We start from the raw sequence: 226,778 nt of genomic DNA, 5'->3' as shown, positions 1-226,778 counted from the left end.
TCTACCGTTGCGAATGGCGGACATGGTGATTATAGCGGGTAGGAAAATTCTGACCGGAGTAGAACCATGTCCGTCGATCTCGCCACCGTAAAGCGCGTTGCGCGCCTTGCCCGTATCGCTGTCAACGAAGAAGAAGCACAGAATATGCTCGGGCAGCTGAACGGCATACTCGGTTTCGTGGAGCAACTTTCGGAAGTGAATGTCGATGGCGTCGAGCCGATGACGTCAGTGACCCCGGTGGACATGAAGAAACGCGCCGACGTGGTGACCGACGGCAACAAGGCGGAAGACATCGTCGCCAATGCGCCTGCGACCGACCGGGACTTCTTCATGGTCCCGAAAGTGGTCGAATAAGCGACCGCCGTTTGCCGCCTGATTTTTCCGAGATTTTCGAAAGCCGTTGCCGACCATGACCGACCTGACGAGCCTGACCATTGCCGAAGCCCGCGAAAAGCTGAAGGGCAAAGAATTTTCCGCCCTGGAGCTGACCGACGCCTATCTTTCCGCCATCGATGCGGCCAACGGCGCGCTGAACGCCTATGTCGCCCTGACGCCTGAAAAGGCGCGCGAGATGGCGAAAGCCTCTGATGAACGCATCGCCGCCGGCAAGGCTGGCGAGCTGGAAGGCGTTCCGCTTGGTGTGAAGGACCTTTTCGCCACCCGCGACGTGCACACACAGGCGTGTTCGCATGTTCTCGACGGCTTCAAGCCGAAATATGAGTCCACCGTCACCCAGAACCTCTGGGATCAGGGCGCCGTCATGCTCGGCAAGCTCAACATGGACGAATTCGCCATGGGCTCGTCCAATGAAAGCTCCTGGTATGGACCGGCCATCAACCCGTGGCGCGCCAACGGCTCCGAGCAGAAGCTGGTGCCCGGCGGCTCGTCTGGCGGTTCAGCCGCAGCGGTTGCCGCGCATCTCTGCGCCGGTGCCACCGCAACGGACACCGGCGGCTCCATCCGCCAGCCGGCGGCCTTCACCGGCACCGTCGGCATCAAGCCCACCTATGGCCGCTGCTCACGCTTCGGCATCGTCGCTTATGCCTCTTCGCTGGATCAGGCAGGCCCGATTGCCCGTGACGTGCGTGACGCCGCAATCCTGTTGAAGACCATGGCAAGTGTGGATGCGAAAGACACCACCTCCGTCGACCTGCCGGTGCCGGATTACGAAAAGGCCATTGGCCAGTCGCTCAAGGGCCTGAAGATCGGTATTCCGAAGGAGTATCGCGTCGACGGCATGCCAGAAGAGATCGAGAAGCTCTGGGCGAAGGGCGTCGAGTGGCTTCGCGATGCCGGTGCCGAGGTGGTCGATATCTCGCTGCCGCACACCAAATACGCGCTTCCCGCCTATTACATCGTCGCGCCGGCCGAAGCCTCGTCCAACCTTGCCCGTTATGACGGCGTGCGCTACGGCCTGCGCGTCGACGGCAAGGACATTGCCGACATGTACGAAAAGAGCCGCGCGGCCGGTTTCGGCAAGGAAGTGCAGCGCCGCATCATGGTCGGCACCTACGTGCTGTCGGCCGGATATTACGACGCCTATTACCTGAAGGCGCAGAAGGTCCGCACCCTCATCAAGCGCGATTTCGAAAACGTCTTCCACGATGGCGTCGACGCCATTCTGGCGCCGATCACACCATCTTCCGCCTTCGCTGTGGGTGACGAGGAACTCGCGTCCGATCCGGTGAAGATGTATCTGCAAGACGTCTTCACCATCACCGTCAACATGGCCGGACTTCCGGGCCTTTCGGTTCCGGCCGGCCTTGACGGCAAGGGGCTGCCGCTCGGCCTGCAGCTTATCGGCAAGCCTTTCGAAGAAGAGACGCTGTTCAAGACTGCACATGCCATCGAGCAGGCCGCCGGCAAGTTCACCCCCGCCAAGTGGTGGTGAGAGGCCTGACAAGCGAATGAGAAATCCGACGGGCGGCATCAAAGTGCCGCCCGTCTCTTTTTATCGATTATCCAGCTCACCCCGCACGAGTTCCAGCCCGCGCGTGGTGATGCGGTAAGGTTTGCCGCCGGAAGAGGCGATTGCTCTCTTCCGTTTCAGTTTGCGGAAGGTGAGGAGATCGAGGCCGCTGAAAATCCAGCCGTCGCGCGTATAGAGCGCAATTTTTTCGATTTTGCGGGTATCGTCTCGAACGAGTTCAATTCTGCCGCCCTGGGCGAGCAGGTGAAGAATGCGCTGTTCGGCGCGGGAAATGTCCATTTTTGGAAGTCCGGTCGGCGTCATATAGACGCGTGAAAGCAAACCCGGGTGCCGTTAAGGCATCCGGCTCGGTTTCAGCATGGCCCGGCGCGCAAGAAACTTGCGGGCAGGGCCGTTACCGGGACTCCGATTGAGCGAACATAAAAACTCCTGACTTGCGCTTTTTCGTTAGCGGGCCAGGCCATGGCGGTCAAGTCCGGCGTGTTGTTCGCATCCGTTGCCATTTTTACGGTTGTGCAGATGGACACCGCCCTTAAAGCTGCGCTGGCCGAATCACGCGGCCGGTGCTTTACTTCTTGCGGCCATGGAGGGCGCGGCTTGATCGTCATTCGCAATGCGCTTGAGCAGGAAGCGGAGGCCTTGGCTGCCATCGGCCTCAGGGCCTGGCGGCAGGCAACCGCCGCACTCGGCATCACCGCGACGCTTTATGACAACGCGGCAAGTGCCTTTTCCAATTTCACCCGCTCCTCATGGCTGGCCATCCGGGTAGCGGAGTCCGGTGGCTCGGTTGCCGGATGGGCGGCGCGGGAACATTTCGACGAGACGATTTCAGATTTCTGGATCGATCCGGATTTTCAGCGCCGGCGGGTCGGCAGTCTCCTGCTCGCTGATATTGAACGGCTGATAGTGGATAAGGGCTTCGAAACCATCCGGCTTGAAACCCATGCCCAGAACGAACCGGCCGTCGCTTTTTTCCGCCACCATGGCTATAGCGTCCGCTGGCTCTCCGTTTCCTACGCGCCGAAGCTTGATCGCGATGTGCAGTCGGTCGGTCTGCAAAAGCAGCTTGTCGAGATCGAGAGCGGTGTTTACGGCACGGAGTTCTGAGCAAGGGTTACCAGCCGCATCGGCCAGTTCGGCATGATGATCACGGATGTGATGAGGCCGGCGTGCACGATCATGATCGCTGGCAGGATGCTGCGGAACGGTTCCTTGCGCGTTTTATGCCGCAGGAGGTGCTGAGCCGAAATCGCACCGATGCTGCCGCCCAGGAAGGCGAGCCACAACAATGTGCTCTCGCGAATGCGCCAGCCGCCATTTCTCGCCGCCTCCTTGTCCCACCAGTAGACGAGAAAAACGAAAAAATTGAAGGCGATATAGACCAGGAAACCGAGGGCGATTGTCGTCATGGCCTGAATTGAATTCGAGAAGCGTAAAAAACCCGTGTCCGGCGCGGCCGAAAATCCGGCGCGTGGCGTCAGAGGACGCAAGATGTCTTGCGCCCGCGCGCCATATGTTCTACCCACCAAAGCCAAAGAACCCGTATATCGTGAGCTTCAGATGACCCTTGTAGACGTGCGCACCCCCGACCCGAAACGCTTCATTCCCGGCGCCACCGGCGATTGGGAAATCGTGATCGGCCTCGAAGTCCATGCGCAGGTTCTCTCCAATTCCAAGCTGTTTTCCGGTGCCTCCACCACCTTCGGCAATGCGCCGAACGCCAACGTGTCGCTGGTGGACGCCGCCATGCCAGGCATGCTCCCCGTCATCAACGAGGAATGCGTCAAACAGGCGGTGCGTACCGGTCTTGGCCTGAAGGCGAAGATCAACAACCGTTCGATCTTCGACCGCAAGAACTATTTCTATCCGGATTTGCCGCAGGGCTACCAGATTTCGCAGTTCAAGGACCCGATTGTCGGCGAAGGCATCATCACCATTTCGCTGGGGCCGGACCGTCAGGGCAATTTCGAGGATATCGAGATCGGCATCGAGCGCCTGCATCTGGAGCAGGACGCCGGCAAGTCCATGCACGACCAGCACCCGACCATGTCCTTCGTGGATCTCAACCGTTCTGGCGTGGCGCTGATGGAAATCGTCTCCAAGCCCGACATGCGATCCTCGGATGAGGCGAAGGCCTATCTCACCAAGCTGCGCTCCATCGTGCGCTATCTCGGCACCTGCGACGGCAACATGGACGAAGGCTCGATGCGCGCCGACGTCAACGTCTCCGTGCGTCGTCCGGGCGAAGGTTTCGGCACGCGCTGCGAAATCAAGAACGTCAACTCCATCCGCTTCGTCGGCCAGGCCATCGAATATGAGGCGCGCCGCCAGATCGCTATTCTGGAAGATGGTGGTGCCATCGATCAGGAAACCCGCCTGTTCGACCCCGGCAAGGGCGAAACGCGGTCCATGCGCTCCAAGGAAGATGCGCATGACTATCGCTACTTCCCCGATCCGGACCTGCTGCCGCTCGAATTCGACGATGCTTTCGTCGAAGCGCTGAAGGTCGATCTGCCTGAATTGCCCGACGACAAGAAGGCGCGTTTCGTGGCCGATCTTGGTCTATCGGTCTATGACGCCTCGATCCTCGTTTCGGAAAAGGCGATTGCCGATTATTACGAGGCTGTCGCTGCCGGCCGCGATCCGAAAGCCGCCGCCAACTGGGTCATCAACGACCTTCTCGGCGCGCTCAACAAGTTTGGCAAGGATATCGAGACGACGCCGGTTTCGCCGGAACAGCTCGGCGGCATCATCGATCTTATCAAGGCCGAAACCATTTCCGGCAAGATCGCCAAGGATCTGTTCGAAATCGTCTGGAACGAGGGCGGCAACCCGGCTGAAATCGTCGAGGCCCGCGGCATGAAGCAGGTGACCGATACCGGCGCCATCGAAAAGGCCGTGGATGATATCATCGCCGCCAACCCGGATCAGGTCGAGAAGGTCAAGGCGAAGCCGACGCTCGCCGGCTGGTTCGTCGGTCAGGTCATGAAGGCGACGGGCGGCAAGGCCAACCCGCAGGCGGTGCAGGCGCTGGTGAAGGCCAAGCTCGGTATCGAGGAAGAGTGACAAGGAAGCATGCCTCTTGCACGGCGTCATGGTCGGGCTTGACCCGACCATCCACGGCCTGCGGATGCATGGATCCTCGGCTCGGGGGCCGAGGATGACGCTGAGTATCGAAATTTGACATCACTTCTGCCGGGATCAACGCCCGGCATTTCTGTTTCAAGACGGAGCCAAATCATGTTTTTCATCCGCACGGCAAGCCTGCGTGACATTGAGCCGGTTCGCACCCTGCTCGCGACGACCTGGCACGCGACCTACGACGTGATTTACGGCGCGGACAAGGTGAACGAACTGATTGCCGCATGGCACTCACCGCAGGCCATGAAGGACCGGGTCGAGAAAAAGGGCGGCGAGTTTCTGGTGGCGGATGACGGCAAGCGGATCGGCGGCATGGCCTATGGCTCCATGTCCACCAAGATGGCGAAGACGGCCCTGCTGCACCAGCTCTATGTGGCGCCAGACCTTCAGCGTCAGGGTGTTGGCCGCGATCTCTTCGCCGAACTTGAAACCTGTTTTCCGGACGCGGAAATCATGCGGCTGGAAGTCGAGCCTAAAAATACTGTCGCAATCGCCTTTTATGAAGGCGTCGGATTTGTCGAGGTGGACCGAATCGAGCGCATGGCGGGCATCGAGGGGCTGCCCGGCATCGTTATGGAAAAGAGCCTGAAACGATGAATGAGACATTGCAGAAGCTGATCATCCGCACGGCGCGCGAAGACGATCTCCCGGCGCTCGCCGCCATTTTTGCCGCCGACGAGATCGGCGGCCACGGCGACACCGCTGACGAATCGGCGCAGCCCGACTATCTCGCGGCCTTCCGTGCCATTGCCGCATCGCCGAGCGAAACGCTCTATGTGGCGGAGCTGGATGGCGAGGTTGTCGGCACCTTCCAGACGGCCATCCTCACCAAGCTCGTCGGGCGAGGGGCAAAGTCCATGGTGATCGAGGCGGTACAGACACGGTCTGACATGCGCGGACGGGGCATCGGCGCGGTGATGATCAATTATTGCCTTGAGGAAGCCCGACGTCAGGGCCTGAACGCCGCGCAGCTCACCTCCAACATGGCCCGGCTGGATGCGCATCGCTTCTATGAGCGGCTGGGTTTTGAGAAGCGGCATTTAGGCTTCAGGATGAAGCTGAAATAGCGCGGATATATCTCGAAATGCTGGACAATTGCCGTGAGGGGCGGCATAAGCATGTCTTGTGCCGTGCGATTTAAAATCGCTGCAGCGCATTCAAGCCCGAGGAACGGATAATGAAGACTCTCCTGACGCAAATCTTCACCTGGTGGAACGGCCAGACGATCGGAACGCGGTTTCACACCTGGCGTTTTGGCAAGAAAGTCGGACAGGATGAGTTGGGCAATACCTATTACGAAGGCGGCACCACATCCTGGGGCATGCCGCGCCGCTGGGTGATCTATAATGGTTACGCGGAAGCCTCGGCCATTCCGCCGGGCTGGCATGGCTGGATGCATTACCGCACCGACGTGCCGCCAAGTCAGGAAAGCTACGTCGCGCGCGAATGGCAGAAGCCGCACCAGCCGAACCACACCGGCACGTCCAAGGCCTATCGCCCTCAAGGGTCGCTGGCTGTTGCCGGCGAGCGGCCGCGCGTGACCGGCGACTACGACGCCTGGACACCCGGCAACTGAGCTATTGTGATGCGCGGTGTTGTGCAAAACACCGCGCTGATATTCGGCCTCACCGGTTTTTGCCACATTCCGCCCTTACGCGTTGATCCGGTCGGCGTCTCGACACAGGCAAATATTTGGAGACATATCGTATGAGGAAAATCACGCGGGATCGTTCTTTGCGTGCGCTGACAGTGTCGCTGTTTGCTGCGGTCTCTGCTGCCATCCTCATTTCACCCGTCTCCGCCGCCCGTCTGGAAAACCGCGTTGCGGTGTTTTCCGGCATCGACAAGATCACCGGCCGCATCACGTCCTTTGATGTTTATATCGACGAGACGGTGCAATTCGGCGCGCTTCAGGTGACGCCAAAGGTCTGTTATTCCCGCGATCAGACGGAAACCCAGAAGATCGACGCTTTTGTCGAGGTCGATGAAATCACGCTCGACCGCAAGATCAAGCGGATTTTCACCGGCTGGATGTTCGCCGACAGCCCAGGCCTCAACGCCGTTGAACACCCGATCTATGACGTCTGGCTGACGGGCTGCAAGCAGGACTCGGAAGTTCCGGCTCCCTCAACGGCAAGCAAATAACTTTACGTAAAGTCTTCAGAATTGCAGGCTCGGCCGGTTGACGGCAAGGTCTAGCATTTTTGCATAGTCCTGCTTCGGCACATCGATGGCCCCGAATGTCTTGAGGTGTTCGGTGGTGAATTGTGTGTCGAGTAGCACAAAGCCGCTTGCCTTCAACCGCTCCACCAGATGCACGAGGCAAATCTTCGAGGCGTTGGTGCGACGGGAAAACATGCTTTCGCCGAAGAAGGCCGCCCCGAGCGACACGCCGTAAAGCCCGCCGACAAGTTCCTTGCCTTCCCAAGCCTCGACGCTGTGTGCATGGCCGATCTGGTGCAGTTCGGTGTAGAGCTTGCGAATGGTGGCGTTGATCCAGGTGCTCGGCCTGTCCGGCGCTGCGGCAGCGCAGCCAGCCATGACAGCTTCGAAGGCGGTGTTGAAGCGTATGTCGAACGGCTTCTTGCGAATCGCCTTGGCAAGGCTTTTGGAGACGTGAAAATCATCGAGCGGGATGATGCCGCGTATCTCCGGCTCAACCCAGAAAAGCTCCGGATCATCAGCCGAATCGGCCATGGGAAAAAGGCCGGCGGAATAGGCGCGCAGCAGAATATCGACTGTTATGCCGTTATTTCTGCTGCGCCGCCCAGCCATATCGTCTTAGTGAGACGCGTCACCGGCCAGATATTTTTCCAGCCAGTGAATATCGTAATCGCCGTTCAGAATATCCTCATTCTGGAGAAGATCCTGGAAAAGCGGCAGCGTGGTCTTGATGCCGTCGACGACGAATTCGTCCAGCGCCCGACGCAGACGACGGATGCACTCGTCACGGTCACGACCGTGAACGATCAGCTTGCCGATCATGCTGTCGTAATAGGGCGGGATCTTGTAGCCCTGATATGCGCCCGAATCGACGCGCACACCAAGGCCGCCCGGCGTGTGGAAATAGGTCAGCGTGCCCGGAGAGGGAACGAAGGTGCGCGGATCTTCGGCATTGATACGGCATTCGATGGCATGGCCATGGAATTCGATATCCGCCTGCGTGACCGACAGGCCCTGGCCCGAAGCGACCCTGATCTGCTCCTGCACGAGATCCATGCCGGTGATCGCTTCCGTTACCGGGTGCTCCACCTGCAGACGGGTGTTCATTTCGATGAAATAGAACTCGCCATTTTCATACAGGAACTCAATGGTGCCGGCACCACGATATTTCAGCTTGCGCATGGCGTCGGCGCAAATTTCGCCGATCTTCATGCGCTGTTCGACTGTCAGTGCCGGTGAATTGGCTTCTTCCAGCACTTTCTGGTGGCGGCGCTGCAACGAGCAATCGCGCTCCCCAAGGTGAACGGCATTGCCTTCACCATCGCCGAAAACCTGCACTTCGATATGGCGCGGCTTGCCGAGGTATTTTTCCATGTAGACGGCATCGTTGCCGAAGGCGGCTGCCGCTTCGGAACGGGCAGTCGCAACCGCCTCTTCCAGATCGGCTTCGGTCTTCGCCACCTTCATGCCGCGACCACCGCCGCCCGCCGTCGCCTTGATGAGGACCGGGAAACCGATCGTCCGGGCGATTTCGAGCGCGTTTTCAGGCTTCACTTCACCGTCGGAGCCGGGAACCACGGGAATACCGAGTTCCTGCGCCGTCTGCTTGGCGGTGATCTTGTCGCCCATGATGCGGATATGTTCGGCGGTCGGCCCGATGAAGGTGATGCCGTGCGCGTCGAGAATATCGGCGAATTTGGCATTTTCCGACAGGAAGCCGTAACCGGGATGAACGGCGTCCGCACCGGTGATTTCGCAGGCCGCAACGATCTGGTGGATGTTGAGGTAGCTGTCACGCGAGGGCGGCGGGCCGATGCACACGCTTTCGTCGGCAAGGCGCACATGCATCGCATCCGCGTCGGCCGTGGAGTGCACGGCGACAGTCGGAATGCCAAGCTCTTTTGCGGCACGCATGACACGCAGCGCGATCTCGCCACGGTTGGCTATGAGGATCTTCGAAACCATGCTGAACCGCCTTTATTCGATGACCACGAGGGCTTCGCCATACTCCACGGGCTGTGCGTCGTTGACGACGATTTCCACGACCTTGCCGGACTTGGGCGCCGGAATCTGGTTCATGGTCTTCATGGCTTCGACGATGAGGATGGTCTGGCCTTCCTTGACGGTCGCGCCCACTTCGATGAAGGGACGGGCGCCCGGAGCAGGCGAGAGGTAGACAGTGCCGACCATCGGCGAGGAAACGGTGTTGGCCGGGTTGCGGGCCGGTGCTGCGGAGGCCGCAGGTGCTGCCGGCGCGGCGATTGTCGGTGCCGCGGCGGGAGCTGCTGCCGGCACGGCGTAAGGGGCGGGCGCCGCGTAAACCGGGGCGGGCGGCGCAGCGCGGGAAACGCGGATGCGCAGGTCGTCCTGCTCCACTTCAATTTCCGAAAGGTCGGTGTCGTTGAGGATATTCGCGAGCTCGCGGATCAGTTCCTTGTCGATACCCTGTTTCTTTTCAGACATGACAAACCCTATTCTTTGTTTCTTTTTATGCCGTGATGTTTTTCAGCGCGTGAAGCGCCATGATGTATCCGTATGGTCCAAAACCGCAGACCATGCCCTTCGCTGCAGGTGATACCATCGATTTGTGACGGAACTCTTCGCGGGCGTGGATGTTGGAAATATGCACTTCCACGACAGGCGTGGAAATCGCACGAATAGCGTCATGCAACGCGATAGAGGTGTGGCTGTAAGCGCCGGGATTGATGACGACGCCTGCCGCCCGCTCACCCGCCTCGTGCAACCAGTCCACAAGCACGCCTTCGTGGTTGGACTGGCGGAATTCCACTGCGAAACCGAGATCGGCACCGGCTTGAAGACAATCATTCTCGATGTCCTTCAGCGTCTTGCCACCATAGATACCCGGTTCCCTTTTTCCCAGCATGTTGAGATTGGGGCCGTTGATGACGATGATGATATTGCTCATTCAAGTTTCCATAAGAAAATCAGCGACAGCTATAGACTGCGCAGCCGCCAAGGAAAAGCCCCCGCAAGCCGGAAAGCGCCGGCTTGCCCGGCATCTCACAGGGAATGCAGGGGCTTTTTTAAGCATCCAACCGAAAAGTGTCTTGCGGTTTTCAGACAATCCGATGTTCGAACAAAAACTTGGAGCGGCGGGACCGATTCCGATTTATCGCCCACCGCTCTAAAAATCACGAGCAGGTGGCTTTTCCACAGCTGCGCATATTGGCGATTTTTTCCTTCAGCGGGTCCGCACCAACAGCACCGAAAACCGCCTCGTCGCCGACGATATAGGACGGTGTTCCGGTAATGCCGAGGCTGGTTGCCAGCTTGTACGTTTCCTGCACCTGCGCGTCATTGGGGTTTTCCGCCATCGACTTGCGGATGTCGGCTTCCTTGAGGCCGAGCGCGGTGGCGACTTCCATGGCGCTGCCCTCGTTCGCGCGCCCGCGACCACCAAGCAGGGTGCGCTGGAATTCGGGGTACTTGGCCGGAGCAAGCAGTTTCACGGCATTGGAAACGCGATGGGCGGCAACCGATTCCGGCCCGAGGATGGGAAATTCCTTGAGGACGACGCGCACCTTCTTGTCGCCCTTCAAAATTGCGTCCATATCGCCCATGGCGCGTTTGCAGTAACCGCAATTATAGTCGAAGAACTCGACCAGCGTCACATCGCCATCCGGATTGCCGAGCGCCAGATCGTATTTCGATTCGAAGATGGTCTTCTTGTTGTCGGCAACGGCTTCTGCCGCCTTGGCGTTACGGGCCGCATATTGCTTGCGTTCAAGCGCGTCCTGAACCTCAAGCATGATCTCGGGGTTCTCGATCAGATATTGCTTGATGAATTCGCCCATTTCCTTTTTCTGCTCGGCATCCAGAGCATGAGCGGGCAGAGACGCGAAAACCGTCGAAAGGGCCGTCACGCTGGCGAGAAGGGTTGAACGGAGAAGATGCGCCATATCGGTCCTCATTACTGTGCGGTCAGTGCTTCATGAATATCATGATGGCAATTACCTTACTTTAAGCCAAATGCCATACGGCAAAAATAGTTGTCCGCATTATGGTCGCATGATTGTGAAGATTGTGATTCTGCGGCAAGTCTGCGAAATACGGTTCAGGAAAGAGCATGCCCTTGATTACGATGTCGAAGCGGAGCGCAGTCGAACCCTTTCACGCCATGGATATCCTGGCGGAAGCGAACCGGCGCAGGCAGGCGGGGCGCCCCGTCATTTCCATGGCTGTCGGACAGCCCTCCCATCCAGCGCCGAAGGCGTCGCTTGAGGCGGCTGAGGCCGCGCTGAAGCACGGGCGCATCGGTTATACCGACGCGCTGGGCCTGCGTGAATTGCGGGAAGCAATTGCCGGCCACTACCGGCTGCGCCATCAGGTGGCTATCGATCCGGCCCGCATTGCCGTAACGACAGGTTCTTCCGCCGCCTTCAATCTCGCCTTCCTCAGCCTCTTCGATGCGGGTGATCATGTCGCGATCGCAAGGCCCGGCTATCCGGCCTATCGCAATATTCTGAAGGCACTTGGCCTGAATGTGGTCGAAGTGCCGGTTACGGCCGAAACCGGCTATACGCTGACGCCCGCCAGTCTGGAGCGGGCGGAAGCCAAAGCCGGCTGCAAGCTGAAAGGCGTGCTTCTGGCAAGCCCGGCCAATCCGACCGGCACCGTCACCGGCCGCGACGCGCTGAAACGGCTCGCCAGCTATTGCGAAAGCCGCGACATGGCTTTCATCTCCGACGAGATCTACCACGGCCTCACCTTTGTCGGCGAAGAGACGAGCGCGCTTGAAATCACCGATAGTGCGGTGATCATCAATTCTTTCTCGAAATATTACTGCATGACCGGCTGGCGCATCGGCTGGATGGTGCTGCCCGAAAATCTGGTCCGCCCGGTCGAATGTCTGGCCCAGAGCCTATATATCTCACCGCCGGAACTGTCGCAGCTTGCGGCGACCGCAGCCTTTTCGGCGGCGGAGGAACTGGATGTCTACAGGGAAAGCTATCGCACCAACCGCGATTTCCTGATGGCGCGCCTGCCGGAAATCGGCCTGCCGCTGGCGTCGCCCATGGATGGGGCGTTTTACGCCTATGTCGATACCAGCCGCTTTTCCAATGACAGTATGGATTTTGCCAGGCGCATGCTGGCGGAAATCGACGTGGCGGCGACGCCAGGCATGGATTTCGACCCGGAGGAGGGCCACCGCGCACTGCGCATTTCCTATGCGGGCTCGGTGTCTGACATCGCCGAGGCCGTGGGGCGTATCGCCGGCTGGCTGAAATAAGTCAGCTCACACGGGATCAGGCGGGCGTGCAGCCGAAGGTGCTGTTGAACGCCTTTTCACCCTTTGCCGTGAAGGTCAGCACGCGGCCATTTCCGCGCCGCAGCCAGTCGCGCTCACGCATGGCGTCGAGCAGCGATGCGCCAAGCCCGCCGCCGAGGTGATGCCGGCGCTCGCTCCAGTCCAGGCAATGCAGGCAGACCGGGCGGCGTGCTTTTTCGAGCGGCGAAAGATCGATGCCGAAGCTGGAGAAAAAGTCGCGTCCGCTATCCGTCAGCACGGGATCGTCACCCTGCGTCACGAACCCGTTCGCGGTGATGGCCGCAAGCAGCGCCACGCCGCTTTCCCCGGCCAGATGATCGTAACAGATGCGCGCTTCCCGCAGCGCCTTGTCCTTCGGTCCGGTGCGGACACGCACCGCGCCGGTGCGCTGGGCAAGTCCCATCAATGCTTCCAGAACCTGCGCCACATCCTCGTCGGAAAGACGGAAATAACGATGACGCCCCTGTTTTTCCGCCTTCAGCAGCTGGGCATCGGAGAGTTTCGACAGGTGCCCGCTGGCGGTCTGCAGGGTGACACCGGCGGCCTCGGCAAGCTCGCTTGCTGTCAGAGCACGCCCATCCATCAACGCCGTCAAGATGTTGGCGCGGGCAGGGTCACCGATCAGGGCGGCGACATTGGCGATAAGGGGGCCGTCTTTCATAGTTCGATGATAGCCGAAGCATTGACGTGAGGCAATGGCTTAAACAGGAGGGACAGAAACACGAGGAGAAAGACGATGTTGACCTGCTTCATTCGTTACGAGATCGACCCTTTCAAGGTCGACGCCTTCGACCGATATGCCCGCAGCTGGGGAGAGGTGATACCGCGCTGCGGGGCCGATCTCATCGGTTATTACGCGCCGAAGGAGGGATCGAGCACGATCGCTTACGGTGTCTACAATATTGAAAACCTCGCCGCATACGAGGCCTACAGGGCGCGGCTCGCCGCCGACCCGGCTGGGCGCGAGAATTATGAATTCGCCCGCCGCGAGCAATTTATCCGCCGTGAGGATAGGCTTTTCCTGCGGCTTGCCTCCTCTCCCCATGCCGGAGGTGAATGATGATCGCCGTCATCTTCGAGGTCTTTCCGGCCGAGGGCGAGAAACAGCATTATCTTGATATCGCCGCCAGCCTGCGCTCTGAACTGGAAACCATTGATGGCTTCGTGTCGGTTGAGCGGTTTCAGAGCATCAGCAATCCTGAAAAGATGCTCTCTTTTTCGTTCTTCCGGGATGAGGAGGCGGTGAAGGCATGGCGCAACACCGCGCCGCATCGCGCAGCACAGGCCATGGGACGCTCCGGCGTCTTTTCCAATTACCGCCTGCGTATCGCCTATGTGATGCGCGACTACGGTCTGCGGGAGAGGGAGGAGGCTCCGCCGGACAGCAGATACGTTCATTCGGCGGATGTGGAAGTGCCGCGCTGAGACGCCGCCAGCATCAGTTTTTCTTCACGCGGACCCAAGGCTTTCTGGTTCGAACTTGTTTCCAAAACCCGCTATAGATGAGGCGGTTCAAGCATGGAGAAGGATCGCCACGCGGCGGTTCACCGGATTGGAAATGGAGAAAACGATGTCGGCAGAAAAAGTGGCTGTTGTAACGGCGGGTGGCAGCGGCATGGGAGCCGCCGTGGCGAAACGTCTGGCCGCGGACGGCTACAAGCTTGCGATCCTGTCGTCTTCGGGCAAGGGGGAAGCGCTGGCGCAGGAACTGGGCGGCATCGGCGTCACCGGCTCCAACCAGTCCAATGACGATCTCCAGCGCCTCACGGATCTGACGCTCGAAAAATTCGGCCGTATCGATGTGTTGGTCAACAGCGCCGGGCATGGCCCGCGCGCCTCCATCCTCGATATTACCGACGAGCAATGGCATACGGGTCTCGACGTCTATCTGCTGAACGTCATCCGCCCGACACGGATTATCGCTCCGGTCATGGTGAAGCAGAAGGCGGGTGCGATCGTCAACATCTCCACCGCCTGGGCCTTCGAGCCGAGCAGCATGTTCCCGACATCGGCCGTCTTCCGCGCCGGCCTTGCCTCCTACACCAAGATTTTTTCCGATACCTATGCGGCCGACAATGTGCGCATGAACAACGTCCTGCCCGGCTGGATCGACAGCCTGCCTGCCACGGAAGAACGCCGTCAGGGCGTGCCGATGCAGCGTTATGGGAAAAGCGAGGAGATCGCCGCCACCGTGGCGTTCCTCGCATCTGAGGGGGCAGGGTACATCACCGGTCAGAATATCCGCGTCGATGGCGGACTGACGCGGTCTGTGTGAGGGTTCAGGCACAACAAACGGTGTCTACGCCGACGGCAAAAGTGCCCTTATATGGCGCTCGCGTTGGGTAGTTCCGGGCCTCTCTCCACATCGTCGCCATCCTCGCCCCTGAGGCAAGGGTTAATGTCTGCAACCGGTCAGGGATCCTCGCCTCAAGGGCGAGGATGACGCGAGAGAAGTGCTCCTCAAAAGCAAAAAGCCCGCAACATGGTTGCGGGCTTTTTGTTTAGTCGCTTCTATCAGAAGAAGCCCTTGCGCTGCCACCAGCCGCCCTTGCGCGGCTTCGGCTCATCGCCGTCGGGATTGTTTGCGGACGAACCCGAAGAGGTCACCACCGGTTCCGAACTGGAGACATTGCTGCCCCGGTTCGCGCGGGTCTTTTCTTCCGTCGCCGGTGCGTCTGCTTCAGGCGCCAGATCGGCCGAAGCTTCACCCACCTCTTCGATGGCGACATCGACGACGGTCGCTTCAACGACTGCCGGCTCGATGATCACCGGCTCGACCGTTTCGACCGTTTCAGCCTTCGGCGCGTCTTCGGTTTCGGTCTTGGCTTTCGCCTTGCGGGTGCGGCGCGGCTTCTTCGGCGCTTCTTCAGCCACAACGTCGGCAACCACGCCTTCCACCACGTCGGCGGCGGCAGGCTCTTCGGTTACGGGCGCTGCGGCGGAAACCTCTTCGCCTTCACCTTCCGTCTCGCCTTCGTCGCCGGCTTCCGCGCCTGCAGCGTCGAGAGCCTCGTCACGGTTGCGGCGGCCGCCACGCTTGCCGCGGCGGCGGCGCTTGCGCTTGCCGTCTTCGTCGGAGTTTGCGGCTTCGTTCACGCCGTTTTCGTCGGCATCACCATCGGTGTCATCGGCTTCGGCGCTGTCGTCGTCACCTTCAGCATCATCGGCGTCGTCGCCGGCCTGTGCATCAAGAGCGCCGTTCTGGTCGTTCTGTCCGCCCTTGCCACGACGACGGCGGCGACGCTTGCGCTTGCGCTTGCCATCTTCACCGTTTTCGCCCTGCTGCTGCTGACGCGGTTCGCCAGCCTGCGCCTTGACGATTTCTTCCTCTTCCTCGTCCTCTTCCACCTCGGCGACGAAATCGTCTTCCTCTTCCACGAAGTTCGGAAGCATCTGGATGAGGCTTTCGATCTTCACCGGATTTTCGACGGCTTCACCGCGATCGATGGCGAAATGCTGTGCACCGACGCTGGAATCGGCGGCGATGATGATCGACACGCCAAAGCGGCCTTCATAATCGACGATCGTGCCGCGCTTGTGGTTGAGCAGGTAAAGTGCCGTTTCCGGCGTGCAGCGCACGGTGATGTTGTGCGTGGTGTTGCGCAGCAGATATTCCTCGACGCCGCGCAGAACATGCAGCGCGATGGAGGATTCCGAACGCACATGGCCCGTGCCGCCGCAATGCTGGCAGACCTGTGTGGTCGATTCCAGCACCGAAGCGCGGATGCGCTGGCGCGACATTTCCAGAAGGCCGAAATGCGAGATGCGGCCGACCTGGATGCGGGCGCGATCGTTCTTCAGGCAATCCTTGAGCTTCTTTTCGACAGCGCGGTTGTTGCGCTTTTCTTCCATGTCGATGAAGTCGATGACGACAAGACCGGCAAGGTCGCGCAGGCGAAGCTGGCGCGCAACTTCTTCCGCCGCCTCCAGATTCGTCGTCAGTGCGGTTTCCTCGATGGAATGCTCGCGGGTTGAACGGCCGGAGTTGACGTCGATGGAAACCAGCGCTTCCGTCTGGTTGATGATGAGGTAGCCGCCGGATTTCAGCGTAACCTGCGGCTGCAGCATCCGGTCGAGCTGGGCTTCGATGCCGGAGCGCGAGAAGATCGGGTGAATGTCGCGGTAAGGCTGAACCACCTTGGCGTGGCTCGGCATCAGCATCTTCATGAAGTCTTTTGCTTCACGATAGCCTTCTTCGCCGGAAACGATGATCTCGCCGATATCCTTGTTATAGAGATCGCGGATCGAACGCTTGATGAGCGAGCCTTCCTCGTAAACGAGGCAGGGGGCCGTGGAGTTCAGCGTCAGCGTGCGGACATTTTCCCACAGGCGCATCAGATATTCGAAGTCGCGCTTGATCTCGACGCGGGTACGGTTGGCGCCTGCGGTGCGCAGAATGACGCCCATGCCCTGCGGAACCTCCAGATCGCGCGCGATTTCCTTCAGGCGCTTGCGGTCGGTCGGCTGGGTGATCTTGCGGGAAATACCGCCGCCACGCGCCGTATTCGGCATCAGCACGGAATAGCGGCCGGCAAGCGACAGATAGGTGGTGAGTGCGGCACCCTTGTTGCCGCGTTCTTCCTTGGCGACCTGCACCAGAAGGATCTGGCGGCGCTTGATGACTTCCTGGATGCGATACTGCTTGCGCGGCTTGCGGGCAACGCGATCGGGAACCTCTTCCATGGCGTCTTCGGCGCCGACGGATTCGATCACTTCCTTTTCGTGATGATCGTCATCATCGTCGTCATCATCATCGTCATTGCCGCGACGAAGGCCTTCGACTTCTTCGGAAATCGTATCGGTATCGACCATAGCGGCCATTTCGCCGCCGGTGCTGCCGTCGTCCTCGGAAGAGGCATCAGCGGCTTCGGCCGCGATTTCTTCAGCTGTCTTCTTCTTGGCGCGGGGGCGGCGAACGCGCTTCTTCGGCTTTTCTTCCTCGGCCGGCGCTTCTTCAGCAACGGTTTCGACGGCTGCAACCGCGCTCTCTTCGGAGACTTCCTCGGCTGCAGTCGCTGGCGCAGCCTCTTCCGTCACAACGACTTCAACGGTTTCGCTTGCCGAGACGATGCCGACATCGGGCTGATCAACCTGCGAAAGATCGATTGCCGGTGCACCGGGCTCGGGCGCATCTGCCGATTCGAAGTCGTCGCTGCGGCGATGATCCTCGGCTTCGGCCCTCAGCAGAGCCTGACGGTCGGCAAGCGGAATCTGGTAATAGTCCGGATGGATTTCCGCAAAGGCGAGAAAGCCGTGGCGATTTCCACCGTAATCGACGAAGGCCGCCTGAAGCGAGGGTTCAACCCTCGTCACCTTGGCAAGGTAGATATTGCCGCGGATCTGTTTCTTGTGCTCCGATTCGAAATCGAATTCTTCGATCCGGTTCCCACGGACAACGACTACGCGTGTCTCCTCTTCGTGGGAGGCGTCGATAAGCATTTTGTCTGCCATGTAAGCTGTGCTCCTCGGCGCAGCCTTGTTTTATACGAGAACAGGCCCGCCATACGGACGGGCCTTTCATATGAGTGCAAGGATGTGCCGGAAATGAAGTCTCCAGCCGGGCCTCTGTAAACTGGCAGCATCCGGACCGACGGCGAGGCGCTTGGCCTGCTCCTGGTATCCGGTTCATGTGAAAACTGCTGCGACATCATTGGCCAGGCGGAACGACAATAATATATAGACCCCTTGGGGTCCGATGAATTTGCTCTCCTCAGAGCAGCGGTGGTAGGGCCACCGGGTAGGTCTCCGGCCACGGCCGGAATTGATCCAGTTTCAGGATAAATGTAACGACGGCAGATGATTGCCCGTTTTGCAGCGCCAGCGTCTTTTTCGATTGGCAGCCGGCGGGCATCTATCCCGTCAACACTTTTAACCCTCATCCTTGTTGTATGTTTTCTCTGTCATAATAGCAATAGGGTGGCTAAATATGCCATATTGTTGGTGGAATTTCCGGGTTAACAATTGGTTCACCAAGGCCTGCGATTGTGGGGCGCAAACGCGCAAACAAACGTCCGGCGTGGTCGAAACAGTGCCGTTCCCGGTGCTTTTCCGCTCCATTTATCGAAAATGACTGAAATACGGAATTTCTTGAAGACCATGAATTTCACGCACAGCGCAGAGATATCAGGTGGGGCAGGGCCGCTTGGCGTGCGAATCGCGCGGCTTGCGCGTGCCCTCGTCGTTCCGGTCTTCCTTTCGGCCGTCACCGTCCTCTGTGGCGTTCCGCAGGCATTTGCGCTTGAACCGCTTATCGCCAGTCAGGCGCGCATCATTGGCGACGAGGCGCGCACCCGCATCGTTCTCGATTTCGCCGAAGAGCCGGAATTCGATGTTCACTATCTCGATTCGCCGGCCCGCATCGTCGTCGATTTTCCGGCGGTGAATTTCGCCTTTCCGGCATCCGACCTCAAACCGACAGGCCTTTTTTCGGATATCCGCTTTGGCAGCATGGGCCAGAACAGCGCCCGTATCGTGCTGACCGCGAAAAAACCGGTGCAGGTGGCGGTGGCCGAAACGAAAAAGGGCGAAGATGGCGCAGCTTTTCGTTTCGTGCTGGATACGGAAATCACCACCAAGGCCAAATTCGCCGAGCTGGTGAAGACCCAGCAATGGCAGACGCCGGCACCGGTTACTACCGCGGCCATCACACCCGGCGACAAGACGGCGCGGCAGGCGGAGTTCGTTATCGCGGTCGATGCCGGCCATGGTGGCATCGATGCCGGTGCGACAGGCGGGGCGACCGGCACGGAAGAGAAGGTCATCACATTGACCTTCGCCAGGGAACTCGTGGAACGGCTGAACCGCGAACCGGGCATCAAGGCGTTCCTGACCCGTGATTCCGATACGTTTCTTGCCTTGTCCGAACGGGTGACAATCGCCCGGCAGAACAATGCCAACCTGTTCATTTCAGTCCACGCCGACACCCTGAAGCAGAAGGGCATTCGAGGCGCGACCGTTTATACATTGTCCGACCGGGCCTCGGACCGGCAGGCGCAGGAGCTGGCGGAGCGCGAAAACAAGTCCGATCAGATCGCCGGTGTGGCTGTCTCCACCGAGCCGCCGGAAGTCGCCGATATTCTGCTTGATTTTACCCGTCGTGAAACCCAGGCCTTTTCGGTGACGCTGGCGGAAAACATCGTCTCCTCCTTCGAGGGGCAGGTCGGCCTCATCAATAATCCGCATCGTTACGCCGGTTTCATGGTGCTGCGCGCCCATGATGTGCCGTCGGTGCTGCTGGAACTGGGTTTCCTCTCCAATCCGGAAGATGAAAAGCTGCTTCTCGATACCGAATGGCGCAATAAGGTTGCCGATAGGCTGGCGACGGCAGTGGGGCGATACCGCGCCAAGGCCATGGCAAACGGCGGTTGAAACACGGGGCGGCGCCGCGACCACACTGTTGCCGCCGTGCCGATTGCAGCCAAAAAGCTGTTCAATTCTTGGGCATTGCGGAGGATTAACAGCCGCAAGCCCTATTTTACTCACATTCCCCGCGTTACTCGGAAGCGGATTCGGTGGCGATCCGCACAGCGGCAGAAGCGCGATATGCGGCAGTTGGCCCGGTAACATATCAGCGAATGCTGCCGTATCCGGCTTGTCATCGAAGGTATGGTGTGCAAAACGGCACGCGATATGCAAGGATGCGCCCGTAAATCGTCGGGCGTTGATGGTTACGATTCGAATTATCGGTAGCTTGGTATGATCAGACTGATTGGATATTTTTTCGGCTTGGCCAGCGTGCTCTTCCTGTGCGCCGCCGTCGTCGGTGCGATTTATTTGCACGGCGTGACGAAGGACCTGCCGGATTACGCAGTTCTGAGCACCTATGAGCCGCCGGTAACGACCCGCGTGCATGCCGGCAACGGTGCGTTGATGGCGGAATACGCCCATGAAAAACGCCTGTTTCTGCCGATCCAGGCCATCCCCGACCGGGTGAAGGCGGCCTTCCTTTCGGCGGAAGACAAGAATTTCTACAATCACCCGGGTGTGGATATCTTCGGTCTTGGCCGCGCCATTCTCGTCAATATCCAGAATTTCGGCTCCGGCCGTCGTCCGGTCGGCGCTTCCACCATCACCCAGCAGGTGGCGAAGAACTTCCTGCTGACCAACGACCAGACCATCGACCGCAAGCTCAAGGAAGCCATTCTCTCCTTCCGCATCGAGCAGACCTATTCCAAGGACAAGATTCTCGAGCTTTATCTCAACGAGATTTTCTTTGGCCTGAATTCCTACGGCATTGCCGGTGCGGCACTCACCTATTTCAATAAATCGGTGACGGAACTGACGATTGCTGAGACCGCCTATCTTGCATCGCTGCCGAAGGGCCCGGCCAATTACCATCCCATCCGTCGCGAAAAGGCGGCTCTGGAGCGCCGCGACTGGGTAATCGACCGTATGGCCGAAAACGGCTACATCACCGTTGCGGATGCCACGGATGCTAAAAAGCAGCCGCTTGGCGTCAATCTGCGCCGCGGCGGCGCGCATATCTTCGCATCCGACTATTTCGCCGAGGAAGTTCGCCGCCAGATCGTCGAGAAATACGGTGAGGAAGCGCTTCTCGAAGGCGGGCTTTCGGTCCGCACCTCATTCGATCCGCAGATTCAGGCGGAGGCGCGCAAGGCGCTTCAGGATGGTCTGGTGCAATATGACGAGCGTCGCGGTTTCCGCGGACCTGTCGAAAAGATCGAGACGGCCGGCGACTGGACAGCGGCGCTCGCCAAGGTCAAGGGCCTGCGTGACGTTCCCGAATGGAAGGTCGCCGTGGTCCTCGCCGTTGCGGCCGATGGCATCGATATCGGTGTGCAGCCGGACACGGAAACCGAAGATGGCGACAAGCGCACGCGCGGCCATATCTCCGCTGAAAACATGCGCTGGGCCTATCGCGATGCGACCGGCAAAAAGGCGACTGCCAAGTCGCCGGTGGGTGTCGTGGCGGCAGGCGATGTGATCTATGCGCAGCCGCTTTCCAATTCCGGCAATGAATATCGCCTGCGCCAGCCACCGAAAGTGCAGGGCGGCATGGTGGTGATGGACCCGCATACCGGCCGTGTTCTGGCCATGGTGGGCGGCTTCTCCTACGCGCAGTCGGAATTCAACCGCTCCACGCAGGCAATGCGCCAGCCGGGTTCCTCCTTCAAGCCGTTCATCTACGCGGCAGCCCTCGACAATGGTTATACCCCGGCATCGGTCATTCTCGACGCGCCGATCGAGGTGGTTTCCGGCGGTCAGGTCTGGAAGCCGCAGAATTACGGCGGGGGTTCCGCCGGTCCTTCGACCCTGCGTCTCGGTATTGAAAAATCCCGTAACCTCATGACCGTGCGTCTCGCACAGGACATGGGCATGAATCTGGTGGCGGAATATGCCGAACGCTTCGGCATCTATGACAAGATGCCGCCGCTTCTGGCCATGTCGCTCGGTTCGGGTGAAACGACAGTCATGCGTATGGTCTCGGCCTATTCGGTCATTGCCAATGGCGGCAAGCAGATCAAGCCGACGCTGATCGACCGCATTCAGGACCGTTACGGCAAGACGATCTTCCGTCATGAGGAGCGTGCCTGCGAGGGCTGCAATGCCACCAGCTGGCAGAATCAGGACGAGCCCGTCATCGTCGATAATCGCGAACAGGTTCTCGACCCGATGACCGCTTACCAGACGACTTCCATGCTGGAGGGTGTCGTGCAGCGCGGTACGGCGGCAGGCAAGATCAAGGTCGATCTGCCGGTTGCCGGCAAGACTGGCACCACCAATGATGAAAAGGACGCCTGGTTTGTCGGTTATACGCCGGACATGGTTGCCGGCCTGTATATCGGCTTCGATTCACCCGCACCGCTCGGTCGCGGCGGCACGGGCGGTTCGCTGTCGGCACCGATCTTCGGTGAGTTCATCGCCGATGCAGCCAAGCATCTGGAGCCGAGCAAGTTCATCGTGCCTGCCGGCATGAACTTCGTCGCCGTCAACCGCAAGACAGGCATGGCGGCGGAGGAGGGGCAACCGGACACCATCATGGAAGCCTTCAAGCCGGGCACCGGCCCGGCCGACAGCTTCTCGGTCATCGGCGCGGAAAACTACATGTCTCAGGAAGATATTCTGAAGACCTCGCCGCAGGCGCAGCAGGCCATCACCGGCGGTGGCGGCGGTCTTTATTGACACCAGTTCCGGGATCATCGGGGGGCGCGGGTCTTTACATCCGCGCCCCCCGCATTTATTTGAGCAACAAGTTTCAATGAAGGCGAAGAACCAGCGAAATGCGCAATGAAATCGTGAACGTAGTCGACGAAATCAAGCAGGCCATAAGCCTGCTGAGGAGGCATCTTTGACTGGGACCAGGCGATAAGACGACTGGACTGGTTGAACAACAAGGCGGAGGACCCGACCCTCTGGAACGACGCCTCCGAGGCCCAGAAGCTGATGCGCGAGCGCCAGCAGCTGGATGACAGCATCAGCGGCGTCAAGGCGCTTGAGCAGCAGCTCAAGGACAATATCGAGCTGATCGAACTCGGCGAGATGGAAGGCGACGACGAGATCGTCAAGGACGCCGAAGACTCCCTGAAGGCGCTGAAGAACGAGGCGAACCGCCGTCAGGTGGAAGCCATGCTGTCAGGCGAAGCTGATGGCAATGACACTTATCTCGAAGTGCATTCCGGCGCTGGTGGCACGGAAAGCCAGGATTGGGCGAACATGCTGCTGCGCATGTATACCCGCTGGGCGGACCGCGAAGGCTTCAAGGTTGAGGTGCTGGAAGTTCACGATGGCGAAGAGGCCGGCATCAAATCCGCGACGATTCTCGTCAAGGGCCACAATGCTTTTGGCTGGCTGAAGACGGAATCGGGCGTGCACCGTCTTGTGCGCATCTCGCCCTATGACAGCAATGCGCGTCGCCACACATCGTTCTCTTCCGTCTGGGTCTATCCGGTGGTCGACGATTCGATCCAGATCGACATCAACGAAAGCGATTGCCGTATCGATACCTATCGCTCGTCCGGTGCTGGCGGCCAGCACGTTAACACGACGGATTCGGCCGTGCGCATCACGCACATCCCGACCGGTATTGCGGTTGCCTGCCAGCAGGAACGGTCGCAGCACAAGAACCGCGCCAAGGCGTGGGACATGCTGCGCGCCCGCCTCTATGAAGTGGAATTGCAGAAGCGGGAAGATGCGGCCAACGCACAGGCGGCCTCCAAGACCGATATCGGCTGGGGTCACCAGATCCGTTCCTACGTTCTGCAGCCTTACCAGCTGGTCAAGGATCTGCGCACCGGCGTTGAAAGCACCGCGCCCGGCAACGTGCTGGACGGTGATCTGAACGAATTCATGGAAGCTGCTCTCGCGCATCGCATCAGCGGTGGCGCGGACGTGGAAGTGTCGGATATCGATTAAGACGCGCCAGGTGCGTTGATCGAGAAATTGCCCCTCGCAGGTCCATTGCGAGGGGTTTTTCGTTGGAGGATATGCGTGAAACAGGTGCTCTACATCGTCGACGTTCAGCCGAGCTTCAATCCACCGGCAGCGCTGGTGGCGGAGATATCTTCACTCGCAACTACGATGCCCAGCATAGCCACCGTCGAGCGACATGATGAGAGCGTTACGCCTTTCGAGCGGCAACTGGGCTGGAAACCGGGCAGGGACGATGAATCGCTCGTCGCCGCGGATCGAATATTCATCAAGCACGGTTATGCACCGCCGAAGGCGGCGATGGACCATCTCTTTTCCTTGAAGCCTGAAAGGGTGCTGGTCTGCGGCATTCAGGCTGACACCTGCGTACTGGCAGCTGGTTTTGCCCTGTTCGATGCGGGGCTGCACCCCACGCTATTGCCGTGGCTGACGGTCGGCTCCAGCCTCGACCGCAGCGGTGAACTTGGTGCAAGGCTATGGAAACATCATTTCGGCGCGGTTCTGGCCGGGCCGCATGCGCTTGATATATAGCCGTCAGTTTGAGGCTTTTTCTATCTTCATCTCGCCAAGCTCGTCGATGAGGATCGTCCAGCTTTCGGCTTCCTTGGCCATAGGGTCTGTTTTCAGATAGACGGTGACGAACAGGCCGGGCGAATCCGATGCGCCGTTCGAGCTTTCGGGACGAACATCCGTGACATAGGATTTCATCTGGTTGAACTCCTCCAGCTCGACATTTTCGAGGAGATTTGGTCCCTCCGCCGTAAAGGCGATGCGCTGCAGGTAAATCTTGGCCGTCCCGTCGCCCTGGCGGATGGCAATCACCTTGTAATAGCCACGTGTGGGCGATGCCGGCGGTGGCCGCAACTGGCCGTCAGCGCCTTCCCGCGGCTCCAGGTTTCGATCTTCCCACATGCCGCTGCTGACAACGAAGATCGCGGAAACAGGCAGCGTATCGATCGCCGCTGTCTGCGCCCGTGCGGGAAGCACGGCGTTGGCGAGAATGAGGGCAGCGAGGATCGATTTTCTAAGTTGCATGGCCGTTATGAATAGTTAGCGTCAATTGTTGAACTGTTCGGCAAGAACCCGGTCTGACCACGAACGGTCCGGATCCGAGAGAATCCTCGCCGTCCTGTCCTGCGATTGTGCGATCCGAACATGACGAACGGATTTCACCTCCGTATGGTCAGCCACCGCATTCACCGGGCGTTTATCCCGTTCCAGAACGTGAATGTCGACCGTCACCTTATTCGGCAAAAGCGCGCCGCGCCAGCGCCGCGGACGAAACGCGCTGACGGGGGTGAGGGCCAACAGTGGTGATTCCAGCGGCAGAATCGGCCCATGGGCGGAAAAATTGTAGGCGGTGGACCCTGCCGGCGTCGCCACCATCATGCCATCACAGATCAGCTCTTCCAGCCGCACCTTGCCATCCACTTCCACACGCAGCTTGGCGGCCTGATGGGATTGGCGGAACAGGCTGACTTCGTTCATGGCAAGGGCGGTGAACTCATCGCCATCCGAATCCGTCGTTGTCATGCGCAGGGGATGAAAATCATTGCCGGTTGCCACTGCAATACGCTCGAGCAGACCCTCCACCCGATAATCATTCATCAGGAAGCCGACCGATCCCCGGTTCATGCCATAGACGCGCTTGCCGGAATTCATCGTTTCGTTGAGGATTTGCAGCATGAAGCCGTCACCGCCCAGCGCCACGATGACTTCCGCTTCTTCAAACGGCGTGTTGCCGTAAACGCCCTTCAGCGCCTCCATCGCCGTCTGCGCTTCCTCGGTTGCGGAGGCGACGAAGGACAGTGAAAAGTTAGAATGCGACATCCGCTTCCCTCGACAACGGCGCAGACCTGAGAAGGCTTGCAAACGATGCTGTAACCTGTTGAAGCGGCTCGCAATCCTCAAACGTCGATAAAAACGGTCGATCACAAGCCACAAGACCCATCCTTGGTACATGAAGACGACGGTTGGCGACAAGGCCTTTCGGGCAGGGAGACGTTCCCCCGCCGCGCCATTGCGCCGCACCGTTCCACAGCTTCTTGATTTCCGCTCTCCGACAAGGGTTGCGATGCAGGGCGGCCTGATGCAGTTTGCTGCAAAGCAGGCCGTAGGATGAATGGCAGGAGACGGATTTGGTGCTGAACTACAATATCTATGATGTCTTTACCGAAACCAGAATGGCGGGAAACCCGCTGGCGGTCATGTATGACGCCGATGACCTCGATCAGGCGACGATGCAGGCGATCGCCAGGGAAATGAACCTTTCCGAGACCGTCTTCGTCAACCGCTCGGGTAACCCGGCACATGCGGCCTCGCTACGTATCTTCACGCCATCAGGAGAATTGCCTTTTGCGGGACACCCGACCGTTGGTGCTGCTGTCGCCATCGCCGAGCGCAATCGCAAGGATGGTGATGATGATGTCGATATGGTCTGCGTGCTCGAAGAGAAGGTGGGCCCTGTCCGTTGTGCGGTAAAGATGCGCCCCGGCGCTGTCAGCTTCGCCGAATTCGACCTGCCGCGCAAATCGTCCCGTGTCGAGCTGCCGCTCGATCATACCGCACTTGCCGACGCGCTGGGCGTTAGCGAAGGCCATCTCGGTTTTGAAAATCACGTGCCGTCAATCTGGACGGCGGGTGTGCCGTTCCTGGCTGTGCCCCTGCACAATATCGCCGCCGTGCGCGACATGGATTTCGACGCCAATCTGTGGCTGCGCACCGCACCGCTGGTGGAAGGGCTGCTGACGGCGGCCTATATCTACTGTCGCGGCGGCGTCAACCACGCGGCGAAGTTCCATGCCCGCATGTTCTCTCCAGATATGGGCATTTCGGAAGACCCGGCCACCGGTTCGGCGGCTGCGGCCCTTTCCGGCGCCATCCACCATTTCGACGGCCTGACCGACGGCCACTATCCGCTCCTCATTGAGCAGGGCGTGGAAATGGAACGACCGTCCCACATCCACCTGCGCATGGACATCAAGGACGGCGAAATCGCCCGCGCCCGCATCGGCGGCCATGCGGTGCGTGTTGCATCGGGTACGTTTGAGATTTGACCTGGTAAGCTGGTAAGTTCACGTCGTTGAAGAACGACGGAACAGCGAGAAAACCAAAGAAAAACCCCGGTCTCTCGACCGGGGTTTTATTTTGCCTGCGTCAGCCAGATCAATTGAACCGGCCAGCCGCATGGGCAAGCATCGTATAGACCTTGCCGGTATCGGAGGTGAGGTAGGACTGCGTAACGCTCCGGTCGCGGTCGGTGCGGGCCACGTCGGCCAGCAGCTTTTCGAAATCGGTGATGTAGCGATCCACGGCGGTGCGGAATTCGGCTTCCCGCTCGTATTTGCGCTTGATCTCGTCAAACGTCGTCTGGCCCTTCAGCGTGTAGAGGCGACGGGTGAAGACGTCGCGTTCGCCGCGCTGGTAACGGCGCCACAGTTCGACCGACGCATCGTGGTCGATGGCACGGGCGATATCGACTGAGAGCGAGTTCAGCGATTCGACCATGTGCCGCGGGTTGCGGGTGTCGGCCGCACGGGTCGGCTGCTGTTCGGCGCTGGCGCGGGGAGCGGAAGCCGCAGAGGCGTCCTGACCGTCACGCGAGGCGCCGCGCAGCAGATCGCTGATCCAGCCGCCGCCTTCTTCACGACGCCCGGCAGGGTTGGTCGCAACCGGTTGAGCGGGTGCAGGTGCCTGACGGTTTTCGGTTTGCCGGTTTTCGACCTGGCGGTTCTCAAGCGGCAGGGAGCCGCGCAGCACAGTTGGTGCGGGGGCAGGCTGCGGCTGTGTCGGGCGCTGTTGCTGAACCGGAGCGGTGGCTGCCGGCTGCGGACGTGTCTCGACACGGCGCTCGGTGGCCGGCTGGGTTGCAGCAATGGCGCGGGCGACGGGTTCGGACACTTCCATCTGGTGGGCCGAACGGCCGACGAGCTGGGAAATATCCTGCAGCGCCTTGATCTGCTCGGAAACGGCGCGGCGCATGGCGGCTGCACTTTCCTTGGCTTCTTCCGGCAGGTCGAACGCGCCACGCTTCAGTTCGGCACGGGTCGCATCCAGCTCGCGGCGGATGTCATGGCTGGAGCGGCGGATCTCGTCGGTCGCGCCGGCAAAGCGGCTCACGGCCTCCTCGACGGCCTGACGCAGCGTTTCCTTGAGGTTGGCGGCGGCGGCGTTGGATTTTTCCGAGGCGCTGCCCAAGAGATTGTCGACTTCCGAAAGCGAGGATTCGACACCGCCCCGCAGGCGGTTGACCAGCTCGTCGGAATATTTCTGCGCGTCGGACAGCGTGCTTTCGATCGAGCGGCTGGCATCCTGACCGGCGGAGAGCAGGGCGCCCCGCATGGTCTGTGCCGCCGAGCGGGCGCGCTGTTCGGTTTCATCCAGCGAGCGGCCGATATCGGTAAAGGACGCCTGCAGATTGTCGCGCAGATTGCCGGCAACATTCTGCGAACGCTCCTCGGCTTCGTTGAGCGTGGTTTCCACCACGCCGACGACGTTGCGCATGGCGCTTTCGATTTCCTCGGAGCGCTTGACGAGGCCGACGGACAGGCTGCGCAGCGCATCCTGACGTTCCTCCAGCGTGCCGACGAGGCTCGATTGTGCCGCGTTGAGCAGTTCGGACGCCTGGCTCAGCACCTTCGAATGTTCCTCGAAACGTCCGACGATGCCGGCAACCTGAGCCAGTGTCTGGCCGGAAATATTCGACAGGCGGTCGATCTTTCCTTCGAGCAGACGGCTGGAGCTGGACACCATGTCGGCGGCCTGCGAAGCGCTATCGGAGAAGCGGGTCGCAGACGCATTCAACGCTTCGTCGGCCGTGCCGAATTCCTGTGCGGCGCGCTCGACGGCGGAGTTGAAGTTGGAAGCCGACTTTTCGACGATTTCGGCCATGCTGTTATGGGTCTGCGACAGCATATCCGTGCTCTGGCGGGTGGCGGCGACCAGCTTGTTGGCGGCATCGCTGCTGGAGCGGGCATATTTGTCGATACCCTGTTCGACGGCATCCGCCATGGCGGTATGGGTCTGCGACAGCATGTCGGTGCTCTGGCGGGTAGCGGCGACGAGCTTGCTTGCCGCATCCGTGCCGGCATTGGCGTAATCGCTGATAGCCTGTTCCACCATGCCGACCATGCCGCTGTTGCTCTGCGACAAAAGTTCTGCGCTCTGCTGGGCAGCGGAAACGATCTTTTCGGCGGCTTCGCGGCCAATGGTGGCATATTCATCGACCACCGGCTTGGCTTTTTCCTCGATCAGGCGCGACAGTTCGGCAGAACGGCTGGCCAGCATCGAGTTGAGTTCGCGGGTGCGGTTATCCAGCGCCGAGCGGATGGATTCGCCTCGCGCGTCGAGGGCCGATTCGACACCCGTCAGCGTTTCGGAAATGACGCCCACCTGAGAGCGAACGACGGCTTCAGCTTCGGCCACCTTGTTGACGATGATGTTGCCGGCTTCGGAGAAGGTCTGGGCGACGGCTGCGGCCTGGCCGGAAAGACGCGTCTGCGCATCCGAAATGCGGTTGACGATCTCGCCGGAGCGTTCCTCGATCGCCTTGGTGAAGGCCTCGTTCTGCGCCTGGACCTGATCGGCAAATTCCGAGCCGGACTTGGAGAGCAGGGCAGACGAGCGAGCCGCTTCATCGCCGATGCTCTGGGTGGCGGAGACGACAGCGCCGCGCAGGCTGACTGCGAGATCGCTCGCCTTGCCTTCAATGGTACGGTTGACGTTTTCGAGGCCGATCGTCAGTGCCCGGTCCATGGTGCCGAGACGCTCGTCAATACGCGCCGTGCCGGTATCGAAGGTTTCCGCCAGACGGCTTGTCCGGCTTTCAAATGTGTCGGAGACGCGTGTTGTCTGTTCGTCCAGAATGCCGGTGATACGTTCGGCAGCTTCGTCGCTGGTGCGGGCAAAGATCGCAGTCTTGTCTTCCAGCGCTTCGGCGAAACGGCGGCCGGCATCTTCGATTGACGTATTCACATTGGCCAGATCACCGCCGACGCGTGCCTGCAACGTGTCGAGCGACGTTTCGATACGGGCGCCGGTCTCGTCGAGACGGGTGGTGACATTGCCGATCGAGGTTTCGATGCGCGATGACAGGGCATCCGTCGCCCCGCCGATTTCACGGGCGGCTTCACCGATCTTGACGGCGATGTCGCCGGCGCTGTTACGAAGGCGCTCTTCCAGCGTCACGGCACTGCCGTCAATCGCCTTCTGCAACGTTTCCTGCTGGGTTTCGAGCGACAGTTCCAGCATGCTGGCGCTGGAGGCGACAGTGGTGCCGATCATCATCGCCTGCTCGGAGAGCATATCACCCATCTGGGTGGTGGCGGAGCTGAGCGTCGCTGCCATATCCGCGTGGCGCTGGTCAAGCGCGGTGCGGATATCCTCATGCGATTGCGACAGATTGCTTTCGAGACGCGAAACGCCTTCTTCGACCGTCTGCGCAAAACGGCTGCTGCCGTCTTCCACGACGCTTTCAATACGGTTGGCAGCGCCCGAGACGCTCTGTTCGATCAGGCCGCTATTGCGCTCCAGCGAGCCGGCAATGCGTTCCGCCTGCGAGCCGAGCATGGTTTCCAGCCGCTCGTGGCCGCTGGCAAGCGCATTCTCAAGCGTGAAAGCGGTGGCTTCCAGCCGCTGACCAACGCCGGCCGCAGCCAGCGAAAGCGACGAAGCTCTCGCATCCATCGCCTCGGCAATCCGGTCCTCGACGCCTGAAATCGTCATGTCGAGCGCCATTGTGCGGCTGTCGAGCGCGTCCGCGATGCGTTCTTCCGCGCCGGAGACAATGCCGGAAAGGGCCGCGGTACGGCTGTCCAGCGCGCCGGCAATCCGGTCCTCGACACCCGAAACGGCGCTGTGCAGGGCGGCGGTGCGACCGTCGAGAATATCGGCGATCTTTTCCTCAACGCCGGAGAAGCTCAGGTCGAGCGCCATGGTGCGGCTGTCGAGCACGTCGGTGATCCGCTCTTCGGCGCCGGCAACGACGGTCTTCAGGGAATCCGTGCGGCTGTCGAGCGCGCCGGCAATACGGGTCTCGGCGCCGGCCACCAGCTCGCCAAGGGCTGCGGTGCGCGTGTCGAGAGCTTCCGTGATTTTTTCCTCGGCGCCGGAAAATGCCATGTCGAGCGCCATGGTACGGCTGTCGAGTGCATCAGCGATGCGTTCTTCGGCACCGGCAACCACGGCGTTGAGGGCTGCGGCGCGGCCGTCGAGCGTTTCCGCGATCCGGGTTTCAGCACCGGCAACCACGTTGCCGAAAGTCACCGTGCGGCTGTCGAGCGCACCTGTGATCTTCTCTTCGGCGCTTGCCACAATGCCGGTGAGGGCGGACGTGCGGTTGTCGAGCGTTTCGGAAAGTCGCTCTTCGACATTGGCGAATGTCATGTCCAGCGACAAAGTACGGCTATCCATGGTGTCGGCGATGCGTTCCTCAACGCCGGAAATCGCGCTGGAAAGAGCTGCGGTGCGGCCATCCAGCGTTTCGGCGATGCGGTTTTCCGCACCGGAGACGACGTCGTGCAGGGCGGCCGTGCGGCTTTCCAGCGTGTCGGAAATGCGGTCCTCAATGCCGGAAACAGCGCCGGTGATGGCGGCAGCCCGGGTTTCGAGGGTTTCCGACAGACGGCGCTCGACATCGGCAACAACGCTGTTGATCGCGGCTGCACGTTCGTCCAGCATCGCGGCAAGGCGTTCGGCCGTGCCGGAGACAGAACCGGTAATGGCAAGCGAACGGCTGGCAAGTGCTTCGTCGAAACGGTCCTGGCTGGCCGAAAGCGCGCCGAACAGGGCGTTGCTGCGTTCCGCCAGCACGTTGTCGATCTTCTCGTGCGAATTGGCGAAGGCATTGGTGATTTCGGCAGTGCGCTGGCCAATCGCGTCACTGAACTCGCGGGTACGGGTTTCCAGGGCGCTTTCAAGCATTTCCTGGCCGGTGCCCAGCGCGGTTGCAAGCGCCAGGGACTGATCGGTCATGGTATTGCCGATGCGCTCCAGGCCGCTGTTCAGCATGGTGTCGAGCGCTTCGGAGCCGCCGGCAACGGTTTCGTTAATGCGGGCGAGGCTTTCCATCAACTTGCTGTCGAGGCTGCCGGCGCGCTGGTCGAAAGCACTGGCAAATTCCGCCACATGTTCGTCGAACGCGGTATTGACCTGGCCAACCGTTGCCTGCAGCCTCTCTTCGTAGAGGCCGGAACGCAGATCGAGGTCCATGATCGCATCATCAGCCGTGCTCTGCAGGCTCTGGCGGAAGGAGAGCCCCTTTTCCTCAAGCGTCGTCGAAAGCTTGTCGAGCACGGTATCCAGCGAACCACCGATGATCTGCTGACCGCGATCGATATTGCGGTTGAGTTCCAGCGTGCGCGTGGACAGCGTTTCGTTGAGTTGGCGGGTGCGCTCCTCAAGCGCGCTGTTGAGGCTTTCAGCACCGCTATCCAGCGTCGAAGCATGGATTGCGAACCTTTCGAGAAGCACTTCGCCGCGCTCATCCAGTGTCGAGGCAAGATTGTGCAGGCGCATGTCAAATTCGTTCGACAGGGTCGAACCTGACGAATTCAGTGCCTGAAGCAGGTTTTCCGTCTTGGCGGCGATCAGGCTGCCCATGGCTTCGGTGGAAGCGCGCGATTTTTCAAGCAGGGCGGCGGAGCGCGTGTCGATCATCGAGGCGAAGGCTTCGCCTGTCGTGGCAAGCCGCATCGAAAGCTCTTCGCCGACGATGGAAAGCTCTTCCTTGATCTGTTCCTGCGCGCCAACGATGGACGAGCGAATGCGTTCGGCATGGTTGACGATGGCGTCGCGCTCGGCGGTCAGTTCCTGCACAAGGCTGCGTACGCGCAGTTCATTGTCGGCATAGCTGCGCTCAAGCGCGTTGACTTCCGAATGAACCAGCGTTTCCAGTTCCGTCGCACGTGCAATGGTGCGCTCGATACCGTCATTCATGGCCGAGACTTCGCGGCGAACCGCCTGGCCGACGGACATGATGCGGTCGGAGGCAACGGTTTCGGGCTCGGCAAGGCGAAGGGCGACTTCGGCCATCGAGCGGGCGGCGTTGCGCAGATCGCGGGCACGCGCCATCATGATCGCGAAGGCGAAGAACAGCATGACGGGAACGAGGATGCCGACGACAATCGCCATCAGGCCGGGAATTGCGGTGAGGTCGGCCAGCGAGGCGATATTCCAGAGCGCATTGCCGTAAAGCAGGTGTGCCACACCGAGACCGCCCAGCGCCCAGATCACCGACATGATCGTCGCATTTCTGAGTGCGCCGCCGATGGAGCCGCCTTCGAGCGATTTCAGGATCATCGCCGGGCTGCGCTTGGAGCCGTCATTGGCCGCTTCCAGATTGGGCGATTTCGGCGCCTGTTCGGCAGGCGCGCGCGCGGCCTCGGGAGCAGGGGTCTGTCTGCTTGCTTCCTTCAATCTGGCCTCCGGCGGCTTTGGCGCTGCGGTTTTCCGCGATTCCGGCTTTTCCTCGAAAGCACCGAGCTGCAGGGCGTCTTCCAACGCCTGAAATGCAGTCTCGTCGACAGAGTCGCTGATCTTGTTATTCGCCATGCGGTTACGCCTCGTTACACATACGCCCGGCTTCATGCCGTTCGACCACTTGCAACCTGCAAGCGGACTGCCGCCATCATGCCGGCGGAACATTATCCCGTTAAAGGGAGCAATTCCGCCATTTACCAAATCCCGAATTGCTGGTGGTCCAGCTTTCGGGCGAAATTACATCACTGTGCCGTAATAACAAAGCTTGCGCTTAAGCCTCGTCTTAACAGCAGTACCGTAGTGACACATTTAGGTGTTCGAAACAATTAATGCGGATTTACGGCAGCGGCGAAGTGTCGGCTTTTTAACAGTTTTTAAACCTGAGTTTCGCTCTGAACGCCTTGTTTCGCATAAGTTTAACATAAATTAACCATAGCAGAAGATTTTCGCCCGCGTCACGCCGTAATTTAAGCCGATAGCACCGGTTTGGATGCGTAAATACGACACAGATGTGACACGAAACAAGAAACGGCGAGACAAGGAATTCCAGCCATGGCAGCGGTCAGTATTGCTTTCGAAGCTCCGGATAATTGCGGCGGTGCGCCGGCCGTTACGAAAAAGCCGATCGATTTCGATCATCTTGCCCGTCAGACGATGGGTGACAAGGATCTGGAAATCGAAGTGCTGCAACTGTTCAGCCGCAACGCCCGCGCCGCATTGCATGAAATTGCCGAGGCCGACGACAAGGCCGTGAGGGCAACCGCCCACCGCCTGAAGGGTGCTGCGCAGGCCGTCGGCGCCCCAGCCGTTTCCGCCGCCGCAGCTGCGGTAGAGGACCAAGGCAAGGACAGCGCCGCGATTGCGAAACTCGCGGCAACCATCGTCGAGGCGGAAAACTTCATCCTCAAGCTCTGCCGCTGAGGCTGAGTTCATCAAATTTGCCATTTAACAAGGCCGGTTCAGCCTGTGCGCCCTTGAAGCGGGTTGCCAAGGCGAACCGGCCTTTCTATGTGTTTAGAACAGTTCTTAGATCACCATTTTGGATTCCGGCATGACAAAACTGACCATCGTCGCCTTTGACGGCACGCCCCATGAACTCGATGTGAGCAACGGTTCCACCGTCATGGAGAACGCGGTGCGCAACTCCATTCCCGGCATCGACGCGGAATGTGGCGGCGCCTGTGCCTGTGCAACCTGTCATGTCTATGTCGATGACGCCTGGGCGGAGCGTGTCGGCGGGCCGGAGCCGATGGAAGAGGACATGCTGGATTTCGCCTTCGATGTGCGCCCCACCTCGCGTCTCTCCTGTCAGATCAAGATGAATGACGAGCTTGACGGTCTTGTCGTTCACGTTCCCGAACGCCAGGGCTGAAAGCTCTTCACATTGCCGGTCGCAGAAAAAGCCCCGCTCACCAGGTAGAGGAGAGCGGGGCGAGGCGGGTACGCAGCATGCAGGCGAGGGAGGAAACACCTGCGAGCCCTCAAGTGCGCACCGGGAGAACCGGAGAGGGTTTTGAGCGTCGGACCCGCTGCGGGCCACAACCGTTAAAAACCGTATGAACAAGCTACAATGAGTCTCGGCGGCGGCACCATGACGAGAAGTCACGGGTGAGATCGGACATGACGTAACGTCATGTTTCCGTTGCGTTGCGTCTCTAGCGGAAAATGCGGCGAAGGCGGTTTACCGCCGATTTTGCCCCTGTTCGAGCCGATTTTTCAAAAGCCGGGTCATGCGGGCATCGAAATTTTTCGATTCCACCACATCGAAACGCATCTGGTCCCTGTCGTGCTCATCCATCACCGACTGGGTGATCTTGCCGACCATTTCCTGAAGCGTTTCGCAACTTTTCTGCGGACGAAGGGCTGCCAGCTGTCTTTCGAGCGAACGGGCATGGGTGCGGGCGATTTCCGCGTGTCGTTCCTCATGGCGTTTGATATCGGCAAGCAGCGTATCCCAGATGAAGGCCAACTCCGCCGTGGTGCGGCGGCGGTTTTTCCATCGCGGCAGAAGGATACGGGTGTTCAAAAGAACCTTGGCCGTTCCCACGCTGCACTGGCCGTTTTTTTCCACATAGGTGAGCTCGCCGCCGAATTTGATCTCGGTCGCGCCGGGATGGCGCGCGCCGGTATTGCGCGTCAGCGGGCCATGCTTTGAGAGTTGCTGGTCGAGATCGGCGGCGGTTTTGCCGGTGATCGAAAAATAGGAATAGGTCTTGCGGACGATGGTTTCGGAAAAAGCCGGCCCAGCCGAGGAAAGTGCCAGCGCGCCCGCAAGGGCGGCGCAAAGAGCACGTGATGATTTGGTCATGACCCGGCCTTCCGGTTGAACTTGAAAAACGTTTGCTGCATAGGCGGAGCGGAACCTATAAGAATTGGCATAACATTCCGTTATTCCCGAAAGGCGCGTGTTACGTGATAACAGCCGGCAGCAACGTGTGGCAAGCGGCCCATGGCCGCTCCCTGAAACTTGATGGGCGTGGCCGTATTATGGCCATCGTCAATGCCACGCCCGATTCATTTTCCGATGGCGGCCGTTTTCTCGCCGTCGATGCGGCTTTTTCCCATGCACTGACCTGCGTGGAAGAAGGGGCAGATATCATCGATATCGGCGGCGAATCCACACGGCCTGGTGCGGCGGATGTGACAGAGGCGCAGGAGCAGGATCGGGTATTGCCCGTCATCGAGAGGCTACGCCGCGAGAGCGAGGTTCTGATTTCCGTCGATACCTATCGTGCGTCGACAGCGCGGCTTGCGATCGAAGCGGGCGCGCATATCGTCAACGACGTCTTCGGCCTGCAGAAGGATGCGGAGATGGCGGGCGTGATCGCCGCTGCGCGCGCTGGCGTCTGCATCATGCATACTGGCCGCGACCGGCAAAAACGGGCCGATGTCATCGAGGACCAGTTCGAATTCCTTAATCGTTCGCTGGAGATCGCCGAGGACGCGGGTGTTGCCCGCGACGCCGTCGTGCTCGATCCGGGTTTCGGTTTCGCCAAGGACGAGGATGAAAATGTCGAGCTTATGGTGCGATTCGGTGAGCTTGCCGCTTTCGGCCTGCCGGTTTTGGCCGGCACGTCGCGCAAGCGTTTCATCGGGTCGCTGACGGGCCGGGATGCGGCTCCCGAACGCGATATCGGAACGGCTGCGACGACAGCGATCCTGCGCCTTTCGGGTGCTTCGATTTTTCGCGTGCACAATGTCACTGCCACACGCGATGCACTGGCAATTGCCGATGCGGTTCTTGCCAAAGCGCCGGCAAAGGCCGATGCGTAGATCAACGAGTGCCGGAACGCCGTGTCCCCACAAAGGTGCGACTTTCGGGCGAAACATTCCTGCCATGGAGGCGATGCGATGAGCCGCTATACCATCATCCTGAAAAACTGTTCCTTTTTCGCCCGTCATGGTCTTCTCGAGCAGGAGGAGGTGCTGGGCCAGCGCTTTTTCGTCGATGCCGAGATGGAGGTCGAGGCGGGTGACGCACTGGAAACCGACGACATCGAAAATACCGTCGATTACGGCGTGGCCTTCGCCGTCATTGAAAAAATCGTCGTGGGGCAGCGCCGTTATCTCATCGAGGCGCTGGCGAACGACATCGCCAAGGCGCTGCGCGCCCGGTACCCGCAAATCGTCTGGTTGCGCATCACGGTGCGTAAACCGTCCGCTCCCGTTCCCGGCATTCTCGACTACGCGCAGGTGAGTGTTGAACACCGTGCCTGAAAAGATGACCGTCGCCGCATTGGGTCTCGGCGGCAATATCGGCGATCCCGCCGCCGCGATGGCCAAGGCCTTGCACGAATTGGATAGGCATGAAAATTGCCGCCTGTTGGCCGTCTCCGGCCTTTATCGCACGCCTCCCTGGGGCAAGACGGATCAGGCCGATTTCTTCAATTGCTGTGCGCTGGTCGAAACCTCGCTTACGGCGCCCGCGCTGCTGCAACTATGCCTAGATATTGAAAGGGGCATGAAGCGGGTGCGCACGGAGCGCTGGGGGCCGCGTACCATCGATATCGACGTGCTGACCTATGGCAATGAGGTTATCGTAACGGAAAGCATCGAAGTGCCGCATCCGCGTATGACGGAGCGCGCTTTCGTGCTGATGCCGCTCGCCGAGATCGCTCCGGATATCGAGGTCCGGGGAAAGCCGGTGCGGGAATGGCTTCAGCAGGCGGATAGAAGCGGTATTGTCCGCACAAATGAAAAGCGGGAGTGGTGGACACTCCCGCTCGGTAATGACTGAGAGTATTATCGTGCTTAGGGCTTGATCGAGCCGACGGCGAGCTGGTCGATGTCGCGTGCCAGTGTCACGCCGATGACAGGGATCATCTGGTCGGCGACCTTGACGGAAATAGTGATGTTCATCGAATTGTCACTCGAGACGCGGGCAACCATGGCGCCATTGAGCTTGGAGCGGTTGATGCCGACGACGACCTTGTCGCCGCTGACCTGTCCGGAGGTAATATCCAATCCCTTGCCTTCGGCGCCATCGAGGAACTTGCCTTCGTAGCTGCTGCCCTTCTGGCTGATGATGGCGGACATGGGCTGGCTGAAGACGCCGACGCGGCAGGTGCCGCCAAGCTTGATGCCGGTCTTTTTGTCATCGAGCGGCTCACCCGTCAGATCGCAGGTGAATTTGGTGCCCTTGTATTTGCCCGCGACGATTTCGCCCGGACCTTTCCAGACGCCGGCCACGGAGCGGAAGAATACGTCGTCGCGATCGCGCGATGCGGCATGGACGTCAGACAGGCCGAAACCGCCGCTGACGGACAATATGGCGGCAAGTCCGCCCACAAGCGAAAAGAAGCGCGAATACATGATACTTTCCCCGGCGAAGAAGCCTGTTCGATAGGCGGCAATCTACCGGCGGAATGGTTAATGCTTGGTTTATTTCACCCGTATTCGCGGCTTTGTTCGTAACCTTTTGAACCGCCCATGTCTTGCCAATCAGGCTTTTTCGCCGCTTTTTCTGCCGCTTAAATCGGGTGTCAGGTCGGACATGAAATCACCGATCCCCGGCCGCTTCACGGCACGAAACGGCAGCGGGCGGCAAAGGTCCATCGCCGCAATACCGATTCGCGCCGTCATAAGGCCGTTGATGACGCCTTCGCCGAGGCGGGCGGAAAGCTTCGAGGCAAGGCCGTGTCCGAGAACCTGCTGGGCGATACCATCGCCGACGGCGATCGAACCCGTGACGGCCAGATGGGCGACGACGTCGCGCAGCAGCCGGAGCATGCCGAGTGTGCCGGGACGGCCGCCGTAAAGTTCCGCCATGGCCCGAACCAGCCGCGTCACCTCGAACAACACGTAAGCGAGATCGACGATCGCACGGGGGCTGACGGCGGTGACCACGGAGACGCGCTTGGAGGAATTGAGAATCAGTGCGCGCGCCTGCCGGTCGAGCGGCGCCAGCAATTCACGCTCGGCAAGCTCGATGAGATGGGGGCCGTCAATCACATCGTTTTCCGTATCCTTCAGCGCCGCGCGGCCCTTGGCCGTTTCGGCGCGGTGGGAAAGGATGGCATTCAGGCGGGTGATGACGGCGCGGGCGGGTTTCGGGCTCTTGTCGAGGCTCGCCGTCTCCGCATCGGCCTTGAGCGACTGCACGGCATTGAGCCGCATGATACCGAAGACTTCACGCCCGACGAGGACGAGAACGGCGAAAAGCGCGACGACAAGGGCGATGCTCGCCGTATAACCCAGCCAGTCGGAGCGGGAAAACAGGTTGCGGATAAGCTGATCCGCCCAGAGGCCGAATGCGAGCGAGAACAAGACGCCAAGCGCGCCGAGCGCGAGTTTGCCGAAAGAGAAGCGGCTTTTCTTCGGCGAGGCCACCGGCAAGGCGGCGGCATCGATCTCCTCCGGTGCCAGAAACGGATCGTCCTCGTCAGTCGTCAATGAAATCTCGGTATCGAAGCTGCGCGGCGCGCGTTTCTGCGCGGACGACGGCCGTGCCGTCTCCTCTGTCTCTAACGTGAAAGCCGCCGGACGGCGGGCCTGCGAATCGGTGGGTGTGGGAGCCTTCATGCGAGCTTGTCTCCAAACAGGAACTGCATGGCACGGTCGAGCCTGATATGGGGAACGGAAAGCCGGATGCCGCCACTGCCCGGCTCGTCCACATTTGGCGGGCGGAAGCGCACGACGTTGACATCCGGCAGCGTCGCCTTGTCGCCATCCTCGTCTATGCTGCGAAACAACGGTTCCGGGTCTTCGGGCAGGTCGCCGGGAAAGATCGCCGTTTTGCGATTGCCGTCGAAGGTCTCGCCATTGATGGTTTCACCGGCCATCGGTGTGCCAACGATGACGGGCAGTTCGTGGCCGTCCTGACGCACGCTTGCCTCTCTGGTGGCGCGCACGGAAGCGAGAGCCATGACCTCGATGCCGGCACCGTTCATGCCGATTGTGGTGATGGCGCGGTCCACCAGACGGCGGGTCAGCCGCTCCAGCCGGTCATGGCTTTCGTGATGCAGATGGTCGGCCTTGGTGGCGGCGATCAGCACCTTGTCGATGCGCCGGCCGATGAGCGACGACAGGAGGCTGTTGGTGCCGGGCCGGAAACAGGCAAGCACATCGCCCAGCGCCCGTTCCAGATCCTGAACGGCTTCCGGTCCGCGATTGACGGCCTGCAGCGTGTCAATCAGCACGATCTGGCGGTCGAGGCGGGCGAAATGTTCGCGGAAGAAGGGTTTGACCACGATCGACTTGTAGGCGTCGTAACGCCGCTCCATCATGGCGCGCAGCGAGCCTTTCGGCGCTTTTTCATCGGTCAGCCCCGGCAGGGGCGCAAATGTCAGCGCCGGAGAACCTTCCAGATCGCCGGGCATCAGCAAACGGCCAGGCGGCAGGGTGGAGAGCGATCTTTCGTCTGATTTGCAGGCCTTCAGATAGGCCGCGAAACTCTCCGCCAGCCGTCTCGCCGTCATCTCATCGGCAGGCGCATTGATATCGAGCGAGGAGGCAATCGCCAGCCATTCCTGCGCCAGCTCTGAACGGATACCTGTCCCGGCGAGCGCGACGGTCGCGTCGCTGAACTGTTTGTAATCCTGCAACAGAAGCGGTAGGTCGAGCAGCCATTCGCCGGGATAATCGACGATATCGATGGATAGCTTGCCGGCCGAGAACCACCGGCCCCAACCACTGGCGCTCTGGTAATCCAGCGTGATCCTGAGTTCCGAGATCGCCCGCGTCGAATCCGGCCACAGCCTGTCGCGCACCAGAGCCTGAATATGATCTTCGTACTGGAAGCGGGGAATGGCGTCGTCCGGCTGCGGCTCGAGGCGCACATTCGAGACGCGGCCTGACCGCATGGCCTCGAATAAGGGAAGGCGGCCGCCATTCAGGAGATTGTGGACGAGGGAGGAAATGAAAACCGTCTTGCCCGCCCGGGAAAGCCCGGTAACGCCAAGCCGCAATGTCGGATGGGTGAGGTTGCTCGCACGGTCGGCCAGATTATCGAGCGCGATAAGCGCACTGTCTGTCAGGGACGTCAGAGAAGGCGGCAATGGCAGTTTCCCGGCTGTGGTTCATGATCACGGCTGCAATATAGGAAGTCGCGGCTGCCCAAAAAAGAAGCGCCCCGGTGGATTTTCACGATTGATACCGTCGGCGATAGCGCCATGACGTAATGGTCCGCTACTTGCCCGGTGAGAGAAAATCGACCAGCCGCCAGCGATCCTCGCCATTTACGGCACTGCCGTCGTGATCGAGCACGGCAAGCCCTGCGGTCGGGAAACCGGAGGGCAGGGCGGCATGCAAAAGATCCTCGCCGATCATCGCTTCCAGTGTCGCCTCCATGGTGGGGTTATGACCCACCAGCATCACCGAATCAGCATCCGTCTGCGCTGCGATGAGGGAGAGATAGGTTTCGCTGCGCGCATTATACATCTCATCGACATAGGCGATTTCGATGCTTTCGTTGAAGGCGCGCTGCCAGGCCTGTGTGGTCTGCCGGCAGCGTGCGGCGGTGGAAGACAAGAGCACGTCGGGGCGATAGCGCCGGTCGGAGGCAAGATCGGCAATGATCTCCGCCTCGGCAAAACCTGCCTCGTTCAATCCCCGGTCGAAATCGCGTTCCCCAGGCGCCGCCCAGGCGGCTTTGGCGTGGCGCAAAAGATAAACTCGCTTCGGATGAGAATCTGTCAAGGGCGGGGACCGGCGTTCGAAACTCTGGGGTACAGCCGGATGCTACAGGATAGGATCGCGGGACCGCAAGTCCTCTTTCCTGTTGGCAAGTCGCATTGAAGTGATCGAAGAACAGATCGCCTCGACGCCAATAAAGGATAAAAATTAGTCATTTAGATGATTTTTGTGTCAGTTTTAAAAATGCCTGAAAACTGATCTGTAGACTTGAACCGGCCTATATCATTGGAGTATACACCGCCGCATTGAGATGTTCTTCGAGGAGAATCGCGTTGAGTGAGAAGATCGATCTTAGCAAATATGTACTCTCGGAAGACGACGAGTTCATGAATGCCAGCCAGCGGGCCTACTTCCGCGCGAAGCTGGTCGCCTGGAAAAATGACATCCTGAGAGAAGCGCGCGAGACCCTCGGACATCTCGCCGAAGAAAGCGCCAATCATCCCGATCTTGCTGACCGGGCTTCATCCGAAACAGACCGGGCGATCGAACTTCGCGCCCGCGACCGTCAGCGCAAGCTGATTTCTAAAATCGATGCGGCTCTTCAGCGGATCGAAGACGGCACCTACGGTTTCTGCGAGGAAACGGGTGAACCTATCGGCCTCAAGCGTCTGGACGCCCGCCCGATAGCGACGCTCTCCATCGAGGCGCAGGAACGTCACGAGCGTCGCGAAAAAGTTTATCGCGACGAATAACAAGGCTGCTGTGCCGGACGCTGCCGCGAACCGGCCATCTCAAGCACCGGACATACAAAAAGGGCACGGAATTATTCCGTGCCCTTTTGCGTTGAAGCTTCATGCGCGCCGCCTCAGCGGTCGCGGGTAACGGAAAGCTCGCCGAAAATACGCGCCATTTCTTTCTGCACGTCACCATCTGGCGACGCTCCGGTAACTGGTGGCAAAACCGGTTCGTTTTTCTGCTGCTTTTCCGGGGCGGCGGCAATGGACGGTTCATTGTCCGCATCCCTGCTCTTGGCTATCTCCGCCTCGAGAAAACTCTCGAAATCGCTGGCCAGTTCATCGGAAAATTTCGGCTCGGCGTCATTGGACGCAAAAGCGGGAGTTTCCGGTTTCGGCGGGAAAGGGGCCGGCGGTGCATTCGGTTCGGACTTGAGGCCGGGAAGAACCCGCTCGCGCGCCGCATCGAGAAAATCAGCGGCGCTGGATTGGTCGAGCACCGGCTCGCGCGCGGCAAAAACCGGCGGAGCGATAACCGTGGGCCGTTCTTCTTCCACCTTTGCCTGACTCGTCTGTGCAGGCACTGGCGGTGCGACCGGTATGGGTGTCTGTACTGGAGCAGGCACGAAAGGCTCTGCGCGACGCGGTTCGCTGCGTTCGCCGGCCATGTCGAGCGATGCGGCGGCGGCCGGTAAAATGGCAGCTGCCGGAGCTGGGGCAACCACTGCTGAGGGCGGCAGTGCGGGACGAGTGGTCTCTCTCTCAGGTGCGGCTTGCCTTGCCGGTGGAGCGGGCTCGCGGATTGCGACGGGCGGCGGTGATACGGGTTGGGGCGATACGGATTGGGGTGGTGTCGGTGGACGCGACGGCAGTGGCGCAGTTGCTGCGGCCGGTTGTTGCGGGCGAGGGGCGGGTGCGATGGGTTCCGGCCGCTGCTGCGGCGCTCTCACGGGTTCCTGTGACACGGGAGCCGGGGCTGGCGCTGCGACGGGCTGCTGTTGCGGCAGGGCGGCACGGCGTTCCTGGGGGATGGCCGGCTCGGCTCTCTTCGGTTCGCTCTCCTGACGCGGCAGCGCCTTCAATTCCGGCTCCTGCACGTCCCTGACGATCGGGATTGCGCCAATACCGCTTTCGATGACGATATCGGTCGGCCCGCCGATCATCACCAGATGCTCGACATTGTCGCGGCGAACCAGCACCAGACGACGGCGCGCATCAACGGCCGTCGCGTCGAGAACCTGCAGGCGCGGCTGCCGGTTGCGTCCGCCTCGGATAAACGGAGCCGAACCGCTGCGCCTGCGCAGAAGCCATAAAGCGATCGCCAGAACGAGAAGCGCCACACCCACACCGACGACGGCGACGATGAGATTGTTTCCATAGGTGCCGATAAAATCTTCCATCATGGAGATCATCCCTTCAGATTTTTTCGAGCAATTAATATTGCCGTGGTTCTTATAGTGTGAACGTCAAACAGGAAAAGACGATTTTTTTGGGCGCGATACAAGGTTTATCCGCCACCGTCCCCCTGTAATACAAACCGGTTGGTGTGGCTTTGAGTTCCCTCATCGACTGAAAGGCCGGTGTATTGCGCCTCTCAGGCCGTTTTCCCTGTGCGTTTTTAAGCCTTTGTGGCCCGGCGGAGCTTTTTGATGCTCAAGCGAGTTGCTACAAGAAATTTAACGCCCGATTCCGTCGAGGACCGTGGCTGACCGAATGACGACCTGCACGACTGCGAGGCCAAGATGACACGGGTGCGCGAGACAAGCGACAACGACCTTCCGCTGGTGGACAGGCGTGCCCGTTCCGGCACGGTTTTGCGCATCCTGCTTCTGGCGCTGGTGCTGATCGCCGCCGCCGCCGCCTTCGTTTATTTCAAGAACTCTTTGGAAAACGAAATCGTACTCGGCATTCTCGGCGTGCTGGCAATGATGGGTATCTTTTTTCTGGTTTCGTCGATTATCGGTTTCATCGAGGTCATGCCCCAGTCGCAATCGGACGGGCTTGCCCGCCGTTTCCTGTCGGCCCATCCCGAAGGCACGCTGATCACCGATGCCAAGGGGCATATGGTCTATGCCAACGCCACCTATTGCCGCATGAGCGGCACCACCAGGGCGAGCGATATACAGAGCCTTGAGACGCTGCTGTCGCGTAGCCGGGAATCCACCGAAGCCCTTTACCGGCTCATCAACGTGCTGCGGGAGGGCCGCGACGGTTACGAGGAGTTCCGGCTGCAGAAACCGCTGGGCGATGACGCGGGCGCCGGGCCGCACTGGTACAGGCTTAAGGGTCGGGTGCTGAAGGATGCGGGCGGCGAGGGGCTGCACGTTTTCCAGATTGCCGACATCACGCCGGAGCGCGAAGATCAGGAACGGTTTTTCCGCGAATTGCAGAATGCCATCGACTATCTGGACCACGCGCCGGCCGGTTTCTTTTCCGCCGGACGCAAGGGCGAGATCGTTTATCTGAACGCCACCCTGTCAGAATGGCTGGGCATCGATCTCGCGCAATTTTCACCCGGTTCGATGACTGTGTCCGACATCGTTGCCGGCGAAGGCATGGCGCTGATCGAATCCGTGCATCCGCAGGGCAGCGCCAAGCGCACCGAAATCCTCGATCTCGACATGCGCCGGGTGAACGGCCAGAGCATGCCGGCCCGCCTCGTGCATCAGGTCAGTTCCAAGGACGGTGCGCCGGGCGAGAGCCGGACGATCGTTCTGATGCGCCCCAAGGGGCAGGAGGATACGGAATCTTCCTCCGCCATGCGTTTTACCCGCTTTTTCAACAATACGCCGATGGCGATCGCTTCGCTGGATGGCGAAGGACGCATTCTGCGCATCAACGCACCCTTCCTCAAGCTGTTTTCCGGCGTCGTCGGACGCGACGATATCGACCGGGGCGTGGCGCTTGAAACCGTCTTGCACGACAATGAGAAGCCGCGACTGGAACAGGCGCTGGCCGAGGCGAAGGACCGTCAGGGCGATATCGCGCCGTTCGATTCGCGCCACCCGAGCGACGAGACCAGGCATTTCCGTTTCTACGTCAACGCCGTCATCGATCAGGACGACGAGGCGCCGGAAGAAGTGGCGATCGTTTATGCCATAGAGGTGACGGAGCAGAAGGCGCTGGAAACCCAGATGGCGCAGACGCAGAAGATGAACGCCGTCGGCACGCTGGCGGGCGGCATCGCCCACGATTTCAACAATGTGCTGACCGCCATCCTGCTGTCGTCCGACCATCTGCTGTTGCAGGCGCGGCCCGCCGACCCGAGCTTTGCCGACCTCATGGAGATCAAGCGCAACGCCAACCGCGCCGCGGTTCTGGTGCGCCAGCTGCTGGCCTTCTCGCGCAAGCAGACCATGCGCCCGGCGATCCTCAATCTGACCGATGTGATCGGTGACCTGCGCATGCTGGTCGACCGGCTGATTTCTGGCACCAATGTCAAGCTCGAGGTGGATTATGGCCGCGATCTCTGGCCGGTAAAGACCGACCTGTCGCAATTTGAACAGGTGCTGATCAATCTCTGCGTCAATGCGCGTGACGCCATGCCTGATGGTGGCAAGATCACCATCCGCACCCGCAATGTGGATGCGAAGGAGGCGGCTGCTCTCGGCCGTCCGGAAGTCCCGGCGGAAGACATGGTCATGGTCGAGGTCGGCGATAACGGCACCGGCATTCCGCCTGAAATCATGGACAAGATTTTCGAACCCTTCTTCACGACGAAGGAAGTCGGCAAGGGCACCGGTCTCGGCCTGTCGATGGTCTATGGTATCGTCAAGCAGTCCGGCGGTTATATCTATCCCGAATCGGAAGTGGGCAAGGGCACCGCGTTCCGTATTTACCTGCCGCGCCATGTGGTGGAAGTCGTTGCGGGCCAGCAGCCCGGTGAAACGGCGCTCACCCCGATGGCGGCACCTGAGCCGGTAAAGGAAGAACCGCTTGACCTCACCGGCAACTCCGCTGTCGTACTTCTGGTAGAGGACGAGGAGGCGGTGCGGCGCGGCGGCAAGCGCATGCTGGAAACCCGTGGGTACACCGTGCATGAGGCCGGCTCCGGCACCGAGGCGCTGGAGGTGATGGAGGAGCTGGAGGGCAAGGTCGATATCGTCGTTTCCGATGTGGTGATGCCTGAAATGGACGGCCCCTCGCTGCTTCGCGAACTGCGCAAGTCCTATCCCGACCTGAAGTTCATCTTCGTGTCCGGTTACGCAGAAGACGCCTTTGCGAAAAACTTGCCGGCAGATGCCAAATTCGGATTCCTGCCGAAGCCCTTCTCCCTGAAACAGCTGGCGATTGCCGTGCGCGAAATGCTGGATGACAATGCTGGATGACAAGGAGCAACGGCAGGGCGGTGCGACAGAGATTCGCTCCCACTGTTGGTCACTGTAACCCTTTCCGTCAGGCTGAAAACCCGCCACCATCAGCGGTTTGCCCGCACCCGCCCTCAGGAAGCCTCCGCATCCCCACTTTTCCCGAGGTTTGCCTCTTTGCAAACGCAATAGTGATTGCGCCGTTGCGTAAGGGGCTTAAAATCACGTCACGACGACCTAGATATGAAGAGGCGAAGTTCTCCCTGCTGGCGATGAGCTGTCGGTTCGAGAATAGTGTGGAGAATGATGAAAGATGATCGCTAGGCCGATCTACATGCAGGGCGAGGGCGACGGGGAAGACGGCGGCACCAACCGCGGAACCTCTGTTATCACCCGCGTCAAGCCAAAGACAAAAAGACCGAATTTGTACCGTGTTCTTTTACTGAATGACGACTACACTCCCATGGAGTTTGTCATCCATATTCTGGAGCGTTTTTTCCAGAAGGATCGCGAGGCGGCAACCCGTATCATGCTGCACGTGCACCAGCACGGCGTGGGAGAATGCGGGGTGTTTACATATGAGGTCGCAGAGACGAAAGTAAGCCAGGTCATGGATTTCGCCCGACAGCACCAGCATCCGCTGCAGTGCGTCATGGAAAAGAAATGAGGATCGCAACGTGCCAACTTTTTCCCCAAGTCTCGAGAAGGCGCTGCACCAGGCACTGACCTTTGCAAATGAGCGTCACCACGAATATGCGACGCTTGAACATCTCCTTCTGGCGCTGATCGACGACGCGGATGCCGCCGCCGTGATGGGTGCCTGTAATGTCGATCTCAATGCGCTGCGCAAGACCGTCAGTGATTACGTCGACAATGAACTGACGAACCTCGTGACCGGTTACGACGAGGATTCCAAACCCACATCCGGCTTCCAGCGGGTCATCCAGCGGGCCGTTATTCATGTACAATCGTCCGGCCGCGAGGAAGTGACCGGCGCCAACGTGCTCGTGGCCATTTTCGCCGAGCGTGAAAGCCATGCCGCCTATTTCCTGCAGGAGCAGGAAATGACCCGTTACGACGCGGTCAATTATATCTCCCACGGCATCGGCAAGCGTCCGGGCACGTCGCAGACGCGTGCGCCGCGCGGGGCTGATGAGCCCGAAAGCGAAAACAAGGCAAGCCGCAGCAATCCCGAGGAAGAAGGACCGTCCGCCAAAAAGCAGCAGGACGCGCTGAAGGCCTATTGCGTCAACCTCAACGACAAGGCGCGCAACGGCAAGATCGACCCGCTGATCGGCCGCCACGAAGAGGTCAACCGCACCATCCAGATCCTCTGCCGCCGTTCCAAGAACAACCCGCTTTATGTGGGGGATCCCGGCGTGGGCAAGACGGCGATTGCCGAAGGCCTCGCCAAGCGCATCGTCGAAGGCAAGGTGCCGGAAGCGCTGGCCAACGACACCATCTTCTCGCTCGACATGGGCACGCTGCTTGCCGGCACCCGTTATCGCGGTGATTTCGAAGAACGTCTGAAGCAGGTCGTCAAGGAACTCGAAGAGTTTCCGGGCGCGGTGCTGTTCATCGACGAAATCCACACCGTCATCGGCGCTGGCGCCACGTCCGGCGGCGCGATGGATGCATCGAACCTGTTGAAGCCGGCTCTGTCTTCGGGCGCGATCCGCTGCATCGGTTCGACCACCTACAAGGAATATCGCCAGTTCTTCGAAAAGGACCGCGCACTGGTGCGTCGTTTCCAGAAGATCGACGTCAACGAGCCGTCGATCGATGACACCATCGCAATCATGAAGGGCCTGAAGCCCTATTTCGAAGATTATCATCACCTCAGATATTCGAATGAGGCGATCAAGGCTGCCGTTGAATTGTCGGCCCGCTACATTTCCGACCGCAAGCTGCCGGACAAGGCGATCGATGTGATCGACGAAACCGGTGCCGCGCAGATGCTGCTGCCCGCTTCCAAGCGCCGCAAGCTGATCACCGAAAAGGAGATCGAGGCCACCATCGCAACGATGGCCCGCATTCCCCCCAAGACGGTGTCCAAGGACGACGAGATGGTTCTCGCCAATCTCGAAAAGGAACTGCGCTCGGTCGTTTATGGTCAGGACATCGCCATCGAGGCGCTGGCAACGGCCATCAAGCTGGCCCGCGCCGGCCTGCGCGAACCGAACAAGCCGATCGGCTCCTATGTCTTCTCCGGCCCGACCGGTGTCGGCAAGACGGAAGTGGCCAAGCAACTCGCTGCCTCGCTCGGTGTCGAGATGCTGCGCTTCGACATGTCGGAATATATGGAGCGCCATACCGTGTCGCGTCTGCTCGGCGCACCTCCCGGTTATGTCGGCTTCGATCAGGGCGGTCTCCTGACCGATGGCGTCGACCAGCATCCGCATTCCGTGGTGCTGCTGGACGAAATCGAAAAGGCGCATCCGGATATCTACAACATTCTGTTGCAGGTAATGGACCATGGCTCGCTGACCGACCATAACGGCAAGAAGATCGACTTCCGCAACGTCATTCTCATCATGACGACTAATGCGGGCGCGTCCGAAATGGCCAAATCGGCCATCGGTTTTGGTTCTTCACGCCGCACGGGTGAGGATGAAGAGGCGATCAATCGCCTGTTCACGCCGGAATTCCGCAACCGTCTGGATGCGATTATTCCGTTCTCGCCGCTGCCGACCGCCGTTATCCACAAGGTCGTGCAGAAGTTCGTCATGCAGCTGGAAACCCAGCTCTCCGAACGTAACGTCACCTTCGATCTGCATGAGGATGCGATCTCCTGGTTGGCGGAAAAGGGTTACGACGAAAAGATGGGTGCTCGCCCGCTGTCGCGCGTGATCCAGGAACACATCAAGAAGCCGCTTGCCAACGAAATCCTCTTCGGCAAGCTCAAGAAGGGCGGTGTCGTCAGCGTCACCGTCGGCAAGAAGGACGACGGTTCCGACGGCCTCATGCTTGAGGTTCTGCCGGAAACCGCACCCGTGAAGCCGAAGCCGGAAGCGGAACTGAAGGCCGCCAAGTCGCCGGGCAAGGCGTCGAAGGCCAAGGCGAAACCCGCTTCGAAGGCGGCAACGGCCAATGAGGAAGCGGATGTTCTGGTTGCCGAGGCGGATAAGCCCGACGAGGAGAACAAGCCACGCCGCAAGGCCAATACGGTGCCAAAGGTGCCGAAGAAGAGGTGATGCGGTTAAGCGACCGATAAATCGATGCCGGGCGAAAGCCCGGCATTTTCATGTGTAGTGGATCTTGAATGCAAACTGCAGATAGCGATGCCATCCCCCTCAGTGGCTGGTTCTTCAGGGGAATGCGGGGCATTTTCTCGCTGCCCTCGCTCATTCTCATGACATCCTTTGTCGGTTTCAGTGCCTTTGCGCTGGAATCCGGGGTGCCGCGCGGCGAAGCGGTGTTCATGACGCTGATGATCTGGGCTCTGCCTGCCAAGATGATCCTGATCGGCTCCATGGTTGGCGGCGCCAATCTCGCCGCCTGTTTTCTGGCGGTCACGCTGTCGTCGGTCCGGATGATGCCCATGGTCGCCTCCATCGTTCCGGAGATGCGCGGTGCGAAAACGCCGACATGGATATTGCTGTTTCTCTCGCATTTCGTCGCGATTACGGCCTGGGTCTTCGCCACGCAGAACCTGTCGAAAGTACCGCGTGAGGCGCGTGCCGCCTGGTTCGCCGGTTTCGGCATCACGCTTACCGTCATCAACGCCATCATCGTCGGCCTATGTTATGGCGTCGTCGCCGCCTTTCCGCCGCTGGTTGCCGGTGTGCTGTTTTTCCTCACACCCGTCTATTTCGTGGCGTCGATATGGGCGTCGGCCCGCCACTCCGTCGTCAAGGTCGCTTTCGTCATCGGCGTGATCGCCGGGCCGGCCTTTGCGGTTATCGCCCCCGAATTCGATATTCTCTATGCCGGCATCGGTGGCGGAACGCTTGCCTATGTGATTGACCGCTTCGTTTTCCGCCGAAAGATCAAACCCGTGTCGCCGGAGAGTGAGCCATGATGACCGAAAACTGGTGGGCGCCCTATCTGTTCATCGCCATCGCCGGCTGGCTGGCGACAGATCTCTGGCGTTGGCTCGGCGTCCTCGCCGGCAACCGCCTGAAAGAAGATTCCGAGGCGCTTTATTGGGTGAGGGCAGTCGCCACCTCACTGGTCATGGCCGTTACCGCCAAGCTGATCGTCTTTCCAACCGGAACGCTGGAAGCCACACCCCTTTGGCTGCGCATCGGCGCGGCGGCCCTCGGTTTCATCGCATTTCTGCTGGCCGGCCAGCGTGTCATCGTCGGCGTGGCGGTTCCGATCGTGCTTCTGGCCGGCGGGTTGTTTGTGCTCGGTTTTTGATTTGTATTTATTCGAATATTAAATCTCTCTGTTTTAGATTGCGTATCCTAAACAGGGATATCGGCTTCATGCGACTCTTTGCGGCAGAACGGTTTGTACTTGGCTTTATAGCCATATTGCTTGTCATCGACGCGGTATCGATCGCCATTAAAGGCATCAGTGTCGATTATGCCGGCTATTTTCTATGCGCGCTGGCGGGCGTAGGTGTTTTCATTCTTGGCCAATTCTATCGTAAAAGCGGGCGTGACCTCGGTATCGCCACCGCCCTGATTTCGAGCGGGTTGTTCATCCTGTTTTCGCTCGTTGCCTCCGTTTTCAACTACATGTTTCTGCCGGTCGCCTTTCCGGTCATCGATCAGGCGCTTTTCCGCGTGGATGCGGCTTTCGGTTATAGCTGGCCGGATATCGTTATTTGGGCAGCCACATATCCCTGGATCGGTAAAACGCTGTTCATGGTTTATGCGACCTCCTTGCCGCAACTCCTGCTGATCATCATCACGCTGGGTTTCACCGGTAAGGACAGGATGCTGCACCATTTTCTCGTCACGGGCGTGATTGGCGCGATGGTCAGTATCACCTTCTGGATTTTTTTCCCGACCTATGGCGCCAAGGCCTATCACGAGCTGCCGCAGTGGGTTGCACAGACAATCCCATTGGCGGTCGATCCCGCTTACGGGCGGGAATTGATGCGATTGGGGCAGGAGGGCGTGAGTTACCTTACACCACGAAACGTGCTGGGGCTGATTGGCTTTCCGTCGTTTCACATCTTCATGGCGGCGATGTCCGTCTGGTTCGTGCCGCGTTACTGGTTGGCGATGGCGGTGATCCTGCCGTTGAATTTCGTGATGCTACTGGCTGTTCTCGTGCAGGGCGGACACCATCTTTCCGATGTTTTCGGCGGCCTCGTCGCTTTTGTCATCGTCTGCGCCGCTTCGGCCCGACTGCTCAACTGGCTTTCGGCAAGGGAACGGGCCGGGGAGGCGACAACCTCTCCGGCTCAGATCGTCGCGGCGGAATAGTCGCCAAGAGTTTTGCGCCCGCGGGCTTCCGCAACCAGCCAGTCCGACAGGATGCGGGCCGGTCCGGTCATCTCTCCCGATTCGATCAGCCAGTAATATTTGTCCCTATCGGTCGCCCGATCGGAAAGTACGGTCAATTGACCCTCGGCGATCTCGTCGCCAAGAAGTGCTGTCGGGCAAAGGCCGATGCCTTGCCCGGCCTTGAGGGCGGTTACGAGCAGATTGAAATCCGCAAAGATGGGGCCGGCGGTTTTGGGCAGGGAGAGGCCAGCCGTCGCGAGCCAGCCCCGCCATGCGGTCTCGCTGTCGTCATGCAATAATTCCGCCTGTAGCAGGCTCGATACCTCATCGAAGGGACCGTATTTTGCGACATAGGCCGGTGCGCATGTCGGTCGCGTCTCGGCGCTGAAAAGCGCCATGGCGCTCTGCGCAGGTGTCGGGCCGTGGATGATGCTGAGATCGGGTTGCGTGGCATCATCTCGCCCGGAATAGCTGATCGATACCTGGATATCGGGATGGAGTGCCCGGAAGCGGGGCAGGCGGGGCGTCAGAAAATGCGCCACCACCGAAGGCAGGCTGGCAAGGCGGACAGTCATGCGGTCGCCGCTGCCTCGCCTGATCCGTTCCGCGCCGGAAGCGATCTGCCGCAAGCTGGCCGAAACCGTAATACCGAATTCCTTTCCCGCCGGGCTCAGCCTCACGCCTCTCGCATGCCGATCGAACAGAGGCACACCGAGCCAAGCCTCCAGATTGCGCACATGCTGGCTAACGGCAGTCGCCGTCATGCCGAGCTCCTGCGCGGCGAGAGAAAAGCTCTGTTTTCTAGCGGCGGCTTCAAAAGCGCGGAGTGTGGCGAGTGGCGGCAGTTTCATGGTCCGCAAGGGTAAGTAAGACTTGCCCTGAGCGCAAGAAAAACCCGTCTTGTCAGCCGGTCATCCATGCCGCAATTTCACATCGACATTTCATCGCTTCGAGGATTTCATGACCCCTATGCCTGCTGCCGAACCCGTTGACGCCGCCATGCGCCGCGCTATCCGCCCTGTCGTCGTTTATCCGAACGGTACTCTTGAGACACCGGACCTCGCGCGTCTGGAAAGGGCAAGGGAGAGCATGGAGAAGATCGACGAGGTCATCGTGCCGCCGCGTGATGGTCGGACTTTCAATGTGCCGAAGGGGCATTTTTTCCGCATCGTCAGCATCGAAGGTCCGCAAGTGGGGGATTTGAACCTCTGGAACGCCCATGATCTGACCGAGCGTTTTTTCAGCGGCAAGACCCGTGCTTTGCATGCCACCCATGTTTCCGTCGGCAACCGGATGTGGAGCAACCTGCCGTCCCTGCGGCCGATGGCGACCATCACCCATGATACGCTTTCATGGTATGGCTTTGACGAGGATGGCGGCGGCGTGCATGACGTGATCGGCACTCGCTGCGATCCCTATACCAACAAGCTGCTCAGCGGCGGCGATTACCACCATTGCTGCCATTCGAACCTGACCAATGCGCTTGCCTCGGCCAAAAACCTGTCATTCGGCGAGGCGGAACCGCATGTGCACGATGTGCTGAATGTCTTCATGTGTACGGGTTTTACCCGCGACACGCATCAATATTTCATGAAGGCGAGCCCGGTGCGGCCGGGTGATTATCTGGAACTCTTCGCGGAAATCGATCTCATCGGCGCTCTTTCCGCCTGCCCGGGCGGCGATTGCAGCGCTACCCATTCCAGCGATACGGCAGCCTGTTATCCGCTGAAGGTGGAGATTTTCCGGCCGGATACGGCGGTGCTTGAAGGCTGGCCATGGCCGGAACGGAATGCTTACCGTTCTCCGGAATGATCAGTCCGAAAACCTCTCCTCCGTCATGCTCGGGCCTGTCCCGAGCATCTGCAACCGATTGATTTCAGATACGTGGTTGGATCCTCGGCACAAGGCCGAGGATGACGTCACATGCTAGGCAGCTATCACGAAGCAAGCGCTGCCTTTATCTTCTCTGCATGCGCCTTCAGCACCTCACCATCGGCCATTACGCCGGAATGCGGCTTCAGCGGCTCGCCTTCCTTGCGCGGAATGACGTGGAAATGCAGGTGGAACACGGTCTGGCCAGCCGCCGGTTCGTTGAACTGGGCGATGAAGACGCCATCCGCATCGAAGGCCTCCTTGGCAGCCACGGCGAGTTTCTGCACCACGGGGATGGTTCTCGCCAGCACTTCCGGGTCGGCATCGAGCAGATTGCGGGAGCCGGTCTTGGGAACGACCAGCAGATGGCCGGGGGCCTGCGGCATCACATCCATGAAAGCAAGCGTATGCTCGTCTTCGTAAAGCTTGTGGCTTGGAATTTCGCCACGCAGGATTTTTGCGAAGATATTGTTGTCGTCATAGGCGCTGGCCGTCATCGTGATCTCTCCTCATGGCGGACTAAACGTCCGGTTCCTGTCTCTCGCCCTTGCGGAAGGGCGTGTGTTCATCAAGATAATCGCCGATATGCTCGACTTCCTCGCGCTCGCGCTGAAGATAATCGGCAATTGCGCGGCGCAGGCCCGGATGGACGATGAAATGCGCCGAATGGGTGGTGACCGGCACGTAACCGCGCGCCAGCTTGTGCTCACCCTGCGCACCCGCTTCCACCCGTTTCAGTCCCCTGGAAAGCGCGAAATCGATCGCCTGATGATAACAGACCTCGAAATGCAGGAAGGGATGATCCTCGATGCAGCCCCAGTGGCGGCCATAAAGTGCATCCGAACCGATGAAATTGATCGCACCAGCAATGTAACGCCCATCGCGTTTCGCCATCACCAGCAGCACGTCATCGGCCATGCGTTCGCCGATCAGCGAATAAAACTCCCGCGTCAGATAGGGCCGGCCCCACTTGCGGCCACCGGTATCCATATAGAAGGCGAAGAACTGATCCCAGATATCGTCGGTCAGATCGCTTCCGGTCAGCCAGTCGATCTCGATGCCGTTTTCCAGCGCTGCGCGGCGCTCCTTTTTCAGCCCTTTGCGCTTGCGCGAAGAAAGGGCGTCGAGAAAATCATCGTGATCGCGGTAACCGTCATTGAGGAAGTGGAATTGCTGGTCGGTCCTGTGCAGGAAATCGCGCGGCAGAAGTGCGGCAAGATCGTCCTCGGGCAGAAAAGTGACATGTGCGGAAGAAACGCCGATCTTTTCCGTCACTTGGGCGAGGCCGGAGGCAAGGAGCGGCTTGAAGCGCGTTTCGTCCACCGTTTCGGAAGTGAGCAGCCGCGGCCCTGTCGCCGGAGTGAAGGGAACCGAACATTGCAGTTTCGGATAATAATGACCGCCGGCCCGCTCGAAAGCATCCGCCCAGCCATGGTCAAACACATATTCGCCCTTGCTGTGGTTCTTCAGATAGGCCGGTATTGCCCCGACCAGATCACCGGACGAGTTTTCGAGTAGCAGATGATTTCCAAGCCAGCCGGTCTTGGCTGTCGCCGATCCGGAATCTTCCATCGATGATAAAAAAGCATGGGAAATAAAAGGATTGTACGGTTTTCCTGACGTATTGCGCGATGTTCCGGAAAGCTGTTTCCAGCTTTCCGGGTCAATATCCCCGAGGGATTGCGCAACGCGAATGGAATAGTCTTCTGTCATGCCGTGGCGGATGGGTTCTCTCTCGGGTCGAAACCCTCGAATGTCATCTGGTCCGCATATTTATAGGTAGTCTCGCGCGCATTTTCATCCCTGACCGTCCATGTAATCACCGGAAGGCCAAGTTTTCTTTGCGCTTCGATAAAGCTGCTGGGCAGATGCCCCCAATGATAGGAGATGAAATCAAGACCCAACTGCATCGCTTCGTCGTGTTTGAAGAAGTCTTCCGGCTTGTCGCCTTCGGCGGTGAGACCCAGCGGCCAGGGCGAGCCCGCAGCCTTCAGGTCCTTCAGCAGGTGGTGGTCGAAGCTCATCAGCGCCACATGGCCCTTGTAGCCCTCCAGGTCTTCCAGAACCGCCTCGGCGAAACCGTCATCGACACCTTCACCCTCACGGCCCTTCAGCTCGATCACCAGCGGCACCTTGCCGGCGGTAAGCGCCAGAAGCTGTCTGAGGGTAGGGACGCGGTCCTTGGTTTGGCCAACCGCAAGCATGGCCAGTTCACCTGACGTGCGCTCGCGCACGTCGCCATTGATGCCTGTCAGCCGGGCCATGTCATGGTCGTGGAAAACCACCGGCACGCTGTCGGCCGCCAGTTGCACGTCGCATTCGATGGCGAACCCGGCCTCGATGGCGCGGGAAAAAGCGGAAAGCGTGTTTTCCCAAACCGCTTTGTTGAGATCATGATAACCGCGATGGGCGACGGGCTGCGCCGTCAGCCAGGAAAGTTTCAGTGTCATGCGTCGATTTCCACGATGGCGTCGATCTCGACGGCGGCATTGAAAGGCAGGCAGGCCATGCCAACGGCGGCGCGGGCATGTTTGCCGGCATCACCGAGAACATTGGCGAGAAGGTTGGAGGCGCCATTGATAACGAGGTGCTGTTCCACGAATTCGGGGACAGAGGCAACAAAGCCGTTCAGCTTGATGACGCGGCGGATTTTCGAGAGATCGCCATTCAATGCGGCCTTGACCTGTGCGAGAATGTTGACGGCGCATAATTCGGCAGCGCGCTGGGCGCCGGCCACGTCGACATCGCGGCCAACAAGGCCGGTCACCGCAATCTTGCCAGATTCCATCGGCAGTTGACCCGATACATAAAGCAGATTGCCGCTGATGGTGAAGGGAACGTAGTTTGCGGCTGGTGCTGCGGCTACGGGAAGCGTAAAGCCAAGTTCCTTGAGGCGGCCTTCGATGACATCCGACATTTTCGTCTCCGGTTTTGTTGTAAATCCTTCAAGAATCCGGCATTCAGAAGATGTTGATCCAAAAGCCGGGCGGTTGCTTGTACAATATGAGCGGCTCTTCCAACAGGAGATATTGCATGTTTGTCAGGACGCTTGGTTTCGTTGCCGCAACAGGGCTTATGACCGGCCTGTCAAACGCCGCCAATGCCTTGCCGGTGGCGGTTCCGGACCTCGTTGCCCATCGCGCAGTCTATGATCTCGAACTGAAGGATGCGTCCGACCGCTCCGGCATCGAGGGCATGACGGGCCGCATGGTCTATGAATTCACCGGCTCGGCCTGTCAGGGTTACAAGACGGATTTCCGCTTCGTGACGCAGATCAACACCGGCGACGCGGTTCGCATGACCGACCAGCAGACCACGACCTTCGAGGATCTGACGGCCAAGAAATTCACCTTCGAGACCAAGTCCTACACCGACGACAAGCTGGACAAGGAAGTGCAGGGCGCGGCAATTGACGGCACCGACGGCATGAAGGTCGATCTGACCCGCCCGGATGCCCGCCAGGTCAGTCTCGTCGCCAGCGAATTCCCGACGCAGCATATGTTTCAGGTCATCGAACATGCGAAACAGGGGAAGCGCATCTTCGAATCCCGGATCTTCGATGGTTCCGATGATGGTGATGAGAGCTTGATCACTTCGACGCTGGTCGGCAAGTCGCAAACTCCGAAGGATGGCGACGCGGACGCCGGCAAGGCGGGCGATTTCGCCAAGGCGGCATTCTGGCCGGTGACGATCGCCTATTATAACGACAAGACCGGCACCGACGCCCTGCCGATCTACCGCATGTCGTTCAAGCTCTACGAAAACGGAATCACCCGCGATCTGACGATGGATTACGGCGATTTCGTTCTGACTGGAAAGCTTGCGAAGCTTGATATTCTCAAGCCCGAAACCTGCGAAAACAAGCCAGTCCGCTGAAACGCGGCTATTTGAGCGATTTTTTCGCATAAATGCTTGCATTTTCATGCGGGCGACTGTATGCGGCTCACCATTCCACACGCGAAGCTTGGGATGTTCCGGGAGAAATCCGGTCCGTTCCGCCCGGTGGTATCGATGAAAATCGGTGCTGTTCGCTTCGCGGGGGTTAAACCGGAAAAGGAGTAACAAGGCATGGCATTGCCCGATTTTTCTATGCGCCAGCTTCTGGAAGCTGGTGTTCACTTCGGCCACCAGACACACCGCTGGAACCCGAAGATGAAGCCGTACATCTTCGGCGACCGTAACAACATCCACATCATCGACCTGGCTCAGACCGTTCCGATGCTGTCGCGCGCCCTGCAGGTCGTGTCGGACACCGTTGCCCGTGGCGGCCGCGTTCTGTTCGTCGGCACCAAGCGTCAGGCGTCCGAAATCATCGCCGACAGCGCGAAGCGTTCGGCCCAGTACTACGTCAACTCCCGCTGGCTCGGCGGCATGATGACCAACTGGAAGACCATTTCGAACTCGATCCAGCGTCTGCGCAAGGTTGACGAAATCCTGAACTCGGAAGGCTCCGGCTATTCCAAGAAGGAACGCCTGAACCTCGAGCGCGAGCGCGAAAAGCTTGAAAAGGCTCTCGGCGGTATTCGCGATATGGGCGGCGTTCCGGACCTGATGTTCATCATCGACACCAACAAGGAAAAGATCGCGATCGAAGAAGCCAAGCGTCTTGGCATTCCGGTCGTTGCGATCATCGACAGCAACTGCGACCCTGACCATATCGACTACCCGATCCCGGGTAACGACGACGCATCGCGCGCCATCTCGCTTTATTGCGACCTGATCGCCCGCGCTGCCATCGACGGTATCGCACGTCAGCAGGGCGCTTCCGGCCGCGACATCGGCGCTGCCGAAGAAGCTCCGATCGAGCCCGCTCTCGAAGACGAGGCTGGCGCCTGATTTAGGCCCTGTCTGGCGGCGATTTCTTGATCGCCGTCTCCTCGACCAGGATATGACAAGGCCGTCAAAGACCTTCAATGGGTTGACGGCCTTGTTCGTTTCAAGCGCTCCGCCGCGTTTTTTTAAGAAGCCGCTGGCGTCCGATGTGGTTGAAACGGAAGGCAGTCTTCATAACGCTGTCACACTTCGGCGGCACCCATCATTTCGATGTATGGAGACGCCGCAGCACTTGGGAATGCGCATACCCCTTTCCTGAAATCCTCTCCGGTTTCAAAGGGTGTGCGGCCGGGTACACTCATCACCCAGAACTTCGGCACGGCAAATTCAGCCGGCTGACCGATCGAACCGATAAGAGGCAAACAATGACCGAAATCACAGCCGCAATGGTGAAGGAACTGCGCGAGAAATCCGGCGCAGGCATGATGGACTGCAAGAAGGCTCTTGCTGAAACCAATGGCGACATGGAAGCGGCGATCGACTGGCTGCGCGCCAAGGGCATCGCAAAGGCCGACAAGAAGTCCGGCCGTACGGCTGCCGAAGGTCTGATCGGCGTCGCCACCATGGGTCACAAGGCTGTTGTTGTCGAACTCAACTCCGAGACCGACTTCGTTGCCCGTAACGACGCGTTCCAGGACCTCATCCGCGGTATCGCCCAGGTTGCCCTCTCCACCGACGGCACCGTTGAGGCTGTTTCCGCCGCCAATTACCCTGCAACCGGCAAGAACGTTGCCGACAGCATCAAGGACGCGATTGCCACCATCGGCGAAAACATGACGCTGCGCCGCTCTGCAGCGCTTGAAGTTCCGCACGGCGTTGTCGCGACCTACGTCCACAACGCTGCCGGCGACGGCATCGGCAAGCTCGGCGTTCTCGTTGCCCTGAAGTCGGAAGGCGACAAGGCTGTCCTGAACTCCATCGGCCGCCAGGTTGCCATGCACATCGCTGCAACCAACCCGCTCGCCATCCGCGCTGAAGAAGTCGACGCCGCCGTTGCTGAGCGCGAACGCAACGTCTTCATCGAGCAGGCCCGCGAATCCGGCAAGCCGGAAGCCATCATCGAAAAGATGGTTGATGGCCGCATGCGCAAGTTCTTCGAAGAAGTCGCCCTTCTGTCGCAGGCTTTCGTCATCAACCCGGACATCACCGTCGGCGCTGCCGTCAAGGAAGCTGAAAAGGAAGCTGGCGCTTCCATCGAAGTGACCGGCATGGTTCGCCTGCTGCTCGGCGAAGGCGTGGAGAAGGAAGAAAGCGATTTCGCAGCAGAAGTCGCCGCAGTCGCCAAGGGCTGATTATATTTACCCAATCTTGGGAAAACGGGAGGGCATCGCGTGACAACGCGGTGCCCTTCGTGTATCCGCGTTTCGGTTACATTTCCGAGGAGTCATGATGTCTTCCAAGCCGATCTACAAACGTGTTCTTCTCAAGGCTTCCGGCGAAGCCCTTATGGGTGATCAGGGTTTCGGTATCGATGTGGCGGTGGCCGACCGGATCGCCTCTGATATTGCCGAAGCAAGGGCGATGGGTGTTGAAGTCGGCGTCGTCGTTGGCGGCGGCAATATTTTCCGCGGCGTGGCCGTGGCGTCCAAGGGTGGCGACCGTGTTACCGGCGACCATATGGGCATGCTGGCAACCGTCATCAACGCGCTGGCGCTCGCAACCTCGCTCCGCAAGCTCAGCATCGACACCGTTGTTCTCTCCGCAATCGCCATGCCTGAAATCTGTGAGAGCTTCTCGCAGCGTGCGGCCCTTCACCATCTTGCCCAGGGTCGCGTGGTGATTTTTGCCGGCGGCACCGGCAATCCGTTCTTCACCACAGATTCCGCCGCAGCCCTGCGCGCTGCGGAAATGGGCGCGGAGGCCATCTTCAAGGGCACCCAGGTGGATGGTATCTATTCCGCCGATCCGAAGAAGGACCCGACGGCCACCCGTTTCGACGAGCTGACTCATAGCGAAGTGCTCGGCAAGGGTCTGGCGGTGATGGATATCGCGGCTGTCGCGCTTGCCCGCGAAAACCATATCCCGATCATTGTCTTCTCGATCCATGAGAAGGGCGGTTTCGCACAGATATTGACCGGCGGCGGCCGCAAGACCATCGTGCACGACAAGTAATCAAAAAAACATGCCGCCCCCGGGGCGAATTCCGGCCGCTATGGCCGACAGAGATGGAGTATCTAGATGAGTGGTATTGACCTCAACGATATCAAGCGCCGCATGGATGGCGCCATCAATGCGTTCAAGAGCGATATAGCATCGCTGCGCACCGGTCGTGCTTCGGCCAACATTCTCGACCCCGTGACCATTGAGGCCTATGGCTCGCGCGTGCCGCTCAACCAGGTGGCAAACATCACCGTTCCCGAGCCGCGCATGCTTGGCGTCAACATCTGGGACAAGTCGATGGTCAACGCCGTCGACCGCGCCATTCGCGAATCCAATCTCGGTCTCAACCCGATCGTCGACGGCCAGAACCTCAGAATTCCGCTGCCTGAACTCAACGAAGAGCGCCGCAAGTCGCTCGTCAAGGTGGCCCACGACTATGCCGAAAAAGCAAAGGTGGCGATTCGCCATGTGCGCCGCGACGGCATGGACGGCCTGAAAAAAGCCGAAAAAGATGGCGACATCGGTCAGGACGAAAGCCGTGGACAGTCCGAAAAGGTCCAGAAAATGACCGACGACACGATTTCCGAGATTGAACGCTTGCTTGGCGAGAAGGAAAGAGAAATCATGCAGGTCTGATATCGCTTGCGATAGACCTGTATTTTATTCGTTTTAATTCCGCACTGCCTGTTACTGGATCGATATGCCGACGACGACACGTTCCTCAATACCCGAGCACGTCGCCATCATCATGGATGGAAATGGGCGTTGGGCAAAACAGCGCGGTCTTCCGCGCGTGATGGGGCATCGCCGCGGGGTTGAGGCCGTGCGCGAAACCGTGCGTGCGGCCGGCGACTGCGGCATCAGCTATCTCACGCTTTTCGCTTTCTCCTCGGAAAACTGGCGCAGGCCTGAGTCCGAGGTGAGCGATCTGATGGGGCTTCTGAAGGCCTTCATCCGGCGCGACCTTGCGGAACTGCATCGTGAAAACGTTCGTGTGCGCATCATCGGCGACCGGCAGGGCCTGAAAAACGACATCCGCTCCCTTCTCGAAGAGGCGGAGCAGATGACGGCTGGCAACACCAAGCTGACGCTGGTGATCGCTTTCAATTACGGCAGCCGTGACGAGATTACCCGCGCCACTATGGCGATTGCCCGCGATGTCGCGGAAGGCCGGCTGGATGCCGCATCGATTACGCCAGAGATGATTTCGGCGAGACTTGATACGTGCGGAATGCCGGATCCGGATCTCATCATCCGCACCAGCGGCGAAGAGCGCCTGTCGAATTTCCTGCTCTGGCAGGCGGCCTATTCCGAGTTCCTGTTCGTTCCCGAATATTGGCCCGATTTCGACCGGCAGCTGTTCTTTTCCGCAATCGAGCAATATGCAACGCGTAATCGCCGCTTCGGCGCCATCGCCGAGCAGGTTGCCGTGGCAGGCGCCTGATGAGCCGTGAACTCAGACTGCGGATAGTCTCCGCAATCGTCATGGCGACGGTCATTCTGGCCGCCACCTGGTATGGCGGCATTCTGTTCCGCATCGTGGCCGGTCTTCTGGCGATCCTCATCTATTATGAATGGTCGACGGTTACCCGGCTGTCCGAAACCAATTCCACCGGCAATGCCTGGGGCTGGTTCGCGGTTGCCGTCATCGCCGGCAATACGATTTTTGGCGAACCGTCACTCGATCTGCCGCTGCTGTCAGGTTTTACGTTGACGGCAGCGCTTTTCCCCGTTCTGCGCGGCAGGAACTGGTGGCTGGTGGGCGGCATCATCTATGCCGGTCTCAGCGGCATTTCGCTGGCTGCCATTCGTGGTGACGAGTTGACCGGATTCGTCTCCATCCTGTTCATTTTTGCCGTTGTCTGGTCGACGGATATTCTTGCTTATTTCGTCGGGCGCGCCATTGGCGGACCAAAGCTCGCACCGGCGATTTCTCCCGGCAAGACCTGGTCCGGAGCGATCGGCGGCGCCGTGGCCGCGCTGATCGGCGGCGGCGCGGTATCGCTCGCCTATCACGGCAGGATCAGTCTGCTGGTACTCGGGCTCGCCTTCATCCTCTCGGTCTTCAGCCAGATAGGCGATCTTTTCGAATCCTTCGTGAAACGGCGTTTCCAGGTCAAGGATTCCAGCCATCTCATCCCGGGCCACGGCGGCTTCATGGACCGTGTTGACGGTCTTGTTTTCGCCTGCTTTACGGTATTCCTCATTGCTTTCGTGCATGCGGCGGCAACCGGCGACGTGCCCGGATCGGGCGGCGGTCTCCTGCCGGGCTTTTAAGCGGCGCGAAAGGTCACGACATAAAGGGCAGATTGTCATGAACACAGTAATGGCGGCGACCGGTTTTCTGACCGGCTACATCGTGCCCTTCATCCTGGTGCTTTCACTGCTCGTTTTCGTCCATGAAATGGGCCACTATCTCGTCGGTCGCTGGAGCGGCATCCGCTCCACCGCATTCTCCATCGGTTTCGGCCCGGAACTGATCGGCTTTACCGACCGGCATGGCACGCGATGGAAGATTTCCGCGATCCCTCTCGGCGGCTACGTCAAGTTCTTCGGCGACGAAGATGCGGCGAGCAAGCCGGATAGTTCCGGCATGTCGCATATGTCGCTGGAGGAGAGGGCGCAGACACTTGCCGGCGCAAAATTGTGGAAACGGGCGGCGACGGTTGCGGCGGGCCCTATCGCCAACTTCATCCTGGCGATCCTCATCTTTGCGGTTCTGTTCGGTGTATATGGCCGGATGATCGCCGATCCTGTTGTCGCCGAGGTGCGTGAAAACAGCGCCGCCGCAGCGGCAGGCGTGCGTCCCGGTGACCGTCTGGTGGCGATCGACAGCGAAAAAGTCATGACCTTCGAAGATGTCCGCCGTTACGTCGGCATCCGGCCGGGCACGCCGATCACCGTGACTGTCGAGAGGGCAGGCGAGGAGCTGAAGCTGCCAATGGTTCCGACCCGCACCGAGACCACGGACCAGTTCGGCAACAAGCTGGAAATGGGCATCATCGGCATCGTGACCAATCAGACCAGCGGCAATTTCCGCCATATTGAATATTCGCCGTCTGAGGCCCTGCTTGAGGGCGTGCGGGAGACGGGCCATGTCATCACCGGCACTTTCAACTATATCGGCAATCTGGTGACCGGCCGCATGAATGCCGATCAGCTCGGTGGTCCGGTGCGCGTTGCGCAGGCATCCGGCCAGATGGCAACACTCGGCATCGCCGCCGTCATCCAGCTCGCTGCCGTGCTTTCAGTGTCGATCGGACTTCTGAACCTGATGCCTGTCCCGGTTCTGGACGGTGGGCATCTGGTGTTTTATGCCATCGAGGCCATCCGCGGCAGGCCGCTCGGCGCCGGCGCGCAGGAAGTTGCGTTCCGTATCGGCATGGCGATGATTCTGGGTCTTATGGTTTTTGCAACATGGAATGATATCAGCAGCTTGATCGGCTGAGGATTGTGTTTTAACGGTTTTGTTAGGAGCTTGTTTACCTTGTTTTTATGCCGAAGTGGCGAATGAGCCACTCTGGATCACGAAGTAAACAGAATTTAACGTTCTGACTTGCTTGTAGGGGAAAAGCAGGTAAAACGACGCACATGGCCGGAGTCGGGTTCCGCCCGCTGAGGGACAACGTAAAAAGGTAAGATTTGAAATGAAGGCTGGTTCAAGATTTTTGAACGCGGTGTCGGCGGTTGCGCTGTCTGCTGGTGTTTCTTCGGTTGCGGGCCTTGGCGTGCTTGCCTCTGCTGGTGCTGCACATGCAGCCGTTATCAGCAAGATCGATGTTCGCGGGGCCGAGAGGTCCGGTGCGGACTCCGTGCGTTCCAACATCACCATTGCGCCGGGTAAAAACTTTTCCAATTCGGATATCGATGAATCGGTGAAGCGTCTTTACGCCACCGGTTACTTCTCGAATGTCTCCATGCGCGTCTCCGGCAGCACGCTGGTCGTAACCGTCAATGAGAACCAGCTGGTCAACCAGGTGGTCTTCAACGGCAACCGCAAGATCAAGGACGACAAGCTCGCCGGCATCGTGCAGACCCAGTCGCTCGGCCCGTTCAATCAGGCGATCGTGACTGCGGATATTGCCCGCATCAAGGAAGCTTACGGCGCAATCGGTCGCAGCGATGTCGAAATAACCACGCAGACCGTTTCCGTCGGTCAGGGCCGCGTGAACATCGCTTTCGTCATCAACGAAGGTGAGCGTACCAAGATCGGCCGCATCGATTTCGTCGGCAACAATTCCTATAGCGACGGTCGTCTGGCCGCCGTCATCAATACCAAGAAGTCCAACATGCTGTCGTTCCTGACACGTAAGGACGTCTATAATGAGGACAAGCTGCGCGCCGACGAAGAGGCGCTGCGCCAGTTCTATTACAACCGCGGTTATGCCGACTTCCGGGTCGTGTCGTCCGATGCTGTGCTGGACGAGTCCAAGAACGAATACACCATCTCCATCACGGTGGATGAAGGCAAGAAATACGACTTCGGTAACGTCGCTGTCGAATCGACCGTTCCGGGTGTCGATGGTTCTGAACTGCAGGGTCTCGTTGAAACCCGCCAGGGCGCCAGCTACAGCGCCAAGGAAGTTCAGCAGAGCATGGAAGCGATTTCCAAGCGCGTTGCCGGTGAAGGTTATCCCTTTGCTCGCGTAACGCCGCGCGGTGACCGCGACATGTCCGGCAACACCATCGGTGTGACCTATATCGTCGATCAGGGCGAGCGCGCCTATGTCGAGCGTATCGAAATCCGCGGCAACACCCGCACGCGTGACTATGTCATCCGTCGCGAATTCGATATTTCCGAAGGCGATGCATTCAACCAGACGATCATCACGGCGGCAAAGCGCCGTCTCGAAGCGCTGGGTTATTTCTCGAAGGTCAACATCTCGACCGCTGGCGGCAGCGCGCCTGACCGCGTCGTCATCGTGGTTGATGTTGAGGATCAGTCGACGGGTTCGTTCGGTATCGGTGCAGGTTATTCGCAGAACGACGGCGTTCTGCTTGAGGCATCCATCGAAGAAAAGAACTTCCTCGGTCGCGGCCAGTACATCCGTATCGCCGCTGGTGCGGGCGAAGACGATGCGCGCAGCTACACGCTGTCCTTCACCGAGCCGTATTTCCTCGGCTACCGTCTGGCCGCAGGTTTCGACCTGTTCAAGAGCCAGAGCCGCAGCGAAGACTATTATGATTACGACGAACAGGGCTTCGCGCTGCGTGTGACTGCGCCGATCACCGAAGACCTCTCGACGACGTTCAAATATACCTACAAGCAGCTCAACTATGATGGTGAGGGCGATTGGGAAACCGGCAGCAACCTTGCCGAACCCTACAAGGCTCTGATCCGTGGTGGCGACTGGACTCAGTCCATCATCTCCAACACGCTGAACTACAATACGCTCGACGACCGCAACATGCCGCGCGAAGGCTGGCAGGCTGCCCTGACGAACGAATTTGCGGGCCTCGGCGGCGATTCCGAATATTACAAGATCTATGCCAAGGCGCGCTTCTATTACACGCTGTCGGACGAGTACGATGTCATCGGCTCGATCACCGGTCAGGCGGGTCATGTTGTTCCGACTGGCGACAATCTGCTGGTATTCGATCAGTTCAAGTTCGGCGGCCGTCAGGTTCGCGGCTTCAAGAACGACGGTATTGGCCCGCGCATCGGTAACGACTCCATCGGCGGCACGACCTACTTCGCAGCTTCTGCTGAAGTTACCGCCCCGATGCCTGGCGTTCCGGAAGATTTCGGCCTGCGTCTGGCTGGTTTCGTCGATGCCGGTACGCTTTACGGCAACAAGGTCGCCAACAGTGCAGGTGTAAAGGATGACAACTCCATCCGCGCATCCGCTGGTATCGGCGTGATGTGGGCATCGCCCTTCGGTCCGATCCGTGTTGACTATGCTGTACCGATCGCCAAGGAAGACTACGACGAGGAACAGCGTTTCCGGTTTGGCATGTCCAACACTTTCTGATATCGGCAGTCCAGAACTGCAACTTTGAACGTTCTGGAGTTTCCGGCTAATGGAATACAACGCCTTTTTTCCGCCCCACGATGGATTGCGATTGAAAGACATCGCAGACCGTTTTGGGGCGGAACTGTCTGATGAGGCGGCAGGTGAGCGGATTATCAGGTCCGTCGCGCCGGTCTACCGGGCAAAACCCGATCAGCTCTGCTATATTCTCTCCCGCAAGAACCGCGATGAGTTGGTAAGCTGCGAGGCTGGCGCCGTCATTTGCGACGCTGCGCTGGCGAATATGGTGCCGTCTCACATTCCCGCACTGATCTCGAAAAATCCGCATACGCTTTTTGCGCAGGTGGGTGCCTTGCTGCATCCCTCCGCCATGCGTCCCGCGACGATTGCGCCGATGGAGACCGAGATTTCTCCGGCCGCCCATGTCGATCCGTCGGCGAAGCTGGAGGCGGGCGTGATCGTTGAGCCGCTCGCCGTGATCGGCGCCGGCGCTCATATTGGTGCCGGTACACGGATTGGCCCCGGTGTCATCATCGGGCCGCATGTGCAGGTGGGGCGCGATTGCACCATTTCCGGTGGTGCGAGCATTCTGGTCGCCCTCATCGGCAACAATGTGATTATCCATAATGGCGCACGCATCGGTCAGGATGGGTTCGGTTACGCTCCCGGTCCCCGCGGCATGCTTAAAATCGTGCAGATCGGCCGGGTCATCATTCAGGACAATGTCGAGATCGGCGCCAATACCACGATCGATCGCGGCACCATGGATGACACCGTCATCGGCGAAGGCACAAAGATTGATAACCAGGTCCAGATTGGTCACAACGTGCGCATCGGCCGCCATTGTGGCATCGTCAGCAAGGTCGGCATTGCGGGCAGCACCCGCATTGGCGATGGCGTGATGATCGGCGGCGCGGCGGGCGTCAATGGCCATATCACCATTGGTGATGGTGTGCAGATCGCGGCGATGAGTGGTGTTGTCGCCGATGTTCCTGCCGGCGCCCGTTACGGCGGAACGCCCGCACGTCCGATGAAGTATTTCCTGCGCGACATGGCCGAAATTCTGGCGCGCGCTGAAGCGCGTGATAAAAAAACAGGAGAAAAAAACAATGACTGAAGAAACGAAGACGACGCTCGGCGCGGCTGACATTCTGGAAGTCATGAAGCTTCTGCCGCATCGTTACCCATTCTTGTTGATCGACAAGATCATCGATATCGATGGTAACAACTCGGCGACCGGCATCAAGAACGTCACGGTCAACGAACCGCATTTCACCGGCCATTTCCCGGATCGGCCGATCATGCCGGGCGTTCTGATCGTCGAAGCCATGGCGCAGACGGCAGGTGCAATATGCGCCCGCAGTCAGGGCGAGGGCGGCCATCTGGTCTACTTCATGACAATCGACAATGCGCGTTTCCGCAAACCCGTGATCCCCGGCGATCGCCTGGAAATCCACGTCGTCAAGCAGCGTCAGCGCGGCAATGTGTTCAAATTCCATTGCGAGGCGAAGGTCGACGGCGCCCTGGTGGCGGAGGCTGATGTCGGCGCGATGATGATCCCCGAGGACCAGCAATGAGCCGGGTAGCCGCCTCGGCCAAAATTCACCCGACCGCCGTTGTCGAAGACGGTGCGGTTATCGGTGAAAATGTCGTTATCGGCGCGCTCAGCTATGTCGGCGCAAAGGTCACGCTGCACGACGACGTCATATTGCACAATCATGCCGTCGTTTCAGGCCTGACCACCATCGGCCGTGGATCGGTGATCCATCCCATGGCCGTCATTGGAGGCACCCCGCAGGCGGTTCGCCACGACGGATCGGAAACGACGCTCGAGATCGGCGAACGCTGTGTCATGCGCGAAGGCGTTACGATGAACGCCGGCAGTTCGGATGGTGGCGGCAAGACCATTGTCGGTGACGATAATCTGTTCCTTGCCAATTCGCATGTGGCGCATGATTGCCGCCTCGGCAATCACATCATCCTGTCGAACAATGTGATGCTGGCGGGCCATGTCACCATCGAAGACCGTGCTATTCTGGGCGGCGGCTGCGCCGTGCACCAGTTTACCCGCATCGGCCGTCAGGCCTTTATCGGCGGGCTGTCGGCCGTCAATTACGATGTCATTCCCTATGGCATGCTGAACGGCAATCCCGGAATTCTTGGCGGCCTCAATGTGGTCGGCATGACGCGCGCCGGCATTGAACGGGCGGATATTCACAAGGTCCGACGTGTCTACAAGCAGATATTCGAGGCTGAAGGCACAATCCGCGGCAACGCGGCGGCAATCGATCGTAATGAATATCTGGATTGCCCGCAGGCCCTCGAAGTCATCGATTTCATCGGCGCGGGCACCGACCGCGCGATCTCTTCGCCCAATCGGGGCAAGTGAGCCGTGACAGGCGGCGGGCGTCTTGCCATCGTGGCCGGTAGCGGCCAGCTGCCGCTTTATGTGGCGGCCGCGGCCCGCGAGATGGGTGAAAATCCCTTCATCGTGCGCCTGCGTGATGATTCCAGCTTCGACTGGAGCGGCTTCGACAATGCTGTCATCAGCGTGGGCGACGTGGCAGGGCTCGGCCGTTTGCTGCGTGAAAACCGGGTGGACCGCGTCGTGCTTTCCGGCGCCGTGGCTCGACGGCCGGAATGGCGGGAAATCCGCCCGACAGTCGGCATCGTGCTGAAACTGCCCTCCATCGTCCGCACCTTGCTGTCGGGCGGTGATGACGCCGTGTTGCAGATGGTGATCAAGGTCATCGGCACGATGGGCGCAAAAGTCATCGGCGCTCACGAGATCGCGCCCGGCCTGCTTGCTACGACAGGCACTTTGGGCACCCAGAAACCCACAGACGAAGACCTGCGCGATATTCGCAAGGCGGCTGAGGCGGCACTTGCGCTTGGCACGCTTGATGTCGGGCAGGGAGCGGTGTCGGTTGGCGGTCGCATCGTTGCGCTGGAAGGCGTTGAGGGTACCGATGCCATGCTTGCACGTGTTGCGGCCCTGCGTGCCGAGGGCCGCATATCGCCCCGCCGCAGGGGTGTATTGGTGAAGCTTTGCAAACCGCAACAGGATATCCGCGCCGACCTGCCGACCATCGGTATCGAAACCGTGGAGAATGCGCAGAAAGCCGGCCTGGCGGGCATCGCCGTCGAAGCGGGACGGGCGCTGGTGCTTGACCGCGACGAGATGTTGAAAGCCGCCGATCAGGCGGGCATATTTGTCTGCGGCATCGATACATCACTCGGTAGTGATATGATCGGGGAGAGATGATCGGATGACGGCGACATTAAAAGTGGCGGTTATTGCCGGGGAAGTGTCCGGCGATCTTCTGGGCGCGGATTTGATCCGCTCCGTCAAAGCTCGATATCCGGGGTCCGTCGAGCTGATGGGCGTCGGCGGCGAGGCGCTGGAAGCGCAGGGACTGACCTCGCTGTTCGATTATTCCGAACTCTCCATCATGGGCTTCACGCAAGTCCTCAAAAAATTGCCGAAACTCATCGCGCGCATCAACCAGACTGCGCAGGCGATCACCGCCGCAAAGCCGGATATTCTGCTGATCATCGACAGCCCGGATTTCACGCATCGTGTTGCGAAAAAAGTCCGCAAACAATTGCCGAATCTGCCGGTTATCAACTACGTCTGCCCCAGCGTCTGGGCGTGGAAGGAATATCGCGCCACCGCGATGTTGTCCTATGTCGATCACGTTCTTGCCCTGCTGCCCTTCGAGCCGGAGGCGATGCGGCGTCTCGGCGGCCCGCCAACCACCTTTGTCGGCCATCGTCTCAGCGTCGATCCCGATGTGATGGCGGTGCGGCAAAAGCGGGCGGAACGCTCCCTTCCGGCAAAGGGTGAAGCCAAAACCATTCTTCTGCTGCCCGGGTCGCGCTCCACGGAAACCACGCGGTTGATGGAGCCATTTAGAGAGGCCGCAAAGGCCTTTGTGGAACGCAACGGCCCAACCCGTTTCGTGTTGCCCACCGTGCCGCGTCAGGAAAACCGTATACGCGAGCTGGCGGCAACATGGCCGGAGTATATAAGGCCCGAAATCGGCATTGATTCCGCCTTCAAATGGAACGCCTTTGCGCGGGCCGATGCGGCGATCGCTGCGTCCGGTACTGTTATTCTCGAACTGGCGCTTGCCGGCGTGCCGACCGTTTCTGTTTATAAGACCGACTGGATTTTCACCATGCTCAGCAAGCGGGTAAAAACCTGGACGGGCGCGCTTCCGAACCTGATTGCCGACTACCCGGTTGTACCAGAATATCTCAACGAGGTGGTGCGGCCAGGGTCCATGCTGCGCTGGGCCGAACGGCTTGCATCCGACACCACCGAGCGGCGGGCGATGCTTGAGGGTTACGCTCTGGTGCAGCAGCGCTTGCACACCGATGTGCCTCCGGGCGAAACCGGCGCTGGCATCCTTCTCGATGTGTTTAACGCCCGCAGACAGCAAGGCTGATAGAGGCTGGCCGTCGTAGCCGTTGGCCGAACGTGTTTCTCTTACCGAAATATCCAATAAAAAAGGCCGGCGGATTTTCACCCGCCGGCCTTTGATGTTTTGATTCCCGGTTTAGCGCTTGGAAACCGGAACGTAGTCACGCTTGCCGGCGCCCGTGTAGAGCTGGCGCGGACGGCCGATGCGCTGCTGCGGATCTTCGATCATTTCGTTCCACTGTGCGATCCAGCCGACGGTGCGGGCGAGCGCGAAGAGAACGGTGAACATGGTGGTGGGGAAGCCGAGCGCCTTCAGCGTGATGCCCGAATAGAAGTCGACATTCGGGTAAAGCTTCTTTTCGACGAAGTAGGGGTCGGAAAGGGCGATCTTTTCCAGTTCCAGCGCAACCTGCATGATCGGATCGTCGGAATTGCCGGTGGCTTCCAGCACTTCATACATCGTCTTCTGCATGATCTTGGCGCGCGGGTCGTAGTTCTTGTACACGCGGTGGCCAAAGCCCATCAGGCGGAACGGATCGTTCTTGTCCTTGGCGCGGGCGATGTATTCCGGAATACGGTCAACGGAGCCGATCTCGTTCAGCATGTTGAGCGCCGCTTCGTTGGCGCCGCCGTGGGCAGGGCCCCAGAGGCAGGCGATGCCAGCCGCAATACAGGCGAACGGGTTCGCACCCGAAGAACCGGCAAGACGCACCGTGGAGGTGGAAGCGTTCTGCTCGTGGTCGGCATGCAGGATGAAGATGCGGTCCATGGCGCGGGCCAGAACCGGATCGACCTTGTAATCCTCGCAGGGCACGGCAAAGCACATGTGCAGGAAGTTGGAAGCGTAATCCAGATCGTTCTTCGGGTAAACGAAGGGCTGACCGATATGGTACTTGTACGCCATGGCGGCGATCGTCGGCATCTTCGCGATCATGCGCAGCGAAGCGACCATGCGCTGGTGCGGATCGGTAATGTCGGTCGAGTCGTGATAGAAGGCCGAGAGTGCGCCGACCGTGCCGCACATGACGGCCATCGGATGCGCATCGCGACGGTAGCCGGTGAAGAAGCGGCTCATCTGCTCATGCACCATGGTGTGGCGCGTAACGCGGGTGTCGAAGTCCTTCTTCTGCGCAGCCGTCGGCAGTTCGCCGTAAAGCAGCAGATAGCAGGTTTCCAGGAAGTCGCCCTGTTCGGCAAGCTGCTCGATCGGGAAGCCGCGGTGAAGGAGAACACCTTCGTCACCATCGATATAAGTGATCTTGGATTCGCAGGAGGCCGTCGACGTGAAACCCGGGTCGTAAGTGAAGGAGCCCGTGTGCTTGTAGAGCGTGGCGATATCGACGACGCTTGGTCCAATCGTGCCTTCCCTGACCGGGAGTTCCACCTGCTTTTCGCCAAGTGTCACTGTAGCGCTTTTTTCCGTCATACTGATCCTCCGAGAACATGCGGGTGGAGGCGTTGAGACACGCCTCGCGGTTAAGCGTCTACCGATTAGCTATATGATCCTTGCGCCGATGCCAAGCTATTCGAAGGTCAAATTGTGCATTGCGGCAAACGCAATTACGTTGCTTGCGGCTTTATCGGCCATGGCAATTCAATCTCGGTCAACGCAACATTAAAGGAAAGGATTGCAATCCTTCCCGCTGCCCTGCAAACCTGTTTCCGGTGCGGCAGGGGCGCGGCGCGGATTGCTTGGTCAAGGGGAAAAAAAGCATTTCGGATATGCCGAAACGTTGCAGGGTGGCTTGCCCGGCGCGCATGAAATCCTGTTTCCCGTTCACCGCGCCGGCGATGTTGTGGCTTATGATTTGCCCACCCTTGCTGTAAGGCGGAATCTCAAGGCAGTCATCGCCGGAAAGGTTGCCGACTGCGTCGCCGAAGAGCGCGCATTCGGCCATGATTTCCTTTTTGTTCCCGTCCTTATCGGCTGCGGCGCGATCCTGTGGTTTTCCCTTGATGTCACGCCGTCCTTGCCCGCTCTCGCAATCATATTCCTGCTTGCCGCCGGTCTGGCGCTGCTTACCCGGTATAATAACGGCCTGTCGGCGGCGGCCTGCGGCGCTGCCGCTTTTCTTCTGCTGGGCATGCTTCTGGCAGATATTGAAACCCGGCGAGCGGGAACAGTGGTGCTGGATACCCCGGTTACAACCACCATCACCGGCACGGTGGTTCGCCGGGAGGTGGATGCGCGCGGCTCCTGGCGATATGTTATTCAGCTGGCTGCGACGGAAGCACCGGCATTGTCGCGCCCGCCGACGAGAATTTCGCTGCTTTCCCGTGGCGGAGGTGAGCCGGTCGCACTTGGCGCGACCATTCAAGGCAAAGCCCGGCTGTCGCCACCTTCCGGTCCAGCCTTGCCGGGTCTGAACGACTTTGCCTTCGCTTCCTATTTCAAAGGCATAGGTGCGACCGGATTTTTCTACAAGCCGCCGCAGGCGCTGATATCACCAAAGGGAGACATGAAAGGCGAAACGCGTTGGCTGGAATGGGCGGATATGCGGCTTTATGGCCTGCGCAGCGCAATTGCAGAGCGCATCCGCAACACCATTGGCGGTGACGCCGGAGCCTTCGCCGCCTCCATTGTCACCGATGAGAGACAGGCGATCTCGGCACCCACGATGGAAGCATTGAGGCTTTCCGGCCTTGCCCATATCGTCGCCATATCCGGGCTGAACATGGCGCTCGCCGCAGGCATATTCTTTGTGGGGTTGAGGCTGACCTTCAGCCTGTTTCCTGCCTTTGCTCAGCGCTGGCCCGTCAAGAAGATTTCGGCTTTCGCGGCGCTCTTGATGACGCTCGCCTATTACCTGATTTCCGGTTTCGCCGTCTCCGCTGAGCGTGCTTGGCTGATGATGTCGGTGATGCTGATCGCGGTCCTTTTTGATCAGCCGTCGCTCAGCCTCCGCAATGTGGCTATTTCGGCTCTCATCATCCTCGGCTTTTCGCCTTCGGAAATCATGGGGCCGAGTTTCCAGATGTCGTTTGCCGCGACCATCGCGCTCGTATCCACCTATGCCTGGTGGGGCCGCCGGCGCAGCGATCACGAGCGACTGTTGATCGGACGCAGACCGGTGTGGATGACGGCGGCGCAAATGGCAGGCACTGTCATTGGCGGCGTCATCACCACATCGTTGATTGGCGGACTTTCGACGGCGATCTATTCGGCAGAGCATTTTCACCGTGTCACCACCTATGGACTTTTCGCCAATCTGGCCGCCATGCCGCTGATGTCGCTGATCGTCATGCCCTTTGGCCTGCTCGCCATGCTGCTGATGCCGTTCGGGTTGGATGCGCCATTCCTGAAGATCATGGGCTATGGCATGGCGCTCGTCATCGAAGTCGCCAATGAAGTGGCGTCCTGGGGCGGCAGCGCGGCGACGGGGCGGCCACATGAGTGGTTCATTGGCCTCGGCTCCGCTGGCTTTCTGCTGCTGACCTTGCTGCGCAGCCGGCTTGCATTGCTCGGTATTCCGCTTCTTGTCTCCGCCTTCGGCCTGTCGGCGGCCGTGGCCTATCGCGATGTCCCGGATTTGCTCATTCACGAGGAGGGTGAGTTGGTGGCGCTGCTGGAAGAGGGGAAGGTCTATACGACAAAAACGCGACCGCAGGGCTTCGTATACGACCAGTGGCAAAGAGCACTCCTGTTGCCGGAACAGCCTGTGCCACCGGTCATTCTTAAAGCGCATGCCGCAGTAACCAGTGTAGGCTTGACCGCAAAATCAAAACTTACGCCGGAGGAGATGAGGGCGGTGATGCGGCAGATGACGGCAGCGCTGAAAGATGCGCAACCCGGCGTCTTCACCTGCAGCAAAGGCATATGGTGCGTGGCGCGCGCCAGGAGCGGGGAGTGGATCGTCGTTCTGGAAGATGGCCGGTTTGCCGGAAAAGCCTGCGATATCGCCGATATTGTCGTCGTTTCCCGCAGGACCTCGTTTTCAAAATGCCGCTCAGGAGCGCTGTTGCTGAACCGCGATACTTTGCGGCGTACAGGTTCGGTAGAAATAAACTTTGCCGGCAGCGATCAGTCTGCGGTCGTCGGACGACTACGCGCAGCGATTGCCGGGGCGAACAGGCCATGGAGCGAGCACCGCTACTACGACTGGAAAAGCGACCGCTTCGAATACGAGGTGCCGGAACCGGTCAGGCAGTTGCTGACGGCATCGCAATAAACGCCGTCAGCAGTGATATTCAGACCTTCACGCGCAGATCGTCAGTCAATGCGCCAATGCCGCTGATTTCCTGTTCATGCGCCGCATCGCGCCAGATCTCCTTCAATCCGGCCTCATACCACTCACGCATGGCGGGCAGGGTGAGCAGCCGATCGCAATAGACTTTTGCCGCAGGTGAAAGATCGGCGCCATAGGTCTGGAAACGGAACGCCACCGGGCAGAAAAAAGCATCGACCGCCGTGAATTTCTGACCGGCAAGATAGGGACCGCCGAATTTTGTCAGACCTTCGCTCCATAGCGCATCGATGCGCTTTATGTCTGCCGCAAGCCCGGCATCGCCACCCTTCGGCTTGACCCGAATACCGACAGACATGGGATAAAGATTGCGCAGTGAGGAAAAGCCGGCATGCATTTCGCTCGCCGCCGAACGCGACCATGCCCGCGCCTGCTTGTCGCTCGCCCAGACGCCCTGGTGCCGTTCTGCGAGATATTCGGCGATCGACAGCGTTTCCCATATCGTCACGCCATCATCGACAAGGCAGGGCACCTTGCCGGTCGGCGAGAAGCTGGAAAAGGCGACGCCTTCGCCAAACGGAACAAGTTTCTCATCAAAGGCGATACCGAGCGTGCGCATCAACACCCACGGCCGCAGCGACCATGAGGAGTAGTTCTTGTTGGCGATATATAGATCGTACATGGCTTATCTCCCGGATATGACGCGCATTTCTATACCTGTCGGGGCATGATGGAATACCGAAAATAATCCATGGCACCCATAAGTCGCGTTGATGAATGACGGGGGCTTTGCACCGAGTATCACCATTCGATGGCAGCGCCAGGCCAGCCGCATCCCCCAGTGTAAACGAACTCACGCAACCAGACGTCCACGGCATATGACGCAGCGGCGACAACAGGCCGGGGGCAAGGCCGTAACAACGATATCCATATGAAACTGGAACTGATCTTTACCAGACAGAATCTGTATGTGTGTGGGAAGCATAAGATTGCCCGACACTCGCATGGTCAGCCGAATTCCGGAATTGCCGTCATCTTCGACAGGAGCCGTCTCATGACGACGCCTGTCTTGAGAGGATCACGGTTAAATCAGATCAATGGTAACGGCGTATAAGTCCGACCAGTTTGCCCTGAATTTTTACCCGATCAGGCCCGAAGATACGGGTTTCATAAGCGGGGTTGGCCGCTTCCAGCGCGATGGAAGCGCCCTTGCGGCGGAAACGCTTCAGCGTCGCTTCCTCGTCATCCACCAGTGCCACGACGATATCGCCCGGATTGGCGGTATTGCTGTTGCGGATGATGACGGTATCGCCGTCGAAAATCCCGGCCTCGATCATCGAATCGCCCTTAACTTCGAGCGCGTAATGTTCACCCGAACCCAGCATGTCGACCGGCACGGCAACATCATGCGTATTGTTCTGAATGGCGGAAATCGGCACGCCGGCGGCGATGCGACCCATGACCGGAACGGTGACCGCGCCGCCGAGATCGTTGGCGGGCGCCTTGGGTGCCGGTGCGGGTTCTGGCGCCTTCGGCTTTCCGAGGCTGCCTTCGATGACGCTTGGCGAAAAGCCGCGCTGCGGCCTCGCGCCCGGCGCATAGGCCTCCGGCAGCTTGATGACTTCCAGCGCCCGCGCCCTGTTAGGTAGCCGGCGAATAAAGCCGCGCTCTTCGAGGGCGGTAATCAGCCGGTGGATGCCGGATTTGGAAGCAAGATCGAGTGCGTCCTTCATTTCATCGAAGGAGGGCGGCACGCCGGACTCTTTCATTCGTTCATGAATGAAGAGAAGCAATTCCTGCTGTTTGCGCGTGAGCATGAGGAAAACACCCTTGAGAATCGTCGTTGAAGTCGCGAAACAAATACAGAACGAACACTATATGTTCCATATGTGTTCCGCAATCCCCTAAAATTTCGTGAAGCTGCTATCTGTTGTTTTGATGATTTGCCTGAAAGCACGAAATTGTGCTTTTCTGCCTTCCTAACTGTTCCGGCATGGCCATGCCGCATGCGACAGCAGGAAGCAGGGAAATGACGAAACCGTACCGCATCGACCATCTCGTACTGCCTGTCGAGCACATCGACGTCGCAGAAAATCGCCTTGGAAACCTGGGATTTACAGTAGCGCCAGCGGCTCTTCACCCGTTTGGCACGCAGAATGCCTGCGTTTTTTTCGCCGACGGCACGTATCTGGAGCCTCTCGTGATTGCTGATCCGGCTAAATATAATGCCTCGATTGGCCGGAAAGATGTGTTTACCGGGCGGGATCAGGCCTTCCGGAAACATGCCGGAGGGGAGGGATTTTCCGCACTGGTCGCTGCAACGCAGGACGCTCTTGGCGATCATGACCGATTCGTAGCCTCAGGCCTCTCGGCCGGAAATGTCTTTGAATTTTCGCGGCCAGTCAAAATGCCGGATGGTTCGCAGAGCGAGGCGGCTTTTCGGCTGGCTTTTGCAGCCAGTGGTTCCTCGGCGGATTTCTTTCTGTTCAGCTGTCAGCGGTTGCAGGCCTTGCCAGGCGACCGCGCGGCGCTGGAACGCCATGCCAACGGCGTTTCCGGCCTCAACGAGATCGTGCTGTTTTCCGGTGGTGATGCGAATGCCGTGCAGCTGATCGAAACTGTGTTTGGCTGCGACGGAAAGGTGTCTCCGAATGGTGATGTGGTTTTCGCAACCGGCAATGCCCGGATAAGATTGACGCGGAAGCCGGTCTTTGACGGACTGGCCTTTAGTGTTCCCGAGGAGGGCGGTGGCGGATTGCGCGGCGCAGGCATCGTCTTTTCCGTTCGCGATCTTGCCGTGACACAGGCGGCACTTGCTGCTAATGGCGTGTCCAGCGCAGAAGCGGGCGGCCGGCTGGTGGTGCCCGCAGCGCCCGGTCAGGGTGTTGCCTTCGCCTTCGAGGAAAAATAATGAGCGTTACGAACAATCTCAAAGTCACCGCCGGCGATGGCGCCAGCAAGGTTTCCTTTTCCAATACCGAGCGTTTTTCGCTGATTGCCGGCCCCTGCCAGATGGAAAGCCGTGAACATGCCTTCATGATTGCGGGTGTGCTGAAGGAGCTTTGCGACAAGCTTGGAATTGGCCTCGTTTACAAATCCTCCTTCGACAAGGCGAACCGCACCTCGCTTTCCGGCAAGCGCGGCATAGGCCTTGACAGTGCGATGCAGGTTTTCGCCGATCTCAAGAAGGAATACGGTTTTCCTGTTCTGACCGACATTCACACCGAGGAACAATGCGCCATCGTGTCCGAGGTGGTGGATGTGCTGCAGATTCCGGCATTCCTCAGTCGCCAGACCGATCTTCTCGTCGCCGCCGCGAAAACCGGCCGCGTCATCAACGTCAAGAAGGGCCAGTTTCTGGCGCCCTGGGACATGAGGAACGTGCTGGCCAAGCTGAATGAAAGCGGCAACCCGAATGTGCTTTTATGCGAGCGCGGTGCGTCCTTCGGTTACAACACGCTGGTCTCCGACATGCGCTCGCTGCCGATCATGGCCTCGCTCGGCGCGCCTGTTGTCTTTGACGCCACCCATTCCGTGCAGCAGCCGGGCGGGCAGGGCGGCTCCACCGGCGGCCAGCGCGAATTCGTCGAGACGCTTTCGCGAGCGGCGGTGGCGGTTGGTGTCGCCGGCCTCTTCATCGAGACCCATGAGGACCCGGACAATGCGCCTTCCGACGGCCCCAACATGGTGCATCTGAAGGACATGCCGAAACTGCTGGAAAAGCTTCTGGCCTTCGACGCCATCACGAAAGCGTAAGAAACGGGTGCTACTCGTGCCAATCGATTTTAATGGCGGGCGCTCTGTTTCTGCCGCCCGCCGTCATTGTAATTTCTTCGCCATCGTCTAAGACAGGCGACGGAAAATATCTGTTCCATTCCCAAGGGAGAGACCATGACTGCCATTACCGATATCATCGCGCGCGAAATTCTCGACAGCCGCGGCAACCCGACCGTTGAAGTCGATGTTTACCTCGAAGACGGCTCCATGGGCCGTGCGGCCGTTCCCTCCGGCGCCTCGACAGGCGCACATGAGGCGGTTGAGCTGCGCGATGGCGGCAAGCGTTATCTCGGCAAGGGCGTGGAAAAGGCGGTTGAAGCCGTCAATACGGAAATCTTCGACGCTATCGGCGGTTTCGACGCTGAAAACCAGATCCAGATCGACCAGACGATGATCGCGCTTGACGGTACGCCGAACAAGTCGCGCATCGGCGCCAACGCCATCCTCGGTGTGTCTCTCGCGGTCGCCAAGGCTGCTGCCGAAGCCTCCGGCCTGCCGCTTTACCGTTATGTCGGTGGCCCGAACGCGCATCTGCTGCCGGTTCCGATGATGAACATCATCAATGGCGGCGCACATGCCGACAACCCGATCGACTTTCAGGAATTCATGATTCTGCCGGTTGGCGCGGAAAACATCCGCGAAGCCGTGCGCATGGGCTCGGAAGTGTTCCATACGCTGAAAAAAGAACTGTCCGCACAGGGCCACAACACCAATGTCGGCGATGAGGGCGGTTTTGCACCGGGTCTCGAAAGCGCGCCGGCTGCGCTCGATTTCATCATGAAGTCGATCGAAAAGGCCGGTTATCGTCCGGGCGAAGACATGTATATCGGCCTCGACTGTGCCTCGACCGAATTCTTCAAGAACGGAAAATACGTGCTTGAAGGTGAAGGCCGTACGCTGGAGCCTGGCGCAATGGCGGAATATCTCGCCGAACTCGTTGCCAAGTATCCGATCATCTCCGTCGAAGACGGCATGGCTGAAGACGACTGGGACGGATGGAAGGCTCTGACCGATCTCGTTGGCAACAAGTGCCAGCTGGTCGGCGACGATCTCTTCGTCACCAACTCCGCCCGCCTTCGCGATGGCATCAAGATGGGTGTTGCAAACTCCATCCTCGTCAAGGTCAACCAGATCGGTTCGCTTTCCGAGACGCTGGATGCGGTCGAGACCGCGCACAAGGCCGGTTACACCGCCGTCATGTCGCACCGTTCGGGTGAGACGGAAGATTCCACGATCGCCGATCTCGCCGTCGCGACGAACTGCGGTCAGATCAAGACCGGCTCGCTTGCCCGTTCCGACCGGCTCGCAAAGTACAACCAGCTGATCCGCATCGAGGAAATGCTCGGCCCGCAGGCTGCTTACGCCGGCCGTTCGATCCTGCGCGGGTAATTCGCGTTCAGGTTTGAATATGTGGCCCGCTGTCTGGCGGGCTAAGGTTGGTGAAATAGCTGTCAACAGATGAGACGTCATCCTCGGGCTACCCGAGGATCCACTCCGGTCCGCTCATGGATCCTCGCCTTAAAGGCGAGGATGACTGCGGTGAGGGGCGGGTCTCCCGGCAATCCAGCCCGCCCTCCGGCGGGCTTTTTTTATGCCCATTTGCCGATCGCAATTTAAGGTCAACGGATAGTTAAACAATCCGCTTTAGTCTCGAGACTCAAGGTTATGCGTTTTAAGGCTTCTCTGCGGCATGTGGACCAGACATCATAAAAAGAGACGATTCGGCCGTTTGATCGTTCCGGCCATCACGATCGCTTTTCTTTCCTATTTCGGCTATCATTCCATCCATGGCGACTTCGGCCTTCAGGCGACGGAGCGGCTGGAGCGGCAGCGTATCGCCAGAACCGCAGAGCTTGCAAAGCTGACGCAGGCGCGTGTAGCGCTGGAGCGGCAGGTGGAATTGCTGAGTGACGGCTCGCTGGAACGAGACATGATCGATGAAATTTCCCGTTACCAGCTAAATATGTCCCGCACGGACGAAATCGTCATCATGAACACATATTTCTAATTAACCGAAATCAGGTTAATTTAACATTTGTGATTTATTCACAGCATCTTAGCGTGAATATGTGCCATGCGTTTAAAGCATTGCTGCATGGCATTTTCTTGCATATGGTACGCGCCAATCTATCCATTCAAACGGCAACTCAGGGAGGGATGAATGGCGCCGCGAAAACCAGCGACCGTATCCGGCCGCAAGACCACGGCAAAGGCTGCAACCGAATTCACCGGCAAGAACAGCCCGGACTTCTCGAAGGAAGACGAACTTCACGCTTATCGTGAAATGCTGCTCATCCGCCGTTTCGAAGAAAAGGCCGGCCAGCTCTATGGCATGGGCTTTATCGGTGGTTTCTGTCACCTCTACATTGGCCAGGAGGCCGTCGTCGTCGGCATGCAGATGTCGCAGAAGGAGGGTGATCAGGTCATCACCGCCTATCGTGACCATGGCCACATGCTGGCTCTCGGCATGAGCGCTCGTGGCGTCATGGCCGAACTGACCGGCCGCAAGGGCGGCCTGTCGAAGGGCAAGGGCGGCTCCATGCACATGTTCTCCAAGGAGAAGCATTTCTATGGCGGCCACGGCATCGTCGGCGCACAGGTTTCGCTTGGAACCGGTCTTGCCTTCGCCAACCGTTATCGTGGCAACGACAATGTTTCCGTGACCTATTTCGGTGATGGCGCTGCCAACCAGGGCCAGGTCTATGAGAGCTTCAACATGGCTGCTCTCTGGAAACTGCCGATCATCTATATCGTTGAAAACAACCGCTATGCGATGGGCACCTCGACCGCCCGCGCCACCGCCCAGTCGAATTATTCGCTGCGCGGCCAGTCTTTCGGCATTCCCGGCATCCAGGTGGATGGCATGGATGTGCGCGCCGTCAAGGCCGCCGCCGACCAGGCACTGGAATATTGCCGCTCCGGCAAGGGTCCGATCATCCTGGAAATGCTGACCTACCGTTACCGTGGTCACTCCATGTCCGACCCGGCGAAATACCGTTCCAAGGACGAAGTGCAGAAGATGCGCTCCGAACATGACCCGATCGAGCAGGTCAAGGCGCGGCTTCTGGAACAGGGCTGGGCAAGCGAAGACGAACTCAAGGCCATCGACAAGGATGTCCGTGATATCGTCGCCGACAGCGCCGACTTTGCCCAGAACGACCCAGAGCCGGATGCGTCCGAGCTTTACACCGACATTCTGCTCTGATCGGGAAAGGGAACCCCATGCCAGTAGAAATTCTTATGCCCGCCCTTTCCCCGACCATGGAGGAAGGCACGCTTTCCAAATGGCTTAAAAAGGAAGGCGACAAGGTCACATCCGGCGACGTGATTGCCGAAATCGAGACCGACAAGGCGACCATGGAAGTGGAAGCTGTGGATGAAGGCGTGATCGGCAAGCTGCTGATCGATGCCGGCACCGAAGGCGTCAAGGTCAACACGGCTATTGCCGTGCTTCTTCAGGACGGCGAAAGCGCCGACGACATTTCTTCCTCCGTGAAGAAAGAAGAGCCGAAAGCCGAAGCCGCAAATTCCGGTTCTGATGCCGCCGGCGGCAAGACCCGCGAAGCTGCCGAAGAGCCGAGCGTTGCCAAGGAAGCCGCCAAGGTTCCGGCAGCACCGAAGATCGAAGTCGCAGCCGATCCGGACATTCCGGCAGGTACGGAAATGGTGATGACGACGGTGCGTGAAGCGCTGCGCGACGCCATGGCCGAAGAAATGCGCGCCGACGAAAAAGTCTTCGTCATGGGTGAAGAAGTCGCCGAATATCAGGGCGCCTACAAGATCACCCAAGGTCTGCTGCAGGAATTCGGCGAGCGCCGCGTCATCGATACCCCGATCACCGAGCATGGTTTTGCCGGTATCGGCGTCGGCGCTGCGATGACGGGCCTGCGGCCTATCGTCGAATTCATGACCTTCAACTTCGCCATGCAGGCGATCGACCAGATCGTCAACTCGGCGGCAAAGACGCTTTACATGTCGGGCGGCCAGATGGGCGCGCCGATGGTGTTCCGCGGTCCGTCCGGTGCTGCTGCCCGCGTTGGCGCGCAGCATTCGCAATGTTACGCCGCATGGTACAGCCATATTCCGGGCCTCAAGGTCGTCATGCCTTACACGGCAGCCGATGCCAAGGGCCTGCTGAAAGCAGCTATCCGCGATCCGAACCCGGTCATCTTCCTGGAAAATGAAATTCTCTACGGTCAGAGCTTCGAAGTGCCGAAGCTGGATGATTTCGTGCTGCCGATCGGCAAGGCGCGCATTCACCGCAAGGGCAAGGACGCGACCATCGTTTCCTTCGGTATCGGCATGACCTATGCGATAAAGGCGGTTGCGGAACTCGAAAAGCTTGGCATCGATGTCGAACTGATCGATCTGCGCACCATCCGTCCGATGGATCTGCCCACCGTCATCGAATCGGTCAAGAAGACCGGTCGCCTGGTCACGGTCGAGGAAGGTTTCCCGCAGTCGTCGGTCGGTGACTTCATCGCCAACCAGGTCATGCGCGCCGCTTTCGATTATCTCGATGCGCCGATCCTGACGATTGCCGGCAAGGACGTTCCGATGCCTTACGCGGCAAACCTCGAAAAGCTGGCTCTGCCCAACGTCGATGAAGTCGTTCAGGCCGTCAAAACCGTCTGCTACAAATAAGGGGAGATGATTTTGAGTGTCATAAAACAAATCCTCCCGGCAACCGAAAATTGGTACCGTGTTTTAGGGACCAAAGACGCGCCTTTGTTCGAGCGGGTAATCTTCTGGGCCGTCGTCAACGACGGTGATGGCGATGTTGTCGCCGGTGTTCCGCGTGAGGATATCGGCGTTATCGGTGCAGTCGGCGAATGGCTCGTCGACGTTGCCGGATACATCGAAATTACACCGTCACAGGTGGATTGGCTCATGGAACATCCTGAAGACCTGGAAGATTTCAATCTCGTTTGGGGGGAGGCCTAGTCATGCCTATCAACATCACCATGCCTGCCCTTTCTCCCACCATGGAAGAGGGCAATCTGGCCAAATGGCTGGTCAAGGAAGGCGACAAGGTCGCACCCGGTGACGTGATCGCCGAGATCGAGACCGACAAGGCGACCATGGAAGTGGAAGCCGTGGACGAAGGCACGGTTGCCAAGCTGGTTGTTCCGGCCGGCACCGAAGCCGTCAAGGTCAACGCCCTGATCGCCATCCTCGCCGCCGATGGCGAGGATGTGGCCGAGGCGGCAAAGGGCGGCGATGCCGCTCCGGCCAAGGCGGAAGCACCGAAGCAGGAAGCCGTTAAGGCCGAAGCACCGAAGGAAGACGCTGCTCCTGCCAAGGCTGAAAAGCCGGCCGCCGATCAGGCGCCCGCATCGTCCACGCCGGCACCGGTTGCAAAGTCCGGTGAGCGCATCTTTGCTTCGCCGCTTGCGCGTCGTCTTGCGAAAGAAGCCGGTCTCGATCTTTCGGCCGTCTCCGGTTCCGGACCGCATGGTCGCATCGTCAAGACCGACGTGGAAAAGGCTGCCGCTTCCGGTGGTGCGAAAGCCGCTCCGGCAGCAGCAGCTGCTGGCGCTCCGGCCCCGGCCCTCGCCAAGGGTCAGTCGGACGAAGCGGTTCTCAAGCTGTTCGAACAGGGCTCCTACGAGCTGGTGCCGCACGACGGCATGCGCAAGGTCATCGCCAAGCGTCTGGTCGAATCCAAGCAGACGGTTCCGCATTTCTACGTTTCCGTGGATTGCGAACTGGATACGCTTCTGGCGCTGCGCGCCCAGCTCAACGCGGCTGCTCCCGAAAAGGACGGCAAGCCGGCCTACAAGCTTTCGGTCAACGACATGGTCATCAAGGCGCTGGCGCTTTCGTTGCGTGACGTGCCTGATGCCAACGTCTCCTGGACGGAAAGCGCCATGGTCAAGCACAAGCATTCGGATGTCGGCGTCGCCGTTTCCATTCCGGGTGGCCTGATCACGCCGATCATCCGCAAGGCGGAAGAAAAGTCGCTCTCCACCATCTCCAACGAGATGAAAGACTACGGCAAGCGCGCCAAGGAGCGCAAGCTGAAGCCCGAGGAGTATCAGGGCGGCACGACCGCCGTGTCCAATATGGGCATGATGGGCGTCAAGAGCTTCTCCGCCGTTATCAACCCGCCGCATGCCACCATCCTGGCGGTTGGCGCGGGCGAGGAACGCGCTGTCGTGAAGAACGGTGAGATCAAGATCGCCACTGTCATGACGGTCACGCTTTCCACCGACCACCGCTGCGTCGATGGCGCGCTCGGAGCCGAGCTGATCGGCGCCTTCAAGCGCTACATCGAAAACCCGATGGGCATGCTGGTTTGATCGGAGAGTGACATGGTGAAGTCGGTCCTCTGCTTTGGCGATTCCCTTACCTGGGGATCAAATGCGGAAACGGGTGGCCGGCACAGCCATGACGATCTATGGCCGAGCGTCTTGCAAAAGGCGCTCGGGCCTGACGTGCATGTGATCCACGAAGGGCTGGGCGGTCGCACCACCGCTTATGACGACCACACCGCCGATTGTGACCGCAATGGCGCCAGATTGTTGCCGACGCTGCTGCACAGCCACGCGCCGCTGGATCTCGTCATTATCATGCTCGGCACCAACGACATGAAACCGGCGATCCATGGTTCGGCCATTGTCGCCATGAAGGGTGTCGAGCGGCTGGTAAAACTCACGCGCAACCACGTCTGGCAGGTGCCGGACTGGGAAGCGCCTGATGTTCTGATCGTCGCGCCGCCGCAACTGTGCGAAACGGCCAATCCGTTCATGGGCGCGATCTTTCGTGATGCGATCGATGAATCGGCGATGCTGGCTTCCGTCTACAGGGACCTTGCCGATGAACTCGATTGCGGCTTTTTCGATGCCGGGTCCGTTGCCCGCACCACGCCGGTGGACGGCGTTCATCTCGATGCTGAAAACACGCGGGCCATCGGCCGCGGGCTGGAGCCCGTTGTCCGTATGATGCTCGGACTTTGACAATAATTCCGTTTCGGAACGGCGTGCCGTCATCCGAATTAAGACAAGGCAGGATTTCCAATGGCTCAATCTTATGACGTCATCATCATCGGTTCGGGACCGGGCGGTTATATTGCCGCGATCCGTGCCGCCCAGCTCGGCATGAAGGTCGCCGTTGTCGAGCGCGAGCACCTTGCCGGCATCTGCTCCAACTGGGGCTGTATTCCGACCAAGGCTCTGCTGCGCACCGCCGATGTCATGCACACCGCCACCCATGCCAAGGATTATGGCCTGACGCTGGAAGGTTCGATCAAGCCGGACGTAAAGGCAATCGTCGCCCGCTCGCGCGGCATTGCCGCTCGCATGAACAACGGCGTCGGTTTCCTGTTCAAGAAGAACAAGGTCGACATCATCTGGGGTGAAGCCAAGATCACCAAGCCGGGTGAAATCGTCGTTGGCAAGTCCACCAAGCCGGTGGTTCAGCCGCAGGGTCCGGTTCCGAAGAACACGCTGGGCGAGGGCACTTACACCGCCAAGCACATCATCGTCGCGACAGGCGCCCGCCCGCGCGCGCTGCCCGGCATTGAGCCGGATGGCAAGCTGATTTGGACCTATTTCGAGGCGATGAAGCCGGAAGAACTGCCGAAGTCGCTGCTCGTCATGGGCTCGGGCGCCATCGGCATCGAGTTCGCCAGCTTCTACCGCACAATGGGCGTTGACGTTACCGTCGTCGAGATCATGAGCCAGGTCATGCCGGTCGAGGATGCGGAAATCTCTGCCTTCGCCAAGAAGCAGCTGGAAAAGCAGGGCATCAAGATTCATCTGGAGACCAAGGTTTCCAAGGTCGAGAAGGCTGCAAACTCCGTCACTGCGACGCTGGAGAAGAAGGACGGTTCTTCCGAGAAGATCACCGCTGACCGGATGATTTCCGCCGTCGGCGTCGTGGCGAATGTCGAAGGCATCGGCCTTGAGGCTGTCGGCGTGAAGACCGATCGCGGCTTCATCGTCATCGACGGTTACGGCAAGACCAATGTGCCTGGTATCTATGCCATCGGTGATGTCGCCGGCCCGCCGCTGCTCGCCCACAAGGCCGAACATGAGGCCGTCATTTGCGTTGAAAAGATCGCCGGTCTGCCGAATGTCCACCCGATGGACAAGCTCAAGATTCCCGGCTGCACCTATTGCAACCCGCAGGTTGCCTCGGTCGGCCTCACCGAAGCCAAGGCCAAGGAACAGGGCCGCGACATCCGCGTCGGCCGCTTCTCTTTCGCGGCGAACGGCAAGGCGGTCGCTCTGGGTGAAGATCAGGGCATGGTTAAGACCATCTTCGACAAGAAGACCGGTGAGCTGCTCGGTGCCCATATGGTCGGCGCGGAAGTCACCGAACTCATTCAGGGCTTCGTTGTCGCCATGAACCTCGAGACAACAGAAGAAGATTTGATGCACACGATCTTCCCGCATCCGACCATTTCGGAATCGATGAAGGAAAGCGTGCTCGACGCCTATGGGCGTGTGCTGAACGCATAAGTGCTGCGTGATGCCCGGCATTGTCTAACCTTGCCGGGTGTCCCATATGTCTCAACGCCGGTTCCTCAAGGGAACTGTTCTTCAGGGAGCGTGGGAATGGAAAGTGTAGGCTGGATTGCAGCAATCATCATCGGCGGTCTCGCCGGCTGGCTAGCGGGCAAGCTCATGGACATGCGCTTCGGCATTTTCATGAACATCATTCTGGGCATTGTCGGCTCGGTTGTCGCCGTCGCCGTACTTCGCACCCTTGATGTCTTCGTGCAGGACAGCAGACTCGGTTATTTCGTCACGTCCTTCATCGGCGCCAGCCTTCTGCTGTTCCTGGCAAAGCTGGTACGGCGCTGAAAATGCTTCGTGACCGGAAAGGGCTTACGCTTTTTCTGGAATTGTTCTAAAGCATCCGGCCAACAGGTGTTTAGATCGCCACAGGCGATGGAAGCAGGTTTTAAATGGTCACTATTCTCGACAGAACGTCGTCCGACGAAAAGCGCATCCGCCATCCGGAAAAGGCGCATCGGCCCGATACCGAGGTCATGCGCAAGCCGGAATGGATCCGCGTCAAGGCGCCGACCTCCAAGGGTTATCACGAGACGCGCGAACTGGTGCGCAGCCACAAGCTGGTAACGGTGTGCGAGGAAGCCGGCTGTCCGAATATCGGCGAATGCTGGGACAAGAAACACGCGACCTTCATGATCATGGGTGAAATCTGCACCCGTGCCTGCGCTTTCTGCAATGTCGCGACCGGCAAGCCGAATGCGCTTGACATGGATGAGCCTGAGAACGTTGCCAAGGCCGTCAAACAGATGGGCCTCTCGCACGTCGTTATCACCTCGGTGGACCGTGACGATCTCGCCGATGGTGGTGCTGAACATTTCGAAAAGGTCATCTGGGCGATCCGTGCTGCATCTCCCACCACGACCATCGAAATCCTCACTCCCGACTTCCTGAAGAAGCCCGGCGCGCTGGAGCGTGTCGTGGCCGCCAAGCCCGATGTTTTCAACCACAATATGGAAACCGTTCCGGGCAATTATCTCACCGTTCGCCCCGGCGCGCGTTATTTCCATTCGGTGCGCCTCTTGCAGCGGGTGAAGGAACTTGACCCCACCATGTTCACCAAGTCAGGCATCATGGTTGGCCTCGGCGAAGAGCGCAACGAAGTGCTGCAGCTGATGGACGATCTGCGCAGCGCCGATGTGGACTTCCTGACCATCGGCCAATATCTTCAGCCGACCCGCAAGCACCACAAGGTCGAAGCTTTCGTCACGCCGGAGGAATTCAAGTCCTATGAGACGGTGGCTTACACCAAGGGCTTCCTGATGGTCTCCTCCAGCCCGCTGACTCGTTCTTCCCACCATGCTGGCGACGATTTCGAACGCCTGCGCGCTGCCCGCGAGAAGAAGCTGCTGGCGGCCGCGGAATAAGGGATAAAGGTTCGGCAACATAGGTTGCTGGATCGGGCGATATGCGCTCTCTCCACCGTCATGCTCGGGCTTGTCCCGAGCATCTGCGACCTATCGATTGTACGATACGTGATTGGATCCTCGGGACAGGCCCGAGGATGACGTGAGTGGGAGGCAAGGCTTGTGAAATGGCTCCGCCGCCTGTTCCCGGTCTTCAACCCAATCACACCGCAACCTTCTCCGGCCGATGCGCCCTCATGCACAAAATCACGCTCAGCACCACCGAACAGATCGCCACGATCTCGACAATGGTCGGCCCACGCCCTTCCCAGAGAAAGCCGTAAAGCAGAGCAAACAGCGTTTCGAACAGAATCATCTGTCCGACCATGGTGAGAGGCAGAAGGCGGCTCATGCGGTTCCAGAAGGCATTGCCGAGAATGGAGGCGGTGAAACCGAGCCCGGCGGCGATGGCAGCGAAATGCAGCCAGTCTCCGGAGCTATGGCTTTCTCCACCAAAGCTGAAAGCCGGAATGGCCAGCAGCAGCGCAAGCCCGCCGGTCACGACACCCGTCATCATGTTCCAATCATCAGCGCTGACATCGTGAAGACGCGACAGCCAACGGGCATTGCCGACAGCAAAGGCCGTCCAGGAGGCGAGTGCTCCGAGAGCGCAGGCAAGCCCGATGACACGGGAAACATCCAGCCCCGCGTCGTTTTCCGTCAGTGACTGCCAGGAAATGCCGATAATGCCTATTGCGCCGAAGGCAAGCGACGGCCACAGCCGCTTCAGCGACACCGCGCCATGGTCGCGACTGCCGATAATGGTGACGGCGACCGGCAGGAAGCCGATGATGATCGAGGTAAAGGCGACGCCGCTCAGTTTCACTGCCGTCGATATGAAGACGTAATAGGCGATATTGCCGATCATGCTCAGCCAGCCAAGCGCGATCCATTCCCGCGCACCGAAATGCGCCGATACCCGTTTCAGGCGCGGCCCGATGATGATGAGGGAAATCAGCCCGTAGGTGAGATAACGCGCCGTCGATAATTGCAGGGCCGAAAAATCCGGCACGAGTTTCGGGGCGAGAAAGATGCCGCCCCATAGCGCACCCGCCAGCACGCCGTAAAAAACACCGAGACCTGTCCTGTTGTTCATGTCATGTCACATCCGCATTCACTTTGTCCGCGATGTGCCACAGCCCTTTACGGCTGTCTTGACAAAAACTCCTGAGGACTTGTCCGCCGCTCTGATTGTTGGTTTGCAGAGGGGGGGAACGCCCCCACGCACCTCGATCCGCTATGAACGGACAACCTCCTAAAAGCTCACATCTAGTGAATGCCGTAGTTCCGGCGATAGGCGGCGGGCGTTTCCCCCACGGCATTGCGCATGGCGCGCGTCAGCGCCGTCTGGTCGGAAAAACCGGCCCTGAGCGCGATTTCCGCAATCGGCAGGCTGGATTCGCTAAGGAGCGTGCAGACCTTGTCCATACGCAATCCTGCAAGCCAGCGGTGAGGCGGGAGGCCGAACTCTTCGAGAAACAGCGCGTGCAGGCGGCTGTCACTGATCGTCACGCAGGCCGCCAGCATGTCGATCGTCCACGGAAAGAACGGCTCCGCCCTGACGACCGCACTGAGTTCGCGCAGGCGCTGGCGGATATCGCTTTTTTCAGTCGCGAGGCTGTCCACCAGCAGCGGTGCCCAGAGACCGGCGATATCGTCGCGCCGGCCGTCGGTTTTGATGAGGCCGTGCATATAGGCGATCAATTGCCGTGTATCAGGCGTAATATCGAGAAACGGCACGCGGGCAAATCTCTCCAGTGTCTGCTCGGAAACAGCACTTTCATCAATATCGACCACCAGCGAATGGTTGATCGCCGTTGCTTCCTGCATATGCGGCGCATTACGGTGGATGAAGACGCCGCGCCCGGTCGACAGTTCATCCTGCCGTCCGCCTACATCGATCCGCAGGCAGCCGGAGACCGGGAGAACGATTTGCACGAAACCGTGCCGTTCCCTAGGTCTTTCCTGCCGGTAGGTTCTGATATCTGCCGATGCGACTGTCATGACGCTGTCGTTTCCATTGTGCAAAGAAATGGCCGCCTCGAAAAAAGCGGCCAGTTTCATTGTCTGATTATGACATCGTCTTGAAGATTGGGCCAGCCGGCTTTATCGGTCGGCCATACGAAACGCAATTAACAGTCTTCCTTGGCTGTCGATTCGCCGCGTTTGCGCTTGCGCAGAACAGGCTTGTTCTCTCTCGCCTCGCATTTTGCAACGTCGATAAGGTAGGCAAGCACGGGCATGCCGTTCATCGACGCGAGTTGCTTGGCGGATTCGAGAAGGTTGATGATGTTGGAAAAATCGTCCATCGGCTCACTCAGTGGCTCAAAGCGGTTATGTATCGGGTCTGAACCCAAAGATGAATGCGCGTGGGAAAAATGGGAGCGCCCGGCGCGTTTGCATCCAGTGGGTGTAATATTAGTGGCAAATAAATAGCAATCCCTGTGAGGGGGTTGCAATAGTCAATTTTCCGTAACTGCCATGCGCGACGACAATATCGCTTTAATGCGGGTGTCCGCGCGTCAGGCAATCTCTCCGGTCATGATGAGGGTATAGGATGCCGAACTATCTTGAGACAGTGGAAGACGCCGCTGTAGTCATCGCCGGGGCGCAGCGCATCATGGTCGTCGGTTGTTCTGGCGGCGGCAAGTCGACGCTTTCGCAGAAGCTCGCACGCAAATTTGGGCTTCGTTATATCTCCATGGACCGCGAAGTTTTCTGGCTGCCCGGCTGGCAGCTGCGCCCGCGCGAAGAACAGCGGCAGAGGATAGCCGCCATGGTCACGGAGGAGCGCTGGTTGATGGATGGCAGCAATCCGTCATCTTTCGATATGCGTATGCCGCGGTCTCACATCGTGCTCTGGGTGCGCATGCCGCGATGGCTCTGCCTGTGGGGCGCCGTCAGCCGGGCGATCAAGGGGTATGGCAAGGCACGGCCGGAAATGGCGGAGGGATGTCCGGAAAGGATAGACGCCGATTTCCTGCGTTATATCTGGAATTTCGAGCGCCACCATACTCCGATTTTCGAGCAGAATTTCGCCCTTTACGGCCCCGATGTGCCTGTATTCCAGCTGAAAAGCCGAAAACAGTTTCGCCGCCTTCTTGATCTTCTTGTTATCGGCGATTAACTGCCGCTTATGCCCCAGTTCGAAACGCATCGCCACGTCAAACACTCACCCGACCGCATGTACGACCTTGTCGCCGATGTGGAGAAATATCCGCAGTTTCTGCCCCTTTGCGAAGGGCTCATCGTTCGCTCGCGCAAGGAGCGGGATGGCAAGGTGCTGCTGGTGGCGGATATGACGGTGGGCTACAAGGCCATTCGTGAGACCTTCACCACGCAGGTGCTGCTGAACCCGGCCGAGCGCGCCATCGACGTGAAATATATCGATGGACCGTTCAAATATCTCGACAATCGCTGGCGTTTCGAAGAATCGGAAGATGGCGGCTCGGCCATTCATTTCTTCATCGATTACGAATTCAAGAGCCGGTTGCTTGGCGCCGTCATGGGGTCGATGTTCGACCGGGCTTTCCGCATGTTCGCCGAAGCCTTCGAGACCCGCGCAGACAAGATTTACGCCGACCCGGCCTGATTGAGGGTTACAAGCATTTCAAGTGCGGTTCTGACGGTAGCAAGCCGTATTTCGGTGCGGCCAATCTCGCCGTAACGCATTTCGTGATGCAGGATTTCGCCGCTGCGTGCCTTGGCGGCCAGATGCACCAGCCCGACTGGTTTATCAGCGGAACCACCACCCGGACCAGCAATTCCAGTCACGGCCACGGCAAAATCCGCGCGCGAGCGGAACAGGGCGCCATGCGCCATTTGCAGCGCCGTCTGTCGGGATACCGCGCCGAATGTCGTCAGCGTCTCGGCGCCAACCCCCAGCATCTCCATCTTGGCTTGGTTTGTATAGGTGACGAAACCGCGATCAACGACGGCGGAAGAGCCGGAAATTTCGGTCAGCGAACCGGCGATCAGGCCGCCCGTGCAGCTTTCGGCGGTCGAGACCATAAAACCACGGGCTGTGAAATCGGCGATGATGCGCTGCGCCAGATCTCCTATGTCCGCGGGAAAAAGGCTCATAACGGTCTGCCCCTGTAAACGACGGTAGCGGTGGCGATGGCCGCAATGCCTTCCCGGCGGCCGACGAAGCCGATCGTCTCATTCGTCGTCGCCTTCACCGAGCAGCGCTCCAGCGCAATGCCGAGCATGTCCGAGAGCGCTTCGCGCATGGCCTGGCGGTGCGGGCCGATGCGCGGCGCTTCGGCGATCAGCGAGACATCGGCATTCATGATCGTGCCGCCATTATCGCGCACCACCTTGGCCGCATGTTCGAGGAAGATGCGCGATGCGGCGCCCTTCCATTGTGGATCGGACGGCGGGAAGTGATCGCCGATATCACCGGCTCCGCAGGTGGCGAGCAGCGCATCCGTCAGCGCATGCAGCGCCACATCGGCATCCGAATGACCTTTGAGTTTCTGGTCGTGTTCGATGAAGACTCCACAAAGCGTCACGCCATCCCCGGTCTCCAGCTGGTGCACATCGTAGCCATTGCCGGTGCGCACGTCGGGCAAGGCGTGAGAGAGTTTTTCATCGGCCATGGCGATATCCCGCTTGAGAGTGAGTTTGACATTGTCGACCGAACCTTCGGTCAGCGTCACCGGCAGTCCCGCCCATTCGGCAATCGACGCATCGTCGGTAAAATCGGTCTTTCCGGAAATGGCAGCGGCGCGGTGTGCGGCGAGAATATCGCCAAAGCCGAAACTTTGTGGCGTCTGCGCCGCATAAAGCCCCTGACGGGAAACCGTCTCCACAACGCGGTCATCCGCGCCGCGTTTCAACGTGTCGGTAACGGGCAGGGCAGGCAGAACGCCCCGAGCACCTTCCGCGTGCAGCGCCACGATACGCTCCAGCATATCCACGGCGACGAAAGGCCGCACGGCGTCATGGATCATCGCATGCGTCAGGTCTTCCGAAGAGAGCGCTTCCAGCCCCGCCAGCACCGATTGCTGGCGCGTCGCGCCGCCGGTCACCGTGATGATCCGCTCGCCGGCTTCAAGCCGCTGCAGGATCGGTGAGAGCAGTGCTGTATCGTCCGCATGGCTGACGATCACGATGGGGCAGGTGCTGTCCCAACCAAGAAAGGTCGACAATGTATGCTCGATCACGGCCCTGCCGCCGATCGGGCGATATTGTTTCGGCCCTTCCTCGGGGGAGCCTGCCCTTTCGCCGCGTCCTGCGGCGACGATGACGATGCCGAGTTTCATAGTACTTTCCTGCATTGGTCTTATGCTTTGCGCGCAACCCTTAGCGGTTGACAGTCATGCTCTAGCGTTTCAAAACCCGGATGGCCAGCCCGATAAGACGCGCATTCATCTCGCACGCCGCAGGATCGCACGTCATTGCACGCCCGGATCTGCACAATTTGCTACCGACCGCAAAACAGGCAGGCAGCCGCCTCGCAAATAAAAGGTGCAACCGTCTAAAAGTGCTTGGCAACTGCGCAAACACTGTCTAAAAATAATGCAAATAACCCTTCTGCATGAAAGATCATCAGTTGCCCCTTCCGGAATTGTCAGAACCGTTCAGCATCGGCTCCGTAACGATCCGTAATCGTGCGGTGCTGGCGCCCATGTCGGGCGTGACGGATCTGCCGTTCCGGCAGCTTGCCTGGCGTTATGGTGCTGGTCTGGTTGTGACGGAAATGGTCGCCAGCCGCGAGCTCGTCGCTAACAGGGGTGAATCCTGGGCGCGGCTGAAAAATGCCGGCATGGTTCCGCATATGGTGCAGCTTGCCGGACGCGAGGCGCATTTCATGGCGGAAGCGGCGAAGATCGCCGCTGACAATGGCGCCGGCATCATCGATATAAACATGGGTTGCCCGGCCAAGAAGGTGACGGGCGGTTATTCCGGTTCGGCGTTGATGCGCGATCCCGATCACGCCCTGTCACTGATCGAGGCGACAGTCGGCGCGGTCGATGTGCCTGTCACGCTGAAGATGCGGCTGGGCTGGGACGAAAACACCATCAACGCGCCCGAGATTGCCCGCCGCGCAGAAGCGGCAGGTGTTCAGCTCATTACCATTCATGGCCGCACCCGCATGCAGTTTTACGAAGGACGCGCAGACTGGGACGCCATCCGCGCAGTGCGCGAGGTGATTTCCGTGCCGCTGATCGCCAATGGCGATGTCGAGACCGCCGAAGATGCACGCGAAATCCTGCGCCGTTCGGGTGCTGATGCCGTCATGGTCGGTCGCGGTGCGCAGGGTCAGCCCTGGTTGCCCGCAGTGCTGGCCGGACATGCCGCGCCTGAGCGTGCGGAAATCGCTGGTATTGCCGTCGAGCATTACGAGATGATGCTGGAATTTTACGGAAGGGAAGCCGGTCTCAGGCATGCCCGCAAACATCTTGGCTGGTATCTCGACCGTTTCGCGCCTGAGTTCACCACGCCCGACAAGGCTAAAATCATGACATCGCGTGACACGGGGGAAGTGGCGGATCTGCTGCGTTCCGCCCTTTGCGAAAATGCGGGCGAAGAAGCCGCAAGGAAGGCCGCATGAGCGCTGACAAACACAGCCCGGCAGATGCAAACCCGCTCGCCATGGCGGTTCTGAACGCGGTGCAGAACCCCGTCATTCTGGTGGATGCCGAGGGTTTCATCGCATTCGCCAATTGGGAAGCCGAAGCCTTTTTCGGGGCGAGCGCCTCCCATCTTGCCCGCTACCGCGTCTCCACCTTCATTCCCTTCGGCAGCCCGCTGCTGGCGCTGATAGATCAGGTGCGGGAGCGCCGGGCCCCGGTCAACGAATATCGCGTTGATCTAAGTTCTCCGCGTCTCGGACAGGACAAGTTGGTCGACCTTTACGTCGCGCCTGTTGTCAGCGAACCGGGATCGGTCGTCGTCGTCTTTCAGGAACGGTCGATGGCCGACAAGATCGACCGGCAATTGACCCATCGCGCGGCGGCCCGTTCGGTCACCGGCCTTGCCTCAATGCTGGCGCATGAAATCAAGAATCCGCTGTCCGGCATTCGCGGCGCCGCCCAGTTGCTGGAGACGTCGGTTGCCGACGAGGACCGGGCGCTGACGCGGCTGATCTGCGACGAGACCGACCGCATCGTCTCGTTGGTCGACCGCATGGAGGTATTTTCCGACGAGCGGCCGGTGGACCGTGTACCGGTCAACATCCATTCCGTGCTCGATCATGTGAAGGCCATCGCCAAGGCGGGTTTTGCCCGCAATATCAAGATTTCCGAGAACTACGACCCCTCGCTGCCGCCGGTTTATGCCAATCGCGACCAGCTGGTGCAGGTTTTTCTCAATCTGGTGAAGAATGCGGCGGAAGCCGTGGGCAACCAGCCGGATGGCGAGATATTGCTGACCACCGCTTACCGTCCCGGCATGCGCCTTTCGGTTGCCGGCAGCCGGGAACGCATCTCGCTGCCGCTCGAATTCTGCGTGCATGACAATGGTCCGGGCGTCCCGGCCGATCTTTTGCCGCATCTCTTCGATCCTTTCATTACCACCAAGACGAATGGTTCGGGCCTCGGCCTGGCACTTGTTGCCAAGCTGATCGGCGCCCATGGCGGCATCGTCGAATGCGACAGCCAGAACCACCGCACGACTTTCCGCGTATTGTTGCCCGTCTCGCCGGAAATGGCGCTCGACGACAGCTCTTTGCCGAACACGACAGGAAATGACCCATGACAGCTACGATCCTCGTCGCCGATGATGATGCCGCGATCCGCACGGTTCTGAACCAGGCGCTCAGCCGCGCCGGTTACGATGTGCGCATCACCTCCAATGCCGCAACGCTCTGGCGCTGGGTTTCGGCGGGTGAGGGCGATCTTGTCGTGACCGATGTCGTGATGCCGGATGAAAACGCCTTCGATCTGCTGCCACGCATCAAGAAGGCCAGGCCGGACCTGCCGGTTCTTGTCATGAGCGCCCAGAACACCTTCATGACCGCCATCAAGGCCTCGGAAAAGGGCGCTTACGATTATCTGCCGAAGCCCTTCGATCTGACGGAGTTGATCGCCATCATCGGCCGCGCGCTTTCTGAACCGAAGCGCAAGCCGGCCAAGTTGGATGACGACATGCAGGACGGCATGCCGCTCGTTGGCCGCTCGGCAGCGATGCAGGAAATCTACCGGGTTCTCGCCCGCCTGATGCAAACCGATCTGACGCTGATGATCACGGGCGAATCCGGCACCGGTAAGGAACTGGTGGCGCGTGCCTTGCATGATTACGGCAAGCGCCGCAACGGCCCCTTCGTCGCCATCAATATGGCGGCGATCCCGCGCGACCTGATTGAATCCGAACTTTTCGGCCATGAGAAGGGCGCCTTTACCGGCGCGCAGAACCGCTCGACCGGCCGGTTCGAACAGGCCGAAGGCGGCACACTTTTCCTCGATGAAATCGGCGATATGCCGATGGATGCCCAGACGCGCCTGCTGCGCGTGTTGCAGCAGGGCGAATATACGACGGTGGGTGGTCGCACGCCGATCCGCACCGATGTCCGCATCGTCGCCGCCACCAACAAGGATTTGAAACAGTCGATCAATCAGGGCCTCTTCCGCGAAGACCTCTATTATCGCCTGAATGTCGTGCCGCTACGCCTGCCGCCGCTGCGTGACCGCGCCGAGGATATTCCCGATCTGGTGCGCCATTTCATCCAGACGGGTGAGAAGGAGGGCCTGGAAGGCAAGCGTTTCGAGAGCGAGGCACTGGAGGTCATGAAGGCCTATGCCTGGCCGGGCAACGTGCGCGAGCTGGAAAACCTCATCCGCCGCCTGATGGCGCTTTATCCGCAGGAAGTCATCACCCGCGAGATCATCGAGCAGGAATTGCAGTCGGATGTTCCTGACAGCCCGCTCGACAAGATGGCGGTCCGCACCGGTACGCTGAGCATTTCGCAGGCGGTCGAGGAGAATATGCGGGATTATTTCGCCAGCTTCGGCGATGGTCTGCCGCCGCCCGGCCTTTACGACCGCGTGCTGCGGGAACTCGAATATCCGCTGATTCTCGCTGCCCTGACGGCGACGCGCGGCAACCAGATCAAGGCCGCCGATCTCCTCGGCCTCAACCGCAATACGCTGCGCAAAAAGATCCGCGAGCTTGGCGTCTCGGTCTATCGTAGCTCCCGCCCAACCTGAGAATGTTGACAAGGCGGCATTTGTCGTTGCATTTTCGCCACATTGTGTTGCTTGGAAAACACTAGGAAGGAAAGAGATTCGCCGACTTGAAGCGTTTCTCGCCTGACTTCAGGAATGTGGTGCTGGCTGGCCAGCGATTGGGAGTAGTGCATGCGGAAACCCGCCGCTGAACACGCCGTTGCCGATGAGGCAGCGGGCATGGTGGTTGCCGATCGCAGGATGTCTTTCGCTCTGCCGGGGCTGGTGCTCGCCGGCGTCGCCCTTGTTTGCGCCATCATCACCCTCTTCGTACTTCTCGGCGTCACGCCGATTGCGCCGACATCGAATGTCGTCATTGCTTCCGTCGTCATCAATTCGATCTTCGTGATCGGCCTGATTTTTTTGATCGGCCGCGAAATCAACCGCCTGCTGAAAGCGCGTAAAAAGGGCAGGGCGGCGGCACGTCTGCACGTCCGCATCGTCGTGCTGTTCTCCATCGTGGCAATCACGCCGGCCGTACTTGTCGCCATCTTCGCCAGTCTGACGCTGAATGTCGGTCTCGACCGCTGGTTTTCGCTTAGAACCCAGTCGATCGTCGATTCCTCCAGCAATATCGCTCAGGCCTATATGATGGAAAATGCCGGCTACCTTCAGGGACAAACCCTGTCGATGGCCACCGACCTTGATCGCAACCGCGCGCTTTTTTATCTCGACCGCACCGGGTTCATTGATCTGATGACCCGTCAGGCCAAGGGCCGCGGCCTGCTTGGCGCGTTTCTGGTGCAGGAGGACGGAGACGCCGTTGCTCAAGCCGACATCAAGACGGAAAAGCCGCTTCCCGCCATTCCGCATGATGCGCTCGAAAAAGCTGCCGCCGGTCAACCGACCCTGATCCCGCCCGGTATCACTAATCTCGTTGGCGCCATCATCAAGCTTGAAGGCATCCAGGGCACCTTCCTCTATACCGTGCGCGCCGTCGATCCCAAGGTGATGGGCGCGATGCGGCTGATGGAGGAGAACCGCGCCGAATACAAGGCGATGGAGGCAGGCCGCGCACCGTTGCAGATCGCCTTTGCTATTCTCTATCTCGGTTTTGCGCTGATCGTGCTTCTGGCGGCCATCTGGACCGCAATTGCGGTGGCCGACCGTATCGTCCGGCCGATCCGCCTTCTCATCAGTGCCGCCGATAGCGTCGCCACCGGTAACATGCATGTGCTGGTGCCCGTTCGGGCTGTGGATGGTGACGTCGGGCGCCTGTCGCGCACCTTCAACAAGATGGTCTCGGAACTGCGCAGCCAGCAGGATCAGATCATTGAGGCGAAGGACGATATCGACGATCGGCGCCGCTTCATCGAGGCTGTGCTATCAGGCGTCACCGCAGCCGTTATCGGCGTTGACGAGAACCGCAAGATCACCATCGTCAACCCATCGGGCGAGGAATTCCTGGCGCAGACCTCCGAGCAGCTTATCGGCGCGCAGCTTTCCGAGATTGCGCCTGAAATCGAACAGGTCGTGACCGAGGCGAATACCTGGTCGCGCGGCAACTTCCGCAAGCAGATCAACATCATGCGACGTGGCAAGGAACGGACGCTCAATGTGCAGGTCACCCGCGAGGATGCCCGCGACAGCCGCGACAGCTACGTCATCACCCTCGACGACATTACAGATCTCGTCATCGCCCAGCGCTCCACCGCATGGTCGGATGTGGCGCGCCGCATTGCCCATGAAATCAAGAACCCGCTGACGCCGATCCAGCTTTCCGCCGAGCGCATCAAGCGCCGTTTCGGCAAGCAGATCGACGAGAACGACCGCGCTATCTTCGACCAGTGTACGGACACCATTGTCCGGCAGGTCGGTGATATCGGCCGGATGGTGGATGAATTCTCGGCCTTTGCGCGCATGCCGAAGCCGACGAAGGAAAAGTCGGACCTGCGCTCGATCCTGAAGGATGCGGCGTTTCTGCGGGAAATCAGTGCCGCCGACACGAAGTTCTCCACCGAGCTGGGTGATATCCCGCTGGAGGGCATGTTCGATGCCCGCATGCTGGGGCAGGCGTTCGGCAATCTCATCAAGAATGCGACGGAAGCAATCGAAGCGGTGGAAGGCGAAAAGCGGCCGGGTAAAATCCTCGTGCGCGCCTCTTTCGACGAGGCCAATTCCCGTTTCGTGGCTGATATCATCGACAATGGCCGCGGCCTGCCCGTCGAGAACCGTCACCGCATTCTCGAACCCTATATGACGATGCGGGACAAGGGCACCGGTCTCGGCCTCGCCATCGTCAAGAAGATCATCGAAGAGCATGGCGGGTATCTGGAACTCCACGATGCCCCGCCGGAGTTCGATCACGGCCACGGCGCCATGATCAGAGTGCTGCTGCCCTATATCGAGGCGGTCGGCGGCGAAAATAACAAGGAAGCAGCATATGGCGTCTGATATTCTGGTCGTGGATGACGAGGCGGATATTCGCGAAATCGTGGCGGGTATTCTCTCCGATGAGGGCCACGAAACCCGCATGGCGTTCGACAGCGACAGCGCGCTGGCCGCGATTTCGGAGCGCGTGCCGCGCCTGATCTTTCTCGATATCTGGATGCAGGGTTCGAAGCTTGACGGTCTGGCGTTGCTGGACGAAATCAAGAGCCGCCATCCCGAAATTCCTGTCGTCATGATTTCCGGTCACGGCAATATCGAAACCGCCGTCAACGCCATCAAGCGCGGTGCCTTCGATTTCATCGAAAAGCCGTTCAAGGCAGACCGCCTGATCCTGATCGCCGAACGGGCGCTGGAAAACTCCAAGCTGAAGCGTGAGGTTCAGGAACTCAAGAAGCGCACGGGTGACGCGGTTGAACTCGTCGGCGCCTCGCTTGCGGTTTCGCAGCTTCGTCAGACCATCGACAGGGTAGCGCCCACCAACAGCCGCATCATGATCCTCGGCCCCTCCGGTTCCGGCAAGGAATTGGTGGCGCGCATGGTGCACAAGAAATCTTCACGCGCCACCGGACCTTTCGTGGCGCTGAATGCCGCGACGATTACGCCGGACCGCATGGAAATCGCGCTCTTCGGTACCGAAGGGCTGCCGGGTCAGCCGCGCAAGGTCGGCGCGCTGGAAGAAGCTCATCGCGGCGTTCTTTATCTCGACGAAGTCGGTGAAATGCCGCGCGAAACCCAGAACAAGATCCTGCGCGTGCTGGTCGACCAGCAGTTCGAGCGCGTCGGTGGCGGCAAACGGGTGAAGGTGGATGTGCGCATCATTTCCTCGACCGCCCATCATCTCGAAAGCCTGATCGCCGAAGGCCAGTTCCGGGAAGACCTTTACCACCGTCTGGCCGTCGTGCCGGTGAAGGTGCCGGCGCTGTCCGAGCGGCGCGAGGATATTCCCTTCCTCGTCGATATGTTCATGCGGCAGATTTCCGAGCAGGCCGGCATCCGCCCGCGCAAGATCGGCGACGACGCCATGGCCGTCCTGCAGACGCACGACTGGCCGGGCAATATCCGCCAGCTGCGCAACAATATCGAGCGACTGATGATTCTCGCACGTCCCGAAGGCGGCGAAGCACCGATCTCGGCCGACATGCTACCGTCGGATATCGGCGACATGCTGCCGAAGATTTCGGCGCAGGGCGACCAGCACATCATGACCCTGCCGCTGCGCGAAGCCCGTGAAATGTTCGAACGGGATTATCTGGTGGCCCAGATCAACCGTTTCGGCGGCAATATTTCGCGCACGGCAGAATTTGTTGGCATGGAAAGATCAGCGCTGCATCGCAAACTGAAATCTCTCGGCGTATAAGGAACCAAGGCGCATCGCCGTAACCGATTATTCCGTCAGAGAGACAGCATGAAAGTCATCATTTGCGGCGCAGGGCAGGTGGGTTACGGCATCGCCGAACAATTGTCGCGCGAGGATAACGAGGTATCGGTGATCGATACCGCCGCGCCGCTCATCTCCGCCATCACCGAGACGCTCGATGTGCGCGGCTACGTCGGGCATGGCGCGCATCCGGATATGCTGGCGAAAGCGGGCGCCGACCAGGCGGACATGATCATCGCCGTCACACTGCATGACGAGATCAACATCGTCGCCTGCGAGGTGGCGCATGCTTTGTTCAGCGTGCCGACCAAGATTGCCCGCATCCGTGACCAGAGTTATCTGAAGCCGGAATATGCCGATCTCTTCAGCCGCGAGAACATGTCCATCGACGTGACGATTTCCCCGGAAGTGGAAGTCGGCAAGATGGTGTTGCGCCGTATCGCCTTTCCGGGCGCCACCGACGTCGTGCGGTTCGCCGATGACACGATATACATGCTGGCGATCGAATGTATGGAAGACTGCCCGGTCATCAATACGCCGCTGCACCAGCTCTCCAACCTATTTCCGGACCTCATCGCCACAGTTGTCGGTGTTTTCCGCAATGGCATCCTCAAGGTGGCGCATTCTTCCGAACAGCTGAGGGTCGGCGACCTTGCCTATGTCATCTGTCAGCGCCAGCACGCCCGCCGCACCTTGAGCCTGTTTGGCCATGAGGAGCAGGAAGCGCAGCGCATCGTGATTGCCGGCGCCGGCAATATCGGTCACTTCGTTGCCCGCAAGATCGAGGAGATGCAGCCGAAAACGCGGGTGAAGATCGTCGAGGCGGATCGCGACAGGGCTATTGCCGCATCGGAGCAGCTCAGCAACACCATCGTCATGCTTGGTTCGGCGCTTGATCAGAAAATTCTGATGCAGGCCGATATTCAGGATGCCGACCTGATCGTGACGCTGACCAATAACGACCAGACGAATATTCTGGCCGCCGTGATGGCAAAGCAGCTGGGCTGCAAGTCCAATCTTGCGCTGCTGAACAGTTCGTCCTTTCACGATGTCGCGGGTTCGCTCGGTCTTGATGCCTATATCAACCCTCGCGCCGTCACCATCTCCCGCGTTCTCCAGCATGTGCGCAAAGGCCGCATCCGCTCGGTCTATGCCGTGCAGCGCGGTTCGGCGGAGGTGATTGAGGCGGAAGCGCTGGAAACCTCGCCGCTGGTGGGCCAGTCCTTCCGTGATATCGACATGCCCGACGGCGTACGCATCGGCGCGATCTATCGCGACGGCGTGGTGATCCGCCCGGATGGCAGCACCAAGATCAAGGCGAAGGACCGCGTCGTGCTGTTTGCGTCAGCGGACGCAGTGCGCGACGTGGAGCAGCTTTTCCGGGTTTCGATACAATATTTCTGACTGTTTCGAATCGAAAAATCGGGTCAATACTCGTACCCGTCAGGCCGTTTTCGCCGTTGCGGAACGGGACATGATTTGATACCAGAGTTGCAGGCTGGCCAAGCGGGGGACTAGACTCGGCCGGTTTATTATTGATTGATTATTTTCCGGTGTCCCTGCCGGCAATAAAGAAAGAAGCGGCGCCATGGCGGAACGTTCTCAAAACCTTCAGGATCTTTTCCTCAATACCGTTCGTAAGCAAAAGATTTCGCTCACGATTTTTCTGATCAACGGCGTCAAGCTGACGGGCGTTGTCACCTCCTTCGACAATTTCTGCGTGCTTCTGCGCCGTGACGGTCATTCGCAGCTGGTCTACAAGCATGCGATTTCCACCATCATGCCCGGCCAGCCGATGCAGATGTTCGAAAGCGAAGAAGGCGCGGCCTGATCAGGCTCCCTCTGACGGTATCTTCGATATAGACTGACCCGGATCGGAACATTTCCGGTCTGGTCAGGTTAATCTTCATGGCCGTCCGCGCGGATGCGGTCGGCCGAAATGTTCTTTCTGGATAAGGCTGAGCCCATTTCGACGCGCGACACCTCGAACGAATCGATCATTCCGGAGCAGGAAAAGCGCCGCGACGACATGCGTGCCGTGGTTCTCGTGCCGGTCCTCAAGCAACAGCGCGAAAATCGCGATGCGGCGGCGGCACCGGCCGCTCCCGGCCGCTCCGTCGAAGCCAAGCTTGAGGAAGCAAAGGGTCTGGCGCTCGCCATCGAGCTCGAGGTGACGCAGGGTCTCATCGTTTCCGTCAATCAGCCGCGCCCCGCCACCCTGTTCGGAACCGGCAAGATCGAGGAAATCGGTCATCTTCTGGATGAAACCAATTCCGGCTTGGTGATCGTTGATCATCCGCTGACGCCAGTGCAGCAGCGCAATCTCGAAAAGCAATGGAATGCCAAGGTCATAGACCGCACAGGCCTGATCCTCGAAATCTTCGGCCGTCGCGCTTCCACCAAGGAAGGCACGCTGCAGGTCGATCTTGCGCATCTGAATTACCAGAAGGGCCGCCTCGTCCGAAGCTGGACCCACCTTGAACGCCAGCGCGGTGGTGCAGGTTTCATGGGTGGTCCGGGTGAAACCCAGATCGAGGCCGACAGACGCCTGCTGCAGGATCGCATCGTCAAGCTTGAGAAGGAATTGGAGCAGGTGGTGCGTACCCGCCAGCTTCACCGCGCCAAGCGCCGCAAGGTGCCGCATCCGATCGTCGCACTGGTCGGTTACACCAATGCCGGCAAATCCACGCTGTTCAACCGCATCACCGGGGCGGGTGTTCTGGCGGAGGACATGCTGTTCGCCACGCTCGACCCAACCTTGCGGCGCATGAAACTGCCGCATGGCCGCACGGTTATATTGTCTGATACCGTCGGCTTCATTTCCGACCTGCCGACGCATCTCGTCGCCGCTTTCCGTGCGACGCTGGAAGAGGTGCTTGAAGCCGATCTCGTTCTGCATGTGCGTGATATGTCCGATCCGGACAATGCCGCCCAGTCTGCGGATGTGCTGCGTATTCTCAGCGATCTCGGCATCGACGAGAAGGAAGCCGAAAAGCGCATCATCGAGGTCTGGAACAAGGTCGACCGTCTGGAGCCGGATGCGCATGACGCCATCATGCAGCGCGCCGAAGGCCGCTCCGATATCCGCGCCGTTTCGGCGATCACGGGCGATGGCGTCGATGCCCTGATGGAAGAGATTTCAAAGCGCCTGTCCGGTGTGCTGACGGAAACGACCGTTGTCTTGTCCGTCGAGCAATTGCCGTTGATCTCCTGGGTCTATAGCAACTCCATCGTCGATAACCGTGAAGACCATGAGGACGGATCGGTTGCGCTCGATGTCCGCCTGTCGGAAGCACAGGCCGTGGAACTGGAGCGGAAGCTTGGAAAGGCGACCATCCGCGAGCGGGAAGACTGGGAGCGATGAGCGCTTCGATGATGGTAAGATCTCGTCATATTCGACGTCATCCTCGGGCTTGTCCCGAGGATCTGCCACGGTATTCAAAATCGATGGGTAGCAGATGCTCGGGACAAGCCCGAGCATGACGGAGGAGAGGTTTGCGGCCTCTATAAACAATCCTCGAAGCGCTTAGCACGCCTGCCTTTAATGCATATCCAAGCGATCACGAAGAAACCGTATCAAGCGAGCGTTCGATGCGCTTGGCTGCCTGCCAGAGGTCTTCCATTCTTTCAAGGCTCGCCGCTTGAAGTGTCTCGCCATTATCGTTGAGCGATGTCTCGATGTGATTGAAACGCCTGCGGAATTTCGTGTTGGTGCCGCGCAGCGCATTCTCCGGATCGGCCTTGACGTGGCGGCCAATATTGACCAGCGCGAAGATCAGGTCGCCAAGTTCGTCAGAAACCTTCTCCGGCCTGCCTTCCGCCAGAGCCTCGCGCAGCTCGGCGATTTCCTCTTCGATCTTGTCGAGAATGGGTGCCGGGTCCGACCAGTCGAAACCAACGCGCGCCGCCTGTTCCTGCAGCTTCAAAGCCTCGGTCAGCGCCGGCTGGCTGCGCTGCACGCCCCCCAGAAAGCCGGACTTGAAATCCTCGGTAATACCCCGGCGCGCACGGCGCTCCGCACGCTCACGTTTTTCTTCAGCCTTGATCTGGTCCCATTGCAGCTTGACCGTTTCCGGCGTGTCGGCACTGGAGACGGCGAAAACATGCGGGTGACGACGGATCATCTTCGAGGTGACGGCATGCACCACGTCACCGAAAGCGAATTCGCCCATTTCTTCCGCTATGCGGGCATGGAAAACCACCTGCAGGAGAAGGTCACCCAGCTCGTCGCACAGATCGTCCGTATCCTTGCGCTCGATGGCATCGGCAACTTCATAGGCCTCTTCGATGGTGTAAGGCTTGATCGTCTCGAAGGTCTGGACGACGTCCCAGGGGCAGCCGGTTTCCGGTTGGCGGAGCGCCTCCATGATCTCGATCAGGCGGGAAATATCCTTCGAGGCTTCCATATGTCTCAAACCTTTGTTTTTACGCATTTTTCGCGCGGAAATCCGCACTGCACCCCGCAACGAAAATGCCCTAGTTCAGCGGAATATCGTTGTCGCTCTTCGATGACTGATAGCTGGTGGAGAGATCATCGTAAGCTGCCTTGATGCGGGCCGTCTGCGCCTTCAGCGTGGTTTTCAACGGATCGTCCTCGCCTTCAACCAGATCGGCGATGAAGAAAGAGTTCCAGAAGGCGTTGTTGCGGCGATACCCGCCCGGCTCCAGCCCGAATACCTCTTTCAGGATTTTCAGATCATGCGGAATTGCAAAAGCATCGCGTGAATCCTCATGGCTGAAGAACGAGTAGAAATTGTCGAATCCGGCCCAGGTGATGGCGGACATGCACATGGTGCAGGGTTCATGGGTGGAAAGGAAAATCAGGTCCTTGGTATTCGGCTTTTCACCCAGTTCGTAAAACCGCTTCAGCGTGTGCACTTCGCCGTGCCAGAGAGGGTTTTCGAGCTCATTATTCGTCTCGGCGACCACCAGCGAAAGATCGGATTTGCGCAGGATCGCCGCACCGAAAACCTTATTGCCCAAGCTCACACCGCGGGCCGTCAAGGGCAGGATATCGTGCTCGATGACGTCGAGAAGGCGGGAAGCGAGGCTGTGGCTGGTCAAGGGTCTGATCCTTCGTGCCGCTTTAAAGAAAGCGGTATTCGCATGGAGAAAACGACAGAAAATGGTCCTTCCTTGTTCGGCGCGAGGACCCGGTTTGTCAAGGGATTCTCATGGGTTTGAGGGCGCCCTGACAGGGGCAAAACAGGGGTGGCGGTTTGTTTTCCTCAAAAACAGGGGTGTTCGAGAAATAAAAATCCAAGCGCTGGAAAGGCTTGAATTTCTGTTTCTTCAATCTTGCGCCGCAATGCGGGATATATGTCCAATGCACAACGAACATGATTTTTCCGCAGCTGGCGACCGCCTTTCGACCTTCCCCGCTTTCTTCCGGGTTGAGGGGCGGCAGGTCGCCGTCTTTGGAAATGGAGACGAGGCTTTCGCCAAGGTAAGGCTTCTCGCCAACACCAATGCCTATATCGTTGCTTACGCCGATCAGCCGGAGGCGGATTTTGCCCGCTATATCACCGAAAATGGCATCGGTCATCGGGCTTTGGCTTTCGCCGCTGAGCTGATCGAAGGCGCGACGCTGGTTTTTGCCGCCACCGGAGACGAGGCGCTGGACCGCGAAATCGTATCCGCCGCGCGTGCGAAGAAAATTCCCGCAAATGCGGTGGATCAGCCGGAGTTTTGTGATTTCTTCACCCCGGCGCTTGTCGCCCGCGCACCCGTCGCCATCGCCATCGGCACGGAAGGGGCAGGCCCGGTTCTTGCCCAGATGATCCGCGCCCGCATCGACCAGATGCTGTCGCCGTCACTCGGGAAACTCGCACGGCTTGCGGTGCAGTATCGTGATGCGGCCGAGGAGAATGTGCCCAGGGGCGCCTTGCGGCGCAATTTCTGGCGTCGGTTCTTTTCGGGTGCAGTTGCGGATGCTGTCGCTCTCGGTGATACCTCTTCCGCCCGTCATGCCGCAGATCGCCTGCTGCAATCGCCGGAACGCAGCGAAGGTCGTGTCTGGCTTGTTGGCGCCGGTCCCGGTGCGGAAGATCTGCTGACGCTGCGTGCACAGCGCGTGCTGATGGAAGCCGATGTGATCGTCTATGATGCCCTGGTACCGCAGGCGATCGTCGATATGGGCCGCCGCGATGCCGAACGCCTGTCTGTCGGCAAGCGCAAGGGCTGTCACAGCAAGTCGCAGGAAGAGATCAACCGTCTGCTGGTGAGTCTTGGCCGGGACGGCAAGCGTGTCGTACGCCTCAAATCCGGCGATCCTCTGGTCTATGGCCGGGCAGGCGAGGAAATGGCGGCGCTGCGCAATGCCGGCATCGGTTACGAGATCGTGCCGGGCATCACCTCCGCCTTCGCCGCCGCTGCGGATTTCGAATTGCCGCTGACGCTGCGCGGTGTGGCTTCGTCGCTGATTTTCACCACCGGCCACGATCTGACCGGCGATGTCCTGCCCGATTGGGCCCGTCTTGCCGTTTCCGGCGCAACAATCGCCGTTTATATGGGCCGCAGCGTTGCGGCCTCGGTGGCGACGCGGCTGATCGAAGCGGGGCTGGGTGTGGAAACCACCGTCGCCGTCATTGAAAACGCCAGCCGCGCGGATCGCCGTCTGCTGCATGGCACATTGAACGATCTGCCCGATCTGGAACATCGCGATGAACTGACCGGGCCGGTCATGGTCATCATCGGTGATGCCGTGGCGGGCGCCAATTTCGACAGGTCCGAGGCGCTTGCATTGTCAGCGCAGCCGGCGGACTTCAAACGGGAGTACGTAAATGGTTGATAAGGTTTTGACCGCCAATCGTCTGGGCGATGGTATCGCCGTCTGGCTCGACGCCAATGGTGACTGGACGGAGAACCTGCAGGGCGCCATCGTTGCCCGCCATGCGGAGGCCGTCGCTTCGTTCGAGGAAATCGGCAAGCGTGATTTTTCCGCCAATAAGGTGGTCGATGTGGCCATCGTTGACGTGGTGGAGGAGAATGGCAAGCTCTGGCCGACCCGGCTTCGCGAGCGCATTCGCGCTGCTGGCCCCACCGTGCACTATGCCACCGGCTTCAAGCCGGCCGATGCAGCATTTATCGCAGTCTGAGGAAGAATATGTACCGTTACGACGAGTTCGATCACGCATTTGTTGAAGGCCGCGTGGCGCAGTTTCGCGATCAGGTCGAGCGCCGGCTGTCCGGCGAGCTGGCCGAGGACGCATTCAAGCCGCTGCGCCTGATGAACGGCGTTTATCTCCAGCTGCATGCCTATATGCTGCGCGTCGCCATTCCCTACGGTACGCTGAATTCGCAACAGATGCGGATGTTGGCCCATATCGCCCGCAAATATGACCGGGGTTACGGCCACTTCACCACCCGCCAGAACATTCAGTATAATTGGCCAAAGCTCTCCGATACACCGGATATCCTGTCCGAACTGGCAAGCGTGGAAATGCACGCCCTCCAGACGTCGGGCAACTGCATTCGCAATGTGACCGCCGATCATTTCGCTGGCGCGGCCGCCGATGAGGTCGCTGATCCGCGCCCCTATGCGGAAATTTTGCGCCAATGGTCTTCCGTGCATCCGGAATTCTCGTTCCTGCCGCGCAAGTTCAAGATCGCGGTAACGGGTGCCGAGCGCGATCGCGCCGCCATTCAGGTCCATGATATCGGTCTGCATCTGAAAAAGAACGACAAGGGCGAGATTGGTTTTGCCGTTTATGTCGGTGGCGGGCAGGGCCGCACGCCGATGATCGCCAAGAAAATCCGCGACTTCCTGCCAGAAGAGGATTTGTTGTCCTACACCACGGCGATCATGCGCGTTTATAACCTGCACGGCCGCCGTGACAATAAATACAAGGCGCGCATCAAGATCCTCGTGCATGAAACCGGCGCGGAAGAGCTGTCCCGCCAGGTCGAGGTCGAGTTCGCCGAGCTGAAAAACACCGAATTGAAGCTGCCGGATGCCGATATTGCGGCGATCTCCGCTTATTTCGCGCCGCCGGAACTGAAGAACCGCCCCGAAGGCTGGGAAAGCCTGGCGCGCTGGAAGAAGGCGGATGAGGGGTTTGCCCGTTTCGTTGACCAGAATGTCCAGCCGCACAAGCACCCCGACTACGGTATGGTGACCATTTCACTGAAGCCGATCGGTGGTATTCCAGGCGATGCGACGGACGAGCAGATGGAACTCGTCGCTGATATTGCCGAAGAATACGCTTTCGACGAAATCCGCATCAGCCACGAGCAGAACATCATCCTGCCGCATGTGGCGCTGGCCGATCTCGAGCCGGTCTATCGTGCGCTGGCGGGTGCTGGCCTTGCGACCGCCAATGCCGGCCTCATCACCGATATCATTGCCTGTCCCGGGCTGGACTATTGCGCGCTTGCCAATGCGCGCTCCATTCCGGTGGCGCAGGAAATTTCTACCCGTTTCGGCGCTCCGGAGCGTCAGGCGGAAATCGGCGAGCTGAAGATCAAGATTTCCGGCTGCATCAACGCCTGCGGCCATCACCATGTCGGCCATATCGGCCTGCTGGGGGTGGAGAAAAAGGGTGCCGAGCTTTACCAGATCACGCTCGGCGGATCGGGTGATGAAAATACCTCGATCGGTGAGATCATCGGCCGTGGTTTTGAGCCGGACAGGGTAACCGACGCCATTGAAACCATCGTCGATACCTATCTGGGGCTTCGTCTGTCGAAAGAGGAAATCTTCCTCGATGCCTATCGCCGCGTCGGACCGCAGCCTTTCAAGGATGCGCTCTACGGTTCCGCCGCCGAAGCCGCCTGAGGAGAGTGTCATGACAAAAATCTGGAACCGCGACGGCTTCGTGGAAAACGATCCCTGGGTGATCGAAACGGAAGAGGTGAAAGCGACAGCCGTGCAAAAGCCAGTGCTGCCGCTCGCCGATTTCCTCATCCGTGCGGCGGAAAGCAACGATACAGGCTTTGGCGTGCTGATTGCGCCGGCCGACGACGTCGCCCGTCTTGAGCCTTACCTTGACCGTATCGAACTCGTAGCCGTGAGTTTCCCGGCCTTCAATGATGGCCGTGGTTTCAGCCACGCTTCGCTGCTGCGCAACCGCCTCGGTTTTAGAGGTGAGGTGAGGGCAGTCGGCGACGTGCTGATCGACCAGGTGCCGCCGATGCTGCGCACCGGCTTTACCAGTTTTGCGGTGACGAACGGCACGGCGATCCGCCGCCTGTCCGAAAATCGCCTGCCGGAAATCCCGGTTTATTACCAGCCGACGGCCCGGCCGGCAGCGGGCGGCGAGGCCTATAGCTGGCGTCGGCGTGCGTCTCTGTGACACGTTGCGCGGAAATATGATTTTTTGATACATATTTCCTGAGCACATAGCAGTTGTGATATTCTCATGCCTTCAAACCTCGGCAAAAATGGTATAATTGCCCGGTTGGAGAATGTCGCTTATCGAATAAGAATGGACGGAACCTGAAATGAACGCGCCAGCCAAGACGGAAGATTTCGCGATCAAGATACCTGATGGTGTTTACGCCGAGACGGTTTTATCGGTGGAGCACTATACGGATCACCTGTTCCGTTTCCGCATGACGCGTCCGGCCGGCTTCCGTTTCCGTTCCGGCGAATTCGCCATGATCGGCCTGATGGTCGGAGAAAAGCCGATCTACCGCGCCTATTCCATCGCCAGCCCCGCCTGGGATGAGGAACTGGAATTCTTCTCGATCAAGGTTCCCGACGGCCCGCTGACCTCCCATCTTCAGGCGATCAAGCCCGGCGATACCGTTCTGATGCGCAAGAAGCCGACAGGCACGCTGGTTCTGGATGCGCTGACACCCAGCAGACGGCTCTATATGTTCTCGACCGGCACCGGCATTGCGCCTTTCGCAAGCCTGATCCGCGATCCCGAGACCTATGAAAAGTTTGAAGAGGTCATCCTCACCCATACCTGCCGCGATGTGGCCGAGCTGAAGTACGGCTTCGATCTGGTTGAGGAAATCCGCAACCACGAATTCCTGAACGAGATCGTCGGCGACAAGCTCAAGCATTATGCGACGGTGACTCGCGAGGACTACCCCTTCAAGGGCCGCATCACCACGCTGATCGAAAACGGCAAGCTATTTGCCGATCTCGGCGTTCCGGCACTTGATCCGGAAATTGATCGCGGCATGATCTGCGGTTCCTCGGCCATGCTGAAGGACACCAAGGAACTGCTTGAAAAGGCCGGTCTGAACGAAGGCGCCAACAACAAGCCTGCTGAATTCGTGATCGAGCGCGCTTTCGTCGGCTGACGGCGCGGTTCCCATGCGAACACATTGAGACAGGAGGCCCGTAACGGCCTCCTTTTTTGTTTTAAGGCTGTTGATGAGGCCGGAACGGCAAATCGTCGGACTGGAACATCCGGAGGCGATGGCGCGTTAGCGTTCGAAGGAAACCGAACCGGCGAAACCGTCCAATGGAAAAAACAGAGAGAATACGAACCACCGTCATTGCTTTTGCAGCGAGCCTTTTCACCGCGCTGCCGGCAGTCGCCGATGAAAGCGCGTTTCTGTCATCACTCGAGGGTACGTGGACTGGCAAGGGCACGGTGATCACCCGTATCGGCGCGCCGGCCGTCAACGTTAATTGTACGCTGAATTCCGATGCACGGCAGACAGCTTTGCGCATGTCTGGCACGTGCCGTGGGCTTCTGGTGGTAAAGCGGGCGATTGCAGCCGATCTCGCCGCCAGCGGCGTGCGTTACAGCGGCACTTACACAGGCCCGTCCGGCCGCCCTTCGGCACTGGCGGGCAATCGCCGGGGAAATGCGATCAATCTGACCGTTCGCTGGAACCGCGACATCAACGGTGACCGTGTCGCCGCCATGACAATCGAGAAGGTCGGCAATAATGGCCTGCGGCTGCGTACCACCGACAAAGACGGCAGGACCGGAAAGACGGTAGTGACGAGCGATATCCAGCTAGTGCGTTAACTGGATTCAGCTGATTTTGACGGCGCGGATGAGTGTCCGGTTTCTCAACTGAATTCAAGCAGCAGCGGGCAATGATCCGAAACCTCCGGCTGTCTCACAACATCGAAGTGATCGATCTTCACAGCCGGATTGACCAGCATGTAATCCGCGTAGCGGTTTTGCTTGGTGTAATGCGAAGTCCGCGTGTCGGTAAAGCCGCGCGTCGTAACCAACTCTATAAGGTCCAGCTCTCTCATAACGGCAAAAGTCTCGCTCTCAGGCAAGACATTGAAATCACCACAGACGATGATCCGGTCACCAGCCTCCGCGATGTTTCTGACGAGCTGGACGAGACGCTTCGCCTGCGCCAGCCGCGCGGGGCTGTCGTGTTTGCCTTCGGGGTCTCGCAGGCCGTGCATGTGGGCGATGACGGCGGGCTGGCCGGTTGTGAAATCGAAAATACGAATGGCATGGGCGGTCCGCGATCTCGGGTGATCGCCATATCCATCGGCTGAAAAGGTGCCATGTACGAAACCCTGCGCCTGCGCGACAATGGCAATGGATTTACGCACGAAGGTCGCCAGCCCCCATTGCGACGGGTATCGTGTTTCGCCGTGCCAGAGATCGCCCTGCGCTGCCGGGCAGAAGACCGCCAGATGATCGGGCATGACATCTGCGACATCCCGCAGGAAATTCGCCCTCTGTGGCAGGTCGATGCCGTGATCGCGATAGGCTAGCCAGTCCTGCGTGGCAGCCGGCGTATGCACCACTTCCTGCAGACACAAAATATCGGGATCGGAAGAGGAGAGATAGGGAACAAGCTCGTCGTGGAGCTTTCCGCCCCAGCCGTTCAGGCAGATCAGACGCATTCACACTCCATTGCCGCAGGATTGCATGATCCCGTTTAGCATGGAACCGCCGCCGATCAATCATGTCCAGCCATTTCAGGATGTGGAGGTGTCGTCGCCCGAATATCAAAGGCCCGGATGTTTCCGGGCCTTTGATAAGGGTTCAAGCCGAATGGCTCATCCGGCCATTTTGTGTCATGCCGCGACAGTTACATCTTCGGCAGCAACACCTTGTCGATGACATGAATGACGCCATTGGATTGCTTGACGTCAGCGATGGTTACATGAGCAACCGTGCCGTTCTCGTCCGTCAACGTGATTTTGCCCATGCTTTCCTTGGCCTTAAGCACGCAGCCGCCGACGGTCTTCACGTCATGCTCGCCCTTGTCATCCTTGATCATCTTTTCGATGGCGGGTGACAGTGCATTGGCGGCGACCACGTGGCAGGTCAGCACCTTGACCAGCTTTTCCTTGTTCTCGGGCTTCAGAAGATCGTCGACCGCACCCTTCGGAAGGGCCGCGAAAGCCTCGTTGGTCGGCGCGAACACCGTGAACGGACCTTTTCCTTGAAGTGTTTCGACAAGGCCGGCAGCCTTCACCGCTGCGACAAGCGTTGTATGGTCTTTCGAGTTCATCGCATTTTCAACGATGTTCTTGTCCTCGAACATTGCGGCGCCGCCAACTTTGGGGTTCGCGGCATAAGCGGAAACCATGCCGATGGAAAGAGCTGCGGCCAGCGTCAGGGCGCGAACAGAAACGTTGTACATCGTTATTCCTCCTTGGTGACTTCCAAACCCCGAAAGGCAGTTCTTCCGGTGGCCGCTATCGGTCATCCGTAGCGATACAAGAGACGGAAGCCGGCGCCTCGAAGTTTCAGGTGAGCCAGGAAAAATGATAACCAATTGACTTTAATGATGAATATCTGTGCTTAGGCTATAGGCGACGCGCAGTGCCTGATGCGACGATCGGGCCGGTGGGAAGGCCGGTGGGCGAACCGCCGAACGGTTCAAGGCTGACGGCAAATACGGAACCTTCACCGAGTGTGCGCTGTATCTCGGGTGAAATGATCATTTCCGCATCGACCTTCGCGTCGATGATGCCGAGCGACTTCGGATTGCCCGTCGGTGGTACCACCCACAGTTCAAGCGACCGGCGTTCACCGCCGTCCGCTGCAACCGGTGTGATTTTCAGGCGTCCGCTTGACGCGTCGTAGGACGCCACGAGATCGATCACGTTGCCGGGGGCGGTGAGGTTGGCAACGAGCGGCGCCGTTCGCTTGCCACCCGGCAGAGGCAGACCTGACATAAGGGCAATGGCAACGACAGCCGCAAGTGACGAGACAAGCGATACGCTGCGCCAGAAGACGAGCGACTGCCAGAGCGAAGCAGTGGAACGATCGGGGCTGTTGGCGAAGAGGCGATTTTCGATACGGCTGAATATTGCGGCGTCGGGTGGGATCTCGCCATAGGCATCGTTGAACGATGCGGTATCGATCTGCCAGCGCTCCACGAGGCGCTGAAAGTCGGCATCATCCGTCATGCGCTTCTCGACCAGCCGGCGCTTTTCCAGCGAAAGAAGGCCAAGCACATATTCAGCCGCAAGGACTTCATCCTGCGGCGTGTCGCCATGACTATGTTCGCCAGATATCATCGTTCCATGCACTCTCTCAGTTTCAGCAGGCTGCGGCGAAGCCACGTCCGCACCGTGTTGAGCGGTGCATTCATGTCTTCCGCAAGTTCCGCATAACTCATGCCCTCCACATAGGCTCGCCGCACGGCGTTGGCTTGGTCCGGCCGCAGCTCCTCCATACACCTGTCGATCCGCCGGCCTTCATCGCGCATCACGGTTTGCGTTTCCGGGTCCAGAGTCACCTGGTCTTCAAGGTCCAGCACGGTATCGATGTCATCGCTCACGGGTCTCCGCGCCCGGATGACATCAATACAGTGGTTTCGAGCGACGGTGGAAAGCCACGTCAGCGCATGCCCCGAGCGACTTGCGAAGGAATGCGCTCTTTGCCAGATTCTGATATAGATTTCCTGCAATGCCTCTTCCGCATCCGTCCGGTCCTTTAAGATACGGATGCAGATTGCAAAAAGTTTCGGGCTGGTTGCCTGGTAAAGCGTGGCGAAGGCGGAGCGGTCTCCGAGCGCAACGCGCCCGATCAGGACAGCAATCTCATCGCCTTGCATCCGCACATTCTCCGCCTCGTCCCCAATTTAGACAAGCAGATACGAAAAAACACAAGACCCCGGCCGCGAGAAAGCCGGGCCAGGTCACACCGCCACTTCTGCCATAAAAAAAGCCCGGAGCGATCCGGGCTTTTGTCTTGATCGAAACAAAGTTTACTCTGCCGCTTCGGCATAATCTTCCATTGGCGGGCAGGTGCAGATGAGGTTGCGGTCACCATAGACATTGTCGATGCGGTTGACCGGCGACCAGTATTTGTCGATGCGGAACGCGCCGGGCGGGAAGCAACCCTTTTCGCGGCTATAGGGACGATCCCATTCACCGACGAGGTCTTCTACCGTGTGCGGTGCGTTCTTCAGCGGATTGTTGGTCTTGTCCGCACGGCCTTCCTCGATGTCGCGGGCTTCCTCGCGGATCGCCAGCATGGCATCGCAGAAACGGTCGATTTCCGCCTTGGTCTCGGATTCGGTCGGCTCGATCATCAGCGTGCCGGCAACCGGCCAGCTCATGGTCGGCGCGTGGAAACCGCAATCGACAAGGCGCTTTGCCACATCGTCCACCGTCACGCCGCAGCTATCCGCGAGCGGGCGAGTGTCGATGATGCATTCATGCGCCACGCGACCGGTCTCGGACTTGTAGAGCACGTCGTAAGCGCCCTTCAGCCGTTCAGCGATATAGTTGGCATTGAGGATCGCCACCTTGGTCGCCTGCGTCAGCCCTTCGCCGCCCATCATCAGGCAATAGCTCCAGGAGATCGGCAGGATCGACGGCGAGCCGAAGGGAGCAGCAGACACCGCACCCTCACGGCCGTCCGTCGAAGGATGACCCGGAAGGTAAGGAGCAAGATGCGCCTTGACGCCGATCGGCCCCATGCCCGGGCCGCCGCCGCCATGCGGAATGCAGAAGGTCTTGTGCAGGTTGAGGTGTGAAACGTCGGAGCCGATATCGCCGGGACGGGCGAGACCGACCATGGCGTTCATGTTGGCGCCGTCGAGATAGACCTGACCGCCTTGGCTGTGCGTGATCTCGCAGATCTCTCGAACCGTCTCCTCGAACACGCCGTGGGTGGACGGATAAGTGATCATGCAGCACGAGAGGTTTTCCGCATACTGCTCTGCTTTTGCACGGAAATCATCGATATCGATGTCGCCGTTGTCCCGCACCTTCACCGGCACGACTTTCATGCCGACCATCTGCGCCGAGGCAGGATTGGTGCCATGTGCGGAAGTCGGAATGAGGCAGACGTCACGATGGGTGCCGCCATTGGCGAGGTGATAGTTACGGATGGTGAGAAGCCCTGCATATTCCCCCTGCGCACCGGAATTCGGCTGCATGGAGAAGGCATCATAACCGGTGACCGAGCACAGTTTTTCGGAGAGATCGTCGATCATTTCCTTGTAACCGAGCGCCTGATTGGCCGGCACGAAGGGATGGATGTCGGAAAATTCCGGCCAGGTGATCGGCAGCATTTCCGCTGTCGCATTCAGTTTCATGGTGCAGGAACCAAGCGGGATCATGGAGCGGTCGAGCGCCAGATCACGGTCCGAAAGGCGGCGGATGTAACGGGTCATCTCGCTTTCGGCGCGGTTCATGTGGAAGATCGGATGCGTCATGTACTGGCTGGTGCGCAGCAGTTCTTTCGGCAGGCGATAGTCCGGCTCGAAATCCGAGATCGAGAAATTGCCGCCGAAAGCACGCCAGACGGCCTCAAGCGTTGCCGGGCGCGTACGCTCGTCAAGGCTCATGCCGATCTTGGTCGCGCCGACCTTGCGCAGGTTCACGCCTTCCGCCACGGCCGAACGCAGGATGACGCCCTGCATATGGCCGACTTCGACGGTGATGGTGTCGAAGAAGGTTTCCGGCTCGATGGTGTAGCCGAGCTTTTCCAGGCCCTTGGCCATCAGCACGGCCTTCTGGTGGGTCTGCTGGGCAATCGCCTTGATGCCCTGCGGACCGTGGAAGACGCCATACATCGAAGCCATGACGGCAAGCAGCACCTGCGCGGTGCAGATGTTCGACGTCGCCTTTTCGCGGCGGATATGCTGCTCGCGGGTCTGCAGCGACAGGCGATAGGCACGGTTGCCGCGCGCATCGACCGAAACGCCGACCAGACGGCCGGGCATGGAGCGCTTATGCGCATCCTTGACGGCCATGTAAGCCGCATGCGGGCCACCATAACCGACCGGAACGCCGAAACGCTGCGAGGTGCCGATGGCGATGTCAGCGCCCATTTCACCGGGAGATTTCAGCAGCGTCAGCGCCAGAAGATCGGCGGCGACGGCGGCAATCGCGCCCGTCTGATGCAGGCGGGAAATCAGGCCGGAGAAATCGCTGACATGGCCGTGCGTGCCCGGATACTGGAAGATCGCGCCGAACACATCGACCGGATCGAGATCGGTGAAGGGATTGCCGACGATCACTTTCCAGCCGAGCGGGGCCGCACGGGTCTCGATCAGCGCAATGGTCTGCGGGTGGCAATTGGCATCCACGAAGAAGGCGGTTGCCTTGGACTTGGCGACGCGCTGGCACATGGCCATGGCTTCCGCCGCTGCTGTCGCTTCGTCCAGCAAGGAAGCGTTCGCGACATCGAGACCGGTCAGATCGCAGACCATGGTCTGGTAGTTCAGCAGCGCCTCAAGACGGCCCTGGCTGATTTCCGGCTGGTAGGGCGTATAGGCCGTGTACCACGCGGGGTTTTCCAGAATGTTGCGCTGGATGACCGGCGGCGTGATGGTGCCGTAATAGCCCTGGCCGATCAGCGAGGTCAGCACCTGGTTCTTGTTGGCCGTTTCACGAAGACGGTCGAGCGCCTCGCGTTCGGTCAGCGCCGCACCCCAGGTGAGCGGTACCTTCTGGCGGATGGAGGAGGGAACGGTGGCGTCGATCAGCGCGTCGAGGCTCTTATAGCCGACGACTTTCAACATCTCCGCCATTTCCGACGGCGACGGTCCGATGTGACGCCGGTTGGCGAAATCATAGGGCTGATAGTCGGTGAAATGGAATTCGGTGGGCGTCGTCATTACGCGATCAGCTCCTTGTAGGCTGCTTCATCAAGCAGCGTATCGGCATCCGCCGCATTGGAAAGCTTCAGCTTGAAGAACCAGCCGGCACCCTGCGGGTCGGAATTGACCAGCGAGGGATCATCAACGATGGCCTGGTTGATTTCGACCACTTCGCCATCCAGCGGACAATAAACATCGGAAGCCGCCTTGACGGATTCAACGGTCGCTGCATCGCCATCCTTTGCGAAGGTGGCGCCCACTTCCGGCAATTCGACGAAAACCAGATCGCCGAGCTGTTCAGCGGCGTGGCTGGTGATGCCAACGGTGGCGATATCGCCTTCGAACTTCAGCCATTCGTGTTCTGCGGTAAATTTCAGCATCGTATTCTCTCCGGAGATGGGATGAAGATTATCGTTTATAGGTGGGCTTGATGAAGGGCAGGGCGGCGACGGTGACGGGCAGATATTTGCCGCGCACTTCCGCAAAGACAGCCGTGCCGGGAGCGGCGTGGGAAACAGGCACGTAACCCATGGCGACGGGACCCTCGACCGAAGGACCGAAACCGCCGGAAGTCACTTCACCGATCTCCGTCTTGCCTTCGGCATCCGCAAACAGCTTCGAATGGCCGCGCACCGGCGCCTTGCCTTCCGGCTTCAGGCCGACGCGGCGGCGCGATGTGCCATCTTTCAGTTCACCGAGAATACGCTCTGCGCCGGGAAAACCGCCCTCGCGGTCGCCGCCAGCGCGGCGCGCCTTCTGGATCGCCCATTCGAGCGAGGCTTCGATGGGGGAGGTCGTGGTGTCGATGTCGTTGCCATAGAGACAAAGGCCGGCTTCGAGCCGCAGGCTGTCGCGCGCGCCAAGCCCGATGGCTTCGCAATCGGGATGTTCGAGCAGGGCCTTGGCGATCTCGTCCGCCTTTTCGGCCGGCACGGAGATTTCAAAACCGTCTTCACCGGAATAACCGGAACGGGAAACGATGCAGGGCACGTCATGCAGTGGCACTTCCTGCACGTCCATGAACTTCATTTCGGACACGCCGGCCCACAGTTCCGCCAGCACTTCTTCAGCGCGCGGTCCCTGCAGCGCGATCAGCGCGCGGTCGTCGAGAAGGGTGATTTCGCAGGTGCCGGAAAGATGCGCCTTCATATGGGCGATATCGGCATCCTTGCAGGCCGCATTAACGACGACAAAAAGATGGTCGCCGCGATTGGTGATCATCAGGTCATCGAGGATATGGCCGTTGTCGTCAGTAAAGAAGCCGTAGCGCTGGTGGCCTTCCTTCAGGCCGAGAATATCGACTGGCACCAGCGTCTCAAGCGCGCGTGCGGCATCGGCGTTGTCGCCAGACTTGGCCTTCACAATCACCTGGCCCATATGGGACACGTCGAACAGACCGGCGGAGGTGCGGGTCTGAAGATGCTCCTTCAACACACCAGCCGGATATTGCACCGGCATGTCGTAACCGGCAAACGGCACCATGCGGGCGCCGAGCGAAACATGCAGGGAATGAAGCGGCGTGGTTTTAAGCTCGGCGGTATCGTCCAAGGACGCCTCCAGGGTTGCGCGAGATATCGCGCGGGCTCAGGTCATGGCGCAAGACGCGCCGGTTCAAGAGCCCCCTCTGTCCTTGTCGCCTGAGATTGTTATCCCTTCGGCGAGCCGTCCTTTAGATCAAGGTGGCTTCTCTCCAGAGTTCCGTCGTCACCGCTGGTCCTTTTGCCTGAGAGTTTCCGGGGCGGTTGCTCCTTCGGCACCGCAGTGAAGCGGCTTCTCCCAACGATGATGCGACGCTCATTATCTTCGAAGCCCCGCTGTTGGCAAGGACCAAATGACGCATCTGAACAGATTCTTGCTCCATCTGCGCCATCGGCAGCGCTGTGGTGGGTGACAACTTGGAAACCGGGACAATATCAGTCGGATTTTTTCTCCGGCAGGCCCTTGCGTTTCGTTGATGCGAGATCATCAAGTTCTTTTTCTGTCATGGACTTCTCCATGCTTTTTGAAGCACCTTGTAAACTGGATTTTTTGACTTCGCCGCGTTTGGCGGCCAGTGCTGCACCCGCCGCTTTCTGCTGGGCTTTTGATTTGGCTGGCATGTCTGCCTCCTTTGAAACGATCGTTCCAGCAGGGAAATGCCGCCTAGTGACGATTGTTCCCTTGCGAGAAGTCAAGCATGCGGCAAAATTCCCCTTTGAAATCGGCCGGAAAGCGGGATATCGCATGATGTCATGGACGCAAATCGAAACCGACGACTGACAGGGATGGAGAGAATGCTTCGCATTTTCTGCGCGGCCCTGATGTTGTCGCTCGGTTTTGCCCACAAGCCCGTGCTGGCCGCAGCGCCGACGGTGTCTCTGGACGAGAGCTACCGTCTGCCGGACGGCACCTTTGCGGAAATCTGCCTTGGCCACGGCGATGGCGTCAACGTCTCCCATGGCAAGGACGATCCGGCCCATTCCGGCGATGCCATGCTGTTTTGCGAGGCCTGCCTGCTGGCCTCGTCCATTCTTCTGCCGATACCCGATACGGAAGGCTGGCTGAGGACCGAATTCTCCTGGCTCGACAATCGCCTGACCGCTAAATGGAGCTTCCGCTCTGTCCTGACGATCCAGAAACCCGCAGCGCGGGGGCCTCCATCCCTGTCCGCCTGATTTTTCGTTTTACCGGATCATCACCGCCTGAGGGCGGCACGGAGCGACTGCCAAAGCCCTGATGGGATGCAGTCGAAGGGACAAGAGACATGAAGACCACCAAAATCATCACCTGCACGTTGTTCGTTGCCTCGGTTTCGACCGCGCAGGCTTTCGCCCACGCCACTTTCGTTGACGGCTCGGCCGAGCAGGAAAGCACCGTCGTCGCCGCGCTGCAGGTGCCGCACGGTTGCGACGGCGGGCTTGCAACGACAGAAGTGCAGATAAAGCTGCCGGAAGGCTTCATTTCCGCCAAGCCGCAGCCCAAGGCCGGCTGGGAGCTGGAAGTCATCAAGGGTGATTACCAGAAGGCCTACAAGAGCCACGGCAAGGAAATCAAAGGCGGTCCGGTCGAAATCCGCTGGAAGGGTGGTAATCTGCCGGATGAGTTTTATGACACCTTCGCCGTTCAGGGTAAAATCTCCGGCATCGAAGCCGGACAGGATCTGCCCTTCAAGGTGACGCAGCTTTGCGGCGACAAGGGAAAGGTTTCCTGGGATGAGGTTGCGGCCGCCGGTGTCGACCCGCATTCGCTGAAAAGCCCCGCCCCAACCATTCGCGTTGCCGCAAAGGCGGCCCATGCTGCCGGAGGCCATGATCATGGCGCCATGGATATGGATGTTGTGAAGGCCGGCAGCCTTGAGGTTTCCGGCGGTGCGACCAAGGCCATGCTGCCGGGCCAGCCGGTTGGTGGCGGTTATGTGACGATCAAGAACGCCGGTACCAGCGACGACAAGCTGATCGGCGTGGAATCCTCCGCTTCCGGCCGCGCCGAAATCCATGAGATGGCCATGGTCAACGACGTCATGAAGATGCGCAAGCTGGATGACGGCATCGTCATCCCCGCCGGCCAGACGGTAGAGCTGAAGCCCGGCGGCCTGCACATGATGTTCTTCGACGTGAAGAAGCCCTTTGCCGAAGGCGACAAAGTGCCGGTGACGTTGATCTTTGAAAAGGCAGGTAAGGTCGAGATCGTACTCTCTGCCGCCAGCGCGGCCAAGGGCAACGGCGGCGACCACCAGCATAACTGATCAATAAAGAGCGGCTACCGGAACGCGTGACAGGTCCGGTAGCCGCAAGCTTTTTTATTGTTATATCTTGTTTTCAGCGCCGTGGCGGAAAAGGCGTGATGGCCATCGCCTCCGTGATTTTTCCGGCATTCGGTTGAAAATACTTAGAAAATCATCCTGACACCAGCCTGAACGCCGAAGGCCTGCCAATGGTGCACCTGTATTCAGAAATAAAATTAAAATATTCAAGTATCAAGCTGATTTAAATTACTATTTTCTGATTTGTTTTTCGCGTTGTTTTCCTCATAGGCCTCTACGGCCTGTTCGAGCGTCGCCTGCGGTTCGTGACGCTGGCTGGCGGCGGTCAGGAAATAGAGGGTGAGCGCCGGCGGCTTTATTGCCGTCATCAGGGCTCGAAGCTGGAAGTCGTCGCCATGTTCGGCCTTGCGCGCCAGTTCGTGAATGGCTTCTTCGACCTCGCTCTTGCGGGGCACGCGTTGCGACGGCTTCACTGCCTCCAGCGCATAGGCTGCCGTATTCGCAGAAACGGAAAGAACCTGTGTCATCCAACCTCCGGCTATTTTCGCCGACCCTTAAAAATTGGAGATTAGCATCTGCGTCTTGTTGGAAGGCTAAATCGCGGGGCTGCAATTTAATCGTATTTTAGTGGACGCATGCGGCGGGTAGAGGGCTTTCGCCTGCGATTATGATGGTCTAAAAATCCGTTGGACTGCCCGGTCCGGCCATTTCCTCCGGAGACACAATCCCCATGGTTAATATCGCTCTTGTCGCCGCCGGCGGCGCAATTGGTTCCGTTTTCCGTTATCTGGTCGGCGTCTTGAGCGTTCGGCTGGCGGGGTTGAATTTTCCCTGGGGAACGCTGGCGGTCAATGTGGTCGGATCGTTCCTGATTGGTCTTCTGGTCGAGCTGGTGGCGCGGCGATTGAATGCCTCGATGGAAATGCGCCTGTTTCTCGTCACCGGTGTGCTTGGCGGCTTCACGACATTTTCGTCCTTCTCGCTTGATGCGGTAGCACTTTTCGAGCGCGGTGCGTTCGGCCTTTCGGCCGTTTACGTGCTTGCAAGCCTTGCGGTTTCCATCGCTGCGGTTTTTGCCGGGCTGGCCTTGGGCCGCAGTTTGTTCTAAAGGCTTGATCCAAACGGCGCGCCGGCGAACAGAGCGCGCGATCAAGACAGAAAGACTGGAAATTTCATGGCAGGTATCGAGCATATCAAGGTCGAGGCCGACGAGGCCGGTATGCGCCTCGATCGCTGGTTCAAGATTCACTATCCGGGCCTTGGTTTCGGGCAATTGCAGAAGCTGCTGCGCTCCGGCCAGGTGCGCGTGGATGGCGGTCGGGTGAAGACGGATGCGCGGGTGCAGCCGGGGCAGATGGTGCGCGTGCCGCCCGTTGATTCCGACCTCAAGGTCAAAACCGGCCCGATTGGATCGAAGGACCTCAAACATTCGGAAGACGCCGAACTTCTGGCGCGTATGCTCTTGCATGAGGACGACAAGGTTTTCGTTTTCAACAAGCCGGCCGGCATTGCCGTGCAGGGCGGTTCCGGCGTCAACCGGCATATTGACGGGCTTCTGGAGGCCTGGACGAGCCCGAAGGGCGAAAAGCCACGTCTGGTGCACCGTCTGGACCGCGATACGTCAGGCGTGCTGGTGGTTGCCCGCACAAGAGGCGCCGCGCAGAAGCTGACGGCCGCCTTCCGCGAGCGCGATACCAAGAAGACCTATTGGGCGCTGGTCAAGGGCGTGCCGCGCAAACACCAGGACAAGATTTCCACCTGGCTCGTCAAGGAACAGACGATGGATGGCGACCGCATGCGCATCGCCAAACACGGCGAGGAGGGGGCCGATCACGCCATTTCCTATTACCGTGTCATCGATACCGCCGCGCAGAACCTCGCCTGGCTGGAAATGGAACCCTATACCGGCCGCACCCACCAGCTTCGCGTTCATGCGCTGCATATGGGACACCCGATCATCGGCGATCCCAAATATTACATCGACGATCCGAACTGGGATTTCCCGGGCGGTATCCAGAAGCGCCTGCATCTGCATGCGCGCCATATCGACATACCGCACCCTAACGGCGGCCGCCTTCGGGTCAGCGCGCCTTTGCCGCCGCATATGGTGCAGACTTGGAACCTGCTTGGCCTCGATGTGGCCGATGGCGATAGGGAAGACTGACATCAGATGAAACTGGTTCTTTTCGATTGCGACGGCACCCTGGTGGACAGCGCCGGCCTTATCCATACCGTGATGGCCGACACGTTCGCCGATTTCGGAAAGCCGCGCCCTGATATCTCGCAGACCAAGGCGATCATCGGCCTGACGCTCGATATCGCCATCGCCCGCATGCTCGGCAAGACGCATGTGGATGACGAGGCGCAGGCGATGACGGCGCGTTATCGCGAAATCTATCATCCGATCCGGGAGCGCCCGGGCATGATCGAACCGCTTTTCGACGGCATCGCGCCACTGATCGACGCGCTTTCGAAACGCGACGACGTGTTGATCGGCGCGGTCACCGGCAAGGGCAGGCGCGGGCTGACCCATATTCTCGAAACCCACGGTTTTGCGGATCACTTCATCGTTTCGCGCACGGCGGACGATTGCCCCTCCAAGCCGCATCCGGCCATGGTAATGGAATGCTGCCATGAAACCAGCATGGTTCCGGCCGACACTGTTGTCATCGGCGACGCGATCTATGACATGCAGATGGCCAAGGCGGCGGGCGCAAAAGCCATAGGCGTCGCCTGGGGTTATGCCTCGGTCGACGATCTCTGGAACGCGGGCGCGGATGCCGTCGTTGGCCACCCGCGTGAAATCCCGGCCTATGTTCCGGCCGATATTTGACAACCCTTCTAGCTGACTGATGAGGACGTGCCATGCGTGATCTCCTGAACGACCTTACGGAGGGCCTGAGCCACCCCGACCCGATCCTGCGTGCGCAAATCCAGATGCAGAAGCCTTTGCCGAAGCGGTTCTATAAGGATGTGACCGTCGCTGATGTAGAGGAGGGCGGATTTACCATCCATCTTGATGGCAAGCCGCTGCGCACACCCGCCAAGAAGCCCCTGATCGTTCCGACGAGGGAGCTCGCGGACCTGCTTCGCGACGAATGGGATGCGCAGAAAGAAGTGGTGAACCCGGTGGTCATGCCTGTTTCGCGGCACGTGAACACGGCCATCGACGGCATCGCCAACGACACCCAGGCGGTTTTCGAAGACATTCTCCGTTTTTCCTCCTCCGATCTCCTGTGCTACCGCGCCGGCGATCCGGAAGCGCTGGTTCAGCGTCAGACTGACCATTGGGACCCGGTGCTGGACTGGGCCGCCAATGTGCTCGGTGCCCGTTTCATTCTCGTTGAAGGCGTCATGCATCGCGACCAGCCGCGCGAGGCCATAGCTGCCTTCGCGGTGACGCTGAGGAAATACGATACGCCGATTGGGCTTGCCGCCCTGCATACCATGACCTCGCTGACCGGCTCCGCTATTCTGGCGCTCGCGCTGGCGGAAAGACAGCTGACGCTGGAAGAAACCTGGGCGCTTGCCCATCTCGACGAAGACTGGACCGCCGAACAATGGGGTGAGGACGAGGAGGCGCTGGAACGCCGCGCCGTCAGGCTCATCGACATGCGCGCCGCGCTCCATGTTCTGGAGTCGCTGAAGAGCGCTTCTTAACGCTTTTCTAACCCTGATGATCGAATATGCGGTTACCTCACGTTAGGGGAGCCGCTGATCATGAACACCACGCTGAAACGCCTTGGCATTGTCTTGCTGGCGTGTTTCACGCTCATGTCTTTCAGGCTGGAACCGGAAGCGACCAATGCCGACCGGTTGCTTTACGATGTGCGTGGCGCATTCGTCGCCGCACGCCCCGATGTCGCGCCAGCACTGATGCAGTCCATCCATGCTCAGGTACAGAGCGCAATCCGGACGACGGCGCGTGGCGAGACCAGACCACGCGTTGTGCTGACGATCCGTCTTGCATCCGTCACGCGCGCGCCGTTCCTGTTTGGAGAGCGGGCCTCAGCAAAGGTGATCGTCCGTGCCGCGGCCGTGGCAACGGGCGAGGTGATCGCGGAGGCCAAATTCACCGCCACCGTTGTCAGCTTCGACAATCAGTCCATCGAGCAGGAGCTGGCTTATGGCGTCGCCGAAAGGGTGATCCGTGAATTCCGGCTGAACCGCTCCGGCCCGACGACACTGGCGACGGCGCTTTTTCCATAAACGGGACGCGAGGCAAGCGCGCGAAAGCTATTCTTCTCTTTCGCTGTGGAAACCTCTGCCTCAAAAAAAAGTGCGTCGTGACGTCCATAGATTCACATACGTTACGTATCTTAATTGACATACGCTGCGTACGTCACTATCTCGCATACGTAACGTATGTGAAATGACGTTCGAAGTGTTGAAAGCAGTGCTTCGCCGTCCATTGTCACTCAACCCAAGAGAGAGATGCAAAATGACCGAACGCGAAGCGATTTTCCCTGCCAACAGGCACGCGCTTTACGAGGAACACGGCTATTCCGCAGCTATTCGCTCCGGTGACCTTCTGTTCGTTTCCGGCCAGGTTGGCAGCCGTACCGACGGAACGCCTGAACCGGATTTTGAACGGCAGGTCCGGCTGGCCTTTGAGAACCTGAAAGCCACGCTTGAGGCGGCGCGCTGCACCTTTGACGACATAGTCGACATAACGACGTTCCATACGGACCCGGAAAACCAGTTTGGAACCATCATGAAGGTCAAACAGGAGATTTTCAGTAAATCTCCGTACCCGAACTGGACTGCCGTTGGTGTCAACTGGCTCGCCGGATTCGATTTCGAGATCAAGGTCATTGCCCGCATCCCGTAATATCAGGCCAGGCCTGAAAGGGCGGCGCTCTCAGGGCGCCGCCAGCCTTGTCTTCATCCTTATTTCAGCCGCTCGGCGTGCCACTTCAGATGGTCATCCATGAAGGTGGAGATGAAATAATAGGAATGGTCGTAGCGATCATGCATGCGCAATGTCAGGCCGATATCCGTGCCCTTGATCGCCTCTTCGAACAACCAGGGGCGCAGACCTTTTTCAAGGAAACTGTCCGCCTTGCCCTGATCGATCAGGAACTCGGGAAAACGGGCGCCGTCCTCAACCAGTGAGCAGGCGTCATATTGGCGCCATTTGGCACGGTCGGCACCGAGATATTTTTCGAGCGCCGGTTCTGACCAGTCGGCGGAAGAGGGTGCCACAATCGGTGCAAAGGCGGAGCAGCTCTTGAAACGCTCGGGGTTCCTGAGCGCAATGGTCATTGCACCATGGCCGCCCATCGAATGGCCGAAGATGCCCTGGCGGCTCATATCCGCGCGGAAATGCTGGCCGATGACGGCCGGCAGCTCTTCCGTCACGTAGCTGTACATATGGTAGTGCTCGGACCACGGCGCCTCGGTGGCGTCGAGGTAAAAGCCGGCACCCTTGCCCATCTGCCAGTTGGTCAGCTCATCCGGCACGTCATTGCCGCGCGGGCTGGTGTCCGGGCAGACGATGATCAAGCCCAGTTCGGAAGCCATGCGGCGATATTCGCCCTTTTCCATGACATTGGCATGGGTGCAGGTGAGGCCGGAGAGATACCAGACAACCGGGCAGGGCTCGTGGATCGCTTTCGGCGGCACATAGACCGCAAAGGTCATCTCGGATTTCAGGGTTTCAGATGTGTGCGAAAATACGCCCTGCATGCCGTCAAAAGCCGTATTTTGCGAAATGATATTCATGAGGCCATTCCTTTGAGAAGAGTTTTCCGGTTCAGCCCGCAAGCGAGACCGCGGCATTCACAGCCGCCGCAACCAGAACCGTATTGAAAAAGAAAGAAACGATGGAGTGCAGCAGCGTAACCTTGCGCATGGCGGTCGTTGTCACCCCGACATCCGATGTCTGCGCTGTCATGCCGATCACCACGGCGAAATAGAGGAAGTCGTAACCGCAGGGTTCTTTCGTCGCCGGAAAATCCATACCGCCGCGATGCTGGCGCTTGCCATCCACCGTGGCCGGCCGCCAGTACAAATGCGCATAGTGCAGGGCCGTCATGGTGTGGATCGTCAACCAGCCGAAAATCACCGAGGCGAAAGCGATGAGCAGGGTCCAGACGGTCTCCCCCGTATGATTGAGCGCCTGAAACAGCGATACAACGGCAACCGCCACCGCAAGCAGTGTGACGGCGATGATGGCGATTGCCGGAAGATCGTCGCTATCGGCATGGGCCTTCAGATGCTGCGCCGTCAATCCCGGCAGACGAAAGGCAACCAGCGTCAAATAGGTCAAGAAAAACAGAACGGCCGCCATTTCTACGGCAAGCGACGGCGCAAAGGCTAATGCCAGACCGAGACCAAGAGCACCGGCGAAAAAAGCGAACACGAAAGGCTGATGTCGGCGAAAGGCATTGCTTCCTGTAGTCGTGGGGCTTTTCGGTTTGGCCGTGGTCATGGGCGGCACCTTTCTGTTTGCAGCATCATTTTTTGACACGGCGGCAGAAGCGGTCAAGCGTCTCCAGAAAAGCGGAGCGGTCGCGTGGCGAAAAAGCTGCGTTATATCCCTTGCTCTCACCGGTTTCGCGCAGATGCGCGCCAAGATCGCGCATCGCCGTCGCCATCCCGATATTCGACTGGTCAAAAACGCGACCCGTCGGCCCGGTCACAAGCGCCCCCTTGGCGACGCAGCGGCCGGCCAGCGGCACATCGGCGGTGATGACAATATCGTTCTCACCCGCATGATCGGCGATCCAGTCGTCCGCCGCGTCGAAACCAGCGGAAACAATGACGTTTTTCACCATGGGATCACGCGATGGGCGCAGACCGGAATTGGCAACAAAGGTCACTTCCAGCCCATGTCGTTCCGCCACCTTGAGAATCTCCGGCTTCACGGGGCAGGCATCGGCATCGACATAGATTTGCGGCTTTTGCGTCATGGGCACTCTTTTCGGATAATTCCTGCCACGCTTCTAAGCGCAAACGCCGCGATTACCAAGCCCGTCATTGCTCAAATGCGGGTTCGATGCCGAGTAGGGGCCGCACTTGCGACCACGCTGAAAATCGCCTATGTTCCCTTTATGTTCTTACCCCGAAAGGTTTCCCATGCTGGAAGAGTTCATCGTGCGGGCCAAGTCTGCCACTTATGTCGGCGGCGGCAACAAATCCGCGACGCCCACGCGCAAGGGATCACACGATCTCGGCTATCAGAGCGGCGACTGGCATTATATCGACAGCTATTTCGGGGGAACCGATTTCATCGGGCAGGAGGTCGTCTGGCATCAGGGAACGGCGGTGTGGGCGATGAGTTATTACGGCCGCATCCTCCGGCCCGACATGATCGACGGCGCCACGGCTGGCAGTGTCATTCAGCGGTCGCTTTCCACGCTCTATCGTGAGGGCCGGTTCCTTGGCGGCTTCACCCACCCGGTGGAAAATCTGGTCTATGTCGATACGAATGAAGGTGAATTCCGGTCCTTCACCGGCATTGAGCGCATTTACCGGGGCCATGTCGAGACGTACCGGCTTGACTATCATGGCGGGATCATAAAGCCATAGAGCGCAGGAAATGCCATGGACGGGAATTTGCAATGGCAAATGGCGACACTCTATTTTTCAAGGCGACACTCTATTTCGACAGCGAACCCACGATCTCTGATTTGACCCTCACACAAGCGTGGGGCGAGGAGGGATATGAATGTGAGCGGCTGAGCGAAAAGGGCGTTTTTGACGGCCTGCGCGGTTCGACCAGGGTTTTTGTCGGCAGTCCCGAGCCGGTCGTAGCGGCGCCGGTTGCGCCGGCCCAATATCCGGCAGTCGCAGAGGCCAGGGTCGACTGGTCAAAGACCTTTTGCGTCGATGCCAAAGCGGCATATGACGATTTCAGCCGGGCAACACATCAGTGCGAGTTCAGATTCCTCATCATGGCGGATGAGGACAATCCTGAAATCGCCCATAACGAGATCGCCTCAGCCCTGCTCGGCATTCATCAGGTCGCTCCCATGCAGGCCGTTGCATTGCATTATCTCGACATGATCGTCGGCCGCGCCAATCTCGATGACTATCTTAATTATGCAAACAGCCATCTCGACCAACCGCAGCAAATGGCGGCGATGCTGGCCTTCGGAGCCTTCGTGACGGAGGAGGGGGAAAAGATCAGGGCCTGGACAACGGGTCTGGAACATTTCGGCCAGACGAATCTGCTCTTCGAAACCCCGGCCGGAGATGCGACGGAAGCGCTTCTCACCCTATTCGGCCTCGGGCATCTCGTCGTCAACGGGCGACGCTTCGCTGCCGGCGAAGCCATAACATCTTTCGACCTTCTTGCGCGTTTTACGCCCGCCGAACTCGATGCCCGGCCAATGCTGCGCGTCGTCAGGCAGGACGCCGGCTAGAGCCTGCTGTCGTACCTACTAAGGGAGAATGGGACGATGATGTTTCACCGCCCCATCACAGGCTTCAAATCAGCCGGGCTGCTTGGTCTTGCGCAGATACGGAAGAACCGTGTCGTAAGAACCGAAACGGGCGATCGCATCCTCGTTGGAAACGGCGGCGGTGATGATGACATCCTCGCCCTGTTTCCAGTTGGCTGGCGTCGCCACCTGGTGCCTGGACGTCAGCTGAATGGAATCGATGGCGCGAAGAATTTCCTCGAAGTTGCGGCCGGTGGTCATCGGGTAGGTGAGGACCAGCTTGATCTTCTTGTCGGGGCCGATGACGAAGACCGAGCGCACGGTGGCATTGTCTGCAGGCGTGCGGCCCTCGGAGCTGTCACCAGCACCGGCAGGCAGCATGTCATAGAGCTTTGCCACCTTCAGGTCCTTGTCGCCGATCAGCGGATAATCGACATTGAAACCGGTCGCGGTGCGGATGTCGTTTTTCCATTTTTCATGGCTTTCGACTGGATCGACAGAAATGCCGATGATCTTGACGCCGCGTTTTTCAAATTCCGGCTGCAGGCCGCCCATTGCACCGAGTTCCGTGGTGCAGACCGGCGTGAAATTCTTCGGATGCGAAAACAGCACCGCCCATCCGTCGCCGATCCAGTCGTGAAAGCTCACCGGCCCATGGGTCGTCTCGGCGGTGAAATCAGGTGCTATGTCGTTGATACGCAGGCTCATCTGATAGTCTCTCCCTAATGATTTGAACTGAAATCCTGATGGCTTCGGCAATCCGTGTCCGGCGCCGGAGCTTAGAGTGTCTGCGCAAAATGGCCAGCCTTTTCATCGCGCCCCGGTGACGTCACAGAGCAGGGGAAGTTTGCGAAGTTTCCTTGAAGCGCAATGATGTTCCATGGCAGATATTCGGTGCAGACACTGCTGCCCCAAAGGCGCGTGCGTGAGTCAGGATTGTTTTCGATAGTCGATTTGCCTATTCTGACGAAACGCTACCATGCCGCTCCGGCCGGCTCTGAGAACCGACACGAAAAACTGCGCGACGCCGTCTCCAAACCCCGATGTTGTGGAGAGTACCGATGACGATCACGATTACCGCCTTTGAACGCTCACCCGACGGCGGCAAGGGCCTCGCCCGCGACATGCGCGTTCGTTGGGCGTTGGAAGAGGTGGGCCAGCCATATGATGTGCGCCTTCTCTCCTTCAGGGCGATGAAGGAACCGGAGCATCTCACGCTTCAGCCATTCGGGCAGATTCCGACCTATGAAGAGGGCGATCTCGTCCTGTTCGAATCCGGTGCCATCATCTTCCATATAGCCGAGCACCATGCCGGCCTGCTGCCCAAAGAGGCGGATGCGCGGGCGCGGGCGATAAGCTGGATGTTCGCGGCCCTCAGCACCATGGAGCCACCGATCGTCGAGCACTTTGTCACCGGCTTTCTCGAAAGGGACAAAAGCTGGCATGATGAACGCCTTCGAATGGTGGATGAACGCATTCGCAAGCGGCTCGGTGAATTGTCCCGCCGCCTCGGTGGAGCCGACTGGCTCGATGGCGCATTCAGCGCCGGCGATCTTCTGATGGTGTCGGTCCTGCAAAGGATAATAAGCTCAGGCATTCTCGACGAATATCCGAACCTTTCAGCTTATGTGGCCAGAGGCGAAGCACGTCCCGCCTATAAGCGAGCCTTCGCCGATCAGCTGGCGGTTTTCAGAGCTGCGCAGAAAGCGTGACCGTCTCAGCCCGAAACATTGACGCGATATGCCATCCCAGGCGACCGGGGCGCGGGTAGGGACCACACGCCCGGCTTGGAAGAGCCGGGAGCTGGGCCATTTCAAGAAAAACCTGCTGCATCGATCTACTTGTTGGATCAGTCGTTGCCACGCCTTTCGGAGCCTTTAATGCCACGACCCCTGAGCTTCCGGCTTCGGCAGCTCTCCTCAGTGAGGGTCCTTCGTGTAAACGAATGTCGGTACACACCAGTTAAAGCGTATTGCAAGGAGCCTGAGCATCAATCCGAGGGCCATTGCGACGAGCGAGGATATCGCGTGAGAGGCACCCAAAAGGGGCGCACTCAAGTAGATCAGGCTGGTAAGGACCGAGACGATTGCATAGAGTTCCGAACGAAATAACAGCGGTACTTCGTTGCACAGTATATCCCGAAGTACGCCGCCCAGACATCCAGTCAGCACTCCCGCCGCCACCACGACAACCAGCGGCAGGTTAAGGCCTGACGCAATCTGGCAGCCGATGACGGTGAAGACGACCAGCCCTATTGCGTCAAGAAAAAGGAACATCTTGCGCAGTTGATACATGTATCGGGCGATCGGGATCGTCGCCAGCGCAGATAATCCCGTCACGAGGAGATAGCTGGGATTTTCGACCCACGACAGCGGATAGTGGTTCAGAAAAACATCGCGCACGGTCCCACCGCCGAGGGCGGTAATGCATCCAAGTAAAAATACGCCGATCCAATCCATTTCGCGACGGCCGGCGGCGAGTGCGGCTGTCATCGCCTCTGCGACAATCGCAACGAAATAGAGGATATGGATAATGTCGCTGGTCGAGGGAAAGATCATCGAATAACCCGAAAATTCAGTATCTGTGAATGACATGGGTTCATCGCCAATTCAGTAGTTCATCAACGGAGATGCCTGCGGGTTTCCGAAGGACGGCCGAACCCCGAGAAGAGGTGCGGCGCGCTCAATGATATCGCGCACCATCGGCGCGGCATTGAAGGCCGCAAGGCGCCCGCCGCGCTCGCCGGAAAGTGGGGCGTCAATGATCGACAGAACCAGATAACGGGGGCGGTGCATGGGGAATGCTGCGAGGAATGTATTGAAGTTCAGGTTCTTCGCATATTTGCCATCGATAACCTTTTCCGCTGTCCCGGTCTTCCCGCCCACATCAAAACCGGCCACCTGGGCGTTTCGGCCCGAACCTTGGGTGCCGTTGTACCAGAACAGCTCGCGGACCTTTGCGCTGGTCGAGGCCTGCAGGACACGTCTGCCGGTGATTTGGTGACGCCTCCCACTGTCGGCAATGAAAGTCGGGTGCCGGAACATGCCACCGTTTACGAGAGCCGCCGCAGCCGCAGCCGTCTGTAACGGTGTCGTGGCCAGACCGTGACCGAAGGAGATCGTTGCGGAATTGATCTTTTTCCAGTTCCTTGGCGCTGCGGGCGAAGCAATTTCCGGTAACTCCGTCTGCATCTTAGACAACAGGCCCAATCTGAAGAGAAACTGCTGGTGACTTTCGAGGCCAACGAGATCCGCGACTTTTGCCGTGCCGATGTTTGATGAATAGCGAAAGACTTCCCGGATTGTCAGCGGCCGTCCTCGGCCGTGAAAATCCCTGATGATGAAACCACCCATCTTCAGGGGGCGGGAGGCATCAACCACCGAGTTCAGATTGACGACGCCTGCATCAATCCCCATGGCAAGGGTGAACGCCTTGAAGGTGGAGCCCATTTCAACCGCTGAATTGCTCATGCGGTTGAACCATCCCTTTTCGTAGTCCCTGTCGATCGTGCCATCGGCAAGGCGCCGCGAAGGTTCATTCGGGTCATAATCGGGGACCGACGCCATCGCGAGAACCTCGCCTGTGTCGACATCGATTACGACGGCACCTGCCGCTTCCGCCCGATAGTTCCTCAAGGCATCGCTAACGACGTTATGCACGATGCTCTGAACGCGCAAATCGATGGACAGCCGGACGGGTTCAAGCTGGGTGGGATCGGTAAGCCCAACGCCACGCAGGTCTGCCAGGCCTTGCCTGTCGAGATAGCGCTCAATGCCCGCCAGCCCCTGATTGTCGATGTTGACATGCCCGACAATGTGAGATGCCACTGGCCCGCCAGGATAAAAACGCCGCTTTTCGGGTCTGAAGCCGATGCCCGGAATGCCAAGGCGCATGATCTCAGCTTCCTGGCGCGGCGTAAGCTGTCTCCTGATCCACTGGAAACCGGAGTCAGACGTTAGTTTTCTGTGCAGATCAGCCCAATCCAGGTCGGGAACAACAGAGGCGAGCTTTTCAATGGCCTCATTTGCATCAACAACGCGGCGAGGCTCCGCATAAAGCGAGATGAGATTGATATCCGTTGCGATAAGCTGGCCATTGCGGTCCAGAATGTCGGGGCGGGAGGCGATTATATGGGGTGATCGTGGAATACTCGCCGTCGCTTCGCTCTCGGAAAAATAGCCATATTGCAAAAGGCGGACTGCGATCGCGGCATAACCGATCGTAAATGCTACGATTAGCAGGCCCACCCGCTTGCGATTTCGAGCGGAAGATCTTGCGCCGCGTTTTTTGGCAGGGAGAACAAGGTATCCGACGGTACCTCTCCGGTAACGAGCAATCAAAGACATGAAAATACTCCACGCTCACGTATCGGGAATAGGGTGGGAATGCGGGCAGGTCCAACCGGTCACCGCACGCGCGCAGGACAGACCCTGTCACGCGGCATTTTACACCGCGCCAAATCCCGGAAAATTCGGCAATGGCGCAGGCTTGATCTGCGCATAATCAGGAACGCCACAAGGGCTTGAGACTTTCACTGATGAAGTCCATGGCAACACGTATCCGTGGCGTGTCGCGCACGTCTTCGTGGATCACCAGCCAAACGTCGATCCTGACGCCGGGATCGAGTGGATCGAACCTCACAAGACCGTGTTCCGCGGCGAGGTAGGCGGGCAGCAGCGCCACCCCACAGCCGCCGGCGGCGGCAGCAGCCTGTATGCGCAGGTCGTTGCTGCACATGAACACCTCGTCGGCGGAAAGCCTGTCATCAAGCCAGCGGTAGTGATCCGACTCCCGCATGGTATCATCGTAACTGATATAGAGAGGAGGGCCGTTTCTCGTCGGGTAGGCAGGGTCGGCATAGAGGAAATAGGACAATTGTCCAAGGCGACGCGCAACCAGCGTAGCTTCGCTCGGCCGCTTCAGGCTGATGGCAATATCCGCTTCTCCCTTGGAGAGGGACATCGCCTCCATGGTGCCGACAAGACGGAGCCTTACGTCAGGATGCTGAGATTGCAGCGCGGAGATTTGCGGCGCAATGAAGCTGTAGAGCAGCGATGGCGGTGCGGATACCACGATATCACCTTCGATACCGTTCTGACCGGAACCGGCGCAGCGGCTCAGAGCAAATGCCGATCTGCTCATTTCCTCGGCGAAGTTCGCGACGTCGCGGCCCATATCGGTCAGCACATATGATCGTGGCCTGCGATCCACAAGCTTTACCGAAAGTGAGGTTTCCAGCGATGTGATGCGCCGACTGACGGTCGTATGATCGACGCGTAGCGCCTTGGCGGTTGCCGTGATCGAACCGTGGTGAGCAAAGGCGGAGAAAAATCGCAAATCTTCCCAATCGACCATTTTAAATTTCCTGAATTAGGTGTGTTCGTACAAGAACCGCATACGGGTCTCATCGCGAGATGGCGGATCGCGAGGTGCTTGCGTCACACCTGTCGAGCGCCATTGCCCGGTGAAGCCGCGTAGAACCGTTCAAATTTTGAAGGTGACTGGGGTGAGATGCCGCCGCTGACGCCGGCTGGCATGAGCGCCGACGCGCGGGAATCCGCAACGCCTGACAAGGTCGTGTGCGGCAAATGGAATTGCCGCCATTGTCAATGAAAATGGTCTTGAAACTGCGTCAACGCAATCGACTGTCGATAGGGAAGGGTGACTTCCAGCCATAGGTGCTCCTTGCCCGTTTTCTTGGGCTTTTGGCACCCCCTCTGTCATTGGCCTGAGAGATTCGCTCACCGTGTTTCGGCGAACTTACACCATCGGCGCGAGCAATAAGCCCGCTTTTCAGAGTTTGTATGATCTTGCAGCGGTCCATTTGCCTGAGAGTTTCCGGGGTGGTTGCTCCGTCGGCGCCGATGTTGGGAGAAATCGGTCTCTCCCGCTGCTCGATATGTGTTGCCCCACGCCTCAATCACGAGGTCTGGAGCGCTGTGATCTGGCGTTTCCACGACCGAAAGGCCCCAGATCCGCTAAACCGAACGACCGCGAGATATGGTGTCGTTTATGGCGTAAATTTGACCCGCACCGGTTATTCTTGATCATTTCCCGCTCAGATTGACGTTATCAGATGACCAAAAGGTGTGTTTTCCCTTTCACTCGATCATAAAGATCGATCGCATCCTGCATCAGCATTCTTACGCAACCCGAGGAAGAGTTTTTGCCTATGGTTCTCCAGCTTGGTGATCCGTGAATACGATAGAGCGTATCCTTGCCGTTCTGGAAAATGTACATGGCGCGCGCACCGAGAGGGTTCTTGGGGCCGGGGGCCATTCCACCTGCTTCAACACCGTAGGGCTTGAGTTCAGGATTGCGTGCGATCATATCGTCCGGCGCCTTCCACCTTGGCCATTTCTGCTTCCATTGAACGACAGCGCGCCCTTTCCATGATCGTCCCTGAGTTCCGAGCCCCACGCCGTAGCGTATGGCTCGGCCACGGGGAAGAACCCAGTAGAGGAACCGCTCATTTGTATCTACGACAATGGAATAGGCAGGCTCTGCGGTGATGTATTCGACCTCCTGTCGGAGGTATTGTGGGTCAATGGCGCGGTAATTGACTGCTGGAACGTCAAAGCCACCATCCGCCAGCGCAGCATAAATTTCGTCGTAAGCGAAACCGGTACCCGCAGGCTTTGGCCTGTTGTCCTTCGCCGTTTTTGGGGCTGTCATCGTTTCATTTTTATTTTCGGGCAGGGTAGCCGCGACAACTTCGAGTTTCGTCTTGGGAACCTGCTCGCAACCTGCAGCCAGGAATGAACTGATGGCCAGGGTAAGCAGCGATCTGCGAGACAAGTGAGAATTGATTTTCTGTTCCAAGGCTGTTCTGCTGTCGAATTCTAGGGGCTATGCCGGGATCGGGGCTGACAACCGGCTAAGCGCCACGGCCCGGATGTCTGCTGCGCGACAGAAACCATGAAATCTGCCCGTTCGATACTGCGCAAATGCGCAGATTGGCCCTGCGACATTCCCGGTAAAAACCGGGTGAGATGTCTATTCACGATCTATCTTGCAAACACGGATCGGTCATGAACGCGGTCGTCGACCGGGATTGCGTTTGCGCTGCAGACATCCGTGGCACGGTGCAATTTTTCTGAAATTGTGGTCGAACGGGGCGTGGCGACATCCAACGCTGACACTGACCAGCGTTATGCGAGGAGAGGGTCGCATTTCTATCTGGCCCAAGTGTCGCATTACTAAATGGGCGCTACATACGATAATCGCATAAGATAGATTATGGAACTAAATCATAGGGAACGCGACGGTCAAGACCAGATAATGCCATGGTTGGCGCCACTCGAAAACTCCAACCTCAGCTCCACCTTTGCAGGCAGTCGGTTTAGGCGTCGCCCAATCGTCATCGAAAAACAGAAGCCAGCCGCGCCATCGCCTTCAGACTGGCGCTGCTTGTCCTTACTGTTTTCGCCGCAAGGACGCTGCCCGACAAAAGGCCGGCAATCGACACAACAGTTACCGCGTCGATCGACGACGGATCGCTGCATTCGGATCAAGGCAGCGCCCTGATGCGCGACATGGCTTTGCACGACTAGCAGCCGAACTGCATGGCGCAGAAGTTAAACCAGCTTCGCGTCGTAAAGCCGCTCCATGAAACCGCGCGGCGCAACGGTCCTCGAAATTTCCGCCAGTGGAAAACCGCTTCCAGCCAGCGGCAGGAAACCTTTTTCGAAGGCGTAATCGAGATAACGCATCATCAGCATCACATCGCATTCGTGGCAGCTGATTCCCGTTCCGGCGAGTGCCTGTCGGGCATTGCCGGTGTCGTATCTGGCGCTGTCACGCACATAATCGGCATTGCCCAGCATCGACAGAAGATCGGTGAAAACCGAGCTATAGGCCTTGCCCTCCCGCAGCATCCGGCCCTGGTTGAGCGCATCGAAATAATTGTCGCGTGACAATTCGCGCACCACGTAGCCGCAATCTCGCACCTGTTCCACCAGCGCGTTCCAGTCGATCGGTTTCGGATTGACGAGATTGAAGGTGCGGCGGTTGTGGGCGCGCCAGTTCATGGCGAGATGCAGGCTCGCCCGCGCCACGTAATCAACCGGAGTGATGTCGAAATCCTCGTCCGAAGCGAAGGTGAAGCCGGTTTCCACAATGGCGCGCACCGCTTCGTAATAGATACCCTTTACCTTGGTCTGCGTCAGCGGATAACGACCGGTGCGGCTATCACCCCATATATTGCCGGGGCGTACGATGATGAAATCGAGACCCTTTTGCCCGGCGGCGTGCATCAGCTTTTCCGACTCGAACTTGGAACGTTCGTAATCCATGTCCGGAAAACGTTGGCCGACGTCGAGCGCATCCTCATAGAGCGTAAACTCCTCATAGAGCTTGTCGCCGATAACGCTGAAGCTCGATGTATGCATCAATGGAATTTTACCCTCAAGGCAAAACTCCACCATATTGGCCGAACCGCCGACATTGACCGGCGCTATTTTGCTGTAGGATGCGATGAGATTGACATTGGCCGCGCAATGCAGCGCAAGATCGATCTTTTCGGCAAGATCACGCCATACCTGCCTTTGCAGGCCGAGATGCGATCTGGAAACATCGCCGAGAACAGGCACGATGCGGGCGGCGGCTTCCCCTTTGAGACTGCGTTCCTCGTCATAGCAGAAGAGGATGCTCTCTACCTTGCCCATTGCTTCCGCCATGTCGGCGGCACGCACCAGGCAATAGACCGTGGCTTTCGTTGTACTCAGCAGTTCCTGCAGCAGGCGTCCGCCCATGACGCCGGTGGCGCCGGTTAGCAGAATATTTTCCACGCCGTTATCGTAAGTCATCGCCGATCTCCGTTCAAAGCGTTCCGACCCGCATGCCGCCATCCATCGGGATCACTGCGGCATTGAGGTAATTGGTTTTGCAGGTGGCCAGAAACGTGACCACTTCCGCAACATCATCAGGCGTTCCCCACCGCCCGACCGGGACGATCGAGCGCACCAGACGTTCATCGGCCACCGTGTCGTTGATGCCTTCCTGTTCGAAGGGTTTGGACATGTTGGTCTTGCAGATGCCCGGCGCAATCGCCGTGACGCTGATGTTGAACTGTCCGAGTTCCTGCGCCCAGGATTCCGAAGCCTTGATGAGACCGGCCTTGGAGGCGGCATAAGCCGCCCCTCCCCCTGCCCCCCAGATGCCGGCAATCGAGGCGATGTTGATGACCCGCCCGTAACGCTGGCGGACCATTGAGCGCGTAAAGACACCCGTGCAGTTGAACGCGCCCGTAAGGTTGACGTCGATGACCTTGCGGGACTGCGTCTGGCTGCGGTCGTTGACGCAATAGGTGCGGTCGAGAATGCCGGCATTGTTGACCAATACGGTCACCGGCAACCCCATTTTCTCGGCAATGGCGCCCGATGCCTGCTCAACGCTGCCATGGTCAGTGACATCCATGGCAAAAACGCCAAGGCGCCCGGGTTTTCCGATCTCCTGTTCAAGGCGTTGCAGCGCGGCGACGTCGATATCCGCCGCCGCTACCGCATAACCCACATCGAGCAGCGCAAGGGTTATGGCGGCGCCGAAGCCGCCTGAAGCACCTGTCACGACCGCAATTTGCTGGCTCACGCGACTTCCTCGTCCTTGAAGGCGATTTCCATGACCTTGCGGGCATTGACGAGCGCATCGGAGATGCGTTCCTCGAAGAAATGCACGTCGTCCTGGTTCATCAAGAGGTTGGAATAGATGCGCGACAACGGCGAGAACTGGATGCCGTGGCGCTTGCTCACCTCGCGGATGATGATGTCGCAGAATTTCACCTTGTGCGAATAGCCTTCGGAACGATCCACCGGCTCTTCCTGTGAGTGATAGACCAGCGCCGTCGGCATGCCTTGAATGACGAGTGGCATGCCGGCAGCCTTGGCCGCTCTGGTGAAGACGCCCGAAATCTGTTCGGTGTAGCGACGCATCCGGTCGTAGCAACCTGGATCCTTTTCGACGATATCGAAGGTCGCCTTGATGGCGGCGAGACCCAGCGGATAACCGTTGAAAGTGCCGGCATGGATGACTTTGCCGCGCGTATAAAGGTCCATGATGTCGCGCCGGCCGGCAATGGCGGAAATCGGCATCGATCCGCCGCCGAGCGCCTTGCCGAAGGTGGCGAGATGCGGGGTAACGCCGAGAATATCCTGCGCGCCGCCGAGACCCAGGCGCACGCCGGTGATGATCTCGTCGAAGATCAGCACGATATTATGCTCTTCGCACAGTTCCTTGGTGCGCTCCAGATAACCTTCAACCGGGAAGATACCGCCGCCATTGATGCAGATCGGCTCCATCAGTACGGCCGCGATTTCGTTGCCGTAGCGGCGGATGGTGGCTTCCAGCGCGTTGATGTCGTTCCACGGCAGCATGAAGCTCTGGCTTTCCAGCACGCCATCCGCACGGCCGAGCGTATCGAGCATGTCGCCCTGGTATTTTTCCGGCACGGGAAAATCGAGATTGTCCTTCTTGCGCCAGCCCATGACGTTGTCAGCATTGCCGTGATAATGGCCGTGGAAGCGGATGAAACGGTTCTTGCCGGTAAAGCCGCGCGCCAACCGCAGCGCATTCTGCACCGCTTCGGTGCCGCTCAGGCAAAACCGCACCATCTCGGCGCAGGGAATGTGCTTTATCATCAGTTCCGCCACCTCGATCTCCAGATCGCAGGTGTCGACGGACGTGACCTTCTCCATGTAGCGGATCAGCGCTTCATTATAGGCCTCATTGTGGTGGCCGACGAAAAGTGCCCCGAATTTGCAGAACAGGTCCAGATGTTCGTTGCCATCAAGATCCCATACGCGAGAATTGCGGCCCTTGTTGAAAGGCACAACGAAGGCGCGCTCGGCGTCACCGAAATTATAGTGGGTGCCGCCCGGCATCAGTTCCCAGAGCCGCTTGTAGAAATCGCGCGAAATCTTCAGCGTCAGCTTGCTGTCTGTATCCGTGATCATGGCTGTGTTTTCTCCAGTTGGCCGGCTATTCCGCCGGGACGTTTCCGATTGGCAGGGAGGAATTTGGTGTGGATGGCATGAGGTGCAGCGCGGAACGGTCCGCCCAGGGTCGGTAACGGTAAAGCGCCTCTGGCACCGGCATGCCCGCATGTTTCAGCGCGGCAAGCCGTGCGAGATAGGCCGCATTGCGCATCAGAATATCGGCGATCGTGACGACGGAGCGGCTTTCGACCGTCTCATAGGGGCTGCCGCGCAGCCACTCGTTGATCGCGCCCATGGCCGGGCCGCACCATATCTGGTAGTCGACCGCGCGGGTTTTCTCCCCGGAAATCGCCCAGCGGGAGGATTGGCCGAGATACCACTGGAAAACCAGCGCCATGCGCTTCTTGGGATGCGCTTCCGCCGCTTCCACAATTTTAGGGTTGCCGCGCGCCTCAAAAAACTGCCGTGTCTCCTCCCAGACCTGCGGCAGCGACTTCTGAAAAATCACGCTCTCCAGACTGGCGATCTCGGCGGCCGGAATGTCTTCGAGACCGTCATATTGCTTGTAGAGATTGTAGAGTTTCTGGGCGCGCATGGCATACATGGTGCCACCCTTCAGCACCTGAACCTTGGATCCGATCTCGAACATGTCGGCGGATGGCGCCATCGCCATGTCATCCATCCTCGCGCGTCCGAGCAGGGACTTCACCTGTGGCGAAGTGCCAGCCTCGATACAGGCCTGATTGATGGAGCCGGTGCAGACATAGGCCGCTCCCATGGCGAAAGCCGCATAGATCGCCTGCGGATTGCCGATGCCGCCGGCCGCGCCGATGCGGACGCGGAACACCTCTCCCCTGAGATCGGCTATTTCATCTCGCAACGCCGTAACGGAAGGAAAGGCGCAGTTCAGCACGCCATTGTCGGTATGACCACCGGAATTGGCCTCGACGGTGACGTCATCGGCCATCGGCACTTCGCCCGCCATCGCCGCCTGTTCGGCGGAAATCAGACCGTCCTCGACCAGTCTCGAAAGGATTTTTTCCGGGGCCGGATTGATGAAATGCTGCGCCACTTCGCGGCGCGAAACCTTGGCGATGATGCGGTTGCGCGCTTCGATAGTCCCCTGCCCGTTGCGAACAAGCCCGACTGCACGCCAATAAACGATGGCCGGTGAGAGGTTCATGTAGGCTGAGGCCTCCACTACCTTCATGCCGTGGCGGATGCACAGACGCACCACATCCATTTCCCATTCGGCATCGCCGGGATTATGCAGCAGATTGACGCCGTAGGGGCCGTGCGGCAGGGCGGCGCTTATTCGCGCCAGCGCCGAGGCGACGCGCTCCCTGCCAAGACCACCCGCACCGAAGAAGCCCAGAAGCCGTTCCTTGCCGAGCGCGATCACCATGTCTTCAGAGTGAATGCCATTGGCCATCGCCCCGGCATAATAGGCCATGCGCACGCCATAATCGCGCAGGAAACCCGGATCTCCGAGTTGGTGTGGCTCCAGCACGGGCACAATTCCCAGGCATTTCTCCACCTCCGCACAGCTGGTTTCGAGCAATTGCTTGCCGCCGGGATTGAGTACGTAGAGGCGTTTATCGAGATCGGCGAGGAGCCGGCCCATTGCCTCGATAGAGGTAGCGTCAATGTCTGCCTGTTTTTTCCATGTCCGGAAAAGCGGTGCGAAATTGATTTGCGGATTTTCGTTCATGCTGCGGCCACCCATGATGATTGGTTGGTGCGGCGACGGGCAAAACCGGCGCCGAGATTGTCGCAAATGCCGATGACATTGCCCTTGTGGATGATCTCGGCGACGAAGACGAAGGATGCGGTCGCCAGCGTCACACCGTCCTCGCCATAGGCGAGGTCGATCGACTTGCAGGTCAGGCGATAACTGAGCGTATCGCGCTGCGGCTTTACCTCCCCCCGGAACTTGGCGCTGTATTGATGATCGGTCAGCGTATGCCCGCTAAGGTGAGGAACCGAATAGAGCCCGAGATAGGCCAGGTAGAATTTCAGAAGTTGTTCGCAGCCTTCCACCAGCAATGTTCCCGGCACACAGGGGTCGTTCTTGAAATGCGCCTTGAAAGCCCAGTGATCAGGATCGATGTCGCGCTCGCCGACAACCACGCCGAGGCCGAACGCACCGCCTTTGGGGTCGACATCCACCACCCGGTCAAGCATTCTGGCCATCGGTGTCCACAGCTTTGGCGCGGCAGTTTCAGTTCTGTAGTTTTGACCAAAGCAGCTTGCCGGGTCGCCGTTGCCCAACGCCTCGACATCGTCTTCGCTGAAACGATTCCTTGTGCAGCTCAGCAGCGGCGTGAAGGGTTGCCGCACAGCGTCGTCATTTTTCAGGAAGGGAGCCGGATCGACACCCTTCGAACGTTCCAGATCGCGCGGCAGGAAAAAGCCGGAATTGGCCTCCAGCCGGAAAACGGGCCGCTCATCGGCAAGGCACCAATATTCGTAGGAAACCAGAATATTACGGCCGACCTTGAGGAAGGATTTGATATCCACCCGCCCCCGCAGCAATTCGCCGGCGCGCGGCATTTCGCCATAAACGAAGGTGCGGCTGTCCACCGCCCGGTAGCGCAATTCGCCCCTGAAAAGCTGGTCGCAACCGATAAGCGTGAAGGCGACGATCATCGCATGTGAGGATTCCAGCGCCACGAAAGCCGGAACCTTGTCCTCGCACATGAACCAGGCATCGCTGGGCAGATCGAGTTCCCATTCGATGCGGCAGGGCTCCAGCGCGCCAGCTTTGGCGGTGGTTCCGGTAATGCGCGAGGCGAACATATAGGGCGGCGACGGCATGCGCGTGCGTACCGCATAGGTGTCGGCCAGCGCATAATCCGGCCCAAGCACGCGGCTGACCGCGCCATCCGTCAACTCGATCAACTGCGCCTCATCGAACAATGCGGCACGCGCCGGAATAGCCGTCTCACCGGACATCATATGGCTCAGACGACGATAGAACGCCTGCTCGGTCTGCATGAAACGCAGGTTCGTTTGTGCATTCCGGATCGCCTGCCGCTGCTGCCAGGTCAGCGGCAGGCGTGGGAAGCAGCCGGAGACCGGGCTATCGAAAGCTTCGGTCACCACTGCCGGGGACGCAAATGGCCGCATTGCAGGTGGAGATTTTCCAAACAGGGCAAAATTGGCGGGATCGAGAATGATCTCGGCCATGGTCCGCTCCCGTCCGGTAAACACCCTGACGAGCAGCGGATCGGTCGCCGAAGCACGCACCGGAACGTTCACCGCCTGAGGCCTCGCCACTGTCGGGCTTTCCAGCAACATATGGGTATAGGCCCGGTCAACCCCAATACCGCTGATTGCCGCCAGTCGCGGACCGGCCGAGCGCTGCGGTGACAGGCCATAATGCAGGACGAGCGCCGTATGGATAAGACTGAGCATGCCCGAAGCCGCGCCAAGATGGCCGTAATGACGCTTTGAACTGCCCGCAGCAACGGTGGCGCCATAGACCCTGGCAAGCCCCTCTGCCTCGATGCGGGCCTCCCTATCATCCGCCATGCTGTAGCGTTCGAGATAACTTATCTCTTCCGGCGCAACGCCTGTTTTTTGCAGGCAGGCCTGAGCCGCATCGGCCACGGCATCCGCCGATGGTTGGAAGGTGGTGCCCGGCGTCATGTCATGGCGGATTTCAAGACCGCGAAGGCGGGCATAGGCGCGCCCTGCCGGTCCGCCATTCGCTCTTTCGAGCATAAGTACGCCGCAGCCTTCCCCCACGGGCTGGGTTCGATGGGGAGTGGCGTAGATCATGTTTTCCAGCCCGCCATCGCAGGCGCTGCTGGCCAGAATGACCGCATCGACCATATTCTCGGAGAGCATGTAGCGCGCCAGTTGAAGCCCCTTGAAAGCCGAGCTTTCATGCGCACACAGGGCAAAAGCCGGTCCGTCCAGCCGCAGATGCGCGGCCACACGGCTTGCGGCGATATTGCCGACCCCACCGGTAATGCCTTCGGCGAAGGGTTCCGGAAAAAGACTGTCTTTGACGATGCGCTGCAAACCAGCGAGCTGCTCTGCCGAAAGTTTTATGCCCGACCTGTCGAGGCTGTGGCGCAATTGCCAACCGATCTCGTTGCGCGCCTGATAACGCAGGCAGCTATGATCGACATCCCGCGCGACGATGACCGCGATGTTGCGCCTCTGCCCGTCCAGCGCATAACCCGCATCCAGAAATGCCCGCTCGGCCACCGGCAGCAGAAAGGCGTGGGCCAGAAGGTGATTGCCGATGACCTTCGGCGGCAGCTTGAAATGGCGGCAATCGAAATCGAAACTTTCGATATAGCCACCGGCCGGCGCTTCCCCGATCCCGCCCAGGGCCAGAATATCGGCACGCTTTTCGAGACCCAGCCAACGCGTGCGTGGCAATGTCTGGAACCATTGACGTCCGGTAGTTATCGTCTCGCGAAATGTTTCGACATTGTCTGTTCCCGGCAAGGCCATGGCTATGCCGACAATATCAATTCCTGCCGGAATGGAGGCAGGCAGGCCTGAGAACGTCGGCACCATCGCGCCAGCAACATGCTCGCGCAGCACCATATGGCCATTGACGCCACCGAAGCCAAAAGCATTGATGCCGGCACGGCGCGGCTTTTCACCCCTCGCCCAGGGCTTGTTTTCGCGAACGATATGCTCACGGTTCACAAGCCCTTTGGGCGTCGTCACAAGGTTTTCTATATCCAGCGTCGCCGGTATCAGGTCGTGCTGCATCGCCAGCAGCACCTTCAGCAGGCTCGCCATACCGGATGCGGTGAGGCTGTGGCCATTATTGGCCTTGTTGGCGCCAAGAAGCGGTATCGACTTTTCGCCAAAGAAGCGTTCGACGGTCGAAAGCTCCACCTGATCGCCGGCCGGCGTTCCCGTCGCATGGCATTCCAGATAATCGATATCAGGCGATATCCCGGTATAGGCCCGTTGCAGCGCCAGCATCTGCCCATGCGGATCGGGCAGCAGCATGTGCTTAGCGCCGCCATCATTGGAAACGCCGATCGCTTCGATGACACCGTAAATCCGGTCGCCATCGCGCAGCGCATCTTCGTAGCGTTTCAGCGCCACGATGCCGGCACCTTCACCGGCCTTCAGCCCTTGCGAGGACCGGTCGAAGGGAACCGAACGGCCGTCGGTCGGAAAAGCCTGCAAAACGTTGAAACCATGGTCGAGATAGATATGGTCCGCATGGCAGACCGCGCCCGCCAGCATCATGTCGGCGCTGCCGTCGAGAAGATAGGAACTGGCCACGCGGATGGCGTAAAGTGCCGAAGAGCAGGCCGCGTCGATGGCGTAGGTCGGCCCGGAAAGACCAAGCGCCAGGGCCGCAATCGTGGCATTGTGGCTACCGGTCATGAGATTGAGCCCGGACAGGCCGCTGGCATCCCAATAGGCGGAGAAAGAAAAATCCGGCCGGTCGAGCAATTCCCGAAGATAGGGTTCGAGAATCCGGTGATAAAAGCCCGACATGAGCCGTTTGCCCGAGTGGGTCGGCATGCCGATATTGCCGGCGATCAGGCCGCAGCGCTGTGGTGATGCGCCGCTGTCTTCAAGCGCCTGACGCGCCGCATGCATGGTCCAGTGAAACAGCGGGTCGAGTGTGGCAAGGTCCTCCGCCGGCAGACGATACCCCTCGGCCTCAAAACGGAAGTCACGCACGTGGCCATTTCGGTTGTAGCAGATATGATCGGCCGTTCCCGGCTCGGGATGATAATAAAGCGCTGGATCGACACCCAGTTCAGCAGCGGAGAGTGGCGACGTGCTGTCCCTGCCCTCGACCAGGTTGCGCCAGTAACGATCCGGGGTATCCGCACCCGGAAAGATGCATCCAAGCCCCGTAATTGCTATCTGTCCCATCGCGATCATCCTTCAAATGGCGCGCAGAGGGAGAGCGTCTCCGGCCTGAACCGGAACACGGAAACGCATCTCACTGCCTGTCGTTACGAGATTTATGGAAAGCCTTTGCTTTTTCGGACCTTCATCGGGGCGGCTATTCTGCCGCCTCGACCTTGTCTTCGCGCCCGACCAGCCGCTCTCGCAACTGCCGGGAAACGGTGAACTGGACATCCGAGAGCCGGAAATAAAGCTGTCCCGTCTCGTCATGCACGGCGATATCCACCAGAAGGCTCGCCTGCGTCAGGGATTTTATCGTCATGGAGAGGAAGAACGGCTGCCCGAAACCGAGCGCTGCAAACTGGTCAACGCGGCCGATGGCGGAAGGAAGTCCGGCATAATCGCTGCCGAGGATCAGCCACAACCACGGCGCCTGCATGAAGACATCACCGAGATAGGCATTAAACGAGGTCGTGCGAAACTGCCCTTGCATAGCTTCTTCCACCGGCTTCAACTCGCAGGCGAGTGTGAGGCCGTGATCGCCGCCGTTCAGCACCTCCCGCAGCCCCCGGAAGCTTGGGCCATGGAACAGAAGCGGACCTTCCTGCGGCGTGCCGTAAAGCGGGTAACCCAGCGGCTCGTCATCCTTACCAAGATCGAAGGCCCCAAGACGTGGGCGAAGGCTCAGTTCGCGGCTTAATACCACGGTGCCCATATATCGGTTCTGACGTTCGGAGCCGGTCCGGCTATGAACCGAAATCGTCAGGGCGTGCCTGTCACCGGTCACAGGGCACGACGCTTCCGCCGCAGGTTCGATCTGCGCTTCCAGCAGGCAGGTTTCCCCAGCCTCCAGCGTGACACCCTTCAGAACCTTGAAACCGAGCAGAGTCTCAAAACGGTAGCCGGGCAAGATATCTTCCGCCAACTTGACCAGCCAGCTGGCCGCTGCCGTGGCGGGAAGGACGTAACGTCCGTCGACCAAATGGTCGGCGAGGAAGGGCGAAGTAGTGAGATCGACCCTGCGCTCCACGAGACGAGGTGCCACCTTCGTCTTGACCGTTTTTGCGGCCCTGTAGCTGTCGCCGCCGACGAGAATTTGCGGACCATCGCCGGAACCGAACTCTTCAGCGAAGAACCGTGTCCCCGTTTCCACCGGAATGATCGCCAGCCCGCGTTCACCATAGGCCTTCTTGAGCACGTCATTGACCATGCCGCTGTCCCAAGGTCCCCAGCCGATGCTGCGCACAAAGGCATCCGGATAATGCGCCTTGAATATATGCGCGAATTTGTTCAGCGCCTCGTTCGCCATCGCATAGTCGGTCTGTCCGGCATTGCCGAAGAAGCCCGATACGGATGAGAAGAGGACCAGCTGCCTGATGGCATCCGGCTGCAGCGCCCGCATCAGATTTTGAAGGCCTCGCACCTTGGTATGGAAGACTGCGTGGAAATCCTCCCCAGTCTTTTTCTCGATACGCTTGTCCGCAAGCAGGCCCGCGCCGTGGATGATGCCGGTTATCTTGCCGGAGGTCTCTTCGATGGTGGTCACGGTGCGTTCGACATCCTTCGTATCGGCGATATCGCAGGCGAAATAGGCCGCCTTGCCGCCAAGCTGTTCGATCTTCGCCAGCGTCTGCCGAATTTGCACCGCGTGGCGTACACCATTCAGCATTTTTTCGACCTTCACCGGCGTCGGCTGTTCGCCTTCGGCCTGCATCGCGGCAATCGCGGCTGCCTTCAGCGCGTCATCTCCTTCGATACCTTCTGCCCAGCTGGGCAATGGCGCGTCGATATCGGTGCGCCCCAGGAGGGCGAAACGAACGGGACGGCGCTCCGCCAGAGCGATCACGCAATCTGCGGTGATGCCGCGTGCGCCGCCGCTGACGAGAAGAACGCTATCCGCATCGAACGCGGTTTCCGGCTGGTCCATCACCGGTTCGGCCTGGTTGGTAAGGGTCATGCGTGACCCGTCAGGACCACGCCCGACTTCCGCCAGTGCGGTTTGCGGGTCTTCCAGTTCTTCGATCAGGATGCCGGCAGCTTCCTCGTCGGGCAGTGCCGGATCGATGTCCACAAAGCGGCAGAAAACATCGTCCCACTCTACGGAAAGCGATTTCGACAATCCGCCGAAACTTGCGCCGATGGCGTTGAATAATCCCCTGCCAGACGTTCCGAGCGAACCGTCGCATCGGCTGGCGATGAAGAAGGAACTGCGTGCTGCCGTACCCGTCAAACGCGGCTGAAGTACCCCAGCCAGGGTAAAGAGTGTTTCGGCCGCCTCGTAGCCTGCTTCGGGGAACACATCGCCGATCGATTCCACAGCGGTTACCGGCTGCAGATGGATGAAGCCGCCAATCGGGCCTTCCGCCTGCTCGATTTCAGCGATCATGGCCTCGATAGCCACCCTGCCGCGATCCTGGAGGCTATAATCGCGCAAGCCCTCCATCGCCAGCCCGGACGATGATTGTTTTGTCGTTCTCTTGCCTTTTGCCGGTTTAGCCGGCGCGGACAGCTGAAGGCGCGCAACCTTCTCGCCCAGGGCAACGAGGCGGGAGGCCAATGCCTCACTCAGTCCCTTGCCATCATCAACAAGCAGCCAGATCCGTTCGGCACCAAGGGTCAGCGATGTCCGGTCGGGCCGGGCAAGGTCCTGACGAACCACCCGCTGACGATGGACGGAAGGGCCGGCATTGAGCGGCTGAGCAGGAAACGCGGATGTATCCTGCTCAGCCGAAGCTTTTTTTGGCTGTGATATCTCCTCATCGCCGATGTCCGACAGTTTCGTTGATGTCACCACACCGAGACGTTGCAGGGTCACAACGGAAGCACCCGCTGCAGCTGGTGCGCTGGAGGGTGCAGTCGGTACCGCAGTTTCGGAAACGGCCGCAACAACCGGAGAAGGACCTTTGATATCGGCCAGCAATTCACCGATAGTGCGCAGGAAGAACTGCGTCATCTTGCGAATATTGCTCATGGTTTCGATGTCGAAATTCTCGTCGTTGCGGTTCTTGTCCGCATCTTCAAGAAGCCGGGTGCCGTTCGACAGCCGGTCGAACATGGCCCCGAAAATCTCCAGCCGCTTGATCGAGTCGATGCCGAGATCGGCCTCAAGGTCCATCTGGTCGCCGATCATATCGACCGGATAACCCGTGCGCTCGCTGACGATGTCAGTCAGTTCGCGGATCAGCCGCTCTTCGGTGATACCTTCAAGCACCGCAATTCTTGCCTGATCCTCGGCGCTGAGTGCCGGGGCCAAAACAACCGGCGCCACGGCAACAGCAACGGCTGAGTTTCCTTTGACGGCCACCAGCAATTCATCGACCGTGCGCAGGAAGAACTGCGTCATCTTGCGGATATTGCTCATGGTTTCGATGTCGAAATTCTCGTCGTTGCGGTTCTTGTCCGCATCTTCAAGAAGCCGGGTGCCGTTCGACAGCCGATCGAACATGGCGCCGAAAATCTCCAGCCGCTTGATGGAGTCGATGCCGAGATCGGCCTCAAGGTCCATCTGGTCGCCGATCATATCGACCGGATAACCCGTGCGCTCGCTGACGATATCCGTCAACTCGCGGATCAGTCGCTCTTCGGTAATGCCTTCGAGAACAGCGATCCTCGCCTGGTCCTCGTCGCTGAGAGCAGGAGCCGGTGCGGCAGGTGCCGGCGTCTGCGGCACGGTTATCTGCGGTGCGGCCATCACCGGCATCACCGGTTTCGGCGCGGCTATGGAGGCGATCGGTGCTGAAGCTGCCCTATCGGCAGCCTTGGGTGTAGCCAATGGCGCGGGCGCGAAACTCTCCTGCCGCGTTACCGCAACCGGCTGCGCCGGTTTCGGCATGTCCAGCATATTGGGAATGTAGGCGGGGGAATGCGGCAGGCTACGAACCATCTCGCCGCTGATCAGGGACATCTGGTTGTCGAAATAGCGCTCATGATTGAGGTGGTAGAGTTCCTGATTGCGCTCCAGCAATTGCAGGCTGCGCGCAAGGCTCGCGGTCATGTTTTCCATCTGCGGATGACCGTGGAATTTTTCCAGAAGGTTATGCTGCTTGCTGACCAGAGACCCCAGCATATTGATATATTCGCTCTGGTTGGTCTGGAACTGCTGGTGAAGCTGGCTGAGCAGATTCTGGCTTTCGATCTGCCTGTCCATCTGGTCCGGCTTCGACATATTTTCGGATTGGCTGGTCATCGCTATCTCGATCCTGTCAGTGTCATGGGAGGGCTGAATGGAGGAGGACAAAGGGGGAAAGGAAGGAAGAGGTTTCGCAATCGGCGCAAAAGTCGCAGCCACCTCAACAGGTTGAGGTGCGGCCCGAACGACCGGAGAAGCGGCCGATTCAGGCGAGCCTGCGGCACGCTGGGCGATGAACTTCTCCACCACGGCCGTATCATGCCGTAGCGCGTGCTCGCGCCGCGCGCGGTTTTTCTCGGTCAGATAAAAGCCGCCCTGCAGCTTGAAGCTGGTGGCCGGCTTCACCGATCGATCCTCCAGCGGGCGCGGGCGGGCATAAGGGTCGGCTTCGGCAAGAGCCACACCTTCCACCACCAGTTTTGCCAGTGCCCGGCGGAATTGCAGTGCTTCCTCGCCATTGGCGCTCGGATTGAGCGAAACCACCGCATGCGGTTTGCCCTTGAGTATGTCACCGGTCAGTTTACCAAGAATGCCTTTCGGCCCGATCTCGACGAACAGATAACCGCCATCGGCGTGCAGTCGCTCGATCATGTCCCGGAACCGCACGGGCTGCACCAGTTGCTCGACAAGCGCATCACCATAAAGCGCGGGGTCGCTACCATAAGGTTCCGCCGTCGCGCTTGAATAAAGCGCGCAACTTGGCTGCGAGAATTCAATTCCGGCAATTCCGTCCCGGAACGGATCCGCCGCATGTCTGACGTAAGATGTATGAAAGGCCGTCGAAACTGGGAGCGTCTGGCAACGGCGGCCACGTTCGGTAAGCCAGGCCTGGGCGCGGGCAATCGCCTCTGTGGCACCGCCAAACACCAGCTGCTCCGGTGCGTTATCATTGGCGATCACGATATCCGGCACGGCCGCCAGCAATTCCGCCGCATCCTCACGGCGCATCTGTGCCGCGAGCATCGCGCCGGGATCGCTAAGCCCACTCGGAGTTTCGACAGCCCGGCCACGGGCAAGCGATGCCCGGTGAAAATCCGCATCCGAAAGCACGCCTGCCGCCCACAAAGCTGTAAGTTCGCCATAGCTATGCCCAGCAACAAAATCGGGGGTGAAACCAAGCCGTTTCAGCAGCTGGAAATCACCGGCGCTCACCGCGCCGATAGCCGGCTGCGCATTGGCGGTACGGGTAAGTTCACGGGCCTGCCGCATGGTCTCTTCGTCGGAAAAGGCCGGTGGCGGATAAATCACACCCGAAAGGGCGGGCTGGCCCGCCTCTATAGCCACGGCATCCGCGGCCTCTACGGCATTGCGCAGCTCCGGGTAATCGACCGCGACCCCCGACCCCATATTGACATATTGCGCGCCCTGCCCCGGAAAAAGCGCGACGATACGGCCTGCCACAGGTACGGCCTCAGGCTTGTAATACATTCCGGCCGGATGCTCGAAACCCTGATCGGGACTGGATTGCAACAGCGCCAGAGCTTCCGTCAGCAAGGCGCACGCCTGTTCGGGCGTCGCGGCCGCAAAACCGAGGCGAGCGGATGCTGTAGGTGGAGAAAGCCTGCCGCCATCGGCCAGATGTGCGTCGAAGAAAGCCGCCCTGCCCTCGCCGGAAAGCTGCGAAAGCGCATCACGGCAGGTCGCCTCCAGCAGGGCCGGGTTTGCCGCATGAAACACGAAGACCTCAGCCGCGCGGTTCAGCCGGTATGTCTGTTCCCGTGTTTCCGGTTCGTATTCCTCGAGAATGACGTGAAAATTGGTGCCGCCGAAACCGAAGGCGCTTAGGGCGCCGCGCCGCAGCTCGCCGCCGGCCGGGCGCATCCATGGCCGTGCGAGGCTGTTGACGTAAAAGGGTTTTGCGAGAACATCAGTGGGGTCTTCCACATTGATGGTCGGCGGCAGGACCTTGTGATAGAGGCCAAGCGCCACTTTCATCATTGCCACCGCACCTGCCGCGCAGCGTGTATGCCCGATCTGCGACTTGATGCTGCCGATGGCTATGGCATGGCCCGCATCGATGCCCTGTTCCTCAGACAGTCTGATAAGGCTTTTGATCTCGGTCTCGTCACCGGATTCCGTGCCGGTGCCATGCGCTTCGATCAGCTGAATATCGGCTAGCGTCAACCCGGCCTGGCTATAGGCGCGCTTCAAGGCCTTCACCTGCCCTTCGGAACGCGGCGCAAAGATGCTCTTGGCGCGACCATCGCTGGACGCGCCAAGCGCGCGGATCACCGCATAAATGCGGTCGCCATCACGCTCGGCATCCGCAAGCCGCTTCAGCACCAGATAACCGACGCCATCACCCAGCATCATGCCGTCCGACTGCTTGTCGAATGGCCGCGAACGGTTGCTTTTCGACAAAGCGGGCGTCTTGCTGAAGCACAGGAACGAGAAAATCGAGTTTTCGAGATTAACGCCGCCGGTCAGAACAGCGTCGCAGCTGCCATCCGTCAGTTCGCCAATAGCGGCCTTGATGGCGGCGAGACTGCTCGCGCAGGCGGCATCCACCATATAGGAAGTGCCGCCGAGATCGAAATAACTGGCGATACGGCCGCAGGCCACGTTACCGAGAAAGCCTGGAAAACTATCCTCGTTCCATTCCAGCGACAGCCCCTGCAGGCGTTCAATCGTTTCTTCCGCCACCTCGGCCGACAGGCCGCTGTTCAGGAGAATCTGACGCAGAAACGGAACCTGCTGACGCACGGCAAGCGAAAACGCCGTATTGCCGTTGCCGGAACCGCCCAGAATGACGCCGATGCGGTCGCGGTCGGTCTTTTCAGCGCCTGCTCCGAGCAGACCGGCATCCGCCATCGCCTGTTTTGCAACATGCAGTGCGAAAAGCTGCGCCGTACTGATTGATTGAAGCATCAGCGGCGGCAGCTTGAAACCGGCGGGATCGAAATCGATCGGCGGCACAAAGCCGGCTTTGCGGCCATAGACCTTGTCAGCGGCGCGCGTATCAGGATCGTAGAAGTCCTCCGGCCGCCAATATTCCACAGGATCAACCGTGCCTATGTCGCGGATCGCATCATGACCGTTCACGATATTGGACCAGAAATCATAGAGATCGGCCGCATCAGGAAAATGGCTGGCCATGCCGACAATGGCGATATCGAGAGGAGGCGGTGCGGAATTACGGTTTTGCAGCATCACAGGAATAGTCCTTCCCTGGGGACGAGAAGCAACGCTCCCGTCAGAGACAAGAAAAATTACGATGTAATTCAGAAATTGAGGCCGTATCGCATGCAAAAAATATTATTAATACTCCGGATTTGGAATATTAATATGAGAGTTTTCTCAGTTCATTTCGCCTTTATGCGTCTGAGGCTGTATAAAACATACATTCATTCATTTGAAAAGCATCAATATACTTTGCGTTGAAATTTTCATAAATCCGACATCTTCAGTTGAATTAATGAAAACTGGCTGTCAAAAGCCCCGCTCTACATCTCGGATTTTCTCGTAAATATCCGCGAACCCGGAGCCGCCTGTCAGCGACTACCGAAGCAATGGAATGGAAAACCGCAGACCGATTTTCCTCTGGGCATTCCCTGCAGGCCTATCAACCAGCCGTTGCCGGCGTCGGATTTTGCCCGGTCTCAGCCATTTCACCGGCAGATTGTCTCGCAGCCAGAAAGCGGCCGATAATCAGATGCATCATGTCGGCCTCCTCAAGTGGCCGGAAATCGGGATCGACCGCCAGACGTGAGAAAACTCCGTCTATCAGCGCCGCGATCCAGGTCGCAGCACGCTCGGCGTCGAGATTGGCGTCGATCTGGCCGCGTTCCATTCCCTTGCGCAAAAGATCAGTGATCCCCGCCCGGATTTCCTGATCGGCGGTCCTGACAAGCGCATGAATAGCCGGGTTGCGGATCGCCTCTGACGCGATCTCCAGCACCAGCCGTGCATAGGTAGGATCGGTGGCAAGTTCCAGCGATGCATCGACAAAGCCCAGAACAGCACCGAACTGATCGTCCGCCGCGCCGAGTTCGGCGAAATAAACGGCGGTTTCCCGCCGCTCCTCGGCAACGATCGTTTCAATGATCGCTTCCTTGCTGGAGAAATAATGGAAGAGATTGCCGGAGCTCATGCCGACCGCCGCGCAGATCTGCGCAGTGGTGGTCTGGTGAAACCCGTTTTGCGCAAAGCAGCTGATGGCAGCTTCAAGTATCTGCTGCCGCTTGGCTTCATGCTTTGCCGGATCGAGCTTGCGGGCCATGATTGCTCCCATAAATTAACTGAGCGCTTAGTCCATTAATTATATCGAGGCGGACTGTCAACCCGCCCCGCCCCGACCTCGCGCCGATCACGCCTCAAACGGTCAATTCGAACTGCTCGCATTCACGCAGGAACGGCAATTTCGCCCTTGTATCGTCGAGCATCTGGCGCGAAAGCTGCTGCTGGTGCACGGCAGCATTCACATTGGCGTGAAAACATATCTCTCCCAGCGGATCGATGACCATGCTGTCACCGTCATAAGCAAGCTCGTTGCCATCAATGCCCACGCGGTTCACACCGATGACATAGGCCTGATTTTCAATGGCGCGGGCCGGCAGCAGGCTTTTCCAATGTGAAGCCCGGCGGGCGGGCCAGCTCGCAATATAAAGCGCCACGTCATATTGACCGCGATTGCGCGACCAGACCGGAAATCTGAGATCGAAGCAGACAAAGGGCGCGATGTTCCAGCCCTTCAAATGCACCACCTGCTGCACCTGCCCTGGCGTATAATGCTCGTGCTCCCCGGCATAGGTGAAGAGATGCCGTTTGTCATAATGGATGAGCGCACCGTCCGGACGGGCCCAGAGCAGGCGATTGAAATAACGGCCGTCTTCGGCGATCGCCACGCTGCCGACGATATCCGCGTCGTGCCGACGGGCAGTCTCCCGCAACCATTCCACCGCTGGCCCGTCCATGGGTTCCGCCACTGTCTGCGGGTTCATGCTAAAACCGGTTGTGAACATTTCCGGCAAAACGATCAGATCCGTCTCACCTATATCATCCAGATGGCGGTCGAACTGCTGCAGGTTCTGCTTGGCGTTTTCCCAGGCCAGATCCGCCTGCACCAGCGTTATGCGAAGATCACTGTCACTCATGAATGTCTCCTTGAAAACACGATTTTAACGACAAACAAGCCAGGTGCGGACGAAACTCCCGGTCACCGAAAAACGGATAAGGAAACGTCTGCCGGCCGGAAGCGAGCGATGCAGTGGACGTGTCAGTTCCAGCCGCAATTCGTTTCGATCCGGCCTCTCGAAAAGACGCGCCGCACGAAAATCGAAGTGACGTCCAACCACCGGATAAAGCGCTTTGAACAGCGTCTCCTTGGCGGAAAACACCAGAAAAGGCAGCACGCAACCGTCGCATTGTTCCCGGTCGGCAATCAGCTCTCGCTCCAGCGTGTCGAGGGCACGCTTCAGAATGATCTCGATAACCGCGCCAGGTTCTATTTTCTCGATGTCGACGCCGACCATCGCCTCACTGTCCAGCGTCGCCATGCTGACGCATATGCCGTGGGAATGGCTGATGGAACCGGAGATGCCCGGCGGCCACACAGGCTCGCGCTTGTTGCCGATGCCGATCGGAACGGAAGGCCTGCCGAGAAGCTTCAGCGCCGCCTGCCCCAGAAAACGCCCAGCGAGAAACTCCGCCTGCCGTTTGGGAACAGCGTCGGCAAGCAGCGCAGGCATTACTACCTCCAGCCTGTCGAACAACCCCGGCCGATAGCAGGGCAGATGATATTGCGCTTCGAGCGCAACGACGTTTTTCGAGCCGGTATCGAGAAAAACCGGGCCTGACAGAAAACCCTCCGAACGGGAAATGGCAGCGGCAATATCGTCTCGCATGACGGGTGCGCTGGTGCCTGAAATCTGGTGGCCGGGCATCATCCGTGCCCCCGCAACGTTTCGCTCCCGCCAGTCATCAGCTGCTCAGCCCCTGCCCGGTCAGCAGCCGTGACGGAGGTGAGGCGCTGCAGCCTGCGGCCCAGCCAGCCGCGCAGATCGTCCATATAGGTGAAGACAACAGGCACGAAGACCAGGCTCAGCAAGGTGGAGGTGATGAGGCCACCAATGACCGCAATCGCCATGGGCGCGCGAAAACCCGCATCCGCCCCCACCCCCAGCGCCGCCGGCATCATGCCGGCGACCATGGCAAGCGTGGTCATGATGATCGGCCGGGCACGTTCAACGCCGGATTCGACCAGCGCCCGATGGCGGTCGAGACCGCTATTTCGCTTCTCGATGGCGAATTCCACCAGCAGGATGGAATTCTTGGTAACGATGCCCATCAGCATCAACAGGCCAATGATGGCTGGCAGGTCAAGCGCGCCGCCATAAAGCATGAGGCCTACGATCGCTCCTCCCACGGAAAGCGGTAAAGCCACGAGAATGGTGATCGGCTGGAGAAAGTCCTTGAAAAGAACGACCAGCACAGCCAGCACCATCAGCAGGCCGAACAGCATGGCCGCGCTAAAACTCTGGAACATCTCGCCGATATATTCCGCATCGCCATATTGCACCTCCCGCACTCCGGCTGGAAGCGACGCCATGGCGGGCAAGGCATGAATGCGCTCCAGCGCCACGCCAAGCGGAATGCCGGCAAGATCGGCGCTGATAGTCACGCGGCGCTGGCGATCAAAGCGGTTGAGCTGTCCGGGCCCTTCCGAAACCGAAAGATCGGCGATGGACATCAGCGGCACGCTGCCATTTGCCACCGACACCCTGAGCATACCGAGCGTATCGAGATTGCTCTGCGCACCCCTGTCGATCATCACGCGGATCGGCACCTGCCGGTCGCCGATGTTGAACTTGGCGGAATTGGCATCCGTATCGCCCGTGGTGGCAATGCGCATGACGGCGGCGATGGACTGCGTGGAAATGCCAAGCCGGGCCGCCTCATCGAAACGTGGCCGGATTTGCAGCTCGGCGCGAGGCAGGGGTTCGATGGTCTGCACATTGGCGATGCCGGTAAGGTCGCGCATTCCCGTTTCGACGGCAAGCGCCGCAGCCGCGAGCTTCTCCGGCGCATCACCGACGAGAATGATGGAAATGTCGCGCGCCGCATTTTCGTTCTGGAATGCAAAGCGAATATTCGGCGTGCGGGCAATGAGGCTTGCGGCTGCCAGTTCGAACTGGCGTTGTGAAAGCGTCCGCTCGGACGAAGGCACCAGATTGACCAGCAACGAGGCACGGGCCACATCCGGCCCGTCATCAGTACGCCCGACGGAGGCGAAGATGCTTTTGACCTCCGGCATCTGCCGGAGCGCCGTCGTTACCGACTGCACGGCATCGTCGGTATCGCGCAACGTCGATTCCGGCGGCAGTTCGATCTGGACTCGCGACAGGCCGCGGTCGTCGCTCGGCAGGAATCCCGATGGCAGGAGTGGAACGAGAAGGAACGAACCCACCAGCACCAGAACGCCAATTCCGCAGGTTTTCAGCCGGTGGCGCAGCGCCAGCTCGAGAAGCGCGACATAAGCCCGGCCCAGGCGTGATTTCGGCGCTCCATGCTCCGCCGCTTTCATCGCCTTCGGCGCCAGAAGATAGGCGGCCATCAGCGGGGTGACGAGACGCGCAACGAGCATGCTGGCAAGGACGGCGACCGAAACGGTAAGCCCGAACTGCTTGAAATATTGCCCGATCACCCCGCCAATGAAGCTGACCGGCAGAAACACCGCAACAATCGTGGCGGTAATTGCCAGAACCGCAAAACCGATCTGGTCCGCCGCATCGATCGACGCCTGAAATGGCCGCTTGCCCATATGCAGGTGGCGGTCGATATTTTCCACCTCAACGATGGCGTCATCAACGAGAATGCCGATCACCAGCGTCAGCGCCAGAAGGGTGATGCTGTTGAGGGTAAAATCAAGCCACAGCATCGCCGCAAACGTAGGCAGGATCGATAACGGCATGGCAACGGCGGCGATCAGCGTCGCACGCCAGTCGCGCAGGAAGAAAAACACCACCACGACCGTCAGCACCGCGCCCTCGATCAGTGTTTCCATGGCGATTTCATAGCTCGCCCGTGTATAATCGACCGTGGAAAGCACCCGATCGATCTCCACGCCCGGATAGGTGTCGGTCAGCCGGTCTATAGTGGCGTCCACACCATTCTCGACGGCGGTGTCGCTCGAACCCTTGGACCGGAACACCGAAAAGCCAACCACCGGTTCACCATCAAGACGCGACAACTCGCGCGGTTCGGCCGATCCGTCCGTGACCTTGCCAAGCGTGGCGAGCGTCGTCCATTGGCCGTTGGGAAGACTGATCGGACGTTCCGCAAGCTCGCCGGCGGTAATCGCACCGCCGACCGCGCGGATCGACTGTTCCTTTTCATTGAGCCGGCTTCTGCCACCCGGCACATTGGTGTTGAACGCCTGAACCTGATTGTTGATATCCTCGGCGGTAATGCCGAAGGCAATGAGCTGGTCGGGGTCAAGCTGCACCGTGATTTCGCGGCTGACACCACCAAGCCTTTGCACGCGCTGCACGCCCTTGGTCGTCAAGAGTTCCCGCGCAATCGTCTCGTCGACGAACCATGAAAGGTCGACGGGCGACATCTGCGGCGCGCGAACGGCGAAATAGAGGATCGCCCCACCCTCGACATCGAGGCTGGCAATGATCGGCTCCTCGATGTCCCGCGGCATTTCGGTGCGGATTTGCAAGACTGCCTGACGCACATCATTGGTGGCGCGGGCGGTGTCGATGCCGAGCTGGAACTCCACCGTCGTGGTCGACAGGCCGTCACCGATGGTCGACTGGATGTGCCGGATGCCGGCAAGGCCTGAAATCGCGCCTTCTACCCGCCGGGTCACCTGTGTTTCCAGTTCGGCTGGCGCAGCACCGGCCTGGGCGATGGACACAGTGACAACAGGAAAATCGACACGGGGATTGGCGTTGACCGGCAACTTCAAAAAGGACTGGATGCCGACGAGCGTCAACAGCAGGAAGAGCACGAGAGTGGGGATCGGACGGCGGATGGCCCAGGACGAAATGTTGGTCATCAACGATCCTCCCCTTTCTGCGCCATCTCATCCACGCCGACGATCTGGTCGCCGTCACGCAGAAAAGCACTGGCGCTTTCAACGACGCGTTCGGCCGGTTCCAGCCCTTCAAGAATTTCGATGATGCCGTTCTGTGCCAGCCCCAGGCGAACGGTGCGTCGCGCCACCCTGTCATTGTGATCGACCACGACGAGTTGGGCGGTGCCTTCACGGCGCAGCCGCAGGGCCGCCTCCGGCACGGCGACACGGAACCGGCGCTCACCAAGATCGACCTTGCCACGCGCAAATGCGCCAGCGCGCAGATCTGCAGACGGAGGAACGGCGATCCGCACGATACCGAGGCGGCTCTGGGTGTTGACCGCCGGTTCGACGACACGGATGGTGCCCTGAATGGGCCGGCTCACGCCATTGACGGTGATCGTCACGGACTGGCCTGCCTGCAGCGACGGCAGCACCCGTTCCGGCGCTTCGGCCAGAAACTCTAGTTCTCCATCCTGCAACAGACGAAACAACGGTTCGGTGCTATCGGGCATCGCGCCGATGCGGGCGTGGCGCTGGGTAATGACGCCGGGTTGGGGGGACAGGATTTCGGTGCGTTCCAGTTCAAGACGGTTCTGGGTAAGCTGCGCCTGCGTGCCCGCAAGTTCCGCCCGCGCGCCCTCGATTTTCGCCGCCGCCATCGCCGCCGCCGCGCGCCGCTGGCCAAGCTGCTCCTTGCTGACGCTGGAACCGGAAAGCCCCTCGGCGCGACGCAGATTTTCGCTTGCCTCGATCTCGGCGGCCTCCGCTTCCGCAAGCGCAGCACGCGATCGGGCGACATTGGCCTCCGTCTGCTGGACCTGTGCGGCGAGCGTCTTGCTCTCCAGCCGCGCCAGCAGCTGCCCGGCGGCGACGGTATCGCCGACATCAACAGAAACCTCGACTATGCGTTGACCGGTCACGGCCGTACCGATCGAAATATCATTACGTGCAGCGAGAAGACCGGCAACATCCTGGCTGGCGTTGAAATCATAGGAGGCTGCCGCAACGACGGACACATGCGGCAACACTTTGGCGGCCTGCGCATTCTGCGCCGCTGCCGGTGTTTCTTCGCCAGACAGCATAAGCCACACAGCGACACCGACAAAAGCGACAGCAACAGCCACCCACCAGAACAGTCTGGTGGCAGAACCCCGTCTGCGTTTTTCGGCAGATGTGGGCTCGGTATATCCCGCGGAATTTTCAGCGATGGAGCTCGGTTCAGTCATGATGGAAGGGGTCCGGATGGGAAGTTGAATGAGATGGGAGGATTGCGACGGCTCTCCGGTCATGGCGGCGATTTGCCGAGCATCCGTGCCGCCTGGCTGAGGAGCACCCAGAGCACCAGCCAACAGAGGGTCGCAGTCAGCCCCCACAGGAACAATGCGGGACCGACAGCCTCCATGCCGAAACCGGCAATCAGCACGGCAAGCGGTGTCGCCATCATGGCAATTGCCGCGGTCGTCCCAAGCACACTCCCTCGGATCGAGGCCGGTGCGCGTTTCAGGAACATCGTATTGGCGAGGGGACCAAGCGCCCCGGTCGACAGGCCGATCAAGGCAGCCGCAAAAAATAAATATGGACCGGTCTCAATGAAGGCTATCAGGCCGATCGCAAGCGTAGCGCCGGATATGCCCGCCAGAAGCACAAAGCGTCCGTTCCAGGCATGGCCCCATATGGCAAAGGTGACAGCCGAAAAGGCCGCCCCTGCCCCGGAAACCGCGAGGAACAGCCCAAGGTCGAGAACATCCGCCCCGCTTGCCTTGAACAGGACCGGCAGAACAACGGCGTTGAGCGCCCCGAAAACCGCCAGCATCACCATGGCGACGACAAGCATGAGACGCAGCAGCGGTTCGGTCAGCAGGAAGCGCAGGCCCGCCAGTGCCACACCGCCCTTGTCCCGATCCGTGATCCTGCGACGATGGCGCGGCAGGCAGATCGCGCCGATGATGGCGGCAAGCAGCGAGCAGCCGGCCGTGATCAGCAAGGCATATTCAATGCCGAAAGCCGCGATTGCGATGCCGGCGACCGGTGGACCGAAGATCAGCGCAGTGTTTTCCAGCAATTCATCAATGGACGTCACCCGCTCGATCGGCATGCGCGCAACACGGGCGAGTTCCGGCACCCTTGCATCGTGGGCGATCATGCCCGGTCCATCGAGAAGAGCACCGATCACGATCAGGCCGATCAGCAGGCCGATAGCCAGTTGTCCGGCCATCATGAGCAACGGAATGGCTGCAACGCTGAATGCGCTGGCAAGATCGGCGGTAACGGCAACGACACGCGAACCGAAACGGTCGACAATCGGCCCGCCGAAAAAAGCGCCGATCACCAGCGGCATCATGCCAGCCGCCGCTGCAAACCCTGTCCATGCGGCATTGCCTGTCAGGGAAAGCACGATCCACGGCAACACGACGCCGGCCACTGCATTGCCGAAAAGCGACAGGCCGCCGGCAAGGATGATGCCATAGAGCGGAATGCGGCTATGCGGCAGACCAAGTCCGCGACGACCGACTTCGGAAGCGGCATCGAGATCGCCATATGCCGCCGCAAGGCGCATCGTCTCGGCAGGGCTGCTGTCTGAAGGCATCACGATCTCCAAATTTCACAGTCCCGGCGCTTCCGGTAATGATGAAGGCGGCAAATGAGTTGGTCGCACGTCTGCTCGAAGGCGCACGACGGTCCACGTCAGCGACCTCGCCTGCCCACTCCCGGGCATTCGATATTTCATTAATTAAGTAGTCAGTCTATTTATTATAGAGAAGTATTTTTTGTCAAGCTGGCTCTGAAAAAATGGGAAAGGCAACGAGAATGCCATACGGCTGACGCGTCCCAGACTTTGGACGACGCATAAATGCAGAGCGTTGAGATGGCTTGAGCGTCAGCGCATCACAGGTACCACACTTGGGTTTGATGCAAGGATTTCGCGTGCAGACACATCAACGAGCCGCGCTCATTCCTTTGCTTGCACATAAATACGTCCGGTAGAAAAAAACTGAGTTAAATATAATTATATCAATTTATAAAGAGAATTTTCTAATCTAACTCTACAACTCTCCTGACGCCTCCCGGCGTCTCAGTTCCAGCTCTTCGCTGTAGCGCCTGAGCGTATGGCTTTCGGTGAGCAGACCAACCGGGCGGTTCTCTATCTTGTCATTAACAACGACCAGCGCTTCGCTTTCCGTGGCATCGAAGGCCGCTGCCGCCTGACGTGCATTCATAGTCGGCAGCAGCACGTCGTTCTTATATTGCAGATAGGTCTCAAGGCTGATCTTGCTCGGATCACGATCCATCGGGTCGGCGTAGATTTCCGGCACGAGGACGATGCCGGCATAACGCCCGTCATCATGGGTCATGATCACCCGCTGCGTCGAACCGAGCGGAAACTTTTCCTTGAAGGCCGGAAGCCCCATGCTGACATTGGCCTTGCGGATATCGGCACGCATCATCTTGCCGACCGTCAGGTCGCGGATCCAGCCAATATCATGGGCGCTGCGAATACTCTCTCCACGCAGGTGAAAACGCCAGGTGGCGAAGGAATAACCGAAGGTCGTGCGCACCACCAGCGAGGTGGTGATGACGGCGGCGAGCACCAGAGCGGTGATCTGGAAGTCACCCGTCAGTTCCAGTGCCAGGAACGTCATCGTCAAAGGGCCACCGATGATGGCGGCGGCAAAGGCGCTCATACCAATCACGGCATAAACGATGGGCGCTGTCGAGCCATAGCCGATATAGGGGGCGCAGAGCGCGAAAACCTTACCCAGAAGCGAACCCATGAACAGCGAGGCGAAAAACAGGCCGCCACGAAAATTGGAACCGATGGAAATGGCGCTGGCCGCCGCTTTCAGCAGGAAGAGCCCGGCCAACCCGTAAATCGTCAGTTCAGCATCGATATTGAGATGCAGCGCGCCATGGCCGCTCGACAGCACCTGCGGTGAAATCAGCGCAAGAGCGCCGACCGCCACGCCGCCAATGGCCGGACGCAGCCAGCCGGGAATGGCGCTTTTGCGGGCCGTCTCCTCGATGAAGGAAACGGTCTGCATCAGCACGATGCCGATCGCCGCGCACACGACACCCAGAAAGATGGCGGGCACGTAATCCGCAGGCGTCACGCGGCTGGCATCGACGATATCGATCGACAGGCCATGGCCGCCGATAATCCCGATAACGGTGGTGGCCACCAGCGCGGAGACGATGAGCGGCGCAAGTGTCACGACGGTATAGGTGCCGATAATGAGTTCGATGGCGTAAAACGCCCCGGTCAGAGGCGCATTGAAGGCCGCCGCAATCGCACCCGCAGCACCACAGCCGACGAGGATGCGCATGTCCCCTCGCCGCAGTTTCAGCTTGATGCCGAGCTTCGAGGCCACGCCGCTGGCGATCTGCGTATAACCCGCCTCAAGCCCGACGGACGCGCCGAAACCGTTTGAGACGATGTTCTGCACGCAGACGATGATGCTGTCCGTCAGCGACAGGCGGCCCCCATGCAGGGCATTGGCCTCGATCGGGTCAACCATCGGTTTCTTGCGGGTCTTTGAAAGAATGAAGATGATCAGGCCAAGCACGATGCCGCCGACGATCGGTCCAGCAAGCACGACGGGGCCTGAGAGGTCGCTGCTGCTCAGCCGCTCGGTACCGAAGACCAGAACATGCAGCGCCGTGCTCAACGCGCCGATCAGCGCCACCAGAAGCCCCGCCGCAATGCCGATGAGAGCCGCAAGAGCCACCAGCCCCAGTTCGCCGCGTCGGAACATCGCCCGCAACCGGCTGGCGCGCAGATTGTCGAAGAAGCTCGCCATACTGGGTGCACGGAAAGGCCGGGTCGACATGCTGTTCCTTCTCAGGCGACGTCAAAGCGCGACGCGCCTGTACTAGTGTTTCAAAGCACGTCCCTGCCCCAAAACCGGAGACCGATTTTGAGAGACATGCTCAGGGCGCCTCGAACTCGACTTCGAAACGCATCTGGTCGTAAGCCGGTTCGACGTGATCAGGCGTTTCACGCATTACCGTCTCATAATCGAGCGGAATATGCATATGGGTCAAGATCGCCCGTTTGGGTGCGAATCTTTCGATCCAGCCAAGCGCCTGTTCCAGCGAAAGATGGCTGGGGTGGTAGCGGTGCTGCAACGCGTCGATGACGAGAATATCGAGGCCGGCAAGCTTGGGCACGCTCTCAGTCGGAAAATCGCTGACATCAGTGCAATAGCCAACGTCGCCGATGCGAAAGCCAAGCGAATGTACATCACCATGCTGCTGCATATGCACGTTGAAAGGTATCGGCCCACCTGCTCCGTTAATAATCACCGGCACGTCGATGTCGGCGATGATCCGCGGTTCGACGATTGGCGGATAACTGCTGCCCGGCGGTGTCTCCAGGCAATAAGCGAAACCGTCCCATATGCGCGCCATGGTAACGGGATCGGCATAGATCGGAATGCGGTTTTGCTGGATGGCGAAATAGATGCGCAGATCATCGATACCATGCAGGTGATCGGCATGGGCATGGGTGTAAAGCACCGCATCGACGGCCTCCACCTTTGCGGCAATCATCTGTTCGCGAAAATCCGGGCCAGTATCGATCACGACGGTGGTCTTGCCACTATCCGGGCCGATCTGCTCCACCATGAAGGCCGTGCGCGTGCGCCGGTTCTTCGGATTTTCGGGATCGCAGGCACCCCAGTCGCCGTTGATGCGCGGCACACCGGGCGAAGACGCGCAGCCGAGAACCGTGAAGCGACGACGGTAGATTGCCACGCTACACCCTTGTCATCTTCGAAAAGCAGCGGAAGGCGTTCTCGGTGGTAATTTCGGCCATGCGCTCGAAAGAAACACCATGCACCTCGGCCAGAACTTCCGCCGTATTGACCACGTAGGAAGGCTCGTTGCGTTTTCCCCGCCAGCGCTTCGGCGCAAGATAGGGCGCATCGGTTTCGACAAGCAGCCGGTCAAGCGGCACGGTGGCGGCGATATCACGGATATCCTGCGATTTCGGGAAGGTGAGAATGCCTGAAAAAGAAACATAACCGCCAAGCTCAACGCCGGTTTTCGCCAGTTCAGGACCAGCGGAGAAGCAATGCAGGATGAAGGGGAATGCCCCCTTTTCGCTTTCCGCGCGCAAAATAGCGGCCATGTCGTCATCGGCGCTGCGGCTGTGAATGACGAGCGGCAGCTTCGTCCGTCTTGCCGCTTCGATATGGCGAATGAGGCCGGTCTTCTGGTCTTCCGGCTTCTGCGTATCGTAGAAATAATCCAGTCCCGCCTCACCAATCGCCACGATCTTGTCGTGGCTTTCCGCCAGCCGCACCAGATCGTCAGCCGATATATCCAGTTCCTCGGCTGCGCTGTTGGGATGTGTGCCGACCGAGCAAAAGACCGACGGATATTTTTCAGCGATCTTCAAAAGCTCGGGCAGACGGCGCACCCGGGTCGAGATCGTCACCATCTGGCTCACGCCGGAGGCATGGGCGCGGGCGATGATATCGTCGCGCTCAGCATCGAAGTCAGGAAAATCCAGATGGCAATGGGTATCGATCAGCATCGGTCTCGCCTTCACGCTTCCGGCGCAACGTAACGCGGGAAGACCGGCTTCGGAGCTTCGAGCGGCGTGCCTGGAACCAGACGACCGGCCTCGCCGAGCGCTGCGAAATCGCGTTTGTCAGCGGCAGCTGCCACGAGATCGAGCAACTTGTCGCAGGATTCCGGCATGAAGGGCTGCAGAAGGATGCCGATCTGGCGCACCACTTCCGCCGTGACGTAGAGCACGGTGCCCATGCGCTCGGGATCAGTCTTCTTCAGCGCCCATGGCTCCTGCGATGCGAAGTAACGGTCGGTCTCCGAAACGACGGCGATGATGGCCGCAAGTGCACGGTGAAGCAGCTGCTTGCCCATCTCCTCGCGGCAGACCGCCAGCAGCCCGTCAGCCGAAGCCAGCATCGCCTTGTCTTCATCGGTGAATTCGCCGGGTGCCGGAATCTGGCCGTCACAATTCTTGACGATCATAGACAGCGAACGGCTGGCGAGATTGCCGATGCCGTTGGCGAGATCGGCATTGATGCGGGTGGCGATGCCCTCTTCGCTGTAGCTGCCGTCCTGGCCGAAGGAAACTTCGCGCAGGAAGAAATACCGCACCTGATCCAGGCCGAAGTGAGCAACCAGATTGGCGGGATCGACGACATTGCCGAGCGACTTCGACATCTTCTCGCCCTTGTTGAGCAGGAAGCCATGCGCATAGACCCGCTTGGGCAACGGCAGCTTCGCGCTCATCAGGAAGGCAGGCCAGTAGACCGCATGGAAGCGGATGATGTCCTTGCCGATGATATGCACGTCGGCGGGCCAATATTTGGCGCGCGGGCCGTTCCTGTCTTCGATGTAACCCGTGGCGGTGATGTAGTTGGTCAAGGCATCGACCCAGACATACATGACATGCTTCGGATCGTTCGGAACCTTGATGCCCCAATCGAAGGTGGTGCGGGAAATCGACAGGTCCTTCAGACCGGATTTGACGAAGGAGATGATCTCGTTGCGCCGCTCCGCCGGGCCGATGAATTCAGGGTTTTCCTCGTAGAGCTTCAGCAGCTTGTCCTGGTATTCGGAGAGCTTGAAGAAGTAGCTTTCCTCCTCCACCCATTCCACCGGTGTGCCCTGCGGCCCATAACGCACGCCGTCGGCGCGTACTTCCGTTTCGTCCTCGCCGTAATAGGCCTCGTCGCGCACGGAATACCAGCCGGCATAGCTGTCCTTGTAGATGTCGCCGCTATCGGCCATCAGGTTCCAGATATTGCGCGAGGTCTCATGGTGGCGCTCTTCCGTGGTGCGGATGAAATCGTCATTCGAGGCGTTGAGCAGCTTGCCCATTGCGCGGAACTGGTCGGAATTGCGCTGCGCCAGCTCTTCCGGCGAAATGCCTTCCGCCCGCGCCGTCTGCTGCATCTTCTGGCCGTGTTCGTCGGTGCCGGTCAGGAAGAACACATCCATTCCATCCAGGCGCTGGAAACGTGCCATGGCGTCCGTCGCAATCAGCTCATAGGCATGGCCGATATGCGGCTTGCCGTTGGGATAGGAGATCGCGGTGGTGATGTAGAATGGTGTCTTGTCTGTCATGACGGTCTATCGACTTTACAGGCTGTTTTTTTGGATAGACCGCTCTTAAACCATTGTTCGCAGCAGCGAAAGCGAAGAGTACGATTTGTACGATCCCCGCGCCTTCAGACGCCGCGAATATCTTCCAGAATGGAAAGCACCATCTGCTTCTTGTCGAGATTATAGGCCTGCGCCACGCTGATCCGCTCCGCAAGCATCGAGGAAAGCCGCGCATGTCTTTCCGCCGCCGCGATGTCGCCCGCCATCGCCGCCGCCCGGGCCCGCTCCATCAGCTCTTCCGTCACATGCTCCATGAAGAAGCCGAGGACGATATCGCCATCCTTCTGCGCCAGAACCTCAGCAAGCTTGTGCATCTTCTTGCGTGCTCCCGGCCCTTCCGCAGACATCACCTCGGCAAATGCCTCGACAATGTCGGAGCCGCCATAATTCGTGAGCTTGAGCGCCTGTGCCACGCTGCCCTTCGAGGCCGCAATCAAGGCGTCACGCTTTTCGCCGGCGGAGCCGATGCCGAGATGATCGAGTGATTGCACCATATCCGCATCTGAAAGCGGTAGCAGACGAAGCGGCATGCAGCGGGAGCGGATGGTCGGCAGCAACTTGCCCGGCGCATGCGACAGGACGAGGAACATCGCCCGCTTCGGCGGCTCCTCCAGTATTTTCAGGATCGCATTCGCGGCATTGCGGTTGAGATCATCAGCCGGATCGATGATGACGATGCGCCAGTTGCCGGTGCCCGAGGTTTGCGAAAAGAAATGCCCTGCCCGCCGCACCTCATCCACGGTGATGGCGGATTTCACGCGGCCGGTTTTTTCATCCACCGGACGCGTCAGATGCAACAGGTTGTGCGATGCCCCGGCCGTGATCTGCCGGCTGACGAGCGACTGCGGATCGGGATCGGCAAGGACATCCGGGGCCGAAGACGGATCTGGGTGGGTGAGGACGTGATTGGCGAAACGGAAGGCGAGCGTCGCCTTGCCTATCCCTTCCGGCCCTTCGATGAGAATGGCATGATGGCCCTTGCCGGAGCGATAGGATTGCGCGAGGAACGCTTCGACTTCCTCATGCCCGAAAAGCTTCGTGTTCTGCTGCGGCGCAATCGCGCCGTCGAGAACGCCCTGAACCTCACTCATGCGCCGCGCCCACTGCCGTCCCCAGTTGCTCGAGCAAGGGCTCGACAAAGGACATCACGTCCTCCGCCACCTTCTCCTCCGGCTGGTCGGCATTGACGATACGGCAGCGACGCGGCTCGGCAAGCGCTATATCGAGATAGGCTTCCCGTCGCTTCTCGTGGGTCTCGATTTCTTCCTTTTCGAACCGGTCGGGCGCAGCCCCCTCATCCGCCCGTTTTCTGGCGCGCGCCAGCCCCTTTTCGGCGGCGATATCGAAGATCAGCGTCAGTTCCGGCACAACGCCATCGATCGCAATGCGTTGCAGCGTCTCGATGAAATCCGGTTCCAGATTGCCGGTCGTGCCCTGATAAACACGGGAGGAATCAAGAAAGCGGTCGCAGAGCACGATCTCGCCACGCGCAAGCGCCGGGCGAATGATCTCTTCGACATGGTCGTTGCGCGCCGCCGCAAACAGGATCGCCTCCATGCGCACACCGAAGGATTCCGCCGCGCCTGACAACAGAACATGCCGAACGGCCTCCGCACCCGGCGAGCCGCCCGGCTCGCGCGTCACGACCACCTCGAAGCCGCGACCACGAAGCGCCTCGGCAAGTGTGCGAATCTGCGTCGACTTGCCGGCACCCTCGCCGCCTTCGAAGCTGATGAACAGTCCAGTCTTTTCGGCCAATGTCACGTCCTGCGAGGAATTCCCGGAAATATTGAAATGCCTGTTTACAGCATCGAACCAAAAAGTGTGAAGCGCTTTTCAGAAAATGAGGTGCCTGAACAAAAGCATAGGAGCAAGGTGGCGCAAGGCGCGGATTTTCAGAGCCAGAACAGCAGCAGTTCCTTCAACGCACCCGCCGCATTCTGGGTCAGCGAGCCCTTGCCGACCGAACCCTTGGTATAAAGCGGCACTTCGCGCAGCAGCCGCTCGCCCGAAAAGACCTTGAGCGTTCCCGCATTGGCGCCAACGTCCAGAGGTGCATTCAACGGCCAGCGATAGACAATCCGTCCGGAAATTCGCTCCGGATTGTTGACCGGCACCAGCACGCTGACATCTTCCTTTGGCGAGAGATCGACATAGGAGGCATCGCCACCATAGACGCTGACCGAACCCACCACTTCATCCTTGCTGAAAAGATGGCGCTTTTCGAAAGCTGTGAGGCCCCAATCGACCACGCGGCGGGCTTCTTCCTGCCGCGTTTTGTCGTCTGTTATGCCCGATAGCGCCAGATAGACCCGCCGTCCCTCCCGCTCTGCCGAAACCACGGCCGCAAAGCCGCTGCCTTCCGCAAAGCCAAGCCCGAGCCCATCTATGCCGTTCCCAAGCAGTGTGTTTTTGTTGCGCTGGAATATCCGGTTCCATTCGAAATCCGGCTTGGTGAAAAGCCCATAGCGATCCGGATAGGTATCATGCAGATGCTGGGCAAGACGCACCATATCCCTGGCGGTCGTCTGGTTGCCCGGATCAGGAAGCCCGGTGGAATTGGCAAACCTGCTGCGGCCCATGCCGAGTTCGCCCGCTCTCACCGTCATGCGCTTGGCAAATGCGGGGTCCGAACCCGCCATGCCTTCGGCGACGATGATGCAGCCGTCATTGGCGTTCTGCACGATGATGCCGGTCAGGAGATCGTTGATACCGACGGAAGATTTCAGCGCCGCGAACATGGTCGAGGTTCGTGACGGCGCGCCGCCCGTGCGCCAGGCATATTCAGAGACGGGATAAGCGGTCTCCGGCGTCACCTGCGCCTTGGAAAGCGCATCCAGCACCACTTCCACCGTCATCAGCTTTGCAAGCGACGCCGGCGGAAACGACTGATCTTCATTTTGCGAAAGAAGCACGGTGCCGGTTTCGGCATCGATCATATAGGCCTGTTCAGCCTTGGCGATGAAGGGCGCAGTCTGCGATTGCGCCGCATCTGCGCTTAAAAATGCAAGCCCGGCCGCGACGACCACCGAACAATAGGAGCGATAAATGGCCTTGCGCATGAAACCGCCCAGTCCTGCCTGCCGAAACCGGCCGCCCGAAACGAAACGGATGCAGCCCTACCCTTCAATCCGTCAGCGCGACTTCGCCTGCTGACGCTTCACATGGGCGAGTATCGATTGCTCGTTGAGCGCGCCACGATCGACCAGCACGCTGTCGAAGGCACGTGCGGTCTGGGAAACCGTAGCAGATTCTTGCGAATAAGCCGCCGCATATTTGGACGATGGTGTCGGCACGCGCAGATAATTGCCGCCGGGCGCCGCCGGCTCACGCATGAAGTTTCCTTCCGGTCGTTCAGCCAGGAACGGACCGATTTCCGGCAGGATCGCAAATTGTTCGAACGCTGGCGCGGGACCATTGACCAGCGGCATGGCCTGCAGGGCCGCATTCTTCCTGGAACCGACCAGCGCCGTCTGCGTCGAACCGCTATAATTCGGATTGGAGGCAGGAGCCGGCACGAAGTTCGGAGAGGCCGAAGCCACCATCACGCCCGTTGCGATCTGCCCTTCCGGCGCAACACCCGGCGAGCGCGAGCCCTTCGGAATATAGGACGCCATCAGATAGGGCATGTCGTGACCGTCAAGCGGGGCACGGCCGGCATATTGCACCCGCACATTCGCCGTACCCGTCGCCTTCATGTCGAGAAGATCGGCCGTCTTGCTGGAAACGTCGATCAGGCGGCCTTCGTGGAAAGGTCCGCGATCGTTGACGCGCACCAGAACCGACGCGCCATTTTCCGTGTTGGTGATGCGCGCATAGCTCGGCAGGGGAAATGTCGGATGTGCGGCAGAAAGATGTTCTTTGTCGTACACCTCACCATTCGCCGTCAGGCGGCCATGGAAGGCGGAACCGTACCAGGAGGCAAGACCGGTCTTGTTATAACCCGGCTCTTCTTTCGGAAAATAACGACGGCCCTTGACGGTATAGGCATTACCGATCAGCTCTCGCCCGCCGCCCTTGGGAATGCTCTTGCCATCGGCAACGCGCGGGCTGGCTTTGACGCCATATTCCGATTCAGAGAAATATTCCTTGCTGCGCTTGGGCTTAGGCTTGGTCTCGGTCGTGGTGGAACACGACGCTGTCGCAGCGCAAAGCACGGAAATTGCAAGCCACTTCGCACCCGATCTGGTGCTGATGCCGAGTTTCTTGACCGTAGAATTCAAATCGTCTGCCCCACGCTGCTATTGGCTCGGAGAACCGCACCCTCACTTGCCTCGATGAATTGCCCCTGCCATCGAAGCACCTAACAGTCGCTTAATCTTGTGCATAACGTGGCGAAAATGCGAACGACTTCTGCAAATTCGATAAAATTGTAATGAACGTGGTTAATGATTTATCTCTTTTGGGCGCTTGAAATCGACTGTTGACGCTCGTCCGCGCCTTCTCCCACATTCGAAATAACGGAACAAAGGCAGTGTGGCCGCGTTTCTTCCCCGCAAACAAACAAGCTTCCGCCGGTTTTTCGGCTGAGGGAGGAAACCATGATCAAGTCAATAAAAGCTACAGGTCTGGCGCTTGGCATCGCCTTGGTATCCATCGCCGCGCCGATCCCGGCAGGAGCGCAGGACATGGAATTAAGGATCGGTCCGGACGGCGTGCGCCCGGTCATCCGCGATCGAGATCGCGACCGAGACGTTGACCGCCGTGGTCCGCCCCGTATGCGCGGCTGCAGCGAACGCGAAGCTCGCGCCGCCGCCCGTGAGGCTGGCCTGCGAGATCCTGAAGTCGTGCGCGTCACCCCCGGCCGCGTCGTCGTTCAAGGCTTCACCCGCCGAGGGTCGGATCGCATCACCTTCGCCAACGAACGGGGTTGCCCCGAAATCTGATCAAATGTGAAATCTGGAGCCCGCCGAAAGGCGGGTTTCGTCGTTGTGGGTAATATCAACGCAGCCCTGACCAAACGACGTGGCCCGGATCGGTAATCGTTCCGCGTTTTTTAAATGGTCATTTTTGAGCTGAATGGCAGATGGGGTGGGATTCGAACCCACGGTACGCTCTCACGCACGCCGGTTTTCAAGACCGGTTCCTTAAACCACTCGGACACCCATCCTTCGGTGGTGAGGCTTTATAGCGGTTTGAAAATGGCCGTCAATCCCGGCAGTCGCAAGCCGTTGCCGTCCGCCCGCCTGCATATATCCGGTCACTGTCCAGTCACTGTCCAGGTGTTGTCGCCGGCGGCAGCAGAGACCCTTCGCCCGCAGGAACCGTGGGAACCTGTTGGGACGAATCAAACAGCGTCAGGCTGAGAACGATTGCGACAAGCACCAGCAAAAGCGCCACGAAGAAGATTCCGGATTTATCCATGCGTCTGCTCATGTCTCTTTATGTTAGGAGCAAATATGTGCAATTCGAGGCAAGGGAAAGAATAGGGCAACTTGCTGTCAAGTTGCCTGACAGATTTAGCGAGTTCATCGCCTCAAATCCTCCTCACTTGAGCAAATTTTATGCGCCGGCGTACTGTTTGGGACGGAAGTGGCCTATCGCGTCAGCAATATTGTCGCTTATATAGTCACATCGCTCCCGGGCATTGCCCAACTTTCCCCGAGCGATCAACCTGCCCCGCCCGTTTGCGGGGCTTTTTTTCTTTAGTGCGCCTCTAAAAAACGTCTGTCTGCGAGGGGCCGGCTTGTGGTCAATATACTATTGGCCGTTTGATTATTCAGACCCCGATGCCGGGGCCGCGATCACCGTGTTGTCCGCCACCCCGAAGAATATCCTCGAACAGGTTCAGCACCGCTGGCGGCAACGTGTCAGACAATTCGGCAAGGATTTCGTTGGCGCGATTATAGGAGTAGATGGCGCAGAGCGTCAGCACCAAAAGCACGATCCACGGCCAGATTGGTTTGCGCCTTGGCGGCGCCCCGTTCGGTTGTTGCGGCATGGTCATCCGGCACCTCCCGTTCAGGCCTTCACGCGCGGTTCGCCTCCGGGCGCATAGGCGGTTTTTTGCAGGAAACGAAATATGTTGCCGCACTGGCCGCAGCGAATCATGAAATCGGTCGGATCACCCGAGGCGCGTTCGGTGCGAAACCCCCGCGGCATTTCATCGACGCGAAAATCGACATCGGCGCGGCTCTTTTCATCTGATTCCGACACTTCGGCAAAACCCTGATGACCACATTTGGAACATTCGAGTTTCCGGGAATATCTGTCGCGCGCTGCCATATGCCGTCCTTTGCTTGCGCCCTATCAGGTAGCAGCGGCAAAACAGCATTTCAATGGCGATCGCCGCAGGTTAAAGCTTTGTCAGCCAATTTCCGGCCCGGAAATCGCCCCCGCGACAAGAACGAATCTGGAAGCCCATGCAGAACGGAACACCCCTGCTTTCCTCGTCGCTGATACGTCGCGCCGCCATCATCGCCGGAATTCTTCTCATTTTAGTCATCGCACTTAATATCGGTGTCAAATGGTATGGCGAACGTATCCTGAAGGCGGGCCACACGACGGCGACCGACGAGGTGCAGGTAACAATCGGCAACGACCGGCTCAATCTCGCGAAAAACACGCTGCGCCTGCCCTCCGGTCGTGAGGGCGGCGAGCAGGAGCGAATCGATCTTTATCTGACCTGGCCCGGCCTCAACGGATATGAGGAAGAGAATCGCGCCATGTTCGACGATCCGGCCCAGGCGACGGGGCTGGTTTATATTCAGCTGTCGCAAAGCACCATGTCACAGGACATGTCCGGCCGTTTCGGGCCGATCTATGCGCGGTTGACGGAAGGAGACCCTGTACCGCTGAAGCACGGATTGTTGCTGCACCGCCTGCGCGCCGATTCCGGTTACGGCAAGGAAGTTATCCTGACCGGACGGCGCGAAAGTGAAGGCGACTACGTTGTGCGCTGCCTTCTGCCGCAAACACCGCAGAAAGCCACGGGCAGCGACTGCCAGAGGGATATCCACGTCGGGCAGGATCTCAGTCTTTTTTACCGTTTCTCCTCCGGCCTGCTGCCGCAATGGCAAAAACTCGACACCGATGTGAAACATTATGTCGAGCAGCGCCTCGCAAAAGACGGAAATCCGTGAAACGACATGGCACAGATTGCGTGCGAAAAGTCGCATTTTATGGAGGGTGGATACCTTTCATAAACCACTTGGTAACGCCATCCCGATAAAGTTTCTCCCCGGAGCTATCGGGCGGGGCGTGTCCGAGCGGAACAGAAATATGCGATTGAAGAGTTCAGCAGTGTTGAAAAATGTATCTGGGGTACATTCGCGCAAAGCGGGTGCGACGTCTTTTGTAAGGTTTCTGGCGATGACCCTTGCTGCGGCGTTCATAACCGCAACATCCGTGGGCACCGCGCAGGCGGAACCGAAATATGCGGGCATCGTCATCGACGCCAAGACCGGCAAGGTTCTCTACGGCGAGGATCCGGACGGTTTGCGTTATCCCGCCTCTCTGACAAAGATGATGACGCTTTATCTGACGTTCGAGGCGCTTAATTCCGGACGCATCTCGCTTGATTCCAAGGTGCCCGTCTCGGCCAATGCCGCCAAGGAGCCGCCATCCAAACTCGGCGTGCGCGCCGGCGGCGCCATCACGGTCGAGCAGGCCATTCTCGCTCTTGTCACTCGCTCTGCCAACGACATGGCGACAGCGCTCGGTGAATATCTCGGCGGCTCGGAAGACCGTTTCGCCAGAATGATGACCGCCAAGGCCCGTGCGCTCGGCATGACCCGCACGACCTACCGCAACGCCAACGGCCTGCCCAACACGGCGCAGATGACGACGGCGCGCGATCAGGCCCGTCTCGGCATCGCCCTTCGCCAGCATTATCCGCAATATTACGGTTACTTCTCCACCCGCACCTTCAATTTTGGCAAGCAGGTTATCGGCAACCATAATCGTCTTGTCGGAACCGTTAAGGGCGTGGATGGCATCAAGACCGGCTATACCCGCGCAGCAGGCAGCAATCTTGCCACTTCGGCGCAAATCGATGGCCGTTCCATCGTTGCCGTCGTTCTCGGCGGTCGCTCCAGCGCCGCCCGTGACGCGACCATGCGTAAGCTTGTCGCGACCTATCTGCCGCAGGCATCGCGTGGCGGCAACAGCAACCTGATCGCCCAGACACGGTCCGCGCCCGTCGAAGAGCCCGTCGCCGTGGCGGCAGCTGTTCCTTCCGTTGCGGTCGCGGCTACCAATGCCGGCCTGCCCAATGCCGGCCCTGTGCCGCAAGCTCGTTATGAAGAAGCACCGGTCACCGCCTTTGCAGGCTCCTCTTCCAATGCCGCCGTCAAGGCCATGGAAGCCGCTACCTGGCAGAAGGGCAAGGATCCGGTTGTTCGCGCGCCGGTCGCTCCTGATCGCAGCATGATCACCAACTCGACCAAGGTGGATAATATCGTCACCGCTTCCGTCGCCCCTGCCCCTTCGGCTATAGCTGCCGCACCTCAGGGTGGCTGGGTGATCCAGATCGGCGCATCGCCGGATGAAAACTCCGCCCGCGGCCTGTTGCAGAACGCGCAGGAAAAAGGTGGTGCGGCCCTGCGTTCCGCAAAACCCTTCACGGTCGCCTTCAGCAAGGACGGCTCCCAGATCTACCGCGCCCGTTTCGGCGGCTTTGATGGCCAGAACGCCGCGGTAAATGCATGCAATGCATTGAAAAAGAAAGGCGTCAGCTGCTGGGCGTCACTCCAGTAACCGATGTTTCCGCAGGCGGTGTTCATTGTCGAAACATCGCCTGTCTCCTCGAATTGTGTAATGTGTAGCGAGGCTTTCCAAGATGGCAGTTAACGAGAATTATTCGGACATTGCGTCTGGCAACGGGCAAAGCAGTCTGTCGGTTCTGCATCCCATTCATGAGGCAGCGATGCGGATCGCCGATCTCGGTCTCAACCGCTCCAAGGCAAAGACGCGCGATCTGGTCAGCCTGCTCCTGTCGCATGGCGCCCGCGCCTGGCGCGCCAACCAGCCGGAAGCAAGCATCCACCTTCACGTGGCCCGCCGTTCCGGACGTGCGCCGATCCATATCCGAATTCGATAACGAACCGAACCAGCCAGATAAGACCCAAAGAAAAACCCCGCGGTGCCTGAGCGCCGCGGGGTTTTCTGTTGATTGACGAGAGAGAAACGAGGCGGCTTACGCCTCGCTCTCCGGTGTCTCAGGCGTATCCGGCAGATTGTCTTCCGCCTCGTCGCCATTGCCGTTTTCCGCCTCGTCGTCGCCTTCCGGCTCGTTGATGCGCTCCACGGAAACCACCTTCTCATCCTTTGCGGTGGAGAAGATCGTCACGCCCTTGGTGGCGCGGCTTGCGATGCGGATGCCGTTGACAGGCACACGGATAAGCTGGCCGCCATCGGAAACCAGCATGATCTGGTCGCCTTCGTCCACGGGGAAAGCTGCGACGAGTTCGCCGATCTCCGCCGTCTTCGAGGTATCGGTGGCGCGGATACCCTTGCCGCCACGGCCCGATGTGCGGAAGTCATAAGAGGACGAGCGCTTGCCGTAGCCCTTCACGGACACCGTCAGCACGAATTCTTCGCGCGCCTTCAGCTCCTGATAGCGCTCTTCGCTGAGTTCGCCCTCTTCCGTCACTTCCTCACCAACGAGCGCGATGTCGTCTTCATCGACGCCTGCGGCGCGCCGTTCGGCCGCCGAGCGCTTCAGATAGGCTGCACGCTCCCACGGTTCAGCTTCCACATGGCCGACAATGGTCATGGAAATGATGCGGTCGCCATCTGCCATATTGATGCCACGCACACCGACCGAGTTGCGGCCGGCAAAGACGCGCACATCGTCCACGGGGAAGCGGATGCACTGGCCGAGAGCCGTGGTCAGAAGCACGTCGTCCCGATCCGTACAGGTTTCGACTGAGAGGATTTCGTCACCCTCTTCGTCGAGCTTCATGGCGATCTTGCCGTTGCGGTTGACCTGAACGAAATCGCCGAGCTTGTTACGGCGAACCGTGCCGCGCGTCGTCGAGAACATCACGTCAAGCGTTTCCCAGGTCGTTTCATCCTCGGGCAACGGCATGATGGTGGTGATGCGTTCGCCGGGTTCCAGCGGCAGCATGTTGATGAGGGCCTTGCCCTTGGACTGCGGCGTACCGATGGGCAGGCGCCAGACCTTTTCCTTGTAGACGATGCCGCGCGAAGAGAAGAACAGCACCGGCGTATGGGTGTTCGCAACAAAGAGACGATTGACGAAATCCTCGTCGCGCGTCGCCATGCCGGAACGACCCTTGCCGCCACGACGCTGCGCCCGGTAGGTGGTGAGCGGCACGCGCTTGATATAGCCAAGATGCGAAACGGTAACGACCATGTCTTCCCGGGCGATGAGGTCTTCATCGTCCATATCGGGACCGCCCTCGACGATCTCGGACCGGCGCGGCGTGCCGAACTCATCACGGATGGCGATGAGTTCGTCCGTAACGATCTGCATGATGCGCAGACGCGACGACAGAATGTCGAGATATTCGCTGATTTCCGCGCCGATCTTGTTCAGCTCGTCGCCGATTTCATCGCGACCCAGCGCCGTCAGACGGGCAAGGCGCAATTCGAGAATGGCACGCGCCTGCTCTTCGGACAGATTGTAGGTGCCGTCTTCATTGATGCGGTGGCGTGGATCGTCGATGAGCAGGATCAGGCTTTCCACATCCCGCGCCGGCCAGCGCCGCGTCATCAACTCCTCGCGGGCCGAAGCCGGATCGGGAGCGTGACGGATGACGCGGATGACTTCGTCGATATTGGCAACGGCAATCGCCAGACCCACCAACACATGCGCGCGGTCGCGCGCCTTGCGCAGCAGGTACTTGGTGCGGCGGCTGACGACATCCTCGCGGAACGCGACGAAGGCGCGCAGCATGTCGAGCAGCGTCATCTGTTCCGGCTTGCCGCCGTTCAGCGCCACCATGTTGCAGCCAAATGAGGTCTGCAGCGGTGTATAGCGATAAATCTGGTTCAGGATGACGTCGGCATTGGCGTCGCGCTTCAGCTCGACGACGACGCGATAACCCTGGCGGTCGGATTCGTCACGCAGGTCGGAAATGCCCTCGATGCGCTTTTCCTTGACCAGTTCGGCCATCTTCTCGATCATCGAGGCCTTGTTCACCTGATAGGGAACTTCGGTGATGATGATCTGCTCGCGGTCGCCACGCATCGGCTCGATGGTGGCGCGGCCGCGCATGATGACCGATCCGCGACCCGTCTCGTAAGCCGAGCGTATGCCGGAGCGGCCCATGATCAGCGCGCCGGTCGGGAAATCCGGGCCGGGAATGATCTGCATCAGCTCGGGCAGCTCGATCGCCGGGTTCTCGATCAGCGCGATACAGCCGTCAATGACCTCGGACAGATTGTGCGGCGGAATATTGGTGGCCATACCCACCGCAATGCCACCTGCCCCATTGACCAGCAGGTTCGGGAACTTCGCCGGAATAACGACCGGTTCCTGCAACGTGCCATCATAGTTATCGCGGAAATCGACGGTTTCCTTGTCGAGATCGTCGAGCAGCGAATGCGCGGCCTTTTCAAGACGGCATTCGGTATAACGTTCAGCCGCCGGCGGATCGCCATCGATGGAGCCGAAATTGCCCTGACCGTCAATCAGCGGCAGGCGGAGCGACCAGTCCTGCGCCATACGCGCCAGCGCATCATAGATCGCCGAATTGCCGTGCGGATGGAATTTACCCATCACGTCACCGGTGACGCGGGCGCATTTGACGTATTTTTTGTTCCAGTCGATGCCGAGTTCGGACATGCCGTAAAGAATACGGCGGTGAACCGGCTTCAGACCATCACGGACATCGGGAAGCGCGCGGGACACGATGACGCTCATGGCGTAATCGAGATAGGACCGCTGCATTTCCTCCATGATGGAAATCGGTTCAATGCCTGGCGGAAGTTTTCCGCCGCCGGGGGGGCTCTGGTCAGTCAAAACGGATCACATTCTCTGTTAAGAATCGGATGGATTTTTATAGCGGAAACAGCCACGTTAAGCCAATTTCCCGGCGAGTTTTGAACAGTCTTTTGCGTCATTTGCAAGACGAACACCGCTTTTCGCGATTTAGCCCGACAAAAGCACCGCCGCTCCCTTTCAAAGCAGCCGCGACTTGCGTAGGCTCGCGCACAAAAAGGCAATAAGCGGGGAAAGAATGGCCAGCAGCGAAACGCTCATCAACGCGCTCACCACACTTTTGGTCACGCTCGATCCGCCCGGTCTTGCGCCCGTGTTCCTTGCACTGACCGCTGGGATGACGCGTAGCCAGCGCAGTCAGGTTGCCCTGCGCGGCTCGCTGATCGCTTTCGGCATTCTCGCCGTCTTCGCCCTGTTCGGCCTCACCATCCTCAACCTGCTCGGCATTTCGCTCGGCGCATTCCGCATCGCCGGCGGCCTTCTGCTATTCTGGATTTCCTTCGAGATGATTTTCGAAAAGCGTCAGGAGCGCAAGGAAAAGACATCGGAGATCGCCATCACCAAGGACCATCTGCACAATCTGGCGGTCTTTCCGCTGGCTTTGCCGCTGATTGCCGGGCCGGGCGCCATTTCCGCCACCGTACTTCTCGCCGGCACGATGAAGACCACCATCGAAATGGTCGTGCTCATCCTGATCCTCGCTTTCGCCATGGCCCTTGTCTACGCGGCTTTGATCGTTTCGGAGCGGATGGACCGCTTTCTCGGCAATACCGGCCGGGCGATCCTCACCCGGCTGCTTGGCGTGCTGCTTGCCGCCCTTTCGGTGCAATTCGTGGTCGATGGCATAAAATCAGCCTTCGGATTCTGAGAAGCAGCCGGCCGCGATATCTCGCAACAAATTCCTGATCCAGCTGAAACTGTAAAAAATCCATCCTTTAAATCCGGCCACCGTTTCGGTTAAAAGACGCGCATCTTTTTCGGATTCGAAAGTTTTCTTCATGCGTTCCACGCTGCGTCGCCTCATCCCGGATGCCGCACCCGTCAGCAACAGGGAAAGGCTGCGTTCCGCGACCGGCGCCTTCGTGGGCATTCTCCTGACAGGACTTCTGGGCAGTCTCGCTCTGCGCTTCGACCCTACCCTGCCCGCCATGATCGCGCCGATGGGCGCTTCGGCCGTGCTGTTATTCGCCGTGCCCTCCAGCCCGCTGGCGCAGCCCTGGTCCATCCTGTGCGGCAATCTGGTATCGGCTTTCGTGGGTGTCACGGTCGCGTTGCTGGTTCCGGACCCATTCCTCGCCAGCGCTCTCGCCATCAGCCTTGCCATCGCCGCCATGATGGCGCTGCGCTGCCTGCACCCGCCAAGCGGCGCGGTGGCGCTGACGGCCGTCCTCGGCGGCCCCGCCGTGCACAGTCTCGGATATGGTTTCCTTCTGTGGCCAGTCGCCGGAAATTCACTGATCCTTCTTGCGCTGGCACTTGCCTATAACAATGCCACCGGCCGCGCCTATCCGCATGGCCTGAAGCTCGGAAAGGCCGCCCACGGCACAACGGATCCGACCCCCATCCAGAAAATCGGTTTCTCCTCCACTGACCTCGATGAGGTGCTGAAGGAATATGACGAAGTCCTCGATATCGACCGGGAGGAACTGGAGACCATCCTGCGCAAGACCGAGCTGCGCTCCTATCGCCGCCGCGCGCTGCATCTCGATTGCGCCAGCGTCATGTCGCGCGATGTGGTTGGCGTTGCCCCCGACGATAGCCTGCGCCATGCCCATGCGCTGATGCACAGCCACCATTTCAAGGCGCTGCCCGTCACCAACGATAAAGCCGAAATCCTCGGCATCGTCACCCAGACGGATTTTCTGGAAAAGGCGAGCTGGAGAAACGGCCGCCCCTCCATCGGTTTTCTGCAGCGGCTGCGCCTCATTCTTTCCGGCGCAAGTGCTCCCAACGATACCGTCAAGGACATCATGACATCGCCGGTCAGAACCGTGCGACCGGAAACCTCGATCGAAGAAGCCATCATCCGTTTTGCGGAAGAAGGGCTGCATTACCTGCCGGTGATCGACGCCAATGGCAAGATGGTGGGGATTGTCTCACAATCCGACGTCATGGTGGCGATGCTGGCCGACAAAGTCGCGGCTTAGCCGCCGCGACATCGAAATAACCGGCTCCCGCAGAAACCGGCAAAGCCGTTTGGCTAACGTTTCGCCTTCAAAAGCCGCTGCCACAGCGTGCCGCCGAAAAACCGGCCGAGCACGATGAAATAGGCGATGATCAGCGCCAAGGCGATAAAGGCGGGCAGGCCGTTCAGGGCAAAACCATGTGGTGTGCGCCCGCCTGCGACCGCTGCGACGAGAAACCCGGCGGCGAAAAACGCCGTCCAGAAATCGAGGAAAAAAGCGAGAATGATGCGCCAGGTGGCCGGTTGTTTTGTGGTCGGCTGTTTCGGTGCCGTATCATCACTCATGCCTGCCTCCTGTCACGCATCACCTCATGCGCCGTCCACTCAGAACGGAATATCGTCGTCCATATCGTTGGAGAAGCCGCCGGAAGGCTGACCGCCGCCACGCGAAGAGCCGCCGCGTGACGAAGACTGCTGGTCGTATCCGCCGCCATAACCGGAGCTGGAACCGCCACCGCTGCTGCCGTAGTCTCCGCCACCGCCAAAATCACCGCCGCCGCTACGGCCGCCGCCGCCCTCACCGCGACCATCAAGCATGGTCAGCGTGGAGTTGAAGCCCTGCAACACGATTTCGGTGGAGTAGCGGTCGTTACCGGTCTGGTCCTGCCACTTGCGCGTCTGCAGCTGACCTTCAATATAGAGCTTGGCGCCCTTCTTGACATATTGCTCGACGACCTTGCACAGGCCCTCGTTGAAAACCACGACCGTGTGCCATTCGGTCTTTTCCTTGCGCTCGCCGCTATTGCGGTCGCGCCAGGTTTCCGAGGTGGCGATACGCAGGTTGGCGATGGGGCGGCCATCCTGCGTCCGGCGGATTTCGGGATCCGCGCCGACATTCCCGATCAGAATTACCTTGTTTACGCTACCAGCCATCTCGTCATCCTGTCCGCCGGCCATCATGACCGGCAATTGCATTTCAAAAAAATCCCGCACACAATAACCATCGCGGCCCGCAAAGGGCACCGCAAGCGTGGAACTATCCACAACGAATAATCCAGAGCTTCGAACAGCGGATATTCGCACTTGCTATTTGTTCCTTTTTTGTTCTATTTAATCGCGAAATTCGAGTCAAGTGGGCTGAAAAGCTCCGACCGATAGGGAATAGACCTCGACACCTCCGGCTGCGTCACTACATAAGGACGCGCCGCCATCAAGCCTGTTATTTTTGTCCGAGCCTTGCCACGAGCCTTGTCATGAGTGAACTGAAGACGATTTCCATCCGTGGTGCCCGTGAGCATAATCTCAAGGGTATCGACCTCGATCTGCCGCGCAACAAGCTGATTGTCATGACCGGGCTTTCCGGGTCGGGCAAGTCGTCGCTTGCCTTCGACACGATCTACGCCGAGGGCCAGCGCCGTTATGTCGAAAGCCTTTCGGCTTACGCGCGCCAGTTTCTGGAAATGATGCAGAAGCCGGATGTCGACCGTATCGACGGTCTGTCGCCGGCCATTTCCATCGAGCAGAAGACCACCTCGAAGAACCCGCGTTCCACGGTGGGCACCGTCACGGAAATCTACGACTATATGCGCCTTCTGTTCGCGCGTGTCGGCGTGCCCTATTCGCCGGCCACGGGCCTGCCGATCGAGAGCCAGACCATCAGCCAGATGGTGGACCGCATCCTCGCTTTCGAGGAAGGCACGCGTCTTTATATTCTTGCGCCGATCGTGCGTGGCCGCAAAGGCGAATATAAGAAGGAACTTGCCGAGCTGATGAAGAAGGGCTTCCAGCGCGTCAAGGTGGATGGCCAGTTCTACGAAATCGCCGATGTGCCCGCGCTCGATAAAAAATACAAACACGACATCGACGTGGTGGTCGACCGCGCGGTGGTGCGCCCGGATATGGCAGCACGCCTTGCCGACAGTCTCGAGACCTGCCTCAAGCTCGCCGACGGGCTGGCTATCGCCGAATTCGCCGACAAGCCTCTGCCGCCGGAAGAAACGGCCGCCGGCGGCTCCGCCAACAAGTCGCTCAACGAAACCCATGAGCGTGTGCTGTTTTCGGAAAAATTCGCCTGCCCCGTCTCCGGCTTCACCATTCCGGAAATCGAGCCGCGGCTGTTCTCCTTCAACAATCCCTTCGGCGCCTGCCCCAGCTGCGATGGCCTTGGCTCGCAGCAGAAGGTGGATGAGAACCTGATCGTTCCGGAACCTGCCCGCACGCTGCGCGACGGCGCCATCGCCCCATGGGCCAAGTCGTCTTCTCCCTATTACAACCAGACGCTGGAAGCGCTCGGCAAGGCCTTCGGTTTTAAACTGTCCAGCAAATGGTCGGAGCTTTCCAGGGAAGCGCAGCACGCCATCCTTCAGGGCACCGATGACAAGATCGAATTCAACTATCAGGACGGCGCCCGCTCCTACAAGACGGTGAAAAATTTCGAAGGCATCGTTCCCAATCTGGAGCGCCGCTGGAAAGAGACCGACAGCGCCTGGGCGCGCGAGGAAATCGAGCGTTATATGTCGGCAGCACCCTGCCCGGCCTGCGCCGGTTATCGCCTGAAACCTGAAGCGCTCGCCGTCAAGATCAACAAGCTGCATATCGGCGAAGTCACCCAGATGTCGATCCGCAAGGCACGCGACTGGTTCGAGGTGCTGCCGGAAAATCTCAACGCCAAGCAGAACGAGATTGCGGTCCGCATTCTCAAGGAAATCCGCGAACGCCTGCGCTTCCTGAATGATGTCGGACTGGATTATCTCAGCCTGTCGCGTAACTCCGGTACGCTGTCCGGCGGCGAAAGCCAGCGCATTCGCCTCGCGTCGCAGATCGGCTCAGGCCTGACGGGCGTTCTCTACGTTCTGGACGAGCCATCGATTGGCCTGCATCAGCGTGATAATGCCCGCCTGCTCGAGACGCTGAAACACCTGCGCGATATCGGCAATACTGTCATCGTTGTCGAACATGACGAGGACGCCATTCTGACGGCGGATTATGTGGTCGATATCGGCCCGGCCGCCGGCATTCACGGCGGTCAGGTGATCGCCGAAGGCACGCCGCAGGACGTGATGGCCAATCCGAAATCGCTGACCGGCAAGTATCTCTCCGGCGAACTCGGCGTCGCCGTGCCGACAGAGCGCCGGAAGCCCAAAAAGGGCCGCGAGATCAAGGTCTATGGCGCACGCGGCAATAATCTCCAGAATGTCACGGCGGCGATCCCGCTTGGCGTTTTCACAGCGGTTACCGGCGTTTCAGGTGGCGGCAAGTCCACCTTCCTGATCGAGACGCTTTATAAATCAGCAGCACGTCGGGTGATGGGTGCACGCGAAATCCCGGCTGAACATGATCGCATCGACGGTTTCGAATTCATCGACAAGGTAATCGATATCGACCAGTCGCCGATTGGCCGCACGCCGCGCTCCAACCCTGCCACCTATACCGGCGCCTTCACACCGATCCGCGACTGGTTCGCCGGCCTGCCGGAAGCAAAGGCGCGCGGTTATGCGCCCGGCCGTTTCTCCTTCAACGTCAAGGGTGGCCGCTGCGAAGCCTGCCAGGGCGATGGCGTCATCAAGATCGAAATGCACTTCCTGCCCGACGTCTACGTCACCTGCGACGTCTGCCACGGCAAGCGCTATAATCGCGAGACGCTCGATGTCACCTTCAAGGGCAAGTCCATCGCCGACGTGCTGGATATGACGGTGGAGGAAGGCGTGGAATTCTTCGCCGCCGTGCCGGCGGTGCGCGACAAGCTGCAGGCTTTGTTCGATGTCGGCCTCGGTTACATCAAGGTCGGCCAGCAGGCCAACACGCTATCCGGCGGCGAGGCGCAACGCGTCAAGCTCGCCAAGGAACTGTCGAAACGCTCGACGGGCCGCACGCTTTACATTCTCGACGAACCAACGACCGGCCTTCACTTCCATGACGTCAACAAGTTGCTGGAAATGCTGCAGGCGCTGGTGGACCAGGGCAATTCCGTCGTGGTGATCGAACACAACCTCGAAGTCATCAAGACGGCCGACTGGATCATCGACATCGGCCCGGAAGGCGGCACGGGCGGCGGCGAAGTGGTGGCAACCGGCACACCGGAAGACATCGTCAAGGTCGAACGCTCCTACACCGGTCATTTCCTGAAGGAACTTCTGGAACGCCGGCCGCCCGGCAAACGCGAGGCTGCGGAGTAGTCTCCGGATATTACCGGATGGCTCTGCGCTTGCCCCGGTCATCCTCGCCCCTGAGGCGAGGATCCATAGTCGCGAAAAAAGCATCTTCGGGCCTGGTCCGGGGATTTCAGATGACGCAGCTACGACGTTTATATCGCATGGATTTGGGAGGAACAGCATATGTCGACATCAGGCACGATCCGCACCGGTATCGGCGGCTGGACATTCGAGCCATGGGAGGGCACGTTTTATCCGGAAAAACTGCCAAAGAGACGCCAGCTCGAACATGCCAGCCGGCAATTGACGGCAATCGAGGTGAATGGCACCTATTACAGCAGCCAGAAGCCCGAGACTTTCGCCAAATGGGCGTCAGAAGTGCCTGATGATTTCATCTTTTCCCTGAAGGCCAGCCGTTTCGTCACCAACCGCAGGATTCTGGCCGAGGCCGGCGAATCCATGACGAAGTTTTTGACGCAAGGGTTGACGGAACTCGGGTCCCATCTCGGGCCGATCCTATGGCAATTCGCACCGACCAAAAAATTCGACGCGGATGATTTCGGCGCCTTTCTGGCGCTCCTGCCGGAGAAACAGGATGGTATCCGTCTTCGCCATGTGGTCGAAGTGCGCAACCCGACATTTCAGGTGCCGGAATTCATCGATCTTCTTGCCAGGCACAAGGTCGCAGTCGTCTGCGCTGATCACCACGATTATCCGATGCTGCCTGACGTTACGGCCGACTTCGTCTATTGCCGCCTGCAAAAGGGCGAAGACGACATCGCAACCTGTTACCCGAAGGCGGAGATCGGCCATTGGGCAGAACGGGTCAAGACCTATGCGGCAGGCGGCGTGCCGGACGATCTACCGCTGATCGCACCCGACCGGAAAGCGGAAAAGACGCCGCGCGACGTTTTCGCCTTCTTCATCACCGGCGGCAAGGTCAATGCACCCAACGGTGCGCAGGAATTGCAAAAGGCTGTCTGAGTGATGCGGTGACGCTGAACACCGGATGTCGCAGCGTCACCCGGCAAGTCGTCGTGTCGGTCTAAACGGAGTTGCCGGACCTGCTCCAGCCTTTCGTTTTTCCGCATTTTCCGGACGTGAAACCGCTACGCACTTTTATTGGGAATGCTCTAAGCGATTTCCCGATGGAGACTGCGAAACTCTTCGCAACATCCTTGTCGCCGGCGGCATAAAAATCGCAGGAAGGCCGTTTCCGGCCCTCAGCCCGCCAGTTCCTTCGTCGGGTTGAAATCGACCGCGGCGAAAGCCGCCTCGATCACCTCGGGCCCTGCCCCCGGACGGGTGGCATCGCTGGAGAGAATTTGCCGGAAACGGCGCGCCCCCGGCATGCCCTGAAACAAACCGACCATATGACGGGTGACGTGGTTGAGACGTCCACCCTCGCCAATATAGCCGGCGGCATAGGCCATCATCGTGTCGCGCAACCCCATCCAGTCAGGTTGCCGGGCCTCGCCACCGTAGATGCGGTGATCGACATCGGCGAGAATGGATGTGTTATGATAAGCGGCGCGGCCGAGCATGACGCCATCCATATGCTGCAGATGGTCACAAGCCTGATCAAGATCGGCGATGCCGCCGTTGATGCCGACGAAGACGTCAGGATTTTCCCGCTTCATGCGATAGACGAGCTCATAATCGAGCGGCGGCACCTCGCGGTTCTCCTTCGGTGAAAGGCCTTGCAGCCAGGCTTTCCGCGCATGGATCCACACGGCATCCGCACCGGCCGCGACAACACGCCCCAGAAAATCCGGCAACACGGTTTCCGGTTCCTGGTCATCCACCCCGATGCGGCACTTGACAGTCACCGGCACAGTCGCAACCGCCTTCATCGCCGAAACGCACTGCGCCACGACATCAGGCTCGCGCATCAGGCAGGCGCCGAAGGTGCCGGATTGCACCCGGTCCGATGGGCAACCGACATTGAGATTAATCTCGTCATACCGGTAATCGCCGGCAATCCGCACCGCCTCGGCAAGCTTGGCCGGGTCGGATCCGCCAAGCTGCAGCGCAACGGGATGTTCCTGTGGATGGTAACCGAGCAGCCTGTCACGCTGGCCATGGATGATGGCGTCGGCAACGATCATTTCGGTAAACAGCAAGGCGCGCTTCGACAACTGCCGGTGCAGAAACCTGCACCTCGTGTCCGTCCAATCGATCATGGGGGCCACGGCGAAGATTTTTTCGCCGTTTGCAAGCGCTTTTCTGTACATGGATTAACCTCTTTGCGCCGGCTTCTACAGCAAAGGACTGTAAAAAGCCAGTTTTGCCCTCGACAGCATTTTCAACTGGAAATCAGCCCGGAATCGCGGGACAAGAATTGCACCTTAAAGAGACGACAGGAAATTCCCATGGCCGCCACCGTCATCCCCGCCCCGAAACCCGTCCTCCTGCCCGTTGAAGGCACGGGCGACATGTTCCCCGTGCGGCGGGTCTATTGCGTCGGTCGTAATTATGCCGATCACGCCATCGAGATGGGCCACGATCCCTCGCGCGAACCGCCCTTCTATTTCCAGAAAAACCCGGACAACCTGCTGCCCGCCGGCAATGATTTCCCCTATCCGCCCCTGTCCTCGAACGTGCATTACGAAGTTGAATGCGTCGTGGTGCTGAAAAGCGGCGGCGCAGATATTCCGGCAACCGAGGCCCTGAACCATGTCTGGGGTTATGCCGTCGGTATCGACATGACCCGCCGCGACCTGCAGGACGGGCTGAAGAAGACGGGCCGCTCCTGGGAAGGCGCCAAGGCGTTCGAATATTCCGCACCGGTTTCGCCAATTGTTCCCGCGGACCAGATAGGCCATCCCACCACTGGCGCGATCTGGCTTGATGTCAATGGTGAGCGCAAGCAGACGGGCGATCTCGCGCAGATGATCTGGAAGGTGCCGGAAGTGATCGCCGAGCTTTCGAAGCTCTTCACGCTTGCCGCTGGCGACGTGATCATGACCGGCACGCCGGCCGGCGTCGGCCCGATCGTGCGCGGTGACAGAATCGAGTGTGGCGTCGATGGTGTCGGCACACTGTCGGTCACGGTCGCCTGATCGCTGCCGGCGCATAATCCAGAGGGAGAAACCGAATGCCGCTTTACCGCCTCGCCGACCGGGTGCCGCAGACCCCAGCAGCGGATCGTTACTGGGTCGCGCCTGATGCCAATGTCATCGGCTCGGTGACGCTCGGCGAAGATGTCGGCATCTGGTTCGGAGCGACATTGCGCGGCGATAATGAGCCGATCAGTATCGGGCGTGGCACCAATATTCAGGAAGGGGCGATGGTGCACAGCGATCCCGGCTTTGCCGCGACCATCGGCGAAATGTGCACCATCGGCCACCACGCCATAGTGCATGGCTGCAGCATCGGCGACAATTCACTCATCGGCATGGGCGCGACGATCCTGAACGGAGCAAAGATCGGCCGCAACTGCCTCGTCGGCGCCAATGCGCTGGTGACGGAGGGCAAGGAATTTCCGGATAATTCACTGATCGTCGGATCGCCGGCGCGGGCCATCCGCACGCTGGATGACGAAGCCGTCGCCGGCCTGCGTCGTTCTGCGGAAAAATACATCGAGAACTGGAAGCGTTTTTCGAAAGATCTGGCGATTGTCGAAGGATGAGCAACGCGGGCAGCGATGCCCGCCCCGCAAACGATGCCTATGACGCGCAGTTAGCGCAGAGACCGCGAATCTCGATGGTGGTCTTTTCCGCCTTGAACTTGCTGTCCTTCACCCAGCGCTCAAGGCGGTGGTCGATCTCGTGATCGTGGAATTCCGTCACCTGCCCGCAGGATTCGCAGATGGCAAACGCCACCGTTCCATGATGATTTGAGCAGCATTCGGCCTGTGTATGCGTGCAGGCAACGAAGGCGTTGAGGCTTTCCAGCCGGTGCACGAGACCAAACTCCACCAGCTTTTCCAGCGCCCGGTAAACCTGCAGCGGCGCGCGGAAACCGTCGTCCCGCAGCTTGTCGAGGATCATATAGGCGCTGAGCGGCTGATGCGCGTTTGAAAGGGCATTCATGACCAGCGACTGGTTCTTGGTAAGGTTCTGCTGGGGTTGAGCATTCATGACTTGCCTCCTTCATCCGCGGAGCGGGAAGAACCCGGCGCCGGCAACAGGCTTATAACGAACAGGATCACGGCGGCAACCACGATGGAGGGGCCGGACGGCGTATCATAGGTCAGCGAGCCGAACAGGCCACCGATAACGGCAATGGCACCGATCAGCGAAGCGACCACTGCCATCACCTCCGGCGTGGCGGAAAAACGTCTGGCGGTGGCGGCCGGTATGATCAGCAGCGAGGTGATGAGCATGATGCCGACCACCTTCATCGCAATCGCGATCACCAGCGCCATCAGCAGCGTGAAGATGAGCTTCGCCCGCTCCGGGTTCAGCCCTTCGGCTTCGGCCAGTTCGGTATTGACGGTGGAGGCGAGCAGCGACCGCCACAGGAAGACCATGGAAACCATGACCACCAGCCCGCCACCCCAGATCAGCGCGATATCGCTGCGGGTGACAGCGAGAATATCACCGAACAGGAACGACACGAGATCGATACGCACCCAGCTCATGAAGGCGACAATGACGAGACCAATGGCCAGCGCCGAATGGGACAGGATGCCAAGCAATGCATCGGACGACAGCGCCTGCCGCCGCTGGAGAAAAATCAGCAGGATCGAAACAGCGGATGCCACCAGAAAAACGCTGACGATGAGGTTGAGCTGCAACAGCAGCGAGAGCGCCACACCAAGCAGCGCCGAATGGGCCATCGTATCCCCGAAATAGGCCATACGTCGCCAGACGACGAAACAGCCGAGAGGCCCGGCGGTAAGAGCAACGCCAATACCGGCGACCATGGCGCGAACGAAGAAGTCGTCAAACATGCCGTTCTCCCTGCGCGTGTTTGGAGGGCGCATGGTTCCCATGCTCATGTTCATGGCCGCAACCGCATTCGCCATGGTCATCATGATGGTGGTCATGATCATGAGCGTGGTGGTGGCCATCATCAGGATGGCAATGATCCGTCACCGAACCATCCGCGTGCTGCACCCGACCATCGGGCAGATGGGTGTGGTCGTGATGGTGGCTATAGACGGCAAGTGCCTTGGCGGCAGACCCGCCGAACAGCCGCATATATTCCGGGCTCTGGCTCACCGCCTGCGGCGTTCCCCGGCAGCAGACATGGCCGTTCAGGCAGATCACGGTATCGGTTTCCGCCATCACCACATGCAGGTCATGCGAGATTAACAAAATTCCGCAATTACTTGAATTTCTGATGTTTTTTATCAGGTCGTAGAGCGCGATCTCGCCGGAAAAATCGACGCCCTGTACGGGTTCGTCAAGCACCAGCAGATCGGGCTTGCGGGCGATGGCGCGGGCCAGAAGCGCGCGCTGGAACTCGCCGCCGGACAGATGCTGCACTTCCGCATTGGCAAGGTGCGCAATGCCAGTCGCATTCAATGCCGCATCGATTTCGCGCGCGGGCAGCGGCCCGGTCAGCGTCATCAGACGGCGCACCGAAAGCGGCATGGTCCAGTCCACGGAAAGCTTCTGCGGCACATAACCGACGCGCAGGCCGGCAACGCGCGACACGTCACCCTCGGTTGGTTTCACCACACCGATCGCCATTTTTGCGCTGGTGGATTTGCCCGAACCGTTCGGGCCGATCAGCGTGACGATCTCGCCCTTGCTGACAGAAAACTCCACGCCGCGCACCAGCCAGCGGCCATTGCGCTGCACGCCGGCATTGGCAAGGGAAACCAGTATATCGTTACCCTGACGGGCGGAATGAAGCATGGGATTGTCCGTTCGGCGATGTTGCCTACCGCTATTGCATACGTTATAGGGTTACGCAATAAATGTAATAACATAACTATACTTCTTCAAGTGGAGTGCATTTCATGAAATCGATCCTGATCCCGCTCATGGCGTCGGTGGCAATAGCGGCCGCCGCTTCCGGCGCCACAGCCGCGCCCGATGTCGTGGTCTCGATCAAGCCCATCCACTCTCTCGTCGCGGCCATCATGCGGGGCGTGGGCGAACCGCAGCTCATCGTCGAGGGTGCAGCCTCGCCCCATACCTATAATCTTCGTCCATCCAATGCGCGCAAGCTTGAAAAGGCGGATGTGGTGTTCTGGGTCGGGCCCGGGCTGGAAGCCTTCCTGGAAAAGCCGCTCGAGGCACTTGCCACAAAGGCAACCGTGGTGGAACTGGAAGACGCCAAGGGCCTGGAAAAGCTGCCCTTCCGCGAAGGCGGCCCCTTTGAAGCACATGACCATGGCGACGAAGGCCATGACGGGCATAACGGCCACGCCGAAGAGGAAGGCGCGCACGATCATGGACACGACCATGCGGAGGGTCACGAGGACCATGACCACGGCGCATACGACACCCATCTCTGGCTCGATCCCACCAATGCCAAGGCCATGGCCCAGACAATCGAAACCGCGCTGATCGCGGCCGATGCGAGCAACGCCGCGACCTATCAGGCCAACACCAAAAAACTGATCGACGATCTCGATGCGCTCGACACGGAACTGGCTGAAACGGTCAAGCCGCTGAAGGACAAGCCATTCATCGTCTTCCACGATGCCTATCAATATTTCGAGCATCGTTATGGCGTGAAGACGGCGGGGTCGATCACCGTCAGCCCCGAGACCCTGCCCGGCGCAGATCGCGTCAAGCAGATGCAGGAAAAGGTTCGCCAGCTGGGCGCAACCTGTGTCTTCGCCGAGCCGCAATTCGAGCCGAAACTTATCTCGGTCATCACCGAAGGGACGGCAGCGAAATCCGCGACGCTCGATCCGGAAGCGGCCACGCTGGAGCCCGGTCCAGACCTCTATTTCAAGCTGATGCGCGGCATTGCCGGCTCGCTGAAGGATTGCCTGGCCCAGCCGTGAGCGATAACGCTTCTTTTCCGTCATTCCGGCCTTGAGCCGGAATCCAGCCGACGCTCATCCGCGCGACGGGGAGACTCCTTTCAGCCCAAGGACTTGGGCTGGCTGGATGCCGGCTCGAGGCCGGCATGACGGCGAGTAAGTGGCAACCCGCAACACAGTCGGGTGCAAAGCATCGATTCCGACGCTACTCTTTACGGCTTCGGCGCCATGGAAGACCAGACTGGCTCGCTGACGCTCTGCAGGGTTTCCGGCGAAGCGCCGTTGATGCGCGCCAGAAGGGCTTTTGCAAGCTCCCTGCCCGCCAGCTTGATATCCTCGTTGACGGTATGGATCTGCGGCTTGATCCAGTTCAGGAACTCGGCCGACTGTTTCGAGACGATATCGATATCCTCGCCGATCTTCACACCCGCCGCTTCAAAGCCCGCCACCAGCGCGATGGTGCTGCTGCCGCTGATCGACACGATGCCGTCGGGGCGGTCATCCGATTGCATCAGCCTCTGGCCGAAATCGCGAATTTTCTCAAGCGGCGTTTCGATGGTGACGGCATCGATGGGAAATTCGGTAAGCCCGAAGTCCCTGATCCCCCGGTTGAATCCCTTGCGGGCATGGTCGTGGAATGAAAACCGCGATGGCGGCACGATGACGGCGATCCTCTTGCGCCCGCACTGCGCCAGCCGCTCAACTGCCTCATAGGCATAGGCCTCATTGTCGAAATCGTGAAAGGCATGTTCGATGCCCATATCCGAACGCCCATGGGTGACGAAGGGCATGTTGCGCTCCGTCATGAAACGCACGCGCGGATCGTTCGGCTCGATCTTCGAAATGATGACCCCATCCGCCGAGCCGGTCTCGAGAATGTAGCGGATCGGCACCATGGAATCCTTGGCGTGGATATGCGGCGTAACGACGAGGTGATATTGCGTGGTGGATAGAACCTCGGTGATGCCGAACACCATCTGGCTGGTGAAACCCATCAGTTCTTCGTCGACACTCAGCACCAGTGCTATGACATTGGTCTTGCCGGTGCGAAGCCGCACGCCAGCGCGGTTCGGCTGGTAGCCGATCTGCCGGGCGATCAGCCGCACGCGCTCCTTGGTCTCGGCGCCGATATCAGGCGCATCCTTCAACGCACGCGAAACGGTGGTGATGCCAAGACCCGTCATATAGGCGATGGTCTTCAAGGTCGGACGCTCGCCTGTCGTCGCGGGTGCTTCGCCCCCGCCGGATTTACCAGTATCGTTCATGTCATTTCGCCACGCTTTACCGAACGATAATCATAGATAGCTTTTGCGCTGTTGCAAAGGCAAACGTCCCCTCTCGTGGTTCGGCCTCATCCTGTCATGCCTCAATTCAGCTATAACGATGCAGGTGCAGAAAATAAATCCGCCCAGAAGAACGCTCCTGCAGCCACGAAACCCAGGCATTCGGAACATACCAAAATTAATTTTTCGAATTAAAAAATAAACGCAATTAATTGATATATATATCAAAAATATCATACGTTTAAAACAAGACCCCTTCTTGACCGTGCGGCGCTGATGACGGACACTTTTAACCCCGCAAGTCAGCAATCAAGGGCATGACGGCACGTTTGTTTTACGGTAACGTTGCCGAAGGGAGAAGATCGTGAAGCTGAGCGAACCGGCAAAAGCCGTTTTGCCGGCATCCAGTTCCCCCAGATTCCGACACAAGCCTGCTTCATAATGCCGGGCCGTCTTCGTTGAATTCATATTATGCAGGGTCCGATCATGATCTCTTCCTCCACGCCCGAAACCACCATCGATCTGGCCGGGCTCTGGCGCCTGAGTTCGGTGGAAGGAGACCATGCGACCGAGCTTTCCGTTCCGGGAGATATTCATACCGCGCTCAAAAATGCCGGCATCATTCCCGATCCCTACCACGGTGCCAATGAAAACGCGGTGCAATGGGTGGCGCAGCAGGACTGGATCATTGAGCGCACATTCATCCTCGATGAGGCGGATGCCAGCTGGTATCTCGATATCGATTACCTCGACACCGTCGCCATCGTCTTCGTCAACGATGTCCCGGTCCTGAGCGCCGACAATTGCTTCCGCCGTTACCGCCCCGATATTTCGCGCGCCGTGCGGCCCGGTGAGAACACCATCCGTATCCATTTCCATTCCAACATCGCGGCCGGTGCAGAGCGGCAGGCGCGGCAGCCCTTTTATATTCCCTATCACCCCGGCAATTCGCCGATCGCCAATGGCAACATGCTGCGCAAGCCGCAATGCCATTTCGGCTGGGACTGGAACATCGCCATCGCGCCACTCGGTCTTTACGGCAAAATCCTGCTGAAGCGCCTCGATACGGCCCGCATCGAGCATGTCGTCACCTCGCAGCACCACGTCGAAGGCGGGGTTGAGCTGCATGTGGCCATCACGCTGTTTGCCGAAGGTCCGGCAAGCCTGCCGGTCTACCTCTCCCTCAACGATGAAAGGCTGCGGCTTGATTGCGGCGTCAGTGCGGGCGAAACGGTGGTCCGCCACGTCTTCTTCGTGGAAAATCCGGAACTCTGGTGGCCGGCCGGCAGTGGTGAACAAGCGCTGTATAGGCTGACCGTGGAACTGCCTGACGAGACCGTTACCCGCCAGATCGGCTTCAGGACCATCGAGCTTCTGACGGATAAGGATGAAGCGGGCAGCCGCTTCGCTTTCCGCATCAATGGCCGGGAAATCTTCAGCCGCGGCGCCAACTGGATTCCAGCAGATGCACTCTATTCGCTGACCAGCCGGGAAAAGACCGAAGACCTTCTCTGCTCCGCGGTCGAGGCCAATATGAACATGATCCGTGTCTGGGGCGGCGGATTTTATGAGGAAGACTGGTTCTACGATCTCTGCGACCGTCTCGGCCTGCTGGTCTGGCAGGATTTCATGTTCGCCTGCAATCTCTATCCCTGCAGCGAGGACTTTCTCGACAATGTCGAACACGAGGTCGACTATCAGGTGAAACGCCTCTCCTCGCACCCGTCGATAGCGCTCTGGTGCGGCGACAACGAGTTGGTGGGCGCGCTGACCTGGTTCGACGAATCCCGCAACAATCGCGACCGTTATCTCGTCGCATATGACCGCCTGAACCGCACCATCGAAAGGGCGCTGAAAAAAGCCGCCCCCGAAGCACTTTGGTGGCCTTCAAGCCCAGCCTCGGGTTATCTCGATTATGGCGACGCATGGCATGCGGATGGTTCCGGCGACATGCATTACTGGTCGGTCTGGCACGAGAACAAGTCGTTCGACAACTATCGCGCGGTCAAGCCGCGTTTCTGCTCCGAATTCGGTTTCCAATCCTATACGTCGATTCCCGTCGTCCGCAGCTATGCGGAAGACAAGGACATGAACATCGCCTCCCCGGTGATCGAGCTGCACCAGAAGAATGTCGGCGGCAACGAGCGCATCGCCGGCACCATGTTCCGCTACTTCCGCTTCCCGAAGGATTTCGAAAATTTCGTCTATCTGAGCCAGGTCCAGCAGGCGCTGGCCATTCGCACGGCCGTCGATTACTGGCGGTCGCTCAAGCCCCATTGCATGGGCACGCTCTACTGGCAGCTCAACGACACCTGGCCTGTCGCCTCATGGTCGAGCCTCGATTATGGCGGCGGCTGGAAGGCGCTGCACTATGCCGCCCGCCGTTTCTTCCAGCCGGTCACGGTCTCGGCCATTCCCTCCGAGGATGGACGACAGGTGAGCTTCTCCATGGTCAACGACACGGCGGAAGACATCGAGATCGACATGAACATCGTTGCGCTGACCATGGACGGCAACCGCGTGCCATTGAAATCCGCAAACGGCACCTGCGCGACGGACAGGGCTGCAATATTGACCGAAATCGACATGGACAGCCTGCCTGAAGGTGCAATCCTTGCCTGGAGCTTCATCGCCTCCAATGGCATGACCGGCGAAGGCCACCATGTGCGCGATACCTACAAGTCGCTGGAGCTTCAGCCCGCCGGACTGACTTTCTCGGTCAACACGCTGAAAAACGGCCAGTTCGAGATCGATGTCACGGCAACAGGCCTCGCACTCTTCGTCATGCTGGAAGCCGATCAGCCCGGGCGTTATTCGGATAATCTCTTCGATCTCGCCGCCGGCGAAACGCGCCGTATCATCTTCACCCCGAAGGCGGGAAGCGGCCAGCCGCATTTCCGCGTCTTCGATCTTCATACCTGCCAATCCTCGCATTGAAACCATGCGGAGAAAGGCATAACCATCCCTCTTTGAGCATTTCCAGTAAAGGTGCGCGCGGTTTTACGTCCGGAAAATGCGTAAAAACAGAAAAGGTAGAGCACGTCGAGCGATTCCGTTTAAGCAGGACGTGCTCCAGGAATGGCAGGTGGTCTCGCACCTGCCCTCATCAGTTCAAAGGGTTGCCGGGTTCTCCGGCAGCCAGTCATCAGCAAGTGGAGGAAGACCCATGGTTTGGCAACCGGCCGAAAACCGATACGCATCCATGAAATATAATCATTGCGGAAAGACCGGCCTGAAACTGCCGGCGATTTCGCTGGGGCTCTGGCACAATTTCGGCAACGACACGCCGCACCAGACGAAACAGGCCATTTGCCGCCGTGCCTTCGATCTCGGCATTACCCATTTCGATCTCGCCAATAATTACGGCCCGCCGCCCGGCAGCGCCGAAACCGCCTTCGGCGAAATCCTGAGGACCGATTTTGCCGGCTATCGCGACGAGATGATCATCTCCTCCAAGGCCGGTTATAACATGTGGCCCGGCCCCTATGGCGAATGGGGCAGCCGCAAATACGTAATTGCCTCCTGCGACCAGAGCCTGAAGCGCATGGGTCTGGATTACGTCGATATCTTCTACTCCCACCGTTTCGACCCCAATACGCCGCTTGAGGAAACCTGCGGCGCGCTGGACCAGATCGTGCGCTCCGGCAAGGCGCTTTATGTCGGCATCTCGTCCTACAACTCGAAGCGCACCCGTGAGGCCGCCGCGATCCTGAAAGACCTCGGCACGCCCTGCATCATCCACCAGCCCAGCTATTCGATGATCAACCGCTGGATCGAGGAAGACGGTCTCGTTGATACGCTGGAAGAACTGGGCATCGGCTCCATCGTCTTCTCGCCACTGGCGCAGGGCATGCTGACGACCAAATATCTCGGCGGCGTGCCTGATGGCAGCCGTGCATCGCAGAGCAAGTCGCTCAACCCGGCTTTCCTCAACGAGCGCAATGTCGAGAACATCCGCTCCCTCAACAGCATTGCCGAGCGCCGCGGCCAGACGCTGGCGCAGATGGCGATTGCCTGGGTTCTGCGCGGCGGCCGCATCACCTCGGCGCTCATCGGCGCAAGCCGTGTCGAACAGGTCGAGGATTGCGTGAAGGCACTCGACAAGCCGGATTTCACGGCTGAAGAGCTTGCGGAAATCGATCGTTACGCCAGGGATGCGGATATCAACCTCTGGGCAAAATCCGCCGAACGCGTCTGATAAGGGCGTGGCCGCCCGGTTACGCCGGGCGGCCCGTTTGCCTCAGCAAGCAGAAAAAACCTCAAAACAAAAGATTAACTTTCGCCTCTAACCGTTAAGAACCATTACATAAATGTAATTTTAAATTCAGTTTCCGTTCATTCGTTTATTCGTAAGTTCTTCTCATCGAAACCCGAGAGGAAACTTCCATGAAAAAGTTCGTCACCATTCTTCTGGCAGCCACCGTTCTTGCAGCTCCGATGGCTCAGGCCCAAAGCCGCCACGACGATCGCCATCGCGGCGTTACCGTCGAGCGTCAGGTCACCACCAAGAAGGTCATCGTCAAGAAGCAACGCTGGGATCGCGGCCAGCGCCTCTCAGCCCGTGAGCGCCGCAACATGGTGGACCGCCGTGACTACCGCCGTTACCGCCTTGCAGAACCGCGCCGTGATCAGCGCTGGGTACGCGTCGACAACCAGTTCCTGCTTATCAATGCCGTCAGCGGCCTGATCGTCGGCCTCGCCGCCGCCCGCTGAGTAGCACCAGTAATCGAAATGAAAAAGGCCCGCTTGCGCGGGCCTTTTGCTGTTTATCGTTGCAGCCGATCAGAAAATGTCGGCGCCGCTGCCCCATGGGCCATGCGGCTTGTCCACACCGTCGGTGCGTTCGAAACCATGCGCGCCGAAGAAGTCGCGCTGCGCCTGAATGAGGTTTGCGCTGCCGCGGCCGCGGCGATAGGCGTCGAAGTAGCCGAGAGCCGAAGCCAGTGCCGAAACCGGCAGGCCAGAAAGGACGGCGTAGGAAACCACACGGCGCAGCGGCGCGTCGGTATCCTTGACGATAGCAGAGAAGGCCGGCGTCACGATGAGGTTGGCCACATGCGGGTCCTTGGTGAAGGCCGAAGTGATCTCATCGAGGAATTCCGAGCGGATGATGCAACCGGCGCGCCAGATGCGGGCAATCGTCGGCATCGGCAGGTTCCAGTTGAACTCCTTCGAAGCCGCCGACATGATGGCGAAGCCCTGCGCGTAAGCACCCACCTTGGCGGCCAGAAGCGCGCTTTCCAGATCGGCGATGAAGGCTTTTTTGTCGGCGGGTGCCGCTGCAAGGGTCGGCAGGCCGAAGATCTTCTCGGCAGCCTCGCGCTCGTCCTTCTGCGACGACAGGATACGGGCAGCCACGGCCGCTTCGATGGCGGTTGCAGCGACGCCCATGTTCTGCGCCTCGATGACCGACCACTTGCCGGTGCCCTTCTGACCGGCCTTGTCGAGGATCAGATCGACCATCGGCTTGCCGGTGATTGGATCGGCGGCGCGCAGAACCTTCTCGGTGATTTCGATCAGGTAGGAATTCAGGCGGCCCTTGTTCCACTCGGCGAAGACATCGGCGATTTCGACGGCGCTCATGCCAAGGCCGTCACGCAGGATGCCGTAGATTTCGGCGATCATCTGCATGTCGGCATATTCGATACCGTTGTGGATGGTCTTGACGAAGTGGCCGGCGCCGTCATTGCCGAGCCATGCCACGCACGGATCGTCATTATACTTGGCGGAAATGGAGGTCAGCACCTTCTCGACACGCTTCCAGCTGTCTTCGGTGCCGCCGACCATGATCGACGGTCCGTGACGCGCGCCTTCTTCACCGCCGGAAACGCCCATGCCGATAAAGGTCAGGCCGCTATCCTTCAGATTGTCGAAACGGCGGATCGTATCGCGGAAATTGGCATTACCGGCGTCGATCATGATGTCGCCGTTGGCGAGATGCGGTTTCAGGATTTCCATCTGCTGGTCGACGGGATCGCCGGCCTTGATCATGATGATGATCGGACGTGGGGGACGAATGGCGGCGACGAATTCCTCGATGGTTTCGCAGGGAATGATCTGGCTCTGCAGGTCGCCCGCATCAGCGTAGAATTTTCGTGTAACTTCCGGGGTTCGGTTGAATACGGCAATCTTGTTGCCCTTTTCCGCGATGTTCAACGCCAGGTTCGAGCCCATGACGCCGAGACCGATCAAACCGATTTCTGCCTGTTCCACGGATGTGCCTCCATCTTGCTTTTAGGTGGTCGTGTTGTGGCACTGTAATCACCAAACGGCAAGGCTAGGCGCGACTGAAACGATTAAATTTTGATGACGCAAATCAGCTTTGCATATTTGCGACAGGTCAAGGCCAGTTCAAAACTGACCTTTTGCTGCCCCTTCAAGAGGGTCGTGGCCGGTCATCACCATCGTCGATTACCCGCCAGGCGGCCCCGTCCATATCGTCATACTGCCCTGATCGAACCGACCAGAGGAAGGCGAAAAGCCCGAGCGCACCCAGAAACAGCGCGACGGGAATGAGATAGATCAGCATGTTCATGCCAGTTGCGCCCCCTCGCCCGCAAATCCTGTTTTTACCTCGTTCCGGGGACGGGTGGTTTCAGCCGCACCGGCAAGGCGCAGTGCATTGGCAACGACGATCAGTGACGATGTCGACATGGCGATGGCCGCGATCATCGGCGTTGCATAACCGGCGATCGCAATCGGCACGGCGATGATATTATAGCCGATCGCAAGGACGAAGTTCTGCCGGATGAGCCTTCCGGCCCGCTGCGACGTCTCGATCGCAAAAGGCACGGCATCGAGATCCTCCTGCATGAACACGAAATCGGCGGCCTGCCGGCCGATATCGGCGGCGGTAGCGGGCGCCATGGACACATGTGCTGCGGCAAGCGCCGGCGCGTCGTTGATGCCGTCTCCCACCATCAGCACCCTGCGACCCTCACCGGCAAGCTCCGTGCAGCGCGCCGCCTTGTCCTTAGGCGAAAGGTCCGCACGCCAGTTGCCGATCCCCAGCCGCTGCGCCATGGCGCTGACGGCGGCGGCCCGATCACCCGAAACGATTTCCTGCACAAGGCCCCGCGCAGACAGGTTGCGCAATGCCGCCACCGCACCTGCGCGTGGATTATCCTCGAAGCCGAAGCTCGCCAGGTGATGGCCAGCGAGGGACAGCACCACTTCCGAGCGCGCATCGCCATTGTCGGTCCGTGCCTCATCCGGGCAAGCGAAACGGCGATTGCCGAGCCGGTAAGTGCCGGCTTCCGTCTCCGCCTCGACACCCGAGCCCGGAATTTCCCGCACCGTCTCATAGGCCGGCAAGGCACCATTATAGGCGGCATGCAGGGCTTTCGAGAGAGGATGGCGAGAATGGGCGGCGAGGCCCGCCGCAATCGCCATCGTGGCGGGCTTCACGTCGCCGGTTTCGACAAGTCGGGGTTTACCAACGGTCAGGGTGCCGGTCTTGTCGAACAGCACGGTGTCGATTTCGGCCAGTCGCTCCATGGCCGAGCCTTCCTTGACCATGATGCCGTGCCGGAAAAGCCTTCCAGCGGCCACCACCTGCACGACGGGAACGGCAAGGCCAAGTGCACAGGGGCAGGTGATGATGAGAACCGCGATTGCGATCAGCATCGCCTGTTTCCAGTCGCCGCCGAAAATGCCCCAGCCGAGAAACGTCACCAGCGCAAGAAGATGCACCACGGGTGAATAATAGCTTGCGGCCCGGTCGGCGATACGGCGGTAACGCGCCCGCCCGCCTTCCGCCGCCTCCATCAACCCGATCACTTCCGACAGGAAGGAATCCCTGGCCGAGGCGGTTACCCGGGCGGTCAGCGAACCGGTGAGGTTGAGCGTGCCGGCCTGCAGGCTGTCGCCTGCCGTAACGCGACGCGGTGCGCTTTCACCATTAACGATGGACATATCGAGATCGCTGCTGCCGGAGACGACCACGGCATCCACCGCCACACGGTCCCCGACCGCAATTGATATCGACATTCCGGGTTGGACATCGGCAAGCTGGCGGTATTCCCGCGTTCCATCCTCACCGATGACGGTCGCGCCGCGCGGTGACAGCCGGGCCAGTCCGGCAATGGCTGAGCGCGCCTTGTCGCGCATGATATGGTCCAGCGTGCGGCCGATCAGCAGGAAGAACAGCAGCGATACGGTCGCGTCGAACCAGGCATGTTCGCCGTGATGGATCGTCTCCCACAAGGAAACGGCATAGGAGAGCGTGATGGCAAGCGCGATCGGCACATCCATATTGGTGCGGCCGTGTTTCAGCGCGTTCCAGGCCGATTGATAGAAGAAACGCCCGCCATAGATCAGCGCCGGCGCGGCGATCATCGCCGAAATCCAGTGGAACATGTCGCGCGTCGCCGCATCCGCCCCCGACCAGACCGAGACCGACAAAAGCATGATATTGGCGGAGGCAAAGCCGCACAGCGCCACCGCCCTTATCAGCTGCGAGCGCAACGCGTCCGAAGCATCCTGCCCGCTGGCGAAAAGATGTGTGTGGTATCCCGTCGACAGGATTGCACGGGCGATGTCGGCGGGATCGGTCCTGACGCCATCGACCTCTTCTTTCCAGACAACCGCCACACGTTTGGACGACAGGTTCACCCGCGCCCGCTCCACTTGGCGCAGCCGGGCAAGCGCTGTCTCGATGGTGGTGATGCAGGCGCCGCAATAGACACCCGGCACGCTGAGATCGGTTTGCCGCAGCCCCTGCCCCAGATCGCGGCTCGCCAGCAGCAATTCCTCTGACGATGGTGGATTGACCGGCTCGCCGAGTTGAAGCGAGCCTTCCGTTCCCGGTGCACAGCAGCTCATTTACGTCCCCTGATAACGGCGATCCGCGTTCCCTCATGCACGATGATCCGGCCGTCCTTGACAGCCGTAACCTCGACGATCCATTGCCCCGGCAGCATGTCATGCGCGCCGGTGAAGACGCCGGTGGCGGCCGGGGTCAGTTCCATGTCGAAATTCTGGCTTTCACCGACAGGCCGGCGAAAATGGGCCGTCACCGTATCCGTATCGACGGGGCCTTTATCCGGATGGAAAACCTCGTAACGCACGGTCTTTTCATCGACCACCAGCCTGCCCTTGATGCCGGTTGCAGCCCTAGCCTTGGCGGCTTCCGCCTTGGCATTGAACTGCTGGCTGGCCACATAGGTATTGGGCACGACGAGCCCGCTCCAGCTGTTGACCGCATTCCAGGCCATGATCATGTTGACGGTGATGATGGTGCCGAAGAACAGCACCATGACGCCGAGCATGTGCCAGCCGGTGAAAACGAAGCCGGATGTCTGGCGATTGTTCACTGTCATTTTTTCACTCCCGGAGCATTGAAGACCGCATCGTAACGGGCCGTTTCGTGGCCGCCCGTATCGCTGACGATGAATTCGAAATTTTCCGCCGCCCGCGCGACATCCTTGCCCGGCAGGGTGACGAAGACCTTCAGCGTCGTCGCCTCATCCGGCTCCACCGTCACCTCGAAGGCGCGCGCGGCCGTATCCGGCATGCCATTTATCTTCATCGCCGCATTCGGAAGGCCTTCTATCGTCAGGCTCATTATGCGTGGCTGCGGCACCATGTTGAGAATGCGAACGGTATAGCCGTTACGGATCGAACCGTTCGATTCCAGCACATATTGCGGATTGCGGTCGTGCAGGACATTCAGCGCCAGCCGCTCGCGCGTCACCAGCGCAAACAGCATGCCGATGCCGACAGCTGCCCAGATGGTCGTATAAAGCAGCGTGCGCGGCCGGAAGATGATGCGCCAGTTGAAGTGGCGGATACGCTTGCTGAAGCTGCCGTCCTCCTCACGCACATTGGCGGGACGGATGGCGTATTCGCCATTGCCGGTCGCCAGCGCCATGTTGGACTGATATTCAGACAGCGTCGCATAGGCGATCAGCCCGCGCGGCTTACCGATCTTGTCCATCACCCCATCGCAGGCATCGATGCAAAGCGCGCAGGTGATGCATTCCAACTGCTGCCCGTCCCTGATGTCGATGCCCATGGGACAGACCGCGACGCAGGCGTTGCAATCGACACAATCGCCGATGCTCTCCCCAGCTGCCGCAGCCTTCTTGGCGTGCCGCGAGCGCGGTTCGCCGCGCCAGTCATTATAGGTGACGACAAGCGAATTCTCATCCAGCATCGCCGCCTGGATGCGCGGCCAGGGACACATATAGGTGCACACCTGTTCCCGCATCAGCCCGCCGAAGACATAGGTGGTGGCGGTCAGCGTGGCGACGGTCGAGTAGGCGATCATCGGCGCCTGCCCGGTCATGAACTGCATCGCCAGCGTCGGCGCATCGGCAAAATAGAAAATCCAGGCGCCGCCGGTCAGAACGCCGATCACCAGCCAGATCGCATGTTTCAGCACCCGCTTGCGCAATTTGCCAAATGTGAAGGGCGCCGCATCCAGTTTCATGCGGGCGTTCCTGTCGCCCTCGATCGCCCGTTCGACCACCAGAAACAGGTCGACCCAGACGGTCTGCGGACAGGTGTAACCGCACCATGCGCGCCCGACTGCTGATGTGACGAGAAACAGCCCCAGTCCCGCCATGACCAGCAGGCCGGCAACAAAAAAGAACTCCTGCGGCCAGATTTCGATGAAGAAGAAATAAAAGCGGCGGTTGGCGATATCGATCAATACCGCCTGATCGGGCGCATAGGGACCGCGGTCCCAGCGCAGGAAAGGCGTCAGATAATAGATGCCGAGCGTCACCAGCATCACCAGCCATTTGAACCGCCGGAACCTGCCCTCGGCGCGCTTCGGAAAAATCTTCTTGCGCGCTTCGTAAAGCGGTTTGCGCGTTTTTGCGGAATTGACGGCTTCCGCCTCCAGCCTTTCGACGGGCTGTTGCGGGCGATCCTGTCCGGCGCGATAGATGTTCATGATAGGAGTCCATTTTTATCTCCTTGCTTTCTCCCATCTCCCCGGGGAAACATCCTTGACTTACATCAAGTGACGACAAAGTGGCGCAGCCGGAGGCATGCGCCGCAGAGGGAGGACGAGATGCCTGTCATGCAGTCGAGAATCATTCACCTGTCAGTCGAAAAGCCATGGGCCCAGGTCTATGGTTTCGCCTCAGACCCGCGGAACATGCCGCGATGGGCGGCGGGTCTTGGCGGCGGGCTGAAGCCGGATGGCAACGACTGGATCGCCGATGGCGGCCCGCTCGGCGAAGTGCGCGTCAATTTCGCCCCCACCAACGAATTCGGCGTCATAGACCATGTCGTCACATTGCCTGACGGGCTGAAGGTCTATAACGCGCTTCGGGTAACGCCGAATGGCAGCGGCGCGGAAGTGAGCTTCACGCTGCTTCGGCTTGACGGCATGACGGACGAGGATTTCGAAGAGGACGCCAAGGCGATCACGGCCGATCTCGAAACGCTGAAATCGCTGCTTGAAGCGGATTGATGGAGTAAATGATGACAGAGAATACCAATGACCGACGCATCGACTATGTCGAATTCAACGTCGCCGATATCGAGCGCAGCAAGGAATTTTACGGCGGCGCATTCGGCTGGTCCTTCAAGGATTACGGCCCACAATATTGCGAGTTTTCCGATGGCCGCCTGACGGGCGGCTTTACCACCACCGCGCCGGTTTCAGCCAAGGGCGGACCGCTCGTTATTCTCTACGCCGCCGATATCGAAGATGTGCAGCGGCGCGTCGAAGCCGCCGGCGGACAGATCAGCCTCGCGATCTTCGCCTTTCCCGGCGGCCGGCGTTTTCATTTCACCGATCCGGATGGATACGAACTGGCCGTCTGGTCGAAAAACTGATCGGCAGGAGCCCGCCATGACTTTGACAACGCCGCCTTTTTCGTTGGTCGGTATCGATCATATCGTTTTCATCGTCGACGACATGACGCGGGCGCTCGATTTTTACCGGAACGTGCTGGGGTGTAGGGATGGTTACTCTTACCCTGCTCTCGGGATGGAACAAGTCTGGTGCGGAAATGCCTTGATCGTGCTGTGGGATGTCACGCACCCCGGTGGCACAAAGGCTGCTCCGCCCATCGCCGGAGGACGTAATGTCGATCACATCTGCATAGCGACCGGTCCTCTGAACCATGATGCGCTTCGCGCACATCTGGCGAAATTTCACGTCACGATAGAACAGGAAGCCTTTCACGGCGGCGCGAGAGGGATGGGACATTCGTTCTATTTCCGCGATCCCTTCGGCAACAAGATCGAGTTGAAGGGACCAGCCGAATATCCGGATGGACGGGCGGAAAACGCCTGATCTGAACAATAAAAAAGGGCGCCTCCCGGCGCCCTTCTTTTCATTCAACTTGCCTCATTCGCCCCCACCAAGCGAATGTACGAAGATCGCCAGTTGCTTGACGGTCGTATCACCGAGACGCTCACCCCAGGCGGGCATGACGCCATGCTTCGGCGAACGGATCTGCGAGACGATCCCCTCCTCCCCATGCGACTTCAGCCAGATCGCGTCGGCGAGATTGGGCGCACCGAATTCGCGATTACCCTTGGCGTCTTCGCCGTGGCACGAGGCGCAATTGTCGGCAAAGAGCTGCTTGCCTGGCTCCACCAGCGCCGGGTTGGATGGCGTACCGGTAAGGCTGACGACATAGGCGGCGACCTCGCGGATTTCGTTCGACTGGAGGATATCGCCGAAGGCCGGCATTTCCGAAGCGCGCGTATCAGGATCATCGGCAAAACGGATGCCGTGCTTCACCGTCGTATAGATGTCGTCGACGCTGCCGCCCCACATCCAGTCATCATCGTTGAGGTTGGGATAACCCTGCCCGCCTTCCGCTCCCGAACCGTGACACTGAATGCAATTGACCTTGAAAGCGGCAGCACCGCCGGAAAGCGCAAATTGCATCAGGGTCGGATCGGCCTGAATTTCGGCGAGCGACGAGTTCGCAATCTTGTCGACATAGACGCTCTGCGCCTGTTTCGCATCGGCAATTTCGGCTGCGATTTCGCCACGGCTGCTCCAGCCGAGCAACCCTTTCGTTGCGCCTGATATCAGCGGGTAAGCCGGATAGGCGATGGTATAGCCGATCGCCCAGAGGATCGTGAAATAAAAGGTCCAGACCCACCAGCGCGGCATGGGATTGTTCAGCTCCCGGATACCGTCCCATTCATGGCCGGTGGTTTCGACGCCGCTGATGTCATCAATGTGTTTTTCGGACATATCTTAGTCCTCCCTAAGCGGAATGCTGGCGGCATCGTCCGCGGCCTTTTTCGAGCCGGGGCGAAGGGTAAAAACGACGACGCCGGCGAAGAACAGGGTCATGGCAAGCAGGCCCCAGCTGTCGGCGAAGTGGCGCATGGCCGTGTAGGTTTCCATCGTTTTGCCTCCTCACCGGTATCCGGCGGCATCGTCATAGGTCGAGAAATCGACCAGCGTACCGAGCATCTGCAGATAGGCGACCAGAGCATCCATTTCGGTAAGCTTGGCCGGATCGCCGTCGAAATCACCCACCTTGGCCTTGGGATAACGCGCCAGAAGTTCCGCCGAATCCGCATTCGGGTCCGCCTGGGCGGCCAGATCGGCTGCGGATTTCTCGATCATCTCGTCGCTATAGGGTACGCCGACGGCACGGTTGGCCTTCAGCTCCATCGAAACATCGGTGATCTTCAGCGACGTGGTCTTCAGGAACGCATAGGACGGCATGATCGATTCCGGCACGACCGAGCGCGGATCGGCCAGATGCTGCACGTGCCATTCGTTCGAATAACGATCGCCGACACGCGCGAGGTCTGGCCCCGTGCGCTTGGAACCCCACTGGAACGGGTGGTCATACATGGATTCCGCCGCCAGGCTGTAATGCCCGTAACGCTCTACCTCGTCGCGGAACGGCCGGATCATCTGGCTGTGGCAGACGTAACATCCCTCGCGGATGTAGATGTTGCGCCCGGCCAGTTCCAGTGGCGTATAGGGTCGCATGCCCTCCACCTTCTCGATGGTGTTTTCGAGATAAAAGAGCGGCGCGATTTCCACGATGCCGCCGATGGAGACGACCAGCAGGGAGCCGACCAGAAGCAGCGTGGCGTTGCGTTCGATGACGCCGTGTTTGTCAAGTATGGACATCGGCCTCTCCTTATTCAGCAGGCTGCAGCGAAGGAGCCGCGTCCTTGCGGGCGCCCTCCTCGCGTTGATGACCGAGGATGGTCATCGTGACGTTGTAGGCCATGATCAGCGCGCCGCTGAGGAACATCAGACCGCCCAGTGCACGCATCACGTAATAGGGGAACAGTGCTGCGACCGATTCCGCGAAGGAATAAACGAGGAAGCCTTGGCTATCATATTCGCGCCACATCAGAGCCTGCTGGATGCCGGCCACCCACATGACGGCGGCGTAGACGACGATGCCGAGCGTGGCGAGCCAGAAGTGCCAGTTGACCAGTTGCAGGCTGTAGAGACGGTCCCTGCCCCACAGTTTCGGCGTCAGGTAATAGATCGCGCCGAAGGTGATCATGCCGTTCCAGCCGAGCGCACCGGAATGCACGTGGCCGATGGTCCAGTCGGTATAGTGGCTGAGCGAGTTGACGGCCTTGATCGACATCATCGGACCTTCGAAGGTCGCCATGCCGTAGAAGGCAACCGCCATCACCATCATGCGCACGACGGGATCTGTGCGGATCTTGTCCCATGCGCCCGAAAGCGTCATCAGGCCGTTGATCATGCCGCCCCACGAAGGCATCCACAGCATCACCGAGAACACCATGCCGAGCGTCTGCGCCCAGTCCGGCAGCGCGGTATAGTGCAGATGGTGCGGGCCGGCCCAGATATACATGAAGATCAGCGCCCAGAAGTGGATGATCGACAGGCGGTAGGAATAGACCGGGCGGTTCACCTGCTTGGGAATGAAATAATACATCATGCCGAGGAAGCCGGCGGTCAGGAAGAAGCCGACGGCGTTATGGCCGTACCACCATTGCGTCAGCGCATCCTGCACGCCCGAGAACGCCGAATAGCTTTTGACGCCCAGGAACGACACGGGCACCGCCAGATTATTGACGATGTGCAACATGGCGATGGTGACGATGAAGCCGAGATAGAACCAGTTCGCCACATAGATATGCGGCTCCTTGCGCATGAAGATCGTGCCGAGGAAGGTAACGAGATAGGCGACCCAGACGATGGTCAGCCAGATATCGACATACCATTCCGGTTCGGCATATTCGCGACCCTGGGTGATGCCCAGCAGGTAACCGGTGGCTGCCATGATGATGAAGAGGTTATAACCCCAGAACACGAACCAGCCGAGATTGCCGCCAAAGAGGCGCGCCCGACAGGTTCTCTGCACAACATAGAAGGACGTGGCGATCAGCGCATTTCCGCCGAAAGCGAAGATCACCGCCGATGTGTGCAGCGGCCGCATGCGGCCAAAATTGAAATAGGGTGCGATGTTGAGATCGGGAAAGGCAAGCTGAAGCGCCACCACAACCCCGACCAGAAAACCGACGACACCCCAGAATACCGTGGCGATGACGCCGTATTTCACCACCTCATCGAAATATTCCGACTTGCGGCGGGCGAGCGCGGCCGGATCGACAGGCGCGAAGGAGACACGGCGCAGCAGAAGCACCGTGCTGACCAGCAGTGTAAAGAACAGCACCCACATATGGGCGGCAAAAAGACTGTCATGGGCAAAGGCTGCCCCAAGCAACGCGAGAAAGGCCCCGAGGGCCACGATCGCGGTTTCTAACGTGTAATTCATTGTTGGTTTCCCCCAACGTGCAAGCCGACCGACGAAAGGCAGGTTGTGCGCCTGGGAGAGCGGAAACGCGCCTTTGCGTCGGTTGGAGCATTGCCACCGGCAGGGCAACGCCACCTTGATCCAGATCAAGAAAGCAAAGCTGTCGCAGCCCCGGCAAAACAGGGCGCGGCATTATGAGGGGAATTTGCGGAAGGGCAAAAAATGAGTGGTGATGGCGAGCCTGCTTTTACAGGTGTCGCTTCAGCCCTTCATCTTCAGGGGCAGCCCGGCGGCGACGAAAAAGACGTCGTCGGCAATGGCCGCGATACGCTGGTGCAGCCGGCCGGCATGATCGCGGAATTCACGCGCCATGCGGTTTTCCGGCACGATGCCAAGACCGACCTCGTTGGAGACGAGAATCAGCTTCGCTTTGGCCGATGCGATTGCCGCCGCCAAAACGTCAAAGGCGGCCTCGATATCGGCATTGTCCATCATAAGATTGGTGAGCCATAATGTCAGGCAGTCGATGAGGACGATATTCTCCGGCCGGTCGAGGCGCGCGAGCACCGAGACTATGTCGACCGGCGCTTCATGGGTCGTCCACTCACCGCCGCGCCGCGCCTGATGATGGCCGATGCGGTCACGCATCTCCTCATCCCAAGGCCTGCCGGTGGCCAGATAATGCAGGCTTCCGCCGGCATTTACCGCAAGCTCTTCCGCAAAACGCGACTTGCCGGAGCGCGCCCCGCCAAGAATGAAAACGGAGCGGTTTTTATCTGTCATCGGAAACCTGAATGAGGAAAATGAAACGGACCGGCGTATTTGCAATGGTGCAAGCCAGAGACAGGCGGCCATGAAGGGAACGATTCGTAGAAAAAGGCGTCCCCCGGTTGTTCATGCCGGACTGCCGCTGATACCGGACCGGAGACGTCAAAACCTGTCCGCACGATGCGGGACATATCAAAGCCGTGGCAACTCCGGATGCCGGAAACACCGGTCCTTCAAGCAAGGCTAGGTGCGAACGGCCATCCTGTCAATCTGCCGGAGATAGTGTCACGATATAAGGCGGAACCGGTACGCAAAACCTGACCCGGAACCGGCAGACCTGTCGTCCGCGAGAGCGATTGATAAAGCCACATGGTTACCGGAAGGTTAGCAGAAAACGAGATGATGACACGGCAACGCGCGGTGAGAATATTCGCTCACCGAGGCCGTCGCCATTGCCTTGCCATAGCCTTCAAATCAATATGCTTTCCAAGATTCGCAAACAGCAAGGTGGCCTGCCGTGATGACCATCATGGACTACATATCGATCGTCGTTTTCATCCTGTTGTGGGCTACCTATACACATGTCACAACGGGAAGAACGCTGTTTTCGCGAACCAGCCTCAATCAGGCCATGGCCGGGCGCCGTAGGGACTGGATCATGAATTCGCTCAAACGCGACCTGAAGATGATCGATACGCAGATCATGGCCGGTCTGCAGAACGGCACGGCCTTCTTCGCCTCCACCTCCATCTTCGCCATCGGCGGCTGTTTCGCTCTGCTGGGCGCCACCGAACAGGTCGAATCGGTGTTTCGCGACATGCCTTTCGTGCATTATTCCGGGCGCACGGCCTTCGAACTGAAGGTCATCGGGCTGACCTGTCTGTTCGGTTATTCCTTCTTCAAATTCGGCTGGTCCTACCGCCTGTTCAACTATTGCACGATCCTGTTCGGCGCCATTCCCATGGTCCATGATGCCGGTGCGGACCGCGAGGCGGCCGAGCGTGCCGCCGAAAATGTCATAAAGATGAACATCATCGCTGCTAAGAACTTCAATGACGGCCTGCGGACGATCTTTCTGTCCATCGGTTATCTCGGCTGGTTCATCAGCCCCTATGTCTTCATTGCCAGCACCGTCATCATCATCGTGGCGCTCTTGCGCCGACAGTTCTTTTCCGAGGCGCGTCGCGCCATCATGGAAGACAACCGGCCTTGAAATAGCCGCACTTCAAGGGCCAAGCCCGAATGAATACCGGTCTCATGAAAAGCGGAAAACATGGACACAAACGTAGCCGTCACTGAAACCAGTCGCAGGGGCCGAATAGGCGGTCTTGATACCCTGCGCGGGCTGGCGCTTCTCGCCATGGCATCCTACCACTTCACGTGGAACTTGGAATATTTCGGCTATCTCGAACCCGGCACGGCAACCACGGGCCTGTGGAAACTTTATGCCCGCGCCATCGCCACCTCGTTCCTGTTTCTGGCCGGTTTCAGCCTGTTTCTCGCCCATGGCAAAGGCCTGAACTGGCCGTCCTTCGGCAAGCGTTTCGCCATGGTGGCAGGCTCGGCGCTGCTGATTACCGCCGCCACCTATTTCGCCTTTCCCGACAGCTTCATCTTCTTCGGCATCCTGCACAATATCGCCGCCGCAAGTCTCGTCGGGCTGCTGTTCCTGCGCGCGCCGGCACTCGTGACGCTGCTTTTTGCGGTGATCGCCTTGGCGTTGCCGCAATATCTGCAATCCGACCTCTTTAATGCGAAATGGCTGGCCTGGATCGGCTTTTCCACCATGCCGCCCCGCTCCAACGACTATGTGCCGTTGCTGCCCTGGCTCGCGCCATTCCTTGCCGGACTTGGCGTCTCGCAACTTGTCACCCCTCGCGGCTGGCTGGATCGTTTTCGCAACCCCAGCTCACCACGCAATCTGGTCGCCAGCGCCGGCCGGCACAGCCTGGCCTTCTACCTCATTCACCAACCGGTGCTGATCGGCCTCGTTTATGTCCTGTCGGTTGTGGCTCCGCCTCCTCCCGTTGATCAGGTCGAGCTTTACAAATCCAGCTGCGAAAAAAGCTGCGTCGAACAGGCGAATGGGGTGGAACTGTGCCAACGTTTCTGCGGCTGCACGCTGGAGAAACTGCAGGCGGAAAGCCTGTTTGACATCATGATGGAAGGCAAGCTCAGCGCCGATCAGCAGACGAAGGTCAGCGAATTGGCGCAGCAGTGTACGGTTGAGGCGCAGTAGGTACGAGTGGGCCAAACCGAGCCCACATTTTCGAGCGTTCCCATCTGTACTCGGCGTCGTCCGATAGGAAGGAAAGTCATGCCAATTGCGCCGACGTCATCCTCGGGCCTGTCCCGAGGATCTGCCAACGTATTGATTTTATTCAATTTGGTTAGATCCTCGGCACAGGCCCGAGGATGACGTTGAGTGAATGTTCGCCCTTCACCAACGACTTCAAGGGTAATGCAGCTTGCGCGGAAATTTAAACCGGACAGCAGTGGGTCAAGCCCGAGGATGACGGAGGAGACATATTAATTCTTAAACGATAACCCAGCGCGAATATCGCCCCAAATTTCGCTCAAGTCCCGACGCCGATTTCGGCAAGCCGCGTCAGACAGGCCTCTTCGACATTGTCGAGTTCCGCCAGTGTCTCCTCGATGTCCTTGCGTTTTTGCCGCAGGTCGGCGCGCTTTTCGTCTACCTTCTTCATCAGCAGCACGAGCTGACCCGATTCGCCCGGCGGCTCCTTGTAGACGTGAATGATCTCGCGAATCTCGGCGATCGTAAAACCGATACGGCGGCCGCGCAGGATTTCCTGAATGAGACGGCGGTCTGCTGCCCTGAAAAGCCGTGTGCGACCGCGGCGCTCAGGGTGAATGAGGCCCTCATCCTCGTAAAAACGCAAGGTGCGGGTGGAAACACCGAATTCGCGTGTCAGTTCGGTTATGCTATAATACTTGTCCAAGGGCCTATCCGATTCATCACCGGATAATATTATTTGACCTTCACGTAAAAGTCAATTTTCGCCGGCCGGCTACCCGGAAATACCATACCACCAGGTCGCAATGCCCAGAAAGGCGAAAAAGCCGACAATATCGGTCACCGCAGTCACGAACACCGCCGAAGAGACAGCAGGATCGGCCCCGAACTTGTCCAGAACCAGCGGAATGAGAATGCCGGCCAGCGCCGCCGCCAGCATGTTGAGACACATGGCCGTGGCGATGATGCCACCAATATGGATATCCTGAAACCAGATTCCGGCAACGATGCCAATGGCGCAGCCGAACAGCAGGCCGTTCAGAATGCCAACGCCCGCTTCGCGCCGGATGATGCGGGCAGCATTGTGAATATCGAGGCTTTTGGTCGCCAGCGCGCGCACGGACACGGTCATGGTCTGCGATCCGGCATTGCCACCCATGCCGGCAACCGCCGGCATCAGAACCGCCAGCGCAATGATTTGCTGGATGGTCGCATCGAACAGGCTGATAACGGAGGCAGACAAAAAAGCGGTGAGAAGATTGACGGCAAGCCAGGGCACGCGTGAGCGCGAAGTGCTGGCGATACTGTCCGACAGTTCTTCGTCACCCACACCGCCAAGGCGCAGCAAATCCTCTTCGGCTTCTTCCTGGATGACGTCGACAACGTCATCGATGGTGAGAACGCCGACCAGTCGGCCGTTATTGTCAACCACGGCGGCGGAGAGAAGGTCGTATTGCTCGAATACCTGCGCTGCCTCTTCCTGATCCATTTCCGCCGGAATGGAGTGGTTGGTCTCGTGCATGATCGTTTCGATCTTCACCTGACGCTTGGCCCGCAGCACCTTGTCGAGATCGAGCGCACCGACCAGTTTGAAAGTGGGATCGATGACGAATATCTGCGTGAAGGAGTCAGGCAGCTCCTCCTCCTCGCGCAGATAATCGATGGTCTGGCCCACGGTCCAGAACGGCGGCACGGCGACGAACTCCGTCTGCATGCGGCGGCCGGCCGAGCTTTCCGGATAATCCAGCGCCCGCATCAGCCGCACGCGTTCTGTGAACGGCAGCTGCGAGAGAATATCCTCGCGATCCTCGTCGTCGAGGTCTTCTAGAATATAAACGGCGTCATCCGAATCCAGCTCGCCGATACCGGCGGCGATCTGCTCGTTCGACATCTGGTCAACGATATCGAGGCGGATGCCTTCATCCACCTCGGTCAGCGCCGTCATGTCGAAATCGGAACCGAGAAGCCGCACGAGCGCGTGGCGCTGTTCGGGCAGAATGGATTCCAGCACGTCGCCGAGTTCGGACTCATGCAGCCGCGCCACATTCTTGCGCAGGAACAAGAGGTCGCGATCGGCGATCGCTGCACCCACCATAGCCAGAAAATCCGAACGGACGGACCCGTCCTCGGCATAGATGTCGGAGGGTGCTTCTGTCGGCCTCAACTCTTCGGGAGCGGCAAGATCGTCGTCACGGTCTGTCATCTGGCGTCCCCCTATTCTCGAAATGCCGCAGTGCACGAATGCGCAGGCAGAATGGCGTTAAAAAGCACATTGTCAACAACCGGATAGGCGGAAAACAACAAGCCTCGCAACTGCGACGAAAATGTCATGAACCACCCTTTCGCGAGACAACAATCCAGAAGCGCCGTACCCATGGTGACGCATCCGACAGGCCCGGCGCCGCACTTCGCACAACGCCCCGCAACGCCCGACTGTTCCGCAGAAACCGGCAAGTTAAAGATTGACATATGTCGCCTAAAGGCGATTCTGAAGAAGCTTTTTTACATATGATCGGCCTCATTCACTACATGGCCGATCACGCAGATTTCAGGAAAAACACAGCAATGAGCAAGACGGATTTCATCGGCAAGGCATCTTCGGCCGCAGGCGGCTGGGGCGCGCTGAAAAGCGTGGGCAAACGGCTTATGGAGTCCGGCGCGCCGCTTTCCGGCGCCCGTGCGCTGTTGAAGGCGAACCAGCCTGATGGTTTCGATTGCCCGGGTTGCGCATGGGGCGATCCCGAACACGGGTCTTCCTTCGAATTCTGCGAAAACGGCGTCAAGGCGGTTGCATGGGAAGCAACGGAAGCGCGCGTGCCGCCGGATTTTTTCGCTACCCGCACAGTCTCCGAGCTGCGCGGCTGGTCTGACTACGAGCTGGAAAAACAGGGCCGCCTCACCCATCCCATGCGTTATGACCGGGCAACCGACAAATATCTGCCTGTCTCGTGGGACGACGCCTTTGCCGAAATCGGCCGGATTCTCAACAGCCTAGACAATCCGAACAGGGCGGAATTCTATACATCCGGCCGTGCATCCAACGAGGCCGCTTTCATCTATCAATTGATGGTGCGGCTTTTCGGCACCAACAATTTCCCCGACTGTTCCAACATGTGCCACGAGGCAAGCGGCGTTGGCCTGAAAGCCTCGATCGGTGTCGGCAAGGGCACGGTGCTGCTTGAGGATTTCGAGCAGGCCGATGCGATTTTCGTCATCGGCCAGAACCCCGGCACCAACCACCCCCGCATGCTGGGTGATCTGCGCCGGGCAGCCCTTCGCGGTGCGAGGATTGCTGTCCTCAATCCCATTCGCGAAAAAGGTCTGGAGCGTTTTGCCGATCCGCAGGACAAGATCGAGATGATCACCGGCAGCAACACCAGGATCGCCACCAACTATTATCAGCCGCGTCAGGGCGGCGACATGGCGGCGGTCCGCGGCATGAGCAAGGCGGTCTTCGCCGCCGACGATGCCGCAAGGGCTGCGGGTGAACCCGCCATCATCGATTACGATTTCATCGCCGAACATACGGTGGAGTTAGAGGCCTACCGTGCTGCCGTGGACGCGACAAGCTGGGAAACCATTCTCGATCAGTCGGGCCTCACCCGCGCCGAAATCGAGGAAGCTGCGCGCATCTACATGAATGCCGGTTCCGTCATCGCCACATGGGCCATGGGTGTCACCCAGCATCGGCACTCCGTCATTATCGTGCGGGAAATCACCAACTTCATGCTGCTGCGCGGCAATATCGGCCGTCCCGGCGCTGGCCTTTGCCCGGTGCGTGGCCATTCCAACGTGCAGGGAGACCGTACCGTCGGCATTGACGAAAAAGCCCCGCCCGCACTTCTCGATGCGCTGGAGAAAGAACTCGGCGTTCCCATGCCGCGCAAGCCCGGCCACAACACCGTCGAGGCCGTTGCTGCCATGCTGGATGGCGAGGCTCAGACCTTTATCGCGCTCGGCGGCAATTTCATGCGGGCGACACCCGACAGCCCGCTGATCGTCAAGGCTTTCGAAAAGCAGAAGTTGACGGTCAATATCGCCACCAAGCTCAACCATTCACATCTGGTACCGGGCGAAACCTCCTTCGTGCTGCCTTGTCTTGGCCGAACAGAAATCGATCTGAATTCGTTGGGCCGTCCGCAGATCGTCACCGTCGAAGATTCCATGAGCATGGTACATGGCTCCGGCGGCATCAATCCGCCCGCTTCGGACGAACTGCGTTCCGAAGTCGCCATCGTCGCCGGCATTGCCCAGGCAACCCTCGGCAATGTCCATGTGGACTGGAAGGCGCTCGCCGATGATTACGACCTCATCCGCGACATGATCGAGCGGGTCATTCCCGGTTTCGATAATTTCAACGAGCGCGTCCGTGTGCCGCGCGGTTTTCATCTGCGCAACACGGCGTCTGAACGGGAATGGAACACGCCGACGAACAAGGCGACCTTCTATAGCGGCCCGCTGCCCGAACAGACCGAACATCAGCAGGCGCTGACGCGCGATGACCTCTTCGTGCTGCAGACATTCCGTAGCCACGATCAGTACAACACCACCATCTACGGCATGGATGATCGCTATCGCGGCGTTTATGGCGAACGCCACGTTATCTTCATGAACCCGAAGGACATGGAAACGCTCAGTGCCCACTCCCGCCAGCGTGTGGACGTCATCGGCGAATATGGCGACGGCGTGGAGCGCGTTGCTGAAAATTTCCGGCTGGTGCCCTATAATATCCCGCAGGGCAGCATTGGCGGTTATTATCCGGAACTCAACGTGCTGGTGCCGCTGTCAAGTTATGGTGATGGCAGTTTCACACCAACATCGAAATCGGTGCTGGTCTCCATCCGCCTGCGACCGGACGCTTCCTGATGGATGAAGAGCAATCCGCTGCCGCCTTCATGGCGGCGGTGGAACAGATTCGGGGGCAATCGCAGCAACTGACGGCCACGGGTGCCGCAATCCTTCTGGCAATCCATCTCGATATTGCCACGGATAGTCGCAGCATCGCCAACAGGCTGGGGCTTGCGCATGCCCTCGTTCTGCGCGAAATCGCTGCCCTGTCGCCCCGCTTCGTGCGGGTAACGAAACGCGATGCCCGCACGCAACGCAGTTTTCTGGAGGCAACGGCGGAAGGACAGGCGTTGGCCGGGTCCTCCTCCCGGATTTGAAACGAACGGAGCATCCCTTGGCAATCAGGCCGATCCTGCCCTATCCCCATCCCGGCCTGTCCGAAATCTGCACGCCGGTCACCGCTTTTGATGATCATCTGCAGGATCTGGTGACAGATCTGATCGACACCATGCGCGCCGCGCCCGGTGTCGGCATCACCGCCGCCCATATCGGCATAAAACAACGCGTTTTCGTGCTGGAGCTGACGCCGGGTACCGTCCTGACCTACATCAATCCTGAAATCATCGCCCAGTCCACCCAGACCATGCGTCATGGAGAGGGCAGCGTTTCCATGCCCGGTTTCACGGATGAGGTGGAGCGGCCGGATGAGGTCGAGGTGAAGTTTCAGGATATATCAGGCGCGGAGCATCGGCAGACAGCAGAGGGATTTCACGCCATCTGCATCCAGCACGAAATCGACCAGCTGGATGGCGTTTTCTGGCTTAAACGCCTTTCGAAGCTGAAGCGCGACCGGCTGGTGAAAAAATGGGAAAAGTCCCGCAAGCCTTGATGATTAGTCGGCAATCGACATCACGAATTCAGCGTCACCCTTCAGTGTGTTACTGACGGTGCAGATATCCTCGGCAGCATGGGCGATTGCGGCGCGTGTCTGCTCATCAAAATCCCCCTCTATCGCGATGCGGATATCGAAACGGATTATACGCGAAGGCTCCTCGTCCGCCTTTTGCCCGGAAACATGCACCGTGACCCTTTCGAAACGGTCAAGCAGCCCCATGCTGCTGGCTGCTATGCGGGCGCTGAGCGCCAGGCAGGCGGCGAGCGACGAATAGAGAAGATCAAGCGGGTTGAAACCGGGTTCTGAAGCCGCCGTAACCACCTTAAGTGCACCGCCGGTCGCCGTAACGACATCCGGATGCCCAAGACGGGCAAGCGTAACCACTGCCCCCGTCGGCCGCTTCTTGACCCTGAACTGATTCACGTCCTGCCCCATAGCTAATTTCAGTCGATGGAACCAAAGCTAGCTTCGCGCTTTTACTCACGCAACGGTGAACGGCCGTTGAGATTGATTAAAAAGGGAGCTGGGACATATGGTTACATCTACGCTCGTCAGCATTCTGATCACCTTCCTGGTGATCGTGCTCGTCTTGTGGCTCATCGCACGACTGCCTGTCGGCGGCGGCGCGAAACAGATCGCGCAGATCATCGTCATCATCATCGGCATTATTTCGTTGCTGAAATATCTCGCGGTCTTCTGATGTCCCGGTGAAGCGCGAATGAAAAAGGCGGCGAAAGCCGCCTCTTTTTGTGAGAAACCTGTAGGCTACTGGCGAGGCTCGAACTGGTAGGGTTTCTTGAGCGTAATATCCCGAACGCTGCCAATACCCAGAAACGGTGTATTGTCCGCATCAAAAATCGCCCTGCCCTTCGCCACGATCCAGCGCACTGAACCATCCGGCAAATTGACCTTGTAGCGCTGATCGAAGAACACACCGGTGGTTATGCTGTCGAAAATGGCCTGAGCCACGCGATCGCGCATTTCCACATCAATTTTTTCAAGGACTTCCTCGATCGTCACCCCGCGCGACGCCGCCGGTTCGGAGAACCCGTGGCATTCCGCAGTCACCGCATCCATGATCAGCCTGTTATCGGAAATGCTCCACATATAATAACCGAGCGCATTGTCCGAATCCGTCTTGTCTCCCAGCACGAAAACCCCCGGACATTTTTTTCTGACAAAAGCTAACACTAGACCTCTAATATTCCACCCCTCGTTTTTGTAGGGGGAACCGTCCAGCTACTGCAGCGTGCATCGATATCCACCGAAATTTTATAACGATCGAATCCCGATATTGTTCTCAAAGGACCGATAAATCCTGGAGAGACATCGCAAAGCGCCCTGCCTGCACCTACATAGCTTTGCGATAACATTTCGAAGGAGGTTAATATGCTGCGAACCGCTCTTACTTTTGGACTGCTGACGATGACTGTCGTTCTCACAGGTTGTCAGACGTGGGAAAGTCCATATCGCGGAAGCGGCTGGCGAATGGATCAGGTCATGGATGGTGACCCCTATCGGGTCGGTGATGGAAACCATCAGGAAAACGGGACTGCTTCGAATATTGTTCGACGCTGAATCCCGACTGGCAGATCTATAATTTTGCCGCCCTCAACGCATAGCGCTCCGGCTGTAGTTAAAGGTACATTGACGCAGCCGGATCACGCCCGATCTACACCGATAGACCTTCCCGCTTCGCAAAGCGAAGACCTAACCAATTGGCTAAAAAAGAAAAAACCCGCCGAAGCGGGTTTCTTTGGTGCGGTCGAGAAGACTCGAACTTCCACGGGTTGCCCCACAGCGACCTCAACGCTGCGCGTCTACCAATTCCGCCACGACCGCATCGTGGTAGGCGTCGACTTGCGCCGACGGGGGTGCATGTAGCAAAAGGATTTTCGGTGCACAAGAGCGTCGTGACAGTTTTTTGAAATTAAAAATCACCCTGGCCCACCCTATATGCAGGAAGCCCGGAAATGCTGGGGTTGCCGCCGTCCCGCCATTTTGCGAGAAGGCTGTGGAAAGGACTTTTTCATGCTCACACGCACGGATATCGAGACAAATATGCTACCCGTAGCCGGTTCGCCGCCCGTTCGCTGGCGAATCTCCGACGGTCTCGTCCCTTACGGACAGGCGGTCGAGGAAATGGAGCGCGAAGTTGCGGCCATCGCCAGCGGCGAGGCCGACGAACTTGTCTGGCTTCTGGAGCATCCGCCGCTTTATACCGCCGGCACCAGCGCCGACGCCGCCGATCTCATCGAGCCGGATCGCTTTCCCGTCTTCGCCACGGGCCGCGGCGGTGAATATACCTATCATGGCCCGGGGCAGCGGGTCGTTTACGTCATGCTCGACCTGAAACGACGCCGTCAGGATGTCCGCGCCTATGTGGCGGCACTGGAGGATGTGATCATCCGCACGCTCGACAAGATGAATGTCCGCGGCGAGCGGCGCGAGGATCGGGTCGGCGTCTGGGTCAGGCGGCCGGAAAAACCTCTTCTGCCCGGTGGCGGCATGGCCGAGGACAAGATCGCCGCACTCGGCATCCGTCTGCGCAAATGGGTGAGCTTTCACGGGCTGTCGATCAATGTTGACCCCGACCTCGGGCATTTCTCCGGCATCGTTCCCTGCGGCATCAGCGCCTATGGCGTCACCAGCCTTGTCGATCTCGGATTGCCGGTTATGATCGGCGATGTCGACGTTCTGCTGCGCGAGGCCTTCGAGGAGGTTTTCGGCCCGGCAGTGCCCGAGGCCGGATCCGGCGGCTGATCTCACCGCAACCTTTGGCGCCGGCCGGAGTTTCCAGCATCGATCACCACAAGAGGAGGAACGACCATGTTCACAACGTCCGCCTATGCCTGCGATGACGGTTCTTCGCCGATGAAGCTCGCGACGATCAAGCGCCGCGATCCGGGTCCCCGCGATGTCGAAATCGAGATTGAATTCTGTGGCGTCTGTCACTCGGATATCCACACGGCCCGCAGCGAATGGCCGGGCTCCCTTTATCCCTGCGTTCCCGGCCATGAAATCATCGGCCGGGTCGCCCGGCTGGGTTCGGACGTCACAAAGTTCAAGGCAGGCGACCGTGTCGGCGTCGGCTGTATCGTCGATAGCTGCCGTGAATGCGCGAGCTGCGCCGAAGGGTTGGAGCAATATTGCGAAAACGGCATGACCGGCACCTATAATTCGCCCGACAAGGCCATGGGCGGCGGCGCGCATACGCTCGGCGGTTATTCCGCCCATGTGGTGGTGGATGACCGCTATGTGCTCAACATTCCAGAAGGACTCGATCCGGCAGCCGCAGCGCCCCTGCTCTGCGCAGGCATAACCACCTATTCCCCACTGCGCCATTGGAATGCCGGCCCCGGCAAGCGTGTCGGCGTCGTGGGTCTCGGCGGTCTTGGTCATATGGCCGTCAAGATCGCCAATGCCATGGGCGCGACGGTGGTGATGATCACCACCTCGCCCGGCAAGGCGGCAGACGCAAAGAAACTCGGCGCGCATGAGGTTATCGTTTCGCGCGACGCCGAACAGATGAAGAAGGCCGCTTCCAGCCTCGACCTCATCATCGACGCGGTTGCCGCCGATCACGACATCGATTCGTATCTCGCGCTGTTGAAACGCGATGGCGCCCTGGTGCAGGTCGGCGCGCCGGAAAAGCCGCTCTCCGTCCACGCCTTCAGCCTCATCCCCGGCCGCAAGACCTTTGCCGGTTCGATGATCGGCGGCATTCCCGAAACCCAGGAAATGCTGGATTTCTGCGCCGAAAAAGGCATCGCCGCCGAAATTGAAATGATCGATATCGGTCAGATCAATGACGCTTATGAACGCATGATAAAAAGCGATGTGCGTTATCGTTTTGTCATTGATATGAAGAGCCTGCCCCGCCAGAAAGCCGCCTGACCTTTGAAGAAGGGGGCTGCCTACCGGCGCCCCTTTCCTCGTTGGACCTTCTGGTCGAAAGCGCAGCCTTACCCATGACCAGCCAGACCGGTTTCAGCGACGTCGCCAAGGGCATGACCATCATGGCGGGCTGCATGTTCGTGTTGCCGGTCATGGATGCGATTGCCAAATATATGGCGGTCAGCGGCGGCATGTCGCCGGCGCAGGTGACCTTTTACCGCTTCTTCTTTCAGGTGGTTTGCACCCTGCCGCTGCTGCTCTTGGTCTCGCCGAAAGCCCTGTTCAGCGCTAAACGCCCGTGGATGAACTGTCTGCGCGGTGTGCTGCATGCCTCGGCAAGCCTGATGTTCTTTGCCGCCGTCAAGTACATGCCGCTCGCCGATGTCTTTGCAATCTATTTCGTCGAGCCCTTCATGTTGACGATGATGTCGGCCCTCTTCCTCGGTGACAAAGTCGGCTGGAAGCGCTGGACGGCGATCGTCGTCGGTTTCGGCGGTGCGTTGATCGTCATTCAGCCGAGTTTTGAAATCTTCGGCTGGACCTCATTGCTGCCGGTCGCCTGCGCCTTTCTCTATACGCTTTACCTGTTCCTGAACCGCGCCATCGGCGATGCCGACAGTCCGCTGGTCATGCAGACCATGTCCGGCATTGCCGGAACGATCTTCATGGGCGCAGTGCTTCTGGCCGGCGATGCGCTGGGCGACAAAGATTTCACGATGTCGCTTCCGCAATCCGGCTTTGCGCTTGTCCTGCTCATCCTGCTGGGGTCGATATCCGGCTACATGCACCTGCTGATTGTCAGGGCTTTCAGGCTTGCGCCGCTGTCGCTTCTGGCGCCGTTCCAGTATTTCGAGATCATCTCGGCGACGGTTCTCGGTTATGCGCTGTTTTCGGATTTCCCGACGCCGTCAAAATGGCTCGGCATCCTCATCATCGTCGCATCCGGCCTGTTCATCATCTGGCGGGAAAGCAAGCAGGCCCAAGCCACCCCGCCGCTCGACGGGCAATGACGAGGGCTCAGGTGCCGGAGGGCAGCGGTCCCTCATCATGATGGTCCTGCGCCTCCACAAGGCTGCCAAGCAGCCACAAGGAAACCTCGGCCGCTTCACCGGCGGATTTGAAGCGGTATGAGCCGCTATATTTCGGCATGTCAAAGAAGGTGACGACAAAACCGTCGCCGCTTTCCAGGCTCTCGACCCTGATCCGCTCGGGGTCGATCATCACGCAGACATAGTGCGATCCCATATTGCGCATGAAGCCGGCCTTGTTGTCGTGCAGCCGCACGAAGGCCGCACCGCCATCCACCGTCATATGCAGGCTTCGGATCGCCTCATTGGGAAAGGCGCGGGCGAAATCCATGATCGCCTGCCCCACATCATGACTGTTGTCTTCATCCGTCGCCCGCGTCATGCGCCAGGCATAAACGGCAAAGACCGAAAGCAGCACGAAGACGATAATCCAGATCGCCATATTCATCGGGGACGCTCCCTCAGCACCGAAACATCACGACTCGCGAATCAAACGACGCGAACCTGATTCAGGTTCATAGAGATCGAGACTTGTGTGAAGTGTGGCTTACGAACGACGCGGCGCGGATCGAAAATCAGAAGCGCTTCAGGAACGACGCCTTTGCCAGCAGCCATTGCCGGCGAAGCTGCGACAGCTGCAACTCACCGTCGAACACGCCCACCCCGGCCTTTCTGGCGGCGACGATAACCGGTCCAGACAGGGCAACAGGCAGATAGGCGGCAAAGACGGCCCTGGAAATCTTCGCGCGTCTTGCCTTTTCCAGATGATCGAGCGCATGGGCGGCAAATAGCTCAATGGCGATGCCGATGCGTTGCCTGTCGTCACCTTTGAGAAAGGTCTCACGATCAAGCCCGGCGGCCGAGAGCATGTCGGCGGGAATATAGACCTGCCCGCGACGGCGATGCAGCGGCATCAGCAGCAGAATTCCGGCCATGGCCTGCGCGACGCCCGCATGTCCGGCCGCCTCCGCACTTGCCGGAGCGTCTTCCGCCGAGAGCACGAGGCTCGCCAGCTGGATCAGGGCGGAAGCGGTCTCCCCGGCATAACCCTCAAGCGCGTTGCGATCCTCGAACAGATCGTCATAGAGATCGAAGATGCGCGCCTCGATCATATTGGCCAGCACCGGACGCGGCAGGCGATATTGCTCGATAACCGTCAAAAGAGCCGCGGCAACGGGATGGGACAGACTGTCGCCATGCGCATTGCCCTCAAGCAGATCGCGCCACCATTGCATGCGCACTTCGCCGGGCAACGCCTCGCGCACGGAATCGCGGATACGGGCAATTTCAGCATTAAAAGCGTAAAGCGCCGCCAGAGAATTGCGTCTATCGGCGGGAGACAGAAGACAGGCGAGATAGCGGTCACGATCAGTGTCGCGCAGCGTCGCGAGGCAGACGTCAAGATTTTCTGTGGGTGCCATGGTTCCCCGCGCGAAACGTCCTGTCAGCCTTCGACGGCAATCAGCGCCGCAGCTACGGCGCGCGATTCCGAAAGCATGATATTATAGGTGCGCACGGCAGCACCCGTGCTCATTGGATCGACCGAAATGCCCGCCTCCTTAAAGGCGGCGCGCAGTTCCTTCGGCAGAACACGCATGCCGTCACCCGTACCGATCAGCAGCACCTCGATGTCCTGCGCTTCCGCCAGAACCTTTTCGAAATGCCCGACGGTCAATTCTTTCGCATCGACCGGCTCCCAGCCATGAATGCCGGAAGGCACGAGCAGAAGCGAGCCGCGATGCGACATGTCGGCAAAACGGAAACCGCCATTGCCATAGGCATCGATGGGCGCCCGGCCGGGAAAATGGGCCGGGCGTATTTCGATCCCGCCGGCCATCAGACGGCAGGCTTGCCGCCGATGGCGTTACCGGGCTTTTCATCCTTTTCGTCTTCCGCATCTTTGCTGTCGGGACGCAGCTTGAAGGCGATCAGCACCGGAGCCGCGATATAGACCGAGGAGAACACGCCGATACCGACACCGAACAGCATGGCGAAGGTGAAGGAACGGATGACCTCGCCGCCG

210 protein-coding genes, 2 tRNA genes and 2 riboswitches (1 of these 214 cut by a window edge) are annotated in these 226,778 nt (G+C 59.3%); of the genes, 110 read left to right on the top strand and 102 right to left on the bottom strand.

Annotated elements, in window-relative coordinates; all coding sequences use genetic code 11:
• The first annotated feature begins 66 nt into the window (after window positions 1-66).
• Together gatC and gatA are read left to right on the top strand one after the other, a co-directional pair.
• Window positions 67-354: an Asp-tRNA(Asn)/Glu-tRNA(Gln) amidotransferase subunit GatC gene (gene gatC / locus ACQZ5F_RS06680; RefSeq protein ID WP_045015982.1), complete on the top strand. Its 288-nt coding sequence runs from the start codon at window positions 67-69 to the stop codon at window positions 352-354.
• 55 nt (window positions 355-409) lie between these two features.
• Window positions 410-1,891, top strand: coding sequence for an Asp-tRNA(Asn)/Glu-tRNA(Gln) amidotransferase subunit GatA (gatA, locus tag ACQZ5F_RS06675; protein ID WP_225339900.1), 1,482 nt, complete (start codon window positions 410-412; stop codon window positions 1,889-1,891).
• A gap of 60 nt (window positions 1,892-1,951) precedes the next feature.
• Here the strand turns inward: gatA and ACQZ5F_RS06670 are convergent, their stop codons facing one another.
• Entirely contained in the window at window positions 1,952-2,209 is a 258-nt protein-coding gene (locus tag ACQZ5F_RS06670) for a YjhX family toxin (RefSeq protein WP_046800374.1), read from the bottom strand.
• Window positions 2,210-2,527: 318 nt separating this feature from the next.
• On the opposite strand from ACQZ5F_RS06670, the gene ACQZ5F_RS06665 reads away from it, so the two are divergent.
• Window positions 2,528-3,037, top strand: coding sequence for a GNAT family N-acetyltransferase (locus ACQZ5F_RS06665; protein WP_046800278.1), 510 nt, complete (start codon window positions 2,528-2,530; stop codon window positions 3,035-3,037).
• On the opposite strand, the gene ACQZ5F_RS06660 is transcribed toward ACQZ5F_RS06665, so the two are convergent.
• Entirely contained in the window at window positions 3,019-3,339 is a 321-nt protein-coding gene (locus tag ACQZ5F_RS06660) for a DUF1294 domain-containing protein (protein ID WP_225339898.1), read from the bottom strand. The genes ACQZ5F_RS06665 and ACQZ5F_RS06660 overlap by 19 nt on opposite strands.
• A gap of 151 nt (window positions 3,340-3,490) precedes the next feature.
• Between ACQZ5F_RS06660 and gatB the strand changes: the two genes are divergently transcribed.
• The 5 genes from gatB to ACQZ5F_RS06635 all read left to right on the top strand — a co-directional run bounded on the left by gatB (window position 3,491) and on the right by ACQZ5F_RS06635 (window position 7,216).
• A complete protein-coding gene (gene gatB / locus ACQZ5F_RS06655; RefSeq protein ID WP_046800372.1) occupies window positions 3,491-4,996 on the top strand; it encodes an Asp-tRNA(Asn)/Glu-tRNA(Gln) amidotransferase subunit GatB in 1,506 nt (501 codons plus the stop codon).
• Window positions 4,997-5,170: 174 nt separating this feature from the next.
• Window positions 5,171-5,668 carry a GNAT family N-acetyltransferase gene (locus tag ACQZ5F_RS06650; RefSeq protein WP_046800277.1) on the top strand — a complete coding sequence of 166 codons (498 nt, stop codon included), beginning with the start codon at window positions 5,171-5,173 and terminating at the stop codon, window positions 5,666-5,668.
• Complete coding sequence (locus ACQZ5F_RS06645) at window positions 5,665-6,138, top strand: GNAT family N-acetyltransferase (RefSeq protein WP_225244345.1); 474 nt, start codon at window positions 5,665-5,667, stop codon at window positions 6,136-6,138. Before ACQZ5F_RS06650 ends, ACQZ5F_RS06645 begins: the two co-directional genes overlap by 4 nt.
• A gap of 110 nt (window positions 6,139-6,248) precedes the next feature.
• On the top strand, window positions 6,249-6,647 hold the full coding sequence (locus tag ACQZ5F_RS06640) for an NADH:ubiquinone oxidoreductase subunit NDUFA12 (protein ID WP_080866104.1): 399 nt from the start codon (window positions 6,249-6,251) through the stop codon (window positions 6,645-6,647).
• Window positions 6,648-6,778: 131 nt separating this feature from the next.
• Window positions 6,779-7,216, top strand: a complete 438-nt coding sequence (locus ACQZ5F_RS06635; protein WP_046800274.1) for a DUF2155 domain-containing protein — start codon at window positions 6,779-6,781, stop codon at window positions 7,214-7,216.
• A 15-nt stretch (window positions 7,217-7,231) separates the two neighbouring features.
• Here the strand turns inward: ACQZ5F_RS06635 and aat are convergent, their stop codons facing one another.
• The 5 genes from aat to ACQZ5F_RS06610 form a co-directional block, all read right to left on the bottom strand.
• Window positions 7,232-7,846, bottom strand: coding sequence for a leucyl/phenylalanyl-tRNA--protein transferase (aat, locus tag ACQZ5F_RS06630; protein WP_046800273.1), 615 nt, complete (start codon window positions 7,844-7,846; stop codon window positions 7,232-7,234).
• Between the two features lie 6 nt (window positions 7,847-7,852).
• On the bottom strand, window positions 7,853-9,199 hold the full coding sequence (gene accC / locus ACQZ5F_RS06625; protein WP_448731079.1) for an acetyl-CoA carboxylase biotin carboxylase subunit: 1,347 nt from the start codon (window positions 9,197-9,199) through the stop codon (window positions 7,853-7,855).
• Window positions 9,200-9,211: 12 nt separating this feature from the next.
• Window positions 9,212-9,697, bottom strand: coding sequence for an acetyl-CoA carboxylase biotin carboxyl carrier protein (accB, locus tag ACQZ5F_RS06620; RefSeq protein WP_046800272.1), 486 nt, complete (start codon window positions 9,695-9,697; stop codon window positions 9,212-9,214).
• Between the two features lie 25 nt (window positions 9,698-9,722).
• Window positions 9,723-10,160, bottom strand: a complete 438-nt coding sequence (gene aroQ, locus ACQZ5F_RS06615) for a type II 3-dehydroquinate dehydratase (RefSeq protein WP_020012378.1) — start codon at window positions 10,158-10,160, stop codon at window positions 9,723-9,725.
• Between the two features lie 226 nt (window positions 10,161-10,386).
• On the bottom strand, window positions 10,387-11,154 hold the full coding sequence (locus ACQZ5F_RS06610; RefSeq protein WP_225339897.1) for a DsbA family protein: 768 nt from the start codon (window positions 11,152-11,154) through the stop codon (window positions 10,387-10,389).
• Window positions 11,155-11,327: 173 nt separating this feature from the next.
• On the opposite strand from ACQZ5F_RS06610, the gene ACQZ5F_RS06605 reads away from it, so the two are divergent.
• Window positions 11,328-12,485, top strand: a complete 1,158-nt coding sequence (locus ACQZ5F_RS06605) for a pyridoxal phosphate-dependent aminotransferase (RefSeq protein WP_046800371.1) — start codon at window positions 11,328-11,330, stop codon at window positions 12,483-12,485.
• 16 nt (window positions 12,486-12,501) lie between these two features.
• Here the strand turns inward: ACQZ5F_RS06605 and ACQZ5F_RS06600 are convergent, their stop codons facing one another.
• Window positions 12,502-13,185, bottom strand: coding sequence for an ArsR/SmtB family transcription factor (locus tag ACQZ5F_RS06600; RefSeq protein ID WP_225339896.1), 684 nt, complete (start codon window positions 13,183-13,185; stop codon window positions 12,502-12,504).
• A 75-nt stretch (window positions 13,186-13,260) separates the two neighbouring features.
• Between ACQZ5F_RS06600 and ACQZ5F_RS06595 the strand changes: the two genes are divergently transcribed.
• The 3 genes from ACQZ5F_RS06595 (at window position 13,261) to ACQZ5F_RS06585 (ending at window position 14,799) form a co-directional block, all read left to right on the top strand.
• Complete coding sequence (locus ACQZ5F_RS06595) at window positions 13,261-13,584, top strand: NIPSNAP family protein (RefSeq protein ID WP_225339895.1); 324 nt, start codon at window positions 13,261-13,263, stop codon at window positions 13,582-13,584.
• Window positions 13,584-13,949 carry an antibiotic biosynthesis monooxygenase family protein gene (locus ACQZ5F_RS06590; protein ID WP_448731078.1) on the top strand — a complete coding sequence of 122 codons (366 nt, stop codon included), beginning with the start codon at window positions 13,584-13,586 and terminating at the stop codon, window positions 13,947-13,949. The genes ACQZ5F_RS06595 and ACQZ5F_RS06590 overlap by 1 nt, the downstream gene beginning before the upstream one ends.
• 145 nt (window positions 13,950-14,094) lie before the next feature.
• Window positions 14,095-14,799 (top strand): SDR family oxidoreductase, encoded by a 705-nt coding sequence (locus ACQZ5F_RS06585; protein ID WP_052818603.1) that lies wholly within the window; start codon window positions 14,095-14,097, stop codon window positions 14,797-14,799.
• A 239-nt stretch (window positions 14,800-15,038) separates the two neighbouring features.
• Here the strand turns inward: ACQZ5F_RS06585 and ACQZ5F_RS06580 are convergent, their stop codons facing one another.
• Window positions 15,039-17,975, bottom strand: coding sequence for an Rne/Rng family ribonuclease (locus ACQZ5F_RS06580; protein WP_225339893.1), 2,937 nt, complete (start codon window positions 17,973-17,975; stop codon window positions 15,039-15,041).
• A gap of 645 nt (window positions 17,976-18,620) precedes the next feature.
• Between ACQZ5F_RS06580 and ACQZ5F_RS06575 the strand changes: the two genes are divergently transcribed.
• From ACQZ5F_RS06575 to ACQZ5F_RS06560, 4 genes are all read left to right on the top strand, one after another.
• On the top strand, window positions 18,621-19,892 hold the full coding sequence (locus ACQZ5F_RS06575) for an N-acetylmuramoyl-L-alanine amidase (RefSeq protein ID WP_225339892.1): 1,272 nt from the start codon (window positions 18,621-18,623) through the stop codon (window positions 19,890-19,892).
• Between the two features lie 327 nt (window positions 19,893-20,219).
• Window positions 20,220-22,667 (top strand): penicillin-binding protein 1A, encoded by a 2,448-nt coding sequence (locus ACQZ5F_RS06570; protein WP_052818507.1) that lies wholly within the window; start codon window positions 20,220-20,222, stop codon window positions 22,665-22,667.
• Between the two features lie 98 nt (window positions 22,668-22,765).
• A protein-coding gene (prfB, locus tag ACQZ5F_RS06565) for a peptide chain release factor 2 (protein ID WP_137002499.1) occupies window positions 22,766-23,897 on the top strand; the annotation gives its coding sequence in 2 pieces (ribosomal slippage) (window positions 22,766-22,834 and window positions 22,836-23,897; 1,131 coding nt in all).
• A gap of 75 nt (window positions 23,898-23,972) precedes the next feature.
• A complete protein-coding gene (locus ACQZ5F_RS06560; RefSeq protein WP_052818506.1) occupies window positions 23,973-24,443 on the top strand; it encodes a cysteine hydrolase family protein in 471 nt (156 codons plus the stop codon).
• 3 nt (window positions 24,444-24,446) lie between these two features.
• Here the strand turns inward: ACQZ5F_RS06560 and ACQZ5F_RS06555 are convergent, their stop codons facing one another.
• Window positions 24,447-24,947 (bottom strand): hypothetical protein, encoded by a 501-nt coding sequence (locus ACQZ5F_RS06555; RefSeq protein WP_225339891.1) that lies wholly within the window; start codon window positions 24,945-24,947, stop codon window positions 24,447-24,449.
• Between the two features lie 21 nt (window positions 24,948-24,968).
• Entirely contained in the window at window positions 24,969-25,742 is a 774-nt protein-coding gene (locus tag ACQZ5F_RS06550; protein ID WP_046800261.1) for an NAD kinase, read from the bottom strand.
• Between the two features lie 308 nt (window positions 25,743-26,050).
• On the opposite strand from ACQZ5F_RS06550, the gene ACQZ5F_RS06545 reads away from it, so the two are divergent.
• The gene (locus ACQZ5F_RS06545) at window positions 26,051-26,968 is read left to right on the top strand and encodes a PhzF family phenazine biosynthesis protein (protein WP_052818504.1); all 918 of its coding nucleotides are present in this window, start codon (window positions 26,051-26,053) and stop codon (window positions 26,966-26,968) included.
• 109 nt (window positions 26,969-27,077) lie between these two features.
• Here the strand turns inward: ACQZ5F_RS06545 and ACQZ5F_RS06540 are convergent, their stop codons facing one another.
• Window positions 27,078-33,461: an apolipoprotein A-IV repeat region-like domain-containing protein gene (locus tag ACQZ5F_RS06540; protein WP_225339890.1), complete on the bottom strand. Its 6,384-nt coding sequence runs from the start codon at window positions 33,459-33,461 to the stop codon at window positions 27,078-27,080.
• Between the two features lie 480 nt (window positions 33,462-33,941).
• Here ACQZ5F_RS06540 and ACQZ5F_RS06535 point away from each other — a divergent pair, with 480 nt between their 5' ends.
• Both ACQZ5F_RS06535 and ACQZ5F_RS06530 read left to right on the top strand, forming a co-directional pair.
• The gene (locus tag ACQZ5F_RS06535) at window positions 33,942-34,310 is read left to right on the top strand and encodes an Hpt domain-containing protein (RefSeq protein WP_046800257.1); all 369 of its coding nucleotides are present in this window, start codon (window positions 33,942-33,944) and stop codon (window positions 34,308-34,310) included.
• Window positions 34,311-34,440: 130 nt separating this feature from the next.
• Window positions 34,441-34,761 (top strand): 2Fe-2S iron-sulfur cluster-binding protein, encoded by a 321-nt coding sequence (locus ACQZ5F_RS06530; protein WP_003502527.1) that lies wholly within the window; start codon window positions 34,441-34,443, stop codon window positions 34,759-34,761.
• Window positions 34,762-35,070: 309 nt separating this feature from the next.
• Here the strand turns inward: ACQZ5F_RS06530 and ACQZ5F_RS06525 are convergent, their stop codons facing one another.
• Entirely contained in the window at window positions 35,071-35,697 is a 627-nt protein-coding gene (locus ACQZ5F_RS06525; protein WP_046800256.1) for a DUF922 domain-containing Zn-dependent protease, read from the bottom strand.
• Between the two features lie 104 nt (window positions 35,698-35,801).
• Here ACQZ5F_RS06525 and folP point away from each other — a divergent pair, with 104 nt between their 5' ends.
• From folP to folK, 3 genes are all read left to right on the top strand, one after another.
• The gene (gene folP, locus ACQZ5F_RS06520; protein ID WP_448731077.1) at window positions 35,802-36,662 is read left to right on the top strand and encodes a dihydropteroate synthase; all 861 of its coding nucleotides are present in this window, start codon (window positions 35,802-35,804) and stop codon (window positions 36,660-36,662) included.
• A gap of 78 nt (window positions 36,663-36,740) precedes the next feature.
• On the top strand, window positions 36,741-37,106 hold the full coding sequence (gene folB / locus ACQZ5F_RS06515) for a dihydroneopterin aldolase (RefSeq protein WP_003502532.1): 366 nt from the start codon (window positions 36,741-36,743) through the stop codon (window positions 37,104-37,106).
• Window positions 37,107-37,110: 4 nt separating this feature from the next.
• Complete coding sequence (gene folK, locus ACQZ5F_RS06510) at window positions 37,111-37,626, top strand: 2-amino-4-hydroxy-6-hydroxymethyldihydropteridine diphosphokinase (RefSeq protein ID WP_170979831.1); 516 nt, start codon at window positions 37,111-37,113, stop codon at window positions 37,624-37,626.
• 14 nt (window positions 37,627-37,640) lie between these two features.
• On the opposite strand, the gene ACQZ5F_RS06505 is transcribed toward folK, so the two are convergent.
• The 4 genes from ACQZ5F_RS06505 to ACQZ5F_RS06490 all read right to left on the bottom strand — a co-directional run bounded on the left by ACQZ5F_RS06505 (window position 37,641) and on the right by ACQZ5F_RS06490 (window position 41,492).
• Window positions 37,641-38,201 carry a hypothetical protein gene (locus ACQZ5F_RS06505; protein WP_046800254.1) on the bottom strand — a complete coding sequence of 187 codons (561 nt, stop codon included), beginning with the start codon at window positions 38,199-38,201 and terminating at the stop codon, window positions 37,641-37,643.
• A gap of 129 nt (window positions 38,202-38,330) precedes the next feature.
• Window positions 38,331-39,410, bottom strand: a complete 1,080-nt coding sequence (locus ACQZ5F_RS06500; RefSeq protein ID WP_448731076.1) for a TIGR01620 family protein — start codon at window positions 39,408-39,410, stop codon at window positions 38,331-38,333.
• Window positions 39,407-40,885, bottom strand: a complete 1,479-nt coding sequence (locus ACQZ5F_RS06495) for a YcjX family GTP-binding protein (protein WP_225339888.1) — start codon at window positions 40,883-40,885, stop codon at window positions 39,407-39,409. The genes ACQZ5F_RS06500 and ACQZ5F_RS06495 overlap by 4 nt, the downstream gene beginning before the upstream one ends.
• A gap of 130 nt (window positions 40,886-41,015) precedes the next feature.
• Complete coding sequence (locus tag ACQZ5F_RS06490) at window positions 41,016-41,492, bottom strand: SixA phosphatase family protein (protein WP_225339887.1); 477 nt, start codon at window positions 41,490-41,492, stop codon at window positions 41,016-41,018.
• Between the two features lie 302 nt (window positions 41,493-41,794).
• On the opposite strand from ACQZ5F_RS06490, the gene dksA reads away from it, so the two are divergent.
• Entirely contained in the window at window positions 41,795-42,214 is a 420-nt protein-coding gene (gene dksA, locus ACQZ5F_RS06485; RefSeq protein ID WP_046800250.1) for an RNA polymerase-binding protein DksA, read from the top strand.
• A gap of 113 nt (window positions 42,215-42,327) precedes the next feature.
• On the opposite strand, the gene ACQZ5F_RS06480 is transcribed toward dksA, so the two are convergent.
• Window positions 42,328-43,608 (bottom strand): flagellar biosynthetic protein FliO, encoded by a 1,281-nt coding sequence (locus ACQZ5F_RS06480; protein WP_225339886.1) that lies wholly within the window; start codon window positions 43,606-43,608, stop codon window positions 42,328-42,330.
• A 330-nt stretch (window positions 43,609-43,938) separates the two neighbouring features.
• On the opposite strand from ACQZ5F_RS06480, the gene cckA reads away from it, so the two are divergent.
• The 6 genes from cckA to ACQZ5F_RS06450 all read left to right on the top strand — a co-directional run bounded on the left by cckA (window position 43,939) and on the right by ACQZ5F_RS06450 (window position 51,884).
• Window positions 43,939-46,524: a cell cycle histidine kinase CckA gene (gene cckA / locus ACQZ5F_RS06475; protein WP_046800248.1), complete on the top strand. Its 2,586-nt coding sequence runs from the start codon at window positions 43,939-43,941 to the stop codon at window positions 46,522-46,524.
• 292 nt (window positions 46,525-46,816) lie between these two features.
• Complete coding sequence (clpS, locus tag ACQZ5F_RS06470; RefSeq protein ID WP_046800247.1) at window positions 46,817-47,170, top strand: ATP-dependent Clp protease adapter ClpS; 354 nt, start codon at window positions 46,817-46,819, stop codon at window positions 47,168-47,170.
• Window positions 47,171-47,180: 10 nt separating this feature from the next.
• Window positions 47,181-49,697: an ATP-dependent Clp protease ATP-binding subunit ClpA gene (gene clpA, locus ACQZ5F_RS06465; protein WP_225339885.1), complete on the top strand. Its 2,517-nt coding sequence runs from the start codon at window positions 47,181-47,183 to the stop codon at window positions 49,695-49,697.
• A 68-nt stretch (window positions 49,698-49,765) separates the two neighbouring features.
• A complete protein-coding gene (locus ACQZ5F_RS06460) occupies window positions 49,766-50,524 on the top strand; it encodes an AzlC family ABC transporter permease (RefSeq protein ID WP_137084144.1) in 759 nt (252 codons plus the stop codon).
• Window positions 50,521-50,865, top strand: coding sequence for an AzlD domain-containing protein (locus ACQZ5F_RS06455; RefSeq protein WP_046800244.1), 345 nt, complete (start codon window positions 50,521-50,523; stop codon window positions 50,863-50,865). Before ACQZ5F_RS06460 ends, ACQZ5F_RS06455 begins: the two co-directional genes overlap by 4 nt.
• Window positions 50,866-50,933: 68 nt before the next feature.
• Entirely contained in the window at window positions 50,934-51,884 is a 951-nt protein-coding gene (locus ACQZ5F_RS06450; protein WP_225339884.1) for a phosphatase PAP2 family protein, read from the top strand.
• Here the strand turns inward: ACQZ5F_RS06450 and ACQZ5F_RS06445 are convergent.
• Window positions 51,863-52,756: a LysR family transcriptional regulator gene (locus ACQZ5F_RS06445; protein ID WP_448731075.1), complete on the bottom strand. Its 894-nt coding sequence runs from the start codon at window positions 52,754-52,756 to the stop codon at window positions 51,863-51,865. The genes ACQZ5F_RS06450 and ACQZ5F_RS06445 overlap by 22 nt on opposite strands.
• A gap of 109 nt (window positions 52,757-52,865) precedes the next feature.
• Between ACQZ5F_RS06445 and ACQZ5F_RS06440 the strand changes: the two genes are divergently transcribed.
• Window positions 52,866-53,717, top strand: a complete 852-nt coding sequence (locus tag ACQZ5F_RS06440) for an urea carboxylase-associated family protein (RefSeq protein ID WP_448731074.1) — start codon at window positions 52,866-52,868, stop codon at window positions 53,715-53,717.
• Window positions 53,718-53,842: 125 nt separating this feature from the next.
• Here ACQZ5F_RS06440 and ACQZ5F_RS06435 read toward each other — a convergent pair whose 3' ends face one another.
• From ACQZ5F_RS06435 to ACQZ5F_RS06420, 4 genes are read right to left on the bottom strand one after another with little or no spacing between them, the layout of a single operon-like run.
• Complete coding sequence (locus tag ACQZ5F_RS06435; protein ID WP_003496252.1) at window positions 53,843-54,274, bottom strand: HIT family protein; 432 nt, start codon at window positions 54,272-54,274, stop codon at window positions 53,843-53,845.
• Between the two features lie 22 nt (window positions 54,275-54,296).
• Window positions 54,297-55,490 carry a GNAT family N-acetyltransferase gene (locus tag ACQZ5F_RS06430; protein ID WP_448731073.1) on the bottom strand — a complete coding sequence of 398 codons (1,194 nt, stop codon included), beginning with the start codon at window positions 55,488-55,490 and terminating at the stop codon, window positions 54,297-54,299.
• Window positions 55,487-56,227: a glycerophosphodiester phosphodiesterase gene (locus ACQZ5F_RS06425; protein ID WP_448731072.1), complete on the bottom strand. Its 741-nt coding sequence runs from the start codon at window positions 56,225-56,227 to the stop codon at window positions 55,487-55,489. The genes ACQZ5F_RS06430 and ACQZ5F_RS06425 overlap by 4 nt, the downstream gene beginning before the upstream one ends.
• On the bottom strand, window positions 56,224-56,694 hold the full coding sequence (locus ACQZ5F_RS06420; protein WP_046800238.1) for a RidA family protein: 471 nt from the start codon (window positions 56,692-56,694) through the stop codon (window positions 56,224-56,226). Before ACQZ5F_RS06420 ends, ACQZ5F_RS06425 begins: the two co-directional genes overlap by 4 nt.
• Before the next feature lie 116 nt (window positions 56,695-56,810).
• On the opposite strand from ACQZ5F_RS06420, the gene ACQZ5F_RS06415 reads away from it, so the two are divergent.
• From ACQZ5F_RS06415 to lpxB, 14 genes are all read left to right on the top strand, one after another.
• Window positions 56,811-57,653 carry a cell envelope integrity EipB family protein gene (locus tag ACQZ5F_RS06415; protein ID WP_046800237.1) on the top strand — a complete coding sequence of 281 codons (843 nt, stop codon included), beginning with the start codon at window positions 56,811-56,813 and terminating at the stop codon, window positions 57,651-57,653.
• Between the two features lie 192 nt (window positions 57,654-57,845).
• On the top strand, window positions 57,846-58,613 hold the full coding sequence (gene rpsB, locus ACQZ5F_RS06410; protein WP_046800236.1) for a 30S ribosomal protein S2: 768 nt from the start codon (window positions 57,846-57,848) through the stop codon (window positions 58,611-58,613).
• Between the two features lie 362 nt (window positions 58,614-58,975).
• The gene (gene tsf / locus ACQZ5F_RS06405; RefSeq protein WP_046800235.1) at window positions 58,976-59,902 is read left to right on the top strand and encodes a translation elongation factor Ts; all 927 of its coding nucleotides are present in this window, start codon (window positions 58,976-58,978) and stop codon (window positions 59,900-59,902) included.
• 97 nt (window positions 59,903-59,999) lie between these two features.
• Complete coding sequence (pyrH, locus tag ACQZ5F_RS06400) at window positions 60,000-60,722, top strand: UMP kinase (RefSeq protein ID WP_003502561.1); 723 nt, start codon at window positions 60,000-60,002, stop codon at window positions 60,720-60,722.
• Window positions 60,723-60,788: 66 nt separating this feature from the next.
• Entirely contained in the window at window positions 60,789-61,346 is a 558-nt protein-coding gene (gene frr, locus ACQZ5F_RS06395; RefSeq protein ID WP_046800234.1) for a ribosome recycling factor, read from the top strand.
• A 64-nt stretch (window positions 61,347-61,410) separates the two neighbouring features.
• Window positions 61,411-62,154 (top strand): isoprenyl transferase, encoded by a 744-nt coding sequence (locus ACQZ5F_RS06390; RefSeq protein WP_225244364.1) that lies wholly within the window; start codon window positions 61,411-61,413, stop codon window positions 62,152-62,154.
• Entirely contained in the window at window positions 62,154-62,987 is an 834-nt protein-coding gene (locus tag ACQZ5F_RS06385; protein WP_225339879.1) for a phosphatidate cytidylyltransferase, read from the top strand. Before ACQZ5F_RS06390 ends, ACQZ5F_RS06385 begins: the two co-directional genes overlap by 1 nt.
• 49 nt (window positions 62,988-63,036) lie before the next feature.
• Window positions 63,037-64,158, top strand: a complete 1,122-nt coding sequence (gene rseP, locus ACQZ5F_RS06380) for an RIP metalloprotease RseP (RefSeq protein WP_162249011.1) — start codon at window positions 63,037-63,039, stop codon at window positions 64,156-64,158.
• A 199-nt stretch (window positions 64,159-64,357) separates the two neighbouring features.
• The gene (gene bamA / locus ACQZ5F_RS06375; RefSeq protein WP_448731071.1) at window positions 64,358-66,682 is read left to right on the top strand and encodes an outer membrane protein assembly factor BamA; all 2,325 of its coding nucleotides are present in this window, start codon (window positions 64,358-64,360) and stop codon (window positions 66,680-66,682) included.
• A gap of 49 nt (window positions 66,683-66,731) precedes the next feature.
• Window positions 66,732-67,799, top strand: a complete 1,068-nt coding sequence (gene lpxD, locus ACQZ5F_RS06370) for a UDP-3-O-(3-hydroxymyristoyl)glucosamine N-acyltransferase (RefSeq protein WP_046800229.1) — start codon at window positions 66,732-66,734, stop codon at window positions 67,797-67,799.
• On the top strand, window positions 67,792-68,259 hold the full coding sequence (fabZ, locus tag ACQZ5F_RS06365; RefSeq protein WP_004441570.1) for a 3-hydroxyacyl-ACP dehydratase FabZ: 468 nt from the start codon (window positions 67,792-67,794) through the stop codon (window positions 68,257-68,259). Before lpxD ends, fabZ begins: the two co-directional genes overlap by 8 nt.
• Window positions 68,256-69,071 (top strand): acyl-ACP--UDP-N-acetylglucosamine O-acyltransferase, encoded by an 816-nt coding sequence (gene lpxA / locus ACQZ5F_RS06360; protein ID WP_137084154.1) that lies wholly within the window; start codon window positions 68,256-68,258, stop codon window positions 69,069-69,071. The genes fabZ and lpxA overlap by 4 nt, the downstream gene beginning before the upstream one ends.
• A gap of 3 nt (window positions 69,072-69,074) precedes the next feature.
• Window positions 69,075-69,947 carry an LpxI family protein gene (locus ACQZ5F_RS06355; protein WP_046800227.1) on the top strand — a complete coding sequence of 291 codons (873 nt, stop codon included), beginning with the start codon at window positions 69,075-69,077 and terminating at the stop codon, window positions 69,945-69,947.
• Window positions 69,948-69,951: 4 nt separating this feature from the next.
• The gene (gene lpxB, locus ACQZ5F_RS06350; RefSeq protein WP_137084156.1) at window positions 69,952-71,133 is read left to right on the top strand and encodes a lipid-A-disaccharide synthase; all 1,182 of its coding nucleotides are present in this window, start codon (window positions 69,952-69,954) and stop codon (window positions 71,131-71,133) included.
• Window positions 71,134-71,244: 111 nt separating this feature from the next.
• On the opposite strand, the gene gltA is transcribed toward lpxB, so the two are convergent.
• Window positions 71,245-72,534 (bottom strand): citrate synthase, encoded by a 1,290-nt coding sequence (gene gltA, locus ACQZ5F_RS06345; RefSeq protein WP_006312523.1) that lies wholly within the window; start codon window positions 72,532-72,534, stop codon window positions 71,245-71,247.
• Window positions 72,535-72,841: 307 nt separating this feature from the next.
• Between gltA and ACQZ5F_RS06340 the strand changes: the two genes are divergently transcribed.
• A complete protein-coding gene (locus ACQZ5F_RS06340) occupies window positions 72,842-75,277 on the top strand; it encodes a ComEC/Rec2 family competence protein (protein ID WP_448731087.1) in 2,436 nt (811 codons plus the stop codon).
• A gap of 19 nt (window positions 75,278-75,296) precedes the next feature.
• On the opposite strand, the gene ACQZ5F_RS06335 is transcribed toward ACQZ5F_RS06340, so the two are convergent.
• Together ACQZ5F_RS06335 and lexA are read right to left on the bottom strand one after the other, a co-directional pair.
• Window positions 75,297-75,974, bottom strand: coding sequence for a glutathione S-transferase family protein (locus tag ACQZ5F_RS06335; protein WP_225339878.1), 678 nt, complete (start codon window positions 75,972-75,974; stop codon window positions 75,297-75,299).
• Between the two features lie 412 nt (window positions 75,975-76,386).
• Complete coding sequence (gene lexA, locus ACQZ5F_RS06330; protein WP_052818481.1) at window positions 76,387-77,109, bottom strand: transcriptional repressor LexA; 723 nt, start codon at window positions 77,107-77,109, stop codon at window positions 76,387-76,389.
• Between the two features lie 212 nt (window positions 77,110-77,321).
• Between lexA and ACQZ5F_RS06325 the strand changes: the two genes are divergently transcribed.
• From ACQZ5F_RS06325 to lipA, 12 genes are all read left to right on the top strand, one after another.
• On the top strand, window positions 77,322-78,203 hold the full coding sequence (locus tag ACQZ5F_RS06325) for a VOC family protein (protein ID WP_225339877.1): 882 nt from the start codon (window positions 77,322-77,324) through the stop codon (window positions 78,201-78,203).
• Entirely contained in the window at window positions 78,203-79,048 is an 846-nt protein-coding gene (kdsA, locus tag ACQZ5F_RS06320; RefSeq protein ID WP_225339876.1) for a 3-deoxy-8-phosphooctulonate synthase, read from the top strand. The genes ACQZ5F_RS06325 and kdsA overlap by 1 nt, the downstream gene beginning before the upstream one ends.
• Window positions 79,049-79,183: 135 nt before the next feature.
• On the top strand, window positions 79,184-80,458 hold the full coding sequence (gene eno, locus ACQZ5F_RS06315; RefSeq protein ID WP_046800222.1) for a phosphopyruvate hydratase: 1,275 nt from the start codon (window positions 79,184-79,186) through the stop codon (window positions 80,456-80,458).
• 301 nt (window positions 80,459-80,759) lie between these two features.
• The gene (locus ACQZ5F_RS06310; RefSeq protein WP_003512872.1) at window positions 80,760-81,077 is read left to right on the top strand and encodes an FtsB family cell division protein; all 318 of its coding nucleotides are present in this window, start codon (window positions 80,760-80,762) and stop codon (window positions 81,075-81,077) included.
• 153 nt (window positions 81,078-81,230) lie between these two features.
• Window positions 81,231-82,274 carry a pyruvate dehydrogenase (acetyl-transferring) E1 component subunit alpha gene (gene pdhA, locus ACQZ5F_RS06305; protein ID WP_046800221.1) on the top strand — a complete coding sequence of 348 codons (1,044 nt, stop codon included), beginning with the start codon at window positions 81,231-81,233 and terminating at the stop codon, window positions 82,272-82,274.
• A 17-nt stretch (window positions 82,275-82,291) separates the two neighbouring features.
• Window positions 82,292-83,713 (top strand): pyruvate dehydrogenase complex E1 component subunit beta, encoded by a 1,422-nt coding sequence (locus ACQZ5F_RS06300; protein ID WP_225339875.1) that lies wholly within the window; start codon window positions 82,292-82,294, stop codon window positions 83,711-83,713.
• Window positions 83,714-83,725: 12 nt separating this feature from the next.
• Window positions 83,726-84,013: a hypothetical protein gene (locus ACQZ5F_RS06295; protein ID WP_161991186.1), complete on the top strand. Its 288-nt coding sequence runs from the start codon at window positions 83,726-83,728 to the stop codon at window positions 84,011-84,013.
• A 2-nt stretch (window positions 84,014-84,015) separates the two neighbouring features.
• Complete coding sequence (locus ACQZ5F_RS06290) at window positions 84,016-85,371, top strand: pyruvate dehydrogenase complex dihydrolipoamide acetyltransferase (RefSeq protein ID WP_225339874.1); 1,356 nt, start codon at window positions 84,016-84,018, stop codon at window positions 85,369-85,371.
• Window positions 85,372-85,383: 12 nt separating this feature from the next.
• A complete protein-coding gene (locus ACQZ5F_RS06285) occupies window positions 85,384-86,028 on the top strand; it encodes an SGNH/GDSL hydrolase family protein (protein WP_052818476.1) in 645 nt (214 codons plus the stop codon).
• 60 nt (window positions 86,029-86,088) lie between these two features.
• Window positions 86,089-87,534 (top strand): dihydrolipoyl dehydrogenase, encoded by a 1,446-nt coding sequence (gene lpdA / locus ACQZ5F_RS06280; protein WP_046800216.1) that lies wholly within the window; start codon window positions 86,089-86,091, stop codon window positions 87,532-87,534.
• 96 nt (window positions 87,535-87,630) lie between these two features.
• Window positions 87,631-87,879 carry a GlsB/YeaQ/YmgE family stress response membrane protein gene (locus tag ACQZ5F_RS06275; protein WP_046800215.1) on the top strand — a complete coding sequence of 83 codons (249 nt, stop codon included), beginning with the start codon at window positions 87,631-87,633 and terminating at the stop codon, window positions 87,877-87,879.
• Between the two features lie 104 nt (window positions 87,880-87,983).
• Window positions 87,984-88,955 (top strand): lipoyl synthase, encoded by a 972-nt coding sequence (gene lipA, locus ACQZ5F_RS06270; RefSeq protein WP_046800214.1) that lies wholly within the window; start codon window positions 87,984-87,986, stop codon window positions 88,953-88,955.
• A 202-nt stretch (window positions 88,956-89,157) separates the two neighbouring features.
• Here lipA and ACQZ5F_RS06265 read toward each other — a convergent pair whose 3' ends face one another.
• The 3 genes from ACQZ5F_RS06265 to ACQZ5F_RS06255 all read right to left on the bottom strand — a co-directional run bounded on the left by ACQZ5F_RS06265 (window position 89,158) and on the right by ACQZ5F_RS06255 (window position 91,303).
• The gene (locus ACQZ5F_RS06265) at window positions 89,158-90,090 is read right to left on the bottom strand and encodes a DMT family transporter (protein WP_225339873.1); all 933 of its coding nucleotides are present in this window, start codon (window positions 90,088-90,090) and stop codon (window positions 89,158-89,160) included.
• 173 nt (window positions 90,091-90,263) lie between these two features.
• Window positions 90,264-90,998 (bottom strand): helix-turn-helix transcriptional regulator, encoded by a 735-nt coding sequence (locus ACQZ5F_RS06260; RefSeq protein WP_225339872.1) that lies wholly within the window; start codon window positions 90,996-90,998, stop codon window positions 90,264-90,266.
• 128 nt (window positions 90,999-91,126) lie between these two features.
• Entirely contained in the window at window positions 91,127-91,303 is a 177-nt protein-coding gene (locus tag ACQZ5F_RS06255) for a hypothetical protein (RefSeq protein ID WP_003496171.1), read from the bottom strand.
• A gap of 248 nt (window positions 91,304-91,551) precedes the next feature.
• Between ACQZ5F_RS06255 and ACQZ5F_RS06250 the strand changes: the two genes are divergently transcribed.
• Both ACQZ5F_RS06250 and ACQZ5F_RS06245 read left to right on the top strand, forming a co-directional pair.
• Window positions 91,552-92,121, top strand: coding sequence for a P-loop NTPase family protein (locus tag ACQZ5F_RS06250; protein ID WP_225339871.1), 570 nt, complete (start codon window positions 91,552-91,554; stop codon window positions 92,119-92,121).
• A gap of 9 nt (window positions 92,122-92,130) precedes the next feature.
• Window positions 92,131-92,586 carry a type II toxin-antitoxin system RatA family toxin gene (locus ACQZ5F_RS06245; RefSeq protein WP_046800210.1) on the top strand — a complete coding sequence of 152 codons (456 nt, stop codon included), beginning with the start codon at window positions 92,131-92,133 and terminating at the stop codon, window positions 92,584-92,586.
• Here the strand turns inward: ACQZ5F_RS06245 and ACQZ5F_RS06240 are convergent.
• Both ACQZ5F_RS06240 and ACQZ5F_RS06235 read right to left on the bottom strand, forming a co-directional pair.
• Window positions 92,568-93,077, bottom strand: a complete 510-nt coding sequence (locus tag ACQZ5F_RS06240) for a CinA family protein (RefSeq protein ID WP_046800209.1) — start codon at window positions 93,075-93,077, stop codon at window positions 92,568-92,570. The genes ACQZ5F_RS06245 and ACQZ5F_RS06240 overlap by 19 nt on opposite strands.
• Window positions 93,074-94,261 carry a bifunctional 2-C-methyl-D-erythritol 4-phosphate cytidylyltransferase/2-C-methyl-D-erythritol 2,4-cyclodiphosphate synthase gene (locus ACQZ5F_RS06235; protein ID WP_225339870.1) on the bottom strand — a complete coding sequence of 396 codons (1,188 nt, stop codon included), beginning with the start codon at window positions 94,259-94,261 and terminating at the stop codon, window positions 93,074-93,076. The genes ACQZ5F_RS06240 and ACQZ5F_RS06235 overlap by 4 nt, the downstream gene beginning before the upstream one ends.
• Window positions 94,262-94,536: 275 nt before the next feature.
• Here ACQZ5F_RS06235 and dusB point away from each other — a divergent pair, with 275 nt between their 5' ends.
• The 8 genes from dusB (at window position 94,537) to hflX (ending at window position 105,297) form a co-directional block, all read left to right on the top strand.
• Window positions 94,537-95,553, top strand: coding sequence for a tRNA dihydrouridine synthase DusB (gene dusB, locus ACQZ5F_RS06230; protein WP_137084174.1), 1,017 nt, complete (start codon window positions 94,537-94,539; stop codon window positions 95,551-95,553).
• Window positions 95,550-96,698, top strand: a complete 1,149-nt coding sequence (locus ACQZ5F_RS06225; RefSeq protein WP_046800206.1) for a two-component system sensor histidine kinase NtrB — start codon at window positions 95,550-95,552, stop codon at window positions 96,696-96,698. Before dusB ends, ACQZ5F_RS06225 begins: the two co-directional genes overlap by 4 nt.
• A complete protein-coding gene (gene ntrC / locus ACQZ5F_RS06220; protein ID WP_046800205.1) occupies window positions 96,695-98,146 on the top strand; it encodes a nitrogen regulation protein NR(I) in 1,452 nt (483 codons plus the stop codon). Before ACQZ5F_RS06225 ends, ntrC begins: the two co-directional genes overlap by 4 nt.
• A 150-nt stretch (window positions 98,147-98,296) precedes the next feature.
• Window positions 98,297-100,558: a sensor histidine kinase NtrY-like gene (locus ACQZ5F_RS06215; protein ID WP_052818468.1), complete on the top strand. Its 2,262-nt coding sequence runs from the start codon at window positions 98,297-98,299 to the stop codon at window positions 100,556-100,558.
• A complete protein-coding gene (gene ntrX / locus ACQZ5F_RS06210; RefSeq protein WP_035217431.1) occupies window positions 100,548-101,912 on the top strand; it encodes a nitrogen assimilation response regulator NtrX in 1,365 nt (454 codons plus the stop codon). The genes ACQZ5F_RS06215 and ntrX overlap by 11 nt, the downstream gene beginning before the upstream one ends.
• A 48-nt stretch (window positions 101,913-101,960) precedes the next feature.
• A complete protein-coding gene (gene trkA / locus ACQZ5F_RS06205; protein WP_046800203.1) occupies window positions 101,961-103,337 on the top strand; it encodes a Trk system potassium transporter TrkA in 1,377 nt (458 codons plus the stop codon).
• Window positions 103,338-103,521: 184 nt separating this feature from the next.
• On the top strand, window positions 103,522-103,764 hold the full coding sequence (hfq, locus tag ACQZ5F_RS06200) for an RNA chaperone Hfq (RefSeq protein ID WP_003496145.1): 243 nt from the start codon (window positions 103,522-103,524) through the stop codon (window positions 103,762-103,764).
• A 108-nt stretch (window positions 103,765-103,872) separates the two neighbouring features.
• Window positions 103,873-105,297, top strand: coding sequence for a GTPase HflX (hflX, locus tag ACQZ5F_RS06195; RefSeq protein ID WP_225339868.1), 1,425 nt, complete (start codon window positions 103,873-103,875; stop codon window positions 105,295-105,297).
• A 196-nt stretch (window positions 105,298-105,493) separates the two neighbouring features.
• Here hflX and mazG read toward each other — a convergent pair whose 3' ends face one another.
• Window positions 105,494-106,339, bottom strand: a complete 846-nt coding sequence (mazG, locus tag ACQZ5F_RS06190) for a nucleoside triphosphate pyrophosphohydrolase (protein WP_046800202.1) — start codon at window positions 106,337-106,339, stop codon at window positions 105,494-105,496.
• A gap of 70 nt (window positions 106,340-106,409) precedes the next feature.
• Complete coding sequence (locus tag ACQZ5F_RS06185; protein ID WP_052818599.1) at window positions 106,410-106,997, bottom strand: deaminase; 588 nt, start codon at window positions 106,995-106,997, stop codon at window positions 106,410-106,412.
• Between the two features lie 262 nt (window positions 106,998-107,259).
• On the opposite strand from ACQZ5F_RS06185, the gene cysG reads away from it, so the two are divergent.
• The 6 genes from cysG (at window position 107,260) to ACQZ5F_RS06155 (ending at window position 112,867) form a co-directional block, all read left to right on the top strand.
• The gene (cysG, locus tag ACQZ5F_RS06180) at window positions 107,260-108,723 is read left to right on the top strand and encodes a siroheme synthase CysG (RefSeq protein ID WP_225339867.1); all 1,464 of its coding nucleotides are present in this window, start codon (window positions 107,260-107,262) and stop codon (window positions 108,721-108,723) included.
• Window positions 108,716-109,030 carry a DUF2849 domain-containing protein gene (locus ACQZ5F_RS06175; protein ID WP_046800199.1) on the top strand — a complete coding sequence of 105 codons (315 nt, stop codon included), beginning with the start codon at window positions 108,716-108,718 and terminating at the stop codon, window positions 109,028-109,030. The genes cysG and ACQZ5F_RS06175 overlap by 8 nt, the downstream gene beginning before the upstream one ends.
• Window positions 109,031-109,038: 8 nt before the next feature.
• Window positions 109,039-110,709: a nitrite/sulfite reductase gene (locus tag ACQZ5F_RS06170; protein WP_046800198.1), complete on the top strand. Its 1,671-nt coding sequence runs from the start codon at window positions 109,039-109,041 to the stop codon at window positions 110,707-110,709.
• 10 nt (window positions 110,710-110,719) lie between these two features.
• Window positions 110,720-111,226, top strand: coding sequence for a DUF934 domain-containing protein (locus tag ACQZ5F_RS06165; RefSeq protein ID WP_225339866.1), 507 nt, complete (start codon window positions 110,720-110,722; stop codon window positions 111,224-111,226).
• A 148-nt stretch (window positions 111,227-111,374) separates the two neighbouring features.
• Window positions 111,375-112,187, top strand: a complete 813-nt coding sequence (locus tag ACQZ5F_RS06160; RefSeq protein WP_225339865.1) for a ferredoxin--NADP reductase — start codon at window positions 111,375-111,377, stop codon at window positions 112,185-112,187.
• 164 nt (window positions 112,188-112,351) lie between these two features.
• Window positions 112,352-112,867, top strand: a complete 516-nt coding sequence (locus tag ACQZ5F_RS06155; RefSeq protein ID WP_225339864.1) for a hypothetical protein — start codon at window positions 112,352-112,354, stop codon at window positions 112,865-112,867.
• A 44-nt stretch (window positions 112,868-112,911) separates the two neighbouring features.
• On the opposite strand, the gene ACQZ5F_RS06150 is transcribed toward ACQZ5F_RS06155, so the two are convergent.
• From ACQZ5F_RS06150 to ACQZ5F_RS06115, 8 genes are all read right to left on the bottom strand, one after another.
• Complete coding sequence (locus ACQZ5F_RS06150; RefSeq protein WP_225339863.1) at window positions 112,912-113,715, bottom strand: endonuclease/exonuclease/phosphatase family protein; 804 nt, start codon at window positions 113,713-113,715, stop codon at window positions 112,912-112,914.
• Between the two features lie 188 nt (window positions 113,716-113,903).
• Window positions 113,904-114,461 (bottom strand): fasciclin domain-containing protein, encoded by a 558-nt coding sequence (locus tag ACQZ5F_RS06145; protein ID WP_046800194.1) that lies wholly within the window; start codon window positions 114,459-114,461, stop codon window positions 113,904-113,906.
• A gap of 166 nt (window positions 114,462-114,627) precedes the next feature.
• Window positions 114,628-115,344 carry an anti-sigma factor gene (locus ACQZ5F_RS06140; protein ID WP_309582484.1) on the bottom strand — a complete coding sequence of 239 codons (717 nt, stop codon included), beginning with the start codon at window positions 115,342-115,344 and terminating at the stop codon, window positions 114,628-114,630.
• On the bottom strand, window positions 115,341-115,883 hold the full coding sequence (locus ACQZ5F_RS06135) for a sigma-70 family RNA polymerase sigma factor (RefSeq protein WP_052818461.1): 543 nt from the start codon (window positions 115,881-115,883) through the stop codon (window positions 115,341-115,343). The genes ACQZ5F_RS06140 and ACQZ5F_RS06135 overlap by 4 nt, the downstream gene beginning before the upstream one ends.
• Window positions 115,884-116,036: 153 nt before the next feature.
• Entirely contained in the window at window positions 116,037-118,901 is a 2,865-nt protein-coding gene (gene gcvP / locus ACQZ5F_RS06130) for an aminomethyl-transferring glycine dehydrogenase (RefSeq protein ID WP_225339861.1), read from the bottom strand.
• Window positions 118,901-119,263 (bottom strand): glycine cleavage system protein GcvH, encoded by a 363-nt coding sequence (gene gcvH / locus ACQZ5F_RS06125; protein ID WP_046800190.1) that lies wholly within the window; start codon window positions 119,261-119,263, stop codon window positions 118,901-118,903. Before gcvH ends, gcvP begins: the two co-directional genes overlap by 1 nt.
• Window positions 119,264-119,291: 28 nt before the next feature.
• Complete coding sequence (gene gcvT / locus ACQZ5F_RS06120) at window positions 119,292-120,431, bottom strand: glycine cleavage system aminomethyltransferase GcvT (protein ID WP_225339860.1); 1,140 nt, start codon at window positions 120,429-120,431, stop codon at window positions 119,292-119,294.
• 153 nt (window positions 120,432-120,584) lie between these two features.
• A riboswitch (glycine riboswitch) is annotated at window positions 120,585-120,672 on the bottom strand.
• Window positions 120,673-120,796: 124 nt separating this feature from the next.
• Entirely contained in the window at window positions 120,797-120,982 is a 186-nt protein-coding gene (locus ACQZ5F_RS06115; protein ID WP_052818458.1) for a DUF3008 family protein, read from the bottom strand.
• A gap of 174 nt (window positions 120,983-121,156) precedes the next feature.
• On the opposite strand from ACQZ5F_RS06115, the gene ACQZ5F_RS06110 reads away from it, so the two are divergent.
• Together ACQZ5F_RS06110 and ACQZ5F_RS06105 are read left to right on the top strand one after the other, a co-directional pair.
• Window positions 121,157-121,537, top strand: a complete 381-nt coding sequence (locus ACQZ5F_RS06110; protein WP_082178762.1) for a hypothetical protein — start codon at window positions 121,157-121,159, stop codon at window positions 121,535-121,537.
• Between the two features lie 89 nt (window positions 121,538-121,626).
• Window positions 121,627-122,607, top strand: coding sequence for a copper chaperone PCu(A)C (locus ACQZ5F_RS06105; RefSeq protein WP_225339859.1), 981 nt, complete (start codon window positions 121,627-121,629; stop codon window positions 122,605-122,607).
• 224 nt (window positions 122,608-122,831) lie between these two features.
• Here the strand turns inward: ACQZ5F_RS06105 and ACQZ5F_RS06100 are convergent, their stop codons facing one another.
• Window positions 122,832-123,152, bottom strand: coding sequence for a hypothetical protein (locus tag ACQZ5F_RS06100; protein ID WP_225339858.1), 321 nt, complete (start codon window positions 123,150-123,152; stop codon window positions 122,832-122,834).
• Window positions 123,153-123,355: 203 nt separating this feature from the next.
• Here ACQZ5F_RS06100 and crcB point away from each other — a divergent pair, with 203 nt between their 5' ends.
• The 6 genes from crcB to ACQZ5F_RS06070 all read left to right on the top strand — a co-directional run bounded on the left by crcB (window position 123,356) and on the right by ACQZ5F_RS06070 (window position 127,456).
• On the top strand, window positions 123,356-123,733 hold the full coding sequence (gene crcB, locus ACQZ5F_RS06095; RefSeq protein ID WP_046800184.1) for a fluoride efflux transporter CrcB: 378 nt from the start codon (window positions 123,356-123,358) through the stop codon (window positions 123,731-123,733).
• Between the two features lie 66 nt (window positions 123,734-123,799).
• The gene (locus ACQZ5F_RS06090) at window positions 123,800-124,789 is read left to right on the top strand and encodes an RluA family pseudouridine synthase (protein ID WP_046800183.1); all 990 of its coding nucleotides are present in this window, start codon (window positions 123,800-123,802) and stop codon (window positions 124,787-124,789) included.
• Window positions 124,790-124,795: 6 nt separating this feature from the next.
• Complete coding sequence (locus ACQZ5F_RS06085; protein ID WP_225339857.1) at window positions 124,796-125,458, top strand: HAD family hydrolase; 663 nt, start codon at window positions 124,796-124,798, stop codon at window positions 125,456-125,458.
• Window positions 125,459-125,490: 32 nt separating this feature from the next.
• On the top strand, window positions 125,491-126,285 hold the full coding sequence (locus ACQZ5F_RS06080) for an ATP12 family chaperone protein (RefSeq protein ID WP_225339856.1): 795 nt from the start codon (window positions 125,491-125,493) through the stop codon (window positions 126,283-126,285).
• 60 nt (window positions 126,286-126,345) lie between these two features.
• Window positions 126,346-126,834: a hypothetical protein gene (locus ACQZ5F_RS06075; RefSeq protein ID WP_046800180.1), complete on the top strand. Its 489-nt coding sequence runs from the start codon at window positions 126,346-126,348 to the stop codon at window positions 126,832-126,834.
• 232 nt (window positions 126,835-127,066) lie between these two features.
• Entirely contained in the window at window positions 127,067-127,456 is a 390-nt protein-coding gene (locus ACQZ5F_RS06070; RefSeq protein ID WP_225339855.1) for a RidA family protein, read from the top strand.
• Window positions 127,457-127,515: 59 nt separating this feature from the next.
• On the opposite strand, the gene fghA is transcribed toward ACQZ5F_RS06070, so the two are convergent.
• Genes fghA through ACQZ5F_RS06055 form a run of 3 tightly spaced genes read right to left on the bottom strand, consistent with a single transcriptional unit; the run spans window position 127,516 to window position 129,539 of the window.
• The gene (fghA, locus tag ACQZ5F_RS06065; RefSeq protein ID WP_137084196.1) at window positions 127,516-128,349 is read right to left on the bottom strand and encodes an S-formylglutathione hydrolase; all 834 of its coding nucleotides are present in this window, start codon (window positions 128,347-128,349) and stop codon (window positions 127,516-127,518) included.
• Between the two features lie 31 nt (window positions 128,350-128,380).
• Window positions 128,381-129,058 carry a DUF1345 domain-containing protein gene (locus ACQZ5F_RS06060; RefSeq protein ID WP_046800177.1) on the bottom strand — a complete coding sequence of 226 codons (678 nt, stop codon included), beginning with the start codon at window positions 129,056-129,058 and terminating at the stop codon, window positions 128,381-128,383.
• Window positions 129,059-129,083: 25 nt separating this feature from the next.
• On the bottom strand, window positions 129,084-129,539 hold the full coding sequence (locus tag ACQZ5F_RS06055; RefSeq protein WP_052818451.1) for a YaiI/YqxD family protein: 456 nt from the start codon (window positions 129,537-129,539) through the stop codon (window positions 129,084-129,086).
• Window positions 129,540-129,705: 166 nt separating this feature from the next.
• Between ACQZ5F_RS06055 and ACQZ5F_RS06050 the strand changes: the two genes are divergently transcribed.
• Together ACQZ5F_RS06050 and ACQZ5F_RS06045 are read left to right on the top strand one after the other, a co-directional pair.
• A complete protein-coding gene (locus ACQZ5F_RS06050; RefSeq protein ID WP_046800175.1) occupies window positions 129,706-130,158 on the top strand; it encodes a DUF5680 domain-containing protein in 453 nt (150 codons plus the stop codon).
• A gap of 32 nt (window positions 130,159-130,190) precedes the next feature.
• Window positions 130,191-130,994, top strand: coding sequence for a hypothetical protein (locus tag ACQZ5F_RS06045; protein ID WP_052818449.1), 804 nt, complete (start codon window positions 130,191-130,193; stop codon window positions 130,992-130,994).
• Window positions 130,995-131,063: 69 nt separating this feature from the next.
• On the opposite strand, the gene ACQZ5F_RS06040 is transcribed toward ACQZ5F_RS06045, so the two are convergent.
• Window positions 131,064-131,720: a peroxiredoxin gene (locus tag ACQZ5F_RS06040; protein WP_065115576.1), complete on the bottom strand. Its 657-nt coding sequence runs from the start codon at window positions 131,718-131,720 to the stop codon at window positions 131,064-131,066.
• 353 nt (window positions 131,721-132,073) lie between these two features.
• On the opposite strand from ACQZ5F_RS06040, the gene ACQZ5F_RS06035 reads away from it, so the two are divergent.
• Window positions 132,074-132,724: a glutathione S-transferase family protein gene (locus tag ACQZ5F_RS06035; protein ID WP_225339854.1), complete on the top strand. Its 651-nt coding sequence runs from the start codon at window positions 132,074-132,076 to the stop codon at window positions 132,722-132,724.
• A gap of 207 nt (window positions 132,725-132,931) precedes the next feature.
• Here the strand turns inward: ACQZ5F_RS06035 and ACQZ5F_RS06030 are convergent, their stop codons facing one another.
• From ACQZ5F_RS06030 to ACQZ5F_RS05915, 24 genes are all read right to left on the bottom strand, one after another.
• Window positions 132,932-133,570: a trimeric intracellular cation channel family protein gene (locus tag ACQZ5F_RS06030; protein WP_046800365.1), complete on the bottom strand. Its 639-nt coding sequence runs from the start codon at window positions 133,568-133,570 to the stop codon at window positions 132,932-132,934.
• Between the two features lie 51 nt (window positions 133,571-133,621).
• Window positions 133,622-135,358: a peptidoglycan D,D-transpeptidase FtsI family protein gene (locus ACQZ5F_RS06025; protein WP_225339852.1), complete on the bottom strand. Its 1,737-nt coding sequence runs from the start codon at window positions 135,356-135,358 to the stop codon at window positions 133,622-133,624.
• A 157-nt stretch (window positions 135,359-135,515) separates the two neighbouring features.
• The gene (locus ACQZ5F_RS06020) at window positions 135,516-136,367 is read right to left on the bottom strand and encodes a LysR family transcriptional regulator (RefSeq protein ID WP_137084204.1); all 852 of its coding nucleotides are present in this window, start codon (window positions 136,365-136,367) and stop codon (window positions 135,516-135,518) included.
• Window positions 136,368-136,818: 451 nt separating this feature from the next.
• Window positions 136,819-136,912: riboswitch (glycine riboswitch) on the bottom strand.
• 172 nt (window positions 136,913-137,084) lie between these two features.
• Window positions 137,085-137,834 (bottom strand): L,D-transpeptidase, encoded by a 750-nt coding sequence (locus tag ACQZ5F_RS06015; RefSeq protein ID WP_225339851.1) that lies wholly within the window; start codon window positions 137,832-137,834, stop codon window positions 137,085-137,087.
• Between the two features lie 755 nt (window positions 137,835-138,589).
• Window positions 138,590-139,819, bottom strand: a complete 1,230-nt coding sequence (locus ACQZ5F_RS06010; RefSeq protein ID WP_225339850.1) for a thioester reductase domain-containing protein — start codon at window positions 139,817-139,819, stop codon at window positions 138,590-138,592.
• A 13-nt stretch (window positions 139,820-139,832) separates the two neighbouring features.
• Window positions 139,833-140,600: an SDR family NAD(P)-dependent oxidoreductase gene (locus ACQZ5F_RS06005; RefSeq protein WP_225339849.1), complete on the bottom strand. Its 768-nt coding sequence runs from the start codon at window positions 140,598-140,600 to the stop codon at window positions 139,833-139,835.
• Window positions 140,597-141,961: an aspartate aminotransferase family protein gene (locus ACQZ5F_RS06000; RefSeq protein WP_448731070.1), complete on the bottom strand. Its 1,365-nt coding sequence runs from the start codon at window positions 141,959-141,961 to the stop codon at window positions 140,597-140,599. Before ACQZ5F_RS06000 ends, ACQZ5F_RS06005 begins: the two co-directional genes overlap by 4 nt.
• A gap of 25 nt (window positions 141,962-141,986) precedes the next feature.
• Entirely contained in the window at window positions 141,987-143,654 is a 1,668-nt protein-coding gene (locus ACQZ5F_RS05995; protein WP_225339847.1) for a PfaD family polyunsaturated fatty acid/polyketide biosynthesis protein, read from the bottom strand.
• The gene (locus tag ACQZ5F_RS05990; protein WP_225339846.1) at window positions 143,651-147,814 is read right to left on the bottom strand and encodes a hotdog fold thioesterase; all 4,164 of its coding nucleotides are present in this window, start codon (window positions 147,812-147,814) and stop codon (window positions 143,651-143,653) included. The genes ACQZ5F_RS05995 and ACQZ5F_RS05990 overlap by 4 nt, the downstream gene beginning before the upstream one ends.
• 133 nt (window positions 147,815-147,947) lie before the next feature.
• Window positions 147,948-155,069 carry an SDR family NAD(P)-dependent oxidoreductase gene (locus ACQZ5F_RS05985; protein WP_448731069.1) on the bottom strand — a complete coding sequence of 2,374 codons (7,122 nt, stop codon included), beginning with the start codon at window positions 155,067-155,069 and terminating at the stop codon, window positions 147,948-147,950.
• Between the two features lie 412 nt (window positions 155,070-155,481).
• Window positions 155,482-156,138, bottom strand: a complete 657-nt coding sequence (locus ACQZ5F_RS05980; protein ID WP_225339844.1) for a TetR/AcrR family transcriptional regulator — start codon at window positions 156,136-156,138, stop codon at window positions 155,482-155,484.
• Window positions 156,139-156,232: 94 nt separating this feature from the next.
• Window positions 156,233-157,012, bottom strand: a complete 780-nt coding sequence (locus ACQZ5F_RS05975) for an amidohydrolase (protein WP_046800165.1) — start codon at window positions 157,010-157,012, stop codon at window positions 156,233-156,235.
• 24 nt (window positions 157,013-157,036) lie between these two features.
• On the bottom strand, window positions 157,037-157,804 hold the full coding sequence (locus ACQZ5F_RS05970; protein ID WP_225339843.1) for a 4'-phosphopantetheinyl transferase family protein: 768 nt from the start codon (window positions 157,802-157,804) through the stop codon (window positions 157,037-157,039).
• Window positions 157,801-160,920: an efflux RND transporter permease subunit gene (locus ACQZ5F_RS05965; RefSeq protein WP_225339842.1), complete on the bottom strand. Its 3,120-nt coding sequence runs from the start codon at window positions 160,918-160,920 to the stop codon at window positions 157,801-157,803. Before ACQZ5F_RS05965 ends, ACQZ5F_RS05970 begins: the two co-directional genes overlap by 4 nt.
• Window positions 160,920-162,167 (bottom strand): efflux RND transporter periplasmic adaptor subunit, encoded by a 1,248-nt coding sequence (locus tag ACQZ5F_RS05960; RefSeq protein ID WP_225339841.1) that lies wholly within the window; start codon window positions 162,165-162,167, stop codon window positions 160,920-160,922. The genes ACQZ5F_RS05965 and ACQZ5F_RS05960 overlap by 1 nt, the downstream gene beginning before the upstream one ends.
• A 59-nt stretch (window positions 162,168-162,226) precedes the next feature.
• On the bottom strand, window positions 162,227-163,528 hold the full coding sequence (locus tag ACQZ5F_RS05955; protein WP_448731068.1) for an MFS transporter: 1,302 nt from the start codon (window positions 163,526-163,528) through the stop codon (window positions 162,227-162,229).
• A 457-nt stretch (window positions 163,529-163,985) separates the two neighbouring features.
• Window positions 163,986-165,767: a chloride channel protein gene (locus ACQZ5F_RS05950; RefSeq protein WP_080842149.1), complete on the bottom strand. Its 1,782-nt coding sequence runs from the start codon at window positions 165,765-165,767 to the stop codon at window positions 163,986-163,988.
• Window positions 165,768-165,867: 100 nt separating this feature from the next.
• Window positions 165,868-166,692: an MBL fold metallo-hydrolase gene (locus tag ACQZ5F_RS05945; protein ID WP_225339839.1), complete on the bottom strand. Its 825-nt coding sequence runs from the start codon at window positions 166,690-166,692 to the stop codon at window positions 165,868-165,870.
• A 1-nt stretch (window position 166,693) separates the two neighbouring features.
• On the bottom strand, window positions 166,694-167,476 hold the full coding sequence (locus tag ACQZ5F_RS05940; RefSeq protein WP_046800159.1) for a TatD family hydrolase: 783 nt from the start codon (window positions 167,474-167,476) through the stop codon (window positions 166,694-166,696).
• Window positions 167,477-167,487: 11 nt separating this feature from the next.
• Window positions 167,488-169,038 carry a methionine--tRNA ligase gene (metG, locus tag ACQZ5F_RS05935; RefSeq protein WP_225339838.1) on the bottom strand — a complete coding sequence of 517 codons (1,551 nt, stop codon included), beginning with the start codon at window positions 169,036-169,038 and terminating at the stop codon, window positions 167,488-167,490.
• A 104-nt stretch (window positions 169,039-169,142) separates the two neighbouring features.
• Entirely contained in the window at window positions 169,143-170,168 is a 1,026-nt protein-coding gene (locus ACQZ5F_RS05930; RefSeq protein ID WP_052818440.1) for a DNA polymerase III subunit delta', read from the bottom strand.
• Window positions 170,161-170,835 (bottom strand): dTMP kinase, encoded by a 675-nt coding sequence (gene tmk, locus ACQZ5F_RS05925; RefSeq protein WP_046800156.1) that lies wholly within the window; start codon window positions 170,833-170,835, stop codon window positions 170,161-170,163. Before tmk ends, ACQZ5F_RS05930 begins: the two co-directional genes overlap by 8 nt.
• A 137-nt stretch (window positions 170,836-170,972) precedes the next feature.
• Entirely contained in the window at window positions 170,973-172,139 is a 1,167-nt protein-coding gene (locus tag ACQZ5F_RS05920; protein WP_225339837.1) for a D-alanyl-D-alanine carboxypeptidase family protein, read from the bottom strand.
• A gap of 72 nt (window positions 172,140-172,211) precedes the next feature.
• Window positions 172,212-173,300 carry a septal ring lytic transglycosylase RlpA family protein gene (locus ACQZ5F_RS05915; RefSeq protein WP_225339836.1) on the bottom strand — a complete coding sequence of 363 codons (1,089 nt, stop codon included), beginning with the start codon at window positions 173,298-173,300 and terminating at the stop codon, window positions 172,212-172,214.
• 318 nt (window positions 173,301-173,618) lie between these two features.
• Here ACQZ5F_RS05915 and ACQZ5F_RS05910 point away from each other — a divergent pair, with 318 nt between their 5' ends.
• Window positions 173,619-173,963 carry a hypothetical protein gene (locus tag ACQZ5F_RS05910; RefSeq protein ID WP_225339835.1) on the top strand — a complete coding sequence of 115 codons (345 nt, stop codon included), beginning with the start codon at window positions 173,619-173,621 and terminating at the stop codon, window positions 173,961-173,963.
• 134 nt (window positions 173,964-174,097) lie between these two features.
• Here the strand turns inward: ACQZ5F_RS05910 and ACQZ5F_RS05905 are convergent.
• The 4 genes from ACQZ5F_RS05905 to ACQZ5F_RS05890 all read right to left on the bottom strand — a co-directional run bounded on the left by ACQZ5F_RS05905 (window position 174,098) and on the right by ACQZ5F_RS05890 (window position 175,302).
• Window positions 174,098-174,187 (bottom strand) — tRNA-Ser (locus ACQZ5F_RS05905).
• 101 nt (window positions 174,188-174,288) lie between these two features.
• Window positions 174,289-174,441 (bottom strand): hypothetical protein, encoded by a 153-nt coding sequence (locus ACQZ5F_RS05900; protein WP_175414464.1) that lies wholly within the window; start codon window positions 174,439-174,441, stop codon window positions 174,289-174,291.
• A gap of 355 nt (window positions 174,442-174,796) precedes the next feature.
• A complete protein-coding gene (locus ACQZ5F_RS05895) occupies window positions 174,797-175,024 on the bottom strand; it encodes a hypothetical protein (RefSeq protein WP_225339834.1) in 228 nt (75 codons plus the stop codon).
• Window positions 175,025-175,038: 14 nt separating this feature from the next.
• Window positions 175,039-175,302, bottom strand: a complete 264-nt coding sequence (locus ACQZ5F_RS05890; RefSeq protein WP_046800151.1) for a hypothetical protein — start codon at window positions 175,300-175,302, stop codon at window positions 175,039-175,041.
• Between the two features lie 137 nt (window positions 175,303-175,439).
• Between ACQZ5F_RS05890 and ACQZ5F_RS05885 the strand changes: the two genes are divergently transcribed.
• The 3 genes from ACQZ5F_RS05885 to ACQZ5F_RS05875 all read left to right on the top strand — a co-directional run bounded on the left by ACQZ5F_RS05885 (window position 175,440) and on the right by ACQZ5F_RS05875 (window position 178,117).
• The gene (locus tag ACQZ5F_RS05885) at window positions 175,440-176,159 is read left to right on the top strand and encodes a hypothetical protein (RefSeq protein WP_225339833.1); all 720 of its coding nucleotides are present in this window, start codon (window positions 175,440-175,442) and stop codon (window positions 176,157-176,159) included.
• 139 nt (window positions 176,160-176,298) lie between these two features.
• Entirely contained in the window at window positions 176,299-177,774 is a 1,476-nt protein-coding gene (locus tag ACQZ5F_RS05880) for an SPOR domain-containing protein (RefSeq protein ID WP_225339832.1), read from the top strand.
• A gap of 82 nt (window positions 177,775-177,856) precedes the next feature.
• Window positions 177,857-178,117, top strand: coding sequence for a hypothetical protein (locus ACQZ5F_RS05875; protein ID WP_046800148.1), 261 nt, complete (start codon window positions 177,857-177,859; stop codon window positions 178,115-178,117).
• A 96-nt stretch (window positions 178,118-178,213) separates the two neighbouring features.
• Here the strand turns inward: ACQZ5F_RS05875 and gyrA are convergent, their stop codons facing one another.
• On the bottom strand, window positions 178,214-181,006 hold the full coding sequence (gene gyrA, locus ACQZ5F_RS05870; protein WP_225339831.1) for a DNA gyrase subunit A: 2,793 nt from the start codon (window positions 181,004-181,006) through the stop codon (window positions 178,214-178,216).
• Window positions 181,007-181,223: 217 nt separating this feature from the next.
• Between gyrA and ACQZ5F_RS05865 the strand changes: the two genes are divergently transcribed.
• Window positions 181,224-181,853 (top strand): MarC family protein, encoded by a 630-nt coding sequence (locus ACQZ5F_RS05865; RefSeq protein ID WP_052818429.1) that lies wholly within the window; start codon window positions 181,224-181,226, stop codon window positions 181,851-181,853.
• Here the strand turns inward: ACQZ5F_RS05865 and ACQZ5F_RS05860 are convergent.
• Window positions 181,836-181,994: a hypothetical protein gene (locus ACQZ5F_RS05860; protein WP_225244405.1), complete on the bottom strand. Its 159-nt coding sequence runs from the start codon at window positions 181,992-181,994 to the stop codon at window positions 181,836-181,838. The two genes, ACQZ5F_RS05865 and ACQZ5F_RS05860, sit on opposite strands and share 18 nt — an antisense overlap.
• On the opposite strand from ACQZ5F_RS05860, the gene ACQZ5F_RS05855 reads away from it, so the two are divergent.
• Entirely contained in the window at window positions 181,984-183,132 is a 1,149-nt protein-coding gene (locus ACQZ5F_RS05855) for a CBS domain-containing protein (RefSeq protein ID WP_052818428.1), read from the top strand. The genes ACQZ5F_RS05860 and ACQZ5F_RS05855 overlap by 11 nt on opposite strands.
• Before the next feature lie 53 nt (window positions 183,133-183,185).
• On the opposite strand, the gene ACQZ5F_RS05850 is transcribed toward ACQZ5F_RS05855, so the two are convergent.
• Entirely contained in the window at window positions 183,186-183,455 is a 270-nt protein-coding gene (locus tag ACQZ5F_RS05850; protein WP_225339830.1) for a hypothetical protein, read from the bottom strand.
• 39 nt (window positions 183,456-183,494) lie between these two features.
• Window positions 183,495-184,085, bottom strand: a complete 591-nt coding sequence (locus tag ACQZ5F_RS05845) for a single-stranded DNA-binding protein (RefSeq protein WP_175414554.1) — start codon at window positions 184,083-184,085, stop codon at window positions 183,495-183,497.
• Window positions 184,086-184,363: 278 nt separating this feature from the next.
• Here ACQZ5F_RS05845 and uvrA point away from each other — a divergent pair, with 278 nt between their 5' ends.
• Window positions 184,364-187,285, top strand: coding sequence for an excinuclease ABC subunit UvrA (uvrA, locus tag ACQZ5F_RS05840; protein ID WP_225339829.1), 2,922 nt, complete (start codon window positions 184,364-184,366; stop codon window positions 187,283-187,285).
• Window positions 187,286-187,444: 159 nt separating this feature from the next.
• The gene (locus ACQZ5F_RS05835) at window positions 187,445-188,245 is read left to right on the top strand and encodes a DUF72 domain-containing protein (protein ID WP_225339828.1); all 801 of its coding nucleotides are present in this window, start codon (window positions 187,445-187,447) and stop codon (window positions 188,243-188,245) included.
• A gap of 239 nt (window positions 188,246-188,484) precedes the next feature.
• Here ACQZ5F_RS05835 and dusA read toward each other — a convergent pair whose 3' ends face one another.
• On the bottom strand, window positions 188,485-189,495 hold the full coding sequence (gene dusA, locus ACQZ5F_RS05830; protein ID WP_225339827.1) for a tRNA dihydrouridine(20/20a) synthase DusA: 1,011 nt from the start codon (window positions 189,493-189,495) through the stop codon (window positions 188,485-188,487).
• Between the two features lie 138 nt (window positions 189,496-189,633).
• On the opposite strand from dusA, the gene ACQZ5F_RS05825 reads away from it, so the two are divergent.
• Together ACQZ5F_RS05825 and ACQZ5F_RS05820 are read left to right on the top strand one after the other, a co-directional pair.
• Window positions 189,634-190,323: a fumarylacetoacetate hydrolase family protein gene (locus tag ACQZ5F_RS05825; RefSeq protein ID WP_448731067.1), complete on the top strand. Its 690-nt coding sequence runs from the start codon at window positions 189,634-189,636 to the stop codon at window positions 190,321-190,323.
• 35 nt (window positions 190,324-190,358) lie between these two features.
• Window positions 190,359-190,892 (top strand): gamma carbonic anhydrase family protein, encoded by a 534-nt coding sequence (locus tag ACQZ5F_RS05820; RefSeq protein WP_046800139.1) that lies wholly within the window; start codon window positions 190,359-190,361, stop codon window positions 190,890-190,892.
• A gap of 37 nt (window positions 190,893-190,929) precedes the next feature.
• On the opposite strand, the gene zur is transcribed toward ACQZ5F_RS05820, so the two are convergent.
• The 3 genes from zur to znuC are packed head-to-tail and all read right to left on the bottom strand — an operon-like array spanning window position 190,930 to window position 193,071.
• Window positions 190,930-191,343 carry a zinc uptake transcriptional repressor Zur gene (zur, locus tag ACQZ5F_RS05815; protein WP_046800138.1) on the bottom strand — a complete coding sequence of 138 codons (414 nt, stop codon included), beginning with the start codon at window positions 191,341-191,343 and terminating at the stop codon, window positions 190,930-190,932.
• Window positions 191,340-192,158 (bottom strand): zinc ABC transporter permease subunit ZnuB, encoded by an 819-nt coding sequence (gene znuB / locus ACQZ5F_RS05810; RefSeq protein WP_448731066.1) that lies wholly within the window; start codon window positions 192,156-192,158, stop codon window positions 191,340-191,342. The genes zur and znuB overlap by 4 nt, the downstream gene beginning before the upstream one ends.
• Window positions 192,151-193,071, bottom strand: coding sequence for a zinc ABC transporter ATP-binding protein ZnuC (znuC, locus tag ACQZ5F_RS05805; RefSeq protein WP_137084242.1), 921 nt, complete (start codon window positions 193,069-193,071; stop codon window positions 192,151-192,153). Before znuC ends, znuB begins: the two co-directional genes overlap by 8 nt.
• A gap of 104 nt (window positions 193,072-193,175) precedes the next feature.
• Between znuC and znuA the strand changes: the two genes are divergently transcribed.
• On the top strand, window positions 193,176-194,174 hold the full coding sequence (gene znuA / locus ACQZ5F_RS05800) for a zinc ABC transporter substrate-binding protein ZnuA (protein ID WP_225339826.1): 999 nt from the start codon (window positions 193,176-193,178) through the stop codon (window positions 194,172-194,174).
• 191 nt (window positions 194,175-194,365) lie between these two features.
• Here the strand turns inward: znuA and ACQZ5F_RS05795 are convergent, their stop codons facing one another.
• Window positions 194,366-195,418, bottom strand: coding sequence for a LacI family transcriptional regulator (locus tag ACQZ5F_RS05795; RefSeq protein ID WP_225339825.1), 1,053 nt, complete (start codon window positions 195,416-195,418; stop codon window positions 194,366-194,368).
• Between the two features lie 489 nt (window positions 195,419-195,907).
• Here ACQZ5F_RS05795 and ACQZ5F_RS05790 point away from each other — a divergent pair, with 489 nt between their 5' ends.
• From ACQZ5F_RS05790 to ACQZ5F_RS05780, 3 genes are all read left to right on the top strand, one after another.
• Window positions 195,908-198,373, top strand: a complete 2,466-nt coding sequence (locus tag ACQZ5F_RS05790) for a beta-mannosidase (RefSeq protein ID WP_137084246.1) — start codon at window positions 195,908-195,910, stop codon at window positions 198,371-198,373.
• A gap of 229 nt (window positions 198,374-198,602) precedes the next feature.
• Window positions 198,603-199,634, top strand: coding sequence for an L-glyceraldehyde 3-phosphate reductase (gene mgrA, locus ACQZ5F_RS05785; protein ID WP_225244415.1), 1,032 nt, complete (start codon window positions 198,603-198,605; stop codon window positions 199,632-199,634).
• 188 nt (window positions 199,635-199,822) lie between these two features.
• Window positions 199,823-200,149 (top strand): RcnB family protein, encoded by a 327-nt coding sequence (locus ACQZ5F_RS05780; RefSeq protein WP_046800131.1) that lies wholly within the window; start codon window positions 199,823-199,825, stop codon window positions 200,147-200,149.
• A gap of 69 nt (window positions 200,150-200,218) precedes the next feature.
• On the opposite strand, the gene gndA is transcribed toward ACQZ5F_RS05780, so the two are convergent.
• The 5 genes from gndA to ccoG all read right to left on the bottom strand — a co-directional run bounded on the left by gndA (window position 200,219) and on the right by ccoG (window position 206,336).
• Window positions 200,219-201,649, bottom strand: a complete 1,431-nt coding sequence (gndA, locus tag ACQZ5F_RS05775) for an NADP-dependent phosphogluconate dehydrogenase (RefSeq protein ID WP_046800130.1) — start codon at window positions 201,647-201,649, stop codon at window positions 200,219-200,221.
• 163 nt (window positions 201,650-201,812) lie between these two features.
• Window positions 201,813-201,971 (bottom strand): cbb3-type cytochrome oxidase assembly protein CcoS, encoded by a 159-nt coding sequence (gene ccoS, locus ACQZ5F_RS05770; RefSeq protein WP_035223387.1) that lies wholly within the window; start codon window positions 201,969-201,971, stop codon window positions 201,813-201,815.
• Window positions 201,968-204,259, bottom strand: a complete 2,292-nt coding sequence (locus ACQZ5F_RS05765) for a cation-translocating P-type ATPase (protein WP_448731065.1) — start codon at window positions 204,257-204,259, stop codon at window positions 201,968-201,970. Before ACQZ5F_RS05765 ends, ccoS begins: the two co-directional genes overlap by 4 nt.
• Window positions 204,256-204,756: a FixH family protein gene (locus ACQZ5F_RS05760; RefSeq protein WP_052818416.1), complete on the bottom strand. Its 501-nt coding sequence runs from the start codon at window positions 204,754-204,756 to the stop codon at window positions 204,256-204,258. Before ACQZ5F_RS05760 ends, ACQZ5F_RS05765 begins: the two co-directional genes overlap by 4 nt.
• Complete coding sequence (ccoG, locus tag ACQZ5F_RS05755; RefSeq protein WP_046800128.1) at window positions 204,753-206,336, bottom strand: cytochrome c oxidase accessory protein CcoG; 1,584 nt, start codon at window positions 206,334-206,336, stop codon at window positions 204,753-204,755. The genes ACQZ5F_RS05760 and ccoG overlap by 4 nt, the downstream gene beginning before the upstream one ends.
• Before the next feature lie 120 nt (window positions 206,337-206,456).
• Between ccoG and ACQZ5F_RS05750 the strand changes: the two genes are divergently transcribed.
• The 3 genes from ACQZ5F_RS05750 to ACQZ5F_RS05740 are packed head-to-tail and all read left to right on the top strand — an operon-like array spanning window position 206,457 to window position 207,692.
• Window positions 206,457-206,861, top strand: coding sequence for an SRPBCC family protein (locus ACQZ5F_RS05750; RefSeq protein WP_052818414.1), 405 nt, complete (start codon window positions 206,457-206,459; stop codon window positions 206,859-206,861).
• Window positions 206,862-206,872: 11 nt separating this feature from the next.
• The gene (locus ACQZ5F_RS05745) at window positions 206,873-207,229 is read left to right on the top strand and encodes a VOC family protein (RefSeq protein ID WP_046800357.1); all 357 of its coding nucleotides are present in this window, start codon (window positions 206,873-206,875) and stop codon (window positions 207,227-207,229) included.
• Window positions 207,230-207,245: 16 nt separating this feature from the next.
• Window positions 207,246-207,692: a VOC family protein gene (locus tag ACQZ5F_RS05740; protein ID WP_046800126.1), complete on the top strand. Its 447-nt coding sequence runs from the start codon at window positions 207,246-207,248 to the stop codon at window positions 207,690-207,692.
• Window positions 207,693-207,746: 54 nt separating this feature from the next.
• Here ACQZ5F_RS05740 and ccoP read toward each other — a convergent pair whose 3' ends face one another.
• The 5 genes from ccoP to cobU form a co-directional block, all read right to left on the bottom strand.
• A complete protein-coding gene (ccoP, locus tag ACQZ5F_RS05735; protein ID WP_046800125.1) occupies window positions 207,747-208,610 on the bottom strand; it encodes a cytochrome-c oxidase, cbb3-type subunit III in 864 nt (287 codons plus the stop codon).
• Between the two features lie 3 nt (window positions 208,611-208,613).
• Window positions 208,614-208,766, bottom strand: a complete 153-nt coding sequence (locus ACQZ5F_RS05730) for a CcoQ/FixQ family Cbb3-type cytochrome c oxidase assembly chaperone (RefSeq protein ID WP_006316283.1) — start codon at window positions 208,764-208,766, stop codon at window positions 208,614-208,616.
• 12 nt (window positions 208,767-208,778) lie between these two features.
• A complete protein-coding gene (gene ccoO / locus ACQZ5F_RS05725; protein ID WP_046800124.1) occupies window positions 208,779-209,510 on the bottom strand; it encodes a cytochrome-c oxidase, cbb3-type subunit II in 732 nt (243 codons plus the stop codon).
• A 10-nt stretch (window positions 209,511-209,520) separates the two neighbouring features.
• Window positions 209,521-211,143 (bottom strand): cytochrome-c oxidase, cbb3-type subunit I, encoded by a 1,623-nt coding sequence (gene ccoN / locus ACQZ5F_RS05720; RefSeq protein WP_052818410.1) that lies wholly within the window; start codon window positions 211,141-211,143, stop codon window positions 209,521-209,523.
• Window positions 211,144-211,383: 240 nt separating this feature from the next.
• Window positions 211,384-211,905, bottom strand: coding sequence for a bifunctional adenosylcobinamide kinase/adenosylcobinamide-phosphate guanylyltransferase (cobU, locus tag ACQZ5F_RS05715; RefSeq protein ID WP_448731064.1), 522 nt, complete (start codon window positions 211,903-211,905; stop codon window positions 211,384-211,386).
• 505 nt (window positions 211,906-212,410) lie between these two features.
• Here cobU and ACQZ5F_RS05710 point away from each other — a divergent pair.
• On the top strand, window positions 212,411-213,103 hold the full coding sequence (locus ACQZ5F_RS05710) for a DUF599 domain-containing protein (RefSeq protein ID WP_052818408.1): 693 nt from the start codon (window positions 212,411-212,413) through the stop codon (window positions 213,101-213,103).
• A 60-nt stretch (window positions 213,104-213,163) separates the two neighbouring features.
• Window positions 213,164-214,129, top strand: a complete 966-nt coding sequence (locus ACQZ5F_RS05705; RefSeq protein ID WP_448731063.1) for a heparan-alpha-glucosaminide N-acetyltransferase — start codon at window positions 213,164-213,166, stop codon at window positions 214,127-214,129.
• A gap of 337 nt (window positions 214,130-214,466) precedes the next feature.
• On the opposite strand, the gene ACQZ5F_RS05700 is transcribed toward ACQZ5F_RS05705, so the two are convergent.
• Together ACQZ5F_RS05700 and mgtE are read right to left on the bottom strand one after the other, a co-directional pair.
• Complete coding sequence (locus ACQZ5F_RS05700; RefSeq protein ID WP_046800119.1) at window positions 214,467-214,853, bottom strand: MerR family transcriptional regulator; 387 nt, start codon at window positions 214,851-214,853, stop codon at window positions 214,467-214,469.
• Window positions 214,854-214,922: 69 nt separating this feature from the next.
• A complete protein-coding gene (gene mgtE, locus ACQZ5F_RS05695) occupies window positions 214,923-216,350 on the bottom strand; it encodes a magnesium transporter (RefSeq protein WP_046800118.1) in 1,428 nt (475 codons plus the stop codon).
• 362 nt (window positions 216,351-216,712) lie between these two features.
• Here mgtE and ACQZ5F_RS05690 point away from each other — a divergent pair, with 362 nt between their 5' ends.
• The 3 genes from ACQZ5F_RS05690 to ACQZ5F_RS05680 are packed head-to-tail and all read left to right on the top strand — an operon-like array spanning window position 216,713 to window position 219,824.
• The gene (locus ACQZ5F_RS05690; protein ID WP_225339817.1) at window positions 216,713-219,013 is read left to right on the top strand and encodes an FdhF/YdeP family oxidoreductase; all 2,301 of its coding nucleotides are present in this window, start codon (window positions 216,713-216,715) and stop codon (window positions 219,011-219,013) included.
• Window positions 219,013-219,312, top strand: coding sequence for a hypothetical protein (locus tag ACQZ5F_RS05685; RefSeq protein WP_046800105.1), 300 nt, complete (start codon window positions 219,013-219,015; stop codon window positions 219,310-219,312). Before ACQZ5F_RS05690 ends, ACQZ5F_RS05685 begins: the two co-directional genes overlap by 1 nt.
• 17 nt (window positions 219,313-219,329) lie before the next feature.
• Window positions 219,330-219,824, top strand: coding sequence for a peptide deformylase (locus ACQZ5F_RS05680; RefSeq protein ID WP_137084266.1), 495 nt, complete (start codon window positions 219,330-219,332; stop codon window positions 219,822-219,824).
• Between the two features lie 3 nt (window positions 219,825-219,827).
• Here the strand turns inward: ACQZ5F_RS05680 and ACQZ5F_RS05675 are convergent, their stop codons facing one another.
• A complete protein-coding gene (locus ACQZ5F_RS05675; RefSeq protein ID WP_137084268.1) occupies window positions 219,828-220,253 on the bottom strand; it encodes an OsmC family protein in 426 nt (141 codons plus the stop codon).
• Between the two features lie 109 nt (window positions 220,254-220,362).
• Here ACQZ5F_RS05675 and ACQZ5F_RS05670 point away from each other — a divergent pair, with 109 nt between their 5' ends.
• On the top strand, window positions 220,363-220,530 hold the full coding sequence (locus tag ACQZ5F_RS05670) for a Thivi_2564 family membrane protein (RefSeq protein WP_003495928.1): 168 nt from the start codon (window positions 220,363-220,365) through the stop codon (window positions 220,528-220,530).
• Window positions 220,531-220,595: 65 nt separating this feature from the next.
• Here ACQZ5F_RS05670 and ACQZ5F_RS05665 read toward each other — a convergent pair whose 3' ends face one another.
• Window positions 220,596-221,021 carry a PAS domain-containing protein gene (locus tag ACQZ5F_RS05665; RefSeq protein WP_080842082.1) on the bottom strand — a complete coding sequence of 142 codons (426 nt, stop codon included), beginning with the start codon at window positions 221,019-221,021 and terminating at the stop codon, window positions 220,596-220,598.
• Window positions 221,022-221,587: 566 nt separating this feature from the next.
• Window positions 221,588-221,672, bottom strand: a tRNA-Leu gene (locus ACQZ5F_RS05660).
• 189 nt (window positions 221,673-221,861) lie between these two features.
• Here ACQZ5F_RS05660 and lipB point away from each other — a divergent pair.
• The 3 genes from lipB to ACQZ5F_RS05645 all read left to right on the top strand — a co-directional run bounded on the left by lipB (window position 221,862) and on the right by ACQZ5F_RS05645 (window position 224,737).
• On the top strand, window positions 221,862-222,593 hold the full coding sequence (gene lipB / locus ACQZ5F_RS05655) for a lipoyl(octanoyl) transferase LipB (protein WP_046800101.1): 732 nt from the start codon (window positions 221,862-221,864) through the stop codon (window positions 222,591-222,593).
• Between the two features lie 66 nt (window positions 222,594-222,659).
• Window positions 222,660-223,727, top strand: coding sequence for an NAD(P)-dependent alcohol dehydrogenase (locus ACQZ5F_RS05650; RefSeq protein WP_046800100.1), 1,068 nt, complete (start codon window positions 222,660-222,662; stop codon window positions 223,725-223,727).
• Window positions 223,728-223,801: 74 nt separating this feature from the next.
• Window positions 223,802-224,737, top strand: coding sequence for a DMT family transporter (locus ACQZ5F_RS05645; RefSeq protein ID WP_046800116.1), 936 nt, complete (start codon window positions 223,802-223,804; stop codon window positions 224,735-224,737).
• Window positions 224,738-224,744: 7 nt separating this feature from the next.
• On the opposite strand, the gene ACQZ5F_RS05640 is transcribed toward ACQZ5F_RS05645, so the two are convergent.
• From ACQZ5F_RS05640 to secDF, 4 genes are all read right to left on the bottom strand, one after another.
• Window positions 224,745-225,203 carry a hypothetical protein gene (locus ACQZ5F_RS05640; RefSeq protein WP_046800099.1) on the bottom strand — a complete coding sequence of 153 codons (459 nt, stop codon included), beginning with the start codon at window positions 225,201-225,203 and terminating at the stop codon, window positions 224,745-224,747.
• 127 nt (window positions 225,204-225,330) lie between these two features.
• Window positions 225,331-226,176: a phytoene/squalene synthase family protein gene (locus tag ACQZ5F_RS05635; RefSeq protein ID WP_225339816.1), complete on the bottom strand. Its 846-nt coding sequence runs from the start codon at window positions 226,174-226,176 to the stop codon at window positions 225,331-225,333.
• A 23-nt stretch (window positions 226,177-226,199) separates the two neighbouring features.
• Window positions 226,200-226,592, bottom strand: a complete 393-nt coding sequence (locus ACQZ5F_RS05630; protein ID WP_046800097.1) for an Mth938-like domain-containing protein — start codon at window positions 226,590-226,592, stop codon at window positions 226,200-226,202.
• Window positions 226,592-226,778 carry the 3' portion of a protein translocase subunit SecDF gene (gene secDF / locus ACQZ5F_RS05625; RefSeq protein ID WP_225339815.1) on the bottom strand. 2,378 nt of this gene lie beyond the right edge of the window, so the window shows 187 of its 2,565 coding nt (coding positions 2,379-2,565); its start codon lies beyond the right edge, outside the window — the gene reads right to left on this strand; its stop codon occupies window positions 226,592-226,594. The genes ACQZ5F_RS05630 and secDF overlap by 1 nt, the downstream gene beginning before the upstream one ends.

The organism is Agrobacterium sp. 22-210-1 (assembly GCF_053522525.1).
The sequence above is the reverse complement of the archived record's forward strand: the minus strand, read 5'-3'. Positions and strand labels throughout refer to the sequence as shown.

What these genes read in the sequence shown, in the direction of transcription:
- ACQZ5F_RS06555 (WP_225339891.1), bottom strand. Translation starts at nt 24,947, where the DNA reads ATGCAACTTAGAAAATCGATCCTCGCTGCCCTCATTCTCGCCAACGCC.
- pdhA (WP_046800221.1), top strand. Translation starts at nt 81,231, where the DNA reads ATGGCGCCGCGAAAACCAGCGACCGTATCCGGCCGCAAGACCACGGCA.
- ACQZ5F_RS05795 (WP_225339825.1), bottom strand. Translation starts at nt 195,418, where the DNA reads ATGAACGATACTGGTAAATCCGGCGGGGGCGAAGCACCCGCGACGACA.
- ACQZ5F_RS05995 (WP_225339847.1), bottom strand. Translation starts at nt 143,654, where the DNA reads ATGAACGAAAATCCGCAAATCAATTTCGCACCGCTTTTCCGGACATGG.
- ACQZ5F_RS06000 (WP_448731070.1), bottom strand. Translation starts at nt 141,961, where the DNA reads ATGATCACGGATACAGACAGCAAGCTGACGCTGAAGATTTCGCGCGAT.
- ACQZ5F_RS06540 (WP_225339890.1), bottom strand. Translation starts at nt 33,461, where the DNA reads ATGGCGAATAACAAGATCAGCGACTCTGTCGACGAGACTGCATTTCAG.
- ACQZ5F_RS06445 (WP_448731075.1), bottom strand. Translation starts at nt 52,756, where the DNA reads ATGAAACTGCCGCCACTCGCCACACTCCGCGCTTTTGAAGCCGCCGCT.
- ACQZ5F_RS06660 (WP_225339898.1), bottom strand. Translation starts at nt 3,339, where the DNA reads ATGACGACAATCGCCCTCGGTTTCCTGGTCTATATCGCCTTCAATTTT.
- frr (WP_046800234.1), top strand. Translation starts at nt 60,789, where the DNA reads ATGAGTGGTATTGACCTCAACGATATCAAGCGCCGCATGGATGGCGCC.
- gcvP (WP_225339861.1), bottom strand. Translation starts at nt 118,901, where the DNA reads ATGACGACGCCCACCGAATTCCATTTCACCGACTATCAGCCCTATGAT.
- ACQZ5F_RS06025 (WP_225339852.1), bottom strand. Translation starts at nt 135,358, where the DNA reads ATGTCTTTGATTGCTCGTTACCGGAGAGGTACCGTCGGATACCTTGTT.
- accB (WP_046800272.1), bottom strand. Translation starts at nt 9,697, where the DNA reads ATGTCTGAAAAGAAACAGGGTATCGACAAGGAACTGATCCGCGAGCTC.
- ACQZ5F_RS06550 (WP_046800261.1), bottom strand. Translation starts at nt 25,742, where the DNA reads ATGTCGCATTCTAACTTTTCACTGTCCTTCGTCGCCTCCGCAACCGAG.
- ACQZ5F_RS05825 (WP_448731067.1), top strand. Translation starts at nt 189,634, where the DNA reads ATGGCCGCCACCGTCATCCCCGCCCCGAAACCCGTCCTCCTGCCCGTT.
- ACQZ5F_RS05650 (WP_046800100.1), top strand. Translation starts at nt 222,660, where the DNA reads ATGTTCACAACGTCCGCCTATGCCTGCGATGACGGTTCTTCGCCGATG.
- ACQZ5F_RS06415 (WP_046800237.1), top strand. Translation starts at nt 56,811, where the DNA reads ATGTTTGTCAGGACGCTTGGTTTCGTTGCCGCAACAGGGCTTATGACC.
- aat (WP_046800273.1), bottom strand. Translation starts at nt 7,846, where the DNA reads ATGGCTGGGCGGCGCAGCAGAAATAACGGCATAACAGTCGATATTCTG.
- ACQZ5F_RS05970 (WP_225339843.1), bottom strand. Translation starts at nt 157,804, where the DNA reads ATGATGCCCGGCCACCAGATTTCAGGCACCAGCGCACCCGTCATGCGA.
- ACQZ5F_RS05875 (WP_046800148.1), top strand. Translation starts at nt 177,857, where the DNA reads ATGGCAGTTAACGAGAATTATTCGGACATTGCGTCTGGCAACGGGCAA.
- ACQZ5F_RS05635 (WP_225339816.1), bottom strand. Translation starts at nt 226,176, where the DNA reads ATGGCACCCACAGAAAATCTTGACGTCTGCCTCGCGACGCTGCGCGAC.
- ACQZ5F_RS06020 (WP_137084204.1), bottom strand. Translation starts at nt 136,367, where the DNA reads ATGGTCGATTGGGAAGATTTGCGATTTTTCTCCGCCTTTGCTCACCAC.
- crcB (WP_046800184.1), top strand. Translation starts at nt 123,356, where the DNA reads ATGGTTAATATCGCTCTTGTCGCCGCCGGCGGCGCAATTGGTTCCGTT.
- folK (WP_170979831.1), top strand. Translation starts at nt 37,111, where the DNA reads ATGACCGTCGCCGCATTGGGTCTCGGCGGCAATATCGGCGATCCCGCC.
- dusA (WP_225339827.1), bottom strand. Translation starts at nt 189,495, where the DNA reads ATGTACAGAAAAGCGCTTGCAAACGGCGAAAAAATCTTCGCCGTGGCC.
- mazG (WP_046800202.1), bottom strand. Translation starts at nt 106,339, where the DNA reads ATGGAAGCCTCGAAGGATATTTCCCGCCTGATCGAGATCATGGAGGCG.
- ACQZ5F_RS06265 (WP_225339873.1), bottom strand. Translation starts at nt 90,090, where the DNA reads ATGAACAACAGGACAGGTCTCGGTGTTTTTTACGGCGTGCTGGCGGGT.
- lpdA (WP_046800216.1), top strand. Translation starts at nt 86,089, where the DNA reads ATGGCTCAATCTTATGACGTCATCATCATCGGTTCGGGACCGGGCGGT.
- znuB (WP_448731066.1), bottom strand. Translation starts at nt 192,158, where the DNA reads ATGTTTGACGACTTCTTCGTTCGCGCCATGGTCGCCGGTATTGGCGTT.
- ACQZ5F_RS05670 (WP_003495928.1), top strand. Translation starts at nt 220,363, where the DNA reads ATGGTTACATCTACGCTCGTCAGCATTCTGATCACCTTCCTGGTGATC.
- gatC (WP_045015982.1), top strand. Translation starts at nt 67, where the DNA reads ATGTCCGTCGATCTCGCCACCGTAAAGCGCGTTGCGCGCCTTGCCCGT.
- ACQZ5F_RS06260 (WP_225339872.1), bottom strand. Translation starts at nt 90,998, where the DNA reads ATGACAGTCGCATCGGCAGATATCAGAACCTACCGGCAGGAAAGACCT.
- ACQZ5F_RS06645 (WP_225244345.1), top strand. Translation starts at nt 5,665, where the DNA reads ATGAATGAGACATTGCAGAAGCTGATCATCCGCACGGCGCGCGAAGAC.
- tsf (WP_046800235.1), top strand. Translation starts at nt 58,976, where the DNA reads ATGACCGAAATCACAGCCGCAATGGTGAAGGAACTGCGCGAGAAATCC.
- ACQZ5F_RS05940 (WP_046800159.1), bottom strand. Translation starts at nt 167,476, where the DNA reads ATGCTGATCGATACCCATTGCCATCTGGATTTTCCTGACTTCGATGCT.
- ACQZ5F_RS06175 (WP_046800199.1), top strand. Translation starts at nt 108,716, where the DNA reads ATGGTTGATAAGGTTTTGACCGCCAATCGTCTGGGCGATGGTATCGCC.
- ACQZ5F_RS06670 (WP_046800374.1), bottom strand. Translation starts at nt 2,209, where the DNA reads ATGGACATTTCCCGCGCCGAACAGCGCATTCTTCACCTGCTCGCCCAG.
- ACQZ5F_RS06535 (WP_046800257.1), top strand. Translation starts at nt 33,942, where the DNA reads ATGGCAGCGGTCAGTATTGCTTTCGAAGCTCCGGATAATTGCGGCGGT.
- mgrA (WP_225244415.1), top strand. Translation starts at nt 198,603, where the DNA reads ATGGTTTGGCAACCGGCCGAAAACCGATACGCATCCATGAAATATAAT.
- ACQZ5F_RS05950 (WP_080842149.1), bottom strand. Translation starts at nt 165,767, where the DNA reads ATGTCGACCCGGCCTTTCCGTGCACCCAGTATGGCGAGCTTCTTCGAC.
- ACQZ5F_RS06275 (WP_046800215.1), top strand. Translation starts at nt 87,631, where the DNA reads ATGGAAAGTGTAGGCTGGATTGCAGCAATCATCATCGGCGGTCTCGCC.
- uvrA (WP_225339829.1), top strand. Translation starts at nt 184,364, where the DNA reads ATGAGTGAACTGAAGACGATTTCCATCCGTGGTGCCCGTGAGCATAAT.
- ACQZ5F_RS06150 (WP_225339863.1), bottom strand. Translation starts at nt 113,715, where the DNA reads ATGCGTCTGATCTGCCTGAACGGCTGGGGCGGAAAGCTCCACGACGAG.
- ACQZ5F_RS05985 (WP_448731069.1), bottom strand. Translation starts at nt 155,069, where the DNA reads ATGCTGCAAAACCGTAATTCCGCACCGCCTCCTCTCGATATCGCCATT.
- ACQZ5F_RS06140 (WP_309582484.1), bottom strand. Translation starts at nt 115,344, where the DNA reads ATGATATCTGGCGAACATAGTCATGGCGACACGCCGCAGGATGAAGTC.
- rpsB (WP_046800236.1), top strand. Translation starts at nt 57,846, where the DNA reads ATGGCATTGCCCGATTTTTCTATGCGCCAGCTTCTGGAAGCTGGTGTT.
- cysG (WP_225339867.1), top strand. Translation starts at nt 107,260, where the DNA reads ATGCACAACGAACATGATTTTTCCGCAGCTGGCGACCGCCTTTCGACC.
- ACQZ5F_RS06335 (WP_225339878.1), bottom strand. Translation starts at nt 75,974, where the DNA reads ATGTACGATCTATATATCGCCAACAAGAACTACTCCTCATGGTCGCTG.
- lipA (WP_046800214.1), top strand. Translation starts at nt 87,984, where the DNA reads ATGGTCACTATTCTCGACAGAACGTCGTCCGACGAAAAGCGCATCCGC.
- cckA (WP_046800248.1), top strand. Translation starts at nt 43,939, where the DNA reads ATGACACGGGTGCGCGAGACAAGCGACAACGACCTTCCGCTGGTGGAC.
- accC (WP_448731079.1), bottom strand. Translation starts at nt 9,199, where the DNA reads ATGGTTTCGAAGATCCTCATAGCCAACCGTGGCGAGATCGCGCTGCGT.
- ACQZ5F_RS05980 (WP_225339844.1), bottom strand. Translation starts at nt 156,138, where the DNA reads ATGGCCCGCAAGCTCGATCCGGCAAAGCATGAAGCCAAGCGGCAGCAG.
- ACQZ5F_RS06030 (WP_046800365.1), bottom strand. Translation starts at nt 133,570, where the DNA reads ATGATCTTTCCCTCGACCAGCGACATTATCCATATCCTCTATTTCGTT.
- ACQZ5F_RS06010 (WP_225339850.1), bottom strand. Translation starts at nt 139,819, where the DNA reads ATGACTTACGATAACGGCGTGGAAAATATTCTGCTAACCGGCGCCACC.
- ACQZ5F_RS05705 (WP_448731063.1), top strand. Translation starts at nt 213,164, where the DNA reads ATGGACACAAACGTAGCCGTCACTGAAACCAGTCGCAGGGGCCGAATA.
- hflX (WP_225339868.1), top strand. Translation starts at nt 103,873, where the DNA reads ATGTTCTTTCTGGATAAGGCTGAGCCCATTTCGACGCGCGACACCTCG.
- ccoN (WP_052818410.1), bottom strand. Translation starts at nt 211,143, where the DNA reads ATGAATTACACGTTAGAAACCGCGATCGTGGCCCTCGGGGCCTTTCTC.
- ACQZ5F_RS06145 (WP_046800194.1), bottom strand. Translation starts at nt 114,461, where the DNA reads ATGTACAACGTTTCTGTTCGCGCCCTGACGCTGGCCGCAGCTCTTTCC.
- ACQZ5F_RS06250 (WP_225339871.1), top strand. Translation starts at nt 91,552, where the DNA reads ATGCCGAACTATCTTGAGACAGTGGAAGACGCCGCTGTAGTCATCGCC.
- znuC (WP_137084242.1), bottom strand. Translation starts at nt 193,071, where the DNA reads ATGCTTCATTCCGCCCGTCAGGGTAACGATATACTGGTTTCCCTTGCC.
- ACQZ5F_RS06430 (WP_448731073.1), bottom strand. Translation starts at nt 55,490, where the DNA reads ATGACAGAAGACTATTCCATTCGCGTTGCGCAATCCCTCGGGGATATT.
- ACQZ5F_RS06455 (WP_046800244.1), top strand. Translation starts at nt 50,521, where the DNA reads ATGATGACCGAAAACTGGTGGGCGCCCTATCTGTTCATCGCCATCGCC.
- ACQZ5F_RS05645 (WP_046800116.1), top strand. Translation starts at nt 223,802, where the DNA reads ATGACCAGCCAGACCGGTTTCAGCGACGTCGCCAAGGGCATGACCATC.
- ACQZ5F_RS05760 (WP_052818416.1), bottom strand. Translation starts at nt 204,756, where the DNA reads ATGACAGTGAACAATCGCCAGACATCCGGCTTCGTTTTCACCGGCTGG.
- ACQZ5F_RS06325 (WP_225339877.1), top strand. Translation starts at nt 77,322, where the DNA reads ATGACGAAACCGTACCGCATCGACCATCTCGTACTGCCTGTCGAGCAC.
- ACQZ5F_RS06070 (WP_225339855.1), top strand. Translation starts at nt 127,067, where the DNA reads ATGACCGAACGCGAAGCGATTTTCCCTGCCAACAGGCACGCGCTTTAC.
- ACQZ5F_RS06425 (WP_448731072.1), bottom strand. Translation starts at nt 56,227, where the DNA reads ATGACACTGAAACTTTCCTGGCTGACGGCGCAGCCCGTCGCCCATCGC.
- ACQZ5F_RS05990 (WP_225339846.1), bottom strand. Translation starts at nt 147,814, where the DNA reads ATGGGACAGATAGCAATTACGGGGCTTGGATGCATCTTTCCGGGTGCG.
- ACQZ5F_RS06435 (WP_003496252.1), bottom strand. Translation starts at nt 54,274, where the DNA reads ATGACGGCCAGCGCCTATGACGACAACAATATCTTCGCAAAAATCCTG.
- lpxD (WP_046800229.1), top strand. Translation starts at nt 66,732, where the DNA reads ATGGAATACAACGCCTTTTTTCCGCCCCACGATGGATTGCGATTGAAA.
- ACQZ5F_RS06035 (WP_225339854.1), top strand. Translation starts at nt 132,074, where the DNA reads ATGACGATCACGATTACCGCCTTTGAACGCTCACCCGACGGCGGCAAG.
- pyrH (WP_003502561.1), top strand. Translation starts at nt 60,000, where the DNA reads ATGTCTTCCAAGCCGATCTACAAACGTGTTCTTCTCAAGGCTTCCGGC.
- ACQZ5F_RS06290 (WP_225339874.1), top strand. Translation starts at nt 84,016, where the DNA reads ATGCCTATCAACATCACCATGCCTGCCCTTTCTCCCACCATGGAAGAG.
- ACQZ5F_RS06635 (WP_046800274.1), top strand. Translation starts at nt 6,779, where the DNA reads ATGAGGAAAATCACGCGGGATCGTTCTTTGCGTGCGCTGACAGTGTCG.
- kdsA (WP_225339876.1), top strand. Translation starts at nt 78,203, where the DNA reads ATGAGCGTTACGAACAATCTCAAAGTCACCGCCGGCGATGGCGCCAGC.
- ACQZ5F_RS06105 (WP_225339859.1), top strand. Translation starts at nt 121,627, where the DNA reads ATGAAGACCACCAAAATCATCACCTGCACGTTGTTCGTTGCCTCGGTT.
- ACQZ5F_RS05955 (WP_448731068.1), bottom strand. Translation starts at nt 163,528, where the DNA reads ATGCCTTCAGACAGCAGCCCTGCCGAGACGATGCGCCTTGCGGCGGCA.
- ACQZ5F_RS05920 (WP_225339837.1), bottom strand. Translation starts at nt 172,139, where the DNA reads ATGCGCAAGGCCATTTATCGCTCCTATTGTTCGGTGGTCGTCGCGGCC.
- ACQZ5F_RS06585 (WP_052818603.1), top strand. Translation starts at nt 14,095, where the DNA reads ATGTCGGCAGAAAAAGTGGCTGTTGTAACGGCGGGTGGCAGCGGCATG.
- ACQZ5F_RS05880 (WP_225339832.1), top strand. Translation starts at nt 176,299, where the DNA reads ATGCGATTGAAGAGTTCAGCAGTGTTGAAAAATGTATCTGGGGTACAT.
- ntrX (WP_035217431.1), top strand. Translation starts at nt 100,548, where the DNA reads ATGGCGTCTGATATTCTGGTCGTGGATGACGAGGCGGATATTCGCGAA.
- fghA (WP_137084196.1), bottom strand. Translation starts at nt 128,349, where the DNA reads ATGAATATCATTTCGCAAAATACGGCTTTTGACGGCATGCAGGGCGTA.
- ACQZ5F_RS06075 (WP_046800180.1), top strand. Translation starts at nt 126,346, where the DNA reads ATGAACACCACGCTGAAACGCCTTGGCATTGTCTTGCTGGCGTGTTTC.
- ACQZ5F_RS06255 (WP_003496171.1), bottom strand. Translation starts at nt 91,303, where the DNA reads ATGGACGATTTTTCCAACATCATCAACCTTCTCGAATCCGCCAAGCAA.
- ACQZ5F_RS06080 (WP_225339856.1), top strand. Translation starts at nt 125,491, where the DNA reads ATGCGTGATCTCCTGAACGACCTTACGGAGGGCCTGAGCCACCCCGAC.
- ACQZ5F_RS06245 (WP_046800210.1), top strand. Translation starts at nt 92,131, where the DNA reads ATGCCCCAGTTCGAAACGCATCGCCACGTCAAACACTCACCCGACCGC.
- ACQZ5F_RS06570 (WP_052818507.1), top strand. Translation starts at nt 20,220, where the DNA reads ATGATCAGACTGATTGGATATTTTTTCGGCTTGGCCAGCGTGCTCTTC.
- ACQZ5F_RS06580 (WP_225339893.1), bottom strand. Translation starts at nt 17,975, where the DNA reads ATGGCAGACAAAATGCTTATCGACGCCTCCCACGAAGAGGAGACACGC.
- ACQZ5F_RS06505 (WP_046800254.1), bottom strand. Translation starts at nt 38,201, where the DNA reads ATGTATTCGCGCTTCTTTTCGCTTGTGGGCGGACTTGCCGCCATATTG.
- folB (WP_003502532.1), top strand. Translation starts at nt 36,741, where the DNA reads ATGAGCCGCTATACCATCATCCTGAAAAACTGTTCCTTTTTCGCCCGT.
- lipB (WP_046800101.1), top strand. Translation starts at nt 221,862, where the DNA reads ATGCTCACACGCACGGATATCGAGACAAATATGCTACCCGTAGCCGGT.
- clpS (WP_046800247.1), top strand. Translation starts at nt 46,817, where the DNA reads ATGATCGCTAGGCCGATCTACATGCAGGGCGAGGGCGACGGGGAAGAC.
- ACQZ5F_RS06285 (WP_052818476.1), top strand. Translation starts at nt 85,384, where the DNA reads ATGGTGAAGTCGGTCCTCTGCTTTGGCGATTCCCTTACCTGGGGATCA.
- ccoP (WP_046800125.1), bottom strand. Translation starts at nt 208,610, where the DNA reads ATGTCCGAAAAACACATTGATGACATCAGCGGCGTCGAAACCACCGGC.
- ACQZ5F_RS05930 (WP_052818440.1), bottom strand. Translation starts at nt 170,168, where the DNA reads ATGAGTGAGGTTCAGGGCGTTCTCGACGGCGCGATTGCGCCGCAGCAG.
- ACQZ5F_RS05910 (WP_225339835.1), top strand. Translation starts at nt 173,619, where the DNA reads ATGATCAAGTCAATAAAAGCTACAGGTCTGGCGCTTGGCATCGCCTTG.
- ACQZ5F_RS06590 (WP_448731078.1), top strand. Translation starts at nt 13,584, where the DNA reads ATGATCGCCGTCATCTTCGAGGTCTTTCCGGCCGAGGGCGAGAAACAG.
- ACQZ5F_RS06595 (WP_225339895.1), top strand. Translation starts at nt 13,261, where the DNA reads ATGTTGACCTGCTTCATTCGTTACGAGATCGACCCTTTCAAGGTCGAC.
- lexA (WP_052818481.1), bottom strand. Translation starts at nt 77,109, where the DNA reads ATGCTCACGCGCAAACAGCAGGAATTGCTTCTCTTCATTCATGAACGA.
- ACQZ5F_RS05975 (WP_046800165.1), bottom strand. Translation starts at nt 157,012, where the DNA reads ATGAGTGACAGTGATCTTCGCATAACGCTGGTGCAGGCGGATCTGGCC.
- ACQZ5F_RS06235 (WP_225339870.1), bottom strand. Translation starts at nt 94,261, where the DNA reads ATGAAACTCGGCATCGTCATCGTCGCCGCAGGACGCGGCGAAAGGGCA.
- zur (WP_046800138.1), bottom strand. Translation starts at nt 191,343, where the DNA reads ATGAATGCTCAACCCCAGCAGAACCTTACCAAGAACCAGTCGCTGGTC.
- gcvH (WP_046800190.1), bottom strand. Translation starts at nt 119,263, where the DNA reads ATGCTGAAATTTACCGCAGAACACGAATGGCTGAAGTTCGAAGGCGAT.
- ACQZ5F_RS05890 (WP_046800151.1), bottom strand. Translation starts at nt 175,302, where the DNA reads ATGGCAGCGCGCGACAGATATTCCCGGAAACTCGAATGTTCCAAATGT.
- ACQZ5F_RS05640 (WP_046800099.1), bottom strand. Translation starts at nt 225,203, where the DNA reads ATGAATATGGCGATCTGGATTATCGTCTTCGTGCTGCTTTCGGTCTTT.
- ACQZ5F_RS06420 (WP_046800238.1), bottom strand. Translation starts at nt 56,694, where the DNA reads ATGTCGGATGTCATCGAAGGCCGCCTCAAGGAACTTGGCTTTACGCTT.
- ACQZ5F_RS05885 (WP_225339833.1), top strand. Translation starts at nt 175,440, where the DNA reads ATGCAGAACGGAACACCCCTGCTTTCCTCGTCGCTGATACGTCGCGCC.
- ACQZ5F_RS06575 (WP_225339892.1), top strand. Translation starts at nt 18,621, where the DNA reads ATGAATTTCACGCACAGCGCAGAGATATCAGGTGGGGCAGGGCCGCTT.
- ACQZ5F_RS05765 (WP_448731065.1), bottom strand. Translation starts at nt 204,259, where the DNA reads ATGAGCTGCTGTGCACCGGGAACGGAAGGCTCGCTTCAACTCGGCGAG.
- bamA (WP_448731071.1), top strand. Translation starts at nt 64,358, where the DNA reads ATGAAGGCTGGTTCAAGATTTTTGAACGCGGTGTCGGCGGTTGCGCTG.
- trkA (WP_046800203.1), top strand. Translation starts at nt 101,961, where the DNA reads ATGAAAGTCATCATTTGCGGCGCAGGGCAGGTGGGTTACGGCATCGCC.
- ACQZ5F_RS06050 (WP_046800175.1), top strand. Translation starts at nt 129,706, where the DNA reads ATGCTGGAAGAGTTCATCGTGCGGGCCAAGTCTGCCACTTATGTCGGC.
- gatB (WP_046800372.1), top strand. Translation starts at nt 3,491, where the DNA reads ATGACCCTTGTAGACGTGCGCACCCCCGACCCGAAACGCTTCATTCCC.
- ACQZ5F_RS05900 (WP_175414464.1), bottom strand. Translation starts at nt 174,441, where the DNA reads ATGGATAAATCCGGAATCTTCTTCGTGGCGCTTTTGCTGGTGCTTGTC.
- ntrC (WP_046800205.1), top strand. Translation starts at nt 96,695, where the DNA reads ATGACAGCTACGATCCTCGTCGCCGATGATGATGCCGCGATCCGCACG.
- ACQZ5F_RS06530 (WP_003502527.1), top strand. Translation starts at nt 34,441, where the DNA reads ATGACAAAACTGACCATCGTCGCCTTTGACGGCACGCCCCATGAACTC.
- gatA (WP_225339900.1), top strand. Translation starts at nt 410, where the DNA reads ATGACCGACCTGACGAGCCTGACCATTGCCGAAGCCCGCGAAAAGCTG.
- ACQZ5F_RS06500 (WP_448731076.1), bottom strand. Translation starts at nt 39,410, where the DNA reads ATGAAGGCTCCCACACCCACCGATTCGCAGGCCCGCCGTCCGGCGGCT.
- fabZ (WP_004441570.1), top strand. Translation starts at nt 67,792, where the DNA reads ATGACTGAAGAAACGAAGACGACGCTCGGCGCGGCTGACATTCTGGAA.
- ACQZ5F_RS06440 (WP_448731074.1), top strand. Translation starts at nt 52,866, where the DNA reads ATGACCCCTATGCCTGCTGCCGAACCCGTTGACGCCGCCATGCGCCGC.
- cobU (WP_448731064.1), bottom strand. Translation starts at nt 211,905, where the DNA reads ATGACAGATAAAAACCGCTCCGTTTTCATTCTTGGCGGGGCGCGCTCC.
- ACQZ5F_RS05865 (WP_052818429.1), top strand. Translation starts at nt 181,224, where the DNA reads ATGGCCAGCAGCGAAACGCTCATCAACGCGCTCACCACACTTTTGGTC.
- ACQZ5F_RS05850 (WP_225339830.1), bottom strand. Translation starts at nt 183,455, where the DNA reads ATGAGTGATGATACGGCACCGAAACAGCCGACCACAAAACAACCGGCC.
- ACQZ5F_RS06525 (WP_046800256.1), bottom strand. Translation starts at nt 35,697, where the DNA reads ATGACCAAATCATCACGTGCTCTTTGCGCCGCCCTTGCGGGCGCGCTG.
- ccoG (WP_046800128.1), bottom strand. Translation starts at nt 206,336, where the DNA reads ATGAACATCTATCGCGCCGGACAGGATCGCCCGCAACAGCCCGTCGAA.
- ACQZ5F_RS05965 (WP_225339842.1), bottom strand. Translation starts at nt 160,920, where the DNA reads ATGACCAACATTTCGTCCTGGGCCATCCGCCGTCCGATCCCCACTCTC.
- ACQZ5F_RS06100 (WP_225339858.1), bottom strand. Translation starts at nt 123,152, where the DNA reads ATGACACAGGTTCTTTCCGTTTCTGCGAATACGGCAGCCTATGCGCTG.
- ACQZ5F_RS05895 (WP_225339834.1), bottom strand. Translation starts at nt 175,024, where the DNA reads ATGACCATGCCGCAACAACCGAACGGGGCGCCGCCAAGGCGCAAACCA.
- ACQZ5F_RS05790 (WP_137084246.1), top strand. Translation starts at nt 195,908, where the DNA reads ATGCAGGGTCCGATCATGATCTCTTCCTCCACGCCCGAAACCACCATC.
- rseP (WP_162249011.1), top strand. Translation starts at nt 63,037, where the DNA reads ATGGCGGCGACCGGTTTTCTGACCGGCTACATCGTGCCCTTCATCCTG.
- ACQZ5F_RS06045 (WP_052818449.1), top strand. Translation starts at nt 130,191, where the DNA reads ATGGCAAATGGCGACACTCTATTTTTCAAGGCGACACTCTATTTCGAC.
- ACQZ5F_RS06215 (WP_052818468.1), top strand. Translation starts at nt 98,297, where the DNA reads ATGCGGAAACCCGCCGCTGAACACGCCGTTGCCGATGAGGCAGCGGGC.
- gltA (WP_006312523.1), bottom strand. Translation starts at nt 72,534, where the DNA reads ATGACGGAAAAAAGCGCTACAGTGACACTTGGCGAAAAGCAGGTGGAA.
- ACQZ5F_RS06650 (WP_046800277.1), top strand. Translation starts at nt 5,171, where the DNA reads ATGTTTTTCATCCGCACGGCAAGCCTGCGTGACATTGAGCCGGTTCGC.
- znuA (WP_225339826.1), top strand. Translation starts at nt 193,176, where the DNA reads ATGAAATCGATCCTGATCCCGCTCATGGCGTCGGTGGCAATAGCGGCC.
- ACQZ5F_RS06480 (WP_225339886.1), bottom strand. Translation starts at nt 43,608, where the DNA reads ATGATCTCCATGATGGAAGATTTTATCGGCACCTATGGAAACAATCTC.
- ACQZ5F_RS06225 (WP_046800206.1), top strand. Translation starts at nt 95,550, where the DNA reads ATGAGCGCTGACAAACACAGCCCGGCAGATGCAAACCCGCTCGCCATG.
- metG (WP_225339838.1), bottom strand. Translation starts at nt 169,038, where the DNA reads ATGACAGACAAGACACCATTCTACATCACCACCGCGATCTCCTATCCC.
- ACQZ5F_RS05855 (WP_052818428.1), top strand. Translation starts at nt 181,984, where the DNA reads ATGCGTTCCACGCTGCGTCGCCTCATCCCGGATGCCGCACCCGTCAGC.
- aroQ (WP_020012378.1), bottom strand. Translation starts at nt 10,160, where the DNA reads ATGAGCAATATCATCATCGTCATCAACGGCCCCAATCTCAACATGCTG.
- ACQZ5F_RS05740 (WP_046800126.1), top strand. Translation starts at nt 207,246, where the DNA reads ATGACTTTGACAACGCCGCCTTTTTCGTTGGTCGGTATCGATCATATC.
- lpxA (WP_137084154.1), top strand. Translation starts at nt 68,256, where the DNA reads ATGAGCCGGGTAGCCGCCTCGGCCAAAATTCACCCGACCGCCGTTGTC.
- ACQZ5F_RS05630 (WP_046800097.1), bottom strand. Translation starts at nt 226,592, where the DNA reads ATGGCCGGCGGGATCGAAATACGCCCGGCCCATTTTCCCGGCCGGGCG.
- ACQZ5F_RS06610 (WP_225339897.1), bottom strand. Translation starts at nt 11,154, where the DNA reads ATGGCGCATCTTCTCCGTTCAACCCTTCTCGCCAGCGTGACGGCCCTT.
- lpxB (WP_137084156.1), top strand. Translation starts at nt 69,952, where the DNA reads ATGACGGCGACATTAAAAGTGGCGGTTATTGCCGGGGAAGTGTCCGGC.
- ACQZ5F_RS06055 (WP_052818451.1), bottom strand. Translation starts at nt 129,539, where the DNA reads ATGACGCAAAAGCCGCAAATCTATGTCGATGCCGATGCCTGCCCCGTG.
- eno (WP_046800222.1), top strand. Translation starts at nt 79,184, where the DNA reads ATGACTGCCATTACCGATATCATCGCGCGCGAAATTCTCGACAGCCGC.
- mgtE (WP_046800118.1), bottom strand. Translation starts at nt 216,350, where the DNA reads ATGACAGACCGTGACGACGATCTTGCCGCTCCCGAAGAGTTGAGGCCG.
- ACQZ5F_RS06110 (WP_082178762.1), top strand. Translation starts at nt 121,157, where the DNA reads ATGCTTCGCATTTTCTGCGCGGCCCTGATGTTGTCGCTCGGTTTTGCC.
- ACQZ5F_RS05690 (WP_225339817.1), top strand. Translation starts at nt 216,713, where the DNA reads ATGAGCAAGACGGATTTCATCGGCAAGGCATCTTCGGCCGCAGGCGGC.
- ACQZ5F_RS06300 (WP_225339875.1), top strand. Translation starts at nt 82,292, where the DNA reads ATGCCAGTAGAAATTCTTATGCCCGCCCTTTCCCCGACCATGGAGGAA.
- ACQZ5F_RS06040 (WP_065115576.1), bottom strand. Translation starts at nt 131,720, where the DNA reads ATGAGCCTGCGTATCAACGACATAGCACCTGATTTCACCGCCGAGACG.
- ACQZ5F_RS06060 (WP_046800177.1), bottom strand. Translation starts at nt 129,058, where the DNA reads ATGACCACGGCCAAACCGAAAAGCCCCACGACTACAGGAAGCAATGCC.
- ACQZ5F_RS06390 (WP_225244364.1), top strand. Translation starts at nt 61,411, where the DNA reads ATGCCGACGACGACACGTTCCTCAATACCCGAGCACGTCGCCATCATC.
- hfq (WP_003496145.1), top strand. Translation starts at nt 103,522, where the DNA reads ATGGCGGAACGTTCTCAAAACCTTCAGGATCTTTTCCTCAATACCGTT.
- ACQZ5F_RS06310 (WP_003512872.1), top strand. Translation starts at nt 80,760, where the DNA reads ATGTGGACCAGACATCATAAAAAGAGACGATTCGGCCGTTTGATCGTT.
- ACQZ5F_RS05750 (WP_052818414.1), top strand. Translation starts at nt 206,457, where the DNA reads ATGCCTGTCATGCAGTCGAGAATCATTCACCTGTCAGTCGAAAAGCCA.
- ACQZ5F_RS06160 (WP_225339865.1), top strand. Translation starts at nt 111,375, where the DNA reads ATGAACGCGCCAGCCAAGACGGAAGATTTCGCGATCAAGATACCTGAT.
- ACQZ5F_RS06640 (WP_080866104.1), top strand. Translation starts at nt 6,249, where the DNA reads ATGAAGACTCTCCTGACGCAAATCTTCACCTGGTGGAACGGCCAGACG.
- ACQZ5F_RS05745 (WP_046800357.1), top strand. Translation starts at nt 206,873, where the DNA reads ATGACAGAGAATACCAATGACCGACGCATCGACTATGTCGAATTCAAC.
- ccoS (WP_035223387.1), bottom strand. Translation starts at nt 201,971, where the DNA reads ATGAACATGCTGATCTATCTCATTCCCGTCGCGCTGTTTCTGGGTGCG.
- ACQZ5F_RS06385 (WP_225339879.1), top strand. Translation starts at nt 62,154, where the DNA reads ATGAGCCGTGAACTCAGACTGCGGATAGTCTCCGCAATCGTCATGGCG.
- ACQZ5F_RS06115 (WP_052818458.1), bottom strand. Translation starts at nt 120,982, where the DNA reads ATGCCAGCCAAATCAAAAGCCCAGCAGAAAGCGGCGGGTGCAGCACTG.
- ACQZ5F_RS06450 (WP_225339884.1), top strand. Translation starts at nt 50,934, where the DNA reads ATGCGACTCTTTGCGGCAGAACGGTTTGTACTTGGCTTTATAGCCATA.
- ACQZ5F_RS06085 (WP_225339857.1), top strand. Translation starts at nt 124,796, where the DNA reads ATGAAACTGGTTCTTTTCGATTGCGACGGCACCCTGGTGGACAGCGCC.
- ACQZ5F_RS05710 (WP_052818408.1), top strand. Translation starts at nt 212,411, where the DNA reads ATGACCATCATGGACTACATATCGATCGTCGTTTTCATCCTGTTGTGG.
- ACQZ5F_RS06155 (WP_225339864.1), top strand. Translation starts at nt 112,352, where the DNA reads ATGGAAAAAACAGAGAGAATACGAACCACCGTCATTGCTTTTGCAGCG.
- ACQZ5F_RS05685 (WP_046800105.1), top strand. Translation starts at nt 219,013, where the DNA reads ATGGATGAAGAGCAATCCGCTGCCGCCTTCATGGCGGCGGTGGAACAG.
- ACQZ5F_RS05730 (WP_006316283.1), bottom strand. Translation starts at nt 208,766, where the DNA reads ATGGAAACCTACACGGCCATGCGCCACTTCGCCGACAGCTGGGGCCTG.
- ACQZ5F_RS06460 (WP_137084144.1), top strand. Translation starts at nt 49,766, where the DNA reads ATGCAAACTGCAGATAGCGATGCCATCCCCCTCAGTGGCTGGTTCTTC.
- ACQZ5F_RS05820 (WP_046800139.1), top strand. Translation starts at nt 190,359, where the DNA reads ATGCCGCTTTACCGCCTCGCCGACCGGGTGCCGCAGACCCCAGCAGCG.
- ACQZ5F_RS05960 (WP_225339841.1), bottom strand. Translation starts at nt 162,167, where the DNA reads ATGACTGAACCGAGCTCCATCGCTGAAAATTCCGCGGGATATACCGAG.
- ACQZ5F_RS06170 (WP_046800198.1), top strand. Translation starts at nt 109,039, where the DNA reads ATGTACCGTTACGACGAGTTCGATCACGCATTTGTTGAAGGCCGCGTG.
- ccoO (WP_046800124.1), bottom strand. Translation starts at nt 209,510, where the DNA reads ATGTCCATACTTGACAAACACGGCGTCATCGAACGCAACGCCACGCTG.
- ACQZ5F_RS06165 (WP_225339866.1), top strand. Translation starts at nt 110,720, where the DNA reads ATGACAAAAATCTGGAACCGCGACGGCTTCGTGGAAAACGATCCCTGG.
- ACQZ5F_RS06600 (WP_225339896.1), bottom strand. Translation starts at nt 13,185, where the DNA reads ATGAAAGACGGCCCCCTTATCGCCAATGTCGCCGCCCTGATCGGTGAC.
- dusB (WP_137084174.1), top strand. Translation starts at nt 94,537, where the DNA reads ATGAAAGATCATCAGTTGCCCCTTCCGGAATTGTCAGAACCGTTCAGC.
- ACQZ5F_RS05835 (WP_225339828.1), top strand. Translation starts at nt 187,445, where the DNA reads ATGTCGACATCAGGCACGATCCGCACCGGTATCGGCGGCTGGACATTC.
- ACQZ5F_RS06240 (WP_046800209.1), bottom strand. Translation starts at nt 93,077, where the DNA reads ATGAGCCTTTTTCCCGCGGACATAGGAGATCTGGCGCAGCGCATCATC.
- ACQZ5F_RS05780 (WP_046800131.1), top strand. Translation starts at nt 199,823, where the DNA reads ATGAAAAAGTTCGTCACCATTCTTCTGGCAGCCACCGTTCTTGCAGCT.
- ACQZ5F_RS05845 (WP_175414554.1), bottom strand. Translation starts at nt 184,085, where the DNA reads ATGCAATTGCCGGTCATGATGGCCGGCGGACAGGATGACGAGATGGCT.
- ACQZ5F_RS06090 (WP_046800183.1), top strand. Translation starts at nt 123,800, where the DNA reads ATGGCAGGTATCGAGCATATCAAGGTCGAGGCCGACGAGGCCGGTATG.
- ACQZ5F_RS06135 (WP_052818461.1), bottom strand. Translation starts at nt 115,883, where the DNA reads ATGCAAGGCGATGAGATTGCTGTCCTGATCGGGCGCGTTGCGCTCGGA.